Source organism: Flavihumibacter solisilvae (assembly GCF_000814475.1).
GTDB lineage: Bacteria > Bacteroidota > Bacteroidia > Chitinophagales > Chitinophagaceae > Flavihumibacter > Flavihumibacter solisilvae.
Genome location: NZ_JSVC01000013.1, coordinates 57,672 through 244,657, shown reverse-complemented (window position 1 = coordinate 244,657; position 186,986 = coordinate 57,672). Strand labels below are relative to the sequence as shown.

Sequence of the window (186,986 nt, the reverse complement as noted above, 5' to 3'; positions counted from 1 at the left end):
AATCCTCTGTTACTTTATATCGGGTCTTAAAGTAGCTGCAGCCTACAAACAACACAGAAACAAATGCAATTAAAATGTTTCTCATAGTCCGCTATACACTCATTTTTTCCTTTTGAACTTCATGCGTTGTGAATAGGAATTATCAATTGAGCCTTGATTATAATAGCTGATCTCCCTCTCTTTTACGGAGAGGATCAGCGTGTCACCAGAAAAGCGGTAGTGGTGAGTCTCAATTTCAGGACTGGTGGTTCCGTCTTCAAAAAATAATGAAATAGAATCCTGGCCCGCCTTGATATAATTGGTTGTGCTGGTAATCGGGTCCTCAAAACCGTACGGCTCGGCATCTTCATCGATCACTGGTTGCTGACCCTGCTCTTCAATAACCTGTTTGTAGTAATTGATCCCTGTTCCGTTGATATTTGCCAGGATGAATTTGTCAGCGGTGATCTGTAATGTACCGGTTGTCGTCTCTGTCTTAGAGGTATCGATCCTGGTTACTTTACTGATGATTCCACTACTGGTATCTGTCTGAACAGAGGTATGACTGGTAATCATTTCCACGAAATCATACGTCCCAATTAAGCCGGTTGAAGAAGGTTCATCAATGTTTTCACTAATGGATTTCTGGCAGGACAGACATGCAATTACGGCAGATACGGCTACTAATAAGCGAAGTTTCATAGTTTAGGTTTAGAGGTAATGCGGGCGAAGATAATAGTATTTGCCTGCATTTATTTCTCACGAGTATAGCTAAATTCCATGCCGTTTCTCCCCGTCAGAATAAGCGTAGAGTCAGTTATGTGTTTGACAATATTGGTGTCAATGCTGTTGCTTTCCACTTTAACGCCTGTAGTATGATTCCACAAGATCAGCGTATCACCCTTTAACTCCCATTTGTCATAAATAAGCGTATGCATATTAATTGAACTGGCAGTTCCATCCGGATTTAATTGAAACCCCTGCATTGCAGGCTCCTGTCCCGGGATCGGCTGAACCCATTTTCCTGCCAATTTTCCACTCGGTGCTGGCTTCGCTTCTGTAGTCGCATTGTTACAGGCAACTAAGGATGATGCGATTGTAATTGCTGCCAGGATAGAAGTATTTGCTTTCATAGTTTCAATTTTAGTCAATATAAACTGGCCGCAAGTTACTTCCTCACCGGCAGCTTCCACTCCAACGGAATCTCGCGCCTTAGCATCTTCCCTGCCTCACCTGTTAACCAGAGGTAATGATCCGAGGGCATGCCATCCATATCGATGAAGGAGGTCGAGCCACCCACGGGCGGTTTGTCGGTGCATTTGAAAATGGCGGTGGCCTCGTTCACTTCGTCGAACATGGCAACGTATAACATGCTGGCACCATTCCTTATTCCGGTAGCGATCTGCTGCCAGTAGAACCGTCCACCCTGGCGGGGAATGGAACCTACAGGTTTAACGTCGTCGGGAAACTCGTATTTGCTGAGGTTATGCCAACTGAAGCCGGGATACACGCAGGGTACATAGTCGACCTTGTTCTGCTGGCACCAGGCGATATCATCGAGCATTACATCGCGGTAACGATCCATATCGTTGTGCAATAACGGCGAATAGCGCTGCACCATCCAGGGCAATACAATGTCGCACTGCCGGATCAGTTGGTGCAAATAGGGATCGGGCAGGCAATCCGCATTCAGGCTGCGCCAAAAGGTCGGCACTCCCAGCATTACAGAACAGCCGCCATAAACCGGGTCGTTCTTCAGGAAGTCGATAAATCGTTCGAGACCGATATTACGACTGTTATAAGGCCTGTCGGGAAAGCCCACCCCCCAGATGGCTACAAGCGGCTTCCCACGGTGATGCAAATAGGTTTTGGCGCCAGACTGCCGCGTAATGCGCAGCTGGTCTACCAGGTACTTCCAGTCATCTATAAGCGCGGAACAGTCTTCGCCATTGGCTTTCAGACCCGACAGGTCATACATCAATGCTATTGCACGGTTGTACTTCGAAGCGGCGTCAAACGCGTTTTTCAGGATCACAGAAGCCGAACTATCGCGATTCTTCGCAGCCCCGAAAAACCGTTGCATGAATACGCCATCAACTCCGTATTGCTGCATCCACTTAAAATGCAGGTCGACCGAACTTTTATCGATGGAACTGAAGAAGCGCGCCGGGCTGCCATCCGCCAGTTTGAAGGGCGTCGCATAGGTCTTCTCATACTCCGACACATCGGGCCACATGTCGATCCCCGAGCGGCTTTCATCACCATAGGCAAAACGCTTCGCACCGGTGCCGTCACCAGCGGCACGGAACCAGCCCTGGTAACCTGCCATGACAAGTCCATTATAAGTCGGATACTTCGTTTCCGCAGCATGCTTCCGCTGCGCATAAACAAATTGAAAACATATAAGAAAAATAACTGCAATACAGAGTTTAACAAGTCGCATACTGGTTGTTTTTATCTTACCGGTTGTTGTACGGAATATCCCTGCTGGCCATGAAACCAGTTGGCTGCCTGGCCGGTAAGCCACAGGTAATGATCTGAAGGCAGGTCGGCTTCTATGCCAACGAATTTCATGTCGCCATGCAATGGCAGCTCCCCTTCCCGGGCGCATTTATAGATTGCCGTGCCTTCGTCTATTTCATCGAACATGGCTACATACAGGCTTCCCGCACCGGACATTTTTGCCCCTGCAACCTGCTTCCACAGGAATTCTCCCTTCAACCGCGGAATGGAATTATACAATGAAGGATCGTTTCGAAGGTTACCCCAGCTGAAACCAGGAAATACGAGGGGAACATAGCCGATATTGTTGTTCCGGCACCATGCAATGTCGCCGGCAAGCTCAGCACCTGCAATGTTCGCATAGTTGTTATTGTTATACCTGCCAACGGCCCAGGGCATCACGATATCTGTCTTCTTGACCAGGTCGTGCAGTGCGGGAGATTTCTCCGTGTCATTGCCCAGCGACCGCCAGTAATAGGGTACCCCAAGCAGAACGGAAACCTTCTTCGATGGACCTTTCATTTTATCAATCAAAGCTGCCGCATTGGCAATACTGTATTTCCGGTTATCATTGAAGCCTACGCCCCAGATGGCGACAAGCGGTTTCTTGTTGTGGCGCACATAGGTCGGGTGCGTTTTATTGTTGAACAGGTCGAAGCTGCTGACCAGTTCATTCCAGTCCTGCTCCACGTAGGCAACATCTTCCGGCGTACAACCGCTCAGGTCATACATGATGGAAATTGCGCGGTCATATTTGCGGGCAGCCGCAAGTGCATTCTGCAATACCTGGTTGAAATGCCTTTTGCCCGAGGGATTGCTGCTCTTGATCTCCACAACGAAGCGCTGCATGAAAACACCATCGATGCCATAGTCCTTCATCCACTTGAAATGAAGGTCGACTGAAGACGCATCATATGGACTATACAACATTGCGTCGGAACCATCGGCAAAACGGAAAGGTGACTTATAGGTTTGCGTGTATTCCTGCATGTCGGGCCAGAAATCCACTGCCGAACAACCAGGCATGAATCCACCGCAGTTTCCATTCCTGTAATGGTACCATCCTCGCTGTGAGGCATCCCCTTCTGCGGCAAACCAGCCCTGGTAACCTGCCATCACCAGGTTGTTATAGGATGTATACAGGCATCCTGATTCATCATAAACCACTTCTTCCACTTCGGGCGGCAAGGGCGTTGTGGGATCATCGCCCTTCTTTTTCGAGCATGCCAGCACGAGGTAGGCCGCTAAAGCAAGCGCGGCAATTCTGAATATTTTCATTTTTGTGTTTTTAGCGGGTAAAAACCAACCAACCCGCTCCAGGACGGGAGCAGGCGGTTGGATGTGACCAAACTGCTGCTGCTATAAGTCAACTTTTACGGCAGGAGCATAATTCAATTTTGCTTCCCCGACATCGATCAGGGCTCCGATCCGGAAATAATAGGCCCGGCCCGATTTCAGCACAGAGCTGTTTGATGGCACGTCGATCTCAAGCGAATATTGATGCGCAGGATCTGCCACTGCGTTGAGTTGCTGTTCCGCAGCAACCTGGCGCATGGGTTCACCCACACGGGCATCCTGGTGCGCATAAAGGCCGATCTTTTTTACATTGTTGATCACATTCTGTTCAATGTTAAAAGTTGCCCGCACTTTATCACCACTGCGGGTGATGCTTGCATTGGTGATCCGGATATAAGGCGTCACTGTAAAATCCAGTGTAGTTCTTCCTGTGATCTGCACTTCCTGTGCTTCCACATTAATGAAGTTGCCGCGAACCGGTTTTACGGTATAGGTATTTGAGAACAGCATGCTGTTCTCGTACGTACCGTCAGTTTTTACAATGAGGTACTGCGGGGTAACAGGATCATAACCATGCTCGATGATCTCGATCTGTGTACCACGGATGATGTCCTGTTCAACTAGCTGCCCGGACTCCGCATCAATAAAGCGGCCTGTCAATCCTGAATCAGGACCGTCATAATTGTCCTTTTCGCAGGAAGCAAGGGTAAGGCAGAGCGCGGCAATACCTATGATTATCTTATTCATAACTTAATATTGGGGGTTTTGAACGAGGCCATTGGTTCCAATGCCGGGGATATACCGGTAATAAGATTTCGGCTCGAAGGTTTTCGGATTTGAATTCGGCACATTGACGCGGACGAAGATGTACTTTGTCTCGGGTAAGGCCCGCAGGTCCTGCAGCGGCAGGATAGCGTGCATGAACCTGTTATTGAAAGCCGTATGGAATTCGCGGCGGCGGATCAGGTCCCAGAAACGCTTGTTCTCGAAAGCCAGCTCTACCCTTCTTTCACGCTGTACATTTTCTGAAGTCAGGGAAACTTCGGTGCTATGTGCAGCCCGGTGGCGGATGCTGTTTAATACCTGTTCAGCCAGGGTCGTATTTCCAGAACCGCTTTCCACAACTGCTTCTGCATAGTTGAGCAGCACTTCGGCATACCTGAATTCAATGAAATCATTTGTACTCTGGTTCCAGCCCGGAACGATCGGGTTCGACTGGTTCATAAATTTCCTGAAGGAAAAACCCGTGCGCGTATTATTTCCTCCATAGGTATCGAAGCCTGAATACTGCGATGTGCTTTCTGCTCCATAAGTGTAATAGGTCTTGCCATCGATCGTGACCTGGTCCTTGATCCGGATAACAGCCTCTCCATTGGGTTTTACATATCCTGCCTGGATGATGATCGGCGTTTGCTTCCAGTTGGTTCCCGGAAGAATGGTGGTACCCCAAAGCCGCGCATCCTTACCGTTGAAGATGTCATAAGGATGATCGTAGCGGATGTAATTTTTCGACTGGCTGTAACCGTTATAGTCATTTACATTTCCGTCAACAGTCGTAGCAATGGGTGCATCCTGGCCCGGGTTGTCGTAGCGCTCATACACGTCTGCCAGGTCGAGCGAGGGGTTCATGCGACCGGGGTGTGGCCATCCGTTTGCAACCTGTGCAGGCTGGTACCAGATATCGTAGTTGTGCCCGAGGTTATTTCCCGGCAGGGTATAGCCCTTGAGGAACATGGCTTCCGTACTCATCGCGCCATTCGGATCCTGGAAGATCATGCGGTAGTTTTCCGCTGCTTCGGCGGCGTTTGCGGGATTCGGGCGGAACAGGCTGAATTTACCGCTGTTGATAATGGCTTCGGCAGCGGAAATACATTGCTGGTAATAGCCATTTGCAAGTGAAGGATCCAGCGTCACCAGTTTTGCGCTTACCGCATCACCAGACATTGGGGCCCTTGAGCCGAATTTTGCAACTGAGGCGGCATGCAGTGCAGCGCGGGACTTCAGCGCCAGCGCGATCCACTTTGATGCCCGGCGACCATTGCTTTCACCCAGGTTGGCGATGGCTTCGTCGCATAATTGCAGTACATAGTCCCAGGTTTCCTGCTCGGTGCTCCGTGGTACTTTCAGCGCTTCTGCATCGCCGTTATACTGCTGCGTATTCTTGATCAGCGGAATACCGCCATAACGTTTGGCAAGTGCGTAATAGGTATAAGCCTTGATGAAAGAGCTTTCACCGATCAGTGCCGCCCTTTCTTCATCACGGATGTCCAGCAATGGAATCGCATCTACCAGCAGGTTAACATCGCGGTTGAGTTTATAGCCCTGGTCCCACCACTGGAAATCATTATCACCGATGAAATCGCCGAATTCCGTGTGCACGGCTTCATCCGTTTGCATGGCGGCGCTGAACCCACCATTGTTGGGATCGCCCCCGTTCTGGTTAAAGCCCTGGCGGAAATAGGCAAAGTCTTCGATCGGCAGTTGGGAATAAAGGTTGGCCATATAGATCTTCACTCCCTGCGGATCACTGAAGATCTGCGAGGCCTGTAGTTTATCTGTCGGCTCCAGGTCAAGGACTTTGGCGCACCCGAGTGCGAGCACAACCATTCCTGTGAAGCCGGTATACAATAGTTTCTTCATTGCAGTCATTTTAGAAATTAAGGTTGAGACCGAAGTTGTAGCTCTTTGTCAGCGGGTAGTTGAAGCCGGCATTGAACAGTCCTTCCAGTCGTTCCGGATCGAACGCTTTCACAAAGGGGTCAGCGAATGTGACGAGGTTAAAGCCGTTGGCGAACACGCGGATCTTCGTGATGCCGGAACCTTTATACAAACGCGCAGGTACGGTATAACCGAGCTCAACGCTTTTCAGTCTTGCATACGATGCATCCTTTCTCCAAACAGAGCTTTCCTTATACATACTTCCCACGTCATTATTAAAACGTGAAGCGGGCCATTTACCGGGAATCCACTCGCTTTTGCTGTCGTATGGATCCGACTTATGCCACCTGTCGAAAAAGTAAGCCGGGGTGTTACCGCGGAAAGCAAGCACTTCCGCATATACTTCGCTGAAACGTACGGTATACATGGCAGCGCCCTGGAACAGCACATTTACATCGAAGCCCTGGTATTGCGCACCGAGTGTGAGTCCGAAGTTGATCTTTGGTGCTTTTCCCGCGGGGTTCTGGTTATCGTTGTTTCCATTGGCACCGATGAATTGTGGCAACATATCCAGGTCATTCACTACTCCATCCTGGTTATTGTCTGCATACATGAAATCGCCGGGCAGCTCGCGGATATTCGCCTGGTCACCATTCTGGATGGGATAATTGGCGATCTGTTCTTCGTTCTGGAACTGTCCGGTATACGTGTAACCCCAGATGATATCGTTGTAACGATCTGCCTGTCCATTCCGCCAACGGTCATAGCTATTCGTAAACGGTCCCCTTTCAACATAGAGGTATTGCGTCCGGGAATAGTTGAAATTTCCGCTGATGTTATAGGCCAGTTTTCCAATGCGGTTGTTATGCCCGATGGTGAATTCGAGTCCCTGCGTGCGCAGGCTGTTCAGGTTTTCCTGCGGCAGTGACGCGCCGAAAGTATTGGTGAGTGAAAGGTTCCTGTAAGCAGGAATCCCTTCCAGGTCGCGCCGGTACACATCAAACTCCAGCGTGAGTTTATTATTGAATACACCGAGGTCAAGTCCGAGGTCGGTTGTTTTGGCGATGACCCAGGTAAGATTTGGATTCACGAGGTTGGGCGAGGCAGCACCGTTGGTGAGGGAACCATTTTCAAATTCATAACGTCCGCCACCGCTGAGGTTAAAGCCCTGGATCCACTGGAAGGGGATCACACCTTCGCTCGATGCCACTTCACCATAGGAACCCCTGAGTTTGAGGTTGGAAATGAAGGGCACTGCATTCATGAATTTTTCTTCGGAGATCCGCCAGCCTGCTGAGATGACGGGAAAGAAGCCCCAGCGGCTTTCGGGCGGGAACAGGGAAGTTCCCTGGTAACGAAAAGCAAATTCAAGCAGGTACTTTTTGTCAAAATCATAGTTCACGCGACCGAGCAATGCCTGGCTGGCATTCTGGCTTTCTGAACCGGAGTTGTACATATTATTCTCACTCGCAGAATTCACCTGGTCGATGGTATAGAAATCATACAACCTGCGCAGGTAACTGTCGCGGCCCCAGTCCTGCCGTTGCTCAAATACCAGCAAACCGGCAACATTGTGTTTCATGCCAATGATGGTATTGTAATTGGCCTGGGCCTGGAGGGTAAGCCGGTTATAGTTGCCATTGCTGTTTGAAATGGACGAGGTTCCCACGCGTTGTTTGGAAAGGATATATTCCTCGCCTGCATAGGTATACAGGTTGAAAGGTTTGGCTACATCCTTGCCCTGGTAGTTGTTAATGTCATAGGCTGCCAGTCCACGTAACTGCAACCCTTTCAGGAACGGAACATCATAATTCAATGCGCCGGTGAGCTGCACATTCCTGTTTGTTGTTTCACTGTATCCAGTCAGTTCTTTGTCTGTCAGTACGAGCGGGTTCTGGTTGGAAGGCGTTACCACTGCTGGATAGTCGGGGTTGCCGTTCGCATATGGCTTCTCGGTGGGCAGGGTTACGCGCGTGCCTTTGAAGATGTTGAAGAAGTTTTCGCCCGGTGCGTACTTCTTATCGAAGCGGGCTGCAACAAACACTTCCGCTTTCAGGTTGTTCACGAGCTGCGTGCTCATGTTGGAACGGAAATTATAACGTTTGTAGCCGAGGTCATCGGTGCGCAGGAAACTGCGTTCGTCGAAGTAACCTAGACTCATATAATACTGCGTTTTTTCATTTCCGCCGGATGCTGAGAGGGAATGACTCTGCTGCATTGCTGAATTTTTGAACGCCACATCGTACCAGTCCGTGCTTTCATATCCCGGTTCACCGTTGATATACTTCTGCATTTCTTCGTTGGTCAGGTATGGGGTTCCTGTTCCCAGTACGGCTGCATCGTTGCGCATCTGGATCCATTCACCGGCATTGGCCATGCGCGGCACATCAGTCGGTTTCATGAAGCCGACAGTTCCGTTATAGGTGAAAGCAGCTTTACCACGACTACCTTTCTTGGTAGTTACGATGATGACCCCGTTAGCTGCGCCGAACCCATAGATCGCCGCCGAAGCGTCTTTCAGGAAAGAGATACTTTCAATATCATCGGCATTGAGTCGCTGGAATTCGGATGGGCCTTCCCGTAAGATGCCGTCTATTACATAAAGCGGGTTGCCGCCGTATCCACGGAGGACAATAGAGTTATCGAAATTCCCGGGCTCGCCGCCGAGCTGGCGGATCTGGAGACCGGCAACTTTTCCCTGCAGTTTTTGGGCAAGGCTCACGCTGGTACTCGTTTGAATTTCCCTGTTGGTGATGTTACTCACAGAGCCGGTCAGAGTTTCCTTGCGACGGGCGCCGTAACCTACCACAACCACATTACCCATCTGTTCATCGGAGCGGGACATGACTACCTGCAAGGTGGTGCGGCCGTTCAGGGTTTCTGTTATAGTCTGCAAGCCGATATAGGAAAAGACCAGTTGTGTTGTTCCCCCGGGAACGGTAATGGTGAACTGCCCCTGTGCATTGGTGGTTGCTCCGGACCTGGAGGTATCTGTTCCGGCAGAGATACTCACACCGGCAATGGGGGCGCGCGTTTGGGCATCGGTTACCCTTCCGCTGATAATTTTTTGCTGTGCCGTAAGCAGGCAGGGCAACAGTAAGACAAGCAGCAGCAATTGGCTGAATTTCTTCATTTCGTTAGTTAATTGGAGGTTTGAATTTTTATTTGGCTTTGCGTTTTAATGGCATCCGGCTTCAGGTCGGATGAAATTGTTTCTTTGACATAGCAGTCGGTTTGATGGTGATGAATTTTCAGAATGGTGCTTTGCTGACGCCCCAGGATTTGTTGGGATAAGGTCCCATTTCAAGTTCGAGGTGCCCCCCGGCCATTAATTGCTCATGGCTGAACCATGGACTATCCAGTGGCTTTCCATTCATGCTGGCCTTCTGGACATATTTATTGGTAACGGAAGCATTGTTTGCGGTGAGCCTGAAACTGCGGCCATTCGGCAGACTGATGGTCACTTTGCTGAAGAGCGGGCTTCCGATCGTGTACTTGGGAATTCCAGGCGTGACGGGGTAAAAGCCCATGGAGGAAAAGACAACGAATGCAGTCATACCGCCACCGTCTTCGTCACCCGGAATTCCGAAGACATTGTCCTTGAACCAGACATCGAGCAGGAAGCGGATGCGCTGCTGCGTTTTCCAGGGTGCATTGGTGAAATTGTAGAGGTAGGGAATGTGAAAGCTCGGTTCGTTGCCCATGGAGTACTGTCCAACCAGACCGGTTGCATCGGGGAACTTATTCCAGAATTCATATTTCGAGCGCCCGAGACCGGTAGTAAAGAGTTTATCGAGCCGGGATTCAAAAGCTTGCTTACCTCCTATTAGTTTTATGAGGCCGGAAAGGTCGTGCTGTACCTGCCAGAGGTAGGTGTAACCGTTATTCTCATCGTAATAATCACGGCCACCCATACCACCATCAAACAGGGGATCGATTTCGATCCAGTTTCCTTTGTCGTCGCGCGGTAGGAAGAAACCTTTATCTGCATTCCAGAGCTTGTTGTAATTGTTGGCGCGTGGACTGAATAAGTTGAAATCTTCTTTCTTGTTAAGGTCCCTGGCCCATTCGCCAAGAGCCCAGTCGTCGTAGCTGTGTCCGAGGGTTACTGCAACCGCTTGCCTTTTTTCAAAATTATTGACGCTTTGTTCGGTTTCTTTGGTACCTGGTGCGATGGCTGGAAAGTACCCATGCTGGTAGTAGTATTGGTCCAGGCCCGTTGCGGGTCCGTTGACCCAGGGGATCATGGTTGCATCTGTAGCATTCTTGCGGACACCTTCGTAGGCTTTCTGGACATTGAAATTTTTAAGTCCTTTGCGGTAGGCATCCAGGAAGACTATGGTGGAATGAAACCCATTCATGCAGGCATGGTCACCGAACAGGACCGGGAAGGTTGGCATCCAGCCGCTCTGGTCGTACATGCGAACGAATGACTGCAGCATATCTTCTTCCTGTTTGGGATCGAGGATCATGCGCAGGGGATGATGCGCCAGGTAGGTATCCCATGTCCAGTCATCCACGTAAAAATCGCGGGGATCCTTTTCAATTTTCTTGCTGTAACCGCTGTAGTATTGCCCGTCTTCACTGATGTTCACCATTCTTTCGTAACAGCGGTACAGGGAGGTGTAAAAGGAACGGCGTTGTGCTACGGTGCCGCCTTCAACTTTGATCTTTCCCAGTTTTGAAGACCATTCTGCTTTTGCCCTTTGCTCCAGGGCGGTAAAATCGCGGTAACGCAGTTCTTTTTCGAAATTCCGTTTAGCCTGTTCGGGACTGACGTAACTGATGGCATAACGGAAAACAACTTCCTTAACCGGGGAAGGGAAACTGATATAGGCCCTGGCCTTCCGGCCACCGGTAAACGCTGACCCGACCGGGTTCCCGTTTTCCAGGATCCCGGGGGAGCCAGCGATATTGAATTCTCCATAGGAAAATACTTTGATGTCGCCGTGCCAGGTCTCCATTCCCTGCAATATTCTTCCGCCCGTAAACTTCCAGCTGGCACTGTCGTGGTTGTAATTGTCTAAAAGGATGGATTTGTTTGCAGAGGCTGGGAACCGGAAACGGTAGCAGCCGGTCTTTTCGCCCGGGGTGAACTCCACGCTTATTTCCTCTTCGGTCAGCCAGGTGCGGTAGTACCAGGGCTTCCTGGTTTCGAGGTCGTGGTCGAAGAACATCCGCTTGTCCCAGCTCTCGGATGTTACCTGGGCAATGGATGGTTTCAGGGAGAAGACCTGTCCCAGCCGGTGCGAAACGATGTTCAAGGGAAAGCTGCTGATCTGCTGGTCGAGATAGTCCTTACGCAGTGGACTGACCCGGATCATCTGGTTGGGCAGGTGAACAACGGGAATGGTTGGTTCGAGTAGCCAGCCAACGTTACCAATTGATGGGTCTACATAATTAAGGATAGAATCCGGGGTGCGGGTTTGAGTTGTGCCGTGGAAACAACCCAAAATGGCAATACAAAGGGAAAGGAGCCTTTTCATGGTCAAGCAATGTTTACCGTAAAATGTACCGGCAAGAAAGGCTCAGTGGGTTAATGAACCCATTAACAAACCACTTAACAGGAAAATTAATGTCAGATTTTTCTAAAAAAAGGGAGTAAGTGGGAAAAAGGGATGCTTATTTAATGATGTCGTTGAAAGACTTCGGGAATTCTTCCCCGTAGATCTCCTTGTATTCGCGGGCGAATTTCTGGTAGGTGGAGCTGGCAAGCGCATGCCGTTTCAGGAGGATGAGCGCCCGGCATTTATAGATCAGGGCGTCTTCGTTCAAACGGTCATAAAGGAAAATGCAGTTACAGATCGCCAGCACGAATTCGGGTTCGGCTGACTGTGGAGCGGCCGAAAGGTATTGCTGGAAGTCGTCGATGACCTGGCTGCCCACCCCGGATTTGATGTCATCCAGCCAATTATAATCGGTCTGCAGCAGGAAGGGTCCCTTTGAGGCTATGGCCAGCAGTTGTTCCGTATAGTTTCGGTCGATAGCGGTTTTGCTGCTCCTGAGCCGGGCGAACTCATAATAATCGGAATAGACGTCCTGGCTCTCCGATTTGAATTGCCAGTACCTGCCCTCCTTGGCGATTTGAACGGGGCCGACTTTTTCGAGAATGGTTTTCAGCTTGGCGAGGTTCACCGACCGGTTATTGTTGGCATCTTTTTCTGTTTTGTCGAACCACAGGATCTCGTTGAGCATTTCGGAAGTGATGCCCTTCTGGTTGTGGATGCTGTATAAGTGAACCAGCAGGAACAGTTCCTTCAATAAGGGCGTGAAAGATTTTGTGATGTCCTGGCCCTGTGAGTCGGTTACCCGGAACTGGCCGAAAAGGGAAATCGGTGCCGGCGGGGTGTCAGCTGGGGGTGGGTTGTATGCTGGCGGCGGGGTGTCGGTAGGCCGTTGCGGGTCGGGTGACGGCGATATGTCGGCGGCCTGTGGTATTTCGGCTGGCGGTGCCTGGTAGGATCCTGGTTTGGGTGTGGCGGACCGCGACTTCTTTTTCCAAATGATGATGCCTGTAGTTGCAGCTGCGAGGATCAATGCCAGCAGCCAAATGCTACCTGGCACCCCTCCTTTTCCGACCGTCTTATTGATTGCCGCCTGTGGTTCCGGGGGAAAATGAATCGAAAACACCTTTACGCGGGTCTGCTTTTGCTTGTCCGTTTCCCGGGGATGAAACATGGTTACAGCAACCAGGCGGTTGCTGAGCGGGGAATAATACAGGTCGGCAAAAGACCGGATATCGTGGAAAGAATAGGGAATCGGGTCACCCAGGTTCCTCATTGACCCCGTGGCCATGTCGATCTCAACCAGTTGGAGATGCGTATCGAAGCTGCCTTGTTTAAAGATCATGCCATAGAGGACCGGTTTGTCCGGGCTCTTCACGAGGCTGTTGGCAAATACAAACGGGTGCAGGGAGCTGTCGATCGTAAACAGCTTTTTGAACGATTTCGTTTTTGTATCGAAGCTGTACGCGTCGTAGTAATTGCCGGGATTAAGCATCTGGTCGCCACTGACGCTGCCATACCCCCCGATAATATAGGCAGTATCACCTTTGCCGGAAACGCCGAGCGCGGCAAGATAGCGGGGCGGATAATAGTCGCCGGTTACCGGCACTGTATCCCACCGGTTGTCGGCTATCGAATACCGTGACACTTTATTCTTGTAATGCAACTGCCCGTACCCTCCTATTATATAGATGGAATTGTCTGCGTGTGAAATGAATTTGTTCGCCTGCCAGAATTCTGTCAGGAGTGTGTCATGATAAGTATACTGCCACTGCCTGGTCTGTGCATTGAAAGGTGTGACTTTCTTCTGATCAATGGAAATCGCAAACAAGGTATTGGCAGAAGTATCGAATAAGGCCTGGTAGCCCAGCTGGAAATCATTGTGGGGGTATGGTACCGTTTGCCAGGAGGGTTCCGTTCCACCGGGCACCAGTATGCGCATCGAATCCGAGCCGGTAATAAACAGGCGATCGGTTTTGCTGTCAAATGCCGCGCCGGCTATCCCGCTAATGGAAAAATCAGCAATTTGTTGCCAGCGTTGGTGGAGGGGACGGATCCATACGGGGTTTTTGACGGTCGCAACTTTCCCGCCTACCCTGTCGGCGCTGGTATTTCCACTGGAGTCAGAAAGAGACCAATGATGCCGCTCCTTATCGCCTTCAAACAAGGCGACATCTTTCAGCCTCATGGGAGGAAGATCGCGTGTGCTGAACCGTTGGTGGTCATTGGCTCCCCATAACAGTTGGAAACATGAGCCATTCCAGTTTACCGATGCAGTTCCCCGGGGGATTGCGTTTACTGACAGGGAAATTTTCTTACTCTGCTTGTCTACTGCAATAATGAAGTGGTGCCAGCGATTGAACAATGCGGGAGTATCGATGGTACATTCGATGCCGGTCATCCGGTTACCCTCAACCAGTTTGAAGGTATTCTGGGTGCAGATAAGATCAATATTATGATCGTTGCTGACGAGCCGGAAAATATAACCGAAATAGACGGGCTGGTTGCGTTGAAGGCTGAGGTCGAACTCTACCCGGAAACTATTTCCCGGGCAAAGTGAATCACCCGGTGACAGGTCGAGCGAGGTCCTGTTCTCCTGGATAAGGGCATGACTGTTGAATGCCAATCCATACGACTGACCGGTCACCTCAGCAAGCAGGAGCAAAAGGCACGGGAGTAAAAAAATAATTCTCCTCATTAGCAGTTGCCGCTAAAATAGGGATTTAAACGATTGGGAAGCTGCTGGGTTATTCACTTAAGTGGTATAACCATATTCCATGTGCGATCTACATCGTACAATTTCGGGCCGGTGCCGGTGGCGGCGAAGAGATGGGTAGGTCTTCCGTTTTCAAATAACAGGAAGGGCCTCTCGAAATTCGCTTGTTTGGTGACGGTACCATCGCTCCATTTGATTGTCCTGGAATAGGCTTTTACCGGCCTGGACAATTTCCAGGTTATGCCATCCGGTGAAGTGGCATGAATTCCGCCACCTTCTTCACCGCAGATTAGTCCGAACCTGTCTTTCATAATCAGCTCAAACCTGTTGCCCGCCCACCAGACAAAAGGATCTTCCACATCATTCTCTTTATTCTTATTGCTGTGAAACTTAAAGACCGGTTCTTCGGATAAACGTGTATAGGGTCCTTCGTAACCGTGTTTCGAAAGCGCGGCGCCCAACAGCAATGGCGGGTGATGATCATGCGAAGACGATTTATACATCAGGTAAACACTATCATCCGGCAATACCACCGGCGAAGGGTTGGACGTGATGCTCGCGTCCCACTTACCCGGGCGGGGTTGGATAATGGGCGAATCCATTCTTTTCCATGGGCCGGTCAGCGAATCCGCAACCGCCAGTCCGACGCGCTTGTTCATCCAGGCTCTTTGCGCCCTGCCATCGGCCCATACGTCCTCTTTATTATCCGGTCTTTTAAAATCGTAGGTGGTTCCCATGTAATACAACAGGTATTTGTCATGGTACCGCGTAATGCGCGGGTTATGCGTTACGCATCCATCAAAAAAATTCTTACCCCTGGCCGGAAGAACAACCTCTGCGAAAGTATAAGGACCTGCGGCCGTATCCGATACTGCCCTGACGATCTCCGAATTCGTAACCCAGTTCCCGAACCCGATCGACTTAGGCCAGCGGGAAGCAAACATGTGGTATTTGCCATCGTCGCCTTTTATCACTGAGGGATCCCACACCCAATAATCATCCATCATGAATCCACCGCCGACGGGAGCTGGGAGAAGTTTATCGATGAAAGATTCTGCCTGTTCTGCGGCCATTAATTTGTTTACGCCCAGAATTGTCGGGAGGATAATTCCGGCTGAGATGTTATTGATGAATGCTCTTCTTTTCACTATGAATTAAATGATTTAAGGTATCGGGCTTTGGGATTAAGTGAAGCTTTTATTTCGTCTTCCAATTCATAGTCTACTTCAAACTGGTTTATCTTCGTATAATAATAAGCCTTTTCCGAAAAACAACGGGTTATGGATTCAATCATTGTTTGTGGAGAATCGTATACCGGAACAGCACCCGCGGTTAAATAGACATGTTTTGTTTGATAACTTAATATCATTTTAAACGTCTCTGATTCAGGATCGCAATCTATTACAAAAAACTCCTCATTTAAACTTTCAAATAACGGGAAATAAGAATCTAAGTAAAAGTCAAACTGATTTGATATCGTGTAATTATACTCCGCATATGCCTTGGTCAACGGCATCAAAATAGCACTACGAAACAGAAATCCTCCTCCAATCCTGGGGTCATAATCGGCATTTGATCCGTTCTTCCATTTGTATAGCTCTTTAATCTCTGAAGGGAGCTCAAACCCGTTGGCTCTTTCTAAATCCAGGATATTATTCCCATCCAGCCCTTCATTCAATGAATACAGAAGCGGAGCGTTAATCTTGACCAAAAGGACTTCCAATGCTTCAAGCAATTGTTTCATATTCTAAACCTGTTGAATTGAAATATTTGAAACTGTTGACTGGTCTACTACCTGAAACGCCTATAAACGTTCCTGGCAAGTTTGTCAAGTTCATCACTATTATAATAATCAATACAATTTATCATCACACCACGCATTCCTTTGGTGTCAAGGTATTCTGAAGGCTTTAGCCGGGATATAAACGAATCAACATTATCCTCGATGACATCTAATCCTTCAGGATTAATACTAATCTGTTCAACAATTACAGTTGCACTAAAATCCTTAAAATGCAAGCTATCATCACGAAATCCCTCATCTATACAGTCACATAGTGCGTAATCCTTAATCAATTTGATTTGTTTCTTTTTGTCATCGTTCCTGAACTGGGAAATGACAGAGAAACTAAGACTTAGCAGTAGAAAAATAAATGCATACTTCATTTCGTGAGTTTTTCCCACCTTTTGGCTTGGCCTTAAAGTATACATTTTCCTGGCAGCAAGCAAATCAAGCTGGTCCGGGAAAAAAGATGCAAACCGCCCTTCCTGAAAGGGCAGTGTCAACCACTCGAATTAAGACAATTTAATTTCAGACAGGTCAATAGATACGATGACGAGGCCATCCTTGATGGCCATGTTGTTTTCTCCAATGGGATACACAATGCGCCGGGTGGCCATTTTTATTCCATCGACTTCTTTATAATCATACAGGTAATGGGCTGCAGGGGTATTACCGGCAATTTCCACCTGGTAATCTAACCTTCTAATAAATCCTTCATCATCGATATAAAGGATCTGCTCGGTGCTGTGCGTGTGAATGTCTTTCGGCCATTTAACATTTAGCCGGCGCCAGTTTTCACTACCTTCCGTCCACGATTCAATTTCAATTACATCAAATCCCAGCCTGGCAAAAAGAAAAGGCGTATTGAGATAATTCCACATCGCATACCCGGCAAAGTAAGCGAGCTGAAGATTACTCCATTGGGTTTCCAGCATGTGACCTTTGAATGAATCGCGGGGATTATCAGTTTCTTCGAGAATATCACTCTTTCCGCTCTTAATCTGGACTTTCCCCGGAGTATAAGCTGTATACCATTCCGCATTGGGAATGTGTGATGCTTTTTGTTCATGCAGATCAACTACAACATCTACATTATTGATACTGTCAGGATGGCCTTTCATTCCCCATAGTATTCCTCCCACTGAAAGGTGAGCAAACACATTGTTATACTTCTTCCAGGTGTCCATACCGCCCTGGACACCAATTGCCTTCTTTAAAAGGTCATTCATGGTTGTTGTATTTAAGAGGTATGGGAAGTAATTTCAACCAGCCACTCCCCTGTTGTGGGAAACACTTTCGATCCATGCTTTGACTTCCGGTACACTTATATTCAACTTGCGGGAGAGACGATCCAGCAGTTCTTTTTCTTGTCCCTGCTCGTAAGCAAGATCTTCATCGGTTAAGTCGATCTCGATTTCCTGGAGCATTTCCTTTACTTCATCCCAGGAACATTCTATTTTCAATTCATACTCTTTCATAATGATGTTATTTTCAGGCAACCGCCTGTGGTTTTAAAACGGATTTTACTTTAGTGATAATAGCGGCGGCGTCAATGCCCGCATCGTCCATCAATTCATTTTTTGTGCCTGACTGCGAGATCTGCCGGACGGCCATTTTAAAAAACCGCGCCCCGGTCGAGGCGAGGGCAGCTGCAGCAAAATCGCCAAAGCCACCATGAGTGAAATGATCTTCCACAGTGATGAGGACCCGCTGCCGGGTTTCATCAAGACATTTCTTTAGGGTATCGGCATCAACGGGCTGGATAGAATAACAATCCACCACCCTGATATTTATGTTTTCCTTCTTCAGGTCGTCGGCAGCTTTCAATGCTTCGAATACGGTAATGCCCGAGGCCGCCACCGTCAGGTCATCGTTGTTGGAGCTTCGCAGCACTTTCGACCCGCCGATGCTGAAAATATCTTCATTCTTATAAAGCAGAGGTGTTTTAGGTCTCAGGGTACGCATATACGCAAAGCCCTGTTGAGCGGCGAGCTGTGGAATTAGTTTCGCGGTTGAAATAGCGTCTGCGGGCTGAAGGATCACCACGTCCGGGAGCGCACCGAATAACGCAATATCTTCCAGTCCCATTTGCGAAGGCCCGTCTTCGCCAATACTCACCCCCACATGGGAGCCGACAAATTTAATATTGGCTTCAGAAACCCTCGCCATCCGGACCTGATCAGCTGCCCTCGTCAGAAAAGCAGCAAAGGTGGCAACAAAGGGAATCTTGCCCATGCGCGATAGTCCTGCAGCAACTGACACCATATTCTGTTCGGCAATAAAGCATTCGACAAATCTTTCGGGGTGCGCTTTTTTGAATGCCTGGGTAAACGTAGAATTCATTACATCACCATCAAGGGCATAGATGTCTTTGTCATCCTTACCCAGTTGCGTCAGCACTTCGCCAAATACTTCGCGGGTTGCATATTCTTTTCCCGCTTCGAATGTTTGTGTGGTTTCGTGGACGGTTCCCGTATGCTGTGGCTGTTTGGCCTGTGTTGGTTTTTTCAGCTGGAAACGAAGGGAATCATTGACAGGAGCCAGTTCCTGCAGTGCTTTCTCCAGTTCTTCTTTTGAGAGTGCTTTGCCATGCCAGCCCTCTTTGTTTTCCAGAAAAGAGATGCCGTGGCCTTTAAACGTTTTGGCGATGATGGCAAAAGGTTTTCCTCCATGGTGTTGAGCGGCCTGGAGGGCATTGTTGATCTCTTCGTAGTTGTGACCATCGACAGCGATCACTTCAAAACCGAACGCTTTGAATTTCGCGACATATTCTTCTGTGTGGTGTCCAAACATGGTTTCCTGGCTTTGACCCAGCCGGTTAATATCCAGGATGGCAACCAGGTTATCCAGCTTTTCGTGCGCCGCAAAGCTGGCGGCTTCCCAGATCTGACCTTCGGCCAGTTCACCATCACCTGTCAGCACATAAGTTTTCGTTCCATAGCCTTCACGCTTGGCGGCAAGTGCCAGTCCTGCTCCAACGGACAGTCCTTGTCCCAGCGAGCCCGTTGCGGCCTCCGCATATTTGTATTTAGGAACCGGGTGCCCCTCAAAGCGGCTTCCGAACCTGCGTAAGGTTTTTAGTTCCTCCAACGGGTAGGCATCTGCCATGCCAAACAGGGTGTACAGCAAAGGCGCTGCATGACCTTTCGAAAGCACGAAATGGTCGTTGTACAGATTGAGCGGGTTGCTCGTGTCGTAGGTAAAATAGCGGTCGAACAAAACCGTGGTAAGATCTGCGGCCGACAGACAGGATGTCGGATGACCCGAACCTGCTTCCGTGGTGGAGACCAGGCACCATTTGCGAACCAGTTTTGCTTTTTCCTTCAGTTCATTGAGCTGTTCCATACCTGCATTCTTTGAAGTTCAAAAATTGAATGCGGCGAGGGCGTGGGGTTGTTGGTAAGGTAAATTTAGGATTCTTTGGGGATTGGGTTCTATCCAGGGGAAAAACACCCTTGCAACAATTTAGGTCTTTTATTATTTATGCCGCATAATCCCGATGAACTACGTAAAATATACTGACGACGACTTGTTGGAAGCACACGACTCTATGCTGGACTATTCCGGGACGCTTGACGAGTCCCTGGATAAAGAGATCCAGGACCGGGGTGGACTGGACCAGATCAAACAGAATATCAGGGAAAGAAAACTTGTTCCGGATGAAATCAGGAGGATAAACAAGATTGTATATCCACTTATTATGGAGGGGAAGGATACTGAATCAATCAAAAAGCTTGCGACTTCCGATGTCCTCGACCAGCTGCAACTAACCTATGTTGTTGACCTGGCTATCGAAGATGCAAAATCACATTACAAAAACGTAAGCGTCAATTCACGGACAATCATTGGAAGCATTATCGGATTTATTGTGGCCAGTTTATTAAGCGCTGGACTATGGTGGTATACCATCCTGCTGACTGGAAAAATATACTATATACTAATCGGGGTTACAGTAATTGTTTCGTATCTCATTATAAGGATTCTTACGGGCCAGAATTTCCGGAATGTAGTTGTTTTCATTGCATCGTTCATTTCTGCGTTTGCGGCTATTCCACTGGGTTTGTGGATTTACCGGATTATAACCACCTAAATCCGCAAATATTTGCTATATTTTATTACCAATGCTTAAAGAAGAATACCTCGGTCAATTACTGAATGCCATCTATACGAAGGAGACCTTGAATGTCTACGACTATAATGCCACAGAATTTACAACTGCAGGCGAGGAATTCGCCAATACAAAAGCTTGGGCTGACCACCTGGTACATGAGAAACTGGCGGTTTTTACTGACCAGGAACATACTACCCTGCAGCTTACCAATTTTGGGAAATACTGGATCCTGAAAGGAGGCTACGAGACCTTCTTAAAAGAGGGACAAGCTCCAAAGAGGGAGCACCACAACCACAATCACAATGGTGACAATAATTCATCGGACCACCATTTAAGAAAAGAAAAAGAAGACCTGGTGGAGGCGCGATTAAGACTGACACACTACCGGCTGATCGGCTTCTGGTTAATGATCATTGTTACATCTATCGGATTTTTACTTTCCTTGTATAACCTCTTCCTGCTTATAAATGGAAAAAAATAGATGAAAAGACAAACAGTGTTTTACTTTATTGCAGCTTTTTACCTGGTTATCAAACTCGCAGAAATTATTGTCACTTATACCGCCGAAATTGGTCCTGCAAGTAAACCGGGCTGGCATGTGATTGTTCCATACAATTCCAATTACGGAAGCAGTCTTACAATTTTATTTTTCCTGGGCATTGCACTTCTTTACGGAACCGAAATCTCAGGAAAAGTTTCAAAGCCGCTGTTTTTGACACACGCTACTCTCTCCATAATTCCTGCAATTGCGCTAACTGGCTGGGGCTTTTTCTTCGGGAATCACAATTTTGAAATGGAAAAAATCAATGCCAATATGCAGGCGAGCCTCATCCTTGACCTGTTCTTTATACTTAGCCAGGCTACGATTATACTTATCCTGGTGGTTAAAATGCGGCGATAGTTCCCGTTTTCGCGGGGTTTTACTATTTTGGCAGCCGGGAGGATTTTCGCCCCCTGAACCTGTCTTATGAAAGCATTCTGTACCATTCTTGCCCTCCTATTCCTTGTTGCCTGTGGGAAGGACGGAGATCCGCAACCTTCACCGGCACCAGACCCGGTACCTGTGCCAGTGCCGGTCCCGGATACGACAGCTGACCCTGCTCCACCGCCTATCGCTACTGTAGATTCGACAGCCACGCATTTTCCGGCTGACTCTTTATCAGGGATCATAGTGTATGAGTCGCGGAAGGATATCAGCCAGGCTGACCCAAGGAATTGCGCATTGGGGATAATCGATTTAAAGGCCGGGACAGCCGTTGAATTGAAGCTTGTAGACGACCGGGCTGGAACTGTCCGTTACCAATACCCGCGCTTAAAAAAAGACAGGTCCCGGATCTACTTTTCTTCGAACCTCCATGGGGAAGGTTCCAGCCGCGACATCTATTCCGTGGCAACAGACGGATCGGATCTTAAAAGAATTACGAATACTCCCGATATTTCGGAGACCTATGCGGCTCTTTCACCGGACGAAAGCCAATTCGTTTACTCCGCTACCGTCATGACCGGAGTTCAACAAATTTTCCTGATGAATTACGACGGCAGCAACCTGCGGCAACTCACGAATAACAAAGCTTATCACCGTTACGAAAACCTGATGTGGTCTGAGGACGGCAGCCGGATTATTTACTCTGTCACCTATGGCAGTGATGTCGTAAATGGGATCTATTCGTATAACCTTTTGGATAACACGACAGAACGGCTTTTACCAATCCATGCGTTTGCTACCTCCCTATTTCCAGGCACTGGCAGGATCCTTTATTACAAGAACCAGTCACAGATAGTCGAATTATATACGATTAACCCCGATGGCACCAATGCCTTGCAATTAACATCCTTTGGCTCAGTAACTGCTGAAGGTGCATGGTCACCGGATGGGAAGTTCGTCGCCTTCGGTTCTTCCAGGGAATCAAAATCAACAACCAATTTTGAAATTTTCATCGCACTGGCGAGGAATCCCAACACCATGATAAAGATCAACACGCACGCCAGTGATAAGTATAACCTGGATTGGCGATAAGGTGACAATACATCTCCCCTTAATATTCCTCGCTAGCGACTTCTTCTATTTCGACCAGGTATTTCATAGCTGAACTTTTGGGATTTTATTGCTCTTCCCGACTTTGAAGGCCACCTCCTTCACAACAGCATTGGAGAGGTTCCTAATCTCCAGCCTGTAGTCTCCTGGTGGCAAATAAGATTGATGAACAGTTTTGTCGCCCGGGCTAATAAACTGGTCTAATGCTATGCTGTTCTTCTCTTCCCTTGCATCGTAAATAGCACAGTAGGTATTGTCAGAGAACTGTTGTGCAGGATAGTGTATCGTAACCTGCTTATATTCCGGTCCCAGTTTTCGCCACCTATCGCGCTGTTCATTTTGAAATTCGATCGGAAAGTACACCTGCAGATCATGTGTTATGGAAGAATCAAACGGTGACACGATGTTTGTGAACCGTCCATTAGAGTCCACCAGCATGAACGCCTCCGATTCCCCCGAGCCCTGCTGTTTGGTAATAAAGGACCTGTATTCCGGAATCCCTGTGAAGGCATCGAAGGTTTGGTCGATGGTTAATGGATCTAAAGAATAAAGCTCCTTCATGTATGAAGCCATCCACCTGATGTTTGAATTCATATTTTCACTCAGGTGAGAATAGCCGCAGTGGACCAGGACTTTAGCAGCAGGATCCTTAGCGAATGTTTTACTCCAGATTGTTTTGGCCTGGTCAAGATCGCGGTTCTCAGAAGTAAATTTAGCCTCATAACTGACAAGCTTATAGCCCAGTTTTACCGCGGTCCTCAGCAGGATCCCGAATACAGGTTCCGGATAAGTGAGGTTGTTGGTATCGGCGGGATTTACCAGGGAATCAGTTTTGAGCGCTTCAAGGGCCAGGTATTCAAATCCCATTGACCTCATGGTTTCCAGTAACTCGATGGTCAGCTTCCTGGTCTGTGGAAGATGATGTGCTTCATTGATAATGACGAGATTCCTGGCGGAAGCCTGGCGGATAATTTCCGCTTTTGCGTCTACTGGTTTCTGTACCGGGTCCAAATGGGCTAGATGTTGTATCAACCTCTGTTTATACTTCACACCTGTTGATTGCAAATCAAAATACTTTGCCTTCTGGACTTCCCCAAAATTGGAATAAGCCGCAGATAGATCCTGGTAGAACATTGACTCAGGGACCAGTTTTTTATACTCTTCTGCAAATTTTTGCAGGTAATAGACTTTCTGGAAGGCAGTTGTTTTGCGGGAAAGTATGTCATCGTATGACGGCATGGTGGATAGTTGTCCGAAGCTGTTGAATGGTAAGCACAAGGTCAGCAGGACCCCTACCCTTTGAAGGATAGATAGAAGAATCATAGTAAAGGTTTAGGGACCAATTTAAAGAGAAGATTCCAGATAATTTTCATACGAACCCTACAGCTTCCCAGGCTTGAAAAACGCAACGGCAATAATTAAAATGAAGGACAACGAAACGTAAATAGCCACGATCACATTCCCCCTGATTCTTTCACTATTCTTTTCCTGGGAATACTTATCAAGTATTCGCTCACGTTTATCCTTTCGGTAAAAAATGATTGCAGCAATAATTAGTAAGATCGCAAATATTCCACCCGTTGGAGTACCCGAAAACAAAAAAGGGAATACATCTATCTTAGCTAAAAAAGCATTTAGCACTAAAATGTTAGCACTAATCAGCCCTCCCAGGTAAACCGGAGCCATCAAGTGCGGAATCGAATTTAACGACGACTTCAGTGTCGCCTGATACAACTTGTAATACAAATAATCAATCATTTCAATACCGGCTTCTAACTAACAATACAAGACAAATCATGAGGATAAGGGTCAGAATTATATAACCAATTACTAACTTGTTTCCTAGTGCCCGGAGATTATCACCAGCTTCCCTTTCACAAATTGACTGGTATTTTTTACCATACACAAACTGATAATAGTTCCAGCCACAAATCCCGACATATATAAGCAACTGGAATAATCTCGGAATGAGGATATGATCAGAATTTAGAAAAACGACTTTGAAAAAGCCAATCAGCACCAATGCGTTGATGGTTAGAAATGTGCTTAATAATACCAGCACACTTATTTCGTCTTTCAGAACGCTCACACTCCTGCAAAAGATTATCTCGATATACTTTCTCATATTTTACCTTACCAGTAACAAGCTTCCCTTACGCGTTACTGTTTCACCGGGCTTGCATTCCAGCTCGGCAAAATAAACATATGTGCCCGTGGGCGACGGCGATCCGGCATATCTGCCATCCCAGAAAAGATGTAGGTCACTGGCGGAAAAGTCTTTCCGGTCAAACACCTTATTACCCCAACGATCGTAGATGATCAGCCGCTTGATACGCGCCACACCCATGATCACGAAGCGCTCGTTCTTGCCATCGCCATTGGGACTGAAAGCATTTGGAATAGACGCTCCTGTAGCGCCACAAAGCAGGTGAAGCTGCAAAGTGTCAGTGGCCTTGCAGCCGTATTGATTCGTTACTGCCACTTCATAGGTAATATCAGACAATGGCTTGCTCAGGGGTGATGGACATTGATAACAATCGAGGAACCGTGAAGGTGTCCAATTGTAGCTGACCACATCTGGCGACGCAGTGGTCGTTACCTGGAAACTGTTGCCCGCAAGCACCACGCCACCGCTACCGGCATCGATGGTCGGCAATGGCCGTACGATCACTTCTGCAGTGGCAGTATCCGAAAAGCAGCCTTTACTATCAAACCCGACTACCGTATAAGTAGTGGTTTGCAATGCATTCACAAAGGGGTTGGAAATTAAGGTACTGCTCAAACCGGCTGTAGCACCGATCCATTCATATCGCGATGCCCCTGATGCAAACAGTTGCAGTTGCTCACCCTGGCAGATCTCTTCTCCCCCGGCCAGCGCCACCTGTTCTTTGCTGATCACCGTTACCGTGGTGGATGATGTTGCGCTGCAACCGAGATCATCTTTCACTGATACGGTATACTGCGTAGTGCGCGATGGTGAAGCAAGCGGGTTGGCAACATGTGCATTATCCAGTCCTCCTGCGGGCTGCCAGTCGTATGATTGTCCACCTGTGGCAACTAGCCGCACCGGTGTTCCTTCACAGATCTCCGGAGCCGACGGATCAATCCGTACTATGGGGTTGTCACGTACGGTCAGCTTACCATTAAGGCTAACCGCTTTCATACAGCCATTGCTGTCAGTAACCAGTAAGCGCGGCTGGTAAGTACCGGGCGCGGAATAGCGATACTCTGCCTGGCCCAACGGCCCGCTGGTCACTGTACCATCGCCAAAATCCCAGCTATATGATTTTACCCCCGTAGTGGCCGAGCTAAGTGTGAACACGCCATCCTTACAAACCTCCTGCACGTTGGTCGCGATAGCAGGAATCGGTGCATGCAGCTCAACAGAATCGAGCTGTGAGCCCTGCAGGCCGTTGTGCCCGTAAACCAATAGCCTGATATAATATTTTCCCGGCTGTTCATATACATGACCCGGACTTACCACATTCTCCAGGGTTTGACCATCACCAAAATCCCATACAAGACGTGTGAAATTCTGTGACAGGTTGTTAAAGCGGACCAGTACGGGCGGACAATTACCTGCAGCGACAAACGAAGTAGCTTTCGTAAAGCCATAGGCGAAATTTTTCACTTCTATCTTCCTGCTGAACACCGACCGGCAACCGGATACCGGATCGGTAGCGGTAAGAATTACCGTATAGTTACCCGCCTTTGTATAAGTATGCGATGGGCTTGCTTCCTGTGAACGGCTACCGTCCCCGAAATCCCATTGGTATTGGGCCTGGGTTACACCGAATGTGTTGGTAGTATTGAGAAAGCTGACATTAGTATTCAGCTCGTAGGTGGTGCCGGAGGTTTCGAATGCAGCCTGTGGACCGTTTGCAGCGACCTGCTTCGTACTCGTGGATGCGAAATTGCCGCAACCACTTTGATCACGGATCTTCAGCTGGATGGTATAATTGCCCGGCTGCGCATAGCTGTGGGTAACAGGACCAGGCACGGTAGATTCCTGTATGGTTCCATCGCCAAAGTCCCACTGCCAGTACACGATCTCCGTATTGTCTTTGATGGATGCATCTTTGACCACAACTGGGTCATTGAAGCAAAATGCATTTCGGTTCACAGTAAAGTCGGCCATCGCACCTATCACCTGGTAATCGACATAATTTGTGGTATCATAACAACCGAAGCCACCCGAAACTGTGATGGCACGGATCTTCTTTTTGCCGACTTCCAGTGAGTGCAGGTCACCTTCGTAGAGACCCATAAGCGGGTAGGTGAAATAATACCCGTTAAAGCGCGTGCCGTCTTCATATTCGAAATGATCCACAAACTGGTAATAGTTGTCATTATAGTTCGGATCAAAGCCCGTGATGGTAACGGGCAGCACATCATCCTTGCAGATTTTCGTTTTGCCGGCGGCGAGTTGCAGATTCTGCTTCAGCAAAATGGGGACGGTCTTATGCAGGGTTTTGATGGAACAGTTTCCTTCCGTTGCCGTTAGGGTTACATAGTACTGGCCCACTGCCTGGTAAGTGTGCTTTACAAAAGGAAGGTTCGAATTGAAAGTTTGTTTTGTTCCATCACCGAAATCCCATTCCCAGCTGGTACCGCCGATGGTCTCCTGGTAGAAAGTAACTTCTCCCCTGTTGTCGCAGGAATTTTCATACTGCGTGAATTGTGGGAACGGGCCTACCGCAACAACTGCCGCTTTTTTAGTGATGGTATCAAAACAGTAATGTCCGTCGTCTACCACAAGTGTAACATCATAGGTACCGGGTTTGTCCACATTGCCCCAGAAGTTTCCGCCGTGAACCTCCTTGTTGTCGATGAACCAGCGACCCAGCAGGCTGTTGCCGGTGGAAGTATTGGTAAGGTTGAAATTGGAAGACCCGCAAACGACCTGGCCGGCGGGCAAGGGTTCAAAATCAGCTTTCACTCCCGTACTGATATAGATTTGGTCGGCCGCAACCACGGAACCTTTGCAGCCCTTATCGGTTTCATAATTCAAGGTGATCTTGTGGTATTTGCCGCGGACATTATAGAAACCATATGGACTGACCTCAGACGAGCTTGTGCCATTGCCGAGGTCCCAGTTATATTTCGTGATCTGCTGGTGGGATGACGGGTTAATGACTGCTTCAAAATTTGCCCGTGCAGAATCGCAGGTGTGATAAGTAGTAGACGGCGTTCCAGGGTAGTCTTTATGCATCCGGATGAAAACAGCCGCCGCCTCGGATTCGATCCAGCGATTCTGCCAGCTGCTGCAACCTTCTTTATTGGTGACATCGAGGCGCACATAATATAGGCCCGGGGTAAATTCTTTTTGCAACACGCGGGTACTCGCCTCAGGAACCGGGTCGCCCCAGTAATTGAAGCTCCATGACCACTTGACGGCCGAGGCAGTGGTATCCCTGAATTCGAACTTTGCGGGGAAACTGCAGAAGTCGATTTGTTCTGCAACGAAGCCTGCAAGTTCCGGACGCGGACGGATTATACGTTCATGGGTAACCGTATCGAAGCAGTTATCGAACCGGGCGATCAGCCGCACTTTCATGGTGCCCGACTCGGCAGACTGGAGGTTCACGTTATCTCCAAAGATGTCGAATGCGTCGTTTAAGGTCCACCGTAAGTTGTCCGGTTTCGGCGTGCCCGAAAAATTGAAATCCAGGTGGCTGAGTGCGCAGACGGTGTCTGTCATGGTAAACGCGGCCTTATAATTGGCCACGTTCAGGTATTCGGTTTTTGCCTGGGTGGCCACGCAACCCGCTGAACTTTTGGCTACGAGGGTCACGGTGTAGTTGCCTTTTTTATTGAACACATGCCCGGGCTCACGAAGGGTTGACGTGGTTCCGTCGCCAAATTGCCATTCATAGCTAAGGGTACCGGGACCGGTGCTGTTGTTGCTAAACTGCACAGGTTCGTCGACCCGGCACAGAATGCTGTCATCGGCTTTGAAATCTGCCTGCAATCGTGGCAGCACATTGAGCAGCCCGTTTTTCCGGATGCTCGAATAACAACCGTAATTATTGGTAACCGTGAGCGATACGGAAGGTTGTAGTTCCATATTATACGCATGGGAAACCTGGGGTAAAGAGGACTCTGCTGTTGAGCCGTCGCCAAACTCCCAGAAAAAATGAGTGAATCCGCTGCTACCGGGTTTCGGCACGCAACTGAATTGCGCTGCGGCGGGGATGCAAAGTTTGTCGACGTCCGAAACGAGGTCGAACTGCGGGGCCGGGTGCACGATAATTTCCCTGCTGGCGGTGGATACCTGTCCATTGTCGCGCACCGTCAGGGTAACCGAAAAAGTGTTTTCTTCTGTATAGATCGCGGAAGGGTTTTTGGTGGCAGAGCGGTTGCCGTTGCCAAAATCCCATTCGAAGATTGCATTTGCCGAGAGGCCTGTGGATTGATTGGTAAATTTCACCAGCAAAGGGTTACAACCCTGTGAAGTGGAAATCTCAAAAGCTGCTTTCGGCTGCGCTAATGCGTTAAAAGCCATAAACAACGACAACAGGACCAGGATAAGCTTTGATTTCATTGGGAAGATGACTGACCAGGGGCGAAAAATACAGTCAATAAGCCAGATTATCAAGGCCTGGGCGAGTCCGGCTAAAATAAGTCTTAACATATAATAAACGGATCACATTTGGCCAGAATATACCAATCGGTATATATTTGCTCCTTCGAATCTGATCCTGTCACCCCAGTGAAGTTTTGCACTATCAACAACAAAAAAACAAACAATGAACAAAGCAAGGATCACACTGCTGAGTGTATTGATGACAGGGTCATCACTAATCTATGGCATCGACAGTAATGCCCAGTCAGGAACAGTGGCAAGCGCAAAGGAAATCCGCGGAGCCACACCTTACTATGAAATCCCAAATGAGGCGCCCGCTAAATTGATCGTTGACGATCCGCTTCCGCACCTGCTTGCAAAAGGGGTAGTCTGGATCCAATGGCGTGTGGAGAATGTGCATATCGCACCGGTGTTCGGCAAGGCGGCTCTCGGCGTTTCTCCCAGGCTTGGTCATCTGCATGTGCAGGTAGACGACCTGCCCTGGTGGTGGGCTGATCCGAGTAATATAAATACCATTGACCTGGCAGGATTACCTCCTGGTCCCCACAAAATAAAGGTCACACTTGTGAACGCTAACCATGAAGCCTTTCCAGGCCAGTCCAGGATAGTGAAGTTCACCATTCCTGAAGGTGCAGTGTCTGACCACTCACACTAAGGGGAAGTCAGTCCAGTGTTTTTTCAATCCGCGTGTCCGGGATTACCCACATTATTGCCACTATATAGAAGAGTACTAAACTGACGATGGGCAGGAAAAACGACAAAAGGGTGCCGACAACGTAAATTGTCAGCGATAACCTTTCCTTTCTCAGCGAAGAAACTGCTTTGGCATAAGTTGACTGTCCGCCTTCATGTTGGATTGCCAGTCGCTCCATTAATATGAACGAAAGCGAACAGGCGAGCAGATTGAAGCCGTACAGTGCGACGGTGTTTTTGGCAAAAAGGTTTTCACCCATCCAGTCCGTGGTGAAAGGCAGAAGGGAAAGACAGAATAGCACCAGGAGGTTAGCCCAGAGCACTTTCCCGTTTATTTTTTTGATGGCATGGAACATATGGTGATGGTTGTTCCAGTAAATACCCACGTAGATAAAACTGAAAATATAAGAAAGGAATTTTGGCAGCACTGGTTTCAGGTCGGCAAAACCGGCACCATGCGGAACTTTTAGTTCCAGTACCATAATCGTAATTACGATTGCCAATACTCCATCACTGAAGGCTTCCAAACGGGTTGTAGTCATTTCCGGTGGTTTTCCGGTAAAGATAAAAACCTGAGCATGATCAACAGTAAACGGTGAGAGTATTCCACGAAAACATTTCTAAATTTAAACCCAATCTAAGCAATGCCACGTGGTAATATAACAGTCAGGACGCTGCACGAGCTGTACCAGCAGCTTGGTCTTCCTACCGATTCATTGGAAGACGAATCAGGCTTTACCATCCATTATCTCGAAGACACGTTCAAAGATCTGCCTTTTCGCTCGGAGCCCTTTCGCCCGAATTATTTTAGTTTCCTGTTTATAAAAAATGCCTTTGGACATTATACTATCGATGATCAGCAGTTCGAGGTAACTTCCAACACTGTTTACTTTACCAACCCGGGGAATTACCGCGTATTCGAATGGGAAAGGCTTGAACATACCTGCCTGATCACTTTCGGGGAAGGTTTTTTAAAGGAATATGTTCATAATGATGTATATCGTGATTTTTCCTTCCTGCTGACGGAGACAGTTTCCCCCCGTGTTTTAACACAGGAACAATTTAACCAGGTTGAAGAGTTGTGCGGCCTGATACATAAAGAGTATAAAGGTCATTCCCTATACAAAAACAAAATAATCGGAGCACTTGTAATTGCCCTGCTATTAAAGATCAAAGAATATTTTTTCCAGGAATACAACCCGATTTACGAGGGAAACCGAAGTTCCCGGATCGTGAAGAATTTTAAACTGAATATTGAAAGGCATTTCCGGGATTTAATCAGCGGAAAAACAAATACACAGTTAAGGGTCCAGGATTATGCGGACTTGCAATCACTGCATGTCAACTACCTGTCAAGTGTGATCAGCAGTAAAACGGGGAAAACCATCAGTTCATGGATAGCAGATAAAACTGTCACAGAGGCTAAGGTAATGCTCCAGGACGAAGCACTTAGTATTAAAGAAATCGCAGCCCGTTTGGGTTTCCTGGAGACCCCACATTTCAGTAATTACTTCAAAAAACACTCGTCGGCCAGTCCTGCCGAATACAGAAAACAGTATTTCAATACTAATTCTTAGAAATTTGCAACTCCCCGTGTAGTCCTTGTACGTTTCCTGGGGTGGTAATGTGCCAACTTTGTTCTATCAAATTGATACTGAAAAAAACAAAGCATTATGAGCACATTAAACAACAAAGTGATCCTTGTGACCGGGGCGTCAAGAGGGATCGGTGCTGAAGTAGCACATCACCTGGCTGCAGCCGGAGCTAAAGTTATCGTAAACTACGCAGGCGGAAAAGAAGCTGCTGACCAAACAGTTGAATCCATCAAAGCAAAAGGAGGCGAGGCTATCGCGTTGCAGGCTGATGTCAGCAAGGCAAATGAAGTGGCTGCCATGTTTGATGCCGCAATTGACCATTACGGCAGGATCGACGTACTGGTAAACAACGCAGGTGTGATGATCACCAAGCTTTTGAAGGACACCACCGACGAAGACTTCACCCGCCAGTTCGACATCAATGTACGCGGCACATTCAACACGCTTCGTGAAGCCGCAACCAAATTGGCCGATGGTGGCAGCATCATCAATTTTTCTTCCACTACTACCCGCACAATGATGCCGACCTACAGCACTTATGTCGCTACCAAAGGTGCCGTAGAACAACTGACCCGTGTCTTTGCCAAAGAAGTAGGTGCCAGGGGCATCAATGTGAATGTTGTATTACCCGGTCCTACCAATACGGAGCTGTTCACTAAAGGCAAGTCGCAGGAATTGATTGACCGTCTCGCTTCACTGAATGCTTTTAACCGCATTGGAGAGCCGGGGGATATTGCAAAGGTGGTGGTCTTCCTGGCCAGTGATGATGCCAAATGGATCAGTGGACAAAGCATCGGCCTGAACGGAGCAATGGCGTAATTAACCTCCATTCATTAAATATTCAAATTCAAAGACAATGAACTCGTTAAAAAACAAAGTAGCCTTAATTACAGGCTCAGCAAGAGGCCTGGGAAAAGCCATCGCAGAACGTTATGCCGCTTTAGGAGCAGATATCGTATTGAACTACTCACGGGACAAAGCTTCAGCGGATGAAGTGGAAAACAACATCAAAGCTATGGGGGCCAGGGTAATTTCAGCGCAGGCAGATGTAAGCAAGGTGGCCGATATTAAACACCTGTTTGAAGCGGCAAAGAAATCATTTGGCAGAATAGATATCGTCGTTGCGAATGCAGGCATTGAAATGGTGGAAACACCCGTTACACAATTTACAGAAGAACAATTTGACCGGTTGTTCTCCATCAATACAAAGGGCGCTTACTTTACCATGCAACAGGCTGCCCTGAATGTGGAGGACAAGGGACGTATCATTTACATAGCATCAAGCACGACCGCATTTCCGGTAGCAGGTATGGCTGTATATGGCGGAAGTAAAACAACCCCGAGATACTTAGTGGATGTACTTTCAAAGGAGATCGGGCACCGGGGGGTGACTGTTAATTCCATTATTCCCTTTGCGGTAGATCATTCAGGGATCTTTGCAGAAGAAGGCAGTTACCCTGAATTGAGAAAATCACTACTGGATAGCTGCCCGATGGGCCGGTTGGCAGAAGTGGAAGATGTGGCCAACATTGCTGAATTCTTCGCAAGCAATCTATCCTCTTTTGTGAACGGGCAGCATTTACTGGTAAATGGCGGCGCCACGCAATAACTTTTCATTCCAGACGGTATTCCTTTTTCAATAACACGATCAACTTTGCAGCGCTGTTCAATGCCTCATTCATTTTATATTGCAAGACCTTTTGGCCTGAGTGTTTTGCCTGGCAAAGGTTGGCATATTGAATAAAATCATTTCTTTTACTTGTAAGAAGCGGAAACGATTGCCGCTTAAACGAGTCAATTTTCTCCTGTGCAATGTCAAAGTCCATTATTTCGTCGAGATAATAAGCATCGAATATCTTGTTCCTGGCGTTTGTCAGGTCATTCAATAAGGCGACCTGGAAATTTACAATCTCCTTCATAATTCTTACGGACTGGCAATAGTTGGCGATTCCATCAACAACATTGAGCCTTTTGAAATACCGCAAACCACCGGAACTGAGCAGTTGCTGCAAAGTTGCTTCCTGAAGCGCAACATTAGAAACCCTTGTACCAAACCTTCCGAAATAATACCAGGTTCCCGGAGGAACCTGGTTAATCGCTTTAAGATGAACCAGCTGGCGAAATGTATCAATCTTAGCCTGTGAAAAGCTATTGTCAACCAGGGCAGCTCTTAACGCTGCAGTATCAGCCTGGAGATCTTCATATAATGTCCTGGCATATTGCTTTTCCCGGTTATGTTCGATTGTATGCTCTAATTTATATTCCGCCAGAAAGCCGCAAGACACGGCTAAGAACAACATTAAAAACTCCCACGTGTAGTGTTTCCATTTTTTCTTCCTTTCCTTATGGCAGTTATAATGACTATGACGATGTACTTCCATATATTCAGTTTTTAATAAGATCTGCCCTTTTGTTCCAAAAGAAAACAGCAACGCATATACATACTAATGGCAGCACCAGGCCGAATTCATCAATAAAATATTTTGTATTGCCTGTGTCTTTGGTAAGCGGGGTAAAAATTGATTGAATAAATAAGTTATGGCTTGCATGTAGTAAAACGCCAGTCCACAGACTATTTGATCTCAAACGAAACCAGGTGTAGACAAAACTTATACTTACCACGGATACTATAAAGCAGCTCAAGGCAAACCATGCGGGGGTGCCGCTGTTATAATCTGCATAAAGCAGAATGGGAAAATGCCAGAGAGACCAGACAATACCTGTAATTAATGATGTGGCGGTATAATTCGTGATCCGGTAAAGTTCCGGCACTAAAAAACCACGCCAGCCAATCTCCTCTCCCAATGCTCTGGCTGCACTTTCCGCCATTCCGAATACCCCGGTAAGGATAATGTATAAAGCGATTACAACTCCTTTGGGTAACTGATCCCACCCAAACGACGCTGATACATGACTAACAAAATCATCGTTGTAAAATCGTCCAACGCCGGTTGCCCAGGTAATGCTATAGGCAGCGAGAACATAGAGTAGCGGTACCAGGTAACTCCACAATTGATACTTCGGATTACCCCATTGCCAGCCAAGCCCGGAAACCTTTCTCTCGAAGATCCTTGTAGTAATCAATGCGGCAATCGCCGGGCACCACATTAACCCGGTAATGTAGATCCCAAATCCACTTCCCAGTTTGCCGGTATGAATGATCAAAAAGTAGAACAAGGCGCTTAAAGAAAATGTGATAAGCAGGAAGAGTGAAATAGCCCTTCGACTTTGGCGCATTAAGTATTTCATGGTTGTCGGTTCAGGTTATGCCAGTTTGTAAATGGAAACAGGTTGGTGCCAACCCTTTAGGGGAACATTCCGAAATGAGACAGGATCAGCATCCAGTTGACCGACTGACCTCATCACATCTTCGGATACCAATAATTGAGAGCCGAATTGTTTGTTCAGCTGCTCGATCCTTGATGCCAGTATGACCGCACTGCCGGTAACAGAATGCTGGTATCGTTCTTTGGTCCCGAGATTTCCCGTAACCACCTCACCAATGTGAATACCGATCCCGATTTTCGTTTGCTCGATTTCTCCGTTCTGAACAGCCTTGTCCAGGTTTCTCAGGATCATCATTGATGCGTCGACCGCATTTTGTGAAAGATTGCAGGGATCCAGCGGCGTGCCAAATGTTACCAAGCAGCCATCGCCTAAGAACTGGTTAACAAAACCATTATACCTGCTGACAGTATTGATTACTATCCTGAAAAACGCATTTATATAAAGCGCAATTTCTTCCGGGCTTTTTTTTGAAGCAAAACATGTGAAGTTCCGGATGTCGATAAACATGATAGCAACCTTCTGCTGAAAAGTAAAATTCATGATGTAGATATTTCCTTTAGAATGATTAACAGGGCGCAAACCTATACCCATCCGGCAGGAGACTGTAGCATATTTATACAAATTGGCCCGGCTTTTATACCAAACCAACTGTAAGGTCCAGCTCGAACTTTTTGACCGAAATCACCCAAAATAAACCGGGGAAACCCATTTCGTATAACAAAAGGAGATGTTCGTCGAATACGCCCCATCCGCCGAAGTGATTTGGTAACTTTGGAACATGCAGGACAACAACGTCATCATGCTTACCCTGGATAACCCTATAACAAGGATTATTGCGGATCGAAAATACCGGTGGCTGCGTTATACACTATTAATTGGACTTACGCTTGTTCTTTCCTTCAAAGGTGATATTGGCGTATCAAATGATCCACGTCCCCCGGAACTCTTGCGGGCCATCATAATAGCTGATACGATCGGATTCTTTCTCATAACAGGGGTCAATCTTCTTTTGATCCGGGTTCTGATCCCGCGTTTGTTGTTCCGTTCGAAAGTTTTCCTGTTCGCCATTTCTTTCTTCCTGCTACTGGTGCTGATCTATTTTGTGGTATGGTCTCTTGATAATTTCCTGATAGAACCTGTTGTTCCGGGCATCAATACATTGCAGCATATAGACCTGTCGTTGGTTACTTTTGCTCAAATCTCTGCCGTTGTAAGTGTTATACTCGGTGCCGTTGTCGGCATGGTGATCTTTAAGAAATGGATCAATGATGTTCAACTAATGAATGAGCTGCACCAGGCCAACCTAAGAACGGAACTGGAACAATTGAAAAGCCAGGTAAATCCTCATTTTCTTTTCAATACATTGAATAACCTGGTTGTACTGACCAAAACAGATCCCGAAAAGGCATCGCAGATGCTTCTTGGCTTATCCGACCTGTTGCGATACCAGCTATATGATAGTGCAAGGGACAAGATCCTGTTATCAAAAGACATTGCATTTATGCAAAACCTGCTGGCACTGGAAAAGATCAGGAAAAACAATTTCGATTATGAAATCCAAAAAGAAGGAAATACCGATAAAGTAAATCTGCCGCCGTTTTTATTCATCCCGTTTGTGGAAAATGCTATCAAGCATGGGGCGTCGACTGTAGGCTATTCCTACCTAAAGATCAATTTCCGGGTTGATGACAAACAATTGCATTTTTCCTCGGAAAATTCAAAGCCACCGGTAAAAAACAATATCATTGGAGGACTAGGCCTGGCAAATATTAAAAGAAGGCTTGAGTTACTGTATCCTGGTAAACACTCGTTGCAAATAACAGACGATTCTGACAGATATATTGTGAATCTCATTCTATCGTTATGACCTGTATAATTGTAGACGACGAACCGCTTGCGCGCCAGGGCATGGAAATGAATATTGAGGCTGTCGCTTCACTGCAATTGCTCGGTTCATTCAGTAATGCATTTGCAGCCGGCGACTTTTTACGAAAAGAAAAAGTTGATATCATGTTTCTCGATATCAATATGCCGGAGTTAAATGGACTGGATTTTCTAAAATCATTAAGGGATGTTCCACTGGTCATCTTTACTACGGCCTATCCTCAATATGCCCTGGAGAGCTATGAACTGGATGCCATTGATTACCTGGTAAAACCAATACGGATTGAGCGGTTTCTCAAAGCGGTGAACAAAGCGGAAAATCACCTGAAGTTATTGCAGCAGGAGAGCAACTCCAATCATGTGGAAAAGATCGAGGATGACTTTATTTTTATTAAAGCTGAAAGGAAATTCTTTAAGATCTACTTTAGGAACATCCTTTATATTGAAGGACTGAAAGATTATGTGATCATTTATACCGCTGCAGAAAAGGTCATCACAGCAATGAACGTAAAAACAATCGCGGCACAATTACCCGACTCTATTTTTGCCAGGGTCAGCAAATCATATATCGTAAACGTATTGCACCTTACTTCTTTTGACAACGAGTTTGTATATATCCAGAGTAATGAGATCCCGCTCGGCCAAAGCTTCAAGGATAATTTCATGAAACAATATATTGAAGGAAAGGTGATTAAGCGGCAGGGTTGAGACCTTACAGAGGAAATGTTTCCCCCAGCCTTAGAATCTTCAGTTCGTTGTTGATTTTGCCTTCAGCCCTGAGTTTATTCAGTATCTGTTCAGGTTCGCTCATCGGCTCATCCGCAGCATCGAATGTGCCATAATGAAATGGGATGAAAATCCTGCCGCCTGTTGCATGAAAAGCTTCGACGGCCTGGAAAGGATCTTGATGGTTGCGTGACATAAACCAGGCGGGGGCATATGCACCAACACCAATCAGGGCAACATCTATACCCGGAAAGAAGACCCCGATATCATTAAAATGTGAGCCTGACCCGGAATCCCCGCTGTAATAAATGCACTTACCAGATTTTTGAATCATAAAGCCGCCCCACAGCGTTTCATTTGCATCAAAAAAACTCCTGCTGGCCCAGTGTCTCGAAGGCAGGAAAGTAATCCGGATATCAGCAGGAGTTTCATACTGCTGGTACCACCCTGCGGCCTGTATCGGAATACCGACCCACTTTTGAATGAGTTTATTGAGCTTTAATCCGCAAAATACCTGAGCCTTTGGGTTTGCGGCGGCCAGCAGGATTAAACTCTTTTTATCGCAATGGTCATAATGAGCATGGGAAACAAGGATATAATCAATATTCAACAGTTTATGCGGATCGACGGGCAGTTCAGAATAACGCCTGCCTACTGGCAACTTGCCGAAAACCGGGTCGATTAATATTCGTGTGCCAGCCAGCTGAATAAAAAAACTTGCATGTCCAAGCCATACAATCTTATCGGCGGGGTCATTCAGCCATACTTCATCCTTCAGAACGGAAATACGCCAGGTATCTTTCTTTTTTATTTCACGTTGTGGATTTCTCTCGGTCATAAACTTCAGAACCTCCCAGATGCTTCCTACCATTGGATGTTCCTGGTTAATAAAAAGTCCGTCCTGGTCCACAGGTGTGCCGGGCCAGCCCGGTAATACTACTTTCAAATCCGGGTTTGAAATATGCCCCTTTATTACCGGCACTTTCCTTTTACGAAGCATTGCAGTATAAGTTTAAGAATTATCAGGCTTATCATTCGGCAAATTTATCCAAATTAAAACGGGACAGCTTTGCTCAAAAGGCCAATTCTACTTTGCTTAAAAGGTTATATCGACCAAATTTAGGATATACCGGGTGACCGGAAATTGCTTCTTAATTCACACTTCTTTTTCCCTTTTTAGCATTCTGCTAAGTCAATGCAACAATCCCTGACATTTCAACTACTTTGGTTGCATGCCAGCCATATTCAACAAACTACCCGGCAAATGCCATGGGTTGCTTTCGATCTTACTCTTCGCTAATACCTGCGCATCTGCACAGCTGACACAAAAACATAATTTGCAGTTCGACCATCTCGCTAGTCGCTGGGATGAAGGCATGCCGCTGGGAAATGGTATGCTTGGCGCACTGACCTGGAAGAAGAACGATAAGTTGCGACTGTCGCTCGACCGGGCAGATCTGTGGGATGAACGCAAGGCCCTTGACCTTTCAAAATTCAACTTTCAATGGGTTGAACAACAGGTGCTCAAAAAAGATTATGGCCCGGTACAGAAACTTGGCGATCATCCCTATGACCAGGTTCCATACCCGACAAAACTGCCGGCGGCAGCTATGGAATTCGGGATCGGAAGTTTCGGCAAGGTTGTCTCCAATGAACTCGATCTTAAAACGGCGATTAATAAAGTGGTCTTCGAAAACGGGGTGATTTTCGAAAGTTATATTCATGCGACCAAACCGGAGGGACACTTCACTTTCAAAAACCTGGCTGGCGCTGCAATCCCTGAACTCATCGTTCATAATTACAATTCCGGCAAGAACCTCAAGGAAAATGATAACAGTCATTCCGGCGAAGGACTCGAAAAACTGGGATACGCAAAAGGAACAGTCACCCGGTCAACGAACAGCATCCGCTACCGGCAACCCGTGTACGAAGGACGCTACTTTGAAGTGCTGATCAGGTGGACCAAACTCCCTGGAAATGTGATCACGGGAATGTGGACAATCGCGAATAATCAACCAGCCGTATTACCGGCTACAATAACCGGCACCAGCGAAACAATCTCCCGCAATTCGCATACGAGCTGGTGGAAAGAATACTGGTCAAAATCATCGGTATCGTTGCCTGATACCCTGGTCGAAAAACAATACTATCTCGAGCTGTATAAACTTGGTAGCGTGGCACGTGCAGGTGCACCCGCAATTACGCTGCAGGCAGTGTGGACGGCAGACAATGGAAGCCTGCCGCCATGGAAAGGAGATTTCCATAATGATCTCAATACGCAGCTAAGTTACTGGCCAACATATACCGGCAATCGTTTGGCCGAAGGTGCAACCTTTACAGACTGGCTGTGGAAAATAAGCGCGAAGAACAAACAATATACCCGGCAGTATTTCGGGGTAGATGGATTGAATGTTCCTGGTGTGGCAACGTTGAATGGCGACCCGATGGGTGGCTGGATCCAGTACTCCCTCTCACCTACTGTGGGTGCCTGGTGTGCACAGCATTTCTACTGGCAATGGAAATACTCTATGGATGCGTCCTTCCTCCAAAAGCAGGCATATCCGTATATCCATGAGGCAGCAGTTTACCTGGAAAACATTACACGACTGAAAGACGGTGTGAGGACATTGCCTTTGAGTTCCAGTCCGGAATACAACAACAATGACATCAGTGCGTGGTTTCTAAGCTGGAGCAACTTTGACCTGTCGCTCGCGAAGTTTTTATTCACTGCTGCCGCCGAGGCAGCTACTTCAATGGGTAAGCCTGAAGAATCGAAGCACTGGCAGCAGGTGCTGGCACAACTTCCGGCATGTGAGGTAAATGAAACAGGGTTCACGGTTGCACCCGGACAAAACCTCAATGAATCGCACCGTCATTTTTCGCAGTACATGGCGATCTATCCACTTGCATTGCTGGATGTAAACAATCCAGCCGATAGTGTCATCATTGAGAACTCACTGCGCCGGATAGAGGAAAAGGGCACACGCGCCTGGTGTGGATATTCCTTCAGCTGGATGGCCTCCATGTATGCTCGGGCGCACAAGGCGGACAGTGCGGCAAGGCAACTGCAGATTTTTGCTTCGAATTTCTGTTCACCCAACAGTTTTCACCTGAACGGCGACCAGCGAGGCGGACAATACTCCGATTTTACTTATCGTCCCTTTACACTGGAAGGCAATTTTGCTTTCGCCCAGGGCGTGCACGAGCTCCTGCTGCAAAGCAGGAATGGGTATATCGAGGTATTTCCAGCTACACCGGCGGACTGGCGTAACGTTTCGTTTTCCAACCTTCGGTCAGAGGGAGCGTTTTTGGTTTCAGCAGGTAAACAGGATGGCAGGTTTACGGGCGTGACTGTACGGGCAGAGAAAGGCGGCAGACTGCGGATCAGGCTGCCGTTCGGCAGGTTCCGGGTAGCTGACGGAAATAAAAAGTTTGTAGTTAAAGATGGAATAGTGGAATTGAATATGTCGCGGGGGGAAGTTGTGGTTATATGGCCAGACTAAAGGTCTTATTTATGGAAATACAGCATTACTTTGCAGGTGTTTTTTAAACATGAACTGGAAGGAACAAATTATACGGGACCATGGGTTGGCATACCATGTAAAAGACATCCTGATCTTTGAAGATAGTGACAATACCAGGAGGCATATACTCCCGTTCTATGCCGACGGTTATCCAGGCATTGTATTTCAACAAACAAAAAACGGCATGTTCCTGGAACCGGGGAACAAACTTCTCGCCGACTTTTTCCTCTACGGGCAAACAATTCTTCCCATTGAGTTGTGTATGGAGGGAGCTTACCGCTTTATCGTTTTCCAGTTGCATCCTGTTGCGGTGAAAGCCCTGACGGGTATTGATCCAAAAAAACTTAATGATGATTGTTATGACCTTCACCGGCTTACATCTATCGACACAAATGTCTACACTGAAGCGCTGCAGAAATCTTCGGATGTTATTACACAGTCAGAGATCATAGCCCGTTTCATTACGCAGCTGCTTATGGTTAAAGTATATTATCCGCATGCAAGTATTGTTGAGGCAATAGAAATAATTATAAAAAGTAAAGGTAAAATCTCAGTCAGGGAACTGACCGAAACCTTGCACATGACCGAAAGAACACTGCAACGGAATTTTATTGAACACGTGGGAATTCCACCGAAAAAATTTGCCAAGATCATCCAGTTCCATTCTTCATTCAACCAGGTGACTGCTGAATCTTACTCCAGGCTCACCGATATCGTTTTTGAAAACGGTTTTGCAGACCAGTCGCATTTCATCCGTGACTTTAAGAAGTTCACCGGCCTGAGGCCAAACGAGATGCAGGTTAAGAAGCCTTAACAAGAATGTCGGTTTTGTTCAATTCCTGCGACATAGCGGAATCTAATTTTGGCTCATAAACATCAATCTATGAGCAACAGCATTTTAGTTTTAGGTGGAACCGGTAAAACCGGCAGACGCGTAGCCGAACGCCTTGAACAACGTAACATCCCGGTTCGCATTGGTTCCCGGAATGCCCGGCCTTCCTTTGACTGGAACCAGCCGTCAGGCTGGCCGGAAGTTTTGGAAGGGATCTCAAAAGTGTATATCACTTACCAGCCGGACCTTGCAGTGCCCGGCTCTGCCGACGCTATTTCTGCTTTTATAGAAGCAGCCAAAAAAGCCAGGATCCAAAAGCTGGTTTTGTTATCCGGTCGCGGCGAAAAAGAAGCGCAGACATGCGAAAGCATAGTTGCAGATTCAGGTATGGACTGGACGATTGTAAGGGCAAATTGGTTCATGCAGAATTTCAGCGAAGGATTTTTCGTAGAATCTATCATCGCTGGCGAACTGGTGATTCCCGACGTAAATGCGCGCGATCCCTTTGTTCATGCCGATGACATCGCAGATGTTGTTGTGGCCGCATTAACTGACGATGCCCACTCCAAAAAAACGTACGAACTGACCGGTCCTTCCCTCCTGTCCTTTGAAAAAGCAGTTGACATAATTGCTTCGGAAACTGGTCGCCCTGTAGCTTTCCGAAAAGTGAGCATGCATGAATACGGAAAAATGCTAAGGGAATACCAGGTGCCGGAAGACTATATCTGGCTGGTTAAGTATCTCTTTTCCGAGGTTATGGATGGCAGGAATGAATCGGTTACGGGCGATGTGAAAACAATACTTGGAAGGGAGCCGGTTTCGTTTGAAGATTTTGTAACAGAGAATACAAAGGCCGGAGCCTGGAACAGTCCCGCTATTTGACCTTCCAGATCTTATCCAACTCAATGATCTGTGTTCCGTTGGCGAGAACTTTGGGGGCTATGGCGAGTTTTTCAGCGAGTACGGATGTGGGCAAGGGCCGGAACTTACGGGCCAATCCTATTGTATTCAGGAAGCCCAGAATGGAAGCGGATATTCTTTCCCCCGGGCGGTCTGTATTCTTGCGGAGCAACAACCCGGGTCTGAAGATGATGAACTGGCCGAAGGCGAGACTTTTGATGTGCTCTTCGAGCCTGCCTTTGAGCCGCGAATAAAACACGTTGCTGGTTGGGGAAGCACCGTAGGCGGATAATAAGACTGTCCTGGTGACCCCATTAGCCCTGGCAACTTCTGCAAACTTCGCGGGGATCTCGTAGTCGATATGCTCCTGGTTCTCTTTGGACCCGGCTGTCTTGAGCGTGGTTCCCAGGCATGAGAACAGCACGTCGCCATTTATTTCACCTGACACCTCTTCCAGCTTACCAAAATCAGTCAGCACTTCGGTTAGTTTGGGATGAACCGTGCCACCGGGGCGGCGCACAAAAGTAACCACCCTGGTGTAATTTGGATCTTCCAACAGTAAGCCGACCAGGTCCTTTCCTGTTGCACCTGTTGCTCCAATGACCAATGCTTTCATCTTAATTTATTTTTAGTTCAGTTCCTCCTGTTCCCGGTACGTTGGCCAGTCCGTGTACCCCTTCGCTCCCAGGCCATAGTGCAGGTCGCGGTTGGGCGGAGTTAATTCCCAGTTATTCTGCAGGCGTTCCACCAGGTCGGGGTTGGAAATAAAAGGCTCCCCGAAACCGGCGATATCGATAGTACCTGCATTAATCAGTCGCTCAGATTTTTCGCGGTCCATGCTACCGGCAAGAATGATCACGCCGTCGTACCACGACCGGAAGCGTTCAATGAATCCATCGGGCAGAGCATGGCTGCCCTTTGACTTCTGGTCCATAATGTGAATGTAAACAAGTTTTCTTTTTGCCAGTTCCTTTGCCAGGTATTGATAGGTAGCTTCAATTTCATCGTAATGCGGCAGCTCATTCAGTCCACCGTATGGCGTAAGCCTGATGCCGACTCTTTCACTACCGATGGCTTTTACAGTAGCATCCACAACTTCAAGTAAAAACCGCGAACGGTTTTCAATACTCCCGCCATATTCATCATTGCGGTTGTTGATGAACGGGTTCAGGAATTGTTCGAGCAGGTAACCATTGGCGCCGTGAAGCTCCACTCCGTCGAAGCCTGCTTCAATTGCGGCACTTGCGGCCCTGGCGAAATCGGTTACAACCTGTTTGACCTCTGTTGTGGAAAGCGCCCGTGGCTTTGAGGCAATTACAAATCCTTCTTTCCCATTGTCGTCATAACCCCAGGCAAAAGAATTTGCTGCCTGGATATCCGACGCGCCTACAGGTGGTTTGCCATTGGGCTGGTTCGAAGTATGGGAAACCCTGCCCACATGCCACAACTGCGTAAAGATGACGCTGCCTTTGTTACGAACTTCGCGGGTAACTTTCTTCCAGCCTTCCACTTGTTCTTTGGTGTATAGTCCTGGTATATGCAATACACCTTTGGCTGTATCCGAAATAGCCGTGCCTTCCGTGATGATCAATCCTGCTCCCGAACGCTGCGCATAATACAAAGCGTTATGTTCGTTGGGAACACCATCTAAATTTCTTGCTCTTGTCATGGGCGCCATTGCGATCCGGTTCTTGAGATTTAAGGAACCGATAGTCGCTGGTTCGAAAATGTCTGTCGTCATTTTTTTTGTTTTATGTTTTTTGATCAGTGATTTTTTCAGTTGAAGTCAGGTGCGGGAATGTCGAAGCCATTTAGCAGCATAGCTACCAGGCAATAGCCGCCAACCAGGAAGAAAAGTTCAGCCACACCATCCTGCCCCAGCAGGTTTACAGCATGCTTATAGGTTGAAGCGGGAACAATATGCCCGGTTACAAGTGAATGGGCAATATCGTGTGCAATGGATTCCTGTTCGTTCAACCCATAAGGACTTCCACCAGCAGCGAGTGTTGCGATGATACCCGGTTCAATGCCAAAAGCCTTTGCCATGATCTCGTGGGCATACAGTTCGAAGCGTGCACCATAAAATCCGCCGACTGTCAGAATAGCCACTTCACGTACGTTTTTGGCGAGTGTGGCGTGGTTGTCGAGCGACCTGAGAAAGGTAAGGGCGGGTACACCAAATTGCGGGTATTGCAACATTGGCGGGAAGGGACCCAGCAATGCGCCTTCGTCGTCGATCATCTTCACCTGTCCCTGGCTGTTGCTTACCAGTTTCGCAATCTCCTCGTGCACAAAGCGGATCTCAGGTTGAAGTGCACCGGGCTGTAATGGTTTAATACGCATAATGTTTGTTTTAATGTTCGGGGAGATTTAACTGGCAAAGTGGCCATCGATCAGTACAAATGCCATGCGGCAGATCTTTCCCGACCTGTTGGCCCAGGCGTGGTTTGTGCCGTTCTGGATAATGATGTCCCCGGCTTTTATGACTGTCTCCCCACGATCGAGCACCAGGGTCATCTCTCCTTCAAGTACAATTCCGTAATCAACTGTTTCAGTCTTATGCATCAAAGGATGAGGAGCGCCCGCTGCTGATGTCGATGCCTTCTCATCACCCATCGCCCTGAATTTTGCTGCTGCATCGGCACCGGTAAGTCGTCGTATCTCTTCCCCTTCGGGCGGGAATTCGATAACACGGATGCGGGTCCCGTTTTTTGGCGGAGGTAATACCAGTGATTTCTCGTCCGCCTCATCAGGTTGCGGCTGGATCAATGCGGGTGTTGCCTGCGTATGCCATACTTCAAAGAAGGTGGGGCCACCGGGACCGCCAACAAGCTGTGTATGTGTGGGCGGTGCATCGGAAATAATGATCGCTTTGCCTTCTGCATCGTGACCTGTCACAATGCGCCTGAAACTATTTTGTTGCTGGTTCATGACGATGATTTTGAGATGTTCTGAAAACAAATACGCCGAAGTAGTGGAACAGCAGTCCAACCGCCCATGCCGGGGTTTGCCATACTGGCCAGGGGTAACTTGTGTCGGTAAGGAACCAAACAAGCCAGATGGCCGGGGTTACAAGCAGGAATACCAGTAAGTGGATCCTGAAACCTTTTTGGGGATTGATTGAGTGTGTCATGATTGTTGTTTTTATTGAGTGATTATTTAAAATGTTTACCTAATTGCTCTACTTGTTTAAGCCAGCCGGCCCGGAGTTTGTCTGTCGACTTCCTGATGAAACCGAAAGTGGAGAACCTGACGGGATCAAACCCGACGTAGCCGAATACGATGTTTTTAAGGATCTGGTATTGCGATGCCCGGTATACCAGGTAGAACCACCATTTGGGCGTGTCCATCGTTACGAGCAGACGCATGCTTTTTCCCTTTAACAGTTTTTCCGGGAAGTTTTTGCCTGAATGATGTTTGAATGCAAAGCCGGGAAGGAAGATCCTGTCGATAAAGCCCTTGGTAACTGCGGGCATGAAACCCCACCAGTTGGGATAAGCCATTACCACGTGGTCGGCCCAGCTGATCAGTTGCTGTGAGGCAGCCAGGTCGGATTCCAGCTGCATCGATTCACCGTTCTTATAGCCGTCGGCGAGGTTGACGTTGAAATCCAGTCTTGAGACGTAAATGGTCCTGGTCTCAGCACCTGCACTTTCCGCGCCCTTTTGGTAGGCACTCAGCAGTGCATTGGAAAAAGAATTTTCGGATGGGTGCCCGAGGATGAGTAAGATGTTCTTTGCCATTGCAGATCGTTTAAATTGATACTGCAAAGCTGGCATTTAAAAGAGGGGCAGACCTGACACATAAGTGTCAAAAACTATTGGTGGGCCAATTTCTGGCGGATGCGTGTAAGGGATTGCCTTTCAATGCCGAGGAAGCTGCAGAGGTGCGACAGCGAGATCCTGTTGAATAAGGTCGGGTGCTGATTAATGAAATCGAGGTAGCGTTCTTCGGCTGACTGGAAGATGAAACTCTCGATACGGGCCTGTTGTCTTTTTAGAATTTCTTCCGCGACCAGGCGTCCATATCTTTCAAATGCCAGGTGCTGTTTGTACAATAGCTGGATATCATCATAGGTCATACAAACCATCGTAGTTGGTTCAATGCACTGGATGGTATAGCTACTGGGTTTGCGGGCGATAAATGCCGGATAGTGGGTGGCATAGTCGCCCTCGGAATAGAAGCCGACGGTTATTTCGTTACCATCGTGATCAATGTAAGAAGAGCGGACCAGGCCGTTAGCAATAAAGCCGATTGCTTTTTGAACCTTTCCTGCCTGGAGGAAAATTTCTCTTTTATCTAACTCCATTAACGTGGTTATGGAGGCAAATTCTTTGAGGTCATCGTCTGCCAGCCCGGGGCAAATGGCCTTAACTGAATTCAGAAATATTTCGGTTGCTGGTTCCATTGGCAGAGATGACGATCAAACTTACCATAAATTTGAAGAACGCTAAATTTAAACGCAATGAATCCGAAAAAGATCTGGGCAAATTTCGCAGTAAGTGACCTTGAGCGAACAACTAAGTTCTATACTGAACTGGGTTTTAAATCAAATGGCAGGTCTGAGGAACTGACAAGCTTCTTTTTTGGTGAAGATAATTTTGTGATCCACTTTTTCTTAAAGGAGATCCTGAAAAGAAATATTAAAGCTGAAATGACCGACCCGCATGCCGCAACCGAAATTATATTTACCATTTCGGCAGCAAATAAAGAAGAGGTGAATAATTGGGCTAAGGAGGTTGAAAGTGCCGGCGGAAAACTCATCACCCAACCGGAAGAATTTGGCAAAGGCTATTATGGCTTTATTTTTTCTGACCCTGACGGCCACAGGTTTAATGTCTTTTATATGTAAGGGTTAGTTCAAGTTTTCTTGTGCATAAGAATATTTGCCTGCAGGAAACGACAATAGTAATTTCACAGGCCTTATTTTATCCATAACCGGAGTCTCCAATTAAAAGTGCTGCTACCGGCTACAGCAATATTGTTCTCTCCTCTTTCGGTTAGTTCTTAAAGGTCCATCCGGACATGGCATTCATGTTGAAACATTTTTGAAAACACTCAAAATTTTTAAACAATGAAAGACACAATCAGCAGTGCCCCAGGCAAAGCTGCCAGTGAAACTTCATCGAATGAAGCCATCCGTCCCTTCCAGTACCATGCTTCACAGGCAGATCTCGATGACTTAAAACGCAGGGTCTTAGCAACAAAATACCCTGAAAAAGAAACGGTTTCTGACAAATCACAGGGCGTGGAACTTGCGACTGTCCAGGCACTTGCCTTGTATTGGGCCAAAGATTATGATTGGCGCAAAGTGGAAGAAAGATTGAATTCCTATCCCAATTTTATGACGAACATTGATGGGCTCGACATCCATTTTATTCACGTTCGGTCGAAACATAACAATGCACTTCCCATTATCGTTACGCATGGATGGCCCGGCTCAGTCATTGAGCAGCTGAAGATCATTGATCCACTTACCGACCCGACTAAATTTGGCGGAAAACCTGAGGATGCTTTTGATGTGGTAATACCTTCCATTCCAGGATACGGATTCTCAGGCAGGCCAACAACTACCGGCTGGGATCCCGCCCACATTGCGCGTGCATGGGTTACTTTAATGAAACGCCTCGGCTACAAAAAATTTGTGGCCCAGGGTGGCGACTGGGGTGCAATCATTACAGAAGTGATGGGCGCCCAGGCTGCACCGGAACTGATGGGAATTCATACCAACATGGCCGGGGTGGTTCCTGCCGAAATCAATAAGTCACTCTTTACCGGAAGCCCGTTGCCTTCGAATCTTTCTGATGATGAAAAGAAAACAGTGGACCGGCTGGATTTCGTTTACAAAAAAGGCGTTGGCTATGCTTACCAGATGGGACTACGTCCGCAGAGTTTGTACGGCATAGCGGATTCTCCCATCGGGCTCGCAGGCTACTTGCTGGATCATGACGCTGCCAGTTATGCACATATCGCTGAACTTTTCCTGGAAGGAAAACCTTACGGCTCAATCACCCGCGATGATGTACTTGATAACATCACACTAACCTGGCTGACAAACACCGGCGTTTCCTCAGGCCGTCTCTACTGGGAAGGCTTACAGTTTAACGGGAACGACTTTTTCGGAGTAAAAGGCGTGAAAATCCCGGTTGCAGTAAGTGTATTCCGCGAAGAGCTGTTCGAAGCACCAAAGAGCTGGTCAGAGAAAGCTTTTCCGAACCTTATCTATTACAATAAACACGACAAGGGTGGTCACTTCGCAGCATGGGAGCAACCCGATCTTCTGGTAAAAGATATCCGCGAAGGAATGAGATCACTTCATAGTTTAAATTGAGAGACCAGGGAAAATAAAGAGGCTATTTGGCAGGCTGCGATCGGTTGCTGCTGAACGAATCGCGGAACATTTTCCAGCCGTTACTGGTCTTTTTCCAGAGCACCAGGAACTTGCCGTCATCAAACAGTTCGCCCCTTTCATTGAAGGACTGCCAAAGTCCCTCTTCAGTTACGAATTCATTACCACTGCCATACACGGCGGTGGTAATGAACCTGCCGTTCCGAAGACCATAAATGTCATAGGCTATCCTGAAAAACCTGGCTGCATTTTCGCGTCCGCATGCCTGCGGGGCGAAGGGAGCCATGATGCAGGCATCTTCTGCATAGCGATCAATAAATATGGATGAATCGTTCTTCACGAATGATTCAAAATAAATCGCATTGCTCTCTGCAATTTCTTTTTTCGCTTCCTCCAGGTTGTTATTGGTTGCCTGCAGGCTGTTACAGGCCACTGAAATAACTACGATCGCGAAAAGCATAGATAAACTGGTTCTGATAGTCATAATGTTTAATTTCTGTACAAACCTCCTGATTTAAAAGAGGATGGAATTGTACAAATCGGAACAACTTACCGATAGGGTGAGGCGAGGATCGCGGATGCTGGTGGTATGGCCGATGAAGGCGTAAATCCTGTAAATGTTTTGAAATCCCTGATGAAGTGTGACTGGTCATAGTAACCGCACTCATAGGCAATGGAAGTAAGGGACTGCTCTCCCTGTCCTACAAGCACAAGGCCTTTCTGGAACCGGTTGATCTTTTGGTAAAGTTTGGGTGATAGGCCTGTGTACTGGACAAATAATTTCTGCAGGTAACGGGAACTGATGCCATATCGGCCGGCAACCTGTTGGAGATTATCAAAAAAATTTTCCTGCATCAATTCGTGCATTACATTTGTGATGATGGGCAATTTCTCCAATTTCCTGCCGGCAGAATAGAGCTTATCCAGTAGGAATATGTCCAGCAGCTCGAACCTCTTGTTCGATTGCGGCGTTTCGAGTAATCTTTCATGTAGCAGGCGCAATGGTTTACCAGCAACAGCAGTAAAGTCGGTGACCTGGTCATTAAAGTTGCTCACTTCTTCATCGAGAAAGAGGAATGCGGTGTGTGGGTAGAAGCGGATGCCGAGCATTGTGTTTTCTTCGTGCCAGCGGAAAGTTAAAGGCCTGATAATCTGACCCCATAATTCCACCCCTCCGCCACCCAGGTTAAACATCAGCTCGATACAGCCGGTTGCAAATGCCGTATCTGTTACTATGCCTGTCTCAGACAGGTAATAACATTTAATGTACGGCCTTAAGGCTTCCGACGGTGAATACTCCTGGTATTTCAAATGTCACTGGTTGAATCCATAAAGATAATCCCCTCACTTTATACAGTGAATAATTTCGTCAAATCACTTAATACAGTATCAACCACAGCTATTGGTTCCGGCTAATATTTTGGTTTTCAGTTTCATTGTCGATTGGCACTTTGTTGGACATATATGGCTGTGTTCGAAATATTCAAAAATAAAAATGAAAAGTCAATGTCACAAGAGAACAAAAATGTAAAAGCAGAAAATGATCCACGGATCCTGGTTCCAGTGAGAAACTTCCTGAAGGCGCTTAATTCCGGGAAGGGGAAGCCAATTGAACAGCTGAGTCCTGGCGATGCCCGGCAGGTATTAACAGATGCCCAGAATTCCGTAGATGTGAACTATGCCGGAATTGAAGAAACGGAGCGCACAATCGTGCATGATGGAAAGGAAGTAAAGATCCACATCACCAAACCTGCAGGAAGCAAACCAGGATCACCGGTTTTCGTTTTCATTCACGGCGGAGGCTGGGTGCTGGGAGATTATCCAACCCACAGGAGGCTGGTGAGGGACCTTGTAGTTGAAAGTGGTGCGGTAGCAGTATTCCCGGATTACACGCCTTCACCAGAAGTACAGTATCCCGTTGCGATTAACCAGATCTATGCTACCGTTAAATGGGTATCGGAGCATGGCAACGAGATCGGGGTTGACGGGAAAAACCTGGCAGTAGTGGGCAACAGCGTAGGTGGAAATATGACAGCTGCGGTGGTGCTGATGGCAAAGGATAAAAAGGGCCCGGCAATAAAACTGCAGGTAATGCTCTGGCCGGTTACAGACGCGAACTTTGAAACAGGATCATACAAAGACTGGGCGAAGGGAGATTCCTTACCAAAAACATGATGACCTGGTTCTGGGATAATTATTTACCAGATCACAAGAAACGGACAGAAATCTATGCCTCCCCATTGCAGGCGACCACAGAACAGTTAAAAGGCCTGCCGTTGACACTTATCCAGACTGCCGAGAACGACGTGTTGCGGGATGAAGGTGAAGCATATGCACGTAAACTGGACGAAGCCGGGGTTCCGGTAACCCTGACGAGGTATGGAGGATTGATCCATGATTATGGTTTATTAAATCCACTTGCAGGAATTCCTGCTGTTCAAACTGCATTACTGCACGCTGCGGCTGTAATTAAACAAACTCTTAAATAATTTTTTATGTCGGATAGAAACGGAGTAAAAAACATAGTTCTTGTTCATGGTCTTTTTGCTGATGGTTCCAGCTGGGCTAAAGTCATTCCCCTGTTACATGCAAAAGGATACAATGTAATCTCAGTACAAAACCCACTTACCTCCCTGGAAGATGATGTGGCTGCTGTAAAGCGGGCCATTGCACTGATGGATGGACCTGTATTGCTGGCTGGCCATTCCTATGGTGGCATGGTGATCACGGAAGCCGGCAATGATCCAAAAGTAGCGGGACTGCTATACGTATGTGCACTGATCCCGGGCGACGGGGAGTCGGTGAATGATGTATTCCAGGTATTGCCGCCAACCCCGGGGAGTGCAGAGTTCAGGGTGGATGAGTCTGGTTACTTAAGATTGTCAGAGAAAGGGATCAATGATTATTTCGTGCAGGATCTGCCGGCCGAAGAACGGAAGACAGTATATGCCACGCAGACTCCCTGGAATTCACAGGCTGCAACCACGAAAATTTCGAAAGCAGCCTGGAAGACAAGGCCATCATGGTGCATTATTGGGACGGATGACCTGACAGTAGGTACAGAACTCGAAAGACTGGAGGCAAAGAAGATAAATGCAACGGTGCTCGAACTTGACTCGGCCCATGTTCCGATGTTGTCGCAGCCCGGGAAGGTGGCAGACTTCATTATTGAAGCAGCAGGTAAATTATAAAGTGCAGGTATTCATAACTGGCATGATCAAAGCCCGGCAGTTCCGGGCTTTTTAATTAATTTAATGGTCTCAATTAGTGCTATGGATGACATGATTCTTTACAATCGGCTCCAGTTTGCATTCACCATCACTTTTCATTACCTGTTCCCGCAATTGACTATGGGGCTGTCATTACTGATAGTCTATTTCAAATGGAAATTCCTGCGAACAGGAATCATAGATTATAATGACGCTGCAAAATTCTGGATGAAGATCTTTGCGTTGAATTTTGCAATGGGTGTAGTAACAGGGATCCCGCTTGAGTTCCAATTTGGTACGAACTGGGCCAAGTTCTCAGAGCTGACCGGTGGCATTATCGGGCAGACACTTGCAATGGAAGGAATGTTTTCCTTCTTTCTTGAATCCTCCTTCCTGGGAATGTTCCTTTTCGGCGAAAAGCTTTTAGGTCATAAACTTCATTTTGTGACGGGGCTGATGGTGTTTATCGGCGCCTGGGCAAGTGGTTTCCTGATCCTGGCAACCCATGCCTGGATGCAGCACCCGGTGGGTTATGAAGTGCTGGAAAACGGCAGGTTTATCCTAACGAATTTCAGTGCGCTCTTTAAGAATCCCTGGCTGTTACCTTCCTATTTCCATAACCAGGCAGCTTCACTCATCACGAGTGCTTTCTTTGTTGCATCAGTTGGCGCGTTTTACCTGTTGAGCAATAAGCACATTACCGCTGGAAGAATATTCGTTAAAACCGGGGTTGTGTTTGGGCTCATTGCTTCCCTGCTTGTCGCTTTTCCTACTGGCGATATGGTTGCCAGGAACGTGGTGAAATACCAGCCGGTAAAGTTCGCCGCCATGGAAGGAGTTTTTGAAACGGAAAAAGGCGGCTCAGAGATCATCCTGATCGGGCAGCCCGATATGGTGAATAAAAAACTGGACAACAAAATTGCAGTTCCAAAAATCCTTAGCTTCCTGACCTACCAGCGATGGGATGCAGAAATAAAAGGACTCAACGAATTTGCTGATCCAATCCACCCTACGAATGTTCCCGGTCTGTATTACAGTTACCATATTATGGTTGGACTGGGAACAATCTTTATTGCCACTATGCTGGCGTGCGCGGTGATGTTATGGATGAAAAAACTTTACCAGGCAAGATGGCTGTTATGGATCCTGATGATCATGATTCCCTTTCCCTACATCGCCAATACTGCGGGGTGGTACACAACAGAACTCGGCAGGCAGCCATGGCTGGTATATAACCTTTTGAAAATGGCAGATGGTGTATCGCCAACTGTCTCAGGTGGAAATGCACTCTTCACTCTGCTCGGATTTATTGGCCTGTATATCCTGTTGGGATTATTGTTTTTGTTGCTGGTCATAAAGATTGTGTACAAAGGACCGGGATCAAACCTGGCAGTCAAATAATCGCTTATGGAAATCTTTTGGTTTGTCGTATTGAATATCATGCTTGTCACCTACGTGATACTTGACGGGTATGACTTTGGTGCAGGTATCGTGCACCTGTTCTTTGCCAGAACGGACGAAGAAAAACAAAGCATCAGGAATTCTATTGGTCCCTTTTGGGATGCCAACGAGGTATGGCTCATTGCTTCGGGTGGTGTTTTGTTCTTTGCCTTTCCAACTTTATATGCTTCCTCGTTCAGTGGTTTTTACCTTCCACTGATACTGGTGCTCTGGTTGCTTATTTTCCGTGCGGTCGGGCTTGAGCTGCGCGGGCAAGTCCACAACCATCTCTGGGAAAACTTGTGGGATAAGGCATTTGGGATTGCAAGTCTTTTACTCGCAGTGTTTTTCGGCGCAGCATTGGGCAATGTGGTGCGTGGCGTGAACCTGGGTATGGTGGAGAATGGCATTTCAACACAGGAGCCACATTACTTTTTCCTGGCACTATGGAATCCTACATTCGATCCGCTGGCCGAGCACCAGGGAATTATAGACTGGTTTACGATCCTGTTGGGAGTAGTTGCAGTGGTTACGCTAACGATTCACGGCGCCAATTGGATTATTTTAAAAACAAGCTCTCCAATTAATACAAGGTTGAAAGGGATAATCTTCAAACTGAATGTAGTGCTGGCAATACTGGTTGTGCTTTCGGCTATCCTGTGGCACTACGTGAAACCGGTTCCACTCACCAATCTCCGGACCTATTATTGGACCTGGATCTTTCCGGTAGCTGGTTTTGTTGGGCTGATGGGCCAGTTCTTTATCCGGAAATTTAAGAAAGATGTCACGGGCTTCCTGTTCTCTTCCCTGTTCATATTTGGAAGCTTCACGACGACAGTTGCCTCATTGTTTCCGAATATGCTGCCTTCCACTAACGAGGTAAATCCGTCGCTGACTGTTTACAACGTGGCTGCACATGAATATGGATTAACAGTTGGCGCGGGCTGGTTTATAATTGCAGCGATATTGGTGATCGCGTACTTTGTGATCCAGCTACGGGTGTTCAAAGGCAAAATGGACGATATCGGGTATGGGGAACATTGATTCTCTCATTTATAGGTAATCCCGAAATCATCAAAGGTGGCAGTGTTGTTTCCGGAAATCGAATCAGCTTTTACAAAAAGTCCCGCCTTAACGCCCCAAGACCACCATGCAAGGTTATCGCCATTGATCGATTCCTGGTTGTCTGCCTTGTTTGTAACCAGTGTCCAATTGGTTCCGTCGCTGCTGTAATAATATTTTCCAAGGTGACCATCGACGATGTCAGCTTTCAGGTGAAGCTGGTCGTTATACGCTACATGAAGTGTATTGAGTTCAATAAATCTGTTGTCTTTCACTTTCCACAGGATCAGCGAATCATTTTTCACCCCTAGGCCTACGCTGTTCGAACCGGTGGCATATAATACCAGGCCTTTCAGCGCTGCATTCTTTCCTGCAATTGTTGCAGACATGGTGAAATCAGCGTAATCGGGACTGACGCAGACGGCAGCTCCAACACTGTTTTTTCTTCCTGTTTCGGTGAGATTGAGCCTGCCGCCAGCGACACTGGCATTGAACTTATAGCCGGGAACATCATATTTCCACCAACGGCCGAGTGAATCCGTATCGAATTTTTCAACAAGGTCCTGTTTGATCTGGCTACCGTCGATGCGCGCGGTAGTATCGAAATACGGCCAGCCTGACTTTTCATTCCACAATATTTCACCCAGCATCGCTGACCGGCCGAGGTAGGGAAAACCTTTTTCGTTGTAAGCATGGTATAGATAGTACCAGGAATCTTTAGTCTGCACTGCGGTACCGTGGCCGGGGCATTTCCATACATTGTTTCCCTTGAGGATGGGATTCTGCTCATACTTTTCCCAGGGGCCTTTGATGGACTTTGCACGCGCAACGCCAACCTGGTAGTCGCATTGACCGCCACAGCATGAATTGCCTGAATACAACATGTACAGGTAACCGTTATGCTGAACGATGCATTGTCCTTCCATGCCGCCTGCTTCCCACGAATTTCTTTCAGCCGTCAGCATTTCGAAGGCTTCACCCTTCACAGACAAGCCATCTTCGCTTAGTTCAGCGCCAAGGATCTGGATTGTTTTCCCTTTTGTCAGTCCATATGCCTTCCACGTGAGATACAATTTGCCATTTTCGTTGAATACAAATGCATCGATTGCCTCATTACCCCATTCGAGCAACTGGCCATGATCTGTGAAGCCTTCTTCCATGTTTTTGGCAGTTGCCACACCTATACAGGACACACCATCATTTCGCCGTGCGGTATAAAAGCAATAGTACGTGCCGTTATGAAATAATAATTCCGGGGCCCAATAGCTGGAAATTGTCCATGATGGCGGTTGCTTAAAGATGTAGTTGATAAATGTCCAGTTGACAAGATCAGTGGATTTGTATAGCGGGTATACCGACCCCCAATCGTTGGTTGAGCCGGTTGCGTAGTAGGTTCCATTTACTTCGATTACAGAGGGATCCGGAAGTTCTGCGTTGATAACCTGCCGATGTGTGGTAACTTTTTTGGTGTTGCCGGCTTTTTGCGAATTGCACGCGGTGAAAGCTATTGTTGCAGCAAGAAAGTATATGGCAGGACCGATATGGCGATTACGGATTAACGTGGGATGCAGCATTGTTAAATATCTGAAATGGTAAATCTGTCGCCAAATGTATATAATAAAAAAATACGCACTACCGGGATAGTGCGTATTTAGAAGACTGATTACTGGGCTAAATATCCTCCATCAGCGGGATAGTATGCGCCGGTAACGAACGATGACTTACCAGAGGCGAGCCACAGGATCAGTTCGGCGATCTCACCTGCTTCACCTAAACGACCGATGGGATGCAGTCCTACCAGTGAATCCAGCGCAGGCTTATCGAGAGACTCCAGCACCAATGGAGTTTTAATGTAACCCGGACCGACGGCGTTAATGCGGATCTTCTTATCGGCATATTCAAGCGCGGCAGCTTTTGTAAGTCCGACAACACCATGTTTGGATGCTACATACGCCGGGGAATACTTCGTGGCTGTACTGCCAAGGATAGACGCGATATTGACAATGGTTCCTCCTTTTTCGAGCATCGCCGGGATCTGGTATCGCAGGCCGTAAAAAACGCCCGAGAGGTTAATATCGATCACTTTCTGCCAGCCATCAACCGGGTATTCGCCGGTGAGGGCAAGAGGACCACCGATTCCTGCGTTGTTTACTGCTATATCCAGTCCACCGTATTGCTGAACAGCCTGGGCAACCAATGCTTCGTTATCCGCGGGCTTCGATGAGTCCGCTTTTACAAAGAACGCTTCTCCGCCCTGCTTTTTAATTTCGTCAACAGTGAGAGTACCATTGACTTCACTGATATCGGACACCACAACCCTGGCGCCTTCTCTTGCAAACAGTTCAGCTGTTGCTTTACCAATTCCCGATCCTGCCCCGGTTACCAGGGCTACTTTCCTTTCTAATAGTTTCATATACTAACGTTTTAACGTGAAAAAATTTCCTGACCGCTTAGTTGTGCAATATTTTCCAACCGGCATGCCAGTTGTAATTGTATTTCATTCCAAGCCGGATCAATAAGAGCTGCATGTTTTCGAGTGTCCGGCTTACGGACAGATCACCTGCAACAATGGGATTAAACCCGACTACACTTACCAGGTCCTTAACTGTTTCCACAGCGTCTTTATCATTACCCGCAATAAAAGCGTCCACCTGTTTACCGGCAATGACAGGGGTAGAAAAATCAGCCGCGAACGTAGTATTGAAAGCCTTTACCACTTTCGAATTCGGAAGCAGTTTCTGTAACTCTTCGGCTGCGCTTGTGCCCGGGTCTGTTACCAGTCCGTCGTATGTTTCATTCAGTGGGTTGGCAATCGAGATCACAATCTTCTGGTTGGCTACCTGGCTTATTTTTGTGGCGATTTCCTTTTCCGCCTGGAAGGGAACGGCAAGGATGATGATATCCGCTTCCCAGCTTGCTTCTGCGGGACAGGAAATGGCATCCAGCTCGGCATTGGCATTGGTGCTCCTGATCTGTTTTACCAGTTCATCCAATTCATCCTGTTTCGCTGATTTCAACAGCAAACGATAATTGCCTTTTGAGAGGGATTTTGAAATTGCGGAACCCATATTTCCTGTGGCTCCTATAATTGCGATGGTTTGTTTTGTTTTCATGCCTGTAATTTGATAATGCAAAATTACCATGCAGGCATGCCTCGCTCCATTGCGTTTGGACAGGAAAAAGCGTTGACATTTATCAATGAATCGTTGGGCGGAAGTTGGGCGGAAGTCGGGCGGAATCTAAACCTACTTGCGTTCGGTTATCTTCTTTCTAACCCGGCTCAAGGTCTCCGGGGTAAGTCCCATGTATGAAGCAATCATCCATTGTGGTACACGCTGAACGATGTCGGGATAAAGGGAAGTAAACCCTTCGTACCGCTCTTCGAGAGTGAGACTGATAACGGCGGTCAGTCTTCTTTGCAGGGCGAGATATGCGGCGGTGATTTCCATGCGGATCCAGGTCTCGTATTTTGGAAGGGCCCGCAATAATTCTTCGTGTGCGTTTCTGCTGATTAAAGTGAGCTCGCTGTCTTCAACGGCGTCAATGGTATAGGTGGCCGGTTCACCTGTCAGGAAACTATATAGGTCCGAGATCAGCCAGCCTTCCAGGGCAAACTGGATAATGTATTCTGAACCTTTTTCATCGATGCTATATGCCCGCAGGAGTCCTTTCTCCACGAATGTGACGTATTTGCACGGGTCACCTTCCTGCAGCAGGTATTGTTTTTTGCGCAGCTTCTTTGGGGTGAGATGGGTTCTGATGACCTCAAGATCCTGGTCGTTGAAACCGGCTTTGGTTCTGAGTGTATGAAAAAACAGTTCGTGCATCTGCTCAAATGTAGCTGAATTGTAAAATAGAATTGCAGGTTACTATGCAATTCAGTAAATTCCTATAGAAAAGATAGTCATGCGTATACTCCGGATCGCGCTGGTTATTACTGCAGCGACGATTGCTGCGTGGTTGATTATACGACGCCGCAGATCGAACGTGCTGCATGCCAAAGATGCTTCCATACCAGGGGGCAGAAGTGTAACAATTGAAGAAGAAGTACCGGGCGAACCACGCATCCGCGGAAAACGTACCGGTGAGAACCAGGAACTGAAGCGACGCTTGGTGCATGGCGAATTCCGTCCCATTAAAGACCCGGGAGCCCCGAGCTCAGTGGAACCGAATAATAGCCAATCGTGAATATCGTTCAAAACATTTCTCTCCGACCCCTCGTGTGGCACAGCCGGGACGACGGCTGGGAAACTTCTGCGGCCCAGGCCTTTGACAACATCTTCTATACTTCAAATTACCTGGCTGCCTGTTCGCGCGACAAGGGCAGTACATTTCAACATGTGAGTCCATTTAAGCTTGCTGCGAGCGCTGGTCAAACATTTTGCTGCGACCAGGTTACGGAATTCGTGCCGGGAGCGAATATGTTTGTCTGGATCCTGCTGACGGAAACTTCCATGCTGATGTGCCTGGCAACTCCGGATGAACTGAAGAGTTCAAAGGGAAAGTCATGGGTAGTATATTCACTTGATGCCGCTACTTTTTCCTTCCGCGAGGATCCGTTCTTCGACTATCCACAGATCTCTTACGGGGATGATTTTCTTTATCTCACTTTCAATGTTGCAGGGGGAAATGCTTTTATCTGCCGGTTCCATTATGGCCAGCTGCGCGAAAGGCAGACGATCAACTTTCAATATTTTGTCGCGAATAATTCCTATATCTGTCCATGTCATATGAGTGGCAACCGCGGACTCTTCGTGGTGCAAAACAATTCCAGCCAGCTGCGGTTGTTCAGCTGGATGGAAAACAGCAATATTATCAGCTGGAACGACCTCAATATCGAGACAATTCCTACCGATGATTTTGAGATCAGGCTCCCTGACAATAATGTGTGGCTGGGTCCCCTCTCGAAGATCGATACCAGCGTTACCGGCGTTACCCGTGAGGGCAACAAGGTATGGGCGGCCTGGTCGGGCGCACGCAGGGTGTATAACCAGCATGACAACAGCTTTCCACATCCGCATATCGGCATTGCGATCATCGATATCATCAGCCTGAAAGTCGAGCAGCGATACCTCTGGAATCCTGAACATGCATTCGCATATCCTTCGCTGGCAAGCAATCCCAATGGCGATGTCGCCATCACTTTTATGTGGGGCGGCGACAGGCATTACGTGCAACATGGCGTAGGGTTCCTGAAAGGCACTACTGAATTGTGGTCGACAACCAACTCAATCGCACTTACGGGCGGTGGGCATTATATTACTGCCCGCATGTCTTATCCCGAATACAGGCATTTTATTGGTGCGGGTTACAATTCACCCAAACTGGATCCCCCGGTGAATGGTTATACTTACGAGAATCACCCGAGGTATGTGGTGTTTCACCGATGAAACGGCTAAATTAGCTGATGCTTTCCACGCGCCACGAAATCTTCATAGAAGTTGCATCAAACCTGAGTTTCTCCAAAGCCGCTGATGTGTTGTTCATCAGTCAGCCTGCAATCAGCAAGCACATGAAGGCATTGGAATCCTTTTACAAAACCACCCTGTTTGAAAGAAAGGGAAATGCCATTCAATTGACAGACGCGGGTCATCTACTGTTTAACCGGTTGAAGGAAGCAAGGAAGATCCAAAACCAGCTGGAGTATGAACTCAGTGTGCTAAATGACCAGCTGAAGGCGAAGGGACAGTTGAAACTGGGCGCCAGCACTACTGTTGCATTGTACATTATTCCCAAAATCCTATCATCCTTCCACCAGAAATACCCCGAAGTAAAAATCAGCCTGCTGAACAGGAATACGGATACGATCACGAAAGCGCTGATCGATGAGGATATCGACATCGGAATTGTAGAAAGCAAGCGAAAGAATTCCGCAATTCTATACCAGCCCTTCATTAAAGATGAAGTAGTACCTGTTTGCAGTGCTAAAAGTCCAATCGCAAAGAAGAAAGTACTGTCGATCCACGAAATCCGTGATTACCCGGTTGTGCTGAGGGAGCAGGGCTCAGGAACGCTTGCCGCTTTAAAGTATAACCTGGAAAAGAACGGGATCAAACTATCGAGCCTCAATGTTACCGTGCGACTTGCCGGAACTGAAGCATTAAAGAATTTTTTGAGGGAGGATACTTCCCTTGGCTTCCTGCCGAAAGGTGCAATATTAAAAGAACTCCGAGATGGAGACCTGGTTGCGTTGAAAATCGAAAATTTCCAGATCATCCGCGACTTCTACTTTATCCAACGTCATGGCACAGAGAACAATGACCTGAATAAAGCGTTTATCCGCTATTGTAAAAAAGCAATATAACCACAGGTTATAGCCTATAACTTTTGGGTCTGGCTGCGGTTATGGTATCGTCGTAGTTTCATTCCATGAAAACATTAACCAAGCCGTTTACATTCGCAACCCGACTGAAATGTGCCAACTGTGACCAGGGATATCCCTTATCTGCGATCAATACTTATGCGAAATGTTGTAACCAACCATTGGTGGTGGAATATGACCCTTCTTTAACATTTCATAAAACTCAGCTTGAATCGCGGCAGCATAGTATGTGGCGTTATGCGGAAATGTTGCCTGTGTTTGACCGCGGAAATATCGTTTCCCTTGGCGAAGGGATGACACCGTTATTTCCCTTAAGTAAGCTGGCAAGCAACTATGGGATTCCTGAACTGTTCATAAAGGATGAATCTGTGAATCCCACCGGTTCATTTAAAGCCAGGGGAATCAGCGCAGCGGTATCCAAGGCAAAGGAACTTGGTATAACGCGGTGCATCGTTCCAACCGCCGGGAATGCTGGCGGAGCATTGGCCGCATATTGTGCAAAAGCAGGTATGGAATGCACGGTAGTTATGCCTCGCCATACACCCGCAATGTTTAAGCAGGAATGCGAGATGTATGGTGCAGTGCTGATCCTGGTCGACGGACTGATAAATGACTGTGCGAAGAAAACGGCTGAGCTGAACAGTGATGGGTCGTATTTTGACGTGTCCACCTTAAAAGAGCCCTATCGGCTGGAAGGCAAAAAAACAATGGGTTATGAAATCGCTGAACAGCTGAACTGGCAGTTGCCTGATGTGATTCTTTATCCCGCGGGCGGTGGCACAGGATTGATCGGGATCTGGAAAGCCTTTAAAGAGATGATGTCGCTGGGATGGATAAGCGGACCATTGCCGCGGATGATCGCTGTGCAGTCGAAGAGTTGTGCGCCAATCCTGTATGCCCTGAAAGACCAGCAAAACTGGAAGAACAGTTTTACGCCGCGTCCTACTATCGCTAACGGCCTCGCAGTACCCTACCCTTTCGGAATGGACATGATGGTGCAGGTACTGGAAGAATCAGGCGGCATGGCTCTCGCAGTGGATGACGAAGAAATAGCTGCCGGTGTAAAGGAAATTGCAAGGACTGAAGGCTTGTTGATTGCCCCGGAAGGAGCTGCCACCTGGAAGGCATTGTTACACCTGGTGCAGGGTGGACAGATCAGTAGATCAGAAAAAGTGTTGCTGCTGAATACCGGAAGCGGGTATAAGTACCTGGATAATTTTGCCTGACAATTTCCCCAATATTTTCGGAGTTTCGGTAACAGGCTCCGAGATTCCCGGAGTGTGGTCTTTCCCTTTTATCATCTCTCATTTTAAAATTACCCGAACGAACTGATTTTCATTTCATAGGGAAATTAACTATTGGGAATTTCGATTTCTTCATAAAATGGCATGTTAATAGACAGAATCGTACAAAGCCATTTTATGAGAAATTATTCAATCCCGTTTTTGCTGGTTGCGTCATTGTTCGTTTCCGGAAAAACGTTTACACAGTCAAAAGCTTCCGATCCGGCAAAGCTTTCTATTATCTTTGTGCATGGCTTATGGGCTGATGGGTCATCCTGGAGTAAGGTGATGGCGCCCCTGCTGGAGAAGGGCTACAATGTAATTGCCGTACAGAATCCAACCACTTCCATTGAAGATGACGTGGCAGTCACACAAAGAGCCATAGAAAGAGCCGGCGGCGATGTAATACTTGTAGGTCACTCATGGGGAGGCTTTGTCATTTCTGAAGCAGGAAATCATCCTAACGTTAAAGCACTGGTATACGTAGCAGCATATATGCCCGATAAGGGAGAAAACATTCCTGCACTCAGTGAAAAAGCAGCTTCAACAAACGTCAGGAGCTTTGTACAACCAGTGGGAGGATATTTAACGCTCTCGAAAGAAGGCGTCCGGAAGGCATTTGCAAATGATCTTCCCAAAAAGGAACAGGACCTGGTTTTTTCTGTACAGCAACCTGCCTTCCCCAAGGTTTTTGAAGCAACGGGCACTAATACCGCATGGAAACAAAAGCCTACCTGGTACATAGTGGCTTCCGAGGACAATACCATTCACCCTGAATTAGAAAAAATGATGGCAACAAGAGCCGGATCCAAAACGACTGTACTGCAGGCAAGTCATGTCGTAATGTTGTCAAAACCTAAAGAAGTCGTAGCCGTGATCCTGGATGCATTAGCTCATGTAAACAAATAGAAGATTATGAAAAAGCAGGTTTTTTACCGGAACGTGGACGTTGATGGACTCACAATTTTTTATCGTGAAGCAGGTACAGCCGAACGCCCTGTATTGCTACTGTTGCATGGTTTCCCCTCCTCCTCACACATGTTCCGCGACCTGATTACTGATCTTTCAGGACGTTATCACATTATTGCTCCTGACTATCCCGGTTTCGGCCAGAGCAGTGCCCCGGGCATCGAAGAGTTTACTTATACTTTCGACAATCTTTCGTTAGTAATTGAACATTTTATTGACCAATTGAAATTAAAGGACATTAATCTCTATATCCAGGATTATGGCGGGCCGGTTGGAATGCGGATAGCCAGCCGCCGTCCTGAACTGGTTCACTCATTAATCATTCAGAATTCAAATGCATACGTTGAAGGTTTTGGTCCTGCCATAGCGCCTCTTGTTGATTATATCGAAAAGCCCGCGGAGAATGAACAAAAAGCCCGGTTCTTTTTAACGCTGGACGCAACCAAATGGCAGTATCTTAATGGCTCCGGTGATCCCCAAAAGATCAGTCCAGACAGTTATATGCTTGACCAGCATTATCTCTCCCGACCGAACAATGACCAAATACAACTGGCACTTTTCCGCAACTACGGCAGTAACATAGAGAGATACGGAGAGTGGCAGGAATATTTCAGGAAAAATCAACCGCGCACATTGATCGTATGGGGTAAAAATGATGAAATGTTTATCGCAGCCGGCGCTGATGCCTATAAAAAAGACTTACCAGCAGCCGAAATTCACCAACTCGATGGCGGGCATTTTTTACTGGAAGAGCATCATGAACATATAGCAGAATTGATTGATAAGTTCCTCCAAAAAAGCCTGTAATCCCCTATTGTAAAATCCGGCAGGATTAATAACTTTAGTATCCATGAATTCAGGTAAATCAAAGCCGGCATTACGGAAGCGGATCGCAGACACCTGCCAGAAACTAAAGATTCCGGCGGAACGTTTCGATCCTGTTTCTATTCCGAAGGGAAATCTAATTACTGATACTCTTATTGATTTACACTGCCGGCCGAAATATGCTGGTTTCATTTGGGAGCGGCTGGCAGATGGTTACGAAGTTGTGATCATCGACAGTTTCCCACTGGTGGTCACAAGCGCCCTGATTGATCCTGCTGAAAAGGTATGGCTGATCCTGGAAGAGGAAGTTGATGGGAATCATAAATACTGGGTTTATGACGGCCGCATTAAAACTATTCTTCGGGTATTGAGAAAAATAAAAAAACGCAGCGAGGTGTATGTCGCACCAAAAGATTGCGAGTGGCTGATCAGTCTTAATAAAGACCAGCACATCATCCTTTCCGGCAAAGTACTTTACGACAGGTTATGGAAGCTCGCAGATTCCGAAGACCGGGGTAAGGCTTAACATCTCCAACTCAACAGGTGGGATTTTTCCCGTTTTTACACTCACTATTCATCCTTAATTTTGTATTGCTAATCTGCCCCTGGCTTAAACTTTTAAACAGTCAGTCTTACAAGCCAAATACCTCTTGGCCAAGGAAATGATCGAAACAAGTGATGTGAAAGGTTACCCAGTTTCTTTAACCTTCCAACCTTTCGATTATGAAACCACAATTCCCGATCCGCGTGATTGCTGCATTGGCGTGTATCTTAGTCATTGCCGGCTGCATGAAAGACATTGATGGAACTTTAGATTTTAACACTTCTTTCAACACACAACCATATGCCTACGCCGGTGAAGACATTTTCGCCTGCGATGCCAATAAGGAACCTATAAACCTGGATGGCACGGCATCTTCAGATCCGGATGAAAATATTAAAAGCTATAAATGGAGTTATTTTTCCGGTCCTACATCATATATACTGTCCAATGCCGACTCCGCAATTGCAAAACTTGAGCAACTTGTAATCGGGACATATGTATTTGAACTGGTTGTCACAGATGCAGACGGATTAACATCTTCGGACCAGGTAACTATAAAAGTTGATCGTTACATAGTCCGGGAGCATGACCTTGATATTACTTTTACCTGTCCATATTCTTATAGCGATAACTACGGTGGCGTACAGGGGGGCTTTTATGATTTTACTTATATTGACTACAGCGGTACTTTCGAGCTTGGAACATACACGCTTACCATTACGGAGTCGGCCGATAGCGTTGATTCAAAATACGACTCTTACACTTATATACAAATACTCTTTGAAGGCGGATATTTCAAGGGCAATTCTTCAATAAAATTCAAAAAACTAATCCAGGAAAAAGGCGGGGCGATCAAAGGGACGTTTAGTCTTTATAAGGTTGAATGCAATAACAACAATATCCCGGATGAGTTGGCTGACCTGCCGCCATTGACTGTAACGGGCAACCTCGATAAAAATAAACGGGAAGTAACCCTACGCATTGTAGGACAAACCATCTATTAAAGAACATAATCACTCAGCCACATCAGGAAAAAGATAATGGCGGAGAATAAATAACCCAGGTAGATATTATTTTCCCGGTAGGAAAATATACTCTTCTCAGTATAAGCCGGATCATAGTATGCGTCACTAAACCGCTGGCATTTATTAACGACTATGAACCTGAATATTGCACCGAGAAAAGCTAACATCAATCGCATAGTTAGGGCTTTTGTTTAAACCCGGTTGCAATAAAGTAAATATTGCGCGGTATACATAGCTTGTCCTGCATTTTCAATGAACAGTGCTATGATGACCCACACCCGAAAATACTTACCGGCCTGCCCGCGAACTCAACTGCTTCAATATTTTCCGCAGTGCCGCGGAATTGTTCATATATCCTGACAGATCGAACAATTCCACTTTCCTGAATTCAACAGGATGGCTTTCGCTTTGTAACGAAATGGTTCCTTCTTTTATCAGTCCACCACCCGGAAGCCCGGCCGCTTTCACCCACTTGTCATTGCCATCATATTGAGGTTTTGAATAAGTCAGCACCGTGTCGCCCTGTACAATATGCTTTATAATAGAATCTCCCAGCACAAGCACTTCTGCCCTTACCCACTGGTCGCCGTGGTAGGTTTTGGAAGTGGAATTGACGCAATGCGGGGTAAACAGGTTTCCTTTCATCACCACGTTTGTGCCCGGGGTACAGAGGTTATTGGTGGTGCGGGGTTCCTTCCCATCGCCTCCCAACAGCTGTGCTTCGAGGGAAATCGGGAAATCCTGGTCAAGCGCCATACTTTCAGGCGTTTGTCCGTGCAGCATCAGTCCACTGTTGCGAAAAGCCCATCCAGGCCCGTCCTGGATCTGCTCGCCGGTAAACCGGTATTCCACCACTAACAGGTATGCGGAAAACTTCCCTTTATAAAACAGGTGGCCGAACTGCTCTTTAAACTTGTTGTCGTATTGGTCATAGGACACTTTTATCACCCCGTTTTCTACCCGGAATGTATTCCCGTAATTCTCATTAAGAGGGTGATCTTTTATCTTAACGGTCCAGTTACTAAGGTCCTTTCCGTTGAAAAGTTTGATCCATTTACCGGGATTGGGATTTTTCTGGGCCATTCCGGACAGGGCGGTGAAAAGCAGGGCAATAGTCAGGGGTGTTCTCATAGGGTAAATCTAATGCAAAACCCTATGCACACTTCACGTACACGTTTGCGTAAAATTGAGGGAAGGTTGGATGTACTTGAAAATGTCAGAACTTTGTCCTATTTTTACGGACAATTGTCCAAGTTATGGAACCAGCAACAATCAGGATCCGCAAGCAGTTAGACCGGGAAGTAAAACAACTAACCCTTGATATCAGCTATGTTTTGGGTAGTGAATATAAGAAGTTGACTTTCTCTGATTTCCTATCCAACAAAATGCTGCTGGTGAGGGTAATCCGCCATGGGATCCCCTACTCCTTCTTCAACCTCATCCAGGATTTCACTCCATTCAGTGAAAAGGACTGGTCCAATTTACTTGATATGTCTACCAAGTCGCTGCAGCGTTACAAGAGCGACGCACGCGTTTTTAAACCTATTCACGCGGAGAAAATCATCGAAATGGCTGAAGTGACCGAAATCGGCGTAGAAGTATTCGGCGATATGGAGAAGTTCAGGCAATGGCTGCATACCCCAAATTTCGCGCTGGGCAAAATGCCTCCTATAGATCTGCTGGCCGATTCTTACGGTAAGGATCTGGTTATCAGTGAGCTCAATCGCATCAACCACGGCATATTCGCATAAGCATGGAGGTATACAGGTTAGCGAGGGAAAAATTTGCGGGTAGCCTTTCCGGGAAAGGCGCTGCCATCAGCGGCGCCCGTTGGAATTCTGTGGGCATAGAAATGATCTATACTGCGGCGAACCGGTCGCTGGCTATGGCCGAAGTGGCGGTCCATCTCACGCTGGCAACATTACCGACTGATTTTATGATGCTCACGATCCAGATCCCTGAAGACGTTTCCGTGCTTGAGCTGGATACTGAAGGCCTGCCGGCCAACTGGAGCAATTTTCCGCACATTGCAGCAACGCAGAAACTCGGCGATCAGTTTGTTTTAGAGAACAGGTACTGCGTATTGCAGGTTCCCTCTGCGGTAACGCGGGGAGATTACAATTATCTTATCAATCCCGGTCATGCGGACTTCAAGCGAATAAAAATAATCGGGGCGGAGAAGTTTCCATTCGACCACAGGATATTTAAATAAGGTTTAAAGTTCATCACAGCAGGTAATTAAATTAACGCAATGCATTTGTGATTCTTTTGATCATGCTTTAACTTAACGGGATATGCATAAGGAAAAGTCAATTGAATCAACCAACGATCAGGACCAGGTGATCTACTATCATGGTACCAAAGCAGATCTGAAGCCAGGTGATCTGATTGAACCTGGTTATAATTCAAATTATGGCACGAGGAAACAAGCATCCTATGTGTACCTGACTGCAACACTTGATGCCGCTACCTGGGGCGCTGAACTTGCCCTCGGTGATGGACAAGGAAGAATTTATTTAGTGGACCCGACCGGACCTTTTGAGGACGATCCAAACCTGACGGACAAAAAGTTCCCGGGCAATCCCACAAAATCGTACCGGACGAAACATCCGCTCCACGTGACTGGTGAGGTTTCAAATTGGCGGGGTCACTCGCCGGAAGTTCTGAAAGCCATGAAAGATCATCTTGAGGAACTGAAGAGAAAAGGTATCGAGGCTATCGAAGACTGAAAACTCCAACCTACATCCTTTCCCCCTAATTCATTAATTCCTACCACTATTAGTTGGAAACTTTATGACCTATCTTTTGGCAGGCATTTTAATGGCTAAAGGATTTTGAAAATAAACTACTAATAGATTTCATCTATTAGTTTATAAATTATATCGATCATTTCTATAACTGCTTATGTCCTAAGTTTGGCACTGCTTAAACAACTAACCTACTTTCTCACTCTTAAAATCCTAGAAAATGTCAGGTAATACCAACGACATCAGCAAATGCCCGTTTTATAATGGCAACCTAAAACATAATGTTGGTGGTGGCGGCACCAGGAACAAGGACTGGTGGCCCAACCAACTGAAACTGGGAATCCTTCGCCAGCATTCATCCCTTTCCAACCCAATGGATATGGACTTCAATTATGCCGAGGCATTTAAAAGCCTGGACCTCGAAGCTGTGAAGAAGGATCTGCATGCACTCATGACCGATTCGCAGGATTGGTGGCCGGCAGACTTTGGACATTATGGTCCATTGTTCATCCGTATGGCATGGCATAGTGCCGGAACTTACCGCGTAGGTGATGGTCGCGGTGGTGCAGGCGCGGGCCAACAAAGGTTTGCACCGCTTAACAGCTGGCCCGACAACGTGAGCCTGGATAAGGCCCGCCGGCTGTTATGGCCCATCAAACAGAAATATGGGAATAAGATCTCCTGGGCCGACCTGATGATCCTTGCCGGTAATATTGCGCTGGAGTCGATGGGCTTTAAAACCTTTGGCTTTGCCGGCGGACGCCCCGACGTCTGGGAACCGGATGAAGACGTGTATTGGGGTACTGAGAGCACCTGGCTGGGTGGCGACATTCGATATGCCCACGGTTCCCCGGGAGTGGTGGAAGATCATGGCGTATTGGTCTCCGACGATGACCCGCATGCAAAGCTTCACGCCCGCAACCTCGAAAAACCATTGGCCGCAGTGCAGATGGGACTCATTTACGTGAACCCTGAAGGCCCGGATGGAACTCCGGACCCGATAGCTGCAGCGAAAGATATCCGGGATACTTTTGGCCGGATGGCGATGAATGATGAAGAGACTGTAGCGCTGATCGCGGGCGGACACAGCTTTGGCAAAACCCATGGCGCTTCTACGGCGGATCATGTGGGCAAGGAACCTGAGGCTGCTGATCTTGAACTGCAGGGACTGGGCTGGTCCAACAGCTTCCAGTCCGGAAAAGGCGCTGATACCATTACCAGCGGCCTTGAAGTGATCTGGACAAAGACGCCGACAAAATGGAGCAATAACTTCTTTGAAAACCTGTTTGGCTTTGAATGGGAATTGACAAAAAGTCCAGGTGGAGCACACCAGTGGATCGCTAAAGATGCTGATGGAATTATCCCGGATGCATTTGATGGATCAAAGAAGCACAAGCCAACAATGCTGACAACGGATCTGTCGCTCCGGCTGGACCCGGAATTTGAAAAGATCTCGCGGCATTTCCTTAAAAACCCTGATGCCCTTGCTGATGCATTTGCACGTGCGTGGTTCAAGTTAACTCACCGTGATATGGGTCCGCGTGCCAGGTACCTTGGCCCTGACGTTCCTGAGGAAGAACTGCTTTGGCAGGATCCAATTCCTGAAGTTGACCACGAATTGGTAAATGACAATGATATCGCCTCTCTGAAGAGCAAAATCCTGGGTTCCGGGTTAAGTGTTTCAGAATTAGTGGGAACAGCCTGGGCATCTGCATCAACCTTCCGGGGATCCGACAAACGCGGTGGTGCGAATGGTGCACGGATCCGGCTGGCTCCGCAGAAAGACTGGAAAGCGAATAACCCGGCACAACTGAAAAAAGTATTGGCGGTACTGGAAGGAATTCAGAAGGAATTTAATGCCGGAGGGAAAAAGGTTTCGCTGGCAGACCTGATCGTATTGGCAGGTTGTGCAGCTATTGAAAAATCTGCTAAGGATGCAGGCCATGATATCACTGTTCCGTTTACAGCCGGTCGCATGGATGCTTCCCAGGAACAGACAGATGTAGAATCAGTAGGTTACCTGGAGCCACAGGCCGATGGCTTCCGTAATTACGTTAAGACGAAGTTTACGGTTCCAACAGAAGCATTGCTGGTTGATAAGGCACATTTGCTGACTCTCACTGCGCCTGAAATGACCGTATTGTTAGGTGGACTTCGGGTATTGGACACAAACTTTGATGGTTCCAAACAAGGTGTCTTCACAAAGCGGCCCGGACAGCTTACCAATGATTTCTTCGTGAACCTGCTGGATATGAATACAGAATGGAAGGCTTTGGGCGAAGATCGGGAATCGTTCCTTGGCAGTGATCGGGCTACCGGTCAGCCGAAATGGACCGCCACCCGTGCCGACCTGGTGTTCGGCTCCAATTCTGAATTAAGGGCAATCGCAGAAGTATATGGCAGCACAGACGGAGGTGAAAAATTCGTCAAAGACTTTGTAGCCACTTGGTATAAAGTGATGAACCTTGACAGGTTTGACCTGGCATAATAGATTACTGATTTGGTAGCCGGGCAGGCTTAAAAAACTGCCTGAAGAAAAGTTCTTCTCCGGATTCTCCGGGGAAGAACTTTTTGCTTTTATGAACATTGAATTTTTGTATTTACTTTGCAATTCAAAGCACTTTCTTTGCTTAACTTTCAGCCACAAACAAACCTGATCAAATGAAAATAAAAATGATCCTTCCGGCACTGACGGAAGCGAAAAGTCCTTTTTGGCGCCCCATCAAGTATTCTTTGTTCCCACCACTTGGACTGGCTACCCTGGCAGCTTATTGTTCTCCTGATGATGTCATCGAATTGCAGGATGAACATGTGGAAACACTTGTGACCGACGACCAGCCGGATCTCGTCGTCATCCAGGTGTACATCACCAATGCTTTCAGGGCATATGCACTTGCCGACCAGTACAGGTCGAGAGGCGTATATGTTTGCCTGGGTGGACTGCATGTAAGCTCCCTTCCTGAGGAGGCAATGCCGCATGCCGACAGTATCTTCATCGGTCCCGGAGAAGATACGTTTCCGCAGTTCCTCCAGGATTACCGCAACGGGCAACCGAAAAAGCGATATGTGAATGCAGTGCGGGATATCCAAACTCTCCCACCCATTCGGCGCGACCTGATCAAACGCGACCTGTACCTGGTACCGAATTCGATTGTGGTATCGCGTGGCTGTCCACACCACTGCGACTTCTGTTATAAAGATGCTTTCTTCGAAGGTGGCCGTTCTTTCTACACTCAAAAGGTGGATGCCGCACTGGCAGAAATCGATCGGTTACCGGGGCGACACCTGTACTTCCTGGATGATCACCTGTTGGGCAATCAAAAGTTTTCGTCTGCCCTCTTCGAAGGTATGAAAGGCATGGGTCGCCTTTTCCAGGGCGCGTCAACTGTAGATGCAATTCTCCGGGGTGACCTGATTGAAAAAGCTGCAGCTGCAGGGCTGCGAAGCGTTTTCATCGGCTTTGAATCGCTGAGCCAAAGCAACCTGGTGCAAAGCAATAAGAAGCAGAACCTGGACAAAGATTATGGAGAAGCGATCCGCAGGCTGCACAGCCTTGGAATCATGATCAACGGGAGCTTCGTGTTCGGTCTTGACGACGATGATAAGGATGTATTCAAACGCACTGTCGATTGGGCGGTTGGCAGCGGACTAACCACCTGCACATTTCATATCCTTACCCCCTATCCGGGTACGCGGTTGTTCCAGCAGATGGAAGCTGAAGGCCGGATCCTGCACCGGAATTGGGATCTCTATGATACGCGCCAGGCTGTTTACAAGACGGTGGGACTGACAGCTGGTGAACTTAAGGCAGGCTACGATTGGGCTTACCGAAACTTTTATTCCTGGAGCAATGTGTTCAAGGCAAGCATGCAGCACGGGCAGTGGGAAATGTCCATCAAGCATTTTGCTTATGCGGGCGGATGGAAAAAGTTTGAGCCACTATGGAATATGATGATTAAAACACGCGGATTGAATAAGATGCTGCCACTGCTTGAATCGATATTGTCGAGGAAGGGGAAATCAACGAATGTGCTTCAACCACCCTCCCCATTCCCAGCGATCGCTTAAATGAATTTAGTTAAGGAATCCCGGTCAATGACCGGGATCCTCAACTGCAATGAAACAAATGAAAGCACGTTGCTAGTGGAATAAAGGTCGAATTTGAGATGATTTTTTAAAAGAGTATTTTCCCCGGTGTACGGAGTGCACGGAACGCAGTGCGGAGTTCTTCAGCAAAATACTGTGGCTGCTCCCAAGCTGCGAAGTGACCACCTTTGGGAAGCCTGTTGTAATGAATAAGATGGGGATATGCTTTTTCAGTCCAGCTTTTTGGTGCTGCATAGATCTCGTCAGGAAACACACTCACTGCAGTGGGAATCGGTACATTCTTAGGGGCAAAGAAGGCCAGCTTGCTTTCCCAATAGAGACGGGCTGAAGACACTGCGGTATTGGTGAGCCAGTAAAAAGTGATGTTATCGAGGATATCGTCGCGTGTAAGACCTTCAGATTTACCGTCGAAGACGCGTGCAATGAGTTGGTAACTGCGGATATCGTGGTCCAGCATCCAGGCTGCGAGACCAACCGGCGAATCAGCCAGCCCGTACAATGTCTGCGGGCGATTGATCATTTCCAGTGCATAACCAAGTCCATGCTTATAGAAGTCGTCGAGTTGGTCCCATGCTTTCCTTTCATCGGCATCAAGACCTGCAGGTGGCTGAGTTCCGTCATGAAGTGCCTTTTCGATGTCAGCCGGAACTGTTGCCGGCATATTGGTATGGATACCGATCAAACCTGGAGGTGTCAGCAGCGCCATCTGCTCCGTAACAGCATTTCCCCAGTCGCCACCCTGGGCTATATAACGCTTATATCCAAGGCGATCCATGAGTACGATCCACGCATGTGCAATCCGGATCGGATCCCAACCCAGTTCAGTTGGCTTCCCTGAAAATCCATGACCGGGCAATGAGGGAATGACAACGTCAAAAGCATCGTCAGCACTTCCACCATAAGCAGTTGGATTGGTGAGCGGCTCAATGACCTTCAGTTGTTCAATGACAGACCCCGGCCATCCATGAGTGATAATAACCGGCAATGCGTTCGGATGCTTCGAACGAACATGAATGAAATGTATATCGACCCCATCTATCTTAGTAATAAATTGTGGCAGTGCGTTAAGGCGCTTTTCAACCTTTCTCCAGTCGTAGCTTGTCGACCAGTAGTTTGTCAGCTTCTGCATAGTGGCAAACTGTACGCCCTGCGCAGCATCTTTTACAAGCTCGCGGTCAGGCCAATGGGCTGCTTTAACCCGCCTTCGAAGATCAGCAAGTGCTTCATCTGATGCGTGAAATTTAAACGGACGAATGGACTCACCAGATGTGACGGTTTTGTCCGGGCTCTGTTGAGCAGTACCATGTATACCTGGCAGCGAGAGGACGCTTGCCATTGCTGTTACTGCCAGGATTTTTTTAGGTAATTTCATTTTATGGTGTATTTATTGTTTACTGAATTAATACACTACAAAGTTCCGATGACGGCACTACCTGATTGTGTGATCTGCATCACAATGTCTATATTGACTTAACCATTCCTTCAACCATACGTTCTACCATGCATTCAACAACCCGCCTTATGTCACTCCTGGTTTATGTTGTAATTGGTACCAATTGCCAGGCGCAACAATTGAAATACACTGCAGCTGAAGCCTATGCGATCCATGAAAACATCAACCGCAGTCGCTGGGATATCGGTGGAAGGCTATCACATTACTCATTCCGGTTCATGTCGGAATTCTTTCCAACCGAAACAATCAAAAAATCAAACCAGGAATTCACTTTTACAGAAAATCAGCGAAATGAAATTGGAAGCATCAGCGTACAAAACGGAGCTGAAACAGAGACACTGGAAGCACAACTGAAACGCCTGCATGTGAACAGTATCATTGTCGTAAAAAAGGGAGAGATTGTATTTGAAAAATACTACAGCATGCTTCCGGAAGAGCAACATACCCTTCAATCCGTTTCAAAAGTGATCACTTCAACTCTCATTGCAAAACTTGAAAATGAAGGAAAAATCAGGACTGACAGGCCGATCGAACAATACATTCCAGAACTCAGGAACACTGCATGGCAGGGCATTTCCGTTAAAGACATCCTGGATATGCGATCCGGGATCCAGGGCTCAGAATCAGATCTCGAAAACGGCCCGTTTACCAATCCAAACCACAACTATTACAAGTTCGAATCTGCACTCGGTTTACTTCCCAGGGCTGGCGGTTCTCCCCCTCCCGTTTATGAACATGTCGCATCGCTGAAAAGAAAGAATCCGCCAGGCGAGAAAGTGGAGTATCATTCTGTCAACACATTTGTATTGGGCTGGCTTGCAGAGAAAATAACCGGGGCTAAATATTCGGACCTTGTAAGTGAATGGATCTGGAAAACCATGGGTGCGTCCTCAAATGCCTATGTGTGCCTGTCGGAAAAGGGAGTCGCGTGGACTCATGGCGGAGTATCAACAACTTTACGTGACCTGGCCCGTTTCGGCATGCTCTTCACACAAAGTGAGATCGTTGCGAGAAAAGAATCTCTTGTCAGCCAGGCACAGCTGCAATCCATTTTTGCATCAGGGCAATCCGGTTACCAGTGGGACTGGGCACGGAAAGGTCATGGTATAATGAAAAGCGGGTTTGGCGGACAAGGACTTTATGTGAATCCAGGCCTTGATCTTGTTATAGCCTTTTTCAATCATATAGATGTGGAATGGAAAACTGACAATATGCTTTCCTTTGAAACGATCCTGGAAATCGAAAAGGCAATTGAAAGAAACTAATCCGCAGTCTTCACGCCTTCACCCGTGCTGCCTTTATCTTATTTACTACTGCAAACAATAACAGGACAACCAATAGAATTGCCGCGACCACCGCGCCGATGAAAAAGATAGCCCTTATCGTCAGCAACTGGCTTTGGACAGCCGAAGATTTTGCAATCAGCTGATTCGAGATCGCAGTAGCTTCACCAGTAGCGAACCCTTTCGAAACGAGGAGACCTTTATACAGTTCATGGCGCTGGAAAAAGATCAGATTTTCGGGAACGAGCTTGCCGAGGAAGCCCTCCTTGAAATGTTGGTTGAAATTCAACTGGAGTGTATAATATCCGGCAATGGAATTAAGCGAGGCGAGAAAGCGCGCATAAGTACACACAACAATTGCCGTAATGCTCGCACTCTGCGGAACCGTAGCGATGCAAAAAACACTTACCGGTACAAACAATAGTCCGCAGGCGAAACCCTGCAGGAAAATGGGAATGCAAAGGTCAGCAAATGACAGGTCTGGGGTAAGTGCCAGGTACACCCAAACATGATACAGGCATAACACCAGGAATCCAGCGACCAATAGAAGTGGCAGTTTCTGCTTTCCTGACAGGATTACTTTTACCGCGATAACTGTGGCTATTATTACCCCCGCAACGTTATACAAACCAGCATTCACGACGTCGGAAGAACTCCAGCCCAGCACTCCGGCCGCATAACCATAAACAAGGTTGATGCTATCCTTGATCCCCCAGAATAACAACAATAAGAAAAGGGCGAAAAGAAATTTGCCGGACTTAAATGCTGCCAGTTGAATCAGTGGTCGCTTCAACTCTGCCTGCCGAAAGAGGAATAGTGAGATCATCAATACTGCAAACACCGTGGCATACCCGATTGCCGGATCAGCCATCCAGTAGCGTTTTGGACCATAGATCAGCACAAAGGCTGTTGCAGCAGAGCCGAACATCATCAGGATACTACCATACCAATCGACCTGGAATAAAGGATAGGGTTTCATGGATGGCTTCGACTTAAACACACACATACAACCCACTAAAGCCATGACCTGCAAACCCACCAGGCCGTAGTAAAGTACCGTCCAGTTTGTACTGAGTACTACCCATGAAGCTCCTACCCCAACGAGAACGCCACACGTAAGGATCAATGAAAAAAACAACGAAACGCCAACAAGCAATCGCTTTGATTCCGGAAGCGTGGAAAAAATTGATATCAGCATACATCCGGCAACCAGGCAGGTGATTGCCCCGATAAAAAACCTGAGGATGGAGAACAAGACAAGATCATGTGTATATAAGCAGCCAAGATTGAGCAAGATCCCAACCAGCAGGGCAGTCAACAGGTAACTCCGCGTATTGAAATACCTAACCAGCCTGAACTGGATGGGCAGGGTAGTAATGATTCCCGCATAAGTAATCTGGAACGCAAAGGAAATATCCTCCGGCTGTGCACCATAGAAAGAAATTACATGCGCCTGGATAAAGCCGAAAGACGCAAACTGGGCCACTGCTGAAAACAGGATCAGCATCAACAGGAACCGTGTAAAACCTAATCGCCGGCTGAACCAGCCATTAAAATGAATTGCCTGCACCATCGCTTCTATTTTGTTGCCTTCTTAACCGTAACCTTCACGTTCATTCCCGCCTTTAGTTCCTCCACACCAGGATCATTAAAGACTATTTTCACCGGCACCCGCTGGATGATCTTGACAAAGTTGCCAGTGGAATTATCTGCCGGCAAAAGCGAGATCTTTGAACCGGTGGATGCCGATATGGCTTCGATATGCGCCTCGAAGATCCTGCCGGGAATCGCATCCGCTTCCACCTGCACCGGCTGCCCGGAGTACATACCCGTTACCTGCGTCTCCTTGAAATTGGCGATGACCCATTTGTCATTTGTATTAACGATGGATACAAGTGGCTGCCCGGCCTGTACCTGCTGCCCTTCGAGAATATTTTTCCTTCCGGTATATCCGCTATACGGCGAGGTTATAACTGTATAACCAAGGTTAAGCCTTGCAAGGTCGAGCAATGCCTCGGCCCGTTTTCGCGCTGCAAAGAGCGAATTGTATCTCGATTGCAACTCACGCACTTTGCTGTCGCCAGTCTTTAAACTATTGATGGCAGCGCTGTAATCACTTTTGGACACATCATATTTCGTTTGCACTGTTTCATAATCAGCCAGTGTTACTGCTTCATCTTTTAACAGGTTGCTGAACCGCTTTACGTCCTGCTCCTGTTGCCAGAGCCTGGCTTTTGCAGAATTGATCTGGTCGCGGTTTACGAGCGTGGAAGCCTGCGCAGATCGGATTCCCGCATCCAGGATCTCCTGTTGCGCCCTGGTGTCTTCCAGTATTGCCTCAGCTTCCTTCACCTTCTGGAGATACTCACTGTTATCGAGAATGACCAGCGTGTCGCCCTGTGTTACTTTTTCGTGTTCGCTGAACAACACTTCTTTTATGAATCCACCAGCCCGGGCAGAAACCGGGTTGATATATGCATCCACCTGTGCGTCGTTCGTGGTTTCATACTCGCGCGCAACCGACAGGTAGCGGGCGAAATAAAAGAGCGCGATAACTATGACAGACAAAGCAACGCTCATAGTGATCCAGCCAGTTAAACCCCGTTTTTTGTTCTTCCTGGTTTCCATGATGTTTTATGCTTAGAGTTTGCCGGTAATAAAAAGCAACCGGTAATAGATTGATAATGCGGCAATATTCGCCTGGATATAATTGAATCTGGACTCCTGGTAAAGGTTGTCGGCATCCAGCAGGTCGGTCAGCAGGCTCAACTGGTTGGCATACTTTGTATTCTGGATCTGGTAGTTGATTTCTGCCTGCTCGATGGATTTCCGGATCACCTGCAACCGGTTAACCGCTTCGAAATATTTGATGGCCAGGGTCCTGGTTTCCTGCTGGATATTATCGGTTACCCAGGACTGTTGTTGCTTCAATCCTGTTTCCCTCAGTTTTGCAGACCTGACCTTATACTTGTTGTGGTACAACGACGAGATCTCGTACGATACCCGCACTCCCACTAATCCAACTGCAAAGGTTTCAGCTTTAGGCGGAAAGACGACCGTATTCGGGTAGCTGACACCATATCCGCCAAACAAGCCTATACTGGGATGATTAAAAGATTTAGCCAGCGCTACGCGGTTCTCCTGTAGGTCAATTTGTTTTCGCGCTTTTAGTATAGCGTAAGCGCCGGCATAGTCCTTTAATAAATTTTCAAGTTCTGCACTGTCTGGCAGGTTTAGCGATGCAGTATCAACAGGAATGATTTGGGTAGATGCACCCAGGTTCAACAGGGTGTTGAGACGCTGGTTGCTGATGGCATAATCATTTTTATTTGTGGTTTCACCCAGGAGCGCATTAGACAACAACACTTCAGCCCGTAGTAAATCACTTTTGGTCACTTTTCCATTTGCATAGAAAGAAGCGATATTTTTTGAACGCGTTTCTGCGCGGCCGACCTGGTCGTTGATCAGCTGTTCCTGGAAATAATAGCGGACCATCTCCAGGTAGTGAAGTGCGACTTGTAAACCGATAGTCGCTTCCTGTTCTTTAGTATTGATAGACGCAAGTTCCGTTTTATGGCGCGCATCTGTGACAATTGATCGGTGCCTTCCACCTGAATACAGGTTGAAAGAAGCTTCAAGGTTTAACGCTCCTGCATTTGAATTGGGTGGTTTTGAAAGCTGTTTTGAATCTCCCAGCACACCATCAAAAATTGTAATCCTGGTGTAACGCTGGTACGCTGCATTACTGGTAATACGTGGCAATACACCCATTTCGGCATCCTGCAGGTCGGATTGAACAGCGCTTTCCTCAGTTCTGTACACACTGACCAGCTTATTTGATTCTTTTGCATAACGGATCGCCTCCTGCAACGAGAGTTTAATGGTCGCGTTGTCTGTGACCTGCGCGTTCACGCTGCTGAACGATGCAACAAGCGATAAGAGAAAGATACCAGTCTTAGTGATATTTCCTGTTGCGGTTTTTTTGATCTTGAAGCACATTTGCTTTTAGTATTTCTGTGTCGTAAAGAAAACAGGTGAATGACAAGTCGGTGGCACTTCTGCCTGTTGGCACGTCCATCACTTTCACCCATTGTGGTAATAGCAGCTCATCTGTTTTTTGCATTTCATTCAGCAGGTCCTGGGTTGCCAGTATGTAACTGTGGCTTGGAATATTGTTCTTCAAAAGCTGGTGGGCTTCCAGGATCACTTCCCCATATAACTTTTTGAATCCATAGAGTTTGTATTCAGCGATCGGGCCAAAATGGACCACTGATTTCAGGGATAATTCCAGGTTCGAGAGCCGCCTGTTACCATGCAACTCCCGCAATCTTTTTTTGAAAGCGATTAACATTAACTCATATTGTTTCATGATCTGCTGAAACTTTGGAGGCGGCCCATACTTGTAAAACAGGATCGCATCGCCTTCTATCTCGGAAACCTGCAGACCCAGGAAATTAGCATGCAGGATTATAGACAATAATTCAGAAGCGATCTGCCTGCCGCTTACCATATCCATGTCGTGGACAAATTTTGTAAAACCACTTATGTCCGGGATGAAGATGATACCCTCCCGCTGCGTTATTGATCTTGCCAAAATGATTGAATTTATCGTTTATACGATTTGAAAATGTTCCGGAACTGTCCCGGTGAAACCCCCGCGAGTTTGGTAAACACCCGGTTGAAATATTTATCATCTTCGTAACCCAGGTAGTCAGCGACCTCCTTTATGCTTAAGTCGGTGTAGCAGAGCAACCGTTGTCCTTCCCGCAGCATTTCCTGCTGGATAAAATAAGTTGTGGTAAAGCCTGTTACGGCTTTGATAGTATCATTAAGATAACTGATGGAAATATTCAATTGTCCGGCATAGTCACTTGGCTTCTTCAGTTCGCGGTAGTGTTTCCTGATCAGTCGCTTGAAGTTCCTGGTAAGCTCAATGCTACGCTGTGAATACAGTCCGGACAAGCTTTCTGTATTTGCCTGGAATGCAGCAGCGATTTTATAAACACATGGTGCAACAAATGCATTGACCGCCTGTTTGTGCAGACTTCCCAACGTAGTATCCTCGTAGGTTCGGAACAGCAAATCAAAATAGCGCGTGTACCATTCCAGGTCCGGCTTTGACAATTCCAGCAGCTGTCCTTTCAATAATGAATCTTCAATCATCAGCCGCGCATGTTCGTCCACCAGTTTATTGTCCAGGAACAGGATCCAGCCCTGGCTGCTTTCATCGAAATTTACTGCCCGCTGGATTTGCCCGGGCACGAGAAACGCGAGTTTTTCATGATCTATATGCATCTGCTGAAAATCAACCAACAGTTCTGCCGCGCCTGATGTCAGCAATATGCAGATGAAGTGGTCGTTGCGGTGCAACTGGCTGATGTCATCAAACCTGGAGGAAATAAAATCTTCGTTGATCCTTTCGATCCGGACTCCGGAGATATTTTCCCTTAATTGCCAGATGGGGATTTTGCCTTTCATCACATTCGGTTAAACTACACAGCAAAATTAGCACGCCGGAACCGCGGATCACCCTACTATTCGCTGTAATTGGTGGACAAATCCCAGTTCCCGGCACCTTTACCTTAATTTTGGAGCCCGTTTCGTCCCTACCCCATTATTTAACCGTTTAAATGTAGTCTTATGGCAAAGACTGACAGGCAAGTCCAATCATTGCAGATGCCCTGGGAAGAAGAATATGGCTATGCCCAGGCAGTTAAAAAAGGGAATACGGTCTGGATCTCAGGCCAGTTAGGTCACGATGACAAAGGCAATATGGCCGAAGGTATGGATGCCCAGACTCTAAAAACCTACGGTAATATCAAAAAGATCCTGGAGAATTATGGGATGACAATGGACGACGTTGTTGAGGAAGTCATATATGTTACTGATATGGCAAGCGGCTTCCAGGCACGGAAAAAATACGGGAAACAGTTTTATTCCGATCCCAAACAAATTGCCAGTACGATGGTGGTAATCAGTGGATTGGCCATACCGGGCCAACTGATTGAAATAAAGATTGTGGCGCAGGTGTAGAGCCAGTGTCTGGTTGCGACACTTAACAAACTTTAAACAATATTAATTTGGACAGAATATACCGATCGGTATATCTTTACATCCGCAATCGAAATCAAATGGGAAAGAGCGAACAAACAAAGGCATTCATTATAGAAAAGACAGCACCACTGTTCAACAGCAAAGGATACGCCGGAACATCCCTTAATGATATGACAGATGCTACCAGGCTAACGAAAGGAAGTATTTATGGCAACTTTGCCAATAAAGATGAAGTAGCAGTAGCTGCATTTGAGTACAACGTGAACAAGATCCGTTCAATCGTTTATCCAAAAGTCGCCGAAAGCATCTCCGCAAAAAATAAATTGATGGCATATGGTGAAGTATATACAAATCCTGATAAATACAATTTTCCCGTTGGCGGTTGTCCCATCCTTAATACCGCTACCGAAGCCGATGATACCCATCCCGAACTACAGGTGAAAGTAGCCGGCGCAATCAATACCTGGAAAAAGAACTTTATCCGAATCATCCAGGAAGGCATAGAAAACAAAGAGTTCTCAAAAAATATTGACCCCGAACAGGTTGCCATCTCACTCATTGCATTGCTGGAAGGTGGAATTATGATCTCCAAAGCAACAGGCAAATCCACCGGCCCCCACATCATGAAGACTTTCCGAAACCTCGTTGACCAGCTCTAATCTTTTATTTGAAACAAAATATACCGACCGGTATTTAACATGAAACACAGACTCATTTTTGCACTTATTATGGCAATGATCACTACGTCGATGATCTCTTTTACACTGATAGCCATCAATGTAGGCTTCACAACGAGGTTTATCCCGATCTGGCTGCGGTCATGGTCAATATCCTATGTCCTCGCAGTTCTCGCAATGCTTTTTATAGCACCACGTGTACAGGTACTGGTCGGCTTCCTGCTGAAGAAGCACCTGATCGCAGATGAAGATGATAATTAAACAAACAAATACAAATACAATGAGCCATTCAACAAACAACAACAGCAGCACCGTAGTAAGGGCAGCTGCAGTGCAGATCAGTCCCGTGCTTTACAGTCGCGAAGGCACTACCCAGAAAGTTGTGAACACTATCCGTGAGCTGGGTAAGCAGGGTGTACAGTTCGCAGTGTTTCCCGAAACCTTTATCCCTTATTACCCCTACTTCTCATTTGTTCAGCCTCCATATATGCAAGCGGAGCAACACCTGAAACTGATGGAAGAAGCCGTGACAGTTCCGTCGGCCACTACCGATGCCATTGGCGAAGCAGCCAGGGAAGCCGGAATAGTAGTGTCGATAGGTGTCAACGAACGCGACGGCGGGTCACTGTATAATACCCAACTTCTCTTCGACGCAGATGGCACATTGATCCAGCGTCGCAGGAAAATCACCCCCACTTATCACGAGCGTATGGTATGGGGACAGGGCGATGGCTCGGGTCTTCGTGCTGTTGACAGCAAAGCAGGCCGGATTGGGCAACTCGCCTGCTGGGAGCATTACAACCCACTGGCACGTTACGCAATGATCGCTGATGGAGAACAGATCCATGCGGCTATGTATCCCGGTTCCAGTTTCGGTGAGCTGTTCAGCCAGCAAATAGAAGTGAGTGTACGTCAGCATGCTTTGGAATCTGCTGCATTCGTAGTTAGTTCGACTGCATGGCTCGATGCTGATCAGCAGGCACAGATCATGAAGGACACCGGTAGCCCGATCGGTCCCATCTCCGGTGGAAACTTCACCGCGATCATCGCACCCGATGGTACAATAATAGGCGAACCTATCCGCAGTGGCGAAGGCTTTGTAATCGCCGACCTCGATTTTAACCTGATCGAAAAGCGCAAGCGACTGATGGATCTGAAAGGACATTATAACCGGCCGGAGCTGCTGAGCCTGTTAATTGACCGGACGCCCGCGGAGTATGTGCAGGAAGTGAATAAGTCAGTAAGTGAATAACTTATCAATAGCGGAAGTTATACAACGACAAAACCATCTATCAACCTAACACCTGGCGATAGAATTAGGAAATTTTAAGGTGGCAACTCGCAGAAGAAATGCGCGCCGCTTTCAGGTCGATGAGACCAGTTCAATAATTTGATGGTTGTTTTGATAACGGTGATCTCCCGGTCCGACCATGACTTTGTCATGTGTCGGCCGGGAGTTTCCATATATCATTCATTTTTTCCGGATGAATATAAAGGAGTTGTAAACTTCAGCAACGCTGCGGCGCCGGAACGGTTCATTACCCGGAATCGCCTGCTCGTAGGTGAATTTGCCCTGTTGCTTCATTCGCGGCCCAGATTACCATAAATGAAATGCAACTTGCGCGCTTACTGATTAAACCTACATCACATGAAATCGAAACTTCTTATTCTCTTAAGCATTGCAATTGCATCATTTTGCTCATGCACAAAAAACGGCGACAAGCCTGCCGGCAGTATAAATAACGAACCCGTCAAAAGACCATTCGGAAATCCACTGGGCATTGCCGTTACCAAAACAATAGGCGAAGCGGGTGGTACGTTGGAAATGCCGGGCGGCAACATCAAGCTGGTCGTACCGCAGGGAGCGGTTACCACGCCTGTGAACTTTAGCCTCCAGGAAGTGCAGAACACATTACCGGGAAGCAGGGCACAATCATTCAGGTTGCTGCCGGAAAACGTAGATTTCAAAAGCCCCGTAACGATAATTTATTCTTACGAAGAACTTGATATGGAAGGTACGGCACCTGGACTGATGTACCTGGCATACCAGGACAAGGATGGCTATTACAACATTGCCCACAAGACCGTACTCGATGAGGACACGAAAATCCTGTCCGTTCAGACTTCTCATTTCAGTGACTGGACCATCGTTGAATTATTAAAAGTAACTGCTGACAAAACTGAAATGCAACCGAATGAAACCGCCAACCTTAAGCTGCAATGGTACCTGGGCTCGCTGCTCGCGCCACTGACTACCGACTACCCGATCGGTGACCTGCAAGACTATAACGGCAGAAATGCATCAAAGGTCAGCTGGAGCCTCGCTGCCGGCCAGGGAAGCATCCAACCTTCGGGGATCAAATGTGGTTATAAAGCACCTGGTGAAATTCCCGCAACGAATCCCGCACTGGTAAGTGTTTCCGTTCCGATTAGTTTTTATAACAATGCAAGGCCGGGTGTAGCCATCCTCACTACACCAATTACCACAATAGCCGACGAATACTTCATTTATACATTGGATGGCGTTCCGCATGTTAATGGCGGCAGCGGGTGTACGTCACCAACCTGTATTGAAATGGAAGCGGATAATTTTTACGTGAGTGCGGAGATGAAAAGCGGTCAGCACATCCTGGTGAGGCTGCTGGGAGAATCCTTTGGCACACGCTCCTATCCTTTCGGGCTCGAAGATGACCAGGCGTATATACATGTAAATATGGGTGATGAATTCGATTGGGTGTCGAGCAGGTTCCCCTGTGAAAAATGTGACGAAGCGCATTCTTCCGGAAGCGTAAAGCTTACACGTTATGGTAATGTTGGCGATTATGTGGAAGGGGAATTCACGGCCGAGATCTGGTATTCCATTGGTTATAATCCGCCACGGAAATCGATAACCGGTAAGTTCAGGGTTAAGAGAAGGTTATAGGGATTTATCAGTAACTTGTTGGCATCCCTTAACTCAAGTGGTTTATGTATGAAACACCAGGGACTGCCCTCCGTCGAGGAAATAAAAAAGCGCTTCGCTCCTATCCACAATATTAATGTCAGGCACAAAGAAAAGCTAAAATCTCTTGATAGGCTCGCGCTGTGGATCACAAATCATGTTGGAAGCATGGGATTTTTCATCATAATCCTTTGCTGGACAATTTCCTGGCTTGGATGGAATACGCTGGCTCCAAAATCACTACGGTTCGATCCTTTCCCGGCTTTCGTGTTATGGCTGTTCATATCGAACATGATCCAGATCTTCCTGATGCCATTGATCATGGTCGGACAGAACCTACTGACCAGGCATGCCGAACTCAGGGCAGAACAGGACTTTGCCATCAACAAGAAAGCAGAAACTGAAATTGAAACGATCTTATATCATTTAGAAAACCAAAGCGAACTGATCGCGCAGATACTGGGCAAACTCGGACAGCAGGACAATAAATGATCTGTTCATCATCAAACGGTTTCTATGGAAAAATATACCGTATTTGTAGCGTCGCCATCCGATGTAAAAAAAGAACGGGATATACTCTCAGATATCATCCCGGAAATAAACCAGACCCATGGGGCACCGCTCGGCTATGAGCTTGAATTGTGGCGGTACGAGGAACAGGCCTATCCTTCTGCTAACAAACCGCAGGAACTGATCAATGCTATTGCCAAACCATACCAGATCTTTATCGGGATTATGTGGAAACGATTTGGTACCCCAACGTTAACCGCTGAGTCCGGCACGGAGGAAGAATATAACATCGCATATGAAGCGTGGCAAAAGAAACAAGTGGCCGATGTTATGTTCTACTTCTGCAAAAAGCCTTTCTATCCTGGCAGCCCGGAAGAAAACGACCAGATGAGCAAAGTGCTGAAGTTCAAAAATGAACTGAATGGAAAATCGCTGATCTGGGACTACCTGAACCCCAACGATTTCAAGGACAAGATCCAAAAGCACCTGTGCCTGTTAATGAATAATATCATTCAACAGAAAAAACAGCCTGCGGCACCAAAAACAAAGGCTGACGAAGAATTGATCGGGACCTTAAAAGAACTCTGGGGCCGGATGACCCCTGAGTTGCAGAATTACCTGAGTGTTCCGTATAACGAAAACAGGATGAAAGGAGATGCCGGCATCCAAACCAGGGATCTCTTTGCCGCTATAGTGACTAATCCGACCCCGGAATTGCAGGCCATCATCAAAAACATCCCCGCTGAAGCGCTGCCGAAACCATTGACGGGAGCAATCGTAAACGAACCATACATCATCAATGAAGAGCCATGGCTATCGCACTGCATCGCCACGTCACTAAAACGCATGAGCAAGGCATTGCCTTCCAACCAGCAATTAACGGCGCTGGATGTGTTTATTGATATTGCGCGTAACGGAACCGGTGAATCTGTCCGCCTTTTACGTGAACACAACGTAACACCTGAAAGAATTGCCGAGATCCTGGTGACTGAGAACCTGCAGGTGATTAACGGTTAGTTTTTTTAAGCTTTGTGAGGGCCGAGCCTTTATGGGCTGCAATATGATCGGTCTTACTGCTTTTGATCTCATACTGTGGATCATCTTCCGTTGCATGATGGGTATAGCCCTTATAGTCAAAATCCTCTTTGTGAATTTTGATAATGGTCCCTGAAACCCTTCCGGCTTCGGAGTTCCAGCTTACCAGGTCGCCTACTTTGAATTTAGTGGCCACAACGTGATTACCTGCTAACAAGTTGAAGAAACTTTTCCCTGTTCTCATAGATCACCCAGGCCATGATAGCTGCCATGACAAGGGGAATTGCCAGTCCTTCGGGCGCAATAGTGAAATGTGTCAGCAGGATTCCAACCATAATGGGAAAAAGGATCAGGGTGCCCAGTGCCCGCGTCCGGGGAATCATGAACAGCAATCCGCCAAGTATTTCACCAACAGCGATCAGCGGCATCAGCCACCTGATCTGCATCATAGCAGCAAACATGTTCATGGAATCCTGCGGCATGTCTTTCGGCGGAGGCAGGTAAAAGAAAAACTTGTTCAGGCCGGCGTTGAGGAACATGAGTCCTACCAGCACGCAAAGAATTGTAAGGATCTTCCTTTTCATAGCTAAGCAATTAGTTTCTACTCAGGAACAAAAACTTTACCATAATTGTTGATGGGAACATGAGCCGCCTCCAAATTATCTCTGCTCCTTCTGTCCTGGGCCTGAAACCGGGTGGGGTGGCCCAACTTGGAGATAGCCTGCTGAAGGCAGGACTGGCGGACGACCTGCACCCGGCGAACCCCGTTATACATGTTCCTGATCTTAACGGAAGCTACAGTTTTGAACGGGATAAAACTACAGGCTGCCTCAACTCTTTGCAGATCCGCGATTTCTCTTCGATCCTGATGAACACTGTCAGCACGAAACTCAGTAAGGAAAACTTCCTGCTTGTGCTGGGCGGCGATTGCAGTATCCTGTTAGGGATAATGCCCGCCATGAAAATGAATGGGGAACCGGGATTGCTGTTCCTTGACGCCCACGCCGATTTTTATGAACCGGCAAAATCGCCGACCGGCGAAGTTGCGGATATGGACCTCGCAATTGTTACGGGGCGCGGACCGGAGTTATTGACGAATATCGGCGGACTGCGACCTTACGTCGTGGACCGGAACGTGATCCATATCGGCCAGCGGGATGCAGAAGAAACAAGGAAATACGGGTCGCAGGATATTGCCGATACGCAGGTAAAAAGATTCGACCTCAAAACAATAGAAAAGATTGGTATAAGCAATACTACCGATGCCATCCTGGAATATATGAAGGCGGCCGAACCAGGTAGTTACTGGATCCACTTCGACACCGACGTGGTGGACGATGAAGAAAATCCCGCTGTAGATTACCGGTTACCCGGCGGCCTTGGACTACAGGACATCGAAAAATTATTGATCGGTCTGCTATCCACCGGCAAAGTAGCTGGCATGAGCATCTCCATCTTCAATCCCTTGCTGGATCCCACAGGAGAAACTGCAACCAGGCTTGCCCGTTGTATTAACAAACCGCTGCGAAACTATCACCAGGACCGCTAAAAAATATAATCCGTGCTCAGGAAGCTGGAACTGTGTTCCCTTACAATGGCATTAAACAGGTTTTTATTGGAATCAGTCAGCTTCGTTGCCACCAGCGAACGAATAGAGAAGGATCGCAGGGCATCAAAGACAGAAAGCGTTCCTTCGGCACTGTCCTTCCGTCCAGTGAATGGAAAGACATCCGGACTGCGCTGTGCCTGGCAATTGATGTTAACCCGGCTCACCAGGTTTACAAAGGGATCGATCAGCTTAGCCACTTCTTCGGGATCCTCGCTGAAAATACTGACCTGCATACCATGTGAAGCGTCTACCTGGTAATTGATTGGTTCTTCGATGGAATCAAATGGCACTACAGGGATAACCGGGCCGAACTGTTCTTCATGATACAGCTTCATCTTTTCATTAACAGGGTAAACGACCGCAGGAAAAACGAATGACGCATCTATATATCCGCCGTCTTTATTGATCACTTTTGCCCCTTTGGCGGTGGCGTCATCAATGCACTCTTTCAGGTATCCCGGTTTATTCGGTTCGGGAAGCGGTGTTATTTTCACCCCCTGCTCCCATGGCAATCCAGGCTTCAGGGCCGACACAGCAGCGCTCAGCTTTTCGGTAAATTCAGCAGCTACTTCCTTCTGAACGAAGATGAGCTTAAGCGCAGTACAACGTTGACCATTGAACGAAAGCGCACCTAGTATACATTCGTTAACGGCGACGTCAAGATTCGCATTCTTCGTAATGATAGCCGCGTTCTTGGCATCAAGGCTAAGTATGGCGCGGAGACGGTTAACTTTAGGGTGCAATTTTTTGAGGCCATTCGCAACCTTGCTGGAGCCGATAAACGCAAGCACATTCACTTTTCCGCTTTCCATAATGGGTGCAATAATATCAGCCCCTTTGCCATAAAGGGTATTGACAGTGCCCTTAGGAAAAGCCTGCCTGAATGCATCCAGCAAAGGATAATGCGCCAGTACACCATGTTTGGGAAGCTTGAACAGGATGGTATTACCCATTATCAGGGCCGGGATCAGTGTTGTAAAGATCTCATTCAATGGATAATTGAAGGGCCCCATACTCAGGACAACTCCCAGTGGCGCCCTTCTTATCTGCGCGATGGTGCCTTCTGCTTCCTTGAAACGTGACGACTCGCGATCGAGTTCTTTAAGCGCATCAATAGTGAAATTGATGTATTCAACTGTCCGGTCAAATTCCTTGGTGGAATCAGCCAGGTTCTTTCCTATTTCCCACATAAGAAGTTTGATCACCAGTTCGCGTTGCTGGATCATCAGGTAAACGAACTTTTCCATGCACCGGATCCTTTCCTCTACGCTCATTGTCGGCCATTCGCCCAGACCGTTGTTGTAAGCAGCCAGGGCTGCATCCAGCGCTTCCATTGCTTCTTTCGCCGTGGTATTGGGAACACTTCCAAGAAGTTTTCGTTCCGGCCCATTGGCACCGGGCACACAAACGGGAGAATAGATTTCGCTGACAGGGCCATCCCAGGATACCAGTTCACCATTCAGTAAATAAACTTTCTGGTGGATTTCCGTGATCCTATATGCATCGGGTATTGTGCTTTCCTCTTTGAATATTTGCTCCATAGCATTTTCCATTTAGATTTAAAGTTCCGAATAACAGGCTTATTAGCATGAAGAATCTTCGGACATTTATGTACCTTAAAGTACGTTCATTCACACCTAAAATCTAAAATCATGGCAACACAAGAAAAAACCCGCACGACCCAGGAGGTTGCCGACCGGTTCGACCAACTTGCAAAAGAAAACAATTGGACGGCCATCCAGGACGAACTCTTTTCTGACGACGCAGAAAGCATCGAGCCACCATCAGCAGCCCAGGTGGGTATGAAAAATGCAAAAGGAAAGGCAGCCATCAGGCAGAAAGGTGAAGACTTTGAGCAGATGGTTGAAGAAATGCACGGCGGTTACTGTACAACACCTGTAGTGGCTGGCAACTTCTTTACAGTAGCTATGGGAATGGATTGCACAATGAAGGGCATGGGCCGGACAAAAATGGATGAAATAGCCATTTACGAAGTAAAGAATGGCCAGATTGTAAAAGAACAATTTTTCTTCTAAAAAAAACGAAGGAGCGGCCACTGGTTAAGTGAACCGCTCCCGGGACACACGAACAATGTAAACCGTGAAAATTCTTATTTAACGTCGAACCAGAGTTTGGTGGTCAACAGGTCGGCACCCTGGTTAGCTACTGCTGCTTTGTAGTTATCGCCGTTCAGCGACTGCTCCGTGCCAGGATAAATGAACCGCTTGGGAATATCGCCATTCAATACACCCGCAACGGCAGCCGGCAATACCGGGTTGTCGAGCCTGCGCCATTCAGCGAATGCCTCCAGTCCCTGGCCAAACAATGCGATCCACTTCTGCTCACCGATCGACTTCCGGAAATCGGTTGCGTCATAGGCCACTTTAGGTTGTGCGAGATAAGCAGTTGCAGCCTCATTGGTCAGGCCATATTGTTTGAATGATGCCATGATAGCCTGCGCATACAAATCCGCCGCACCATCCGCTGTATACCCGCGTGCTGCTGCCTCGGCGAGATCAAAGAGAAACTCGGCCTCGCTGAATATAACTGCAGGTGCCTGCGCCGCCTGGAAATATGCACCGGGCTTCGATGTTTTGGCAAACCCGAGATTGCTGGCATCGGAGTTTGTCAAACCGTTCGGTACCCCGATATATTCCTGCGGCGTGGTGGTTTGCGTTTTATTGGCATAAATGGCGAGCCGCGGATCATTCAGGTCGAACAGCTTGTCGATTATTGATTTGCTGACACGATAGTCATCCCTCGTCTCAAATAAAGCATTTACCGGGTTCTGGTTGGGTGAGCTGAGGTAAGTCAGCTTCGCAATATCACCAGTGCCACTGAAAAACAAGTCCGGCTGGCTTTTCACTTCATTCACAACTATCCTCGCCTTATCTGCATCACGGTCTGCAATGCGTAGGGCAATCCTTAACCGTAACGCGTTAGCGAATTTCTTCCAACGGGTAATATCGCCGGAATAGATCACATCACCTGCGATGGTTTTACCTGCGGGGTCAAGCAGTGACTGCGCTGTTGCGAGGTCAGCCAACAGTCCAATGTAAACATCCTGCTGCCTGTCGTAAACAGGGGTTACATATGCTTTGATATTTCCTGCCTGGCTGTATGGGATATCGCCATACGCATCAGTGAGCAGGAGAAAAGCCCAGGAACGCAATGTAAGTGCCACGCCCTGGTAGTTTTTATTATCCTGTTGCAAACCGAGCTTTGACAATACATTAAGGTTGTTGATGGTCGTTGAGTACAAGGTAGACCAGAGACTGGCAAAGCTGCTGTTTGAAAACACATACCTGTCTTCTTCCGTGTACTGGATCTTTGCCCAATGCTGGATGAACAGGAGACTTGAATTCATATTATTCGTAGTACCCCAGTACGCATCCACTGAAGTTTTTATTGCTGCCGTCAGCAGGTAATCAGGTTGCGCATTCTCTGTGGCATTGGGATTTTTGTTGGTCTCATCCAACTTTTTCGAGCAGCCCGCAATGGACAAGGCGAGCAGGCTATATATCAATATGTTCTTTGTATTTCGCATGGTAGTAGTTTAAAATTTGACAGTAACATTGAATCCATAACTGCGCACAGTTGGGTTGGACAGGCTTTCCAGTCCCTGTGCATTACCTGTGTTGAATGCAGTTTCGGGATCGATATGCGGAACGTCGGTATGAATGATCCAGAGATTGCGTCCCACAGCTGAAACGCTTGCACCTACCAGTCGCAGCGGGCGTAACCAGGCTTTCGGCAGGTTGTAAGACAATTTCACTTCCCGTAGTTTCACATAAGTGGCATCGAAAATATTTGCTTCGTCGATGGTCCGGAATGATTTATAATAAGTCTGTGCAGGAAGAACTTTCGTATTTGCTTTTCCATCGTCAGTGACACCATTAAAAATAATACCATCGTCATAAACCACTTCACCATTAGGCGCAGCACCGGCGTTTGGCAACTGTACGGTACCGTTAGACTTGTTGTCGCCGGGATAGTAATAATACAATCCGCCGTTCTCAGCTCCCCTGCCGGGCAACGTAGTCGATAGCACACCGGTGTAAGTACCGGTCGCATAAGTACCATTGTAAAGTGAGCCACCCACACTGGCATCAATCAGCACACTCAGCGTGATGCCTTTGTAGCCAAAGCTATTGGTGATACCGCCCACCCAATCAGGAGTAAACTTACCAAGGACCTTTTTACTGGGATCGATCCGCGGAGCTCCGCTTGCATTCACCAGGATCTGGCCGTCTGCATTGCGCAGGAAAGCGTTGCCGAACAGGGTGCCGTATGGTTGTCCAACCGAAGCAATCACCTGTGCTGAGTTTGAACCGATCACGTAATTCTTCAATCTTCCCTCCTTGTCAAGCTCCAGTACTTCACTCCTGTTGGCGGCATAGTTAAGATCGATGTCCCACGTAAAGTCACGCGCTATGGGTCTTACTCCCAGTTGCAGTTCAACCCCGCGGTTCCTGATACTTCCGGCATTGAGGAGCTTCTGGCGATAACCGGTAGACGGGCTCACATCCACACTCAGGATCTGGTCAGTACTGTTGGTATTATAGACAGAAACATCAAGCCGTGCACGGTTATGGAAGAAACCGAGTTCAACACCCGCTTCTTCAGAAGTAGTTGTTTCAGGTTTGAGATCTTCATTCAGGTCCACTCCTGAACCAATCAACTGGGGATTGGATCCGAATGGCGCGTTAAAGGCGAAAGTGTTTCTCAGCTGGTATGGAGCAGCATCCTTACCAACTTTTGACCAGCCGGCCCGCACCTTTGCATAAGTAAGCACTTCATTACGGATATCGAATGCTTCGGTCGGGATGAAGCTGGCATTGATAGAAGGATAAAAATATGACCTGTTCTCAGCTGGTAATGTCGAAGACCAGTCATTCCTTGCCGTAAGATTCAAAAATGCATAATTGCGGTAACCAACCTGGGCCGACGCAAATGCACTGTACACTTTCAGCTCACTATAATAGTTGGAAGAAACCAGCGGGTCGCGTGAATTCGCAAGGGTATAAAGATTGGCAACTGCGAGGCGGGGTGCCAGCTGAATATTTTCTTCATAATACTGGGAACGGATATTTCCTCCCGCAACCACATCGAGACTAAAGTCCCGGTTGATTTTGTGTTTATAGTTCAGTGTTGCCTCGGTGTTATTTTCATGAACAGAGTACCCGTCTTCTTCATAAGAACCGTACGGAGTACCGTTGGTTCCATAGGCTACTTTGATCTTGCGGCGATCGTTGTAATAATCGGAACCGCTGAAGAAGTTGAAGTTCAGTCCATCGCTGATCTTATAGTTAAAACCGGCTTTACCAATAAAACGGGTCCTGCGTTGCTGTACCGTATTTTCATATGCGATGAAGTAAGGGTTGCTGTAATAACTGTTGTTCCAGTTGAAGGGAACTCCATTGGCATCGCGGTAAGGCTTCAGCTTATTTATATCCACCTGGCGACCGAACCAGGTAAACTGCAACATCGTTGACGTCGCCCTGCGGCCGGCAGCACCGGGCAGGTTGTCGGCATCCAGTATGGAGAAATTTGCATCTGCAATGAGTGTAAGCCGGGAGGTAAGTCGCAGGTTGGTATTCAGTGAAATGTTGTTGCGACCCTGGCTTGCATTCGGAATAATGCCCTGCTGCTTGAAATTATTGAAAGATAAACGGTAGTCGATCTTGTCATTAGCGTCGGCAATAGAAATCCCGTTATTCAGGATATAACCGGTGCGGAAAAAATCCTTTACGTTGTCCGGGTGTGCCACAAACGGAACAGGTTCGCCGTTGGAATAAAACTGCGGGATAAGGCGACCATCGAGCCGCGGGCCCCAGCTTTCGTCGACACCGTCGTTGATGCCACCACCCTTTCCATCCACGTAGCTGAATTTTCCGTCGGATCCCTGTCCATAGGAGTTCTGGTACTTAGGCATCACGAGGATGTCTTCAAGCGAGAACCCTGAATTAACGGTGATGCCCAGTCCCTGCTTCGATCTACCGCTCTTCGTTTTGATCAGCACAACACCGGCTGCTGCACGTGATCCGTAAAGTGCTGCGGCATTGGGTCCTTTCAAAACACTGAGTGATTCAATGTCATCAGGATTAATGTCGGCGATGGCATTTGCATAATCGCGCGAGCCACCGGCACCAAGCTGGGAGTTATCTACAGGTATGCCGTTGATGATAAACAGTGGCTGGTTATTGCCGGAGATGGATGTCTCACCGCGGATAATGATCCGTGAAGAGCCCATATCGCCCTGGCTGTTTGTGATCCGCACACCGGCTACCTTGCCTGCGAGCGCATTCACCAGGTTGGCTGTTTTTGCTTCAGCGAGATCTTTTGTTTTAAGTTCCTGCACGGCGTAGCCGAGGGACTTCTTTTGTTTTGAGATTCCGAGCGCCGTTACCACTACTTCGTTAAGTGACTGGTCGCTTTGTGCAAGCTGGATACTCAGCGACTGGTCATCGGTCGTGATTGCCGATTCGAATTTTTTAAATCCGACAGAACTGAATACAAGCCTGCTGTTGGGTGCAACTCTGATCTGGAAATTTCCCAGTGAATCGGTAACAGCGGAGGCGCTGCCATCTTTTGCAATAACTGATACACCGGGCAGTGGCTGGTTATCAGCTGATTTTACAGTTCCTTTGATAGTTTTCGTTTGTGCCTGGAGGGAGCCGGCAACAAGAAGTAATGCCGCTCCGTAAACAAGGCTTAGAATTTTTTGCATAGAGCTTAAATGGAAAAGTTTGGGGAATAGCATTCCTGCAGGTAAATCCTGGCGGGGTTTACCGGTCAATGCATTATGGTTTAAAAAAGCTGGAAAAGGGAGATCAACACAGCATGCAGGAGCAATGCATGGAATTAATGATACGAGTCTTCATTTTGCTGACAGGGACTTTGATTTCGTCTTTCACGTTTTCTGATTTAACTAATGGCTAATATGGGAGCAACCACTTTCCAGGAAAGACCCTATACTTCACGGCACGCGTGAAAAGGATGGAATCCGTACTTATCTCTCCTGCAGCGCAGGTTGGAATTGGCACCATTGCTTCATTGCGAAACTGGTTGCCAGGGCTTCATCGGGCCATTCCCTCAGCCTTTCTTGATAAGTGACTTGCGAGTGCAAATGTATGGGAGGGAATTAAATCTACCAACTTTATAGACTAAATAAAATTTATTGAGGCTGAACAAAAGAAGACTTATTTTAATGTGAACAGCTGAATAAGTCAATAAGTAAATGGTAACAATCGACACATTTCGAAAACTGGCACTCTCTTTTCCCGAAGCAACGGAAGAAGCGCATTTTGAAAAAACTTCTTTCAGGGTGAGGAAGAAGATCTTTGCGACCTATGATGCCGTTCATGAAAGAGCGTGTTTAAAATTATCGGAGATCGACCAGGATGTATTTTCCAAAGATGACAGCATTTATCCTGTTGATAATAAATGGGGCAAACAGGGTTGGACAATAATTGAAATGAAGACAGTGCACAAAGATCTTTTTGCAGATGCTCTTACCACAGCTTATTGTAATGTCGCTCCCGGAAAACTTGCGGACCTGGTTAAACGGGAAGAAAAACAATAAATAAGTATACGGCATGGACGTATTAATTGGGATTATACATGTTTTGGTTACCATATGCGGCATCATCGCTCTACTGCTGAGCATTCTTCATTTTATAGCTTTTCGTTGGCCGGCACCAGCCATGTGGGTTTTAAAAGTTACAGTTTCCTCTTTCACGACTGTGTTGCTTGCTACAGGCGCACTTACAGTTATTGTTGGATGGACGACCGATTCATCTGCGATCGCCTTTTTAGGATTTGCGGTACTGGTTATTAATTTTATCCACTTCACCAACGTTACCAGTGCACCTGGAGTAAAAACAGGATTTGTGCAGGCATTTGGCAACGGCTGGGAAAAAACTATCCCTGAAACCCGCAGAGCAAAATTCCTGAAGAACAGGACGACGCCATTTTTGCCTGCCACGCCGCAAGCCAACCTGAAACAGGACCTTCCGTTTGCCACGGTCCCCGGAACTGGTCGCACTTTACTATGTGACCTTTGGCTTCCGCCGGCCGGTGTGACTTCTTCGGGCCTCGCATTCATCTACCTGCATGGAAGTGCTTTCTATTTGTCGGATAAGGATTATGGCACAAGGCCATTCTTTTTACACCTGGCGGCCCAGGGTCATGTGATCATGGATGTGGCATACAGGCTGTCACCGGAGACAGATATCAAGGGCATGGTACATGATGCAAAACGGGCTGTTGCCTGGCTTAAGGATCACGCTGCTGTTTATGGCATTGATCCGGGAAAAATCATCCTGGGTGGAGGTTCGGCTGGTGGACATCTTGCATTGCTTGCCGCATATACACCCGGTCTCGCCGACTTTACCCCGGATGACCTGGCGGGAAAAGACACCAGTGTCTGCGGGGCAATATCGGTGTACGGCACAACAGACTTAGAGGCTTTGTATTATCACACCAATCAACATCTTACCACACGTTCTGAGCCGGGCCGACCCAAAAAACCAGTGCCGACTAAAATGCCGGCCTGGCTGATAAGGTCCATCGGCAGCGATTTTCATCGACTTGGATTTGACAAAGGATTTGAGAAAGCCGGCGCTCTCGCGTACTTGTTGGGCGGGCACCCCGACGAAATCCCCCAGGTTTATAAAATGTATTCACCAGCTACGTATGTACATGGTGGCTGTCCACCTACCCTGCTCATCCAGGGTGCACATGATATCATGGCCCCTTTGACAGCGGCGCGACTTCTTGCGGAACTCCTTCTGGCAAATGGGGTGAAAATGGTGTACCATGAACTGCCGCAGGTTGATCATGCTTTCGACCTGTTTTTCCCGAAAATCTCACCCGCTGCACATAATGCGATCTTCGATATGGAACGTTTCCTCGCCCTTATGGCGGAGGACCGGGTAGAACCAGATAATTCAAACATCGATGATTAGCCAGTCCGGAGCCTATTCAACAAAACAGCTAATTTTAGGCAATGCAGATCTCAGTAAAAAAAGTACTGTTTGAAATACCTCATATCCAACTGGCACAACTGGAGTCAGACGAATATTGTCTTATTGTGGAAGACACAGAGCTGAACGACCTGGTAGAGGATTTTCTTTGGGATGAATATGTATATGAGTCCACGTTCGTCTCATCTGAAGGCCGGGACAAACCAGCAATTTACTTCAACACTTTTGGCGCCGGGTTGCCGGTTGAGGGATTGATAGAAAGACTCCGGGCAATCAACCAGGTGGAAGTTGAAAGCATTTTCCGGAAAAACAATTAGAAGATTCACGCGGATTTCTCAGTTCTCTTACCGAATAACGATGCAGCCAGGCTAACCGCCCCCGTTAGTGTCGGAATCAACGCCCCTGCCCTGTTCACCAGGTTTTCCTGCGTAACAAAAAAGAAGACACCGATGCAGATGATCAGGATCAATACCGGCGTCTGGATAGATTTCCAGGTGCTGGTGGACTTGGCCTCCTTTTCCAATTCAGCAGTTAATTTGGATTCGCCCTGGCAAATGATAAAGTTGCGGAAACTAAGGCTCATGATCTGGAGGTGCTTTTCTTTATCATACATCAATAATCCTTTTAAGTACAGGTTACAAATGCCCTGGGTGTTTTTGTAATTGTACAATCCATCCCTGGCAATATCGAGCAGCAACAGCTTCTCCCGCGAAGTACAGCCATTCCATAACTGTTCATAAAAATCAGGAAGCAGCAGCTGGTTGCTGTATACATTATAATACCTATTCGCATCCTTGGTTTTACCAATGGCAAGTGTGGAACATTCATCTTTCCAGGCTTCCCGCAGGGATTTATAAATCCCGGTGGCACCGGATGACATTACTTCTTCACCCAGAAACTTTTTAAGGTTCCTGTATACTGGATTCGTTCCCGTTTCAATAAAAACACCTACCGGATTTTTTACTGGTTTCATGGTTTTATTATTTTAAACAGTCTTCGATGACTTGAAACACCACATTCTCCTTGCCGCTATGACCATTATTCCGATCAACAATGACAGGCCCCGGAAAGATCCTGGTGATAGTTGCCTTGATTGAAAGAAACAACCCGGCCAGTAAAACCAGGCTCACGACTGTAAAAATTAAAATAGTGGAAAGCCTGTCCATATCATAATATTCAAGTATACCAGGAATATGGGTATTGATTTCCAGTGATCCAAGAGGCCAATCAGGATGTTCATCAGATCCTGAGAAGCGCAGATTATAATAGTTCAGGCAACTAAAGAGACTATCGCCGGAATACTTGCTTTCCCGTTGCCATTTGACATCATCTGAATGATCTTTTTCGGCCAAAATGCTGTCAGCCCCCAGGTTGGCGGCAATAACATGGTTTGTAAACCAGTCAAAGAATTCAACATTGCCGGAATGATGCTGCGAATTTTTTGTCACCCTTGAAACCAGGATATCCATTTCACAGGTGGTAGAATCCTGGCAATTATAAACGCCATCTTTCAAAATAACTTTCCTGATATCCGCTGCTGAAAAGTCCTTTCCTTTTTGTTTTTCCAGATAACGCACCATTATTGAAGCTTTTACTTCGATCTTCCTGGCCAGGTGCAACTGTTTGGTTTTCGTGTTCAATGCGATCTCTTTAGTTTGGGCGTATTCATAAAAGAAATGCGTGGGAAGGATCGAAAAGCAAAGCACACTCAGCAACAGGAAAACATAATACTGGTAATAACTGAATGAGGGTAACATGCGGCGCTTCATGAAAGGCCTGGTCAGCATGGGAAGATCGTAACGAAGGATTGATATCCCGCAACTGGCCACGATAAAGATGCCGATTGTCCAGGCTGAAGATTCCTCAGGGTCAAGTTTCAGGTAAGCCGTCGTCAGGAACAGTACACAGAAAATAAATGAAAGATTGGCAATTGTAAAAGCAGGTTTTTTATTTTTTTCTTTCAGGTAACATACCCTGAACAGGTGAATAAGAGTAGCCAGGGCGAATATGGGTGAAATTATGCCAATCAGCCAATTTTCATCTGCAAACGGAACCAGGTAATAAAAAGCCAACGTAAACATCATGTAAACACATAAATAGAAGCTGCCGTGATACAAGAAAGCATATTTGTCGTGTCCCGGCCTGATCAACCTGATCCGATCAGCCGGTAATTGGAAAGTTTTCATTACAGGTAATGACCAGCCACTGAAAACAAAACAAAGCAATAGTAACAGGTAAAGGCCACCAAGAAAGAAAAGTGCGAACACTATGATATGGATATATGACACTGCTACCGTGTCGTTGTTCTGAAGCGTTATTAAAAACCAGGGCATCTGGTCAATTGGATCGATACGAATATCGTAGGGGGTATCAAAGATAAATTCATTCGGCAAATACCTGCCCTGCCGGTTCGCCATTGCCTGTGAAAGCATTTTGTTCTCACCCGTCCATTCGAGGAAATTTTCCTGGAGTGTTACCGGTCCGTTTGACTGAAACAGGATCTTCCCTGTTCTATCAATGACATAAAAATCGTATCCATATGGCATAATTGTGTTGACCAGGCTTGACAACCGCATAGACATTGAAGCCATTATGATATTAGGGACAGAATCGATGGACTCGATGGAATCGCTGGGCACTGTAAGGTTTACTTCGAAATCGTTTGTCGTCTGGCTGTACAATGGTTCAACGGAAAATGATTTAACATTGTCATCAATAGTGTAAAGACGTTTTGACTTTACCCGGTTGAAATAAGGCCTTTTATCAACCTTGTTAAACACAAGTGGAGAGTTATCCGTCCGTCCTTTCAACACCTGGTTGCCTTTATCATCTATCCAGGCTACTGCTGAGTAGTAAATAAAGTCGCCCCGGTGAAGACTTATTGCATTTCCTTCCTTACTACCCGACTTAACATAGACGTCGCTTGCTAATGGCAGTGGGTTCGACTGGACATTGTTTTTTAACTTACTATGCAGGGAACTGTCCAACATTTTCAACTCTGCATAAGCGAGCCTGAGTTGATTGTTGAAACTGTCCCTGATGGACTCCGACAACTGGCTCAGTTCCTTCCTGGATTTTGAGCGTGTCCCTATCTGCATAAAAAGGACGTGGAGTACCAGCAAGAGTATGGCCGTACCGGCAAAGAAGGAAATCGCCTGGAATACAAGATCCCTTCGTTTCAGTGATTCTCTGGGATTAATAATAAAGATCTTCAGATAAGGGAGAGCTACCAGGGCAACCAGCAAAACCAGCAAAACCCCGTAAGCCACAGAGAACGGGACACTTTGCTGCCGCGACAAATACTCCGAGCTCTTGATTAATCCGCAAAGGACGAAATTGTTCGACCTGTTCTGGAATGGATACAGGTAAACTTTGTATTTAACATCATTTATGGTAATGTCTTTGATTGTCGAAAACTGGATATTGGTGAGGAATGCGGCACTGTCACTGGCTCTCTCAGCCACTGAAAGATTTGGTGAATTGTAAACGATATGAATATTTCCTGAATCGTCCTGCGCGGAAATGAAGTAAGAGGAGAAATATATCTTCTTACGGCTTTCCAGCAAACGGTTTCCCAGTACCTTAAAACTCATACTATAGCTGACCCTTTCGTATTTGGGAACATTGCTCCCTTTTAGCTTGAGGTCGTAATTAAAACATACTACATTCTCTTCAGCCTCATCATCGTCCAGGGTAATAGAAAACAATGTAAGGGTATCCATAATGAAATCTGTATCGAAGGAATCCAGAGGAATGTTTGTACCCTTAAACTTGGCTTCTATCTTGTCGTCCAAATTATCATTGGACAAATTTGTTTTGGCTCTACTTCTTATCCTTCCAAGGAAAAAGCTGCCAAGATCATCGAATATTTGTCCCAGGCTTTCCTGCTTTTGCTTAAGGATCAGGAATCCCTGCTTATTCAGGCTTTCACGGGTCCTGGGAACAAAGTGGAAATAGAAAAGGAACAGGAATCCCAGGATGGGCGCAGCGATAAGCAGTATGGATCCAATTTTCCTGAACATTGCTTTCAATTTGAATGAATTCAACTGAAGCATAGGGGAAGCGGCAGGACGCTGAGTTTAGGTAGGGTTTCCGAAGCAGGTAAGTTCTTTACCCAAAGGTAAGATAGTGTATTGAAGCGGAGCAGTCCAGCGCATTTTCCCGGAAAGGTGCCGGGATTTTTCCCATGTCCCGGCGACTTATCAGTTCTTAATTATATCTTGTTCTGGAGCTCTGAGTTCAACGAATGGCCACCATCACCAAAAAGAAAAAGAAAACTTCGTTCTACCTTGTTATCGGGATAACAGGAATTTTTGCTGTGCTGGGCGGATTCTTTACAACTTACCTTTCGCCGATGACAGGCGCGCAATTTCACCTGCCTGCTGTGATCCATATTCACGGGGCATTTGCATTTGCATGGATCCTCCTCTTCCTGGCGCAATCAGTAGTCATCAAGTCCCGGAACTTTCCCCTGCACAAAACCCTGGGTTATTGCGGCATATTCATCGCACTTGGAACAGCACTCACCATGCTGCCTGCAGGATTCTTCGCGGTTGAAAAGGGCCTCGCAAAGGGCGAAGGGCAAACGGCAATCTCTTCGCTCCCCGGTGTATTTACTTCTGCAATCATGTTTATTGCACTTGTCGGCGCAGGATACTGGTACCGGAAAAACCCGCGCTATCATAAGCGCATAATGCTGTTGGCAACGATCGTCCTCCTCTGGCCGGCATGGTTTCGCTTCCGCCACTATTTCCCTTCAGTACCCAGGCCTGATATCTGGTTTGCAGTCGTGCTTGCCGACAGCCTTATCATCATTGCCTGGATTGCCGACGGGCTTACTTACGGAAAAGTTCACCCGGTATTATTATACACCGGGTTGTTTATCATTGGCGAACATGCGCTGGAAGTCGCACTGTTCGACAGCGAACCATGGCGGGTCCTGGCCAATTGTCTGTATGGTATATCCGGCGGCTGACGCCCGTATCCTACGTGTTTATACGGAATTTGTATTTGAAGTATTGCTACTGAAACCAGCCCGGCCGTTCACCGGGACCTTTGCATCTCCTGAAACTCAAATACTATGCACCGTATTAAAACAATGCTCATTTATGCGATTCTCTTTTCCCTGACCGCATGTACCAAAGATCCCGCAAACCTGCCCGATAAAGTAACAGGCAAAGGCGTCGAAAGACCGGCAGGACAACCAACAGGGGATCTTGTTGAAAAACTGATCGGCAGTGCAGGTGGCACACTTACCTCTGATGACGGGCAGATCGAACTGGTTATCCCGGAAGGTGCTTTGAACAGCGAAACTACAATTGGCATCGAACCTGTTACCCGTACTTTAGTAGATCGTAGCGGCAACATCGCATTGCCCGCATACCGCCTTACTCCGCACGGCCGGCAGTTCCTCAAACCGGTTTCAATCCGGTTCAGGTACTCTTCCGCATCACTGGCAAATATTGCCTACCAGGATGATGAAGGCAAATGGCGCGGGATCGGTAACAGGCAGTTAAATGAGGCGGATAAAACCGTAACGGTGCAATCCACCCATTTCAGCGACTGGACCACTTATGAAAGTATTTTCATGGAACCCGGTGAGTCGATCGCAGTGGAAAAAGGTAAGACAGCAACCCTAAAAGTGATGAGTGTGACCTCAATGGCGCTGGCAGAGTCTGACCAGGGCAAGGAAGAATTTTACCTGGACGAACCGTCACCGATTCCCGTTCCGGTGGACTGGCGCATCGTAAACGGACCTGGGAACGGAACCATTGCCGGCGTACCAACACGCGCCACGGCAATCTTCAATGCACCAGGTACCATTCCATCGAACAACCCGGTTGAGGTGGAAGCAAAAGTGGACCTGAAATCACTGGGATATATGCTGCTGTTTACCAACATTACCATCACTGAAGCCATTAAGCCGGGGATTCACCTGCGGATCAATGGGGGTAACTGGATCCATTTTATTGATACGGAATCGTTCGTTGACGGGGAATCATATGTGGGAAGTGAAGGCGACTTTCCTTACGACCGTCACTCTATTTACATTCGCATAGCCGGCGGCAAGGCAAGGGGCACTGGCTCCTGGGCCTGGAACGATTTACCTGGAACAGAAAACGAAACAACATTCGAATACAATGTGAAAAAGCCGGCGCCCCTTACCAGCTATCCGCACCGTTACCGGAACAACGATTTTGATGTCTGGCATATGAGTCCTGGCTACATCCGGATTACAGAATTTGGCCCGGACCAATTCGGTGATGTATGGGCCACAGGAGAATTTCTTATCGAGAGGTCTACCCCGTTTATCGAAAATTTCAATGGAACACCACCTCCGTCACGGGTCGAGGGAAATTTCAAACTGAGGATGGAATAATTACTACTCCTGGCCTGGTTGCCTTTCTGCAGGCAACCAGCAGCAGGAGCATTAAAATAAAATGCACGAGGATAAGATTCGGTGTACCTAACACGTAAACACCTGAACCAATACCCTTTTCCAGCAGCCAGTTCAGGAACATATGATGATACAGCATGCCGTAGATCAAAGGCAGGATGGCAAATCCCACTATCCATAGCAAGCGCCTGGGGTTGTTCAACTTTTTATATGCGATGACCATTGGAGGAAGACAGATCGCGGTTACCAGGACAATTGTTATCAACCTTCGGATGACCGGATCCGCGATACCTGAAACAGACTGGATCACCACTTTTTCATCTCCGCCGCCAATCAAAGCTGTAAAGATGCGCGCGAAAGGAAGGTTGGTAAAGATTAATAGGAAGCCGGAGAGCATTTTTTGCGGCTGTGAACTTTTAACTATCCACCATGCGCCCAGCCACATCAGGCTACAGGAAAACAAAGGCCCAGCAAGGGTAGCAAGGAATGACCACTGCGACTGAGCGCATTGCCCGCAGGTATTCCAGACATTGAAATTTCGTTCACCGTAACAACCGCAAATAAAATATCCTGCCTGGATATGAACCTGTTCATGCAATTCAGCCATGATCATGTTCAGGGCAAAAAATCCCATTACAAATGGAAGCGTTGGTTTTATTCGCATGTGCTGCCTGTTATCTATATGGAGCTGTAATGAACCCGCGATAAGTTTTTGCTTCAGTAAAGACGGTCAGTCCCAGCAGTTTCCATTTCAGACTGCCTGATACGTTATAGGTGAACCTGTTCCCGTCGTTTGCTGCCGGCTTAAGATCGATACGTTGTGTTTGCCAGATGAAGCCTGAAATCAACCCATTCATAATCACATCCTGGTGTACGGGCTGGATTGCGTTTGCGGAGTCCCGGTCAAAATACGTATTCAGCAGGAGACTGAATACTGAAAAATCTTCCAGGAATACCTGTTCGCTTGCTGACGATTTTTGGGCGGAATCTCGCCGGTACTGCCCTCCGCCGCCTACAAACAGACCGACTATTCCGGCGATCATAACGGCGTATAACCAAGTTCCATACTGTTTCCTGACCAACCTGGCGCCAAGAAAAAAGAGCACCAGCCAAAAGATAAAAAATGCAGCGTGAATGATTGACCAACCCAGGTACATAAGCAATTTTTTCTACGGGCTGTAAAGTAGGAAAAACAAGTGACAGGGCCGTTATTTCTGGCGGAACTGCGAAATGATCTCGTATGATCGTACCCTCGCAGCATGATCATAAATATTAGATACCACCATGATCTCGTCTGCCTGGGTCATATCGACAAAATGCTGCATCTGTGCCCGCACTGTTTCACTGCTGCCAACAAAGTTGTAATTCAACATTTGCTCAACTGCATATTTTTCCTGTGCACTCCAGATGGAATCAAGGCTGTCGACAGGCGGTTGCAGGCGATTGGATGTACCGCGTACCACGTTCAGGAAGAAGTTAAACACCGACGTGGCAAGGTGCTGGGCTTTTTCATCCGAATCAGCGGCTACCACGTTAGCGCCCACCATTACATAGGGCTCTTTTAAAGTCGCTGATGGCTGGAAATTATCGCGGTAAATCCTGAGTGCTTCCATTAAAAGTGCAGGGGCAAAATGGCTCGCAAAAGCAAACGGAAGGCCAAGCATGGCCGCGAGCTGCGCGCTATAGGTACTCGACCCCAGCAACCATACCGGTACATTGGTACCATGGCCGGGTACAGCTTTTACCCTTGATGCCGGCACCTGGTCGGACAGGTACTGGATCAGTTCCTGGACGTTGGACGGAAACTCTTCAACTGATCCTTTCATATCACGCCTGAGTGCACGTGTTGTCAGCGGATCGGTACCGGGTGCACGACCGAGACCGAGGTCGATCCGGTCCTGGTAGAGTGTTTCGAGTGTACCGAATTGTTCCGCCACTACCAATGGTGCATGGTTCGGCAGCATTATTCCTCCGGCTCCAACCCTAATAGTTGAAGTGTTTCCGGCTACATATCCTATCAGCACAACCGTTGCCGAACTCGCCACCCCTTCCATATTATGGTGCTCTGACATCCAGAAACGGTTAAACCCAAACTGCTCGGCCTTACGCGCAAGGTCAAGGCAGTTGCGGAATGAATCTGCGACAGTCTTTTCAGACAGTACGGGTACAAGGTCCAATATAGAAAGTGGCACATCCTGAATTCTCCTGTTGCTGTTTTCCAAGGTATATGTTTCGACTAATAACACACAGCAGGGGAAAACGGTTCTGGGTACACTAAACGGGGGAAAAATACAACTTCCAAATGACCTATGGCAGGGTGAAAAACACCCTTTTTTTGATCGTTTCTGGATGCTAATTTGCCATTATGCAGCACAAAAACCTACCACGAATACTCCAGTATATTAAAGACGCCGAGGTTTTTAACCTGTCCAAACTGGATCATCACCTGGCTTTTCCGAAGGGTACACTCAGTAAGGCTGTGTCCGGCGGAAAATCACTGTCCGACAACCAGATCAGCAAGCTCACCTGGCTGTTCAACGCGTTGGGGATAAACTACCAGGCACACGCACCCCAGCACTAAGGTCCATTTGTTACCTTCGCGGCACCATGAGAAAGTGCATCTTAATAACAGCCGCAGGCATTCTGTTCAACATATCATCTTTCGCCCAGTCGCCAGGAAAAGACAATTTATTGTGGAGTGAAACAGGAAAACTGACAACAGATGATTTCCTGATAAAAAGTGAGCGACACCTGAATTCACTTTCGGCAGGACAATTTTCCATGAGTTACCAGGTGAATGGATTCGATTTTCTCACGAAGAACTTCAATAAGAAAGTCCGGAATTATTTTATCCGGTCGGCGTCCTGGATCGATACGACCCAAAATGTACAGCAGTCACTTGTTTACCAGCAAACGCTTTTTGATCTCTGCGAAATTTACACCCGCCAGTTCAGGAAAGCACTCAGGGAAAACCGGAAACAACTTTCCCGGGGAACAAAAATTGTGGAAGAATTAAATGACAAGTCCATGTCCGACTTCGCGCGGAGAAGGGTTGACTATGACCTCGAAACAAAATCGGGAACAGACAAAGTGAAACAAAAAGAATGGGAAACACTCATCGATAAAGAATTGGCCGCGCTGGCAGATTTTGCATTCGACCGTTAATGAGGTTATTCCCACCTGCATGGGACTTCAGAGAGCCGGAGTCATCTGCTGCTCCCGCCCCCTGAAGTGTTGACTCGCTGCCGTTAGAATTTCAGGTGCCCTTCGTAAGGAAAAATTAACTCAACCACATTGTCCTTAAAACTTAACCTCCCCGTTACACCTGAAAAGACTCCCGTGCCGCTTCCTTCAATTACCGGGTGCTGGCAACGACCAAAGATCTCAAGACCCAGCGGCTCACCATTATCGGGGCAGCCTTCGTACTTTCCTTCAAACCTGTAACCGGTCATGAACGTTCCTGACTGCCCGTTATATGTACCCACGAATAGTTCGGTTCCCTGTTCGCGATAGGTACCGCTGGGTGAACATTGGTAATCCGTAACGAAAGTATACACACAACCAACAAGATCACCGGTCATCCTGATGGTAAAAGTTGCGCCCACGCCCTCGGGAGCGTTACATTCAGTTGGTGTGCCATAAGATCCAATGCCGGAAATCTGGATCGCTGCCCCGGCAGCTTTTGATTCCACTCCCTGTTCACTTTTAATTGACTCGTCTTGAGTTGTTTTGTCTTTGCTGCAGCCAATAATCAAGGCCACGCAAAAGATCATACAGGCAATGTACTTGTTAATCATAACTGACCTCCTTGTTATTTGGTGAATGAATAAAGGATAATTCAACCCAAAAAGTAGGTCTCTGATTGCTGTGCGGAGAGTACTGGCAGGAACTTGATTAAAAGAAGAGGCCTTAGCGCTATTGAATTTAAGGAATAAGCCTGTTATTCTGAGAATATTCTAACCCTATTTCGTATAGCAATTGTTGATAGATGAATACACCTTATTTTTATTAAGATATGAACCCTGTAACTATCAGGACAATTGAGATCATAGGATACCTGGGATTGGCTTTTATGTGGATCTGGCTTGGAATAACCTACCGGGATCTTTGTACCAGGTATCGCATCCGCATTTAATGAAGGCAAGAAATAATTATTTATGAAAACAGAGAAAGAAAAGATGCTTGCCGGCGAGTTGTATGACGCGCAGGATGAGCAATTGACTGCCGAAAGAACCAGGGCCAGGCTATTGATCAATGCACTCAACGATTCAAGGGAAGATAAAATAGAAGAGCGCTCCAGCATCCTGGAAGAACTGCTGCCGGCTGCAGGTAAGGGTTTGTGGCTCCAGCCACCATTTTTTTGTGATTATGGTTATAATATTATAACCGGTGAAAAGGTTTTTTTCAACTTCAATTGTGTGTTACTGGATGTGGCGCCGATTACGATCGGCAATCGCGTTTTGTTTGGTCCGAACGTCCAGGTCTATACCGCTACTCACCCGGTGGATTACCGGGAAAGGGCATCCGGACTTGAATTTGCAAAACCAATTACTATAGGTGACGATGTTTGGATTGGCGGAAGTGTGGTGATTTGTCCAGGTGTTACCATAGGCAACCGCAGTATCATTGGCGCCGGTAGCGTGGTGACAAAAGACATTCCCGCAGATGTTATCGCGGCAGGGAATCCCTGCAAAGTGATCAGGCCGATTGACCAGGCCTAAACCAACGCCTCATATAAGATCTCTACCGGGTGTTTCGCTACACGCCCCGTTCCATCTTTTACCTGGTGACGACAACTTGTTCCCGGCGCAGCAATAAGCGTGTCAGCAGTTGCTGACCGTACTGCCGGCAGCAATACCAGCTCCCCTATTTTCATTGAGATGTCATAGTGCTCCTTCTCATAACCGAATGAGCCTGCCATGCCACAGCATCCCGAAGGAATAGTTTCCACGCTGTAATTTTCCGGCAACGACAGTAATTGTACAGACGGCGCAACGGAAGAAATGGCTTTCTGCTGGCAATGGCCATGCAATTTGATATGCCGCTTTTCTTTCGTGAATGCCCCGGGCCTGATCCGGCCCTGCGTGATCTCAAGGGCAATAAACTCGTCAATGGTAAACACATGCTGCGCCAATGCTTTTGCAGCTTCGTAATGATCATCCGTAGCCAGGTCAATATATTCATCGCGGAACGTAAGAATCGCTGATGGCTCAATACCGACCAGTGGAGTCTCTTCACTCACCAGTGGTCGCAAGGCTGCAATATTCCGGTTAGCGATCTCTTTCCCTTTACGCAATAACCCTTTCGATAACCAGCTTCTGCCACTCTCCTCATGCTCAGGGATCACTACTTCATATCCTAAACGCTCGAGCAGCAGGATCGCTTTCTGTCCAACTTCCACATCGTTATAGTTGGTGAATTCATCGCAGAACAGGTATACCCTGCGCTTTGGTGCCTGCTTCGAAAAAGACGCCTGGTCCGCCTTACGGTTACGGAACCAGTTGTGCAGCGTGGTCTTATACAGGGTAGGCATGGATCGCTCTGCAGCAAAACCAGCAAAACTCTTTATCCATTTGCTCACCGTTTTATTGGTCATGGCGAAGTTGTACAGTGATGGCGCCATAGAACCGAGCCGTGCAGACAGACTGAAATTCGCGATCATTTTGCTGCGCATGGGCACACCGTTACTGTCGTAATACTGTTGCAGGAACTCCGCTTTAAGTTTAGCCATGTCAACATTGGAAGGACATTCACTCTTGCAGGCCTTGCAGCTCAGGCAAAGGTCCATGACCTCTTTAATTTCTTCATGGTCGAAGCGGTTGGCTTTATCTGACCGGGTCAGGAACTCACGTAAAATATTTGCGCGGGCCCTTGTCGTGTCCTTCTCATTTCGGGTAGCCATATACGATGGACACATCGTTCCACCGCTCAGGTGTGTCTTCCGGCAATCGCCAGAACCATTACACTGCTCGGCATGCTGTAATACGTCCTGGTTATAGTAACGGAATACTGTCTTGAAGGACGGTGTTGTTTGTCCGGGTGTGTACCGCAACATCGTATCCATTGGCGGCGTATCCACGATCTTGTTCGCATTAAAGATATTCTCCGGGTCCCACGCTTGTTTCACCTGACGCAACAGCTGGTAATTCTTCTCTCCCACCATCTGCTTAATGAATTCACCGCGCAGGCGGCCATCGCCATGTTCGCCACTGAGTGAACCATTGTATTTTTTAACGAGCGTTGCGATCTCTTCCGCGATCAGGCGGAACATTTTATTTCCTTCCTCCGTTTTCAGGTTGATGATCGGCCTAAGATGAATTTCACCGGAACCAGCATGCGCATAGTGAACGGAATAAAGGCCGTGCTTCGCCAGGATCTCGTTGAAGTCCCGGATGTATGCCGGCAGGTCTTCCACCGATACTGCTGTGTCTTCAATAACCGGAACAGCCTTTTCGTCGCCCGGCAGGTTACCCAGCAAACCGAGGCCGGCCTTACGCAAGGTCCAGATCTTCTTGGTGTCGGCACCAAACAGCAGGGGGAAATGATAGCCCAGACCGGCCGCACGCATTTCGGCTTCGCAGGCAGCAGCAGCAGCAATCACCTCTTCGCGGGAATTACGGGCAAACTCCACAACCAGGATGGCACCAGGGTCGCCTTCCACGAAGAATCGGTTACGCATCTGCTCGATATTGTTCTTGGTACACTCAAGGATATAGTGATCGATCAGTTCGCTAGCGCTTGGACGGTGTTTAACCGCGATCAGGTTGGCCCGCAGGGATTCGTCGATTGAATTAAAGTGAACGCAAAGCAGGCCGGTCTCTTTTGGCGGCATGGGTACCACATTCAGTTTTATCTCGGTAAGAAAAGCCAGAGTACCTTCGGAGCCAGCTATCAGCGTGCAGAAGTTGAATGCGGGCTGACCTGCAGTGAAGGGCGCGGTTTCCAGCAGAAGATCGATCGCATAGCCCGTATTCCGGCGTTCAATATTCACGCGGGGAAATTCCTTGCGGATCTCTAGCTGGTTATCGTAATTGCCCAAAAGGGTGCGGACAGTCCGGTAGATCTTATTTTCGAGTGTATCACCTTCACATTTGGAATGAAACTCGTCGAGGTCAACCGCTCTGAACACCGCATCGGAACCATCGCTTAGAATGGCTTTCACTTCAATGAGGTGTTCGCGGGTACTGCGGTAAACAATGGAGTTGGAACCGCAGGAGTTGTTCCCCACCATGCCCCCGATCATCGCACGGTTGGCGGTGCTGGTTTCAGGACCAAAGAACAGTCCATATGATTTCAGGAACAGGTTCAGTTCGTCGCGTATAACGCCGGGCTGTACGCGCACCCAGTGCTCCTGTTCATTCAGCTCAAGGATCCTGGTGAAATGCTTTGAGACATCGACTATTATGCCCGAGCCGACAACCTGCCCGGCCAGCGAAGTCCCTGCGGTGCGGGGAATGAGCGTGATTTTGCGTTGCCTTGCGAACCGGATCAGGGTCTTGATATCCGATTCAGAACGGGGCATTGCCACTGCCATCGGCATTTCGCGGTATGCAGAAGCGTCCGTAGCATAAAGGGTACGCATCGCAGTATCGTAAAACAAGTCTCCTTCAAGTTGCCGTTCAAGTTGCTGCAGTTCCTGGGTCATGTCGGTCTTTGTTTGCATTGCGGCGCTAATTTACGATATAAGTGAATGGGATTGCGTTTGTCCTGCAGTTGAGACAATTTGCTTTAGCAAGAACTCTTTATATATGACCAAAGATGTGAAAGCATACAACTGCGCCCTAGTCCAATGCAAACAGGTCTTCAACCTTTTTTCCCAGTGCCTTTGCCAGTTTCAACGACAATTCCACGGAAGGGATATAACGATTCGTTTCGATCGAAATGATTGTTTGCCGCGACACATTGACCAGCTCTGCCAACTGAACCTGGGTAAGCTCTTTTTTCTGGCGCGCTTCTTTGACAGAATTCGTCATGACTTTAACCTGATATGGAGAATATAATTGAACCGTGCAATAAAGGAGAACCAGAAAAGAAAAATGGCGCCAGCGAAAAAAAGGATCATGCTTTCTTTTCCCGGTTCACTCACAAAGAGCATGACCAGGAAGCCTGCAATCATTACTGCGATCTGTATAAGTGCGGCAAACTGGAAACTATCCAGCCTTGTCCTTTGCACCATTTCATCTTCAATTTTTTCCCTGGAAAAGGAAATAAAGTACAGTCCGCCTAAAAAGGAGAAAAAGCAAATTACGAGTAGCGCAACATTGACCAGGTGTGGCGGAGGGTCTATTAAACGCTGCTGCATGCAGATCCAGGTCAGAAGTCCTGAAGGAGCGATCACTGCGCCTATTTTTTTAAACTTAGCGGGAAGCAAAAAATTCATAGCTGACGGTTTTCGTTCGAAAATTAAATGTAAAGCATACTTTACACTTATCAAAATATTAGTGTAAATTACAAGCCAGGATATGAAACTGACTTTTGTCATATTCATATTGTCTATACACTGCTTGCAGTGCGGGCCATGCCTCGGCCAAAAGAAACAGATTGACAGCCTTGTAGAGGTGCTTAACACATTATCTGACACCAGCAGGGTGGACTGTCTCAATGAACTGGCCCGGCTGCATATAGTAACCAGTCACAAATCCCATGGCAAGCCGGATACGGCATGGCACTACCTTGACCAGGCTGCCTCAGAGGCGATAAGAATAAAATACTTCCGCGGTATCGCCCTTACAATGCAACGCAGGGCATGGATAGAAAGGATCCTGCTGTCCAATTTTCCGAAAGCAGAAGAATATGGCAAACAATCGCTTTACTGGTATACCAAAACGCCAAATAAAGAGGGATTGTGTTATTCGCTGGTCGAAACGGGACAGGTAATCTTCTCCCAAAGCAGGTATGATGAAGCCATCCGGTTTCTGCTGGAATCCTTTGAATGTTTCAGGAAAGAAAATGACCAGGCGATGATCTGGCCGCTATCCCTCACCGGCCAGGTGTACAGGGAAAAAGGAGAATACAATAATGCCTTTGACGTTTTTCGCCAGTGCCTGCAAATTGCATCGAATACAGGAAACGAACGCAGGGTAACGCAGGAGCTTCTCAATATCGGTCATCTGTACAGTACCATCGAATCGTATGAAACAGCGTTGTTATACTACCGGAAAGCTTTCGACCGCATGCCGCCGAAGGAAAGAAGTGTGTTTGATATTGTTAACTACGCCGGCGCCCTGACAAAGCTTAAAGATTTTGATTCCGCTCTAATTTACTATCACACGATCGACACAGATGAAATAAAGCAACTCAATCCGCAAAACCTTCGGTTCTACCTGGCAGGTGTAGGTGAATATTTCCTTGCCCGACATATGTACGATTCGGCCCAGGAGTACCTGTCGAGGGGACTTACCATGAACCTCGGGACAAAGGACCACAACCAGGTGAAAAGGTTATTGCTCGATCTTGCCAGGAATGACCTGTCAACCGGCAACTACAAGCTGGCCTTAAAAAATACCCATGAAGGATTAAGGATAGCCAAAGAGACGCGTTCAAAGCAATATATCCGTGATGCGTACCAGGTACTGTACGAAACATTTGATCGCCTGGGAAAAGAAGACAGTGCCTACCAGTATTTTAAATCATACACAATGATGAAGGATACCGTGCTGAGTGACCAGGTCAAAGGAAAATTTGCCGCATTTGAATTTGAACAACAGATTGAACAACTGGAAAAAGACAGGAAACTTCAACAGGCAAAGCTCGAGAAGATGGCCATCGTACGAACCTTCATCATTGGCGGATCAATCATATTACTGGTATTGGGCATTTTTGTCATTTTCAGCATTAACCTGCAGAAAAAGAACGAAACCCATCGACGGATAATTGCTGAGAATGAATTGGGAATGAAAAGCCTGGAAAGTGAACGTCGGCAGGCAGAATTGAAACGGCATGCTGCTGAACTCGAAATGCAGGCCCTGAGGGCACAAATGAACCCTCATTTCATTTTCAATTCGCTGAACTCCATTAACCGCTTTATACTTCAAAACGACAGACAGCAAGCCTCTGAATACCTGGCTAAGTTCTCAAGACTGGTCAGGATGATCTTACAGAATTCGCAGTCTCCGCTGATCACTCTCGAAGATGAACTGGAAGCTTTGTCACTATATCTTGACCTCGAATGCCTTCGGTTCGCACAGCATTTCGATTATAAAATCACTTTGCATGATGACCTGGAAGCCGATGTAGTAAAAATTCCACCCCTCGTTATTCAACCATATGTTGAAAATGCGATCTGGCACGGGTTAACCCATAAGAACGAAAAAGGACATCTTGATATCATCATTTCAGCGGAGGAAGATCATCTTCTTGTTAAAATCCTGGATGACGGAGTGGGACGAAGACGAGCGACTGAGCTGACTGCAGCCTTACCGGCTCAACATAAATCCATGGGACTGAAGATAACGGCAAACAGGATTGCGCTGCTGAAGGAATCCAATACAGGAGTGCCGCCGGTTACCATTATCGACCTGGTTCATCCTGGCGGCGAGCCCGCCGGAACAGAAGTAAATCTCCGGCTTCCTTTAATAGAAAACTAAATTATTTAGCATTTCTTACTACCTTGCAGCCATGCCTAACTACCGGATTTCATACTATTTGGATGGCACCTTTCATTGTGGTACGCGGGATTCCGAGATCAAGGATATTGATATTGCATTCAAGCATTACGAAAGGCTGGCGGAGCGGTATTTCGGTACCGGCAGGTTGTTCCACTTCGACTGTGTGATGATATCCAGTCATTCCCCGGCGATTCCCAAAGGCTCTCAGCCGAGAAAAGGACCGGGGAAATACAGGAACAAGTAGCAATAAAATATAACCAATTAGCTGCATATTTCAAGCAGTGTTTTTCCCCTTACCTGGTCAAAAACTCTGAAGTAAATTGATAGTCCCGCGTATCCCCGACCGGTAGCTCCTGCCCACACAGCATTTTAAAACTCAGCTATATGAGAATCTCAACCTGGATCCTGCTGGTTGTTTTCGCTTTTTCTTCCTGCAGGAAAAATGATTGTGAAGCGCCAAAACCAAAGGCGGACTTCACCTACGAAATTGATCCCTCCGGCAAATTTCCCACAGAAGTAAAATTTACTTCAGCATCGTCCGACAGTCGCACCTATGCTTGGACATTTGGTGATGGACAAACTTCCACTGAAGAAAACCCGGTGCATCAGTATGCGCAACCAGGCAATTATGTTGTAACCCTTGTTGTCACCGGTCCCGGAGGCAGCGACAGTATTTCAAAAACAATCTGCATTCCTCAAATCAGGCCGGAGCCGATCCTTAACTCCCTACTTGTCTACCTGATAACGCCAAGGGATAATGAATTCAACCCAGATTACTTTACTGCATTGAAAGATGCTACTCTCAATTTGCAGGAATGGTATAAAACTCAAATGGGCAATGGTAAAACTTTTGTGTTGAATCCCTGGGTAGTCGATACGCTCACTGGTTTGCACGACAGCACCTGGTACAATAGTTACAATGGCGAATTCAGCGGAACTGATCCTCGTTTCTATGGATTCTATAACACCCTTAATGAGATGCAGGAGCAATTGGGCAGCAGCTTCAATATGACTGACTTCGCCTACTTTGTATATGTAGCTGCCCCGGGTGGGGGTGCGGGCTTCCCGGGCTTCTGTGCGATGGGCGACCAGGACCTGAAAGGACTTCTTGGAGAGAACCCCGAAAACCTAAATCCAAACAGGTGGATCGGCGGTGGCGGCCATGAATTGGGGCACGCGTTTGGACTTCCACACCCGGCCAACGAAAACGGGTTGGCCATAATGTGGACGGGTTACCTTATTTACCCAGACTGTATCCTTCAGCAGGAAGATAAGGATTGGCTTAATTCAATCCCGTTTTTCAGGTAGCACACCACATTCCACTACATTTATCCGGCTGTTCATCCTGTTCATCAGGCCACCTGTAGTGACAGGCGCGTTTGAGCTAACGTTGTTGCCTACTTTCGCCCCTCACTTTAAACCTTGTTGCCTGTGAATATCCGTAAATTCTCAGCCTGCCTGTTGGCAGCGGTACTACTATTTGCATCCTGTGGAAAGAAAAATGATAAGCCCGGCGATCATGGCAACCCCGGTAATCCGCCACCCGGCGCCAATGCGCCTACAATTGGTGCATTTTTACCCGCTTCAGGGGCAGTTGGCACCATAGTCAGGATTGCCGGCACTAATTTCAATACAGACAGGGCAAAAAATATAGTGAAGTTCAATGGAACTGAAGCACTTGTTTCGGAAGCTACGACTACTGAATTACGCGTAACCGTTCCCGCCGGTGCTACATCAGGCAAAATCACCTTAACAATAGCTGATAAAACAGCAACCAGCAGCGCAAACTTCACCGTTACCGGCGACCAGCTGCTCATTACTGGTGTAACCCCTGATCGCGCAGAAACTGGTAACATAACGATTGAAGGAACGGGTTTCATAAATACGGGCGCTGGTATTTTTGTGAAAATCGGGAACCTTGACGCAGATCTGCAGCCTGGTTCCACCACCACACGCTTAATCGTAAACATGCCTGCACATCTGCCGGCAGGAGATCATGATGTAACGGTCATCGCCAATAGTCAGTCCGTCACGCGCATCAAAGGCTTCCATCGCGTTGGCTGGATGGTGAAAAAGATTGCAGGTTCGGGAGCCACCGGTCGTACTGACGGTCCGGGAACTACCGCTACGTTTACCAGCCCTGCAGGTTTGACAATCGACAAAGACAACAATTTTTACGTAATAGACGGTCCCGTGATCAGGAAGATCGCACCGGATGGTACAGTTACCAGCCCTTTCACAGCCCTGTCTGCCACTCCTGCGGCAATAACAATCGACAGAAACAATAATATTTATGCTTCACTGGAGTCCAGGCATGTAATTGTAAAAATTGATGCACAGGGAGTGATCAGTAACATCGCGGGACTATTCGGACTTTCAGGAGACATAGATGGCATTGGGGAAAATGCGCGGTTAAACAATCCGAAAGGAATAGCCGTGGATCCGGGCGGACAATTCCTTTACGTGAGTGACTGGGGTAATCACAAGATCAAAAAAATCGACCTCACTACACGGCAGGTGTCTGGTTATACTGGTGATGGAGACATACTTTTCCCGGGTAACCTGGCCCTTCACGATAACGGCACACTGTATGTCTGCCAGTCTAACAATGGCCGCATTCGAACCATCAATACGCAGACTGCTGAAATCAGCACTTTTGTACAAGGACTGACCGATCCGCCCAACCACGCGGTGATTGATGAATCCGGGGCAGTATATGTGTTAACTACCGGCGTTGGTCAGGTAGCGAAATATGATGCCAATGGACAACTGTTGATTGCCCGCATGGCAGGGAGCCAGGTTATCAATGATAGTGACGGTGCAGCTACAGAAGTTTCATTTGGATTTCCCTCGGGCTTTGTTGGCTATAAGAATGGACAGGGCCAGTTGGTCTTTTATATCGCGGATACCCGTAACCGCAAAATCAAGGAATTGAAATACGAGTAACAACCTCAATTTGCATAGCTTTAGCTGATCAACCAGTTTTCGCGGTATGACACCGAATCTTTCGAAACGATTAGCTGAGATTGTAGATGCACTGCCGGTAAAAAAAGGATCAAGGATCCTTGAAATCGGATGCGGTACAGGAGTTGCTGCCCGTGAAATCGCCGGCCGGCTCGGGAATGGGCACATCCTCGCCATTGACCGGTCATCGAAAGCCATTGAGCAGGCAATCAAAGGATCTGCCACTGAAATCTCGAAGGGTAGCTTAACTTTCCGCAAGACAACAATCGAAGAATTCGAACTGGAAGCCGGCGAAGTGCCGTTTGATTTTGCATTTGCTATCCGTGTGGGTGCACTTGATGGCCGCCATCCTGAAATTGAACAGCAGGCATTGGCTAAAATCGCAAAAGCGCTTAAGCCCGGTGGCAAACTGTTTATCGACGGGGGAGATCCGCTTAAAGAAGTCAAACTGCGAAACGTCCAATAAAGCAATCACCATGCAGGAAAACCCGCAACAGGACATTGAACAATTGATCCAATACAGCATTGGATTCGCTGATGAGCTGTTAAACAAACACAGGGAATTTTATCCTTTCGCTTCATATATTTCCGTGGTTGGGGAACTGGTGCCTATCCGCGTTAATTCCGAAGAAGAATTCCCCGATAGCAGTGAACTGATTACAGAGCTATTGGAAGTCCTGGAAAGCCTGGAAGAAAACGGGGAACTGATCGCCTATGCCATCGCAATTGACTCGAACGTAACCAATGACCAATACCCCGGATCAACCGATGCGATAACCGTGCAGACTTTTCATTCTCAACTAGAGCAACAACTCAATTATTATTTCCCTTATAGATTTGTAGACGAACAACTTGAAATTCTTGAAGGCTGGGGCGAAATAAATCAGTAACACTTCAATCTCATAATGATATCCGAAAACTATCCATTATTTGTCGGCCTGGTCCAGGATCGGTTTCATTACCTCAATCTTTCTTTTGAGCAGGCGGAAAAAGTTTACCAATACGAGCAGGATAAAGAAAGTTATTCCGGGGAGAAAGGTTTTACTGATTGGGAAGAGCGGGACTATGAACGGACAATTATGATGGAGATTCTCACCGCGGAACAATTCTCTTCCTACGAGACAATCCGTAATGAGAACATTCAGCAGCATGAAAGATACCTGGCAGAAGAAGATGGAGGGCTGGCGAACCAGTTTGCCTACTCTACCGAATTAATAAATTTTTACGAAACAGTTTATCTTCCGGAGTTTCTTAATGACCGAAATATAACAAGGCAATACGTGCGTGCATTAAACCAGGCTGCTAAAGTCGAATTCCTGAAAAAAGAATATAAAAAGTTTCTCGTTGATTCTAAAAGGGAAATCCTCATCACTCATTTTCGCCTGTACAGAACTTTCAAGCCAAATCAATTGAAACTTTCCCTGTTGCATCATAGCCTTTCTTACATCTTCCCTGACTACCAGGCTTTCAAAAGTCGAATGGATGATGCAACCAGGACTGTTGCGGAATATTTAAAAGAAAAGTTGCAAATCGTGCCGGAAACAACCGATGAACTATTCCTGCGAAAATCAAAAGAACTGAACGAATTTGTTACTGCCATTACCAAAAAATATTTCGGTGATCCCAGGGAATGGAATATTGCTATCGGGCATTATACACCAGAACAGGAAAGGGAAAACCGGATCATGTTTCCCCTTTTGCTTGATAAAGAAAGTTACGGTTTAAGAAAGTCAATGAACCAAAGCTATACAACATGAAACTAGGCGCATTTTCAATCAGTCTCAGTGTCAAAGACATCAACGCTTCCAGGCAATTTTATGAAAACCTCGGTTTCAGTGTCTTTGCCGGCGACCAGGCAAAGAACTATCTAATCATGAAAAACGGGAACGCATTAATCGGACTGTTCCAGGGAATGTTTCCCAATAATATCCTGACCTTTAACCCGGGCTGGGATGAGAATGCTAATAAAATGGAATCCTTTGATGATATCAGGGAAATCCAAAAACAGTTGAAGCAAAAGGGTGTAACACCCGACAGTGAAGCAGATGAAACGACCACCGGCCCGGCCAGTATGTTTCTTACAGACCCAGACGGCAATACGATTCTACTTGACCAGCACATTTAACGTTATGACTGACCTTGCGTTATATGAACAATTAATGCGAAGATGTATTGAACTGGGCAGGATCGCAAAGCAACGCGGTGAAAGCCCGGTGGGTGCAGTTATCGTTAAGGACGACCATGTAATTGCCGAAGGAATCGAAAGCGGGAAAATGCACAAAGACATTACTTGTCACGCTGAAATCGAAGCAATCCGAAATGCCATATTAACGTCCGGCAACACAGACCTCTCTGATTGTTTCCTGGTTACAACTCATGAACCCTGCATCATGTGCTCATACGTGATCAGGCACCACAAAATCAAGCTGGTTGTGTTTGGACTGGCAACCAGAGAAATTGGTGGTTACAGTTCAGGTTTTCCTGTACTTTCAACCAGCAACATTTCAACATGGGCAGCCCCGCCAAAGATCATTGAAAAGGTCCTTGAACAGGAATGCCGGAATTTACATGAGTAATTTTAAAGCTGATGGAAAATGAGATCATATTTACGGAAAGGCAACAATTCAGGCAGTGGTGGCTTTGGCTAATACTCCTGGGTGTAAACTTTCTTTGCCTTTTCAATATCTATAACAGGCAGATTCCGCCCGGCAAATCCGGCCTGTTCATCGCAATCATTTTGACCCTGCTGTTAGTCATTTTCTTTTACATCCTACGGCTTGAAACGATCATTAAAAAAGACGGGATCTACGTACGCTTTTTCCCATTTCATCTTGAATTCAGGCATTACTCCTGGTATGAGCTTTCAAAAACTTATGTAAGAAAATATTCTCCACTGCTCGAGTATGGTGGCTGGGGGATCAGGATCGGCATCTTTGGCAAAGGGAAAGCATACAATGTTTCCGGTAACCAGGGCCTGCAACTCGAATTCAACAATGAAAGACGCCTGTTGATTGGCACCAGTAATCCCGAAGAACTGAAAACCGCCCTGGTCCAGTCCGGGCATTACAAGGAATAAACTCCGTACCCGCTGCTCCTTTCCCCGCAAATTGAATTCGTTAAACTTAAATCTTCCGGAAATGAAAAAGTTGAGAACTCAAGTGAGGGCATTACTGGCAATTGTGTTAACGACGGGATGGGGTTTCACTATCACAAACACAACTACTGCCTGTACACGCGTCGTTTACAAGGGCCCTGGCGGCCTGACAATAACTGCGCGTTCTATGGACTGGCGGAGTGAAATCCCCGCCAATCTGTGGATCCTTCCAAGGGGAATTGAAAGAAACGGTGAGGTGGGGAACACTTCCATAAAATGGAGCGCGAAATATGGCAGTGTCATTACTACTTCATGGGACCTTGCCTCATCTGATGGGATGAATGAGAAAGGATTGGTGGGAAATATGTTGTGGCTGGCTGAATCTAAATACCCCGACTTTCAAAAAGACGGAACGAAAAAAGGCCTGGCAGTTTCGTTATGGCTTCAATATGCATTGGACAACTTTGCTACTGTTAAGGATGCAGTTGATGCATTTGGGAAAAATGACTTTGTTGTAGTTACTGCCAATATTCCCGGAACGGATATTTATTCCACGATTCACCTGTCACTTTCAGACGCAAATGGAGACAATGCCATCCTGGAATACATCAACGGCAAACTCGTCATTCATCATAGCAAGGAGTATATCGCGATGACAAACTCGCCCATCTTCGAAGACCAGTTGGCAATCAATACTTATTGGAAGTCGATTCCTGGGACAGTAATGCTTCCCGGAACCAATAGGGCGGCAGACAGGTTTGTACGGGCTTCGTATTATATCCATGCTATTCCGCAGACAGACAATACACGGGTGGCGCTTGCAAGTGTATTCAGCGTGATCAGGAACTGTTCAGTACCGTATGGCATATCGTCAGAAAAGGAACCTAATATTTCCTCCACACGGTGGAGAACAGTTGCCGATCAGAAAAACCTCGTGTATTACTTTGATAATGTTCTAAACCCGAATGTCGTTTGGGTGGATTTTAAAAAGATCGACCTGAGTGAAAAAGGGAAAGTGAAAAAGCTCAGTCTCGCTAACAATGAAAACTATGCAGGCGAATCGTCAGCCGACTTCAGAGAAACCCAACCATTCAGGTTTGCAGGATTATAATAGCCTCAAGAAACGGATTATTCCGCTTTTTTGTCGGATTATTCCGGATTTTAGTCGGATTATGAAATAGTGCTTGGATTTTATTTAAATGCTGCCTATTATTAATGTCCTGGCCGGAAACCTGCGGAAGCTTTCACAATGCCTTGAAAGAGCCGTCCAGAAGAATAAAACAAGCATAAAAAAAGCATCCGGAAAGCATGCAGGAAGCATGTTTGAAGCATGTTTGAAGCTATAAAGAAGCATCCTGGAAGCATGCCGGAAGCTACAAAAGTGCATGAACGACAGGTACAGGGATGCATGAACGACAGGTTTTTCGGTCAAAACCAAAGAATAAGTACCTTGCCGGTAATTCTTTCTCCCACCCAAAACTTTCGGTCATGTATCAGATCCATGAAATTGCGCCGGATGTTTTTCGAATCAGCGTTTTTGTTCCGGACATACAACTTCAATTCAATCATTTTCTTGTCAGGGACGATGAGCCCCTCCTCTACCACGCAGGAATGAAAATGATGTTTCCCGTTGTGCACGAAGCAGTAAAAACGCTCATAGACCCCGCCTCAATACGATGGATTGGTTTCAGTCACTTTGAAGTGGATGAATGTGGCGCCCTGAACGACTGGCTCAACATTGCACCGAACGCGCAGCCGGTCTGCAGCGAAGTGGGTGCTATTGTTAACATGAGTGATTTTTCTGCCAGGCCTGCGCTCGCCATGAAAAGTGGCGACATCCTTGAAACCGGCAAGCGCAGGTACCGCTTCATCCGCACCCCTCACCTTCCCCACGGCTGGGATGCGGGGGTTATGTTTGAAGAAACTGACAAGACCCTGCTTTGCTCCGACCTCCTTCACCAGAACGGTGAGTGTTGTGCCATAACAGACAAGGATATCCTGGAATCGCACAGGTCTTCTTTACTGTACTTTGAATCGGGGCCGCTGATGGATTATACGCCATACAACCATAACACCCCGAAACTTCTCGCCGAACTGGCAGCGCTGCAACCGAAAACTTTGGCTACTATGCACGGCTCATCATATTTCGGCGATTGCTCGAAAGTACTTACCGACCTTGATGATGTGATGAAACAGGTGTGGGGAGAAAAGCTGGTTCATGCCTGAAGTAGTAAATAAACCTTGTACCATGGATGCACTTACCAACCTGAAATGCAGCCTCTGGAAAAGCTTCGGTGGAAGCATCGATATGCTGAATAACGCCATTGAACTCTGGCCCACAGAACTTTGGGATACCAAAAAGAAGTTCTTCTACATTGCCTATCACACCCTGGTCTTCCTGGATTACTACCTGACCATACCACCCGAAAATTTCAAATCCACTCTTCCCTTCACCTTAACGGATCAGGCGGAGATCCCTGAAGACGCGATCGATGACGTTGTGCCCGACCGCATTTATTCGAAAGAAGAATTACTAACCTATACTCATTTCTGCCGGGAGAAATGCCACAGCGTTATTGCCGGGCTTACGGAAGACAAACTCCAGGAGCGGTGGATCGGCCAATCGAAACATCTTGATCTGGCTTTATGCAGCCAGGCAGCAATGAGCTATTCTGTCCTGGATATCCTGTTTTATAATTTGAGGCATGTCCAGCACCATTCGGCCCAACTAAACCTCCTGCTGCGCCAGGAGATCGACAATGCACCGGAATATGTATCACAGGCCGAAGACAGCCTGTAGACTTAGGGTACCAGCCTGATCACGAGTATGATCGCCCCATCGGAAAGCGCCTCGTATTCCAGGCTTTTGATACCCCATAATGCAAGTCCATCCCGCCCCTGGATCAGCCGGTCGTTTACTTCAAACGCTCCTTCAATTACATATACAAAGTATTGCTGGTCGTGCTGGTCGAAACTGAGACAGCCTTCATGTCGCCAGTCATAAAGGCCTATAGAGAAATCGTGGCCCGACCGGATCTTTAATTGATGAAGGCTATTCAAGGCTTCTTCAAGGCTAAACCCAATGACCTCCCTTTCCACAGGGCACACCGAATCTATTTCAATGAACAGGTAGCTGATTGGATGCCCGAGGAACTTGTTGCTGATCCGGACTGTCTCCCCAGGCTCGAGCGGGAAATGCATCACCTGGCCAATTTCCGCTTTGAAATGAATGCTATCCGTCCGGCACTCACAGGCACCTATTACGGGAATTACTATTATCTCGAGTTGCCTTTTGGCTGTATGGGTAATGGTCATTCCCGGTCCAAGTGTTTCATCGTTCAACGTACGCAGATGACCGAAAGGTTCGTTGTGTCCATCATCATAACGTCCCAAACCAAACGTATGAAATGTCTGGTGAACAGCGGATCGCGTACAACTCCTTTTTTCTGCCAGGAAGATCTTTGCGCCTGATATAGGATTTGTTTCTTCCATAAACTAAGCGGCCGGATTTTTCGAGGGGAAGGGCCCCGCGGTTTCTGAGCTTGTCGTATTGCAACTTCCTTTTGAGGCGCCAGCCGGATCGTCGTCCTTGCTGCAGCCGGAGATACCTCCGATAACAAAGGGTATAAAAAGGCTCGTCCTCCCCAGCCGCCTGATAAACTCTTTTCTCTCCATAACGAGGGCTTTTAGTTGTGAGTCCCCCGAAAATATCGTGGTACGCAAAACGCCAGGCTGAAGATGCGACCAACCCGGCATCGGTTGCGATGAACCCTCCTTTATATCAAACAAGTAGTTCAGATTGTTTTATAATATTCTAAAATAGTTTGCCAGCTCGTTGTGTAAAACTCAACAAACCCTCATCTATAAATTGAATCGCTAAAAATCAATTTATGAAGAGACTAATTATTTCCGCCCTGACGTTACTTTGCTTTTCCCTTGCTGCGAATAGCCAGTCGAAGAATTTTATTGATGTTCCCTACCTGGAAGTAAATGGAAGGGCGGACAGCCTTGTCACGCCCGATCAGATCTACATAAAAATTATTCTATCCGAGAAGGACAGCCGGGACAAAGTACCCATCGAAGAAACTGAAAATAAAATGGTAGCCGCACTGAAATCGCTTGGCATCAACACCGAAAAAGACCTGGTGATCCGCGACGTTATGAGCAACTATAAGACCTACCTGCTAAAACAGAAGGATATAATAAAGGTGAAGCAATATGTCCTGAAGGTATCGGATGCCGTAACAACCGGCAATGTTTTTCTTAAACTGGAAGAACTGGGGATCTCCAATGTTTCAATAGAAAGGGTTGATCATTCCGAAATGGAAAAAATCAGGAATATCTGTCGGTCAAAAGCAGCCGGAAACGCCAAAGCCAGCGCACAGGCCCTGACAACACCCCTTGGCCAGGTAGTTGGTCCGGCCATTCATATCTCAGAAAACCAACCGCAAAACCCCGACGGGTACTATCGGGCTCGGTTAGATGAAGTAGTGGTAACGGCGTTCAATACTGTAAAACAAGACAAAACAGTTCCGATTATTGAATTTGAAAAAATCAAGGTGGAAAGTGTCGTGAATATAACATTCATGATAAAGTGAGCCTCCAGAACGCCCGGAAAAAAATTCCGGGCTTTTTTTTGTGGAAAGCCAAACTTTCAGAATCTTACCAAAGGTCTCACCTCCTGTTTCCGCCCGGCGGAATATCGTCTAACCTTAAACGCTTTGAAAATGAGAAACAAAATCGGAATCCAGAACTACTTCCTTATGTATGTCATTTTAATGATCGTTTGGACCCTCCTCCACATTAATGACATCTTCGGACCTTCAAAAGGCATGGCCAGTTATATCCGGAATTACCAGGTTGTCGCAATCCTGTTGAATTTCCTGTTACTAACTGCTATCCACATCTTTGAAGTGCGGATCAACTTCACCTACATCTTTGTGTTGCCTATTGTAACCCACGCAATAAGTTCGCTGTTCACTTACCTATTCCTGTTTGTATTCCAGATTTTTCACCTGACCGACCTGGTGGCATTCTTTTATCTCACCGTTACCGTAATGACGACACTGGTAACTTTGAAAAGGACCCTGCGAACCTTTGCCTCCTGACAAAGGACACACCATTACTGGCAAATGAAACTGGCAACTGATTTTCAGCTGATCGCACCATTATTCACTAACTTAACAGCAGGAATGTTTTAAAAGTTCCAAAACCATTTCAATGTTCCCCGCCTCCAGATATTTTGGAGCAATCCTGCTTTTAGTGGTTGCGCTAACCTGCACCGGACAGGTCAAAACAAAAAAGCAGGCGTACTCCTATTGGGACAGCCTGCCCAACCCCGTTGGCTGGGTCAATGATTTTGAAGGACTATTTACCAATACACAGAAAGAACATCTCGATAGCATTATCGAGAACTTCAAGCGCGAGACCGAAATTGAGATTGCGATTGTAACAGTTGACAGTTCCGCTACGTCCAGGGAAAGGTTTGACTCCCTTACGCTATATATGGCAAATAAATGGGGAGTCGGACAGGCGGGAAAAGACAATGGCATCCTGATCGGAATTTCCAAAGGACACAAGAAAATCAGGATCCAGAATGGCTACGCCATCGAAAAGCTCATCTCCGACGACGAGACTAAAATGATAATTGCCAAATATTTTCTTCCTGCATTTAAATCAGGCAATTATTACACAGGAACAAGAAATGGACTGATAAAGCTGATTGACCTGCTGAAGCTTAAACTAACAGGAAAACCTCAAGTAACCTGATCACATGAATAAAGTATTTAGCGTCTTCGTCCTATTGCTTGCCTCATTCACAGCATTCGGCCAAAGCCCGGCAGCCACCGCAAAAGTTGATACTGCTATTGAAAGGATTATGAAAGAATCAGGAATGGTCGGCCTGGGGGCAGCTATCATCGTTGATAAAAAACTGGCCTGGAGTAAAGGATATGGTTATGCGGACCTTGCCACGAAAAAACCATTCACTCCAACTACCATCATGAATATCGGTTCCATCAGCAAAACCTTTACCGGGGCCTGCATGATGCGTGCAGCTGAAGATAAAAAGCTTTCACTCGACGAGGACATCAATACCTATCTTCCCTTCAAAGTCACCAACCCGAACTTTCCCGATGCAAAAATTACACTGAGAAACCTGGCAACTCATACATCCGGAATCGCGGATCGCGATCCTTTTTATTCGGACAGCACTTACCACTATGGCGGAGATTCGCCGGAACAGCTGGGCGACTTTCTCAGGAACTACCTGGTACCCGGCGGCAAACACTATTCAACCAGCAACTTCCTGGAAAAAAAACCCGGTTCCTACCGGGAGTATTCGAACATTGCAGCGGGCCTGGCCGGATATATCGTTGAACTTCGAACGGGTAGGAAACTTAATGACTATTGCAGGCAGACCATCTTTAAGCCGTTGGAGATGAACAATTCGGGTTGGTTCCTGTCGGAAGTCAACCTTGGAAATCACACCAAACTGTATAATAAAACAGGTGACAGCATCAGGATCATTCCATTCTATAGCTTAACGACTTACCCTGACGGCGGGGTACGCACGTCAGTGGACGAGTTATCACACTTTTTTATCAGCCTGCTGAACAACGGAACATACTCCGGGACCAGGATTCTGAAAAAAGAATCTGTCGATGAAATGCTGAGATTCCAATTTACTGCTTCGAACAAGCCGGAAAATGTGAACCTGGACAAGCAGAATTCCGGGATTTTCTGGTCAACCAAACTAAATGCAAGCAGGATAGGGCACGGTGGCTCCGATCCTGGCATAAAGACGGAAATGCTGTCGGACCTGTCAAAGGAAATTGGCGTGATTATCTTTACCAATACAGACCTGAAGGAATCCGATTTAAAAAAGTTTTTTGATATCTATGAGGTCCTTTATAAACAAGGACAGGCAATAAAAAACGGTTACTGATTCAGTACGCTCTTAGCCTGCTTCACCATTTCTGCCGCCGGCTTTTCACCCAGGGCCTTTATTGAAAACTTTTCCAATACTGCCGCCAGCTCATTCAACTTTGTCAAATTGCCTGCGGCCTTGTATTCCTTCCGCAATTGTTGGATTTTTTCATAGTCCTGCACACCTTCGATCATCTTTTCAAACCGGATCGACGATAAAGGACCGGGATATACCTGGTAGGTATCACCTGCTGGCCATGCCGTAAAGCGGCTGTCCGTGAGCGGGGATTTTGTCCAGCTGTTGAACGCCCAGCGAAGGTATCCATCCATTCCGGAAGCAGCGGTATACCATCCGAGCCAGACATGTTCATCGGGCGGTGAAAATGTAAAGCCATTCGGCAGTGCTTCAGTACAACAGGTGTACCAGGTGCTGATCTTCCCCTCAGCTTTCCGGCGGATCAGCACATTTTGCGGGAATTGCCATCTCGATGCCACACAATAATCGTATATGTCTTTTTCGATTTCAGGATGATAGTCACCGGCCAGGGTCACTTTCCAATTGGGGTCTATCCCGCGAAGCAGTCTTATCACTGCCTGCATGGATTCCATCGGGCGTTCATCCATTGCGATGGCAGTTATACCGAACCAGTCCTTTTCCTTCAGGTGGCGCGTAAAATCGGTGAGCATGTTTGTCCAGAATTCATTGTACTCCGGTGTGCCGATTGCGCCGGTAAATACGGTATCCCTTTGCAGGCTTTCGTCGTAGTAGGTGAACGCGATCTTCCAGGGAACCATACTATAACAGCTGATCCTGTTTTTAATGCCGCAGCTCATCACGAAGGAAACGTATTTGTCGAACAGGGAATAATCGTAACTCCAGCTGCCATCGTCCTTTTTAGTCCATTTTATAAGTCCGGGGTAATCGTCATAAGTCTGGTGTCCCCAGGGCTCATTCACTATACTTGCGGTAATCACTTTCTGCCCGGCTGAAGCCAGCTGCGTATAGTATTTCCGCATCCAATCGAAATGTGCATCACTCCACAGTTCCACATTATGCACCCGGGCAATGGACGCAGGGTGCTGCCACAGGTCAAGGTTGTAGGTCCAGTCGGCAGGAGAACTCAGTGTCTTGTCCAACACTTTCAGAGTAATAGCCAGGTCGTATTTTTTATCTGCCTGCACTGATACTGTCCCGGTGTATTCACCGGCCGATGCATCAGCCGGCACCTTAACGCTAATCCAGACTGGCTGGGTGCTTCGCTTCTCCAGCTTTATGGAAGAAACATCCGTATTGATGATATCGGCAACCAGCGACGAATCAAAATCAGTCGTTTTGCGGTAGCCGCAGCCACCCTTGAACTCATCGGTCATCACGTACTGGACGAAGCCGGTTACGATATTCTCTTTTTCAATAATATTTCCTTCTGCATCTTTCAGGTCTGTCACTGTCACCTGCAGGTTTTTTACCCCTTTATTCCCCCACAGAACGAGCTGCGTATGTACTTTTTCGTTTTTCCAGGCCGTGGCATTCCACTCCATGTCCGGGGTAATTACAGGGGGCAATTCCCTCGCCAGTCGCTGGTTGGTTTCAGCAAAACTCACCTGCACGTGCCTGGGCCAGGTGGGTTTGCTGGTTTTCTGGGCTGACGCAGAAAGTGCAGATACAAAGGCGCAAAAGAAAAGGAATCGTTTCATTATTGCAGGAACTATTTGTAATAAATATATTGTGATAATCCGGTGTTTAAGTCCGCAAACGATTGTTAAATATTTTATCCTGTACTTATGAGAGATCTTATCGCAATTATTATAGGCGAAAGACTTACCCTTCTCAAGGGATTAATTGTCTCCTTCCTGCTTGTATTTCCATTCACATTCCTGCCGATAATCAATGATGGGCTGACCTGGAGCAATATTCATGCGCGATTCCCGATGTCAACTTTATATGCACTGGGATTTTCGCTTGCCGTGGTTGTTGCAGCTGTAATCCAGAACTACAATGACCTGGTCGACCGTAAATACCTGCTGGATAAACCTGCGTTCGCGAAACTCGATTTTCATGGGCGGCTGGACGGTGTGGGTAGCATTTTAAATGAACTGGAAACTTTCCTGCTCGAGAAAATAGGACGTTATTATTTCCGGTTGAATATCATAAACCCGGATAAAAACAATTTCCAGGTAGAGATAGTACCAGTGATTGACATAGAAGAAGATCAGGAACTTAAGTCCAAACTGAGGCAGCAGCTTGGCTTCACGGAGAACAGATTTTTTGGAGTTTCCATAAATGCAACAGATGCTGATCTCGACAATGAAACCTTTCTATTGAATAAGCTGACTGAGATAGAAAAAACTTTGTCCGACCTTGATGTAAGGCAGCCTGGTTTTGCAGAAAACGATCTTTTACTTGATTGATAAACATGAAAGCCTTGTCAACTTAAAATTGACAAGGCTTTCTTTAACATATCAGCATGTCACTCCCCGCGAACCGGGGCAAATGCTATTACCAAACTGTTGCATACTGTTTCGGACAGTCAATATCAATTTACCCATCCTATCCGGAATAGTCCGCTTCGATACAGTCACAGAACGCCTGGGCGACATCACAATTGAATAGCCGTAGAATTCTATCCCGTCCGCTCCCAGCCGCATGGGCAGGTTGCTCGATTGCAACTGCATCTTATCGTAGTCGTTCGACTGGATCGCTACCTGGTTAACCGCTGGAATAATTTCACTTCCTTTTACCAGGTCGCTAAGCAGATCGGCCTGGAAATTACTAACTCCAATCGCCCTGATCCTTCCTGCTTTACACAACTCCTCCATTGCCTGCCATGCCCCCTGGATATCATCACCGGGCTGCAGCAGGTATAAATCAAGATAATCCAGTCCCAGCCGGCAGAGCGTCAATTCAAATGCCCGTCTCGCCTGCACATAACCGGTAGCTTCCAGCTTTGCTGCAATAAACAATTCCCGTCTCGCGATCCCGCTGTTCCGGATAGCGCGGCCTACTGCTGTTTCATTGGCCCCTGAGGCAAGATCAAGCATCCGGTAGCCGGTTTGGATGCCTTCTATTACTACACCTTCACACTCATATGCAACTTCCATCTGCTGAACGCCAAATCCGAACACCGGCATTTTTACTCCATTATTCAATATAACTTCCTGCATATTTGTTAGTTTAATTCTTCAACGAAGCCATGTCAATTACAAAGCGATAACGAACATCGCTCTTCAGCATCCGCTCATACGCTTCATTTATATCCTGGATTTTGATAAGCTCAATGTCTGACACGATATTGTGTTTACCACAGAAATCCAGCATTTCCTGGGTCTCGGCTATTCCACCGATCACGGAACCCGCAACTGCTTTCCTGCCCATGATCATCGGTACAGAATGAACTACAGGATCAAGGGGACCGAGATAACCAACCAGCACCAAAGTCCCATTTGTTGCGAGGGTCGCCACATAAGGATTAAGATCATGTGCATAAGGTACAGTGTCGATGATCAGGTCAAACTTGCCTGCTGTCGCCTCCATGCGTTTCTGGTCTTCAGAGATGATGAAGTCATCCACACCGAGTTTATAGGCGTCCTGCTCCTTGCTTTTTGATCTTGAAAACAATGACACATGTGCACCAAGACCTTTCGCCAGTTTGATCGCCATATGGCCGAGACCACCAAGACCGATCACTGCTATCCTGCTTTCGGGGCCAACTTTCCAGTGCTTTAGTGGAGACCAGGTTGTAATACCGGCACAAAGCAACGGTGCTGCAGCAGCCAGGTCAATTCCTTCCGGCACCTTTAAAACAAAATGTTCATCTACCACCACCTTTTCAGAATAACCGCCATAGGTCATCTGCCCTTTCAAATGCTTATCCGGGCTGTTGTATGTTAACGTAAACCCGGGGATGCAATACTGTTCGAGGTCCTGTTTGCAGTTCGAGCAGGTACGGCAGGAATCCACGAGGCACCCCACTGCGGCATAGTCGCCCACCTTGAATTTCTTTACAGCTGATCCCACTTTGGTTACCCTGCCCACGATCTCGTGCCCGGGTACCACGGGGTATTGCGAACCGCCCCAGTCATTCCGTGCTGAGTGCAGGTCGGAATGGCATACACCACAATAAAGGATCTCTATTTCAACATCTTTCTCTGTTGCCTCACGGCGATCGATCTGCATTTGCTTTAACGATGCCGTCGGTGATTCTGTTCCAAACGCTTTAACGCTGAATTTTTCCATAAGTCTGTTGTTTACGATTTGGTATTTTGACAAGTGACCTAACAATCTTCCCGCCGATCGGTTTTTTACCTGCCGATATTTTTTTGAAATTGTTCGGGATAACGGGCACCCTTAACTTCTATTTGCGAGAATACTTCGTTGATCTCCCGCAGGTCATCCGCAGTCAGTTCCAGGGAAGCAGCGCCAAGATTCTCTTCGAGGCGGCTGATCTTTGTAGTTCCCGGGATCGGTACGATCCACGGCTTTTGTGCAAGCACCCAGGCGAGGGCAACCTGGGCTGAGGTCGCATTCTTTTTCTGAGCGAAGGCCTGGAGTTGTTCCACTACCGCCTGGTTGGCTTTCCTGTTTTCTTCTGCGAAACGGGGAAGCGTGTTGCGAAAGTCGTCGCTCGCGAAATTGGTGGATTCATTTATCGCACCGGTTAAAAATCCCCTGCCGAGTGGACTGAAAGGCACAAAGCCGATTCCCAGTTCTTCCAGTGTAGGGAAAGTCTCCGTTTCCGGTTCACGCCACCAGAGCGAATATTCACTTTGAAGGGCTGTAACGGGCTGCACAGCATGCGCGCGACGGATGGTCTGTGCACCTGCTTCAGAAAGACCAAAGTATTTCACTTTGCCTTCCTTAATCAGTTCGCTGATTGTGCCTGCCACATCTTCGATCGGCACGTTGGGATCAACCCGGTGCTGGTAGAAGAGATCGATCCTGTCGGTCTTCAGTCGCTTCAGCGAAGCTTCTGCAACGCTGCGGATATTCTCAGGCCTGCTGTCGAGGCCGACGCCTGCCTGGGCTTTCTCGAACCCGAATTTTGTGGCAATCACTACTTTATCGCGGAACGGCGCAAGTGCTTCGCCGAGAAGTTCCTCGTTGGTGAACGGACCGTAAACTTCTGCAGTGTCGAAGAAGGTCACGCCCAGTTCAATGGCCCGGTGCAACAACCGGGTGGCATCTGCCTTATCGGCGGCAGGTCCATAGCCAAAGCTCAGTCCCATACAACCGAGCCCGATCGCGGACACTTCCAGCCCGCTTTTTCCTAGTGTTCTCTTTTTCATCCTGCAAATTTCCTGTTCATCTGCTTCTGTTTTCTTATACGGATTACTGGATTCCCTACCAAAATCACTGGTTGGAGTGTGCGGAAAGAAATTTAAACTTTCGAAGGGGTAATTTTGTTTGGTAAACCTCAGGGATATGCAAAAATTAGTGAGATTCGATACGGTCAGCCAGTACAACGCCTTCAATAACCATGAAACCCTGCACCCTCTTGTGAGCGTACTTGACCTGTCAAAGGCTACGCCCAGGCAGCACACGAGAATGAGTTTCGGCTGTTATGTTGTTGTGCTGAAAGAAGTAAAATGCGGCGACCTGCGGTATGGCCGACATTACTATGATTACCAGGAAGGCACGCTTGTTTTCTTTGCACCCGGACAGGTAATCGGGGTTGAGAACAACAGTGAATATTACCAGCCGCAGGGCCATGCACTGGTCTTCCATCCCGATCTCATCCATGGCACATCACTTGGCCGCAACATCAAGGACTATACATTCTTTTCCTACGAAGTTCATGAGGCATTGCATCTGTCGGAAAGGGAAAGACAGATCGTGATGGATTGCCTCTCCAAAATCCAGTTCGAATTGCAGCATGGGGTGGACAAGCACAGCAAGAAACTGATCGTAACGAATATCGAATTGTTCCTGAATTACTGTGTGCGCTTCTATGATCGCCAGTTCATTACCCGCGACAATGCACATAAAGGTGTTCTGGAAAAATTTGAAGACCTCCTGAATGACTATTTCCAGTCAGACAAGCCGCAGACCCTGGGCCTGCCTTCCGTTAGCTACTGCGCTTCCGAACTGCACTTGTCTGCCAATTATTTCGGCGACCTGGTAAAAAAGGAAACCGGCAAATCAGCCCAGGAATATATCCAGCTCCGCCTGATCGATAAAGCCAAGGAAAAAATCTTTGAACCCGGGAAGTCAGTCAGCGAAGTCGCCTATGAGCTCGGCTTCAAATACCCGCAACACTTTACACGGTTGTTCAAGCAAAGGGTCGGCTTCACCCCAAATGAGTACAGGTCGCAGAATTGATTCAGTCGCAGTAAGTCTCCCTGTCCGGATACTCCTGGTATTCAAACATCAGTTCAACCTGCTCCGGCAACACCCTTTCCAATGACATCGGCGGCAAATTGTCTTTTGCGAAAAAGCCTTTATCGAGAATATCAAATGCCTTATTCCATTCGCCCCCGGTAACCCTGCATTGGATGAACATCTTGTATACATATTCCAGCGCAGGCGGATGTGGGTGAAGTCGTTTATCCATCACTGCAAGCAGCCTCTCCGGTTCAACATGCAGTCCCGTTTCTTCGAGTACTTCCTTAACTGCAACTTCCTTTGGTGAGATACCGATATCTGCCCAGCCTCCGGGTAAAGACCAACGCCCGTCAGCCCTTTCCTTTACCAGCAGGATCTCCCGCTTTTCATTGAACACAACAGCCCTGATGTCAGTCTTGGGTGTAACATATTCTTTGGTATCGGAATAAAACAGGGAAAGTTTTTCAACTGGTTCATTAGTGAGCAGTTCCACCAGTCCGAGACTGATGGACTTCAGTTCTTCATAACGTTCACGGTCGTAGTCGTCCGTGCAGTAGCTAAGTCCCACATGGCTGATCGCTTTCAGTCTTTTCGCATAATCAAGTATTGCCTGCATGATCGCAAGATATATTTTTCCGATGGCACCCGTCACGCCTTAACTTTAGTTAAACAATCAGCCATGAAAATCCTGGTAGTTTATAGCACCACTGAAGGCCAGACCCGGAAGGTCTCAGAATTCATTGCAGATACATTGAAAGAGTCCGGCCATGAGGTCACCGTTTCGAATGCAGCGGAACAACCTCCCACTCCACTGCAATTTGATGCGATAATTGCCGGCGGATCAATCCACATTAACCACTATCAATCTGCTGTAACGACTTACATCAGGCATAACGTTGATGCCCTGAACAAAATGCCTGCCGCATTCTTCTCCGTTTGCATGGCCGCAGCTTCGAAGAACGAAAAAGAACACCGTGACGCAGAACGGATCACAGCAGAATACCTTCAACGCATGGGTTGGAAACCAATGATAACAGCCCAGGTTGCCGGCGCGTTGAAATATACGCAGTACGGCTTTTTCAAGCGGCTGGTAATGAAATACATCGCAAGGAAAGAAGGCGGATCTACAGACACTTCTCACGATCATGAATATACCGATTGGAATGCAGTGAGGCAGTTTGTAATTCGCTTTGCAGAAAAAGCAAACGCAACCATTTCACACTAAAAACGTATAGTGCTATGGCAGAAAACCACCCGGCAAAGTTTCGAGTTGAAAATATCGCACCAATCCTGAACGTAAGTGATATGGTCCGGAGCCTCGACTTTTATGTCGGCATTCTCGGTTTTAAAAATGCGGACTGGGGTACAGACGAGTTCAGTTTGGTCAGCCGTGAGAACAGCGGATTATATTTATGCAAAGGCGGCCAGGGAATGCCCGGAACCTGGGTATGGATCGGGTTCGACGGCGATATCTTCTCCCTGTACAGAGAGTTAGTGCAAAAAGGCGTAACGATCGTCCTGGCGCCCACCAATTTCTCCTGGGCCTGCGAAATGCAGGTAAAAGATCCGGATGGACATGTACTGCGATTCGGCACAGACCCCGATGAACAGCAACCATTTGCTGATAGGTGAAATTGGCTGCACATCGCAGCTAGTCCTTCGCAACAACTTTAACCTCAGCCGTAGCAAGACCTGGTGTCTCCACTTTCAACATCATTTCACCGCCGCCTTTTTTCGGTCGCAGGATTACCAGCATCTTTCCCCTGAATGTATTGCGGATTACAGACTTAAAACTTCCCATGTCGGCAGGATCTGCATTGCCAACGCCGGCAATTTCGCCATTTCCTGTCAGCGTCCACTTAATGGGTAAACGGGCATGGGGCACTATGTTGCCTTTTGCATCTACGACTTCAACCGTAACATAGGAAAGATCGTTACGGTTAGCTTTAATGTTTGTCCTGTCAGCCAGAATCTTCAATGCTGCCGGCGCTCCGGCACTGGTCAAAACTACGGAACCCGCAGAATCACTTTCAAGTGCAACCGCTTTCAACTCCCCTGGTTCGTAAGGCACTTCAAAATTTGCAGTAAGCAGACTATCCGTTTGTTTCTCGCCTACCGTCTTACCATTCAGCATAAGCCTCACGCGGGGTGAACGGGAATACACTTTCACTTCGAGCGGCTTACCCTCGCTCCCCGGCCATGTCCAGCTCTGCTCTTCATCAGGCCAGCCCCAGTAGCTCACCTGCTCAACAGCGCCCTTTGGATACGGCGCATGAACCGCAATTTCTATTTTACTTCTTCTCCAGACCACATCACGATAATAGGATTGTGGTTTCTTGCCACCAATAAGGTCGATATCGCCACAATTCGCATTGAACCATGGCCATGGCCTCAGCTGAGGTATCTTCCCCGTTTCATAGGTCGTATGCCCGATTCCCGACTCACCAAGGTAATCCATGGCAGTCCATACGAAATCGCCGATCACATATGGATGCTTTTCAACGAGGTTCCAGTTTTCAAGAGCATGCTTGGGAACCGATTCCGTCCCCATGATAACGCGATCCGGGAACTTTGCGTGATCATTCTCATATTCCCACCACTGGTAATTATAACCGCCCACATCAAGCAACTCAAAAGCCGGCGCGGTCATTGACCAGGGCCGCCCGGGATGGTCCCAGAATTCGTTAACAGCCTCGGTGATCTTCCTTGTCGGATCGAGTTCCTGCGCCTTTGCTTTCAATCGCTTTGTAATCTCAACCCCGGAAGAATCAGCCCTTTCTTCTATTTCATTCCCTATACTCCACATAATTATTGACGGATGGTTCCGGTCACGAAGGATCATTGAAGAAAAATCACGCTCCCACCAGTCATCAAAAAAACGGTGATAATCATCCGGGTTCTTTGCTTTTTGCCAGTGGTCAAACGGCTCGTCAATTACCAGCATGCCCAGCCTGTCGCATGCTTCCAGCAATTTTTCTGAGGGAGGATTATGACTGCAACGCAGCGCATTGAACCCATTTGCTTTCAACAATTCCACTTTCCGTTCTTCTGCCCTGTCGATAGCTGCTGAACCCAGCAGGCCATTATCATGGTGGATACATCCACCCTGCAGCTTCATCGTTTTTCCATTTAACCTGAAACCGTTACTGGCACTGATGTCAACAGTCCTGATCCCAAACGGGGTAACCAGCCGATCCTTAACTGATCCATTCACCAAAAGGTCAACCTCCGCTTTGTACATCGCCGGAACCTCGGTTGTCCATAATTGTGGAGACGACACTTTTAACTGGAGCATCGTGCTGGTTGAATCACCTGCAGCCAGGTCAATTTCCTGTTTTGACTCACCTGCCTGTTCGCCCTGCGGACCCACCAACCTGGTTCTCACTTCTACTACCTGCCGGCCTGCCGATTTGTTCACGACTACTGCGTTCACCTTCACCGTAGCGGACTGCGATGTAATTTCATGACTTGTCACCTGTATACCCCATTGCGGAATATGCACCAGGTCAGTGGCCGTAAGCCAAACATGGCGATATATCCCTGAACCACTGTACCAGCGACTGTTCCGGCCAGGGTTCTTCACCCTTACTGCAATGGTATTGGGCTTACCAGGTGCATTCAGGAACCTCGTGATATCGTACTGGAATGACGTATACCCATGCGGGTGATTCCCAACATGATGACCATTCACCCAGGTGTCAGTTTCCATATACGCCCCCTCGAAATAAATGGAAATCACCTTTGCACTATCTGCTGCATCAATTGCAAATGACTTGCGGTACCAACCAGTACCACCCAGCACATGGCCAGTGGCCGCTTTACCCGGACTTTCTTTCGAAAACGGGCCAACCGTAATACTGTCCCTTTGTTCCGGGATATCTTCGATACTCCAGTCGTGGGGAAGGTCGAGCTCGCGCCAGTTCGCATCATTGAATGAAGGCGACTCCGCTCCTGTTATGCTGTCGCGGGTAAACTTCCAGCCGTCATCAAATGACGTAGTGCGGTTAATAGATAGTTCTGCCTCTTTGCAGGCAGTAGTGAACTGAAATGCCCCGGCAAAAATAGCCAAAACACCAAAGCCTTTTAGTCGCATATTGCTATTTTGATTCGATTGTTATTTCTCCTGTTTTCAGGCCTGCAGAAACTGCCCTCAGTTTAATGGTTCCTGCTTTCACATCAGATTTCACAATCACCAGGCACCGTCCCTGCCAGGCCGTCCTTTGATGTTGCTGGTAACTTTCAATACTCATAGGATTAGCGTTGCCAACCGCTACAATTGTCCCATTCCCTTCTATCTCAAACTTTACCAGGTTATCTGCTTTTGGATCTTTATTTCCTTTTTCATCAACCAGCTCTACTGTAACGTAACTCAGGTCCTGCCCGTCGGCGTTAATTACTGGTCTGTCAGCTAAAAGCTTAAGGGCAACCGGCTCAGCTGCTGTGCGCAGTACAGATGTAGCTACATCTTTTTTTCCCCTGTAACCCACTGCTTTCAGTTCACCACTGCTATACCTCACCTGCCATTTCGCTTCATATTTATTTGCTTTACCTGTCGCCTTTTTTCCAAGCGACTTCCCGTTCAGGAAAAGCTCCGCCTGGTCGAAGGAAGAATACACGCTCACTTCAAGCGGCTGGCCTTCGTATCCTTTCCAGTTCCAATCCGGAAGTACATCATGCCACTCCCATTTGCTCCACGATTGTTTATTCGGATTTAAAGGGAATGTAGGCACGGGGGGCTTCACAAAAAGTCCGAGTGTATTTTCCCGCCAAAGCGCTTCACGGTAGTACGATTGCGGACGCCGCCAGCCGCAGATATCAATATCGCCGCAATATGCCAGGTTCCAGGGATAGAAACTGCTTTCCTGCCAATACCCCCGCCAGCCAATACTTGCTTCACCGATATAATCGAATGCCGTCCATACGAAATCACCGATCACATATGGATTTTCTTCTACTCCCTGCCAGGCACCGAATGCCTCAAGGGGATATGATTCAGAACCAAACATAACCCTGTCGGATAACCGCTTGTGGTCTTGCGCATACAGGCTTTCCTGCAGATGATCACCACCGGCAGCATAGTTATACCCGCATACATCGAGGTTTGCGAAGAAGGGATCTTTCTGCGGGCGAAGATTGTTCACCGCGGCAGTCACCGGTCGTGTCGGTTCCATTTTGCGGATATGATCACCCAGCATTTTTGCCACTGCCATTACCGGTGCTGATTCCATTTCCCGGATCTCATTGCCGATACTCCACATGATTATGGATGGATGATTACGATCCCGCTTTACCATGCTTTCAATGTCATGCTGCCACCACTCATCGAAAAACAAATGGTAGTCATGTGGATTATTCTGGATCCGCCACATATCAAATGCCTCATCAATTACAAGCATGCCCAGCCTGTCGCAGGCATCGAGGAATGCCGGTGAGGGTGGATTATGCGAGGAGCGGATGGCGTTGAAGCCGGCAGCTTTCAGCAATTCCACCCGTCGTTCTTCTGCCCGGTCATATGCTTTTGCTCCTAATGGGCCGTTATCATGGTGTATGCATCCACCTTTCAGCTTCAGGGGTTTGCCATTCAACTGGAAGCCCTTCACTGCATCAAACAGGATGCTGCGAATGCCGAACTTTTCTTCTTTCCTGTTGGTGAGCCTGTCGCCCTGGTAAACTTCCGTTACTGCGGTGTAGAGGTTGGGGGTTTCGGTCGACCATAACATGGGGCGCTCCACTATTGCGACCTGTTCTGCTTCACCTGGTGACCCGGCGTTTAATGTCACGCGTGCCTCAGCTTTACTGATCTCTGATTTGTCTTTTAGGATCCTGGTAACAACCCGGAGATCCGCAGCTGTTGCCGCCATGTTTTCAACTTCAGTCCTTATAACCACTTTGGCTCTTGATTCGCTAACTTCAGGTGTGGTGATATATGTACCCCAGGGCGCAACGTGAATGGGATCCAACACCTTCAGCCAGACATGCCGGTAAATTCCGGAGCCGGAGTACCAGCGGCTGTTCTGCCCTTCATTCTTCACCTGCACTGCCAGCACATTGGATTCGCCGGCCTTTACCTTGTCAGTTATATCAAACCAGCAGCTCGTATAACCATAAGGGTGCTTCCCGATCGATTCACCATTGAGCCAGTATTCAGTGTTCATGTAAACACCATCGAACTGGATGTGGATCCGTTTGCCCTTCTGGTCAGCCGGAATGACAAATGTCTTCCGGTACCACCCGGAACCACCAACTGTAAAGCCGGTGCTTACCTGCCCTACTGCTGTGGGATCAAACGGGGAATTTGTGCCGGGAAGGTCTTCAATACTCCAGTCGTGAGGGAGATCGACATTCCGCCATTTGGAATCGTCATAGTCTGACATTTCCGCCCGTTGTGCACCACCGCGGAAAAACTTCCAGCCGGAGTCGAATAAGGTAACCTGGGCATTGCCTTCCAAAATCATTACTATACAGGTAATGATGAAACAGATCCTTTTTATCATATTAATCATTTATCGATGTTCATTTCAATTACAGTTATTGATGTACCGCTCAAGGGAAACTTCCCGGTATCAACTCCTGTTCTTTCCTGCCACACGGGCTTCAGATCTTCTGAAGACGTTCCTGCATACTCCCACGACTTTACCGCGCTTGCCCTGTGTCCCGATAGAACCAGGTTTACCTGTTGCGGTGTAGCGGATTTATTAACCAGGTAAACAAACAGTTTTTTTGCAGAATGATCATAGCTCGAATAAGCAATCACAGGTTCAGTCGAATTTGTTTTCACCATTTGCTTTCCCATGAAATTGCCCCAGATGCTTAAAGCCTGGCCCGTGGGGTTGAAGTTCCCGTCCTTATCCAATGCATCATGGTCAATGCCGGGCCTCGACTCGTTCTCTATCCAGCGGGTATTCCAGTAACAGGAAAATTCAACCTGCGGCTGTGATAATAACTGCCCGGTCATATCAAAAGCTACAATCGCATGTCCCATGTCGTTATGTCCATGCCATTTGTTGGCCCAGTCAATTGTTCCGAATTCAGCAACAATCACTTTCAGCTTTTTCTTTTGCTTTTCGCTCGCGTATTTGTTAACTGCTTCCATCGCAGTCATCGCCGGCCAGATGAGCACCCTTGCCGTATCCAGGTAAGACTGGTACCCCCGGTGAAAATCATACACGCCATAATTGCTGACACAAACCCGGTCTATGTGATCACCCGCTTTCTGGATAACAGTTTTAAAAAACTCCTCGCTGGCACCATTCGGTATGATCAAAACGGATGGGTCAACAGCCTTCATAATTCGTGAAAAATCGATCACGTCCTGCGCGTAGATATCAACAGTTGAATTGGGATTATTAATGTTCCAGGATTCGTTTCCTATCATCCAGTATTTTACGCCATACTTCTTTTTGATATTGGCATACCTTACCCATTCTGCCGCATGCTTCAACAGGTCATCACGACTGGAAACCCGCTCACCTGCCTTCGGTTTTACCAGGTAACAGTCTGCCGGCACAACTACAACAGGTTCTGCATTGACCTTGCGACAAAGAGCCATGTATTCATCAAAGTCCAGTGGATCAAACACGAACTTTCCATCCCTGAACATGCCCGGATAATCATCCAGGGCTGCTGTGCGCGACAAGGCTGGCATTGCTTTCTCATAAGGCGGAACGCCGAATAAATTAAGGTCTGACTTCTCACCACCGGGGTAGCGAAGCCATTTCATTCCCATGTCCTTCATAGCCTCTGCCACTGATCTTTCCGGATGGGGAAACCGGCCTCCGTCCATCAGGAAATTCAGGTTCATGCCGACAGGATGATTTGAAATATCATTGATCGCACTGTCGGGGAAAATGTTCACATCGTGTGTGACTTCAAAACCAAGCAACTCCAGTACAGGAACATTGCGACCATCAAGCGGAACTTTTTTATCTCTCAGGAAACTTACCAGCTTCTTCCAGTGCGCATCTGTTGAATCATACCAGAAGCTGCTGTCGAATTTTCCTTGGTGTGCTTCAAACCCTTGGGCTGGTACTTCCAGTGATCCCACGTACCTGTTGTTGTCAAAGAAATGATTGGTGGAGTTCTCAGGATTCACCGCAAGATTGGGCTCCTCCGTGTAAATGTAATTGTCCCTGAACCAGGTACTATCCGGATAATACCCTTCTCCCCAGTTGTTAAGGTGCAGGATTGTTCTGTCGATCTGCGGACCCGGCTTCTTTCTTACATAGACCAGGTTCTTTTCTATTACTGATTGTTTTATTGATCCGGTGCAGTGGATCACGGGTGAGAAATAATCTTTTGCATTCTTACCGATATAATCGCGTAACCCGTCGTTGATGCTGACATTATACCTGATCCGTGATCCAACATTTCCAACGCTCCAATCAGGACCCCAGCCTCCTGAATTACAGACGAGCAAAAAGCCGCCCTTATTGTTAAAGCTGAGGTTGTACTGGAACAATGAATTGCTGCAGTTATAGTCTGCATCAAAGCCGTACGCGTCCCACTGCGATTTCATATCACTTACCACGTTGTACTGAACAACAGCGTTGTCACAGCTCCAGGGCCAGATGCCATCAACGCCATCCACATCAACCGATAACTGGGGCGAATTCCTCACAATATTATATTCTACCAATGGACCATCACAGGCCACCGGCACAATCCCATGCCCTGCAATACCTTCCACCAGATTATTCCGGATGATCACTCCTCGGTTTGGATCCCAGCGTTTACGCTGCCAGTTGCCCCACATACCAATGCCGCCGAAGTCGCTGTTCCTGATCACACAGTTCTGGACGACCAGTCCATGAAAGCTCGACGACACCGAATCCGTTCCATTATCCCGGAAGTTGCTCATCACGATCGCTCCGCCGTCACCGATCTCGCCAGATTTCCGGGATGTCTTTATATCCCGGACGTACAGGTTGTCGAGTGTAATATTTCTTGCCTTGCCGTAATTATGTAATTCGACCAGTACGCCCCTGATCTTTTCCAATGTAGTGCCTGCTACATTGGAAACTTCCAGGTCCCGGACAACCACGTGTTCGGAATTATAGATCCAAACGGTCTGGGCTTTGGCAGTATCGCCCTGGATATAAGGACGGCTATCACCGCCATATTTTCCAATTACAATTGAATGATCTTCGCTTCCCTTCGCCGACAAAAACAGCTGCTCCTGGAAGCTGGCACCCGACTTCAGCAGGATACTGTCGCCCGGTTTGAACACCATCTTGCGAATTACTGCAAGACTTTTGAACGGCTTTGCCGGATCAGTACCCGCATGCTGGTCATTGCCATTCACGGGGTCAAAATAATAGTTTGTCCCTACGGCCTTTACCGCGCAGGATGCGAACTGGATCGCAACAGATAAAGACAATAAATACCGCAGGATTTCTTTCATTATAAACTGTGGATTATTTCAGCAGGGATTTTATTCTTTCGACGTTTACATCCACTGCCGGATGAAAATCGTCACCCGCCATGTATTTTTTAATGCTGAAGAGCAGCTGCCTTGCTTCGGGTCGTGAACCCGCCTCACTTAACAGGTCTACACCTGTAACCAACAACTTTCCTTTGCCGACCTTACATTCAAAGACGAGCCCCAGCGGCCTTGCAGTGAACCAGTCATCAATGATCCTTACGATCGGCTTTATCCGGTTATCTACTGAATCAATTATAATGGCATCACTATGGCTCATGGCATCCCACCACTGATAATTGCTGTGGTATTCAGTAGGAAACTCCGCCAGTGCAGGATGCCTGGGATCACACAATACACCCAGTGTATGTGGTGCCTGTCCTTTGGTCCATGCAGTATTCCAGAAAATACTTGAGAATCCCACTGCAATACTTCCACCTTTTTCAGGCTTCACCGTTCCCTTCTTCAGCGTGAGAAGTACGGTGCCACCGCTTTCCAGGTGACGAACAGTTGCCTCATCAATTTTTTGAACGACTTTGATTTGTTGCTCATCCGGAACGACCGGCAGTTTTGCGGGATACACCCAAACATCCCAAGAATTGGAAAAGGTATCTACGGTCAGGGAAAGGGTAAGTTTTTCCGGGGAAGTTATTGATGTCAAAGGCTTGCTGACAGAATCCAGCAATGTGATCCTGCCGACCTGTAGTTCGACCGGTTTCAATTTTTCATTGTAGAGCAGGCTGCCATCTGCGCGCTGAAGTTTCCATCCGGCGTTTTGTACATTTAGTGATTTTGCGCCATGATGCGCCACTTCAAGCCTTGCGTTTAATCGCTCATTGTTTGTGAAGATCATTTTCGGCATGGAAGCCAACGGCACCGTGGAATTACAGAAGCGCCTGAATTCTTTTGCCGTTACATATCCTTTTTCTTCCCAGAATGCATTGAGCACGCCGACAAGTGCGGTGCCCTGTCCGGGGAAATCATGAAGGTCGAGCAGCTGGAATCCCGCGAACTCCGGAGTCCTGAATGCGGCTTCGATATCTGCCTTGTAGCAGAGTACCTGCAGCTTGCCAGATGCTAGCAGGAAACTGTCTGCCAGGTGTAGTAAATGATTATCTGCAAGCCGGTCGCGGAAGATCTCAAAATTTTTCGGTTTGAGGACACCGTTATACCTGCTCATTTCCCTGAAATCAGGATATACGCACCACTGACCAATTTCGTGACTCACTGTCGGTTTGTCTTTTTCAAGATAGGGAGTCCATTCGTAATTGGATGCAGGTGGCTTTGCATTGATGGGACTGGTCAGTCCGCCCTCCCACCACTGGATCCTTGCAGCGCCCGAACTGGTGTATTCGCTGGCCGGGCTCGCAGGAAAACCGGAGGAAGAGGTATAGATCCGCCGCTTGTCTTTCTCCTTCCAGTAATTCACAAAGCCGGTAAGATACGGAACAGCGTTATCGCCATGGGCTTCGTTGCCGTATGCCATTAAACAGAACGACGGATGATTGCCGAAAGCAGAAACGATCCGGTTGCTTTCATCATATACATACTGGTCAATTGGCTTGCCATCCCCTACCGTGGCCCATGCGGAGCTTTCAACGGCCAGGTAAATGCCGGCCTTATCAGCAGCTGTGAATGCTGCTTCTGGCGGGCACCAGGAATGAAAGCGGATATGGTTCAGACCATATGATTTACAAATCTTAAATATCCGTTGCCACTCATCTTCCCTGGTCGGCGGATACCCGGTTTCCGGAAAAATGGCACATTCCAGTGTGCCACGCAAAAACACCGGCCGGCTGTTAATGGTTATCTGCTTACCCGCAATTCCAACCTTGCGCATGCCGAAATCCAGCGTCCGGCTGTCGGTTTCCTGGTCGCCTTTTATGGAAACTTCCATGGCATAATACCAGGGATTAAATTCGTCCCATAACAATGGCGAGACACCCATAGGATATTCAACAACCAGGTCCGTACTGTCCGCAGCCACACTAACTTCCTTATAAAGTGCTTCTACCTTTTTCTCCGGACCGTTTTTGGACCTGGCCTGCAATTTCAACTGGTAGTTACCAGGCCTGCCAGCCAGGTTACGCACAGAGATCCTCGCTGTAACAATTTTCCTGTCAATATCAGGAAACAGTTGAACACTGCTGATGTAAACAGGCGGGCGTGACACAAGCTTCATTTCACCGATCACCCCGTTCCAGTTTGTTTGTGTGTTATCGCTTATACTGTGGGCATCAGCACCTGGGTCAATTTCTTTAACCCGGTTATCAATCCGCAATGTCAGTTTGTGTTTGCCGGGTTTAACAAGTTTACTGAGATCATATTTATGCGGTGCACCCAATGCATTCTGCATCCCGATTTTCACATCGTCGATCCACAGGCTTGTTTCCCAGTGACAACGTTCGAGGAAAAGCTCAATATGCCTGTCGTTCCAGTTTTCGGGAATCTCGATCTCTTTCTGGTACCACGCTACCCCGGTGTACCGTTTTAATGGCTGAAGCCAAAACGAAATTTTCACGTTGCCGGGCTCGCGATACCTGGCATATTCCGGTTTTTTGAACCAGTCATCATTCCAGATGCCGGCTGTCCACGCACTATCTGCCTTTACCTCATTACCCTTGCCATTGGTCAGCATGGAACCGGGAAGTTTCACCTTATCCGGCAGCGGCTGGTTGAACCATTCCTGTTCTATTCCTTTATCCAGGGAATCGATGCCGAATGTCCATTCACCGGAAAGATCAATGGAAGCTTCGTCACGGCTGGCGGTGCAGCATGTGAACATTGAAACGACAGCCAGGCTGACGACAATAGGGATTACTCTGCAATACATCATGCTATTAATCAGAATTTGAAATCAACTCTTCTTTCACCAGGCCAAGGTGAATAATGGCGCCTTCATGCGCTGGATTCAATGTCAATATGCCACGAAAATGACTGTTTGCTTCATCTGTCAATCCAAGCCCCATCAAACCAAGCCCGATAAGATATTCGCAATGCTCACTGTTTCTTCTCTCCAGGTCATCGTCAAAGAGCAGCAGGTCAGGAAGAGACACGGCAAAATAGTCGATCTTCATTTCATCATGCAGGTGTGTCCTGCCATATTGAACCAGGTCATGAAGCCGTTGCTCTGCTTCGACCGGCCTTTGCAACTTCAACAATGCAAGAGCCTGGTAGAATATTTTATCAGGTTGCTGATCATTGTAATATACAACGGGTGACGGGTCCGTCAATCCATTGGAAGCAATTTCCCAATGATGTTTCGCCTTGTCATATTCATGCATGCACTCGTAAACACAGCCGAGCCAGTAGTGGATATCATTCTCACAGGCACCATGGAGTTTTCCTTCGCCAAGGTTGTCGGGATACTGCCGTGCCTCGGATAACAACCGAAGGGCGTATTCGCATTCTTTGCTCCTGTAAGCTTCAAGGGCCAGCGCAAGTTTCGTATTTACATACTGTTTTGACACCTTACCTTCTCCTCCTTCCCATGGATGAAATTTCCTGGTCGCCAGTGCAGAATCAGCTTCCCGGTGTCTTCCCAGCAGGTTTAGTACAGTCACCCATTCAATGAACAGATCATCCCGCATATTTACCAGGTCCATATATCGGCAGAGTATCGAATAACGTTCTTCAACCGGGTGGTTGAGTCGCTTTTTCAACTGGTCAAGCTCAAACAGGATCCTTGCATCTGTGTTGTCCAGTTCAAAAGCGGTTTGGTAGTGCTCCAACGCGGCGTGCCTGTCCCCTTTCCTGTTGAAGCAGGCGATGCCCAGGTTCCGGTGAACAGTTGGAAATGCGTTGTTCAGTTCGGCACATTTTTCCCAGGCATCTATGGCGTCATCATATTGTCTTTTATCATACCAGGTATTGCCCAAATGATACAAGGCCAGGTAATCAGTTGAATTGATCTGTGTTATAGCCTGCAGCACCTGGATATCTTCCAGCCTGTTGAGAAAGTAATCGCCGCCGCTGCATTCCAGTGCCTTGATTGCATACTTTAAGGCTTGTTCTTTTTCTCTTGCCAGCACACTGTAACAGGACAGGTAGTAATAAGTAAAGCGGTTACGTGATTTCAGTGCAGATCTTTCAAGGATTGCAATAGCTTCGGAAAAAAGTCCGGCACGGGCATAATCGATTGCCACTTCAATATAGTTGTGTGGCTCAGCACGCATCCTGCTTTCGAGTTCATACAGCCATTGCTCACCCTCGTCAGTTTTACCCTGAGCCGACAATACAAAGTAGAGTTCATATCCACTTCCAAACTCAAATGGATCGATGTGCAGGGTTGACAGCGAAAACGCTTCCGCCTCCCGTAGCCTGTTTAGTTTCCGCAACAAAACTGACTTAAGATGCCTTGCCTGGTAGCCGTTATAATTCCTGGCAATGGATTTTTCTGCATGTTCAAGCGCAAAAGCATACCTTTTATTCACCAGGTCGATCCTTGCAAGAAAAAGAAAACTATTATCCTGCCAGGCGGCATTCCACGTGGCCTTGTAAAACAAACTGTAGGCTTCATCATATTTCCCTGAATAGAACAACGCCACAGCCAGGTTGTAAAGCGGCTCACCATCATATGGATTGGGATTGAAATTGGCCAGTGTGGCAATAGCCGTGCAGAAATAGCCAGTGGCTTTCTCAAATTTGCCGTGACGCAGGTACCATAACCCGAGTGCGTTGTTACACCTGTAATCTGATGGTTCCCGGCGCAACGCTTCTTCATAATAAGCGGTCGGCAAAAAAGTAGCGTGCCTGTATTGTTCCAGGTGCAGGCCAGCTAAAAACAATTCCTCATTTGTTTCAATCTCACCAGGCTGCAAAAGTGAACGTGCAGGATCAGGCACTTCAGCTTCCAATTCGGGGGGCGGAGTATATGAAACCAATTCTATTCCCTCACTATCGGTAACATCCAGCCGAAGATTCAACGGGTCTGCGTTTTCCGGCAATGACAATACATGTTCGAAAGCATTGACCGGGGACAGGCTATCAACAGTTTCAAATATCAACTGATCGCCGTGCAGCAATGAAATGCATACATTATTCCTGGCGGCTGTTACATATACGCTGACCTTTACCTGGTTACCATTCACTTCAAGGTTCACAGCCGCATCGACAGTCGCATTCTTTACGTAGCCGATATTTTTATAGGGCATGAAATATTGCCGGAAGCTTCGCTCTTCATTTGGCATGATCCAGCCAAAATCTGGCTGGTTATCAGTAAACATCCCGGTCATCAGCTCGAAGTATGGTCCATCTTCATCGGTAAGCTGGCGATCCCATGCCTTCCCGAATTCACCGCATCCCCAGGTCCATTGCTTTTTGCCGGGCGAAATATGATGGTTTGCCACATGCAGTATCCCTGCCCGTCTGCTATGATCATAACCGCCCACGAAATCATAAGCTGAACTAACAGCCATATAGGAAGTAGGAACCGGGATATTCTTATACCACGAGATATCAGTACCGGGACTATAATCCACTTTGTAATAAGTTCCTGTTGCAACAGGAAACGATGATACGTCCCTTTTACCATGATCGAACACTGCGTTTACGTCCGGGGGAAAAACCGACTGGTAGTGTTCATTAACCGAAACTGCAGGATTTGCCCACCACAAAAAAGACTGTGCTAATGGTGTTCGATTATAAATCCTGCCCCTGATCTCCAGATATGCCTTACCAGGATACAGGGTGAAACCAGCCATGCCCTTTGTGTGTGTCATCTTTTCAATTTCACTTACCCAAACTGTCACACTGCCATCACTATTGGATTCGATGGAAAAATCCACTTCCTCGAATGTGCTCGGCCTGTGGTGCTGGGGCCAGTTAAACTCGATGCCGCCCGAGATCCACGGGCCGGTCAATCCAACAAGGGCCGGTTTAATAACCCGGTTGTAATAGACAAAATGATAGTTGTTTGTTTTATCATATGCCATCTGGATCCTGCCACCCAATTCCGGGAGGATCATAATTTTCAGGTATTCATTTTCCAGGAAAACAGCCCTGTAGCAGATGTCTTCCTTTTCATCGCTCACACTGTCAATTACAGGATATGGATAAACCGCCCCGCTGCTACCCTGGTAAACCCTTTTCTCGAGAAACATCGGGTTCTTATCGGGTACTCCTGCCCGGTATGTAGGAATAGATACCTTTTCCTCCCATGCTTTAACGCTCATGCTGTTGCCTTTGATTTTTTAGTGACTTTGGAATACCCCTTCCATTTCTTCCAGTGATTTTCCTTTGGTTTCTTTAACCCGAAACCATACAAAGGCAAAACCGATAATACAAATGGCGGAATAGATATAGAATGTGTTATCAGCCAGTTCATCGAACAGGATAGGGAATGTGAAAATGAGGATGAAATATGCAAGCCAGAGGCAGAGAACTGCAATAGTTGTAGCGGCAGACCGGATCCTGTTAGGAAAGATCTCGGCGATCAACACCCAGGTAACCGGTGCCAGGCTCATGGCATAGGTTCCGATAGCTGCCAGCAGAAACCAGGAAACGTCCTGCGAGCCTGTTGCAAGCATTTGTACAACGACCAGGTAAAGTAATGCAAGTCCACCCGCACCAATCAGCATCAGTGGCTTGCGGCCAAGTTTATCCACCAGCAGCATTGCCAGCAGGGTAAACAGCAGGTTCACCCCGCCGATAAAAACTGTCTGCAACAGCTGGTCATCCTGTGAAGCACCGATGCTGGCAAAAATCTTCGTTGTATAATTGAACACCACATTAATTCCGCATAGTTGCTGGAACACGGCGAGTCCGATCCCGATCAGCACTGCAGGTAACACGGCGCTGTGAAACACCGATCTGTAGTCAAACCTTCCCTCGCCGGTAAACGACGCTTCAATACTTCCCAGGGTATTTGCAGCATAGTCACTTCCCCCGATCCTGCTTAAGACGGCACTCGCCCGATCTTTTTTCCCCGCCCTCACCAGCCATCTCGGACTTTCAGGAAGCCAGAGTGAGCCTGCAAAAAACAATGCAGATGGAATTGAGCCAAGACCGAACATCCAGCGCCAGGCATCCACACCCTGGTTTCGAAGACTGTAATTGACCAGGTTGGTCACCAGTATTCCAATTACAATCGTGAGCTGGTTGATGGCAACCATCCTGCCACGGAAGTGTGCAGGTGAAACTTCTGCGATATACATCGGGGAAAGCATAGACGCCATACCTACGCCTATACCGGCAGCGAAACGGGAAGCGATGAAAAAATCACGGCCTGGTGCAAACGCCATTGCAAGGGACGACAATATGAAAATAACGGCAGCCAAAAGTAGTCCCGGTTTCCTGCCATACTTCCCGGAAACCACACCTGCAAGCAGGCAGCCTGCTATGGCACCCAGTGCAAGGCTTCCCGTTGCAAATCCTTCCCAATATGCATTCAGATTAAACTCCTTCTGCAGGAATGGCAACGCACCTGAGATCACTGCAAAATCAAATCCAAACAGGTAGCCGCCCATTGCAGAAATGAATGAGATGCCGGTAACATAAGCTGTGTTGACTTTTGGTTCCCTGTACATGGCTAAGCAGATCAGTTGGTAATGACAGTGTCGAATTAATTTCCTTCTCAAACTTACAATGATATGGAAGTAATGACGATGGACTTTTTTACTGATCACATAGATTTTCACATGGTTGAGCCGGTTACCAGACCAGTTCTTTTTAAATTCAGGCTCAACAACCACGATTGCAAAACCATATATGAAAATGTACCGTTTCATCAAGTTGATTTTCCTGATTCTTGTTCCTGGGTTTTCAACATTTGCCTATGGTGCCGATTATTTTGTCGACAGCAAGGCGGGCAACGATCAAAACAGCGGGCGTCAACCCGCCAAAGCCTGGAAAACACTGGAGCAGATCAGCAAAATACAATACAGCCCCGGTGACCGCATCCTGCTCAAAAGAGGCTCATCTTTTACCGGCAGCCTGGTGCTGAAGGGTTCGGGCTCAATTGAAAAATCCATCCGGATCCTCTCCTATGGCGATGGGAAAAGACCGTTGATCAATGCCGCCGGAATTGATTTTGCGATTCAGATGATGAATGAACAATACTGGAGTATCGCTGACATTGAAACAACGGGCGGTAATATGGCCGGAATATTCGTGGGATGCACCAAAGACGGTCAGTCGCTTAATGGCATCCATATTACAAATTGTTATGTACACGATATCGGCGATACGACCCAGATAGACTGGGATTATTCGACCACAACCGGCGGGATCGTCGTGGTAAACGGCAGGTTGAACGAACAGGGAAAACCGGAATATTTCAATAGCCTCTTCAATGATGTGGTGATAGATAATTGCATCGTGCGATATAATTACCGGTGGACCTGCCTCAGCATCTCGTCAGGTAAGCTAAACGGCAAAAGAGGGAATGCAAATTATATCAGGAACTGTACGGCGGAATATTCTGCGGCCGATGGAATCCGGATGAACCGCGTTCAGAACAGTTTTATAGAATATTGCGTGATGTATCGCAACGGCGCCTGGCCTAAATACCCGGGACGAAACCTTGGCGGCCTGGGCGCGTGGTTCTTTGATGCAGAGAACTGCACCATCCAATATTCTGAAGCTTCGCATGTGCAGGCTAATACTACAGACGGCGGGGCATTTGATATCGACTATCTGCAAACCAACAGTACCATCCAATATTGTTACGGTCATGATTGTGCGGGATACGGAGTTTCCGTGTTCGGTGCAGATGCAACCTCCCCGACTGTAAACTCGGTTGTGCGATACAATGTATTGTCGAACAATGGCCGGGATACTTCATTTGCATATGAAGGTGATTTTTTCATTTTCACCTGGGGCGGGGGGAAACTTGACGGCGTACAGGTGTATAATAACAGCAGCTTCTGGAACCCGGTAAGGGATACCCATGCAATAAGGATCGATGCAGACTTTACCGGAACACGACCCAATATTTTTTCCAGGAATGTCGTGCATTCGAAAACCAGCAGGCTGTTATACATGAAGAATGATACGATGACCTGCGAGGATAATCGTTATGTTGTAAAGGAAGGCGTAGTTCCTGAATGGAAACACAGGTCACAGGCCTTTCATTCGCTGCAAGGGTTCCAACAGGCGACAGGGCATGAAAAAAGCAGCCTTTACAACCTCGGAACGAATGGCAGTTCCGGAAGTGAAGAACATGGATTTCTCATGTCGGCATCGCGGCTCAAACCCGCAGGTCCGGCGCCTTCACTTTCCAAGATCAAATTCAACGGGAAGCTGACCCTGCTGTGCTTTGCCGACCCGGGAAACCCAGTCAGCCAGTCACAGGTTAGTTTCCTGAAGAGCATGGAAAGACAATATGCTGCCTATGGTCTGTCGGTGTATTACATTACCACAACCGGCACAAAGAATTATTCCGAAGACCAGGGAATCCGCCCGGCTGCAATTTTAAGCGGCAGCAAAAAAACTATTGAACGGTATGGCGTAACTGCTTTTCCAACCACTTTCCTGGTTTCAGTGGAAGGACAGATAATACGAAAGTGGGAAAACACAAGCCTCGTTGCTGACCTTGCAATGGCTGTAGAGGAAGCACTGGGCAATAATCTTCCGGTTAAACATTTTGAATAATGACGAATATTACAAGAAGAAACGCTGTAAAGCTTTTGGGAACAGGCGCGTTTGCGACTTTGGCGGATCCCCTGTCACTACTGTCGGATTCATCACCCAAAAAGAAACATTACCTGACCCTCAGTTTTGATGACGGCTTCAAAGAGTCAAGCCTGCAAACTGCATCCATTTTCGAAAAACATAATCTCCCTGCCTGCATAAATGTGATCGCTACAGCTCACGAGCCAGGCTTTGTGCTTCCGAATGAATATCACCAGTGGCCGGTAGGGGATTTTGCGCTCTGGAATGAGTTACAAAAACGTGGGCATGAAGTCATGATGCACGGTTACAGTCATAAGAACAAGCGGGATCTGCCATTCGAAGAAAGCCGGAAACTGATCCTGCAATGTATAGACTATTTTGCGAAACACCTGGATGGATTTGAAGCAAAAAAAAGTGTCTTTAATTTCCCGCACAATGCGTCAACACCCGAGCTGGAAGAATGGCTGCCAACCCAGGTAATGGCATTCCGCACCGGAGGTCCTGCGATCAATAAACTTCCCCATAAAGGCCAGTCATTCCTGACCTGCACCACACATGGCCCTGACAATATAGAGGATCACCTTGACCAGGAGATAGAAAACCTTTTGAAGCAACAGTCAGGCTGGTTAATTTATAACACACACGGACTGGATGATGAAGGATGGGGTCCGATGCGGGCGGAGTATCTTGATGCCCTTCTCGGCAGGCTTACCAAAATTAAAACAGTTGAGATTATCCCGGCCGGTAAAGCCCTTGCCGCCGTTCAATAAAAACAAAAACGAAATACAACCGAACAACATGCAGAACCAGAAAATTAAACGATCGTTTCTATTTCTATTCACAGTACTAACCGGTCAAACGATCTTTGCCCAGGAAAGTACCATCATTCCGTATCCTGCCGAAACCGTTGCTGGTGTCGGTCATTTCACACTAACTGCGAACACGAGGATTACCCACCCGGCAAGGCTGAATAATGAAGCAAAGTACCTGCAACAATTACTTAAGGAAGAACATCAATTGAGCCTGCAGGTTGCAAAGCCACAAAGCAGTAAATCAAATGCGGGTAATATCCAACTTGAGCTTAACACGGCAGCCGGGGCGACGCAAAATTCTGAAGCATACGCGTTGTCAGTAACAAACAGTAACATAAAGGTCACGGGCAACAGTGCGGCCGGGGTTTTTTATGGGATTCAAAGCCTGAGGCAACTGATCAAAAACGGGCAGATACCCTGCGTGACTATTAATGATGCGCCTGCATTCAAATGGCGCGCATTCATGCTCGATGAAGGCCGGTATTTTAAAGGTGAGAACGAAGTGAAGCAGATCTTCGACCAGATGGCCTTACTGAAGATGAATGTATTCCACTGGCACCTGACAGATGACGGTGGATGGCGGGTTGAAATAAAAAAATACCCCGAACTGACCAGGATCGGAAGTAAAAGACGGATGTCTGAAACCGGGACCTGGTTGAGCAATGTGTTTGACAGCATCCCACATGAAGGATTCTATACACAGGAGCAGATCAAAGGCCTTGTAAAATACGCGGCTGACAGGCACATCACCATTATACCGGAAATTGAAATGCCGGGACATGCCAGCGCGGCTATTGCCTCCTACCCCTGGCTGGGAACAGAGAACAAGCCGATTGAAGTGCCTATAAGCTTCGGCATCAAGAAAGATATTTTCAATGTCGCCAACCCGAAAGTAAAAGCATTCCTGCACGACGTACTCGATGAAGTGATGAAACTGTTCCCTTCCAATATTGTGCATATAGGTGGAGACGAAGTCATCTATGACCAATGGAAAGCATCAGGGGAGGTTGCGCAATACATGAAGGAAAATCATATCAAAACGCCGGCTGACCTGCAGATCGATTTCACCAATGGCATCTCCCGTTACCTTGAACAAAAAGGACACCGGATGATCGGGTGGAATGATATCCTTGGCGGCCTCCATGGCAACAATGACAGTACAGACGCTTCAACAAAAGATAAACTGTCGCAGAACACCATTATCCAGTTCTGGACAGGCAACCCCGAGATCGTTACCCAGGCAGTCATGAAAGGGCACGATGTGGTGAATGCCTATTGGGACAACACATACCTTGACTACGATTACAAGCACACACCACTTTCAAAAGCATACCGATTCAATCCCATACCTGCAAGCCTGCCAGCAGATCAACGACATAAGATCCTGGGCATCGGTACCCAAATGTGGGGTGAGTGGATTCCCACAGTTGAGCGGATGAACTACCTCATCTATCCCCGGGTAGCCGCAATGGCTGAAGTCGCCTGGACGAAACAGGAACAGAAGAACTTCGAACGATTCACAAAATCCCTGGATAGCTACCTGGTTCCCTCCTGGAAAAAAATGGGCATCAGCATTAAGCCGGAGCAACTAAACGATCCTGTACAATGAAAAAAAAATCCTTCCTGATAATATTCAGTATTGCCTTGCTATCCGGCGGCAGGATGTATGGCCAGTCGAAGAGTTATTATGTTTCAGCGACCGGCAAGGACAGCAATGACGGTCTTTCTGCCAGTTCGGCATGGCGTACAATAGAAAAGATCAACTCATACGATTTCAAGCCCGGGGATAGCCTCTTTCTCGAAGGAGGCTCCCGGTTTGCAGGCACCATCAAATTAAGCTCAGACGACAACGGCTCAGTTGAAAAGCCGGTCGTGCTAATCAGTTTCGGAAAAGGCAAAGCGATTGTAGATGCCGGTGAGGGTGAAGGATTGCTGGCGGTAAACACTTCATTCATTAAAATCGTTTCCCTGATTTTTGAAGGATCGGGTGTCAACACTAACAAGGGCAGCGGAATTCACTTTTTTGCGAACGATTCGCTTCGAGCTCCGAAGAATGTCGAAATCACAGGTTGCGAAACAAGGGGCTTTAGCCATTATGGAATAGTAATCGGTGCCAATGCCGACAGTTCCTGGAAAGGATATGACAACGTACGCATTACCCACAGCAATGCCAGTGAAAACGGGAATGGCGGCATCAGTTCGTACGGGAGCCAGCTCGGATTCCAGCACAGGAATTTTTATGTCGCATACTCCAGGGCATTCAGGAACCGGGGTATCATCAGTAAAACGGAAGGCCATACCGGGAATGGCATTGTAATGGCGATGATTGACGGATTGGTGATCGAGCACTGTGAGGCATTTGAAAATGGCGCAGACAACCGTTGTACTGCCGGCGGGCCGGTTGGTATCTGGGTCTGGATGTGCAGGAATGCCATTATCCAATACTGCGTTTCGCGTGATAATTTCGCCGGCGCCACAAAAGACGGGGGTGGGTTTGACATAGACGGTGGCTCATCAAATTGCATTCTCCAATTCAATAACTCCTATAACAATGAAGGCGCAGGCTATTTGCTGGCAGAGTTTGGTGCATTATTTCCATTCACCAACAATATTATCCGTTTCAACAGCAGCGTAAATGACGGCAGGAAGAACGGGTATGGAGGTATTACCATCTGGGGTGCAGCTGCAGAATTCCAGGTTACCAATACACAGGTGTATAACAATTCCATTTATGTAGATGACAGTAAGATTGTAGATGGAAAGCCGGCAGGTATAACACTGCTTGGACCACATTTTAAGAATGTTATCCTTGCCAATAACATTATCGTTACAAAGGGAGATGTAAACCTGATCAGTGCCGATACTACAGTTGGCGTTTCAGCTTTCCGGCTTGTCAACAACCAGTATTATTCCAAATCGAACACTTACCCCGTGCAATGGGGCAGGAAGAAATATAACAATGTAGTCGGGTGGTTAAAAGAGAACCCCGGCCAACAACTGAAATTAATACCACAAGAGTTGCAACCAAAATAAAAGAAGGCGATCAGTTGATCGCCTTCTTCATTTTGTCTCACGGGTGGTTAAGTTATTTAAGGGTCTGGATAACACTAACGTTATCGAAGTTGAACCACATGTTGGGATCCCATCCGCTACTGCCATCATCGTAGGTTGGCACGTCAAATTCAATTACCAGTTTCTGCCCGGTAAACGGAGATCCTGCAGGTATGCTGAAAGTTCCGGTCTTTTTGGTCCAGTTATCCTGCCATCCGGGAAAATATCCATTTGCGAACACTTTTGTACCAATAACCGTACGGGTTGTGGGATCATCACCGGTAAACGCGCTGAACGTAACCACGATCGTCGGATCATAGTCACCCCAATCGGTCCATGACCAGTTTGCATCAAAGCTGATAGCATAATCAGATTTCGAAGATGGAACATCGCCAACTACCTGGTAGATGCTTTTACCCCAGTCATTCACGTAAGCAGCTCCGCTGCCGCGCCAGTAATCATATTCACGGCCATTCAGTCCTTCGCTCGTTTCATCTGATTTCCAGTTAGGAATATCAGTAATTAGATTGTATTTAACACCATCGTCGGGCAGAGCGAAATCCCCGTTAATGATCAGTTCAAGCGGGGTGCTGGCATCGAACTGGACCTGGTTGCCATAATATACCTCTCCTTGATTTATCACATAGGCTCTCAGGTAATAAGTATTTCCCGACGTCAGCCCTGTAACCTGGCCGCTGAAATTTCCTTTGCCGGAGCCTGCCGCAACCTTTTCATTTGCGGTTGTAGGCATTGCTGAAGTAGCCCAGACAAATCCCCTTTCAGTAATATCCTCCACTCCTACCAGGTCCACGTCTCCAATTGCCTTGGCTGTTTCTGATGTTATTTCGGTTACATCGGATGTACTTACGAATACAGTTGTTTCGGCTGCCTTATCCTTTTTGCAGCCCGCTATCAGCAAAATGCCGGCAGCCAGCAGTCCTGTATAAAAATTCTTTATGTACATAGTAGTATGATTATAATTTAAGCGATGATCAATAACCCGGGTTCTGAATAAGGGATTTGTTCTTATTCATCTCATCGGTTGTGATCGGAATGAAATAAGCTTTGTTCGCCCATGTACGTCCACCGTCAATAACCACTTCTTTGAACGTAGGGTTATTGTATGAATCCTGGGTCGGATATTCTACGTCAACACCGTAGCCATCCCGCGCAGAAGCTTCTCCGATCAGCCATCTCCTTACGTCAAAGAAGCGATGTTCTTCAAATGCGAGTTCCACTCTCCTTTCGTTACGATACCTTTCTTTCAATGCGTCACCAGATTCGGTGATATCAGGCATGCCAGCCCGCTGGCGGATCATGTTCAGGTAAGTGCGTGCCTCTGCATCCTGTCCAAGTTCAATACACGCTTCAGCGTAATTAAGTAACACTTCGGCATATCGGAGGCGTGGCCAGGCAGGACATTTTTCAAATTGGTTATCATAGTCCATCGGTCCTTTTGCGAGGTCGCTGAATTTCCGGAGCCAGTAGTTAGTTCGCAGTGCGTCCGGTGCGGAGCCGCTTGCCCAGTTACCTACCCTGACTTTATTTTCTGTCGATGCACGGGGATACCAGTTCGTTCCTTCGTATAAAATGGAAGCAGTGAGGCGGGGGTCGCGGTTCGAATATGGGTTCGCTTTATGTACAGGATTGCTCCAGCTGAATTTTGAGCCATCACTCATTTCAAAGGCATCAACAAGGTTGCCCAGTACCGAGTTAACACCCCAGCCACCATATCCAGGGGTCATATTGTAAAACGGGGTACGCCCAAGTTGCCAATACCAGTTGATGTTCTTGTCGAAGTAGCGGACGAAAATAAATTCATCCCCGCCATTGACAAAGATCTCCTCGAAATTCCGGACCTTATCGGCATTCTGTGTATACAGGTGATACCTGTTGAGATCGATCACTGCCTTTGCGGCGTCCTTGGCAGCCTGCCACCTGGCAATGGGATCGCCCCCTGTATAACCCACCAGTTCCGGATGGGCATAGCCACTTGTGATAGTCCCATTTTTAGTGCCGTTATGCAGATCACTGGCTGCATATAATAAAACCTTGGCCTTTACCGCCATTGCAACACCTTTGTCGCCCTTGGTCTTGACAGCAGCAATTTTGCCCGCATCATACAATGAGATGGCCTTATCGAGGTCAGCAACAATGAAATTCACAGTCTCTTCAAAACTGTTGCGCGGCTTATTGTAATCTTCACCCAATTCCACAGGCTTTTCATATAGCGGAACACCTCCAAACTGGGCAAGCAACAGGTAATAACTGAAACCCCGTAAAAAATGGGCATCAGCAATTGCTTCGTCTTTCTCCGCCTGGGTAGCAAATGGTACCTGGTTAAGGTTGGCTAAAGCGATATCGATGTTGCGGATATTCTTGTAAACGGCACCCCAGCTCCAGTCTGCCGCGCCAACGGCCCAGTTATTCTGGTCAAATGCCCCAAGAGTAGTAGGTGTTACAAGGCCATGAGTGTATGGAGTGCCGAGGTCATTGTATTGGAACACACCTTCATCTGTAGCCGACATCATCATAAAGTAAGTATGACCCGCAGGCAATGACATATACGCGCCATTCAATACTTTCCTGGCGAGTTCAGGACTCTTCCATACATCTGCACCGGAGATCTTGTCTTCCGGCTTTGTGCCGTCAAGAAAATCTTTTTTACAGGACGTTACTGCCAGACAGCATAACAACCCGGTTAGTATATTGATCTTTTTCATTTGAACGCTCATTTTTAATTAGAAGCCAACGTTGATTCCAAAATTGATGATCCTCTGTAGCGGGTAGCCTTCACCATAGAACTGGTCGCGGATGTTTTGCTCCGGGTCAGTATCAAAGTCCTTCAGGCCAGGCGCATAATAGAACAGGTTCAACGCGCTGACATATAACCGAAGCTTTTCAATACTGAATTTTCCGATCGCAGTTACCGGGAAATTGTAACCAAGCTCAACGTTCTTCAGCCTGATATAATCTGTACTGCGTAAGAAGAAGTCATTGTATATGCCTGTAGGATTGGACCAATAGGCAGACTGGCTCGTATGCGCCCTGGGGAATTCCGCATTTGGATTTTCCGGCGTCCAGCGCTTGTCATAAAATGACTGGAGGTAGTTTCCACCAAGACTGAAAGTGGGGCGCAGGTATCTTTCTGATCCTGCAGCACCCTGGAAAAGAATGCTCAGGTCAAAATTCCCATACTCGAAATTAGTGCTGAGGCCACCGCTCCAGACTGGTGTGCTGGTCTTATCTGATCTCACCATATCGAGCTGGTCTATCGCACCATCCTTATTCATGTCTGCAAAAATCAGGTCACCTAAAACAGGCCCTACACCGCCCAGGGTGTTGGGATGATTTTTCAGGTCTTCCTGGCTCCTGTAAATGCCAAGTGTCTTGAAGTACGTGCCTGCTCCATACGGATGACCTGTTTGTTGCTGGTATTCGGGTCTTCCGGCCACTTCGTCAAAATATAGCAGTTTGTTCTTCGCATACAATCCATTCAATCCGATTGAATAACGCAGTTTGCCTGCCCTGTTGCGGTACATGATGTTGAAATCAAAACCGCGGTTCAGGAATTCACCGATATTTTCATCGGCCGGAGTAAGACCGGTAGATCCCGGGATCGCGCCATTTCTCCTGGCGAGGATGTCTGTTCTCTTATTGCGGAAATAATCGAAAGTGATGCTCAGTTTGCTATTGAGCAGGTCTGCATCGAACCCGATGTCCAGTTGTTTGCCGGTCTCCCATGTCACGCCTTCGTTGGGAACCACTGACTCTTCCAGCGTACCGTTATATTGCAATGCACCATTGGGTCCGACCTGCTCTACATAACTGGCAATACCTGGTTTGAAGAGCGCAAGATATTGGAACGGCCCGATCAGGTCATTACCGGTTATACCGTAAGACGCCCGGATCTTGAAAGAATTGATAAAAGAAAGGTTGTCCTTCCAGAAATTCTCTTCTGAGATCCGGTAGGCCAAAGATCCACCGGGGAAGAAGCCCCACCTGTCATCAGGGTGAAAGATCGAAGAACCCTGGTACCGGAAAACAAACTCGGCAAAAACTTTTGAATTGAAGTCATAATTCAACCTACCAAGATAGTTTTTCCAGCGCGTGGCACCAGGACTGTTCTGTTCGATCGTTTCAGAGCCTACTGTACCGAAACGCAACTGGTCAAGATTGTCGGCGTCGAAACCAGTGCGTTTTACAGAATAGAAGGTATTGTACCTTTCGTATTCTTCGTATCCATAGAGAGCCTTAACCAAATGTTTCCCAAATCTCTTTTCATAGTTTACCAGGAAGTTGACAAGGTAATTCTTTGCTTTGCCTTCGCTGACGATCAGCGTTCTGACTTCATCGCCCTGTGTCAGCGTGGTATAAGCCGGGTCAGTGGTCGATACGCCATCCCACTCATAGTAGCGAACAGGTATTGACCAATACTTTCCTGAATTGAAAACCCGGTCAATTGTTCCGCTTGCTGTCACGGAAAGGCCGGTGACCCAGGGGATCTTAATATTGAGTCTTGCTGAACCATTGACAGTATAATTCTCACCGCGATTGTAGCCACCCAGTGGGGTACTGATGGCAACGGGACTTCCGGATTTACCAGTGGGATCTGTAGGCTGTCCCATTGTTCCGTCAGGCCAGAACGCCCTTCGGCTGGGCGGCGCCGTTATGGTCTGGTGGAAGGTTGTTCCTGCATTTGCTATAGGAAAATCGGGTCTGTCCTGACGGCCATTGATATCAAACGAAAAGGCGATGTGCTCGGTTGGGTTGAAATCCATGTTTCCCCTCAGGTCGTACTGGCGGTATTTTCCTGAACCATTACGATAGAACCCGTCCTGCGAACGTGCCGCCATTGAAAGCAATCCCCTGATCTTTTCGTTACCGCCAGACATCGTAACATTTGCATAGTGCTGAAGTGCAGATTTTTTCAGGGTTTCATCTACCCAATCTGTATTTGGATAATGCCAGGGGTCGTCGTTCCTCAGATAACCGGCAAGTTCATAAACGCTGTATTTGCCGGGGTGCCATTGAGGCGTGGGAGTATTCGGATCAGCTGCAAGCATTTCGTTTTGAAGTACAGCGATCTCGTATGAATTAAGCAGGTCGGGGAGTTTTGTCGGTTCGGCAATTCCCAGGTTGAAAGAAGCAGAAACAGATACCTTACCTGCTTTACCTCTTTTGGTTGTTACAAGTATAACGCCGTTTGCGCCCTGCGAACCATAGATCGCTGCAGATGCATCTTTTAAAACAGTAATACTTTCAATGGAAGATGGATCGATTCTCTGCAGCTTGTCGGAACCCTGCAGTGGAATCCCATCTATCACAAATAGAGGCGAAGCATTTCCGAAAGTATTGAGTCCCCGTACCAATATAGTGGAGTAGTCGTTACCCGGTTCTCCACCCTGTGCCATAACGGTTAAACCCGGCACCCTTCCTGCAAGACTATTGGTTACGTTGATCGTTGGTGACTTGAGGATCTCTTCACCTTTTACAGAGGCAACTGAACCCGAAAGTGTGGCCTTTTTTTGTGAGGACCCATAAGCAACAACAACCACTGATTCCCCTTCAGAGGCAGTAATGTCGAGCTGAACCTCCAGGGTGGCCTCATTGCCAACAGTGATTTCTCTCGGTTTATATCCAACACTCGAGAAAACAAGGACCCGGTTGTCGGCGGGGAGCTGGATGGTAAATGAACCGTTTACGTTGGTGCTTGTGGCAATGCTGCTGTTTTTCACAGCTACCGTGGCACCCTGGATGGGCTGGTTCCGGCCGTCTTTTACAGTACCGGATACCTGCCGTTGGGCATAGGAGGAAACGGAAAATAATAACAGGACCAGGATTAATCGCTCGCGTAACTTGATGCTAAGCGGATTTCTCATAATGGCAGTTTAGTCGTTAAAAATACTTTGGCAGTAGTTGGTGTGATCCGAATGGAAAGTTAGGTTCATACCAATTCAGAATCAATGGAATAAATTTTGATTTTGATGGACTATTATACTATTTTACTCCGCAAAAATCTGAATGACGTCAGGAAAACTGCGCAAGAAGGAAGGATTCCACGGGCAGAAGGCAATTGTGATTCCGCGGAAAATCCTCGTGCAAAAAGAAGCAGGCAGCAAATTGCTGAGCTCATTGTTCATCACCGATATCGGCTACTATCCCAAGGCGAAATTCCATTACCGGGAAAGGCCTAATGGGGCAGATCAGCATATTCTTATCTATTGTGTGGAAGGAAAGGGCTGGGCCCGAATCTGCAAAAAAGAATATGATATCCGTCCGGGCGATTTTTTCATTGTCCCGGCGTCGTGCGAACATATCTATTCAGCGGATGAGACTGATCCATGGACGATCTACTGGGTACATTTCAAGGGCATAACGTCAGATGAGATCGTGGAACTGTTCCTGGACCAGTTAAACGGCAATAAAAGTTTTGTCCATTATACTGACGAACGCACAAGGATGTTCAACAACATTTATTCGCATCTTGAAAAGGGATATGGCACTGAGAATTTATGGTTTGCCAACACCAGTTTCGGATCTTACCTGGCTTCATTTCTTGCAAGGGAGAGTCCAACTGAGACAACAAAAAAAAACAACATTATCGGGTCATCGATTGAATTCATGACCAAACACACAGATCAGTTACTGACAGTTGAAGAAATCGCCCAATCGGTAAACCTGTCCGTTTCACATTTCACTGCGTTGTTCAAAAAGAAGACCGGCTACTCACCTATCGAATATTATAATCACCTTAAAGTGCAGAAAGCCTGCCAGTACCTGATGTTCACTGACCTTCGGGTAAAGGAAATATCATACAAGCTCGGTATCAACGACCCCTATTATTTTTCCCGGATGTTCACGAAGCTGATGGGAATGTCACCTAATATTTACCGGGAGAAGAAGAAACAATAGTCCTGGTAGCCGGCTACAAGCCGGGAAGGAACCGTCTACAACGGAGAATACCCGATACAATTACCTGCAATTACCCTGCTTTTCCCGGAGACTTTTCGGACAATCCCCGGAGGAACATCGGAGGATCCCCGGACACTCCCGGAGAAAAGTTCACGAACGACAAACACAGTGTGCATGAACGACAAGAATTAAATGCTATAGTGGTTAAATTCCGCCATTTTACCGAGGCGCTTGTGCATGAACGGTAGGCATTTACGCGTAACAAGCGCGTGAACGACAAGAATCAGGTTAAAACCTGGCACGAATTACACTTAACCAGGGGCCGACTAGAGGTAGAAGCTTTCATAAAGCTAAGAAGAAGCTATGATGAAACTCCAAAAGTACGTCCCCAAAGCGTAAAACACTAGACAAACACTAGTCCGCGAGTAGTGAAACCTTAGTGCCATGACTATACAAACACTAGTGAAAAGTGCGTGAACGATCACTTGCATTTGTGTCTGAACGACAATATTTGACTTTTCACATTTTAATTTTTATTTTAACGTAGTGCTGTGTTATGCATCCGCTTAAAGACAAAATATTCGCGATCTCGCCGGCTATCAGGTACCTGGCAGTTTATGAAAAGAACGTCCTGAACACCTGGGATCGGGAAGGCATAAAAAACGCAAGCAGTTCAGAGTCTGACAAGTATGAAGAGCTTATCGTCAATCCTACCCTCATTAAACTTTTGTCCCAGCGGGGTAATATCGATTGCGGCGGACTGGATTATGTGCTTATCAGGTATGGGCTATTCTTTGCGTTTGTATTACCCATGGAAAACGGCCATGTAACAGTTGGTATTGAACCGGATGTTGATCCATCTAAACTCATCCCGGATATTCAGCAGGTTATAAACTCAACGCTATGAACAATGATCAAAAGCAGCAATTTTTGATTTCCGTGATGTTGGCTGTACCGGATGCGCCTGCGGCCGTAGGCTGGTACATCGAAGCACTTGGCGCAAAGGAGATGTGGAACCTGGGCTCGGTGGCAGGACTTGAAATAGAGGGCGCCGCTTTCTTTGTCGGTGAGCCAGCGAATAATGGCTGGGACAGTCCGCTGAACCTGGGAATGCCATCGGTACGTGTCGAAGTTTTTTGTGACGACCCGGATGCATTCATCAACCGCGCAGTACAGGCAGGTGCGGATGGCAGTTTCGATCCTATCCGTGATCACCAGGCTCCATGGGGCAGCCATCGACAGGGCAGTTTCCGTGACCCCTTCGGCCACCTTTGGCTGGTCGGCGACAGGTCACCCCTTTATTCGTTTCCGAATATCTAAGTATCCTACCTCGTGAAAAGAAAAACCGATCTTTACACATACAGCTGGAAAGGATTTTAGGCAACGTACCCTGACAATAAAACCTGTTGCCATGAAAAGAAACTGGATACTGCCTGCAATGCTCGCTTTAGTCCTGCTCCCCTGCTGCCAGCAGGCCAGCAGGGTTCCTTCAAAAGAACTAGTAAGCGATATCGACCTGAAACGCGGCGAAATCATTTCCTGTGGTGCTCCCGGGATGCAACTGGGCTCTGCGGAGTTCGCCACCTCATGCAGCGACGAGGTGAAAGACGATTTCAACCTTGCCATTAAACTGCTGCACTCCTTTGAATACGATGAAGCGGAAAAAGCATTTGCAAAAGTGATTGACAGGGACCCGGTCTGCGCCATGGCATACTGGGGAGTGGCGATGGCAAACTTCCATCCATTGTGGACCGCCCCGACAGAAGCGGAACTGAAAAAAGGCTCTCGCGCCATCGAAGTAGCGCAGTCACTTCAGTCGTCAAAGAAAGAGTCCGATTACATTGACGCTATCGCAGCCTATTATAACGATTGGGAAAAAACCGGCCACCTGGCCCGCTGCCTGAATTTTGAGAAGGGAATGGAACAGGTGTATGTAAATAACCCGAGCGATCACGAAGCCGCCGCTTTTTACGCGCTGGCGCTCACGGCTGCAGCGGACCCGAAAGACAAAACTTTCAGCAAACAGAAAAAGGCAGGCCAAATCCTGCAATCATTGTATCCCGGTCAACCCAACCACCCGGGCATTGTGCATTACCTTATCCACTCTTACGATTACCCCGAACTTGCCGACAAGGCTCTTGTCGCTGCAAGGAAATACGCTTCCATTGCGCCTTCTTCGGCCCACGCCCTGCATATGCCTTCGCATATCTTTACGCGACTGGGACTATGGGATGAAGCCATCCAGTCGAACCTCGCTTCTGTGGCTTCAGCCCAGTGTTATGCCCGGCAAACAGGCATCAAGGGGCACTGGGACGAAGAATTGCACGGCATCGATTACCTCGTATATGCCTACCTGCAAAAGGGCCAGAATGACTCGGCAAAAAAATATTGTGACTACCTGCAATCGATGACCGCGGTACAGCCGGTAAATTTCAAAGTGGCCTATGCATTTGCGGCTTCCCCCGCCCGTTACCTGCTGGAAAACCGGAAGTGGCAGGAAGCTGCAATAATGGAGCCGCAACCATCTTCCCTCAACTGGAAAGACTACCCCTGGCAGGAAGCCATGATCCACTTTACCCGGGCAATGGGGTTAGCACACTTAAATAAGCCCGATTTAGCCCGGAACGAGCTCAGGGAGATCAGCAGGCTGCACGATGAACTGGCCGGCCAGAAAGACGATTATAAGGCCAACCAGGTGGATATCCAGTCGAAGTCCGCCGAAGCCTGGATCCTGCTCACAGAAGGGAAGAAAGAAGATGCCGTGGCTATGATGCAACAGGCGGCCGACATGGAAGACCGAACTGAAAAACACCCCGTAACACCGGGTGAAGTAATTCCAGCGAAGGAGCTGCTGGGTGATATGCTTCTGCAACTCAACAAACCACAGGAAGCACTGGCCGCTTATGAGGCCGATCTCCTGAAACATCCCAACAGGTTCAATGCCCTATACGCCGCGGGCCTTTGTGCCGAAAAAACCGGTAATACCCAACTGGCTAAATCATATTTCCTGCAACTGGTAAAGATCGCAGGCAACACGGGTACGGAAAGAAAGGAAATCCCGGAAAGTAAACGCTACCTGGAAATCCTCGCAACCCGCTAAACCATTACATTGCAGGAAATCTCCTGCGTAATGAAGGCCGTTAACATCTTTTTCATCGTTCTTTTCGTTTTATCCGCTGCACTGCAATACAACGATCCCGATCCGTATATCTGGATGCCGATCTATTTGTATGGCGCTGTATTGTGTTACCTCTCGATGCGCAGGCGGTATTACCCGAAACTGATTATCGGTGGAATAATAGCCTATGCCGGGTATGCGCTTCTCCTGTTCTTTGATAAGAATGGTGTGATCAGCTGGATGAGCGACCATGACGCGGAAAACATAGTTCAGTCCATGAAAGCAACCAAGCCCTGGATCGAAGAAACGCGGGAGTTCCTCGGACTGCTATTGCTGATCATCGCACTCGTGGCAAATCTGATCTGGCTGAGGAAAAGCAAAGGCCTGGGTAATCTGCACTCCGGCATTAGTATACTTTTACTTACCATGTTGTTTGGTACACCTGCCCTGGCGCAAGAGCCGTTGGTGAAATTCGACAACCCGAAATCTATACATCCCCCGAAAGGCTATTCGCATTCCGCAACAATAGACCTGGGCACATGCAGGATGGTTATTGTATCCGGACAGGTAGCAATGGATGAGCAGGGAAACCTGGTTGGAAAAGGTGATATAAGCAGGCAGGCAGAACAGGTCTTCCAGAATATAAAGAATGCCATAACCGCAGCCGGTGGCAATATGGATCACCTTGTGAAGCTAAATTACTTTTTACTGCAGGGCCAGGACATCCAACCTATCAGGGACGTGAGGGATAAATTCATCAATACAAATACACAACCCACAAGTACATTGGTAAAAGTGAGTGGCTTATTCAGGGAAGATATCCTGCTGGAAATTGAAGCTACTTTTGTTATTCCGAAAGGGAAATAATAAACTTTCATATGGATTTACTGACCGCCCTCCTTGGAGACATATTCCTTTCTTTCTTAGGGCGCGTCATTCTATTCACGCGTTACCGTAACCGCCGGAAAGTTCTCAGCATACTTGCGTCCCTTTACGATAATTCCTTTGCCCAGGTTGCGAGGATATATGCCTGGCAATTCATAGCCGGCCTGATGTTTGCTGGATTCCTCATTATACTTATCGTCGCATTGATTTCCCTGGTTCGCCATTGATCCCTTCAATAAAAAACATTACATTTAGGAAAGCGCCGTATTCCTTCCCCCCTGTTTTACCTCCTGAAATTTCAACCGGCTTCCGGCCCTGCGTTTAAATGCTCAAGACATCCATCACTCAATAAATTCATCTTTATGAGCAAGAATCTTACCTGCATACTGATAGCAGTACTGGCATTTTCATGCGGCCAGCCAGAGAGCAAACATTCCGAAGGAAGTACCGACACCACTTCAGCCGCAACCACCGCACCACCTGCCTTCGACTTACAGGCAGCACGCTCTGCCGTTGAAAGTGTTAACGCGAAATTCATGGAAGACCTAAAAAAAGGCGACTCAGCAGCATTGGCTACCCACTACTCATCCGATGCCGTCCTGATGTTTGATAACAGTGAACCCCAGACCGGTGCTGGCATCCAGTCAATGTGGGGCGGTGCCATTCGCAGCGGCGTGAAAGAATTAAAAATTGCTACTACAGACCTGGTAGGAAATGCCGACCTGCTGGCAGAAACAGGCACCTATGAAATGATTGGTGCAAACAACAAATCACTGGACAAGGGAAAATATGTTGTCGTATGGAAACAGGAAAGCGGCAACTGGAAAATCTATCGCGACATTGCGAATTCAAACCTGCCCGCGCACCCTTAACATCTTCAATACAAAATTATTGAGGGGAATAAACAAAAGGATCACTGCAAATCCAGCCAGTGCAGTTATTGTTTTCATAGCGGAATGAGCCGCATATTACAATATTACATTAAAATTCCCGCTATGGTGGCGCTCAGGTACGACGCCAGTGTTCCGCACAACAGCGCTTTCAATCCAAGCTTCGCCAGGTCTGCCCTTCGTCCCGGTGCGATCTCCCCGATTCCACCGATCTGCATACCGACTGAACTGAAATTTGCAAAGCCGCAGATCGCAATGCTCACGATCAATAATCCTTTGTCGGAAACTACGGGCACTGAATTATTGGTGAGGTTCTGAAAGGCAACGAATTCATTGATGGTGAGCTTCTGCCCGAGCAAAGTTGCTACACTGTCCACATCCTGTGTGGGTACTCCCATTGACCAGGCAAACGGATAAAAGATCTTACCGAAGATATAATTCAAACTCAGGTCGAAGGCCGGGTTGAACAGGTGACCGATTTTGATGAGCATCCAGTCAATGCACGCAATCAATGCAATAAACCCGATCAGCATGGCGATCACATTCATGGCTATCTTAAACCCATCGCCGGCGCCATGCGATACCGCATCCACGACATTCGTATAATGACTTTTCACTTCCAGCTTTACGGTTCCCATTGTCTGGCTGTCTTCGGTTTCGGGAAATACAATTTTTGAGATGACCAAAGCCCCGGGCGCGGCCATCAGGCTGGCCATGATCAGTTTTGGCGCGAGATCCAGTCCGGCCTGCGCTCCCATATTGGAATATACCACCAGGATCCCACCTGCGATGCAGGCCAGGCTTCCGCTCATGCTCGCCAGCAGTTCGCTCATGGTCATGGTTTGCAGGTAAGGTCGGATCATTACCTGCGCTTCCACCTGTCCCACGAATGCACTTGCCACATTACTCAATGCCTCTGCACCACTTACCCGCATCACCCAGTTCATGGCACGTGCAATTACGGCAACCACGCGCTGCATAATTCCAAAGTGATACAGGATCGCCACGAGCACACATACGAGTATAATCGTTGCTGTTACATTGAATGCAAACACGAACCCGCCGTTCACATAATTACCGATACTTCCATCAAACTGCGTAACTGAGATACCGCCATAAACAAAAGATGCACCCTGGCGTGCGAACATTTCAATCTTTGCCATGCCCTTCCCGAGGAACTGGAAGAAGCTCGTAACCACAGGAACTTTAAGGATAAGAATGGCGATGATCAACTGCAGTGTTATGCCGCTGCCAACTACCCGGTAATTAATTCGTTTTTTATTATTGGAAAAAAGATAGGCGATACCCAGAATCAACATGATCCCTATTAGTCCCTGGAACCGATCCATGCAGTTGACATTTTATAGTTTGGAAAGATATACGTTTTTGTATTAAAAGTATATTTGTAGTCAGCCTATGGGCGTTTCGGTGCATGACAAAAAGATTACTTTTCCTGGCGTGGATGGTATTTGCCGTACTCCCCACCTTATTCAGCCAGCAAGGCAGGATACAATCCGTAACCGGAATCCTTGTCGGCAAAACCAAAGCCCTCGGCAATTTCAGACCGGAGCCTGGCAGGCTCAATATCCCGGTGCGTGATAAGAAAGGATTATTCTGGAACAGGGGTAAACGAAAAAACCCGGTGATCAAATGGGATCCCACGGCACTTTATTTACAGGAAGATCCATTGCGTAAAAAGCAGCCGGCGCCCACCACGCGGAGACGTGCAACCATAACGCCGCTTTCCCCTGAAATAGACATCAACCTCGAAGGCATGACCGATGCCGACCTTACCCCGGCAGACCCGACTCTTTGCGTTGGCCCCAATCACCTCATCCAGATTGTAAACGGTCCATCCGGCTCATACCTGCAGGTGTTCAATAAGTCCGGCGCGCCAATGATGGACAGGATCTACCTCGACAACCTCGTGGAAAATTCCGGTTATAGCGGTGCCGGCGATGGGATCTGCCTGTATGACCAGTTTGCCGACAGGTACATAATGATGGAATTTGGTACCCCAACAGGGAGCACCGATATCAATACCCTCATCTTCTTTGTTTCAAAAACCAATGATCCGCTGGGCGAGTGGTATATCTATAAATTTACTGACGACTCTTACTTCCCCGATTACCCGAAGATCTCTGTCTGGGATGAGAAAGCATACTATGCTACTTCCCGCGATTTCAATCTGCCGGAAAATAGTTTTGCAGGGGTTTCCTTTTATGCTTTCAACCGGCAGCAGATGCTGAGTGGAAGCAGCAATGTTGACCTGCAACGCATAAGGATGACGGATGCAGAAAAATACGACGGCGCTGCACCGATCAATGTCTTTGGTAATGCACCGCCTGCAGGCTCGCCGGGTTTGTTCGCCTACCGGAATGACGATGGCAGGACTGCTGCGCCGGATGCCGACAGCATAGGGCTCCTTGCATTCGATGTGGACTTTGCCGTTCCCGCCAACAGCAGGTTCACTCACACCGGTTCATTCCCGACAGCGCCTTTCAATACCGTAATCTGTTCCGACGGCGGATACTTCCAGGCCTGTGCCACGGTACCGAATAATTTCAGCAAACTGATGGCTACAACGGCATTCCTGATGGATAAGCAATCTTACCGCCGTTTTCCAGATCATGAATCACTGCTGATTTACCATACTGTAAATGCAGCTGCTCCCGGCATTGCCGGTATCCGCTGGCACGAGTTGCGCAAAACTACGGGCAACTGGCAATTGTACCAGGAAGGAACATACGCGCCAGATAGTCTGCACCGCTTCTACCCTTCTATGAACATGAACAGCAAAGGGCAGATCGCTGCTGTCTTCAATACCTCTTCCGAAAACCTATGGCCTTCCATAAGGGTTGCAGGGAGAAATGATTCGGATCCACCAGGAACCTTTTCTGCTGATGAAACCTCTGTTGTTACCGGTTCAGGTTACGGGACTTTCAGTTCGCGGTGGGGAGATTACAGCATGATCGCCCCCGATCCGGTGAATGATTCCATTTTCTGGCTTACTTCCATGTATGGTAATTCCAATGGCTGGCGAACCAGGATTGCGTCGGTTAAGATTGCTGTTACCAGGGCGCTCGATGCAAAACTTTTCAGCATCATGTCGCCACTGAATGGACAGGTATTTTGTTCTCCTGCCGGTATCGCTACCGTTGTGCAGATCGGCAACAGCGGCAGCCAGACCCTGAGATCAGCACAACTCAACTGGCAGCTGAACAATGGACCGGTACAATCAACCACCTGGAATGGCTCGCTAACACACGGAAACACAACGAACGTAACACTGCCTGTGACATATGGCACCGAAGGGAATTATGACCTGCGCGTTTTCCTCACCCAGCCAAACGGCCAGCCTGATGAACGTACTTCAAACGATACACTGGCAATAAAACTTCGGGTGCAGGTACCCGTTGCGGGCCCTGTGTCTGAAAGCTTCGAATCGAATGTATTCCCGCCTGCTTTGTGGACAGTCATCAATCCCAATGAAGGCAGTGTGACCTGGACCCGGACTACTGTAGCAGCCAACAGTGGCAACGCTTCTGCTTTCATAAACCTGTTCCAGTATAACAGTGTGGATGACCTGGACTACCTCGTATCGCCTTCGATCAACCTGCAAAATGCCGATACCGTCACAATCGGGTTTGCACATGCCTATAAACAATATTCAGTAACCGGCGACTTTGCCGATTCGTTAATATTGATGGCATCTTCCGACTGCGGTAACACGTTCGACCGCGTTGTCTGGAAGCAGGGCGGAGCCAATCTCGCAAGTACCACGGGTACTACAGGCGACATCAACTGGGTTCCTTCTGCTAATGATTGGAAACAGAACAATATCAGCCTGTCAGTTTCTTCACTCGGCAACCCTGCCAGCATCACATTCGCGTGGGTGAGCGTTAATAAATTTGGTCAGAATATTTACGTCGATGATATTAATATCAGCACATCGTTTATGCCTGAACGTGACCTTCAGGTAATTGCTGTCCCTTCCCCTTTGCCAACGCTTTGCGACAACCGGTTTTCACCACAGGTAGCAGTACGTAATAACGGAAGGGAAACAATCAACAGTTTTGTACTCACATTGCAGGTCGATGAACAGCCGGTTGTAACCCGAACCATTACCGGGCTTCAGGTGCTAACGGGTGAAACACACGTGGTTACAATTGACAGCATCTTTTCATTGGCGAATGCAGGAAACCATAAGTTGCAGGTGGCAATTTCACAACCAAACAATCAGCCTGACCTGTTACCGGCAAATGACAGTTTGCTTTACCAGTTCTTCCTCTTTACAAACACAACAGCACCGCTGAAAGAAAGCTTTGAATCGGCAGGTTTCCCGCCGGCAAACTGGTTTGTGGTCAACTATGGAAATAATATTACGTGGACTGCCACCGATACCGCATCAACAGACGGCAGCAGGTCAGCATTTATCCGCAATTATGCCAACCGCACAATGTCCGATTCGGATAATCTTTACCTGCCCCCGGTGATCATGCCTGGCGCCGATTCGATATTTGTAATATTCGACCTGGCACACCTTTATTCTTTCGCAGGAGGAGAACAGCCTGATACCCTCCAACTATGGGTTACCACGGATTGTGGCGTAACAAGACGATTGTTGTACAGTAAATGGGGACCTGAACTCCACACCGTCAACGGCCCGTCCCGCGAAGGCGAATTTGTGCCTGCGTCCCGCGCGGAATGGCGCACAGATTCGCTGGACCTTGCCGGCATCGTGGAACCAGGTCAGTCATTCCAGCTGTATTTCCGGAATATCAGCAATGCCGGCAACAATCTTTATCTGGACAACATTAGGATCGATACAGTAACTTTGCCGGCGAAACTCAAGCAGGATGGTTACCTGGTAACCCCAAATCCGACCACGGGCCTGGTTTATGTGCGGCACTACCGCGACCAGGAAAAGCTTCGCCGGATTGAAGTAGTGAATCTGCAGGGACAAAGGATCTGGTCTCAGTCGTTCAGTGGAAATGCCGGCAATATGATCACCATTGATCTGGGAAGGCAGTCATCGGGCGTATATGTGGTCAGGTTGATCTATAACAGCAGCGTACGAAACACAAGGATCATTAAGACAAATCGATAACATGACAGCGACAGAATTTGAGCGTTTGTGCAATGGCGAGTCAGACAGCAGACTGAAGCAGATCGGTGAGCAGGTGATGGCGGATAAAAGGATCACGCCGGCAGAAGGTGTTTACCTTTTCGAGAAAGGCAGCCTTTCTTACCTCGGGGCGCTTGCCAATCATATAAGGGAAAGAATGCATGGAAATAAAACTTACTACAACCGGAACTTTCATATAGAGCCAACCAATGTGTGCGTATTCAGCTGCAAGTTCTGTTCTTACTCGCGCCTGTATGCGCATAAGGAAGAAGGTTGGGAACTGACGACTGACCAGATGCTCGATATCGTGAAAAAATACGATGACCAGCCGGTAACAGAAGTACATATCGTTGGCGGCGTACATCCCAAGCTAACGCTGTCATTTTTTGCAGACCTGCTGAGAAAGATCAAGGCACACAGGCCGGAGCTGCATATAAAAGGTTTTACGCCAGTTGAACTGGACTATATGTTCAGGAAGGCAAAAGTGAATGCTGAAGAAGGAATGAAGTTCCTGAATGAAGCCGGTCTTGATTCCCTGCCCGGTGGCGGTGCAGAGATCTTCAGCCCGGAGATCCGTGAACAGATCTGCGCTGATAAAGTGGATGCAGATGGCTGGCTGGCCATACATCGTGCGGCCCATTCGATAGGCATGCACAGCAATGCAACCATGTTGTATGGTCATATCGAAAAATATGAGCACCGCATCGATCATATGGAAAGGCTGAGAAGCATGCAGGATGAAACCGGTGGCTTCAATACATTCATTCCACTCAAGTTCAGGAACAAGGACAATGAAATGAGCCATATCCCGGAAAGCAGCATTGTGGAAGACATGAAGATGTATGCAGTGGCCAGGATCTATATGGATAATTTCCCGCACCTCAAGGCGTACTGGCCAATGCTGGGACGGAACAACGCACAGTTGTCACTTTCCTTCGGGGTAAATGATATTGATGGAACAATCGACGATTCGACAAAGATCTATTCTATGGCCGGTTCCGAAGAACAGACTCCGACCATGACCTCGGAGCAACTAAAGACTCTCATCCGCCAGGTTCGGCGGGAACCCGTAGAACGCGACACATTATACAACCTTGTGGAAGGTTAACACTCGGGAAGGTTAATGGGAATATTTACAGCAAGGCCGCCATCGGCCGTTTCCTTGTATTTGCTGTTCATATCCTGGGCCGTGTCCCACATTGTTTTGATAACTGCGTCAAGTGACACTTTTGCAAAATCAGGTGCGCTCTGCAGTGCCAGTTGTGAAGCAGTGATGGCCTTAATTGCTCCCATCGTATTCCTTTCAATGCAGGGAACCTGGACCAGTCCGCCAATAGGATCGCATGTCAGGCCCAAATGATGTTCCATAGCAATTTCTGCAGCCATGAGCGCCTGCCGCTGCGTGCCGCCCATACATTCGGTAAGTCCTGCCGCTGCCATCGAAGAGGATACGCCAATTTCTGCCTGGCATCCACCCATCGCAGCGGAAATCGTTGATCCTTTTTTGAAGATACTCCCGATTTCAGCAGCTGTCATCAGGAATTGTATTATACTTTCCTCAGTGGCTTTATAAAATGTAGAATAATAAAGCAGTACAGCTGGAATCACACCCGCAGCACCATTGGTTGGAGCAGTCACTACCCGGCCGAAAGAAGCGTTTTCTTCATTTACCGCCAATGCAAAACAACTCACCCAGTCAAGGATATAATTAAAGTCGTTACCCTGGCTGCGAATAGCGTTAATCCATTGGTCTGCTCCATCGTATTGCTGCCCCTTAAGCAATTTTCGGTTTAATGCGGCAGCTCTCCTCTTTACCTGTAATCCGCCAGGCAAAATCCCATCAGTATGACAGCCCCGGAAAATGCAATCTTTCATTATGTTCCAGATCTGCAAAAGGCCCTGCTTTGTGATGTCTTCATTTCGCCAGGCAAGTTCATTCTCCGCCACGATTTCATGAATAGAAAGACCTGTTTTCCTGCACCAGTGTAACAGGTCATCAGCTTTTTCGATCGGGAAACTCAACTGAATTGCCGACTTCGAATTATTGTCAAATCCTTCCTGTACAACAAAACCACCGCCGATCGAATAGTAAGTGGATGCAATCTGCTCTCCATTACTTAAACTGGCAAGGAAGGTCAGTGCATTCGGATGGAAAGGCAGTGACTCCTGGTATAAGAATACGATATCGTTAGCCGGATCAAAATCGATAAGCCGGCTACCTCCTAATAATAATCGTTTTTCTTCCTGGATGTTAAGGATAATTGAAGGAATGGCCGACACGTCGCAGGTAACCGGATCCTGCCCCATTAATCCGAGTTGAACAGCCACATCCGTTCCGTGTCCCCTTCCTGTTTTTGCAAGTGAACCATAAAGCAAAACCTGGATGCTGATTAAATCATCCAGGTAATTTTTTTCCTGCAGGAAATCAAGGAAGCTGCGTGCAGCTTTCCATGGTCCAAGTGTATGGGAGCTTGACGGCCCTACTCCTATCTTGAAAATATCAAAGACAGAAATAGCTTCGTATTGAGATCTGTCCATTTCGTGACGGGTCAGTTAAAGTCAACAAGTTCAACGTCGAATACCAGGATGGAGTTAGCGGGAATATTTCCAACTTTGGTACATCCATAAGCGAGACCTGAAGGTATCACCATTTTGATCTTACCACCTTTCTTGATTTTCGGCAAACCGATTTGCCAGCCGTGGATCAGTCCACCAAGTGCCCACCAGTTACTGGGTTCAGGTGCAACCTGGGTCAACTCATCGAACTTTGTTCCATCTGTAAGATAACCTGCATATTTAACTGCAATCCGGGAAGTTTGTTGTGGCGACGCGCCATATCCCGTGTCAATTATCTGGTAATAAAGGCCGGAAGGATCTTTAGTAGCGTCGATATTGTGACTGGAAATATACTGCAACATTGCCGCGTCTTCGTTCTGCGGCGGAACTGGGGTACAGGTGTTGTCCTCGGATTTTACACATTGCCAGGTACCAACACTAATCAGGGTGATGCAAAAAAACACAAGAAATTTCTTCATTACGGTGTCTATAAATTTTACGCGAAGATAGTTACTGGATAGTATTGACCACATATTGTGCAATTCTGTTGCATGTGAAAACTCATACCAGTTTTATTGCTTCTCTTTTGCCTTGAGTTCCAGGTATTTCTGTTCATGTTTCTCCCATTTTAACTTGTTGTGAAATATGGCGACGAAACTAATGATCAGCAATACCGCGAAGATCAGTACAAGTGGATTGAACGAACTACCGGCGACCATGTTTGCACGCTTATGCCACGGGGTCGCATAATTGATCAGAATGGGTATCGAAAAAAGTAGCCCGATCGGAAGACCAATCAGCCATTGCCTGCCCAACTTTTTTTGCTTAAGCCGGTTAGCTTCCCAATACACAATGAAATCCTTTTCCTCCTGGGTCAACATGTCGGTTGTTTCTGCAAAAATAACCATAAGCAGGATTTTTGTATTAAATTGTGTATCAACCAATTCCTAATACCTTGAAAATAGAACAACTGCTCGCACAATTTCTCCACCAGAACAAAACCCTAAGTCTTCCTGGCATCGGAACATTCACAACAGATGGTGTAAATATTCAATTTGACAATAAATCCACCCCCCAGGTAAGCGAACCATTAATCCAATATATCCAGGCGCAAACCGGCAAAATGACTTCCCTGGCACTTTCGGATATTGAGTCCTTCATTTTATTGAACAGGCAATTCCTGAATATTGGAAAACCGCTGTTCCTGTATGGAATAGGCACACTCGTTAAATCAAGGGAAGGATCGCTGGAATTCACCCCCGGAGATCCTCAAACCGAAAAACTGGAAGATAATCCCCTGGAGTACCGGAAACAGGTACTTACTGAACGGGAGCCGATCAGTGCAGGCTCATCAAATAATTCCCGGAAATTAGTGCTTGCTTCGCTTGTTGTCGGCACCCTTGTTATTGTTGTCTGGGGAGGATGGAAGCTTTCTCAAACCAAAAATGATAATGTTGACAGCGTGGCTGTTGCCACTGTAGAAACCGGGCAAAGCCTGCCTTTGCAGGACGTTGCTGCAGGCACGGATACAAGCAGGCAATCGGATTCTCTCACTAAATTATCTGTATCACCGGACCCTGCCACCGCAGGACCAGTTCAATGGCGATATATAATTCTTGAAACTTCCAATAAGAACAGGGCCATCAGGCGATTAAACCAGTTGCAGGAAATGAACCAGAAAGTTTCTTTAATAACAAAGGATTCAGTTCGCTTCAAAGTGTTTATCACCTTACCAACTTTACCCGGTGACACCAGCAAAGTAATTGATTCGCTGAGTCGCTTTTACGCTTACCGGGTGGTGATAGACAAAGAATGAACTGAATCCTTCTGAAGTATTCCCGGCTTACGGTTTTGCCTCGCAGGAAATACCCATAAATATCATACCCCTTGGAGGCAGTTTCACCAGGATTTCGCTTTGCCCGTTTATAGTATAAGGGGCAATCGTTTTAAAGTTGGTGGGACCGCCGCCATCTCCTTCAGGACCTTCACCGTTCACGATCACCTTGCGGGAGAATTCGCCATTGTCGCCTCCACCCTGTAGAGTATACCAGAATACTTTGTTGGCGGAACCCCAGTTCTTCAGGTCGATTTTGATCGTGCGATTATTATCCTGCTTATTGACGATCACCATACCAACATCTCGTTTGGAATAGGTTGTGGCATAATAAGCAATATCATTGGTCGGACTGGTAGTAGAAGCTTTAACCATGCGGTCACCCAGGATCTTACGGAAAAAATGCTGGTAATAAAATACAGGGCGTGGTGTCCATTTGTCAGGATTGGCTGGTTCATCACCCATGCTGAACATACCCTGGCTGTCACCGTTATCCCAGGTGTCGGTCAGTGTCCAGCGGGCAGCAACAGCGAGTTTGTTCTTCAGCATTTCGCATTGTGTCATTACACTATGCATTCCGTTAACAAATGAGGGAGCCTGTCCTGCACCAACTGCATTAATATTGAATTGAGAAAGCGCAATCGGTTTAGCGGAAACACCGGCACTCTTAAATGACTGGTTGATGTATTCCTGCATCACTTTAGTACTATAATCGACAGTATAAAGGATATAAGAACTGTTGGAGTTCGTATTAAACGGTGTATAATAGTTGTGCGTGGAATAGAAGTCAACCAGGTTATGTACTTTCTGAATGGTTTTCACATTCCATTGTCTTTCCACATCAGTTGAAGTTGCGTATTCCCCTTCCATCAGCACGGCTCCGATATAAATTGACTTGCCAATTTCCGTTGCAGCTTTACGCATGGAGTCTACAAATACTTTCACATGACTACCATATACGTCAGCGGAGATTGTTGCGGGCTGGCCATCTTTGTTATCAGCAGTATTGATCTGGTATCCTGCCTGCCAGTTGCCATAATTCTCATTACCGATCTCCCAGTACTTGGTGCGACCATTATCATATCGCACCCAGTCAGCAGCAAGGTGTGCAGCAGCAGCAACCGGGTTCGGTGCCGTACTGTAACGGGCATACGAATAATTGACTGTGATCATTCCTTTACTGCTTGTCTGGCTCAGCAGGGAATAATAGTTATCAACCGAAAATGTTTCCGGTTTGTCAGACTTACCAAAATAATATTGGGGGGTAAAACTTGCGCCACTACCGCTAAAAAGTGTTGCGGGCACGTCTGCAGGTCTTTCACCATCAGCCGCATTCCAAAAGAAAAGGTTGGAATTGGAACCACCCGGATAACGGATGATGGAGGGATCTAGATCGTTGATATTGCTTACCAACTCTGGCTCCGTTACATACTGCGTTGTAGTTAAATTGGCATTCTCACCAAAAAGGTAATTGGGAATTTTGGTGATTACTTCACCTGGATACACAGCCACTACATGGTCTGGCTGGTCGGTGATAGCTGGCACCTCAGTGAAGCTAACAGGTACGGACAACCGTTTTTCTGTCCAATCATCCTGGAAGAATCCGATGGTTGCAGGCACTTCATTTTCATCAGTTCCACCGCCTCCTTTCTTGTCATCGTCTTTTCCACTGCAGGACACGATTACCAAAGAGCTGGCAAATAGCACAGCCATGGTAGTTTTCATGGTAATTTGTTTCATAAAACACAGTTTTGTGGGATTGTCAGGGTAGCACATATTCGGAATCCCGGAATAAATCTAATGTTAGTTTTAATAATAGCCAAATCGCAAAAAAAGCCTTATAATCACTTGAAATATAATATTTTACATCTATTCATTATTTTTAATGATTTAATATTTAGAATTTCTTTATGTTAAAATTCCATTACTAATTTGGTATTCAAATCCTGTGCCTCCCCATTTAGGACATTAAAATTTTGTTCAATACTTTTTTTTTCGACGCTTTCAAGTAATTTTAACAATCGATTCTATCCCTTCCCATTGTTAACGTTCCCCGCGCCAAGCTTACCTGGCGGCAGAAAAGTCCAATTTACCAGTTCACCAGTTTCCAAGGAGCAGCACGCAACTTTGCGCGTTTTTTCCTTGCTCCATCGTACGCCCTTTACCGAGACAAGTCGATGTAATTCAAGTAATTAAATATTTGTTTTTAAAATTATTTGGCATCAATTTTGCGCCTCAAAAACGTTTATTCTCCACCGTTATAGAACTTTTGGATTATGCGCTCTCTTTACGTTAGAATTGTTGTTTTATCTCTATTGGCATGTGGAAATGGATTCCACAAACTGCATGGGCAGAGTAATATTTTACACTATGCCGATTTTGAAAGTACCACGAACCTCATGCACAGCTGGGACAACGTCGAAAACTGCTGCAGTTATTCGCTTACCCGCAGTACTGCGTTCAAACGTACAGGTTCCTCATCCCTGCGTATTGAACTCAACCGGACAGATCCGGATGTTGCAGGTAACAAACGAGTGGAACTTACCGACAACAGTTACCCTGTTCCGTTAGACAGCACCCGTCGCTGGTGGGCATTCAGTAATTTTCTTCCGGCAGACTTCCAGTATGACCCTGTCCGTGAATCATTTGCCCAATGGCATTTCAAGCCCCAGGGCACCGTTAGTAACGGTACTCCTCCCCTTTCCCTTGTAATGAACAAGGGAAACTGGACGATAGTGTTGAGTTATGATTCCATTGACATTAATATAGATGGCGGTAAAAACATCAAAACCCTTACGTTCGATCTTGGTCCCTGGCAAAGGGGAGTATGGAACGACTGGGTGTTCAATTATAATTATACCGCCGACAATACAGGCTACCTGAAGATCTGGAAGAACGGCCAGGTGGTACTCGATTATAAGGGGAAGTGCTGGTACAAGGGAGGTGGCGAACCAATTTTTAAAGTCGGCTTATATAAGTGGGTGTGGGCACCCTCATGGACATACGCACATGAGCAATCCACAACCACAAAACGGGTGTACTATCTTGACAATGTGAAGGTGGGAAATTTTGATGCGGACTTGAATGATTTCCTGATTACGCCGGCAAACTCATCCAATGTATTGCCGCTTGTTGTTGTAGGACCAAAGCAAACACTTACGCTGCCAACCAACAATTCAACGCTGAGTGGTGTGGGTTCGCATGACCCTGATGGTACTGCAATCAGTTATTTATGGGAACAGGTATCCGGCCCGTCTGTGGCTACTCTTTCGGCAAATAACACTTCCAGGATAATTGCTTCAAATATGGTCGCCGGACTATACCAGTACCAGTTGACTATTACCGATGCCGATGGCGCAAAGGCAGCTGCCGTTATGGAAGTTGAAATAAGAGGAACTGCCCAGAACACTCCGCCGGTGGCGAACCCTGGAGTTAAAAAATATGTCCAGTTACCAAATTCCACTACGATCCTGTATGGTGACCGTTCAACAGATAAAGATGGACTGGTAGCATCCTATTCCTGGACACAATACAGCGGTCCGACCACAGCCACAATGACTTCACCAACTGCAGCCAATATCCAGCTCAGTAACCTGAACCAGGGAAATTATTTCTTTAAGCTCACAGTGAAAGACAACAAAGGTGGGATGAACAGCAAATTCATCAATGTATTGGTACTGCCAGGTGCTTCAGCGCCCAACATTGCCCCGGTTGCAGATGCGGGCTGGAACCAGACATTGACGCTGCCAATGAATGCAGCCACACTTAGAGGCACCCAGTCAACTGATGCAGATGGTTCAATTGTCAAATACCAGTGGCAACAACTATCCGGACCGTCTGTCGCGCCCATGGCTAGTCCGACCGCATCCGCAAATGTGATCAGCAATCTTATACAGGGCACCTATACATTCAGGCTCACAGTAACCGATAATGCAGGCGCTACTGCAACAGCCAGCGTCAACATAATTATTTTAGCTGCCCCTACTCCGCCTCCTGCAACCGGAAACCAGGCGCCTGTTGCCGATGCCAGCTGGAATCAGACTCTCTACTGGCCGGTTGATAATGCAACTCTCAATGGAACCGGCTCATATGACAGTGACGGCTCGATCAGCACTTACAGGTGGACGCAAAAGTCCGGGCCAGCCACAGCCACCATGACCGGCGCAACCAGCAGCAAGGCCATTGTGCGTGACCTGCTAATTGGCAGCTATATTTTTGAACTGGCGGTTACTGATAACCTGGGCGCAAGGGCAACAACAACCATGACGGTGAATGTGGTAAATACCACAACCGCCACCACAAGTATGGCACAGGTTGGTGGCTCAGGTGAATTAATGGCTGCGCAAACAGTCACGATTGCACCGGTAGATGAAACTGCAGTTTCTGTATTTCCCAACCCGGCACATGATCACATACGCATCAGGGTTATAGATAAAGGCCAGCAACCTGAAGGTATCAGCATTTATAGTTCCGGTGACCAATTGATCTTTTCGGATAAAATCTCACCGGGGACACAGGTATATGACAAACGGGTAGATATGAGCAAATACCCTGCAGGCACATATTACCTCAAAATCAACAACAGGCAATCACAGCCAGTGATCAGGAAAATAGTAAAGACTTGATTTAATAGGCGTTTTTATCGCCGATGATGGAGAGAAAGACAGTGCGGAAGATGATCTGGAAATCGAGCCACAGGGTCCAGTTTTCCATGTACCAGATGTCGTGTTCGATCCTGCGCTGGAGGAGTATATTTTCAGTGATCTCCCCCCTGAATCCGTTGATCTGGGCCCATCCTGTGAGACCGGGCTTTGCAAAGTGACGGATCATGTATTGCTTGTACAGGTGGGAAAAATCTTCGGTATGCTTAAGCATATGAGGCCTTGGACCAACTATCGACATATCGCCTAGAAGCACATTGAAAAACTGCGGTAACTCGTCGATATTGGTCTTGCGCATAATTCTGCCAAGGCGCGTAATGCGCTGGTCGTTCTTGACAACCTGCTTCACATTCGCATCATCATTAACCCGCAGACTCCGGAACTTCAGACAGCGAAATGGAAGCCCGTTTTTACCGGACCTTAGCTGGGTGAAAAATATCGGTCCTTTTGAATCCAGTTTGATCAGGATAGAAAGTATGGGTACAAGCCAAGACAGGATGAAGATGATTACAAAAAGGCTGAAAAAGATATCCAGCATCCTTTTCTTGATCCGGTTACCCGTGTCTTCAAGTGGTTCATTACGAAGCGACAGGACAGGTAAATTATCAACGAAATCGATGTAGATGTTGCGGTTGATAAATATATTATAGTCCGGTACAAATTTGAAATGAACAAATTGCTTTTCAGCCGCCTTGGCAATATCGTAGATATAAGGATACTGCTCAGGTGAAAGGGTTGAATAGATCTCTGTGATATTATTTTCTGTGACGAATGACATGCAATCTTTCAGTTCGCCAAGAATCGGAAAATTTGAAAGCTGTGAAATGCGTTCGCCATCTTCAAAGCATCCGGCAACATTCACGAATTTGGCTTCGTCTGTGAAATATCTGATCAGTCGTTTGGACGTATTGTTATAGCCGACGATAACCACATTCTTCTGGAAACTGAATTTATCCCTGAACGAAATGATCAGCAAATTGAATGCGACACGATTCATTGTCAGGAAAATTCCAAAGCCCAGCATGGTCATCATGGTGAACTTCCGCGAATAATCATACTTGTACAGGAATACAAACAGCAACAAAAGCAGCAGGGTAAACAGGAAACACTTGATCGTACGTTTGTAAAACATAGTAAAATCAAGCCAGTTCTTGCTCATATACAACGTTGTCAGGTGCACAGAGATCATCCATGACAGGTTGATAACTGCGAACAGGACGTGGTATTGTCCCGTTCCTACCTCGCCTGGCGGAAGTATAAAATTACTGACCAGGAAAATGACAATGTTGAGCGAAACAAGATCCCAGAACCAAAGTAATGTCCTGTAGAAAATATACGAAAGCTTATTCATCCCCTTATGTGAAGTTAATTCCGGTTATAGATGCTGACCAATTTTCCGACAATGCGTTCAGCGGCTTTTCCATCCCAAAGCGGGGGAACGCCACCTTTTTTCCATTTGCCTGCAATTAGATTATCCAGGTGAGGCACAATGTTCTGCGGATCGGTACCAATCAGTTCATTCGTTCCCAATATTACTGTTTCAGGCCGCTCTGTGCTGTTGCGCATAGTCATACATGGTATACCCAATACAGTTGCTTCTTCGGTTATGCCGCCAGAGTCGGTAATGATACCGCCGGCATTTTTTACCAGGTAAATGAATTCGAGATAGGGCAACGGTTCGGAACAGATGAGCCGGTCACTGTTTATCGAGAGGCTTTCCAGTACTTTCCTTGTCCGGGGGTGTACCGGGAAAACGATCTTATAATCATGGGAATGCCGGATGATGGTGCTCACCAGCTTTTCGAGGTTTGCAGAATCATCCACATTGGCAGGCCTGTGCAATGTGAGCAGCAGGTATTTACCAGACGATAATTGGTGCTGTGACCAGATCTCCGGCTCTACCAGTTTATCAATATGCTGGCACAGGGAATCGATCATCGTATTTCCCACGAAGTGGATTCGCTTTTCTTCAACTCCGCTGTTGCGAAGATGCGTATTGGCATGTTCCGATGTGGTGAAATAATGATCGGTAATGGCATCTGTAACAATACGATTTACCTCTTCGGGCATTGTAATATCACCTGACCTTATGCCTGCTTCCACATGCACCGCGTCTACACAAAGCTTTTTAGCTGTTATGGTACATGCCATAGTTGAAGTGACATCACCAACGACAAGGATCAGGTCCGGGCGGTTCTTCAGCAGCTCCTGCTCAAACTTTACCATAATCGCCGCTGTCTGTTCTGCCTGGCTGCCGCCACCAGCTTCGAGGTTTACATGTGGTTCAGGTATTCCCAGTTGTTCAAAAAAGGCAGCACTCATGTTCTTGTCGTAGTGCTGACCGGTGTGTACCAGCCTGTACTCGATTGAAGTTCCATTGCTGACTTCATTGTTGATAGCCCTGATGATGGGCGATATTTTCATAAAGTTTGGCCGCGCGCCGGCTACTAGTGTAATTTTCATTGGCTCAGATTTTGTCTACTTTTTGATACATTTCATCATAAGAACGGATAAAGGAGGCAGTGTCTTTAATATTGCCTCTTGAGGAAGCGCCAAATAAAATGGACTGAATATTCGGGAGGCTGCACACATATTGAATTGCTTCCTTGGGAGATACTGCGCCTCCGGCCAGCACCTGCATGGCTATTGCTCTGAATGTACGCGTATTCAACGTTTGCTCATACAGTTCCTTTCCACCCGACATTCTGAAACCTGCCTTATTGATGGATGCACAAATTATCGGGTTCCTGATGCCGGCAGATTCGAGCATATCAAGCAAAGCCGGCATATTCATGGTAATGAACCCCGCTTCAGCGTTGTATTTTTTGCTGACATACTGGTGAAAGGCAACGAAAATATCTTTCATTCCGAGTCCTAGTAACAGGTCGGTGATCACGTTCTGCAGGAATATCACCGGCGTATTCAGGCCCTTGAACATTTTCATTTCAGCATCGATCAGTAATTCCATGATCGATTCATAATCTTTAGAAAGATATGCGACACCACCTTTGAACAAAGAACCAAAGAAATTACCCGGCACATATTGCTTAAGAGCCCCGGCAACGCCAAGATCGGTTACGGCATTCGCATATTTGTGCGCATAGGGCATACAGGGATAGATCTTAAAATCACTGTATTTTGACGGGTTCTCCCGGATTATTTCGCAGATGTTGGCGATACGGTCATGCGTGGTACACATGAATGTATTGATGCCAAACTCCATGGCCTGGTCAAGCGTATGAATTATGGCCTGGTCCGATTTGAACCTGATAGACTGCGCCATTGACTTCTCATCTGAAATATGGTTGACAGCAAAAAACTGGTTATCTCCAAATAAAATTCTATCCATCTTAACTGAATTGTGCTTTTCTAATAAGATCAATTGCCCTGTCGGTGTGGGAGGCAGACTCAAAAGTATTGATTCCTGTGCCGGCATCACCTTTCACTGCGCTGATGAAATGATCCATTTGCGCAGTATATTCTTCACCACGGAGGTAAAAATCTACCTGCGGAGTTAGGTCTGTAACATATTTTACGTTCCACCCTTTGGAGTATCCCTGCGGGCATTCCCCATCATTGAAAAAGACTTTCAATTCGTTGGCATCCGAAACAATTTTTCCCTTCCGGCCATTGATTTGAACCGAAGTGGTCATTTTGCGATAGGTTTCATCAGACCAGTTGACAGATAGAACTCCCGATACACCATTGCTTAGCTTCAGCATGGCAAAAACAGCATCTTCCACACTCCTCGAGAATACACTTTTCAACATACTGGAAGGCACACTTTGTACGGGTGAAATCAGGTAGTTGATGAGGTCTATTACATGCGACGCATAATCCATCAGGCAACCACCGCCTTCATCCGGGCTCGAACGCCAGGTGTCCTGCTTTTGCTTGACCACTACCGGCCCATACGCCTGCCCGTGAAAATGATAGATCTCCCCGATCGCATTCCTGCTCAGCAGCCGTTTTACTTCGGCGAAAGTACCTACCCACTTGTTATGGTATCCAACCTGGTTAACCAGGTTTTTCTGTTTCGCAAGAGTAATCAGTGGCTCGGCCTCCGATGGATGCAGGCAGAACGGCTTTTCTACGAATACATGAATGCCCTGTTCGAGTAATTCCCTAACCATGGCCGCGTGCATTTTCGTGGGAACAGCCACCACAACCGCATCTGGTCGCCTTTCACTGATCATTTTGCGGTAATCAGTATAACATTTGAAAGAACTGTATTTCTCCAATACATCGAGCACCATTTTCGACGTATCACATACACCGCTAATCTCCACATCAGGGTGAGCCCCGAGGATAGCCAGGTGTGAGATACCCATTTTGCCTGCTCCGATCAGTCCGACTTTGATCATTGTTTCTTGAATTTATAAATTTCTTCTTTGAAGAGTTGATAGGATTGCCTGCCTTTTTCCAATAGTTGTAAATCGGGTTCCTTACCCTCGAGTTCATGCATGATATCCGATAGTTGTGAAGACGCAAGCCTGGGTTCATGCAACATGAGTTTGCGCTCGAGCAGGAATTTATCGACCTCAAGCAGTTCTGCCTGGTAAACAGAAATCGTTGGTATTCCCAGGATCGCTAGTTCACGCGTCATGGAACCTCCTGCGCCGATGAATAATGCACACTGCCGGGCAATTTCATCAAACTTAAGGGGCTTTTCAGGCACATTTATCCCAGCAAATTTTTCCTGCCTGTAATGAGCCAGCTGGGTTTTATCCCTGGGTAGAATGGTGATATTATAAC

At 47.3% G+C, this 186,986-nt stretch carries 170 protein-coding genes and 1 riboswitch (1 of these 171 only partly in view); of the genes, 87 read left to right on the top strand and 83 right to left on the bottom strand.

The window, feature by feature from the left end; genetic code table 11:
• Positions 1-99: 99 nt before the first annotated feature.
• The 15 genes from OI18_RS12670 to OI18_RS12600 form a co-directional block, all read right to left on the bottom strand.
• Complete coding sequence (locus OI18_RS12670) at positions 100-681, bottom strand: hypothetical protein (RefSeq protein ID WP_039140218.1); 582 nt, start codon at positions 679-681, stop codon at positions 100-102.
• Positions 682-731: 50 nt separating this feature from the next.
• On the bottom strand, positions 732-1,112 hold the full coding sequence (locus tag OI18_RS12665; protein WP_052273162.1) for a lipocalin-like domain-containing protein: 381 nt from the start codon (positions 1,110-1,112) through the stop codon (positions 732-734).
• 35 nt (positions 1,113-1,147) lie between these two features.
• On the bottom strand, positions 1,148-2,422 hold the full coding sequence (locus tag OI18_RS12660) for a glycoside hydrolase family 99 protein (protein ID WP_039140217.1): 1,275 nt from the start codon (positions 2,420-2,422) through the stop codon (positions 1,148-1,150).
• Between the two features lie 11 nt (positions 2,423-2,433).
• Complete coding sequence (locus tag OI18_RS12655; RefSeq protein ID WP_039140216.1) at positions 2,434-3,759, bottom strand: glycoside hydrolase family 99 protein; 1,326 nt, start codon at positions 3,757-3,759, stop codon at positions 2,434-2,436.
• Positions 3,760-3,840: 81 nt separating this feature from the next.
• Positions 3,841-4,524, bottom strand: a complete 684-nt coding sequence (locus OI18_RS12650) for a DUF3823 domain-containing protein (protein WP_039140214.1) — start codon at positions 4,522-4,524, stop codon at positions 3,841-3,843.
• A gap of 3 nt (positions 4,525-4,527) precedes the next feature.
• Complete coding sequence (locus tag OI18_RS12645; RefSeq protein WP_039140293.1) at positions 4,528-6,417, bottom strand: RagB/SusD family nutrient uptake outer membrane protein; 1,890 nt, start codon at positions 6,415-6,417, stop codon at positions 4,528-4,530.
• Between the two features lie 10 nt (positions 6,418-6,427).
• The gene (locus OI18_RS12640; protein ID WP_039140212.1) at positions 6,428-9,568 is read right to left on the bottom strand and encodes a SusC/RagA family TonB-linked outer membrane protein; all 3,141 of its coding nucleotides are present in this window, start codon (positions 9,566-9,568) and stop codon (positions 6,428-6,430) included.
• 118 nt (positions 9,569-9,686) lie between these two features.
• Entirely contained in the window at positions 9,687-11,921 is a 2,235-nt protein-coding gene (locus OI18_RS12635; RefSeq protein ID WP_039140211.1) for a GH92 family glycosyl hydrolase, read from the bottom strand.
• 136 nt (positions 11,922-12,057) lie between these two features.
• On the bottom strand, positions 12,058-14,604 hold the full coding sequence (locus OI18_RS12630) for a Kelch repeat-containing protein (protein ID WP_039140209.1): 2,547 nt from the start codon (positions 14,602-14,604) through the stop codon (positions 12,058-12,060).
• A gap of 86 nt (positions 14,605-14,690) precedes the next feature.
• Positions 14,691-15,803, bottom strand: coding sequence for a glycoside hydrolase family protein (locus tag OI18_RS12625; RefSeq protein ID WP_205410038.1), 1,113 nt, complete (start codon positions 15,801-15,803; stop codon positions 14,691-14,693).
• Complete coding sequence (locus OI18_RS12620) at positions 15,803-16,399, bottom strand: SMI1/KNR4 family protein (RefSeq protein ID WP_039140208.1); 597 nt, start codon at positions 16,397-16,399, stop codon at positions 15,803-15,805. Before OI18_RS12620 ends, OI18_RS12625 begins: the two co-directional genes overlap by 1 nt.
• Before the next feature lie 47 nt (positions 16,400-16,446).
• Positions 16,447-16,941: a hypothetical protein gene (locus tag OI18_RS12615; protein ID WP_039140206.1), complete on the bottom strand. Its 495-nt coding sequence runs from the start codon at positions 16,939-16,941 to the stop codon at positions 16,447-16,449.
• 9 nt (positions 16,942-16,950) lie between these two features.
• The gene (locus OI18_RS12610) at positions 16,951-17,667 is read right to left on the bottom strand and encodes a hypothetical protein (RefSeq protein ID WP_039140205.1); all 717 of its coding nucleotides are present in this window, start codon (positions 17,665-17,667) and stop codon (positions 16,951-16,953) included.
• A gap of 33 nt (positions 17,668-17,700) precedes the next feature.
• Positions 17,701-17,916 carry a hypothetical protein gene (locus tag OI18_RS12605; RefSeq protein WP_039140290.1) on the bottom strand — a complete coding sequence of 72 codons (216 nt, stop codon included), beginning with the start codon at positions 17,914-17,916 and terminating at the stop codon, positions 17,701-17,703.
• Positions 17,917-17,929: 13 nt separating this feature from the next.
• Positions 17,930-19,783 carry a transketolase gene (locus OI18_RS12600; protein ID WP_039140203.1) on the bottom strand — a complete coding sequence of 618 codons (1,854 nt, stop codon included), beginning with the start codon at positions 19,781-19,783 and terminating at the stop codon, positions 17,930-17,932.
• Between the two features lie 154 nt (positions 19,784-19,937).
• Between OI18_RS12600 and OI18_RS12595 the strand changes: the two genes are divergently transcribed.
• The 4 genes from OI18_RS12595 to OI18_RS12580 all read left to right on the top strand — a co-directional run bounded on the left by OI18_RS12595 (position 19,938) and on the right by OI18_RS12580 (position 22,566).
• The gene (locus OI18_RS12595; RefSeq protein ID WP_039140202.1) at positions 19,938-20,528 is read left to right on the top strand and encodes a hypothetical protein; all 591 of its coding nucleotides are present in this window, start codon (positions 19,938-19,940) and stop codon (positions 20,526-20,528) included.
• 31 nt (positions 20,529-20,559) lie between these two features.
• The gene (locus tag OI18_RS12590) at positions 20,560-21,030 is read left to right on the top strand and encodes a hypothetical protein (RefSeq protein WP_039140201.1); all 471 of its coding nucleotides are present in this window, start codon (positions 20,560-20,562) and stop codon (positions 21,028-21,030) included.
• The gene (locus OI18_RS12585) at positions 21,031-21,450 is read left to right on the top strand and encodes a hypothetical protein (RefSeq protein WP_039140200.1); all 420 of its coding nucleotides are present in this window, start codon (positions 21,031-21,033) and stop codon (positions 21,448-21,450) included.
• Between the two features lie 66 nt (positions 21,451-21,516).
• Positions 21,517-22,566, top strand: a complete 1,050-nt coding sequence (locus tag OI18_RS12580; protein ID WP_039140199.1) for a TolB family protein — start codon at positions 21,517-21,519, stop codon at positions 22,564-22,566.
• A 63-nt stretch (positions 22,567-22,629) separates the two neighbouring features.
• Here OI18_RS12580 and OI18_RS23795 read toward each other — a convergent pair whose 3' ends face one another.
• From OI18_RS23795 to OI18_RS25005, 3 genes are all read right to left on the bottom strand, one after another.
• Complete coding sequence (locus OI18_RS23795) at positions 22,630-23,907, bottom strand: hypothetical protein (RefSeq protein WP_152616815.1); 1,278 nt, start codon at positions 23,905-23,907, stop codon at positions 22,630-22,632.
• Positions 23,908-24,343: 436 nt separating this feature from the next.
• On the bottom strand, positions 24,344-24,709 hold the full coding sequence (locus OI18_RS12565) for a hypothetical protein (RefSeq protein WP_039140197.1): 366 nt from the start codon (positions 24,707-24,709) through the stop codon (positions 24,344-24,346).
• Positions 24,710-24,712: 3 nt separating this feature from the next.
• The gene (locus OI18_RS25005; RefSeq protein ID WP_039140196.1) at positions 24,713-29,128 is read right to left on the bottom strand and encodes a T9SS C-terminal target domain-containing protein; all 4,416 of its coding nucleotides are present in this window, start codon (positions 29,126-29,128) and stop codon (positions 24,713-24,715) included.
• Between the two features lie 205 nt (positions 29,129-29,333).
• Between OI18_RS25005 and OI18_RS12555 the strand changes: the two genes are divergently transcribed.
• Positions 29,334-29,825, top strand: coding sequence for a DUF6130 family protein (locus OI18_RS12555; protein ID WP_039140195.1), 492 nt, complete (start codon positions 29,334-29,336; stop codon positions 29,823-29,825).
• A gap of 7 nt (positions 29,826-29,832) precedes the next feature.
• Here OI18_RS12555 and OI18_RS12550 read toward each other — a convergent pair whose 3' ends face one another.
• Positions 29,833-30,405 carry a TMEM175 family protein gene (locus tag OI18_RS12550; RefSeq protein WP_039140194.1) on the bottom strand — a complete coding sequence of 191 codons (573 nt, stop codon included), beginning with the start codon at positions 30,403-30,405 and terminating at the stop codon, positions 29,833-29,835.
• A gap of 102 nt (positions 30,406-30,507) precedes the next feature.
• Between OI18_RS12550 and OI18_RS12545 the strand changes: the two genes are divergently transcribed.
• The 3 genes from OI18_RS12545 to OI18_RS12535 all read left to right on the top strand — a co-directional run bounded on the left by OI18_RS12545 (position 30,508) and on the right by OI18_RS12535 (position 33,067).
• Positions 30,508-31,440, top strand: coding sequence for a helix-turn-helix domain-containing protein (locus tag OI18_RS12545; RefSeq protein ID WP_039140193.1), 933 nt, complete (start codon positions 30,508-30,510; stop codon positions 31,438-31,440).
• Between the two features lie 96 nt (positions 31,441-31,536).
• A complete protein-coding gene (locus tag OI18_RS12540; protein ID WP_039140192.1) occupies positions 31,537-32,277 on the top strand; it encodes an SDR family oxidoreductase in 741 nt (246 codons plus the stop codon).
• 37 nt (positions 32,278-32,314) lie between these two features.
• Positions 32,315-33,067, top strand: a complete 753-nt coding sequence (locus OI18_RS12535; RefSeq protein WP_039140191.1) for an SDR family oxidoreductase — start codon at positions 32,315-32,317, stop codon at positions 33,065-33,067.
• Between the two features lie 4 nt (positions 33,068-33,071).
• Here OI18_RS12535 and OI18_RS12530 read toward each other — a convergent pair whose 3' ends face one another.
• From OI18_RS12530 to OI18_RS12520, 3 genes are read right to left on the bottom strand one after another with little or no spacing between them, the layout of a single operon-like run.
• Positions 33,072-33,839 carry a hypothetical protein gene (locus OI18_RS12530; RefSeq protein ID WP_152616814.1) on the bottom strand — a complete coding sequence of 256 codons (768 nt, stop codon included), beginning with the start codon at positions 33,837-33,839 and terminating at the stop codon, positions 33,072-33,074.
• Positions 33,840-33,843: 4 nt separating this feature from the next.
• The gene (locus tag OI18_RS12525; protein ID WP_052273159.1) at positions 33,844-34,707 is read right to left on the bottom strand and encodes a CPBP family intramembrane glutamic endopeptidase; all 864 of its coding nucleotides are present in this window, start codon (positions 34,705-34,707) and stop codon (positions 33,844-33,846) included.
• A gap of 15 nt (positions 34,708-34,722) precedes the next feature.
• Positions 34,723-35,286: an adenylate/guanylate cyclase domain-containing protein gene (locus tag OI18_RS12520; protein ID WP_160290229.1), complete on the bottom strand. Its 564-nt coding sequence runs from the start codon at positions 35,284-35,286 to the stop codon at positions 34,723-34,725.
• Between the two features lie 238 nt (positions 35,287-35,524).
• Here OI18_RS12520 and OI18_RS12515 point away from each other — a divergent pair, with 238 nt between their 5' ends.
• Together OI18_RS12515 and OI18_RS12510 are read left to right on the top strand one after the other, a co-directional pair.
• Positions 35,525-36,613, top strand: coding sequence for a sensor histidine kinase (locus tag OI18_RS12515; RefSeq protein ID WP_052273157.1), 1,089 nt, complete (start codon positions 35,525-35,527; stop codon positions 36,611-36,613).
• A complete protein-coding gene (locus OI18_RS12510) occupies positions 36,610-37,338 on the top strand; it encodes a LytR/AlgR family response regulator transcription factor (RefSeq protein WP_039140189.1) in 729 nt (242 codons plus the stop codon). Before OI18_RS12515 ends, OI18_RS12510 begins: the two co-directional genes overlap by 4 nt.
• A gap of 4 nt (positions 37,339-37,342) precedes the next feature.
• Here OI18_RS12510 and OI18_RS12505 read toward each other — a convergent pair whose 3' ends face one another.
• On the bottom strand, positions 37,343-38,356 hold the full coding sequence (locus OI18_RS12505; protein ID WP_052273156.1) for an MBL fold metallo-hydrolase: 1,014 nt from the start codon (positions 38,354-38,356) through the stop codon (positions 37,343-37,345).
• Between the two features lie 232 nt (positions 38,357-38,588).
• Between OI18_RS12505 and OI18_RS12500 the strand changes: the two genes are divergently transcribed.
• The 3 genes from OI18_RS12500 to OI18_RS12490 all read left to right on the top strand — a co-directional run bounded on the left by OI18_RS12500 (position 38,589) and on the right by OI18_RS12490 (position 42,594).
• Positions 38,589-40,859 (top strand): glycosyl hydrolase family 95 catalytic domain-containing protein, encoded by a 2,271-nt coding sequence (locus OI18_RS12500; protein WP_052273155.1) that lies wholly within the window; start codon positions 38,589-38,591, stop codon positions 40,857-40,859.
• Between the two features lie 49 nt (positions 40,860-40,908).
• Positions 40,909-41,694, top strand: a complete 786-nt coding sequence (locus OI18_RS12495; protein ID WP_052273154.1) for a helix-turn-helix domain-containing protein — start codon at positions 40,909-40,911, stop codon at positions 41,692-41,694.
• A gap of 69 nt (positions 41,695-41,763) precedes the next feature.
• Entirely contained in the window at positions 41,764-42,594 is an 831-nt protein-coding gene (locus OI18_RS12490; RefSeq protein ID WP_039140188.1) for an NAD(P)H-binding protein, read from the top strand.
• On the opposite strand, the gene OI18_RS12485 is transcribed toward OI18_RS12490, so the two are convergent.
• The 7 genes from OI18_RS12485 to OI18_RS12455 form a co-directional block, all read right to left on the bottom strand.
• Positions 42,587-43,228 carry an NAD(P)H-binding protein gene (locus OI18_RS12485; protein WP_039140187.1) on the bottom strand — a complete coding sequence of 214 codons (642 nt, stop codon included), beginning with the start codon at positions 43,226-43,228 and terminating at the stop codon, positions 42,587-42,589. The two genes, OI18_RS12490 and OI18_RS12485, sit on opposite strands and share 8 nt — an antisense overlap.
• Positions 43,229-43,240: 12 nt before the next feature.
• Positions 43,241-44,353 (bottom strand): alkene reductase, encoded by a 1,113-nt coding sequence (locus OI18_RS12480; protein WP_039140186.1) that lies wholly within the window; start codon positions 44,351-44,353, stop codon positions 43,241-43,243.
• A 35-nt stretch (positions 44,354-44,388) separates the two neighbouring features.
• Positions 44,389-44,955, bottom strand: coding sequence for a carboxymuconolactone decarboxylase family protein (locus OI18_RS12475; protein ID WP_039140185.1), 567 nt, complete (start codon positions 44,953-44,955; stop codon positions 44,389-44,391).
• Between the two features lie 27 nt (positions 44,956-44,982).
• Positions 44,983-45,543, bottom strand: a complete 561-nt coding sequence (locus tag OI18_RS12470; protein ID WP_039140184.1) for a cupin domain-containing protein — start codon at positions 45,541-45,543, stop codon at positions 44,983-44,985.
• A complete protein-coding gene (locus tag OI18_RS12465; protein WP_039140183.1) occupies positions 45,524-45,745 on the bottom strand; it encodes a 2TM domain-containing protein in 222 nt (73 codons plus the stop codon). Before OI18_RS12465 ends, OI18_RS12470 begins: the two co-directional genes overlap by 20 nt.
• Positions 45,746-45,767: 22 nt before the next feature.
• On the bottom strand, positions 45,768-46,355 hold the full coding sequence (locus OI18_RS12460; protein WP_039140182.1) for an NAD(P)H-dependent oxidoreductase: 588 nt from the start codon (positions 46,353-46,355) through the stop codon (positions 45,768-45,770).
• A 74-nt stretch (positions 46,356-46,429) separates the two neighbouring features.
• Positions 46,430-47,020 (bottom strand): Crp/Fnr family transcriptional regulator, encoded by a 591-nt coding sequence (locus OI18_RS12455; protein WP_039140181.1) that lies wholly within the window; start codon positions 47,018-47,020, stop codon positions 46,430-46,432.
• Between the two features lie 57 nt (positions 47,021-47,077).
• Between OI18_RS12455 and OI18_RS12450 the strand changes: the two genes are divergently transcribed.
• Positions 47,078-47,464 (top strand): VOC family protein, encoded by a 387-nt coding sequence (locus tag OI18_RS12450; protein ID WP_039140180.1) that lies wholly within the window; start codon positions 47,078-47,080, stop codon positions 47,462-47,464.
• 222 nt (positions 47,465-47,686) lie between these two features.
• On the top strand, positions 47,687-48,943 hold the full coding sequence (locus OI18_RS12445; protein ID WP_052273153.1) for an epoxide hydrolase family protein: 1,257 nt from the start codon (positions 47,687-47,689) through the stop codon (positions 48,941-48,943).
• Between the two features lie 22 nt (positions 48,944-48,965).
• Here OI18_RS12445 and OI18_RS12440 read toward each other — a convergent pair whose 3' ends face one another.
• Entirely contained in the window at positions 48,966-49,445 is a 480-nt protein-coding gene (locus OI18_RS12440; protein ID WP_205410037.1) for a YybH family protein, read from the bottom strand.
• 65 nt (positions 49,446-49,510) lie between these two features.
• Positions 49,511-50,272, bottom strand: a complete 762-nt coding sequence (locus OI18_RS12435) for a helix-turn-helix domain-containing protein (RefSeq protein ID WP_039140179.1) — start codon at positions 50,270-50,272, stop codon at positions 49,511-49,513.
• 195 nt (positions 50,273-50,467) lie between these two features.
• Between OI18_RS12435 and OI18_RS25235 the strand changes: the two genes are divergently transcribed.
• The 5 genes from OI18_RS25235 to cydB all read left to right on the top strand — a co-directional run bounded on the left by OI18_RS25235 (position 50,468) and on the right by cydB (position 54,654).
• Positions 50,468-51,136 carry an alpha/beta hydrolase gene (locus tag OI18_RS25235; protein ID WP_262494006.1) on the top strand — a complete coding sequence of 223 codons (669 nt, stop codon included), beginning with the start codon at positions 50,468-50,470 and terminating at the stop codon, positions 51,134-51,136.
• Entirely contained in the window at positions 51,133-51,450 is a 318-nt protein-coding gene (locus tag OI18_RS25230; protein ID WP_262494005.1) for an alpha/beta hydrolase, read from the top strand. The genes OI18_RS25235 and OI18_RS25230 overlap by 4 nt, the downstream gene beginning before the upstream one ends.
• Before the next feature lie 6 nt (positions 51,451-51,456).
• On the top strand, positions 51,457-52,152 hold the full coding sequence (locus OI18_RS12425; RefSeq protein ID WP_052273152.1) for an alpha/beta fold hydrolase: 696 nt from the start codon (positions 51,457-51,459) through the stop codon (positions 52,150-52,152).
• A gap of 81 nt (positions 52,153-52,233) precedes the next feature.
• Positions 52,234-53,571 (top strand): cytochrome ubiquinol oxidase subunit I, encoded by a 1,338-nt coding sequence (locus OI18_RS12420; protein WP_039140177.1) that lies wholly within the window; start codon positions 52,234-52,236, stop codon positions 53,569-53,571.
• Between the two features lie 6 nt (positions 53,572-53,577).
• Positions 53,578-54,654: a cytochrome d ubiquinol oxidase subunit II gene (gene cydB / locus OI18_RS12415; protein ID WP_039140176.1), complete on the top strand. Its 1,077-nt coding sequence runs from the start codon at positions 53,578-53,580 to the stop codon at positions 54,652-54,654.
• 5 nt (positions 54,655-54,659) lie between these two features.
• On the opposite strand, the gene OI18_RS12410 is transcribed toward cydB, so the two are convergent.
• From OI18_RS12410 to OI18_RS12395, 4 genes are all read right to left on the bottom strand, one after another.
• The gene (locus OI18_RS12410; RefSeq protein ID WP_052273151.1) at positions 54,660-56,246 is read right to left on the bottom strand and encodes a family 43 glycosylhydrolase; all 1,587 of its coding nucleotides are present in this window, start codon (positions 56,244-56,246) and stop codon (positions 54,660-54,662) included.
• An 89-nt stretch (positions 56,247-56,335) separates the two neighbouring features.
• Positions 56,336-57,085, bottom strand: coding sequence for an SDR family NAD(P)-dependent oxidoreductase (locus OI18_RS12405; protein ID WP_039140175.1), 750 nt, complete (start codon positions 57,083-57,085; stop codon positions 56,336-56,338).
• A gap of 37 nt (positions 57,086-57,122) precedes the next feature.
• Entirely contained in the window at positions 57,123-57,785 is a 663-nt protein-coding gene (locus OI18_RS12400; RefSeq protein ID WP_039140173.1) for an NADPH-dependent F420 reductase, read from the bottom strand.
• A 132-nt stretch (positions 57,786-57,917) separates the two neighbouring features.
• Positions 57,918-58,499, bottom strand: a complete 582-nt coding sequence (locus OI18_RS12395; RefSeq protein WP_039140172.1) for a Crp/Fnr family transcriptional regulator — start codon at positions 58,497-58,499, stop codon at positions 57,918-57,920.
• 79 nt (positions 58,500-58,578) lie between these two features.
• On the opposite strand from OI18_RS12395, the gene OI18_RS12390 reads away from it, so the two are divergent.
• The 8 genes from OI18_RS12390 to OI18_RS12355 all read left to right on the top strand — a co-directional run bounded on the left by OI18_RS12390 (position 58,579) and on the right by OI18_RS12355 (position 65,619).
• Positions 58,579-58,860, top strand: coding sequence for a hypothetical protein (locus OI18_RS12390; protein ID WP_039140171.1), 282 nt, complete (start codon positions 58,579-58,581; stop codon positions 58,858-58,860).
• Positions 58,857-60,062 carry a hypothetical protein gene (locus OI18_RS12385; protein WP_152616813.1) on the top strand — a complete coding sequence of 402 codons (1,206 nt, stop codon included), beginning with the start codon at positions 58,857-58,859 and terminating at the stop codon, positions 60,060-60,062. Before OI18_RS12390 ends, OI18_RS12385 begins: the two co-directional genes overlap by 4 nt.
• 17 nt (positions 60,063-60,079) lie before the next feature.
• The gene (locus OI18_RS12380) at positions 60,080-60,976 is read left to right on the top strand and encodes a LysR substrate-binding domain-containing protein (protein ID WP_039140169.1); all 897 of its coding nucleotides are present in this window, start codon (positions 60,080-60,082) and stop codon (positions 60,974-60,976) included.
• 65 nt (positions 60,977-61,041) lie between these two features.
• Positions 61,042-62,220 carry a threonine synthase gene (locus OI18_RS12375; RefSeq protein WP_039140168.1) on the top strand — a complete coding sequence of 393 codons (1,179 nt, stop codon included), beginning with the start codon at positions 61,042-61,044 and terminating at the stop codon, positions 62,218-62,220.
• A gap of 195 nt (positions 62,221-62,415) precedes the next feature.
• A complete protein-coding gene (locus tag OI18_RS12370; protein ID WP_052273150.1) occupies positions 62,416-63,186 on the top strand; it encodes an alpha/beta fold hydrolase in 771 nt (256 codons plus the stop codon).
• A 6-nt stretch (positions 63,187-63,192) separates the two neighbouring features.
• On the top strand, positions 63,193-64,053 hold the full coding sequence (locus tag OI18_RS12365) for an alpha/beta fold hydrolase (protein WP_039140166.1): 861 nt from the start codon (positions 63,193-63,195) through the stop codon (positions 64,051-64,053).
• 43 nt (positions 64,054-64,096) lie between these two features.
• Entirely contained in the window at positions 64,097-64,597 is a 501-nt protein-coding gene (locus OI18_RS12360) for a DUF6756 family protein (protein ID WP_039140165.1), read from the top strand.
• 197 nt (positions 64,598-64,794) lie between these two features.
• Positions 64,795-65,619, top strand: coding sequence for a PKD domain-containing protein (locus OI18_RS12355; protein WP_039140164.1), 825 nt, complete (start codon positions 64,795-64,797; stop codon positions 65,617-65,619).
• On the opposite strand, the gene OI18_RS12350 is transcribed toward OI18_RS12355, so the two are convergent.
• Both OI18_RS12350 and OI18_RS12345 read right to left on the bottom strand, forming a co-directional pair.
• Positions 65,616-65,816: a hypothetical protein gene (locus tag OI18_RS12350; RefSeq protein ID WP_039140163.1), complete on the bottom strand. Its 201-nt coding sequence runs from the start codon at positions 65,814-65,816 to the stop codon at positions 65,616-65,618. The genes OI18_RS12355 and OI18_RS12350 overlap by 4 nt on opposite strands.
• Before the next feature lie 112 nt (positions 65,817-65,928).
• Positions 65,929-66,771, bottom strand: a complete 843-nt coding sequence (locus tag OI18_RS12345; protein ID WP_039140162.1) for a 3-keto-disaccharide hydrolase — start codon at positions 66,769-66,771, stop codon at positions 65,929-65,931.
• 125 nt (positions 66,772-66,896) lie between these two features.
• Here OI18_RS12345 and parS point away from each other — a divergent pair, with 125 nt between their 5' ends.
• From parS to OI18_RS12320, 5 genes are all read left to right on the top strand, one after another.
• A complete protein-coding gene (gene parS / locus OI18_RS12340) occupies positions 66,897-67,391 on the top strand; it encodes a type II RES/Xre toxin-antitoxin system antitoxin (RefSeq protein WP_039140161.1) in 495 nt (164 codons plus the stop codon).
• A gap of 2 nt (positions 67,392-67,393) precedes the next feature.
• On the top strand, positions 67,394-67,852 hold the full coding sequence (locus tag OI18_RS12335; RefSeq protein WP_039140160.1) for an RES family NAD+ phosphorylase: 459 nt from the start codon (positions 67,394-67,396) through the stop codon (positions 67,850-67,852).
• A gap of 82 nt (positions 67,853-67,934) precedes the next feature.
• Positions 67,935-68,369, top strand: coding sequence for an NAD(+)--rifampin ADP-ribosyltransferase (arr, locus tag OI18_RS12330; RefSeq protein WP_039140159.1), 435 nt, complete (start codon positions 67,935-67,937; stop codon positions 68,367-68,369).
• Between the two features lie 238 nt (positions 68,370-68,607).
• Positions 68,608-70,875, top strand: coding sequence for a catalase/peroxidase HPI (katG, locus tag OI18_RS12325; protein WP_039140158.1), 2,268 nt, complete (start codon positions 68,608-68,610; stop codon positions 70,873-70,875).
• A gap of 173 nt (positions 70,876-71,048) precedes the next feature.
• The gene (locus tag OI18_RS12320; protein ID WP_039140157.1) at positions 71,049-72,455 is read left to right on the top strand and encodes a B12-binding domain-containing radical SAM protein; all 1,407 of its coding nucleotides are present in this window, start codon (positions 71,049-71,051) and stop codon (positions 72,453-72,455) included.
• A gap of 106 nt (positions 72,456-72,561) precedes the next feature.
• On the opposite strand, the gene OI18_RS12315 is transcribed toward OI18_RS12320, so the two are convergent.
• Entirely contained in the window at positions 72,562-73,866 is a 1,305-nt protein-coding gene (locus OI18_RS12315; protein WP_039140156.1) for an epoxide hydrolase family protein, read from the bottom strand.
• 149 nt (positions 73,867-74,015) lie between these two features.
• Here OI18_RS12315 and OI18_RS12310 point away from each other — a divergent pair, with 149 nt between their 5' ends.
• Positions 74,016-75,212 (top strand): serine hydrolase domain-containing protein, encoded by a 1,197-nt coding sequence (locus OI18_RS12310; protein ID WP_160290228.1) that lies wholly within the window; start codon positions 74,016-74,018, stop codon positions 75,210-75,212.
• A gap of 10 nt (positions 75,213-75,222) precedes the next feature.
• Here OI18_RS12310 and OI18_RS12305 read toward each other — a convergent pair whose 3' ends face one another.
• The 5 genes from OI18_RS12305 to OI18_RS23790 are packed head-to-tail and all read right to left on the bottom strand — an operon-like array spanning position 75,223 to position 80,708.
• The gene (locus OI18_RS12305; protein WP_052273149.1) at positions 75,223-76,803 is read right to left on the bottom strand and encodes an MFS transporter; all 1,581 of its coding nucleotides are present in this window, start codon (positions 76,801-76,803) and stop codon (positions 75,223-75,225) included.
• Between the two features lie 5 nt (positions 76,804-76,808).
• Positions 76,809-77,858: an HlyD family secretion protein gene (locus OI18_RS12300; protein ID WP_039140154.1), complete on the bottom strand. Its 1,050-nt coding sequence runs from the start codon at positions 77,856-77,858 to the stop codon at positions 76,809-76,811.
• Between the two features lie 12 nt (positions 77,859-77,870).
• Positions 77,871-79,229, bottom strand: a complete 1,359-nt coding sequence (locus OI18_RS12295) for a TolC family protein (protein ID WP_039140153.1) — start codon at positions 79,227-79,229, stop codon at positions 77,871-77,873.
• Positions 79,186-79,824, bottom strand: a complete 639-nt coding sequence (locus tag OI18_RS12290; RefSeq protein ID WP_052273148.1) for a DUF2652 domain-containing protein — start codon at positions 79,822-79,824, stop codon at positions 79,186-79,188. Before OI18_RS12290 ends, OI18_RS12295 begins: the two co-directional genes overlap by 44 nt.
• 11 nt (positions 79,825-79,835) lie before the next feature.
• Positions 79,836-80,708 (bottom strand): helix-turn-helix domain-containing protein, encoded by an 873-nt coding sequence (locus tag OI18_RS23790; protein WP_052273147.1) that lies wholly within the window; start codon positions 80,706-80,708, stop codon positions 79,836-79,838.
• 162 nt (positions 80,709-80,870) lie between these two features.
• Here OI18_RS23790 and OI18_RS12280 point away from each other — a divergent pair, with 162 nt between their 5' ends.
• The 7 genes from OI18_RS12280 (at position 80,871) to OI18_RS23785 (ending at position 86,429) form a co-directional block, all read left to right on the top strand.
• Entirely contained in the window at positions 80,871-81,263 is a 393-nt protein-coding gene (locus OI18_RS12280) for a Rid family hydrolase (RefSeq protein ID WP_039140152.1), read from the top strand.
• Positions 81,264-81,361: 98 nt separating this feature from the next.
• Positions 81,362-81,943, top strand: a complete 582-nt coding sequence (locus OI18_RS12275; protein ID WP_039140151.1) for a TetR/AcrR family transcriptional regulator — start codon at positions 81,362-81,364, stop codon at positions 81,941-81,943.
• Between the two features lie 39 nt (positions 81,944-81,982).
• Complete coding sequence (locus OI18_RS12270; protein ID WP_039140150.1) at positions 81,983-82,222, top strand: DUF2798 domain-containing protein; 240 nt, start codon at positions 81,983-81,985, stop codon at positions 82,220-82,222.
• 19 nt (positions 82,223-82,241) lie between these two features.
• A complete protein-coding gene (locus tag OI18_RS12265) occupies positions 82,242-83,213 on the top strand; it encodes a nitrilase-related carbon-nitrogen hydrolase (RefSeq protein ID WP_039140149.1) in 972 nt (323 codons plus the stop codon).
• Between the two features lie 396 nt (positions 83,214-83,609).
• Positions 83,610-84,884 (top strand): hypothetical protein, encoded by a 1,275-nt coding sequence (locus OI18_RS12260; RefSeq protein ID WP_039140148.1) that lies wholly within the window; start codon positions 83,610-83,612, stop codon positions 84,882-84,884.
• Between the two features lie 48 nt (positions 84,885-84,932).
• Positions 84,933-85,394: a DUF1003 domain-containing protein gene (locus tag OI18_RS12255; RefSeq protein ID WP_039140147.1), complete on the top strand. Its 462-nt coding sequence runs from the start codon at positions 84,933-84,935 to the stop codon at positions 85,392-85,394.
• 24 nt (positions 85,395-85,418) lie between these two features.
• A complete protein-coding gene (locus tag OI18_RS23785; RefSeq protein WP_052273146.1) occupies positions 85,419-86,429 on the top strand; it encodes a DUF4062 domain-containing protein in 1,011 nt (336 codons plus the stop codon).
• Here the strand turns inward: OI18_RS23785 and OI18_RS12245 are convergent.
• A complete protein-coding gene (locus OI18_RS12245) occupies positions 86,419-86,664 on the bottom strand; it encodes a hypervirulence associated TUDOR domain-containing protein (protein WP_240312766.1) in 246 nt (81 codons plus the stop codon). The genes OI18_RS23785 and OI18_RS12245 overlap by 11 nt on opposite strands.
• Positions 86,651-87,031 carry a DoxX family protein gene (locus OI18_RS12240; protein WP_039140145.1) on the bottom strand — a complete coding sequence of 127 codons (381 nt, stop codon included), beginning with the start codon at positions 87,029-87,031 and terminating at the stop codon, positions 86,651-86,653. The genes OI18_RS12245 and OI18_RS12240 overlap by 14 nt, the downstream gene beginning before the upstream one ends.
• 59 nt (positions 87,032-87,090) lie before the next feature.
• Here OI18_RS12240 and OI18_RS12235 point away from each other — a divergent pair, with 59 nt between their 5' ends.
• Positions 87,091-87,996 carry an arginase family protein gene (locus tag OI18_RS12235; protein WP_039140144.1) on the top strand — a complete coding sequence of 302 codons (906 nt, stop codon included), beginning with the start codon at positions 87,091-87,093 and terminating at the stop codon, positions 87,994-87,996.
• Here OI18_RS12235 and OI18_RS12230 read toward each other — a convergent pair.
• Positions 87,993-89,597 carry an NADP-dependent glyceraldehyde-3-phosphate dehydrogenase gene (locus tag OI18_RS12230; RefSeq protein ID WP_240312765.1) on the bottom strand — a complete coding sequence of 535 codons (1,605 nt, stop codon included), beginning with the start codon at positions 89,595-89,597 and terminating at the stop codon, positions 87,993-87,995. The genes OI18_RS12235 and OI18_RS12230 overlap by 4 nt on opposite strands.
• A gap of 111 nt (positions 89,598-89,708) precedes the next feature.
• Between OI18_RS12230 and OI18_RS12225 the strand changes: the two genes are divergently transcribed.
• Positions 89,709-90,092, top strand: a complete 384-nt coding sequence (locus OI18_RS12225; protein WP_039140142.1) for a nuclear transport factor 2 family protein — start codon at positions 89,709-89,711, stop codon at positions 90,090-90,092.
• A 74-nt stretch (positions 90,093-90,166) separates the two neighbouring features.
• On the opposite strand, the gene OI18_RS12220 is transcribed toward OI18_RS12225, so the two are convergent.
• A complete protein-coding gene (locus OI18_RS12220) occupies positions 90,167-91,603 on the bottom strand; it encodes a SusD/RagB family nutrient-binding outer membrane lipoprotein (RefSeq protein ID WP_039140141.1) in 1,437 nt (478 codons plus the stop codon).
• A 9-nt stretch (positions 91,604-91,612) separates the two neighbouring features.
• Complete coding sequence (locus OI18_RS12215) at positions 91,613-94,786, bottom strand: SusC/RagA family TonB-linked outer membrane protein (RefSeq protein WP_039140140.1); 3,174 nt, start codon at positions 94,784-94,786, stop codon at positions 91,613-91,615.
• Between the two features lie 279 nt (positions 94,787-95,065).
• Positions 95,066-95,171, bottom strand: a riboswitch (SAM riboswitch).
• A gap of 125 nt (positions 95,172-95,296) precedes the next feature.
• Here OI18_RS12215 and OI18_RS12210 point away from each other — a divergent pair.
• Genes OI18_RS12210 through OI18_RS12200 form a run of 3 tightly spaced genes read left to right on the top strand, consistent with a single transcriptional unit; the run spans position 95,297 to position 97,360 of the window.
• Positions 95,297-95,641 carry an MmcQ/YjbR family DNA-binding protein gene (locus OI18_RS12210; protein WP_039140139.1) on the top strand — a complete coding sequence of 115 codons (345 nt, stop codon included), beginning with the start codon at positions 95,297-95,299 and terminating at the stop codon, positions 95,639-95,641.
• Between the two features lie 13 nt (positions 95,642-95,654).
• Complete coding sequence (locus tag OI18_RS12205; protein ID WP_152616812.1) at positions 95,655-97,025, top strand: alpha/beta hydrolase; 1,371 nt, start codon at positions 95,655-95,657, stop codon at positions 97,023-97,025.
• 41 nt (positions 97,026-97,066) lie between these two features.
• A complete protein-coding gene (locus OI18_RS12200) occupies positions 97,067-97,360 on the top strand; it encodes a hypothetical protein (protein WP_039140138.1) in 294 nt (97 codons plus the stop codon).
• 5 nt (positions 97,361-97,365) lie between these two features.
• On the opposite strand, the gene OI18_RS12195 is transcribed toward OI18_RS12200, so the two are convergent.
• Positions 97,366-98,016 carry a hypothetical protein gene (locus OI18_RS12195; protein WP_039140137.1) on the bottom strand — a complete coding sequence of 217 codons (651 nt, stop codon included), beginning with the start codon at positions 98,014-98,016 and terminating at the stop codon, positions 97,366-97,368.
• A 7-nt stretch (positions 98,017-98,023) separates the two neighbouring features.
• On the bottom strand, positions 98,024-101,065 hold the full coding sequence (locus OI18_RS12190; protein ID WP_039140136.1) for a cache domain-containing protein: 3,042 nt from the start codon (positions 101,063-101,065) through the stop codon (positions 98,024-98,026).
• Between the two features lie 224 nt (positions 101,066-101,289).
• On the opposite strand from OI18_RS12190, the gene OI18_RS12185 reads away from it, so the two are divergent.
• Both OI18_RS12185 and OI18_RS12180 read left to right on the top strand, forming a co-directional pair.
• Positions 101,290-102,018, top strand: a complete 729-nt coding sequence (locus tag OI18_RS12185; protein WP_039140135.1) for a hypothetical protein — start codon at positions 101,290-101,292, stop codon at positions 102,016-102,018.
• A 105-nt stretch (positions 102,019-102,123) separates the two neighbouring features.
• A complete protein-coding gene (locus OI18_RS12180; RefSeq protein ID WP_039140134.1) occupies positions 102,124-103,422 on the top strand; it encodes a hypothetical protein in 1,299 nt (432 codons plus the stop codon).
• On the opposite strand, the gene OI18_RS12175 is transcribed toward OI18_RS12180, so the two are convergent.
• From OI18_RS12175 to OI18_RS12165, 3 genes are all read right to left on the bottom strand, one after another.
• Positions 103,403-104,104: a hypothetical protein gene (locus OI18_RS12175; protein WP_072038998.1), complete on the bottom strand. Its 702-nt coding sequence runs from the start codon at positions 104,102-104,104 to the stop codon at positions 103,403-103,405. The genes OI18_RS12180 and OI18_RS12175 overlap by 20 nt on opposite strands.
• Before the next feature lie 10 nt (positions 104,105-104,114).
• Positions 104,115-104,483: a hypothetical protein gene (locus tag OI18_RS12170; RefSeq protein WP_160290227.1), complete on the bottom strand. Its 369-nt coding sequence runs from the start codon at positions 104,481-104,483 to the stop codon at positions 104,115-104,117.
• Between the two features lie 165 nt (positions 104,484-104,648).
• The gene (locus OI18_RS12165) at positions 104,649-105,662 is read right to left on the bottom strand and encodes an LLM class flavin-dependent oxidoreductase (protein ID WP_039140132.1); all 1,014 of its coding nucleotides are present in this window, start codon (positions 105,660-105,662) and stop codon (positions 104,649-104,651) included.
• A gap of 143 nt (positions 105,663-105,805) precedes the next feature.
• Here OI18_RS12165 and OI18_RS12160 point away from each other — a divergent pair, with 143 nt between their 5' ends.
• Entirely contained in the window at positions 105,806-106,021 is a 216-nt protein-coding gene (locus OI18_RS12160) for a hypothetical protein (protein ID WP_039140131.1), read from the top strand.
• Between the two features lie 26 nt (positions 106,022-106,047).
• Entirely contained in the window at positions 106,048-106,605 is a 558-nt protein-coding gene (locus OI18_RS12155; protein WP_039140130.1) for a hypothetical protein, read from the top strand.
• A gap of 83 nt (positions 106,606-106,688) precedes the next feature.
• Here OI18_RS12155 and OI18_RS12150 read toward each other — a convergent pair whose 3' ends face one another.
• A complete protein-coding gene (locus tag OI18_RS12150) occupies positions 106,689-107,237 on the bottom strand; it encodes a hypothetical protein (protein WP_152616811.1) in 549 nt (182 codons plus the stop codon).
• A gap of 360 nt (positions 107,238-107,597) precedes the next feature.
• Here OI18_RS12150 and OI18_RS12145 point away from each other — a divergent pair, with 360 nt between their 5' ends.
• Entirely contained in the window at positions 107,598-108,161 is a 564-nt protein-coding gene (locus OI18_RS12145; protein ID WP_039140128.1) for a sugar O-acetyltransferase, read from the top strand.
• On the opposite strand, the gene OI18_RS12140 is transcribed toward OI18_RS12145, so the two are convergent.
• From OI18_RS12140 to OI18_RS12130, 3 genes are all read right to left on the bottom strand, one after another.
• The gene (locus OI18_RS12140; RefSeq protein WP_338030054.1) at positions 108,158-111,103 is read right to left on the bottom strand and encodes an FAD-binding and (Fe-S)-binding domain-containing protein; all 2,946 of its coding nucleotides are present in this window, start codon (positions 111,101-111,103) and stop codon (positions 108,158-108,160) included. The two genes, OI18_RS12145 and OI18_RS12140, sit on opposite strands and share 4 nt — an antisense overlap.
• Before the next feature lie 118 nt (positions 111,104-111,221).
• Positions 111,222-111,413, bottom strand: coding sequence for a helix-turn-helix transcriptional regulator (locus OI18_RS12135; protein WP_039140127.1), 192 nt, complete (start codon positions 111,411-111,413; stop codon positions 111,222-111,224).
• A complete protein-coding gene (locus OI18_RS12130) occupies positions 111,410-111,820 on the bottom strand; it encodes a hypothetical protein (protein ID WP_039140126.1) in 411 nt (136 codons plus the stop codon). Before OI18_RS12130 ends, OI18_RS12135 begins: the two co-directional genes overlap by 4 nt.
• 82 nt (positions 111,821-111,902) lie before the next feature.
• Between OI18_RS12130 and OI18_RS12125 the strand changes: the two genes are divergently transcribed.
• The 13 genes from OI18_RS12125 (at position 111,903) to OI18_RS12065 (ending at position 122,905) form a co-directional block, all read left to right on the top strand.
• Positions 111,903-114,026 carry a tetratricopeptide repeat-containing sensor histidine kinase gene (locus tag OI18_RS12125; protein ID WP_082037947.1) on the top strand — a complete coding sequence of 708 codons (2,124 nt, stop codon included), beginning with the start codon at positions 111,903-111,905 and terminating at the stop codon, positions 114,024-114,026.
• A gap of 31 nt (positions 114,027-114,057) precedes the next feature.
• Complete coding sequence (locus OI18_RS24695) at positions 114,058-114,291, top strand: hypothetical protein (RefSeq protein WP_039140124.1); 234 nt, start codon at positions 114,058-114,060, stop codon at positions 114,289-114,291.
• A 140-nt stretch (positions 114,292-114,431) separates the two neighbouring features.
• On the top strand, positions 114,432-115,355 hold the full coding sequence (locus OI18_RS12115; RefSeq protein WP_039140123.1) for a PKD domain-containing protein: 924 nt from the start codon (positions 114,432-114,434) through the stop codon (positions 115,353-115,355).
• A 123-nt stretch (positions 115,356-115,478) separates the two neighbouring features.
• Positions 115,479-116,993 carry an IPT/TIG domain-containing protein gene (locus OI18_RS12110; protein ID WP_152616810.1) on the top strand — a complete coding sequence of 505 codons (1,515 nt, stop codon included), beginning with the start codon at positions 115,479-115,481 and terminating at the stop codon, positions 116,991-116,993.
• 46 nt (positions 116,994-117,039) lie between these two features.
• Positions 117,040-117,477 (top strand): class I SAM-dependent methyltransferase, encoded by a 438-nt coding sequence (locus OI18_RS12105; protein WP_039140121.1) that lies wholly within the window; start codon positions 117,040-117,042, stop codon positions 117,475-117,477.
• A 10-nt stretch (positions 117,478-117,487) separates the two neighbouring features.
• Positions 117,488-117,901: a hypothetical protein gene (locus OI18_RS12100; RefSeq protein ID WP_039140120.1), complete on the top strand. Its 414-nt coding sequence runs from the start codon at positions 117,488-117,490 to the stop codon at positions 117,899-117,901.
• 15 nt (positions 117,902-117,916) lie between these two features.
• Entirely contained in the window at positions 117,917-118,768 is an 852-nt protein-coding gene (locus OI18_RS12095) for a hypothetical protein (protein ID WP_039140119.1), read from the top strand.
• Positions 118,765-119,136 (top strand): VOC family protein, encoded by a 372-nt coding sequence (locus OI18_RS12090; protein WP_039140118.1) that lies wholly within the window; start codon positions 118,765-118,767, stop codon positions 119,134-119,136. The genes OI18_RS12095 and OI18_RS12090 overlap by 4 nt, the downstream gene beginning before the upstream one ends.
• A gap of 4 nt (positions 119,137-119,140) precedes the next feature.
• Positions 119,141-119,587 carry a nucleoside deaminase gene (locus tag OI18_RS12085; protein WP_039140117.1) on the top strand — a complete coding sequence of 149 codons (447 nt, stop codon included), beginning with the start codon at positions 119,141-119,143 and terminating at the stop codon, positions 119,585-119,587.
• Positions 119,588-119,598: 11 nt separating this feature from the next.
• Positions 119,599-120,087 carry a hypothetical protein gene (locus OI18_RS12080; protein ID WP_039140116.1) on the top strand — a complete coding sequence of 163 codons (489 nt, stop codon included), beginning with the start codon at positions 119,599-119,601 and terminating at the stop codon, positions 120,085-120,087.
• Positions 120,088-120,148: 61 nt separating this feature from the next.
• Positions 120,149-121,216 (top strand): linear amide C-N hydrolase, encoded by a 1,068-nt coding sequence (locus OI18_RS12075; RefSeq protein ID WP_039140115.1) that lies wholly within the window; start codon positions 120,149-120,151, stop codon positions 121,214-121,216.
• Between the two features lie 377 nt (positions 121,217-121,593).
• Positions 121,594-122,331 (top strand): MBL fold metallo-hydrolase, encoded by a 738-nt coding sequence (locus OI18_RS12070; RefSeq protein WP_039140114.1) that lies wholly within the window; start codon positions 121,594-121,596, stop codon positions 122,329-122,331.
• A 22-nt stretch (positions 122,332-122,353) separates the two neighbouring features.
• Positions 122,354-122,905: a DinB family protein gene (locus OI18_RS12065; RefSeq protein ID WP_039140113.1), complete on the top strand. Its 552-nt coding sequence runs from the start codon at positions 122,354-122,356 to the stop codon at positions 122,903-122,905.
• Positions 122,906-122,907: 2 nt separating this feature from the next.
• Here the strand turns inward: OI18_RS12065 and OI18_RS12060 are convergent, their stop codons facing one another.
• Positions 122,908-123,597: a pirin family protein gene (locus tag OI18_RS12060; protein ID WP_039140111.1), complete on the bottom strand. Its 690-nt coding sequence runs from the start codon at positions 123,595-123,597 to the stop codon at positions 122,908-122,910.
• Positions 123,598-123,995: 398 nt separating this feature from the next.
• Between OI18_RS12060 and OI18_RS12050 the strand changes: the two genes are divergently transcribed.
• The 4 genes from OI18_RS12050 (at position 123,996) to OI18_RS12035 (ending at position 127,051) form a co-directional block, all read left to right on the top strand.
• Positions 123,996-124,703, top strand: coding sequence for an SIMPL domain-containing protein (locus OI18_RS12050; RefSeq protein WP_039140109.1), 708 nt, complete (start codon positions 123,996-123,998; stop codon positions 124,701-124,703).
• Between the two features lie 129 nt (positions 124,704-124,832).
• Positions 124,833-125,213, top strand: a complete 381-nt coding sequence (locus OI18_RS12045) for a hypothetical protein (RefSeq protein ID WP_039140108.1) — start codon at positions 124,833-124,835, stop codon at positions 125,211-125,213.
• 112 nt (positions 125,214-125,325) lie between these two features.
• The gene (locus OI18_RS12040; RefSeq protein ID WP_039140107.1) at positions 125,326-125,874 is read left to right on the top strand and encodes a TPM domain-containing protein; all 549 of its coding nucleotides are present in this window, start codon (positions 125,326-125,328) and stop codon (positions 125,872-125,874) included.
• 4 nt (positions 125,875-125,878) lie between these two features.
• On the top strand, positions 125,879-127,051 hold the full coding sequence (locus OI18_RS12035; RefSeq protein ID WP_082037945.1) for a serine hydrolase domain-containing protein: 1,173 nt from the start codon (positions 125,879-125,881) through the stop codon (positions 127,049-127,051).
• On the opposite strand, the gene OI18_RS12030 is transcribed toward OI18_RS12035, so the two are convergent.
• On the bottom strand, positions 127,045-128,727 hold the full coding sequence (locus OI18_RS12030; protein ID WP_039140106.1) for a DUF4091 domain-containing protein: 1,683 nt from the start codon (positions 128,725-128,727) through the stop codon (positions 127,045-127,047). The two genes, OI18_RS12035 and OI18_RS12030, sit on opposite strands and share 7 nt — an antisense overlap.
• A gap of 87 nt (positions 128,728-128,814) precedes the next feature.
• Between OI18_RS12030 and OI18_RS12025 the strand changes: the two genes are divergently transcribed.
• Positions 128,815-129,441, top strand: a complete 627-nt coding sequence (locus OI18_RS12025) for a hypothetical protein (protein ID WP_039140105.1) — start codon at positions 128,815-128,817, stop codon at positions 129,439-129,441.
• Positions 129,442-129,492: 51 nt separating this feature from the next.
• Here OI18_RS12025 and OI18_RS12020 read toward each other — a convergent pair whose 3' ends face one another.
• The 3 genes from OI18_RS12020 to OI18_RS12010 all read right to left on the bottom strand — a co-directional run bounded on the left by OI18_RS12020 (position 129,493) and on the right by OI18_RS12010 (position 132,315).
• Positions 129,493-130,194: an aldo/keto reductase gene (locus OI18_RS12020; protein WP_052273141.1), complete on the bottom strand. Its 702-nt coding sequence runs from the start codon at positions 130,192-130,194 to the stop codon at positions 129,493-129,495.
• Positions 130,195-130,204: 10 nt separating this feature from the next.
• Complete coding sequence (locus OI18_RS12015) at positions 130,205-131,266, bottom strand: NAD(P)-dependent alcohol dehydrogenase (RefSeq protein ID WP_039140104.1); 1,062 nt, start codon at positions 131,264-131,266, stop codon at positions 130,205-130,207.
• Positions 131,267-131,331: 65 nt separating this feature from the next.
• On the bottom strand, positions 131,332-132,315 hold the full coding sequence (locus OI18_RS12010; RefSeq protein ID WP_039140247.1) for an aldo/keto reductase: 984 nt from the start codon (positions 132,313-132,315) through the stop codon (positions 131,332-131,334).
• A 136-nt stretch (positions 132,316-132,451) separates the two neighbouring features.
• On the opposite strand from OI18_RS12010, the gene OI18_RS12005 reads away from it, so the two are divergent.
• Positions 132,452-133,348: a helix-turn-helix domain-containing protein gene (locus OI18_RS12005; RefSeq protein ID WP_039140103.1), complete on the top strand. Its 897-nt coding sequence runs from the start codon at positions 132,452-132,454 to the stop codon at positions 133,346-133,348.
• A gap of 1 nt (position 133,349) precedes the next feature.
• Here OI18_RS12005 and OI18_RS12000 read toward each other — a convergent pair whose 3' ends face one another.
• Entirely contained in the window at positions 133,350-133,967 is a 618-nt protein-coding gene (locus OI18_RS12000; protein ID WP_039140245.1) for an NUDIX hydrolase, read from the bottom strand.
• Positions 133,968-134,030: 63 nt separating this feature from the next.
• Here OI18_RS12000 and hemG point away from each other — a divergent pair, with 63 nt between their 5' ends.
• Complete coding sequence (hemG, locus tag OI18_RS11995; protein ID WP_039140102.1) at positions 134,031-134,576, top strand: menaquinone-dependent protoporphyrinogen IX dehydrogenase; 546 nt, start codon at positions 134,031-134,033, stop codon at positions 134,574-134,576.
• Between the two features lie 14 nt (positions 134,577-134,590).
• On the top strand, positions 134,591-134,983 hold the full coding sequence (locus OI18_RS11990) for a glyoxalase superfamily protein (RefSeq protein WP_039140101.1): 393 nt from the start codon (positions 134,591-134,593) through the stop codon (positions 134,981-134,983).
• Between the two features lie 19 nt (positions 134,984-135,002).
• Here the strand turns inward: OI18_RS11990 and OI18_RS11985 are convergent, their stop codons facing one another.
• Genes OI18_RS11985 through OI18_RS11955 form a run of 6 tightly spaced genes read right to left on the bottom strand, consistent with a single transcriptional unit; the run spans position 135,003 to position 150,496 of the window.
• Positions 135,003-137,444, bottom strand: coding sequence for a glycoside hydrolase family 2 TIM barrel-domain containing protein (locus OI18_RS11985; protein ID WP_039140100.1), 2,442 nt, complete (start codon positions 137,442-137,444; stop codon positions 135,003-135,005).
• A gap of 4 nt (positions 137,445-137,448) precedes the next feature.
• The gene (locus OI18_RS11980; RefSeq protein ID WP_052273167.1) at positions 137,449-139,845 is read right to left on the bottom strand and encodes a glycoside hydrolase family 2 TIM barrel-domain containing protein; all 2,397 of its coding nucleotides are present in this window, start codon (positions 139,843-139,845) and stop codon (positions 137,449-137,451) included.
• Between the two features lie 5 nt (positions 139,846-139,850).
• Positions 139,851-142,751, bottom strand: a complete 2,901-nt coding sequence (locus OI18_RS24875; RefSeq protein ID WP_205410036.1) for a right-handed parallel beta-helix repeat-containing protein — start codon at positions 142,749-142,751, stop codon at positions 139,851-139,853.
• A gap of 13 nt (positions 142,752-142,764) precedes the next feature.
• Positions 142,765-145,605 carry a sugar-binding domain-containing protein gene (locus OI18_RS11965; protein WP_039140098.1) on the bottom strand — a complete coding sequence of 947 codons (2,841 nt, stop codon included), beginning with the start codon at positions 145,603-145,605 and terminating at the stop codon, positions 142,765-142,767.
• A 4-nt stretch (positions 145,606-145,609) separates the two neighbouring features.
• The gene (locus tag OI18_RS11960) at positions 145,610-148,942 is read right to left on the bottom strand and encodes a DUF5107 domain-containing protein (RefSeq protein WP_039140097.1); all 3,333 of its coding nucleotides are present in this window, start codon (positions 148,940-148,942) and stop codon (positions 145,610-145,612) included.
• An 18-nt stretch (positions 148,943-148,960) separates the two neighbouring features.
• A complete protein-coding gene (locus tag OI18_RS11955) occupies positions 148,961-150,496 on the bottom strand; it encodes a sugar porter family MFS transporter (RefSeq protein WP_240312764.1) in 1,536 nt (511 codons plus the stop codon).
• On the opposite strand from OI18_RS11955, the gene OI18_RS11950 reads away from it, so the two are divergent.
• Genes OI18_RS11950 through OI18_RS23775 form a run of 4 tightly spaced genes read left to right on the top strand, consistent with a single transcriptional unit; the run spans position 150,483 to position 156,226 of the window.
• The gene (locus tag OI18_RS11950; RefSeq protein ID WP_039140096.1) at positions 150,483-152,360 is read left to right on the top strand and encodes a right-handed parallel beta-helix repeat-containing protein; all 1,878 of its coding nucleotides are present in this window, start codon (positions 150,483-150,485) and stop codon (positions 152,358-152,360) included. The two genes, OI18_RS11955 and OI18_RS11950, sit on opposite strands and share 14 nt — an antisense overlap.
• The gene (locus OI18_RS11945; RefSeq protein ID WP_039140094.1) at positions 152,360-153,151 is read left to right on the top strand and encodes a polysaccharide deacetylase family protein; all 792 of its coding nucleotides are present in this window, start codon (positions 152,360-152,362) and stop codon (positions 153,149-153,151) included. Before OI18_RS11950 ends, OI18_RS11945 begins: the two co-directional genes overlap by 1 nt.
• A 28-nt stretch (positions 153,152-153,179) precedes the next feature.
• Entirely contained in the window at positions 153,180-154,802 is a 1,623-nt protein-coding gene (locus tag OI18_RS11940; protein ID WP_160290226.1) for a beta-N-acetylhexosaminidase, read from the top strand.
• Complete coding sequence (locus OI18_RS23775; RefSeq protein ID WP_052273139.1) at positions 154,799-156,226, top strand: right-handed parallel beta-helix repeat-containing protein; 1,428 nt, start codon at positions 154,799-154,801, stop codon at positions 156,224-156,226. The genes OI18_RS11940 and OI18_RS23775 overlap by 4 nt, the downstream gene beginning before the upstream one ends.
• A gap of 52 nt (positions 156,227-156,278) precedes the next feature.
• Here the strand turns inward: OI18_RS23775 and OI18_RS11930 are convergent, their stop codons facing one another.
• From OI18_RS11930 to OI18_RS11920, 3 genes are read right to left on the bottom strand one after another with little or no spacing between them, the layout of a single operon-like run.
• A complete protein-coding gene (locus OI18_RS11930; protein ID WP_039140092.1) occupies positions 156,279-157,208 on the bottom strand; it encodes a hypothetical protein in 930 nt (309 codons plus the stop codon).
• Positions 157,209-157,236: 28 nt separating this feature from the next.
• A complete protein-coding gene (locus OI18_RS11925) occupies positions 157,237-158,967 on the bottom strand; it encodes a RagB/SusD family nutrient uptake outer membrane protein (protein WP_039140238.1) in 1,731 nt (576 codons plus the stop codon).
• A gap of 18 nt (positions 158,968-158,985) precedes the next feature.
• A complete protein-coding gene (locus OI18_RS11920; RefSeq protein ID WP_039140091.1) occupies positions 158,986-162,126 on the bottom strand; it encodes a SusC/RagA family TonB-linked outer membrane protein in 3,141 nt (1,046 codons plus the stop codon).
• A 142-nt stretch (positions 162,127-162,268) separates the two neighbouring features.
• Here OI18_RS11920 and OI18_RS11915 point away from each other — a divergent pair, with 142 nt between their 5' ends.
• The 7 genes from OI18_RS11915 to OI18_RS11885 all read left to right on the top strand — a co-directional run bounded on the left by OI18_RS11915 (position 162,269) and on the right by OI18_RS11885 (position 168,034).
• Complete coding sequence (locus OI18_RS11915) at positions 162,269-163,159, top strand: AraC family transcriptional regulator (protein WP_039140090.1); 891 nt, start codon at positions 162,269-162,271, stop codon at positions 163,157-163,159.
• 556 nt (positions 163,160-163,715) lie between these two features.
• Positions 163,716-164,066, top strand: coding sequence for a hypothetical protein (locus tag OI18_RS11910; RefSeq protein WP_052273137.1), 351 nt, complete (start codon positions 163,716-163,718; stop codon positions 164,064-164,066).
• Positions 164,063-164,479, top strand: coding sequence for a VOC family protein (locus OI18_RS11905; protein ID WP_052273136.1), 417 nt, complete (start codon positions 164,063-164,065; stop codon positions 164,477-164,479). The genes OI18_RS11910 and OI18_RS11905 overlap by 4 nt, the downstream gene beginning before the upstream one ends.
• A gap of 91 nt (positions 164,480-164,570) precedes the next feature.
• Positions 164,571-166,259, top strand: coding sequence for a tetratricopeptide repeat protein (locus tag OI18_RS11900; RefSeq protein WP_039140088.1), 1,689 nt, complete (start codon positions 164,571-164,573; stop codon positions 166,257-166,259).
• A 30-nt stretch (positions 166,260-166,289) separates the two neighbouring features.
• A complete protein-coding gene (locus tag OI18_RS11890) occupies positions 166,290-167,144 on the top strand; it encodes a transmembrane 220 family protein (protein ID WP_152616809.1) in 855 nt (284 codons plus the stop codon).
• An 11-nt stretch (positions 167,145-167,155) separates the two neighbouring features.
• Positions 167,156-167,389 (top strand): hypothetical protein, encoded by a 234-nt coding sequence (locus tag OI18_RS24545; RefSeq protein ID WP_152616808.1) that lies wholly within the window; start codon positions 167,156-167,158, stop codon positions 167,387-167,389.
• Between the two features lie 135 nt (positions 167,390-167,524).
• On the top strand, positions 167,525-168,034 hold the full coding sequence (locus OI18_RS11885) for a YybH family protein (protein WP_039140087.1): 510 nt from the start codon (positions 167,525-167,527) through the stop codon (positions 168,032-168,034).
• Between the two features lie 104 nt (positions 168,035-168,138).
• Here OI18_RS11885 and OI18_RS11880 read toward each other — a convergent pair whose 3' ends face one another.
• Positions 168,139-169,401: a NupC/NupG family nucleoside CNT transporter gene (locus tag OI18_RS11880; RefSeq protein ID WP_039140086.1), complete on the bottom strand. Its 1,263-nt coding sequence runs from the start codon at positions 169,399-169,401 to the stop codon at positions 168,139-168,141.
• An 83-nt stretch (positions 169,402-169,484) separates the two neighbouring features.
• On the opposite strand from OI18_RS11880, the gene OI18_RS11875 reads away from it, so the two are divergent.
• Positions 169,485-173,162, top strand: a complete 3,678-nt coding sequence (locus tag OI18_RS11875; RefSeq protein ID WP_039140085.1) for a T9SS type A sorting domain-containing protein — start codon at positions 169,485-169,487, stop codon at positions 173,160-173,162.
• 1 nt (position 173,163) lies between these two features.
• A complete protein-coding gene (gene mqnE, locus OI18_RS11870) occupies positions 173,164-174,288 on the top strand; it encodes an aminofutalosine synthase MqnE (RefSeq protein ID WP_052273135.1) in 1,125 nt (374 codons plus the stop codon).
• Here the strand turns inward: mqnE and OI18_RS11865 are convergent.
• The 3 genes from OI18_RS11865 to OI18_RS11855 form a co-directional block, all read right to left on the bottom strand.
• On the bottom strand, positions 174,285-175,718 hold the full coding sequence (locus tag OI18_RS11865) for an L-serine ammonia-lyase (RefSeq protein ID WP_039140084.1): 1,434 nt from the start codon (positions 175,716-175,718) through the stop codon (positions 174,285-174,287). The two genes, mqnE and OI18_RS11865, sit on opposite strands and share 4 nt — an antisense overlap.
• An 11-nt stretch (positions 175,719-175,729) precedes the next feature.
• Positions 175,730-176,215: an FKBP-type peptidyl-prolyl cis-trans isomerase gene (locus tag OI18_RS11860; RefSeq protein ID WP_052273134.1), complete on the bottom strand. Its 486-nt coding sequence runs from the start codon at positions 176,213-176,215 to the stop codon at positions 175,730-175,732.
• Positions 176,216-176,308: 93 nt separating this feature from the next.
• Entirely contained in the window at positions 176,309-176,644 is a 336-nt protein-coding gene (locus tag OI18_RS11855; protein WP_240312763.1) for a hypothetical protein, read from the bottom strand.
• A gap of 47 nt (positions 176,645-176,691) precedes the next feature.
• On the opposite strand from OI18_RS11855, the gene OI18_RS11850 reads away from it, so the two are divergent.
• Positions 176,692-177,552: a hypothetical protein gene (locus tag OI18_RS11850; protein ID WP_039140083.1), complete on the top strand. Its 861-nt coding sequence runs from the start codon at positions 176,692-176,694 to the stop codon at positions 177,550-177,552.
• A gap of 27 nt (positions 177,553-177,579) precedes the next feature.
• Here the strand turns inward: OI18_RS11850 and OI18_RS11845 are convergent, their stop codons facing one another.
• Positions 177,580-179,310 (bottom strand): hypothetical protein, encoded by a 1,731-nt coding sequence (locus OI18_RS11845; protein ID WP_039140229.1) that lies wholly within the window; start codon positions 179,308-179,310, stop codon positions 177,580-177,582.
• Positions 179,311-179,846: 536 nt separating this feature from the next.
• On the opposite strand from OI18_RS11845, the gene OI18_RS11840 reads away from it, so the two are divergent.
• On the top strand, positions 179,847-182,195 hold the full coding sequence (locus OI18_RS11840) for a PKD domain-containing protein (RefSeq protein WP_082037940.1): 2,349 nt from the start codon (positions 179,847-179,849) through the stop codon (positions 182,193-182,195).
• 1 nt (position 182,196) lies between these two features.
• Here the strand turns inward: OI18_RS11840 and OI18_RS11835 are convergent, their stop codons facing one another.
• The 5 genes in view from OI18_RS11835 to OI18_RS11815 are tightly spaced (at most 14 nt apart) and all read right to left on the bottom strand, a layout consistent with a single transcriptional unit that may run on beyond the window.
• The gene (locus OI18_RS11835; RefSeq protein WP_039140081.1) at positions 182,197-183,582 is read right to left on the bottom strand and encodes an undecaprenyl-phosphate glucose phosphotransferase; all 1,386 of its coding nucleotides are present in this window, start codon (positions 183,580-183,582) and stop codon (positions 182,197-182,199) included.
• A 14-nt stretch (positions 183,583-183,596) separates the two neighbouring features.
• Positions 183,597-184,694: a non-hydrolyzing UDP-N-acetylglucosamine 2-epimerase gene (gene wecB, locus OI18_RS11830; RefSeq protein ID WP_039140080.1), complete on the bottom strand. Its 1,098-nt coding sequence runs from the start codon at positions 184,692-184,694 to the stop codon at positions 183,597-183,599.
• A gap of 4 nt (positions 184,695-184,698) precedes the next feature.
• On the bottom strand, positions 184,699-185,580 hold the full coding sequence (locus OI18_RS11825; protein ID WP_039140078.1) for an aldo-keto reductase family protein: 882 nt from the start codon (positions 185,578-185,580) through the stop codon (positions 184,699-184,701).
• 1 nt (position 185,581) lies between these two features.
• Positions 185,582-186,595 carry a Gfo/Idh/MocA family protein gene (locus tag OI18_RS11820; RefSeq protein ID WP_039140077.1) on the bottom strand — a complete coding sequence of 338 codons (1,014 nt, stop codon included), beginning with the start codon at positions 186,593-186,595 and terminating at the stop codon, positions 185,582-185,584.
• On the bottom strand, positions 186,592-186,986 hold the 3' portion of the coding sequence (locus OI18_RS11815; protein WP_039140076.1) for a DUF354 domain-containing protein. The gene runs 634 nt beyond the window's last position; 395 of the gene's 1,029 nt are visible here — the last part of the coding sequence; its start codon lies off the right edge, out of view; its stop codon occupies positions 186,592-186,594. Before OI18_RS11815 ends, OI18_RS11820 begins: the two co-directional genes overlap by 4 nt.

Excerpts from the sequence above, each read along its gene's own strand:
- OI18_RS12670 (WP_039140218.1), bottom strand. The coding sequence starts at position 681 with ATGAAACTTCGCTTATTAGTAGCCGTATCTGCCGTAATTGCATGTCTG.
- OI18_RS12665 (WP_052273162.1), bottom strand. The coding sequence starts at position 1,112 with ATGAAAGCAAATACTTCTATCCTGGCAGCAATTACAATCGCATCATCC.
- OI18_RS12660 (WP_039140217.1), bottom strand. The coding sequence starts at position 2,422 with ATGCGACTTGTTAAACTCTGTATTGCAGTTATTTTTCTTATATGTTTT.
- OI18_RS12655 (WP_039140216.1), bottom strand. The coding sequence starts at position 3,759 with ATGAAAATATTCAGAATTGCCGCGCTTGCTTTAGCGGCCTACCTCGTG.
- OI18_RS12650 (WP_039140214.1), bottom strand. The coding sequence starts at position 4,524 with ATGAATAAGATAATCATAGGTATTGCCGCGCTCTGCCTTACCCTTGCT.
- OI18_RS12645 (WP_039140293.1), bottom strand. The coding sequence starts at position 6,417 with ATGAAGAAACTATTGTATACCGGCTTCACAGGAATGGTTGTGCTCGCA.
- OI18_RS12640 (WP_039140212.1), bottom strand. The coding sequence starts at position 9,568 with ATGAAGAAATTCAGCCAATTGCTGCTGCTTGTCTTACTGTTGCCCTGC.
- OI18_RS12635 (WP_039140211.1), bottom strand. The coding sequence starts at position 11,921 with ATGAAAAGGCTCCTTTCCCTTTGTATTGCCATTTTGGGTTGTTTCCAC.
- OI18_RS12620 (WP_039140208.1), bottom strand. The coding sequence starts at position 16,399 with ATGAAACAATTGCTTGAAGCATTGGAAGTCCTTTTGGTCAAGATTAAC.
- OI18_RS12610 (WP_039140205.1), bottom strand. The coding sequence starts at position 17,667 with ATGAATGACCTTTTAAAGAAGGCAATTGGTGTCCAGGGCGGTATGGAC.
- OI18_RS12605 (WP_039140290.1), bottom strand. The coding sequence starts at position 17,916 with ATGAAAGAGTATGAATTGAAAATAGAATGTTCCTGGGATGAAGTAAAG.
- OI18_RS12600 (WP_039140203.1), bottom strand. The coding sequence starts at position 19,783 with ATGGAACAGCTCAATGAACTGAAGGAAAAAGCAAAACTGGTTCGCAAA.
- OI18_RS12595 (WP_039140202.1), top strand. The coding sequence starts at position 19,938 with ATGAACTACGTAAAATATACTGACGACGACTTGTTGGAAGCACACGAC.
- OI18_RS12590 (WP_039140201.1), top strand. The coding sequence starts at position 20,560 with ATGCTTAAAGAAGAATACCTCGGTCAATTACTGAATGCCATCTATACG.
- OI18_RS12585 (WP_039140200.1), top strand. The coding sequence starts at position 21,031 with ATGAAAAGACAAACAGTGTTTTACTTTATTGCAGCTTTTTACCTGGTT.
- OI18_RS12580 (WP_039140199.1), top strand. The coding sequence starts at position 21,517 with ATGAAAGCATTCTGTACCATTCTTGCCCTCCTATTCCTTGTTGCCTGT.
- OI18_RS23795 (WP_152616815.1), bottom strand. The coding sequence starts at position 23,907 with ATGATTCTTCTATCTATCCTTCAAAGGGTAGGGGTCCTGCTGACCTTG.
- OI18_RS12565 (WP_039140197.1), bottom strand. The coding sequence starts at position 24,709 with ATGAGAAAGTATATCGAGATAATCTTTTGCAGGAGTGTGAGCGTTCTG.
- OI18_RS25005 (WP_039140196.1), bottom strand. The coding sequence starts at position 29,128 with ATGAAATCAAAGCTTATCCTGGTCCTGTTGTCGTTGTTTATGGCTTTT.
- OI18_RS12555 (WP_039140195.1), top strand. The coding sequence starts at position 29,334 with ATGAACAAAGCAAGGATCACACTGCTGAGTGTATTGATGACAGGGTCA.
- OI18_RS12550 (WP_039140194.1), bottom strand. The coding sequence starts at position 30,405 with ATGACTACAACCCGTTTGGAAGCCTTCAGTGATGGAGTATTGGCAATC.
- OI18_RS12545 (WP_039140193.1), top strand. The coding sequence starts at position 30,508 with ATGCCACGTGGTAATATAACAGTCAGGACGCTGCACGAGCTGTACCAG.
- OI18_RS12540 (WP_039140192.1), top strand. The coding sequence starts at position 31,537 with ATGAGCACATTAAACAACAAAGTGATCCTTGTGACCGGGGCGTCAAGA.
- OI18_RS12535 (WP_039140191.1), top strand. The coding sequence starts at position 32,315 with ATGAACTCGTTAAAAAACAAAGTAGCCTTAATTACAGGCTCAGCAAGA.
- OI18_RS12530 (WP_152616814.1), bottom strand. The coding sequence starts at position 33,839 with ATGGAAGTACATCGTCATAGTCATTATAACTGCCATAAGGAAAGGAAG.
- OI18_RS12525 (WP_052273159.1), bottom strand. The coding sequence starts at position 34,707 with ATGAAATACTTAATGCGCCAAAGTCGAAGGGCTATTTCACTCTTCCTG.
- OI18_RS12520 (WP_160290229.1), bottom strand. The coding sequence starts at position 35,286 with ATGAATTTTACTTTTCAGCAGAAGGTTGCTATCATGTTTATCGACATC.
- OI18_RS12515 (WP_052273157.1), top strand. The coding sequence starts at position 35,525 with ATGCAGGACAACAACGTCATCATGCTTACCCTGGATAACCCTATAACA.
- OI18_RS12510 (WP_039140189.1), top strand. The coding sequence starts at position 36,610 with ATGACCTGTATAATTGTAGACGACGAACCGCTTGCGCGCCAGGGCATG.
- OI18_RS12505 (WP_052273156.1), bottom strand. The coding sequence starts at position 38,356 with ATGCTTCGTAAAAGGAAAGTGCCGGTAATAAAGGGGCATATTTCAAAC.
- OI18_RS12500 (WP_052273155.1), top strand. The coding sequence starts at position 38,589 with ATGCCAGCCATATTCAACAAACTACCCGGCAAATGCCATGGGTTGCTT.
- OI18_RS12495 (WP_052273154.1), top strand. The coding sequence starts at position 40,909 with ATGAACTGGAAGGAACAAATTATACGGGACCATGGGTTGGCATACCAT.
- OI18_RS12490 (WP_039140188.1), top strand. The coding sequence starts at position 41,764 with ATGAGCAACAGCATTTTAGTTTTAGGTGGAACCGGTAAAACCGGCAGA.
- OI18_RS12485 (WP_039140187.1), bottom strand. The coding sequence starts at position 43,228 with ATGAAAGCATTGGTCATTGGAGCAACAGGTGCAACAGGAAAGGACCTG.
- OI18_RS12480 (WP_039140186.1), bottom strand. The coding sequence starts at position 44,353 with ATGACGACAGACATTTTCGAACCAGCGACTATCGGTTCCTTAAATCTC.
- OI18_RS12475 (WP_039140185.1), bottom strand. The coding sequence starts at position 44,955 with ATGCGTATTAAACCATTACAGCCCGGTGCACTTCAACCTGAGATCCGC.
- OI18_RS12470 (WP_039140184.1), bottom strand. The coding sequence starts at position 45,543 with ATGAACCAGCAACAAAATAGTTTCAGGCGCATTGTGACAGGTCACGAT.
- OI18_RS12465 (WP_039140183.1), bottom strand. The coding sequence starts at position 45,745 with ATGACACACTCAATCAATCCCCAAAAAGGTTTCAGGATCCACTTACTG.
- OI18_RS12460 (WP_039140182.1), bottom strand. The coding sequence starts at position 46,355 with ATGGCAAAGAACATCTTACTCATCCTCGGGCACCCATCCGAAAATTCT.
- OI18_RS12455 (WP_039140181.1), bottom strand. The coding sequence starts at position 47,020 with ATGGAACCAGCAACCGAAATATTTCTGAATTCAGTTAAGGCCATTTGC.
- OI18_RS12450 (WP_039140180.1), top strand. The coding sequence starts at position 47,078 with ATGAATCCGAAAAAGATCTGGGCAAATTTCGCAGTAAGTGACCTTGAG.
- OI18_RS12445 (WP_052273153.1), top strand. The coding sequence starts at position 47,687 with ATGAAAGACACAATCAGCAGTGCCCCAGGCAAAGCTGCCAGTGAAACT.
- OI18_RS12440 (WP_205410037.1), bottom strand. The coding sequence starts at position 49,445 with ATGACTATCAGAACCAGTTTATCTATGCTTTTCGCGATCGTAGTTATT.
- OI18_RS25235 (WP_262494006.1), top strand. The coding sequence starts at position 50,468 with ATGTCACAAGAGAACAAAAATGTAAAAGCAGAAAATGATCCACGGATC.
- OI18_RS25230 (WP_262494005.1), top strand. The coding sequence starts at position 51,133 with ATGATGACCTGGTTCTGGGATAATTATTTACCAGATCACAAGAAACGG.
- OI18_RS12425 (WP_052273152.1), top strand. The coding sequence starts at position 51,457 with ATGTCGGATAGAAACGGAGTAAAAAACATAGTTCTTGTTCATGGTCTT.
- OI18_RS12420 (WP_039140177.1), top strand. The coding sequence starts at position 52,234 with ATGGATGACATGATTCTTTACAATCGGCTCCAGTTTGCATTCACCATC.
- cydB (WP_039140176.1), top strand. The coding sequence starts at position 53,578 with ATGGAAATCTTTTGGTTTGTCGTATTGAATATCATGCTTGTCACCTAC.
- OI18_RS12410 (WP_052273151.1), bottom strand. The coding sequence starts at position 56,246 with ATGCTGCATCCCACGTTAATCCGTAATCGCCATATCGGTCCTGCCATA.
- OI18_RS12405 (WP_039140175.1), bottom strand. The coding sequence starts at position 57,085 with ATGAAACTATTAGAAAGGAAAGTAGCCCTGGTAACCGGGGCAGGATCG.
- OI18_RS12400 (WP_039140173.1), bottom strand. The coding sequence starts at position 57,785 with ATGAAAACAAAACAAACCATCGCAATTATAGGAGCCACAGGAAATATG.
- OI18_RS12395 (WP_039140172.1), bottom strand. The coding sequence starts at position 58,499 with ATGCACGAACTGTTTTTTCATACACTCAGAACCAAAGCCGGTTTCAAC.
- OI18_RS12390 (WP_039140171.1), top strand. The coding sequence starts at position 58,579 with ATGCGTATACTCCGGATCGCGCTGGTTATTACTGCAGCGACGATTGCT.
- OI18_RS12380 (WP_039140169.1), top strand. The coding sequence starts at position 60,080 with ATGCTTTCCACGCGCCACGAAATCTTCATAGAAGTTGCATCAAACCTG.
- OI18_RS12375 (WP_039140168.1), top strand. The coding sequence starts at position 61,042 with ATGAAAACATTAACCAAGCCGTTTACATTCGCAACCCGACTGAAATGT.
- OI18_RS12370 (WP_052273150.1), top strand. The coding sequence starts at position 62,416 with ATGAGAAATTATTCAATCCCGTTTTTGCTGGTTGCGTCATTGTTCGTT.
- OI18_RS12365 (WP_039140166.1), top strand. The coding sequence starts at position 63,193 with ATGAAAAAGCAGGTTTTTTACCGGAACGTGGACGTTGATGGACTCACA.
- OI18_RS12360 (WP_039140165.1), top strand. The coding sequence starts at position 64,097 with ATGAATTCAGGTAAATCAAAGCCGGCATTACGGAAGCGGATCGCAGAC.
- OI18_RS12355 (WP_039140164.1), top strand. The coding sequence starts at position 64,795 with ATGAAACCACAATTCCCGATCCGCGTGATTGCTGCATTGGCGTGTATC.
- OI18_RS12350 (WP_039140163.1), bottom strand. The coding sequence starts at position 65,816 with ATGCGATTGATGTTAGCTTTTCTCGGTGCAATATTCAGGTTCATAGTC.
- OI18_RS12345 (WP_039140162.1), bottom strand. The coding sequence starts at position 66,771 with ATGAGAACACCCCTGACTATTGCCCTGCTTTTCACCGCCCTGTCCGGA.
- parS (WP_039140161.1), top strand. The coding sequence starts at position 66,897 with ATGGAACCAGCAACAATCAGGATCCGCAAGCAGTTAGACCGGGAAGTA.
- OI18_RS12335 (WP_039140160.1), top strand. The coding sequence starts at position 67,394 with ATGGAGGTATACAGGTTAGCGAGGGAAAAATTTGCGGGTAGCCTTTCC.
- arr (WP_039140159.1), top strand. The coding sequence starts at position 67,935 with ATGCATAAGGAAAAGTCAATTGAATCAACCAACGATCAGGACCAGGTG.
- katG (WP_039140158.1), top strand. The coding sequence starts at position 68,608 with ATGTCAGGTAATACCAACGACATCAGCAAATGCCCGTTTTATAATGGC.
- OI18_RS12320 (WP_039140157.1), top strand. The coding sequence starts at position 71,049 with ATGAAAATAAAAATGATCCTTCCGGCACTGACGGAAGCGAAAAGTCCT.
- OI18_RS12315 (WP_039140156.1), bottom strand. The coding sequence starts at position 73,866 with ATGAAATTACCTAAAAAAATCCTGGCAGTAACAGCAATGGCAAGCGTC.
- OI18_RS12310 (WP_160290228.1), top strand. The coding sequence starts at position 74,016 with ATGTCACTCCTGGTTTATGTTGTAATTGGTACCAATTGCCAGGCGCAA.
- OI18_RS12305 (WP_052273149.1), bottom strand. The coding sequence starts at position 76,803 with ATGGTGCAGGCAATTCATTTTAATGGCTGGTTCAGCCGGCGATTAGGT.
- OI18_RS12300 (WP_039140154.1), bottom strand. The coding sequence starts at position 77,858 with ATGGAAACCAGGAAGAACAAAAAACGGGGTTTAACTGGCTGGATCACT.
- OI18_RS12295 (WP_039140153.1), bottom strand. The coding sequence starts at position 79,229 with ATGTGCTTCAAGATCAAAAAAACCGCAACAGGAAATATCACTAAGACT.
- OI18_RS23790 (WP_052273147.1), bottom strand. The coding sequence starts at position 80,708 with ATGAAAGGCAAAATCCCCATCTGGCAATTAAGGGAAAATATCTCCGGA.
- OI18_RS12280 (WP_039140152.1), top strand. The coding sequence starts at position 80,871 with ATGGCAAAGACTGACAGGCAAGTCCAATCATTGCAGATGCCCTGGGAA.
- OI18_RS12275 (WP_039140151.1), top strand. The coding sequence starts at position 81,362 with ATGGGAAAGAGCGAACAAACAAAGGCATTCATTATAGAAAAGACAGCA.
- OI18_RS12270 (WP_039140150.1), top strand. The coding sequence starts at position 81,983 with ATGAAACACAGACTCATTTTTGCACTTATTATGGCAATGATCACTACG.
- OI18_RS12265 (WP_039140149.1), top strand. The coding sequence starts at position 82,242 with ATGAGCCATTCAACAAACAACAACAGCAGCACCGTAGTAAGGGCAGCT.
- OI18_RS12260 (WP_039140148.1), top strand. The coding sequence starts at position 83,610 with ATGAAATCGAAACTTCTTATTCTCTTAAGCATTGCAATTGCATCATTT.
- OI18_RS12255 (WP_039140147.1), top strand. The coding sequence starts at position 84,933 with ATGAAACACCAGGGACTGCCCTCCGTCGAGGAAATAAAAAAGCGCTTC.
- OI18_RS23785 (WP_052273146.1), top strand. The coding sequence starts at position 85,419 with ATGGAAAAATATACCGTATTTGTAGCGTCGCCATCCGATGTAAAAAAA.
- OI18_RS12240 (WP_039140145.1), bottom strand. The coding sequence starts at position 87,031 with ATGAAAAGGAAGATCCTTACAATTCTTTGCGTGCTGGTAGGACTCATG.
- OI18_RS12235 (WP_039140144.1), top strand. The coding sequence starts at position 87,091 with ATGAGCCGCCTCCAAATTATCTCTGCTCCTTCTGTCCTGGGCCTGAAA.
- OI18_RS12230 (WP_240312765.1), bottom strand. The coding sequence starts at position 89,597 with ATGGAGCAAATATTCAAAGAGGAAAGCACAATACCCGATGCATATAGG.
- OI18_RS12225 (WP_039140142.1), top strand. The coding sequence starts at position 89,709 with ATGGCAACACAAGAAAAAACCCGCACGACCCAGGAGGTTGCCGACCGG.
- OI18_RS12220 (WP_039140141.1), bottom strand. The coding sequence starts at position 91,603 with ATGCGAAATACAAAGAACATATTGATATATAGCCTGCTCGCCTTGTCC.
- OI18_RS12215 (WP_039140140.1), bottom strand. The coding sequence starts at position 94,786 with ATGCAAAAAATTCTAAGCCTTGTTTACGGAGCGGCATTACTTCTTGTT.
- OI18_RS12210 (WP_039140139.1), top strand. The coding sequence starts at position 95,297 with ATGGTAACAATCGACACATTTCGAAAACTGGCACTCTCTTTTCCCGAA.
- OI18_RS12205 (WP_152616812.1), top strand. The coding sequence starts at position 95,655 with ATGGACGTATTAATTGGGATTATACATGTTTTGGTTACCATATGCGGC.
- OI18_RS12200 (WP_039140138.1), top strand. The coding sequence starts at position 97,067 with ATGCAGATCTCAGTAAAAAAAGTACTGTTTGAAATACCTCATATCCAA.
- OI18_RS12195 (WP_039140137.1), bottom strand. The coding sequence starts at position 98,016 with ATGAAACCAGTAAAAAATCCGGTAGGTGTTTTTATTGAAACGGGAACG.
- OI18_RS12190 (WP_039140136.1), bottom strand. The coding sequence starts at position 101,065 with ATGTTCAGGAAAATTGGATCCATACTGCTTATCGCTGCGCCCATCCTG.
- OI18_RS12185 (WP_039140135.1), top strand. The coding sequence starts at position 101,290 with ATGGCCACCATCACCAAAAAGAAAAAGAAAACTTCGTTCTACCTTGTT.
- OI18_RS12180 (WP_039140134.1), top strand. The coding sequence starts at position 102,124 with ATGCACCGTATTAAAACAATGCTCATTTATGCGATTCTCTTTTCCCTG.
- OI18_RS12175 (WP_072038998.1), bottom strand. The coding sequence starts at position 104,104 with ATGCGAATAAAACCAACGCTTCCATTTGTAATGGGATTTTTTGCCCTG.
- OI18_RS12170 (WP_160290227.1), bottom strand. The coding sequence starts at position 104,483 with ATGATCGCCGGAATAGTCGGTCTGTTTGTAGGCGGCGGAGGGCAGTAC.
- OI18_RS12160 (WP_039140131.1), top strand. The coding sequence starts at position 105,806 with ATGCAGCACAAAAACCTACCACGAATACTCCAGTATATTAAAGACGCC.
- OI18_RS12155 (WP_039140130.1), top strand. The coding sequence starts at position 106,048 with ATGAGAAAGTGCATCTTAATAACAGCCGCAGGCATTCTGTTCAACATA.
- OI18_RS12150 (WP_152616811.1), bottom strand. The coding sequence starts at position 107,237 with ATGATTAACAAGTACATTGCCTGTATGATCTTTTGCGTGGCCTTGATT.
- OI18_RS12145 (WP_039140128.1), top strand. The coding sequence starts at position 107,598 with ATGAAAACAGAGAAAGAAAAGATGCTTGCCGGCGAGTTGTATGACGCG.
- OI18_RS12140 (WP_338030054.1), bottom strand. The coding sequence starts at position 111,103 with ATGCAAACAAAGACCGACATGACCCAGGAACTGCAGCAACTTGAACGG.
- OI18_RS12135 (WP_039140127.1), bottom strand. The coding sequence starts at position 111,413 with ATGACGAATTCTGTCAAAGAAGCGCGCCAGAAAAAAGAGCTTACCCAG.
- OI18_RS12130 (WP_039140126.1), bottom strand. The coding sequence starts at position 111,820 with ATGAATTTTTTGCTTCCCGCTAAGTTTAAAAAAATAGGCGCAGTGATC.
- OI18_RS12125 (WP_082037947.1), top strand. The coding sequence starts at position 111,903 with ATGAAACTGACTTTTGTCATATTCATATTGTCTATACACTGCTTGCAG.
- OI18_RS24695 (WP_039140124.1), top strand. The coding sequence starts at position 114,058 with ATGCCTAACTACCGGATTTCATACTATTTGGATGGCACCTTTCATTGT.
- OI18_RS12115 (WP_039140123.1), top strand. The coding sequence starts at position 114,432 with ATGAGAATCTCAACCTGGATCCTGCTGGTTGTTTTCGCTTTTTCTTCC.
- OI18_RS12105 (WP_039140121.1), top strand. The coding sequence starts at position 117,040 with ATGACACCGAATCTTTCGAAACGATTAGCTGAGATTGTAGATGCACTG.
- OI18_RS12100 (WP_039140120.1), top strand. The coding sequence starts at position 117,488 with ATGCAGGAAAACCCGCAACAGGACATTGAACAATTGATCCAATACAGC.
- OI18_RS12095 (WP_039140119.1), top strand. The coding sequence starts at position 117,917 with ATGATATCCGAAAACTATCCATTATTTGTCGGCCTGGTCCAGGATCGG.
- OI18_RS12090 (WP_039140118.1), top strand. The coding sequence starts at position 118,765 with ATGAAACTAGGCGCATTTTCAATCAGTCTCAGTGTCAAAGACATCAAC.
- OI18_RS12085 (WP_039140117.1), top strand. The coding sequence starts at position 119,141 with ATGACTGACCTTGCGTTATATGAACAATTAATGCGAAGATGTATTGAA.
- OI18_RS12080 (WP_039140116.1), top strand. The coding sequence starts at position 119,599 with ATGGAAAATGAGATCATATTTACGGAAAGGCAACAATTCAGGCAGTGG.
- OI18_RS12075 (WP_039140115.1), top strand. The coding sequence starts at position 120,149 with ATGAAAAAGTTGAGAACTCAAGTGAGGGCATTACTGGCAATTGTGTTA.
- OI18_RS12070 (WP_039140114.1), top strand. The coding sequence starts at position 121,594 with ATGTATCAGATCCATGAAATTGCGCCGGATGTTTTTCGAATCAGCGTT.
- OI18_RS12065 (WP_039140113.1), top strand. The coding sequence starts at position 122,354 with ATGGATGCACTTACCAACCTGAAATGCAGCCTCTGGAAAAGCTTCGGT.
- OI18_RS12060 (WP_039140111.1), bottom strand. The coding sequence starts at position 123,597 with ATGGAAGAAACAAATCCTATATCAGGCGCAAAGATCTTCCTGGCAGAA.
- OI18_RS12050 (WP_039140109.1), top strand. The coding sequence starts at position 123,996 with ATGAAGAGACTAATTATTTCCGCCCTGACGTTACTTTGCTTTTCCCTT.
- OI18_RS12045 (WP_039140108.1), top strand. The coding sequence starts at position 124,833 with ATGAGAAACAAAATCGGAATCCAGAACTACTTCCTTATGTATGTCATT.
- OI18_RS12040 (WP_039140107.1), top strand. The coding sequence starts at position 125,326 with ATGTTCCCCGCCTCCAGATATTTTGGAGCAATCCTGCTTTTAGTGGTT.
- OI18_RS12035 (WP_082037945.1), top strand. The coding sequence starts at position 125,879 with ATGAATAAAGTATTTAGCGTCTTCGTCCTATTGCTTGCCTCATTCACA.
- OI18_RS12030 (WP_039140106.1), bottom strand. The coding sequence starts at position 128,727 with ATGAAACGATTCCTTTTCTTTTGCGCCTTTGTATCTGCACTTTCTGCG.
- OI18_RS12025 (WP_039140105.1), top strand. The coding sequence starts at position 128,815 with ATGAGAGATCTTATCGCAATTATTATAGGCGAAAGACTTACCCTTCTC.
- OI18_RS12020 (WP_052273141.1), bottom strand. The coding sequence starts at position 130,194 with ATGCAGGAAGTTATATTGAATAATGGAGTAAAAATGCCGGTGTTCGGA.
- OI18_RS12015 (WP_039140104.1), bottom strand. The coding sequence starts at position 131,266 with ATGGAAAAATTCAGCGTTAAAGCGTTTGGAACAGAATCACCGACGGCA.
- OI18_RS12010 (WP_039140247.1), bottom strand. The coding sequence starts at position 132,315 with ATGAAAAAGAGAACACTAGGAAAAAGCGGGCTGGAAGTGTCCGCGATC.
- OI18_RS12005 (WP_039140103.1), top strand. The coding sequence starts at position 132,452 with ATGCAAAAATTAGTGAGATTCGATACGGTCAGCCAGTACAACGCCTTC.
- OI18_RS12000 (WP_039140245.1), bottom strand. The coding sequence starts at position 133,967 with ATGCAGGCAATACTTGATTATGCGAAAAGACTGAAAGCGATCAGCCAT.
- hemG (WP_039140102.1), top strand. The coding sequence starts at position 134,031 with ATGAAAATCCTGGTAGTTTATAGCACCACTGAAGGCCAGACCCGGAAG.
- OI18_RS11990 (WP_039140101.1), top strand. The coding sequence starts at position 134,591 with ATGGCAGAAAACCACCCGGCAAAGTTTCGAGTTGAAAATATCGCACCA.
- OI18_RS11985 (WP_039140100.1), bottom strand. The coding sequence starts at position 137,444 with ATGCGACTAAAAGGCTTTGGTGTTTTGGCTATTTTTGCCGGGGCATTT.
- OI18_RS11980 (WP_052273167.1), bottom strand. The coding sequence starts at position 139,845 with ATGATAAAAAGGATCTGTTTCATCATTACCTGTATAGTAATGATTTTG.
- OI18_RS24875 (WP_205410036.1), bottom strand. The coding sequence starts at position 142,751 with ATGAAAGAAATCCTGCGGTATTTATTGTCTTTATCTGTTGCGATCCAG.
- OI18_RS11965 (WP_039140098.1), bottom strand. The coding sequence starts at position 145,605 with ATGATGTATTGCAGAGTAATCCCTATTGTCGTCAGCCTGGCTGTCGTT.
- OI18_RS11960 (WP_039140097.1), bottom strand. The coding sequence starts at position 148,942 with ATGAGCGTTAAAGCATGGGAGGAAAAGGTATCTATTCCTACATACCGG.
- OI18_RS11950 (WP_039140096.1), top strand. The coding sequence starts at position 150,483 with ATGTACCGTTTCATCAAGTTGATTTTCCTGATTCTTGTTCCTGGGTTT.
- OI18_RS11955 (WP_240312764.1), bottom strand. The coding sequence starts at position 150,496 with ATGAAACGGTACATTTTCATATATGGTTTTGCAATCGTGGTTGTTGAG.
- OI18_RS11945 (WP_039140094.1), top strand. The coding sequence starts at position 152,360 with ATGACGAATATTACAAGAAGAAACGCTGTAAAGCTTTTGGGAACAGGC.
- OI18_RS11940 (WP_160290226.1), top strand. The coding sequence starts at position 153,180 with ATGCAGAACCAGAAAATTAAACGATCGTTTCTATTTCTATTCACAGTA.
- OI18_RS23775 (WP_052273139.1), top strand. The coding sequence starts at position 154,799 with ATGAAAAAAAAATCCTTCCTGATAATATTCAGTATTGCCTTGCTATCC.
- OI18_RS11930 (WP_039140092.1), bottom strand. The coding sequence starts at position 157,208 with ATGTACATAAAGAATTTTTATACAGGACTGCTGGCTGCCGGCATTTTG.
- OI18_RS11925 (WP_039140238.1), bottom strand. The coding sequence starts at position 158,967 with ATGAAAAAGATCAATATACTAACCGGGTTGTTATGCTGTCTGGCAGTA.
- OI18_RS11920 (WP_039140091.1), bottom strand. The coding sequence starts at position 162,126 with ATGAGAAATCCGCTTAGCATCAAGTTACGCGAGCGATTAATCCTGGTC.
- OI18_RS11915 (WP_039140090.1), top strand. The coding sequence starts at position 162,269 with ATGACGTCAGGAAAACTGCGCAAGAAGGAAGGATTCCACGGGCAGAAG.
- OI18_RS11910 (WP_052273137.1), top strand. The coding sequence starts at position 163,716 with ATGCATCCGCTTAAAGACAAAATATTCGCGATCTCGCCGGCTATCAGG.
- OI18_RS11905 (WP_052273136.1), top strand. The coding sequence starts at position 164,063 with ATGAACAATGATCAAAAGCAGCAATTTTTGATTTCCGTGATGTTGGCT.
- OI18_RS11900 (WP_039140088.1), top strand. The coding sequence starts at position 164,571 with ATGAAAAGAAACTGGATACTGCCTGCAATGCTCGCTTTAGTCCTGCTC.
- OI18_RS11890 (WP_152616809.1), top strand. The coding sequence starts at position 166,290 with ATGAAGGCCGTTAACATCTTTTTCATCGTTCTTTTCGTTTTATCCGCT.
- OI18_RS24545 (WP_152616808.1), top strand. The coding sequence starts at position 167,156 with ATGGATTTACTGACCGCCCTCCTTGGAGACATATTCCTTTCTTTCTTA.
- OI18_RS11885 (WP_039140087.1), top strand. The coding sequence starts at position 167,525 with ATGAGCAAGAATCTTACCTGCATACTGATAGCAGTACTGGCATTTTCA.
- OI18_RS11880 (WP_039140086.1), bottom strand. The coding sequence starts at position 169,401 with ATGGATCGGTTCCAGGGACTAATAGGGATCATGTTGATTCTGGGTATC.
- OI18_RS11875 (WP_039140085.1), top strand. The coding sequence starts at position 169,485 with ATGACAAAAAGATTACTTTTCCTGGCGTGGATGGTATTTGCCGTACTC.
- mqnE (WP_052273135.1), top strand. The coding sequence starts at position 173,164 with ATGACAGCGACAGAATTTGAGCGTTTGTGCAATGGCGAGTCAGACAGC.
- OI18_RS11865 (WP_039140084.1), bottom strand. The coding sequence starts at position 175,718 with ATGGACAGATCTCAATACGAAGCTATTTCTGTCTTTGATATTTTCAAG.
- OI18_RS11860 (WP_052273134.1), bottom strand. The coding sequence starts at position 176,215 with ATGAAGAAATTTCTTGTGTTTTTTTGCATCACCCTGATTAGTGTTGGT.
- OI18_RS11855 (WP_240312763.1), bottom strand. The coding sequence starts at position 176,644 with ATGGTTATTTTTGCAGAAACAACCGACATGTTGACCCAGGAGGAAAAG.
- OI18_RS11845 (WP_039140229.1), bottom strand. The coding sequence starts at position 179,310 with ATGAAACAAATTACCATGAAAACTACCATGGCTGTGCTATTTGCCAGC.
- OI18_RS11840 (WP_082037940.1), top strand. The coding sequence starts at position 179,847 with ATGCGCTCTCTTTACGTTAGAATTGTTGTTTTATCTCTATTGGCATGT.
- OI18_RS11835 (WP_039140081.1), bottom strand. The coding sequence starts at position 183,582 with ATGAATAAGCTTTCGTATATTTTCTACAGGACATTACTTTGGTTCTGG.
- wecB (WP_039140080.1), bottom strand. The coding sequence starts at position 184,694 with ATGAAAATTACACTAGTAGCCGGCGCGCGGCCAAACTTTATGAAAATA.
- OI18_RS11825 (WP_039140078.1), bottom strand. The coding sequence starts at position 185,580 with ATGGATAGAATTTTATTTGGAGATAACCAGTTTTTTGCTGTCAACCAT.
- OI18_RS11820 (WP_039140077.1), bottom strand. The coding sequence starts at position 186,595 with ATGATCAAAGTCGGACTGATCGGAGCAGGCAAAATGGGTATCTCACAC.